This is a genomic window from Streptomyces sp. ITFR-6 (assembly GCF_031844725.1).
Classification (GTDB): Bacteria; Actinomycetota; Actinomycetes; order Streptomycetales; family Streptomycetaceae; genus Streptomyces.
In genome coordinates, this window is the sequence record NZ_CP134612.1 from 3,821,530 (window position 1) to 4,052,215 (window position 230,686).

At 70.6% G+C, this 230,686-nt stretch carries 169 protein-coding genes, 9 tRNA genes, 1 other RNA gene and 7 pseudogenes (1 of these 186 cut by a window edge); 85 read left to right on the top strand and 101 right to left on the bottom strand.

Going from position 1 to position 230,686, the window contains the following annotated elements:
- Window positions 1-127: 127 nt before the first annotated feature.
- Window positions 128-778: a TetR/AcrR family transcriptional regulator gene (locus tag RLT59_RS17375; protein ID WP_311304243.1), complete on the bottom strand. Its 651-nt coding sequence runs from the start codon at window positions 776-778 to the stop codon at window positions 128-130.
- Between the two features lie 118 nt (window positions 779-896).
- On the opposite strand from RLT59_RS17375, the gene RLT59_RS17380 reads away from it, so the two are divergent.
- On the top strand, window positions 897-2,567 hold the full coding sequence (locus tag RLT59_RS17380) for an MFS transporter (protein WP_311304244.1): 1,671 nt from the start codon (window positions 897-899) through the stop codon (window positions 2,565-2,567).
- Here the strand turns inward: RLT59_RS17380 and RLT59_RS17385 are convergent.
- The 5 genes from RLT59_RS17385 to purS form a co-directional block, all read right to left on the bottom strand.
- Window positions 2,555-3,472 carry a peptidoglycan DD-metalloendopeptidase family protein gene (locus RLT59_RS17385; protein WP_311304245.1) on the bottom strand — a complete coding sequence of 306 codons (918 nt, stop codon included), beginning with the start codon at window positions 3,470-3,472 and terminating at the stop codon, window positions 2,555-2,557. The two genes, RLT59_RS17380 and RLT59_RS17385, sit on opposite strands and share 13 nt — an antisense overlap.
- Window positions 3,473-3,597: 125 nt before the next feature.
- The gene (locus tag RLT59_RS17390) at window positions 3,598-4,149 is read right to left on the bottom strand and encodes an ArsR/SmtB family transcription factor (RefSeq protein ID WP_311304246.1); all 552 of its coding nucleotides are present in this window, start codon (window positions 4,147-4,149) and stop codon (window positions 3,598-3,600) included.
- Between the two features lie 138 nt (window positions 4,150-4,287).
- Window positions 4,288-6,537 carry a phosphoribosylformylglycinamidine synthase subunit PurL gene (gene purL / locus RLT59_RS17395; protein WP_311304247.1) on the bottom strand — a complete coding sequence of 750 codons (2,250 nt, stop codon included), beginning with the start codon at window positions 6,535-6,537 and terminating at the stop codon, window positions 4,288-4,290.
- Window positions 6,534-7,214, bottom strand: a complete 681-nt coding sequence (purQ, locus tag RLT59_RS17400; RefSeq protein WP_311304248.1) for a phosphoribosylformylglycinamidine synthase subunit PurQ — start codon at window positions 7,212-7,214, stop codon at window positions 6,534-6,536. Before purQ ends, purL begins: the two co-directional genes overlap by 4 nt.
- On the bottom strand, window positions 7,211-7,477 hold the full coding sequence (purS, locus tag RLT59_RS17405) for a phosphoribosylformylglycinamidine synthase subunit PurS (protein WP_311304249.1): 267 nt from the start codon (window positions 7,475-7,477) through the stop codon (window positions 7,211-7,213). The genes purQ and purS overlap by 4 nt, the downstream gene beginning before the upstream one ends.
- Window positions 7,478-7,900: 423 nt before the next feature.
- Here purS and RLT59_RS17410 point away from each other — a divergent pair, with 423 nt between their 5' ends.
- The 8 genes from RLT59_RS17410 to RLT59_RS17445 all read left to right on the top strand — a co-directional run bounded on the left by RLT59_RS17410 (window position 7,901) and on the right by RLT59_RS17445 (window position 12,870).
- The gene (locus RLT59_RS17410) at window positions 7,901-8,236 is read left to right on the top strand and encodes a histone-like nucleoid-structuring protein Lsr2 (protein ID WP_199884437.1); all 336 of its coding nucleotides are present in this window, start codon (window positions 7,901-7,903) and stop codon (window positions 8,234-8,236) included.
- A 165-nt stretch (window positions 8,237-8,401) separates the two neighbouring features.
- Window positions 8,402-8,473 (top strand) — tRNA-Gly (locus tag RLT59_RS17415).
- Window positions 8,474-8,554: 81 nt separating this feature from the next.
- Window positions 8,555-8,627: transfer RNA gene (locus RLT59_RS17420), tRNA-Gly, on the top strand.
- A gap of 231 nt (window positions 8,628-8,858) precedes the next feature.
- Entirely contained in the window at window positions 8,859-9,911 is a 1,053-nt protein-coding gene (locus RLT59_RS17425) for an ABC transporter ATP-binding protein (RefSeq protein ID WP_311304250.1), read from the top strand.
- A complete protein-coding gene (locus tag RLT59_RS17430; protein ID WP_311304251.1) occupies window positions 9,908-10,723 on the top strand; it encodes an ABC transporter permease in 816 nt (271 codons plus the stop codon). The genes RLT59_RS17425 and RLT59_RS17430 overlap by 4 nt, the downstream gene beginning before the upstream one ends.
- Window positions 10,724-10,736: 13 nt before the next feature.
- Window positions 10,737-12,167, top strand: a complete 1,431-nt coding sequence (locus RLT59_RS17435) for a sensor histidine kinase (protein WP_311304252.1) — start codon at window positions 10,737-10,739, stop codon at window positions 12,165-12,167.
- Window positions 12,164-12,775, top strand: a complete 612-nt coding sequence (locus tag RLT59_RS17440; RefSeq protein ID WP_311304253.1) for a response regulator — start codon at window positions 12,164-12,166, stop codon at window positions 12,773-12,775. Before RLT59_RS17435 ends, RLT59_RS17440 begins: the two co-directional genes overlap by 4 nt.
- A 22-nt stretch (window positions 12,776-12,797) precedes the next feature.
- Window positions 12,798-12,870: transfer RNA gene (locus RLT59_RS17445), tRNA-Gly, on the top strand.
- Window positions 12,871-12,930: 60 nt separating this feature from the next.
- Here the strand turns inward: RLT59_RS17445 and RLT59_RS17450 are convergent.
- From RLT59_RS17450 to ffs, 6 genes are all read right to left on the bottom strand, one after another.
- Window positions 12,931-13,845 carry a phosphoribosylaminoimidazolesuccinocarboxamide synthase gene (locus RLT59_RS17450; protein ID WP_311304254.1) on the bottom strand — a complete coding sequence of 305 codons (915 nt, stop codon included), beginning with the start codon at window positions 13,843-13,845 and terminating at the stop codon, window positions 12,931-12,933.
- Window positions 13,846-14,064: 219 nt separating this feature from the next.
- Window positions 14,065-15,528: a N,N-dimethylformamidase beta subunit family domain-containing protein gene (locus RLT59_RS17455; protein ID WP_311304255.1), complete on the bottom strand. Its 1,464-nt coding sequence runs from the start codon at window positions 15,526-15,528 to the stop codon at window positions 14,065-14,067.
- Window positions 15,529-15,834: 306 nt separating this feature from the next.
- Window positions 15,835-17,547 carry a M48 family metalloprotease gene (locus RLT59_RS17460; protein WP_311304256.1) on the bottom strand — a complete coding sequence of 571 codons (1,713 nt, stop codon included), beginning with the start codon at window positions 17,545-17,547 and terminating at the stop codon, window positions 15,835-15,837.
- Between the two features lie 370 nt (window positions 17,548-17,917).
- Window positions 17,918-19,171, bottom strand: a complete 1,254-nt coding sequence (gene purD, locus RLT59_RS17465) for a phosphoribosylamine--glycine ligase (protein WP_311304257.1) — start codon at window positions 19,169-19,171, stop codon at window positions 17,918-17,920.
- 300 nt (window positions 19,172-19,471) lie between these two features.
- Complete coding sequence (locus RLT59_RS17470) at window positions 19,472-21,655, bottom strand: DNA polymerase III subunit gamma and tau (RefSeq protein ID WP_311304258.1); 2,184 nt, start codon at window positions 21,653-21,655, stop codon at window positions 19,472-19,474.
- A 143-nt stretch (window positions 21,656-21,798) separates the two neighbouring features.
- Window positions 21,799-21,895, bottom strand: an RNA gene (gene ffs / locus RLT59_RS17475) — signal recognition particle sRNA small type.
- Between the two features lie 131 nt (window positions 21,896-22,026).
- Between ffs and RLT59_RS17480 the strand changes: the two genes are divergently transcribed.
- The 5 genes from RLT59_RS17480 to RLT59_RS17500 all read left to right on the top strand — a co-directional run bounded on the left by RLT59_RS17480 (window position 22,027) and on the right by RLT59_RS17500 (window position 26,296).
- Window positions 22,027-22,114, top strand: a tRNA-Ser gene (locus tag RLT59_RS17480).
- A 229-nt stretch (window positions 22,115-22,343) separates the two neighbouring features.
- Entirely contained in the window at window positions 22,344-23,342 is a 999-nt protein-coding gene (locus RLT59_RS17485; protein ID WP_311304259.1) for a CBASS oligonucleotide cyclase, read from the top strand.
- 2 nt (window positions 23,343-23,344) lie between these two features.
- Window positions 23,345-23,860 (top strand): HORMA-1 domain-containing protein, encoded by a 516-nt coding sequence (locus tag RLT59_RS17490; RefSeq protein ID WP_311304260.1) that lies wholly within the window; start codon window positions 23,345-23,347, stop codon window positions 23,858-23,860.
- A 31-nt stretch (window positions 23,861-23,891) separates the two neighbouring features.
- The gene (locus RLT59_RS17495; protein ID WP_311304261.1) at window positions 23,892-24,812 is read left to right on the top strand and encodes an AAA family ATPase; all 921 of its coding nucleotides are present in this window, start codon (window positions 23,892-23,894) and stop codon (window positions 24,810-24,812) included.
- A complete protein-coding gene (locus tag RLT59_RS17500) occupies window positions 24,812-26,296 on the top strand; it encodes an SAVED domain-containing protein (protein ID WP_311304262.1) in 1,485 nt (494 codons plus the stop codon). Before RLT59_RS17495 ends, RLT59_RS17500 begins: the two co-directional genes overlap by 1 nt.
- A gap of 117 nt (window positions 26,297-26,413) precedes the next feature.
- Here the strand turns inward: RLT59_RS17500 and RLT59_RS17505 are convergent, their stop codons facing one another.
- From RLT59_RS17505 to RLT59_RS17515, 3 genes are all read right to left on the bottom strand, one after another.
- Entirely contained in the window at window positions 26,414-27,664 is a 1,251-nt protein-coding gene (locus tag RLT59_RS17505; RefSeq protein ID WP_311304263.1) for a tyrosine-type recombinase/integrase, read from the bottom strand.
- A complete protein-coding gene (locus RLT59_RS17510; protein ID WP_311304264.1) occupies window positions 27,661-27,960 on the bottom strand; it encodes a helix-turn-helix domain-containing protein in 300 nt (99 codons plus the stop codon). Before RLT59_RS17510 ends, RLT59_RS17505 begins: the two co-directional genes overlap by 4 nt.
- Before the next feature lie 130 nt (window positions 27,961-28,090).
- Window positions 28,091-28,636 (bottom strand): helix-turn-helix transcriptional regulator, encoded by a 546-nt coding sequence (locus tag RLT59_RS17515; protein WP_311304265.1) that lies wholly within the window; start codon window positions 28,634-28,636, stop codon window positions 28,091-28,093.
- A 275-nt stretch (window positions 28,637-28,911) separates the two neighbouring features.
- Between RLT59_RS17515 and RLT59_RS17520 the strand changes: the two genes are divergently transcribed.
- From RLT59_RS17520 to RLT59_RS17540, 5 genes and pseudogenes are all read left to right on the top strand, one after another.
- Complete coding sequence (locus RLT59_RS17520; RefSeq protein WP_399126912.1) at window positions 28,912-30,441, top strand: DnaB-like helicase N-terminal domain-containing protein; 1,530 nt, start codon at window positions 28,912-28,914, stop codon at window positions 30,439-30,441.
- Between the two features lie 249 nt (window positions 30,442-30,690).
- On the top strand, window positions 30,691-31,527 hold the full coding sequence (locus RLT59_RS17525; protein ID WP_311304267.1) for a DUF2637 domain-containing protein: 837 nt from the start codon (window positions 30,691-30,693) through the stop codon (window positions 31,525-31,527).
- Window positions 31,528-31,847: 320 nt separating this feature from the next.
- Window positions 31,848-32,408, top strand: coding sequence for a MobC family plasmid mobilization relaxosome protein (locus RLT59_RS17530; protein WP_311304268.1), 561 nt, complete (start codon window positions 31,848-31,850; stop codon window positions 32,406-32,408).
- A pseudogene (locus RLT59_RS17535) lies at window positions 32,405-34,138 on the top strand (relaxase/mobilization nuclease domain-containing protein). Before RLT59_RS17530 ends, RLT59_RS17535 begins: the two are co-directional and overlap by 4 nt.
- Window positions 34,139-34,609: 471 nt before the next feature.
- Window positions 34,610-35,464, top strand: coding sequence for a DUF4231 domain-containing protein (locus RLT59_RS17540; RefSeq protein WP_311304269.1), 855 nt, complete (start codon window positions 34,610-34,612; stop codon window positions 35,462-35,464).
- 897 nt (window positions 35,465-36,361) lie between these two features.
- Here RLT59_RS17540 and RLT59_RS17545 read toward each other — a convergent pair.
- From RLT59_RS17545 to RLT59_RS17570, 6 genes are all read right to left on the bottom strand, one after another.
- A complete protein-coding gene (locus RLT59_RS17545; RefSeq protein WP_311304270.1) occupies window positions 36,362-36,727 on the bottom strand; it encodes a hypothetical protein in 366 nt (121 codons plus the stop codon).
- A 15-nt stretch (window positions 36,728-36,742) separates the two neighbouring features.
- The gene (locus RLT59_RS17550; protein ID WP_311304271.1) at window positions 36,743-37,336 is read right to left on the bottom strand and encodes a class IV adenylate cyclase; all 594 of its coding nucleotides are present in this window, start codon (window positions 37,334-37,336) and stop codon (window positions 36,743-36,745) included.
- Between the two features lie 20 nt (window positions 37,337-37,356).
- A complete protein-coding gene (locus RLT59_RS17555; protein ID WP_311304272.1) occupies window positions 37,357-38,010 on the bottom strand; it encodes a class I SAM-dependent methyltransferase in 654 nt (217 codons plus the stop codon).
- The gene (locus tag RLT59_RS17560; RefSeq protein ID WP_311304273.1) at window positions 37,928-38,569 is read right to left on the bottom strand and encodes a P-loop nucleotide/nucleoside kinase family protein; all 642 of its coding nucleotides are present in this window, start codon (window positions 38,567-38,569) and stop codon (window positions 37,928-37,930) included. Before RLT59_RS17560 ends, RLT59_RS17555 begins: the two co-directional genes overlap by 83 nt.
- On the bottom strand, window positions 38,562-39,464 hold the full coding sequence (locus tag RLT59_RS17565) for a radical SAM protein (RefSeq protein ID WP_311304274.1): 903 nt from the start codon (window positions 39,462-39,464) through the stop codon (window positions 38,562-38,564). Before RLT59_RS17565 ends, RLT59_RS17560 begins: the two co-directional genes overlap by 8 nt.
- Before the next feature lie 108 nt (window positions 39,465-39,572).
- A complete protein-coding gene (locus RLT59_RS17570; protein ID WP_311304275.1) occupies window positions 39,573-40,265 on the bottom strand; it encodes a haloacid dehalogenase-like hydrolase in 693 nt (230 codons plus the stop codon).
- A 98-nt stretch (window positions 40,266-40,363) separates the two neighbouring features.
- On the opposite strand from RLT59_RS17570, the gene RLT59_RS17575 reads away from it, so the two are divergent.
- Window positions 40,364-41,137, top strand: coding sequence for an XRE family transcriptional regulator (locus RLT59_RS17575; protein WP_311304276.1), 774 nt, complete (start codon window positions 40,364-40,366; stop codon window positions 41,135-41,137).
- Window positions 41,124-41,591, top strand: a complete 468-nt coding sequence (locus tag RLT59_RS17580; RefSeq protein WP_097921667.1) for an NUDIX hydrolase — start codon at window positions 41,124-41,126, stop codon at window positions 41,589-41,591. Before RLT59_RS17575 ends, RLT59_RS17580 begins: the two co-directional genes overlap by 14 nt.
- On the opposite strand, the gene RLT59_RS17585 is transcribed toward RLT59_RS17580, so the two are convergent.
- Window positions 41,579-42,142 (bottom strand): HD domain-containing protein, encoded by a 564-nt coding sequence (locus RLT59_RS17585; protein ID WP_311304277.1) that lies wholly within the window; start codon window positions 42,140-42,142, stop codon window positions 41,579-41,581. The genes RLT59_RS17580 and RLT59_RS17585 overlap by 13 nt on opposite strands.
- 234 nt (window positions 42,143-42,376) lie before the next feature.
- On the opposite strand from RLT59_RS17585, the gene RLT59_RS17590 reads away from it, so the two are divergent.
- Entirely contained in the window at window positions 42,377-45,457 is a 3,081-nt protein-coding gene (locus tag RLT59_RS17590; RefSeq protein ID WP_311304278.1) for an N-6 DNA methylase, read from the top strand.
- 555 nt (window positions 45,458-46,012) lie between these two features.
- Here RLT59_RS17590 and RLT59_RS17595 read toward each other — a convergent pair.
- On the bottom strand, window positions 46,013-46,201 hold the full coding sequence (locus RLT59_RS17595) for a hypothetical protein (RefSeq protein ID WP_311304279.1): 189 nt from the start codon (window positions 46,199-46,201) through the stop codon (window positions 46,013-46,015).
- 72 nt (window positions 46,202-46,273) lie between these two features.
- Window positions 46,274-47,275: a competence protein CoiA family protein gene (locus tag RLT59_RS17600; protein ID WP_311304280.1), complete on the bottom strand. Its 1,002-nt coding sequence runs from the start codon at window positions 47,273-47,275 to the stop codon at window positions 46,274-46,276.
- Window positions 47,276-47,471: 196 nt separating this feature from the next.
- Between RLT59_RS17600 and RLT59_RS17605 the strand changes: the two genes are divergently transcribed.
- Both RLT59_RS17605 and RLT59_RS17610 read left to right on the top strand, forming a co-directional pair.
- Window positions 47,472-47,948 carry a hypothetical protein gene (locus RLT59_RS17605; RefSeq protein WP_311304281.1) on the top strand — a complete coding sequence of 159 codons (477 nt, stop codon included), beginning with the start codon at window positions 47,472-47,474 and terminating at the stop codon, window positions 47,946-47,948.
- Window positions 47,945-48,607, top strand: a complete 663-nt coding sequence (locus tag RLT59_RS17610) for a hypothetical protein (RefSeq protein ID WP_311304282.1) — start codon at window positions 47,945-47,947, stop codon at window positions 48,605-48,607. Before RLT59_RS17605 ends, RLT59_RS17610 begins: the two co-directional genes overlap by 4 nt.
- Window positions 48,608-48,621: 14 nt before the next feature.
- Here the strand turns inward: RLT59_RS17610 and RLT59_RS17615 are convergent.
- A protein-coding gene (locus RLT59_RS17615; RefSeq protein WP_399126914.1) for an IS5 family transposase occupies window positions 48,622-49,403 on the bottom strand; the annotation gives its coding sequence in 2 pieces (ribosomal slippage) (window positions 48,622-49,101 and window positions 49,104-49,403; 780 coding nt in all).
- Window positions 49,404-49,770: 367 nt separating this feature from the next.
- Window positions 49,771-50,784 (bottom strand): hypothetical protein, encoded by a 1,014-nt coding sequence (locus tag RLT59_RS17620; protein ID WP_311304284.1) that lies wholly within the window; start codon window positions 50,782-50,784, stop codon window positions 49,771-49,773.
- A 183-nt stretch (window positions 50,785-50,967) separates the two neighbouring features.
- Here RLT59_RS17620 and RLT59_RS17625 point away from each other — a divergent pair, with 183 nt between their 5' ends.
- Both RLT59_RS17625 and RLT59_RS17630 read left to right on the top strand, forming a co-directional pair.
- Window positions 50,968-51,276 (top strand): transposase, encoded by a 309-nt coding sequence (locus tag RLT59_RS17625; protein WP_311304285.1) that lies wholly within the window; start codon window positions 50,968-50,970, stop codon window positions 51,274-51,276.
- Window positions 51,273-52,193, top strand: a complete 921-nt coding sequence (locus tag RLT59_RS17630) for an IS3 family transposase (protein WP_311301867.1) — start codon at window positions 51,273-51,275, stop codon at window positions 52,191-52,193. Before RLT59_RS17625 ends, RLT59_RS17630 begins: the two co-directional genes overlap by 4 nt.
- A 688-nt stretch (window positions 52,194-52,881) precedes the next feature.
- Here the strand turns inward: RLT59_RS17630 and RLT59_RS17635 are convergent.
- A complete protein-coding gene (locus RLT59_RS17635) occupies window positions 52,882-53,439 on the bottom strand; it encodes a hypothetical protein (protein WP_311304286.1) in 558 nt (185 codons plus the stop codon).
- Window positions 53,440-54,010: 571 nt separating this feature from the next.
- Here RLT59_RS17635 and RLT59_RS17640 point away from each other — a divergent pair.
- Complete coding sequence (locus tag RLT59_RS17640; protein WP_399125615.1) at window positions 54,011-54,736, top strand: transposase family protein; 726 nt, start codon at window positions 54,011-54,013, stop codon at window positions 54,734-54,736.
- Here the strand turns inward: RLT59_RS17640 and RLT59_RS39380 are convergent.
- From RLT59_RS39380 to RLT59_RS17655, 4 genes and pseudogenes are all read right to left on the bottom strand, one after another.
- Window positions 54,676-54,873, bottom strand: a pseudogene (locus RLT59_RS39380) (hypothetical protein); the annotation flags it as partial. The gene RLT59_RS17640 and the pseudogene RLT59_RS39380 overlap by 61 nt on opposite strands.
- A 39-nt stretch (window positions 54,874-54,912) precedes the next feature.
- A complete protein-coding gene (locus RLT59_RS17645; protein WP_311304287.1) occupies window positions 54,913-56,205 on the bottom strand; it encodes an IS256 family transposase in 1,293 nt (430 codons plus the stop codon).
- A gap of 100 nt (window positions 56,206-56,305) precedes the next feature.
- A complete protein-coding gene (locus tag RLT59_RS17650; protein WP_311304288.1) occupies window positions 56,306-56,503 on the bottom strand; it encodes a hypothetical protein in 198 nt (65 codons plus the stop codon).
- Between the two features lie 79 nt (window positions 56,504-56,582).
- A complete protein-coding gene (locus tag RLT59_RS17655; RefSeq protein ID WP_311304289.1) occupies window positions 56,583-57,629 on the bottom strand; it encodes a serine hydrolase domain-containing protein in 1,047 nt (348 codons plus the stop codon).
- A gap of 244 nt (window positions 57,630-57,873) precedes the next feature.
- Here RLT59_RS17655 and RLT59_RS17660 point away from each other — a divergent pair, with 244 nt between their 5' ends.
- Complete coding sequence (locus RLT59_RS17660; protein WP_311304290.1) at window positions 57,874-59,115, top strand: sensor histidine kinase; 1,242 nt, start codon at window positions 57,874-57,876, stop codon at window positions 59,113-59,115.
- A 23-nt stretch (window positions 59,116-59,138) separates the two neighbouring features.
- Window positions 59,139-59,816 carry a response regulator transcription factor gene (locus tag RLT59_RS17665; protein ID WP_311307757.1) on the top strand — a complete coding sequence of 226 codons (678 nt, stop codon included), beginning with the start codon at window positions 59,139-59,141 and terminating at the stop codon, window positions 59,814-59,816.
- 277 nt (window positions 59,817-60,093) lie between these two features.
- Here RLT59_RS17665 and RLT59_RS17670 read toward each other — a convergent pair whose 3' ends face one another.
- The 5 genes from RLT59_RS17670 to RLT59_RS17690 form a co-directional block, all read right to left on the bottom strand.
- Window positions 60,094-60,273, bottom strand: a complete 180-nt coding sequence (locus RLT59_RS17670; RefSeq protein WP_311304291.1) for a hypothetical protein — start codon at window positions 60,271-60,273, stop codon at window positions 60,094-60,096.
- Between the two features lie 53 nt (window positions 60,274-60,326).
- A complete protein-coding gene (locus RLT59_RS17675) occupies window positions 60,327-61,334 on the bottom strand; it encodes an MFS transporter (RefSeq protein ID WP_311304292.1) in 1,008 nt (335 codons plus the stop codon).
- A gap of 17 nt (window positions 61,335-61,351) precedes the next feature.
- Window positions 61,352-61,993, bottom strand: coding sequence for a FadR/GntR family transcriptional regulator (locus tag RLT59_RS17680; RefSeq protein WP_311304293.1), 642 nt, complete (start codon window positions 61,991-61,993; stop codon window positions 61,352-61,354).
- A 165-nt stretch (window positions 61,994-62,158) separates the two neighbouring features.
- The gene (locus RLT59_RS17685; protein ID WP_311304294.1) at window positions 62,159-63,253 is read right to left on the bottom strand and encodes an NAD(P)/FAD-dependent oxidoreductase; all 1,095 of its coding nucleotides are present in this window, start codon (window positions 63,251-63,253) and stop codon (window positions 62,159-62,161) included.
- A 104-nt stretch (window positions 63,254-63,357) separates the two neighbouring features.
- Window positions 63,358-63,816, bottom strand: a complete 459-nt coding sequence (locus tag RLT59_RS17690) for a MarR family winged helix-turn-helix transcriptional regulator (protein WP_311307758.1) — start codon at window positions 63,814-63,816, stop codon at window positions 63,358-63,360.
- Window positions 63,817-63,995: 179 nt separating this feature from the next.
- On the opposite strand from RLT59_RS17690, the gene RLT59_RS17695 reads away from it, so the two are divergent.
- Window positions 63,996-65,324, top strand: coding sequence for a metallophosphoesterase (locus RLT59_RS17695; RefSeq protein ID WP_311304295.1), 1,329 nt, complete (start codon window positions 63,996-63,998; stop codon window positions 65,322-65,324).
- Window positions 65,325-65,442: 118 nt separating this feature from the next.
- Here RLT59_RS17695 and RLT59_RS17700 read toward each other — a convergent pair whose 3' ends face one another.
- A complete protein-coding gene (locus RLT59_RS17700; RefSeq protein ID WP_311307759.1) occupies window positions 65,443-66,891 on the bottom strand; it encodes a SulP family inorganic anion transporter in 1,449 nt (482 codons plus the stop codon).
- Window positions 66,892-67,272: 381 nt separating this feature from the next.
- Between RLT59_RS17700 and RLT59_RS17705 the strand changes: the two genes are divergently transcribed.
- A complete protein-coding gene (locus RLT59_RS17705) occupies window positions 67,273-67,683 on the top strand; it encodes a MerR family transcriptional regulator (RefSeq protein ID WP_311304296.1) in 411 nt (136 codons plus the stop codon).
- Between the two features lie 141 nt (window positions 67,684-67,824).
- On the opposite strand, the gene RLT59_RS17710 is transcribed toward RLT59_RS17705, so the two are convergent.
- Genes RLT59_RS17710 through RLT59_RS17725 form a run of 4 tightly spaced genes read right to left on the bottom strand, consistent with a single transcriptional unit; the run spans window position 67,825 to window position 69,005 of the window.
- Window positions 67,825-68,070, bottom strand: coding sequence for an integrase core domain-containing protein (locus RLT59_RS17710; protein WP_311307760.1), 246 nt, complete (start codon window positions 68,068-68,070; stop codon window positions 67,825-67,827).
- A gap of 9 nt (window positions 68,071-68,079) precedes the next feature.
- Window positions 68,080-68,388, bottom strand: a complete 309-nt coding sequence (locus tag RLT59_RS17715) for a DDE-type integrase/transposase/recombinase (protein ID WP_311304297.1) — start codon at window positions 68,386-68,388, stop codon at window positions 68,080-68,082.
- A gap of 24 nt (window positions 68,389-68,412) precedes the next feature.
- Entirely contained in the window at window positions 68,413-68,697 is a 285-nt protein-coding gene (locus tag RLT59_RS17720) for an IS3 family transposase (RefSeq protein WP_311304298.1), read from the bottom strand.
- Window positions 68,694-69,005 carry a transposase gene (locus tag RLT59_RS17725; RefSeq protein ID WP_311304299.1) on the bottom strand — a complete coding sequence of 104 codons (312 nt, stop codon included), beginning with the start codon at window positions 69,003-69,005 and terminating at the stop codon, window positions 68,694-68,696. The genes RLT59_RS17720 and RLT59_RS17725 overlap by 4 nt, the downstream gene beginning before the upstream one ends.
- Before the next feature lie 212 nt (window positions 69,006-69,217).
- Here RLT59_RS17725 and RLT59_RS17730 point away from each other — a divergent pair, with 212 nt between their 5' ends.
- From RLT59_RS17730 to RLT59_RS17740, 3 genes are all read left to right on the top strand, one after another.
- Window positions 69,218-69,838 (top strand): HhH-GPD-type base excision DNA repair protein, encoded by a 621-nt coding sequence (locus tag RLT59_RS17730; protein ID WP_311304300.1) that lies wholly within the window; start codon window positions 69,218-69,220, stop codon window positions 69,836-69,838.
- A gap of 115 nt (window positions 69,839-69,953) precedes the next feature.
- Window positions 69,954-70,250, top strand: coding sequence for a type II toxin-antitoxin system VapB family antitoxin (locus RLT59_RS17735; protein ID WP_073736427.1), 297 nt, complete (start codon window positions 69,954-69,956; stop codon window positions 70,248-70,250).
- Between the two features lie 139 nt (window positions 70,251-70,389).
- A complete protein-coding gene (locus tag RLT59_RS17740; protein ID WP_311307761.1) occupies window positions 70,390-70,986 on the top strand; it encodes a LytR C-terminal domain-containing protein in 597 nt (198 codons plus the stop codon).
- Between the two features lie 70 nt (window positions 70,987-71,056).
- Here RLT59_RS17740 and upp read toward each other — a convergent pair whose 3' ends face one another.
- A complete protein-coding gene (upp, locus tag RLT59_RS17745) occupies window positions 71,057-71,692 on the bottom strand; it encodes a uracil phosphoribosyltransferase (protein ID WP_311304301.1) in 636 nt (211 codons plus the stop codon).
- A 917-nt stretch (window positions 71,693-72,609) separates the two neighbouring features.
- On the opposite strand from upp, the pseudogene RLT59_RS17750 reads away from it, so the two are divergent.
- From RLT59_RS17750 to RLT59_RS17765, 4 genes and pseudogenes are all read left to right on the top strand, one after another.
- Window positions 72,610-73,307, top strand: a pseudogene (locus RLT59_RS17750) (DUF6192 family protein).
- A gap of 221 nt (window positions 73,308-73,528) precedes the next feature.
- A complete protein-coding gene (locus tag RLT59_RS17755) occupies window positions 73,529-73,723 on the top strand; it encodes a hypothetical protein (protein ID WP_311304302.1) in 195 nt (64 codons plus the stop codon).
- Window positions 73,724-73,763: 40 nt separating this feature from the next.
- A pseudogene (locus RLT59_RS17760) lies at window positions 73,764-74,623 on the top strand (IS5 family transposase).
- 563 nt (window positions 74,624-75,186) lie between these two features.
- Complete coding sequence (locus RLT59_RS17765; protein WP_311304303.1) at window positions 75,187-75,978, top strand: IS5 family transposase; 792 nt, start codon at window positions 75,187-75,189, stop codon at window positions 75,976-75,978.
- Here the strand turns inward: RLT59_RS17765 and RLT59_RS17770 are convergent.
- Both RLT59_RS17770 and RLT59_RS17775 read right to left on the bottom strand, forming a co-directional pair.
- A complete protein-coding gene (locus tag RLT59_RS17770) occupies window positions 75,935-76,483 on the bottom strand; it encodes a hypothetical protein (RefSeq protein ID WP_311304304.1) in 549 nt (182 codons plus the stop codon). The genes RLT59_RS17765 and RLT59_RS17770 overlap by 44 nt on opposite strands.
- Before the next feature lie 112 nt (window positions 76,484-76,595).
- A complete protein-coding gene (locus RLT59_RS17775) occupies window positions 76,596-77,303 on the bottom strand; it encodes an SDR family oxidoreductase (RefSeq protein WP_311304305.1) in 708 nt (235 codons plus the stop codon).
- A 62-nt stretch (window positions 77,304-77,365) separates the two neighbouring features.
- Here RLT59_RS17775 and RLT59_RS17780 point away from each other — a divergent pair, with 62 nt between their 5' ends.
- A complete protein-coding gene (locus RLT59_RS17780) occupies window positions 77,366-77,752 on the top strand; it encodes a MerR family transcriptional regulator (RefSeq protein ID WP_311304306.1) in 387 nt (128 codons plus the stop codon).
- A gap of 210 nt (window positions 77,753-77,962) precedes the next feature.
- Window positions 77,963-79,437: pseudogene (locus tag RLT59_RS17785) on the top strand (NF041680 family putative transposase).
- Between the two features lie 134 nt (window positions 79,438-79,571).
- Here RLT59_RS17785 and RLT59_RS17790 read toward each other — a convergent pair.
- Window positions 79,572-80,303 (bottom strand): flagellin N-terminal helical domain-containing protein, encoded by a 732-nt coding sequence (locus RLT59_RS17790; protein WP_311304307.1) that lies wholly within the window; start codon window positions 80,301-80,303, stop codon window positions 79,572-79,574.
- Between the two features lie 920 nt (window positions 80,304-81,223).
- On the opposite strand from RLT59_RS17790, the gene RLT59_RS17795 reads away from it, so the two are divergent.
- From RLT59_RS17795 to RLT59_RS17805, 3 genes are all read left to right on the top strand, one after another.
- Window positions 81,224-81,781 (top strand): tRNA adenosine deaminase-associated protein, encoded by a 558-nt coding sequence (locus RLT59_RS17795; RefSeq protein WP_311304308.1) that lies wholly within the window; start codon window positions 81,224-81,226, stop codon window positions 81,779-81,781.
- A gap of 93 nt (window positions 81,782-81,874) precedes the next feature.
- Complete coding sequence (gene tadA, locus RLT59_RS17800) at window positions 81,875-82,303, top strand: tRNA adenosine(34) deaminase TadA (RefSeq protein ID WP_311307762.1); 429 nt, start codon at window positions 81,875-81,877, stop codon at window positions 82,301-82,303.
- Window positions 82,304-82,381: 78 nt separating this feature from the next.
- Window positions 82,382-82,469: transfer RNA gene (locus tag RLT59_RS17805), tRNA-Ser, on the top strand.
- A 149-nt stretch (window positions 82,470-82,618) separates the two neighbouring features.
- Here the strand turns inward: RLT59_RS17805 and RLT59_RS17810 are convergent.
- The 14 genes from RLT59_RS17810 to eccD all read right to left on the bottom strand — a co-directional run bounded on the left by RLT59_RS17810 (window position 82,619) and on the right by eccD (window position 125,421).
- Window positions 82,619-83,968 carry an RICIN domain-containing protein gene (locus RLT59_RS17810; RefSeq protein ID WP_311304309.1) on the bottom strand — a complete coding sequence of 450 codons (1,350 nt, stop codon included), beginning with the start codon at window positions 83,966-83,968 and terminating at the stop codon, window positions 82,619-82,621.
- A gap of 35 nt (window positions 83,969-84,003) precedes the next feature.
- Entirely contained in the window at window positions 84,004-87,417 is a 3,414-nt protein-coding gene (locus RLT59_RS17815; protein ID WP_311304310.1) for a hypothetical protein, read from the bottom strand.
- Complete coding sequence (locus tag RLT59_RS17820; protein ID WP_311304311.1) at window positions 87,414-88,328, bottom strand: type VII secretion system-associated protein; 915 nt, start codon at window positions 88,326-88,328, stop codon at window positions 87,414-87,416. Before RLT59_RS17820 ends, RLT59_RS17815 begins: the two co-directional genes overlap by 4 nt.
- Before the next feature lie 303 nt (window positions 88,329-88,631).
- Window positions 88,632-89,321: a type VII secretion system-associated protein gene (locus tag RLT59_RS17825; RefSeq protein WP_311304312.1), complete on the bottom strand. Its 690-nt coding sequence runs from the start codon at window positions 89,319-89,321 to the stop codon at window positions 88,632-88,634.
- Window positions 89,318-89,968, bottom strand: coding sequence for a type VII secretion system-associated protein (locus RLT59_RS17830; RefSeq protein WP_311304313.1), 651 nt, complete (start codon window positions 89,966-89,968; stop codon window positions 89,318-89,320). The genes RLT59_RS17825 and RLT59_RS17830 overlap by 4 nt, the downstream gene beginning before the upstream one ends.
- A gap of 18 nt (window positions 89,969-89,986) precedes the next feature.
- Complete coding sequence (locus tag RLT59_RS17835) at window positions 89,987-116,173, bottom strand: lonely Cys domain-containing protein (protein WP_311304314.1); 26,187 nt, start codon at window positions 116,171-116,173, stop codon at window positions 89,987-89,989.
- Window positions 116,174-116,542, bottom strand: a complete 369-nt coding sequence (locus RLT59_RS17840; RefSeq protein ID WP_311304315.1) for a hypothetical protein — start codon at window positions 116,540-116,542, stop codon at window positions 116,174-116,176.
- Window positions 116,543-116,570: 28 nt separating this feature from the next.
- Window positions 116,571-117,014: a YbaB/EbfC family nucleoid-associated protein gene (locus RLT59_RS17845; RefSeq protein ID WP_311304316.1), complete on the bottom strand. Its 444-nt coding sequence runs from the start codon at window positions 117,012-117,014 to the stop codon at window positions 116,571-116,573.
- Window positions 117,015-117,075: 61 nt separating this feature from the next.
- Window positions 117,076-120,636: an AAWKG family protein gene (locus RLT59_RS17850; RefSeq protein ID WP_311304317.1), complete on the bottom strand. Its 3,561-nt coding sequence runs from the start codon at window positions 120,634-120,636 to the stop codon at window positions 117,076-117,078.
- 66 nt (window positions 120,637-120,702) lie between these two features.
- Window positions 120,703-121,215, bottom strand: coding sequence for a type VII secretion system-associated protein (locus tag RLT59_RS17855; RefSeq protein ID WP_311304318.1), 513 nt, complete (start codon window positions 121,213-121,215; stop codon window positions 120,703-120,705).
- Window positions 121,216-121,377: 162 nt separating this feature from the next.
- Window positions 121,378-121,707 carry a WXG100 family type VII secretion target gene (locus tag RLT59_RS17860; RefSeq protein ID WP_311304319.1) on the bottom strand — a complete coding sequence of 110 codons (330 nt, stop codon included), beginning with the start codon at window positions 121,705-121,707 and terminating at the stop codon, window positions 121,378-121,380.
- 88 nt (window positions 121,708-121,795) lie between these two features.
- Window positions 121,796-122,152 (bottom strand): hypothetical protein, encoded by a 357-nt coding sequence (locus tag RLT59_RS17865; RefSeq protein ID WP_311304320.1) that lies wholly within the window; start codon window positions 122,150-122,152, stop codon window positions 121,796-121,798.
- Window positions 122,153-122,550: 398 nt separating this feature from the next.
- A complete protein-coding gene (gene eccB / locus RLT59_RS17870; RefSeq protein WP_311304321.1) occupies window positions 122,551-123,999 on the bottom strand; it encodes a type VII secretion protein EccB in 1,449 nt (482 codons plus the stop codon).
- A 21-nt stretch (window positions 124,000-124,020) separates the two neighbouring features.
- The gene (eccD, locus tag RLT59_RS17875) at window positions 124,021-125,421 is read right to left on the bottom strand and encodes a type VII secretion integral membrane protein EccD (RefSeq protein WP_311304322.1); all 1,401 of its coding nucleotides are present in this window, start codon (window positions 125,419-125,421) and stop codon (window positions 124,021-124,023) included.
- Between the two features lie 554 nt (window positions 125,422-125,975).
- Between eccD and eccCa the strand changes: the two genes are divergently transcribed.
- Window positions 125,976-129,950 carry a type VII secretion protein EccCa gene (gene eccCa, locus RLT59_RS17880; protein ID WP_311307763.1) on the top strand — a complete coding sequence of 1,325 codons (3,975 nt, stop codon included), beginning with the start codon at window positions 125,976-125,978 and terminating at the stop codon, window positions 129,948-129,950.
- Between the two features lie 16 nt (window positions 129,951-129,966).
- On the opposite strand, the gene RLT59_RS17885 is transcribed toward eccCa, so the two are convergent.
- Window positions 129,967-131,175: a S8 family serine peptidase gene (locus RLT59_RS17885; RefSeq protein WP_311304323.1), complete on the bottom strand. Its 1,209-nt coding sequence runs from the start codon at window positions 131,173-131,175 to the stop codon at window positions 129,967-129,969.
- Between the two features lie 266 nt (window positions 131,176-131,441).
- Here RLT59_RS17885 and RLT59_RS17890 point away from each other — a divergent pair, with 266 nt between their 5' ends.
- The 6 genes from RLT59_RS17890 (at window position 131,442) to RLT59_RS17915 (ending at window position 138,657) form a co-directional block, all read left to right on the top strand.
- Window positions 131,442-134,750: a right-handed parallel beta-helix repeat-containing protein gene (locus RLT59_RS17890; protein WP_311304324.1), complete on the top strand. Its 3,309-nt coding sequence runs from the start codon at window positions 131,442-131,444 to the stop codon at window positions 134,748-134,750.
- Window positions 134,751-135,165: 415 nt separating this feature from the next.
- The gene (locus tag RLT59_RS17895; protein ID WP_199884435.1) at window positions 135,166-135,330 is read left to right on the top strand and encodes a hypothetical protein; all 165 of its coding nucleotides are present in this window, start codon (window positions 135,166-135,168) and stop codon (window positions 135,328-135,330) included.
- Between the two features lie 10 nt (window positions 135,331-135,340).
- The gene (locus RLT59_RS17900; RefSeq protein ID WP_311304325.1) at window positions 135,341-135,634 is read left to right on the top strand and encodes a Dabb family protein; all 294 of its coding nucleotides are present in this window, start codon (window positions 135,341-135,343) and stop codon (window positions 135,632-135,634) included.
- A gap of 260 nt (window positions 135,635-135,894) precedes the next feature.
- Window positions 135,895-136,746, top strand: coding sequence for an RNA polymerase sigma factor SigF (locus RLT59_RS17905; RefSeq protein WP_311307764.1), 852 nt, complete (start codon window positions 135,895-135,897; stop codon window positions 136,744-136,746).
- A 234-nt stretch (window positions 136,747-136,980) separates the two neighbouring features.
- The gene (locus RLT59_RS17910) at window positions 136,981-137,847 is read left to right on the top strand and encodes an RNA polymerase sigma factor SigF (protein WP_024489092.1); all 867 of its coding nucleotides are present in this window, start codon (window positions 136,981-136,983) and stop codon (window positions 137,845-137,847) included.
- Window positions 137,848-137,904: 57 nt separating this feature from the next.
- The gene (locus RLT59_RS17915) at window positions 137,905-138,657 is read left to right on the top strand and encodes a hypothetical protein (protein WP_311304326.1); all 753 of its coding nucleotides are present in this window, start codon (window positions 137,905-137,907) and stop codon (window positions 138,655-138,657) included.
- An 80-nt stretch (window positions 138,658-138,737) separates the two neighbouring features.
- Here the strand turns inward: RLT59_RS17915 and RLT59_RS17920 are convergent, their stop codons facing one another.
- Window positions 138,738-138,950, bottom strand: a complete 213-nt coding sequence (locus tag RLT59_RS17920; protein WP_123460542.1) for a hypothetical protein — start codon at window positions 138,948-138,950, stop codon at window positions 138,738-138,740.
- Between the two features lie 562 nt (window positions 138,951-139,512).
- Between RLT59_RS17920 and RLT59_RS17925 the strand changes: the two genes are divergently transcribed.
- The 5 genes from RLT59_RS17925 to RLT59_RS17945 all read left to right on the top strand — a co-directional run bounded on the left by RLT59_RS17925 (window position 139,513) and on the right by RLT59_RS17945 (window position 145,018).
- The gene (locus RLT59_RS17925; RefSeq protein WP_311304327.1) at window positions 139,513-140,034 is read left to right on the top strand and encodes a MarR family winged helix-turn-helix transcriptional regulator; all 522 of its coding nucleotides are present in this window, start codon (window positions 139,513-139,515) and stop codon (window positions 140,032-140,034) included.
- Window positions 140,035-140,057: 23 nt separating this feature from the next.
- Complete coding sequence (locus tag RLT59_RS17930) at window positions 140,058-142,577, top strand: MFS transporter (RefSeq protein ID WP_311304328.1); 2,520 nt, start codon at window positions 140,058-140,060, stop codon at window positions 142,575-142,577.
- Window positions 142,578-142,765: 188 nt separating this feature from the next.
- Window positions 142,766-143,584 carry a YceI family protein gene (locus RLT59_RS17935; RefSeq protein WP_311304329.1) on the top strand — a complete coding sequence of 273 codons (819 nt, stop codon included), beginning with the start codon at window positions 142,766-142,768 and terminating at the stop codon, window positions 143,582-143,584.
- Between the two features lie 26 nt (window positions 143,585-143,610).
- The gene (locus RLT59_RS17940) at window positions 143,611-144,081 is read left to right on the top strand and encodes a PPOX class F420-dependent oxidoreductase (protein WP_311304330.1); all 471 of its coding nucleotides are present in this window, start codon (window positions 143,611-143,613) and stop codon (window positions 144,079-144,081) included.
- 4 nt (window positions 144,082-144,085) lie between these two features.
- Window positions 144,086-145,018: an NAD(P)-dependent oxidoreductase gene (locus tag RLT59_RS17945; RefSeq protein WP_311304331.1), complete on the top strand. Its 933-nt coding sequence runs from the start codon at window positions 144,086-144,088 to the stop codon at window positions 145,016-145,018.
- Here RLT59_RS17945 and RLT59_RS17950 read toward each other — a convergent pair.
- The gene (locus RLT59_RS17950; protein WP_311304332.1) at window positions 145,012-145,803 is read right to left on the bottom strand and encodes a TetR/AcrR family transcriptional regulator; all 792 of its coding nucleotides are present in this window, start codon (window positions 145,801-145,803) and stop codon (window positions 145,012-145,014) included. The genes RLT59_RS17945 and RLT59_RS17950 overlap by 7 nt on opposite strands.
- A gap of 122 nt (window positions 145,804-145,925) precedes the next feature.
- Entirely contained in the window at window positions 145,926-147,449 is a 1,524-nt protein-coding gene (locus RLT59_RS17955) for an MFS transporter (protein ID WP_311304333.1), read from the bottom strand.
- Between the two features lie 155 nt (window positions 147,450-147,604).
- On the opposite strand from RLT59_RS17955, the gene RLT59_RS17960 reads away from it, so the two are divergent.
- Entirely contained in the window at window positions 147,605-148,468 is an 864-nt protein-coding gene (locus RLT59_RS17960) for an endonuclease/exonuclease/phosphatase family protein (protein WP_311304334.1), read from the top strand.
- A gap of 3 nt (window positions 148,469-148,471) precedes the next feature.
- On the opposite strand, the gene RLT59_RS17965 is transcribed toward RLT59_RS17960, so the two are convergent.
- The 6 genes from RLT59_RS17965 to RLT59_RS17990 form a co-directional block, all read right to left on the bottom strand.
- Window positions 148,472-150,634 (bottom strand): glycosyltransferase family 39 protein, encoded by a 2,163-nt coding sequence (locus tag RLT59_RS17965; protein ID WP_311304335.1) that lies wholly within the window; start codon window positions 150,632-150,634, stop codon window positions 148,472-148,474.
- Complete coding sequence (locus tag RLT59_RS17970; protein WP_311304336.1) at window positions 150,631-151,989, bottom strand: bifunctional glycosyltransferase family 2/GtrA family protein; 1,359 nt, start codon at window positions 151,987-151,989, stop codon at window positions 150,631-150,633. Before RLT59_RS17970 ends, RLT59_RS17965 begins: the two co-directional genes overlap by 4 nt.
- 26 nt (window positions 151,990-152,015) lie before the next feature.
- Window positions 152,016-153,659, bottom strand: coding sequence for a HAMP domain-containing sensor histidine kinase (locus RLT59_RS17975; RefSeq protein ID WP_311304337.1), 1,644 nt, complete (start codon window positions 153,657-153,659; stop codon window positions 152,016-152,018).
- Window positions 153,652-154,392 (bottom strand): response regulator transcription factor, encoded by a 741-nt coding sequence (locus tag RLT59_RS17980; RefSeq protein ID WP_311304338.1) that lies wholly within the window; start codon window positions 154,390-154,392, stop codon window positions 153,652-153,654. The genes RLT59_RS17975 and RLT59_RS17980 overlap by 8 nt, the downstream gene beginning before the upstream one ends.
- A gap of 94 nt (window positions 154,393-154,486) precedes the next feature.
- Window positions 154,487-155,362 (bottom strand): amidohydrolase family protein, encoded by an 876-nt coding sequence (locus tag RLT59_RS17985; protein ID WP_311304339.1) that lies wholly within the window; start codon window positions 155,360-155,362, stop codon window positions 154,487-154,489.
- A gap of 29 nt (window positions 155,363-155,391) precedes the next feature.
- Window positions 155,392-156,300, bottom strand: coding sequence for a DUF2797 domain-containing protein (locus tag RLT59_RS17990; RefSeq protein WP_311304340.1), 909 nt, complete (start codon window positions 156,298-156,300; stop codon window positions 155,392-155,394).
- Between the two features lie 55 nt (window positions 156,301-156,355).
- Between RLT59_RS17990 and RLT59_RS17995 the strand changes: the two are divergent.
- A pseudogene (locus tag RLT59_RS17995) lies at window positions 156,356-157,288 on the top strand (RNA polymerase sigma-70 factor); the annotation flags it as partial.
- Between the two features lie 108 nt (window positions 157,289-157,396).
- Window positions 157,397-158,596: an NAD(P)/FAD-dependent oxidoreductase gene (locus RLT59_RS18000; RefSeq protein WP_311307765.1), complete on the top strand. Its 1,200-nt coding sequence runs from the start codon at window positions 157,397-157,399 to the stop codon at window positions 158,594-158,596.
- 183 nt (window positions 158,597-158,779) lie between these two features.
- On the opposite strand, the gene RLT59_RS18005 is transcribed toward RLT59_RS18000, so the two are convergent.
- Entirely contained in the window at window positions 158,780-159,544 is a 765-nt protein-coding gene (locus tag RLT59_RS18005; protein WP_311304341.1) for an SDR family oxidoreductase, read from the bottom strand.
- A gap of 52 nt (window positions 159,545-159,596) precedes the next feature.
- Here RLT59_RS18005 and RLT59_RS18010 point away from each other — a divergent pair, with 52 nt between their 5' ends.
- The gene (locus RLT59_RS18010) at window positions 159,597-160,229 is read left to right on the top strand and encodes a TetR/AcrR family transcriptional regulator (RefSeq protein ID WP_311304342.1); all 633 of its coding nucleotides are present in this window, start codon (window positions 159,597-159,599) and stop codon (window positions 160,227-160,229) included.
- 91 nt (window positions 160,230-160,320) lie between these two features.
- Here the strand turns inward: RLT59_RS18010 and RLT59_RS18015 are convergent.
- Together RLT59_RS18015 and RLT59_RS18020 are read right to left on the bottom strand one after the other, a co-directional pair.
- Window positions 160,321-160,393: transfer RNA gene (locus RLT59_RS18015), tRNA-Arg, on the bottom strand.
- A 205-nt stretch (window positions 160,394-160,598) separates the two neighbouring features.
- Window positions 160,599-160,689 (bottom strand) — tRNA-Ser (locus tag RLT59_RS18020).
- 224 nt (window positions 160,690-160,913) lie between these two features.
- On the opposite strand from RLT59_RS18020, the gene RLT59_RS18025 reads away from it, so the two are divergent.
- Window positions 160,914-161,375, top strand: a complete 462-nt coding sequence (locus tag RLT59_RS18025; protein WP_311304343.1) for an SSI family serine proteinase inhibitor — start codon at window positions 160,914-160,916, stop codon at window positions 161,373-161,375.
- A 213-nt stretch (window positions 161,376-161,588) separates the two neighbouring features.
- Window positions 161,589-166,181, top strand: a complete 4,593-nt coding sequence (locus RLT59_RS18030; RefSeq protein WP_311304344.1) for a response regulator — start codon at window positions 161,589-161,591, stop codon at window positions 166,179-166,181.
- A gap of 104 nt (window positions 166,182-166,285) precedes the next feature.
- Here RLT59_RS18030 and RLT59_RS18035 read toward each other — a convergent pair whose 3' ends face one another.
- The 8 genes from RLT59_RS18035 to RLT59_RS18070 form a co-directional block, all read right to left on the bottom strand.
- On the bottom strand, window positions 166,286-167,935 hold the full coding sequence (locus RLT59_RS18035; RefSeq protein WP_311304345.1) for a long-chain fatty acid--CoA ligase: 1,650 nt from the start codon (window positions 167,933-167,935) through the stop codon (window positions 166,286-166,288).
- Window positions 167,936-168,159: 224 nt separating this feature from the next.
- Window positions 168,160-168,711 (bottom strand): SigE family RNA polymerase sigma factor, encoded by a 552-nt coding sequence (locus RLT59_RS18040; RefSeq protein WP_311307766.1) that lies wholly within the window; start codon window positions 168,709-168,711, stop codon window positions 168,160-168,162.
- 425 nt (window positions 168,712-169,136) lie between these two features.
- The gene (locus RLT59_RS18045; RefSeq protein WP_311304346.1) at window positions 169,137-170,303 is read right to left on the bottom strand and encodes a lipid-transfer protein; all 1,167 of its coding nucleotides are present in this window, start codon (window positions 170,301-170,303) and stop codon (window positions 169,137-169,139) included.
- A complete protein-coding gene (locus tag RLT59_RS18050) occupies window positions 170,300-170,695 on the bottom strand; it encodes a MaoC family dehydratase (protein WP_311304347.1) in 396 nt (131 codons plus the stop codon). Before RLT59_RS18050 ends, RLT59_RS18045 begins: the two co-directional genes overlap by 4 nt.
- Window positions 170,692-171,726, bottom strand: a complete 1,035-nt coding sequence (locus RLT59_RS18055) for an acyl-CoA dehydrogenase family protein (RefSeq protein WP_311304348.1) — start codon at window positions 171,724-171,726, stop codon at window positions 170,692-170,694. Before RLT59_RS18055 ends, RLT59_RS18050 begins: the two co-directional genes overlap by 4 nt.
- A 1-nt stretch (window position 171,727) precedes the next feature.
- A complete protein-coding gene (locus tag RLT59_RS18060) occupies window positions 171,728-172,750 on the bottom strand; it encodes a bifunctional MaoC family dehydratase N-terminal/OB-fold nucleic acid binding domain-containing protein (protein ID WP_311304349.1) in 1,023 nt (340 codons plus the stop codon).
- Window positions 172,750-173,925: an acyl-CoA dehydrogenase family protein gene (locus RLT59_RS18065; protein WP_311304350.1), complete on the bottom strand. Its 1,176-nt coding sequence runs from the start codon at window positions 173,923-173,925 to the stop codon at window positions 172,750-172,752. The genes RLT59_RS18060 and RLT59_RS18065 overlap by 1 nt, the downstream gene beginning before the upstream one ends.
- Window positions 173,926-174,248: 323 nt before the next feature.
- Window positions 174,249-174,560 (bottom strand): hypothetical protein, encoded by a 312-nt coding sequence (locus RLT59_RS18070; protein WP_311304351.1) that lies wholly within the window; start codon window positions 174,558-174,560, stop codon window positions 174,249-174,251.
- A gap of 314 nt (window positions 174,561-174,874) precedes the next feature.
- On the opposite strand from RLT59_RS18070, the gene RLT59_RS18075 reads away from it, so the two are divergent.
- Complete coding sequence (locus tag RLT59_RS18075; RefSeq protein WP_311304352.1) at window positions 174,875-175,750, top strand: bifunctional DNA primase/polymerase; 876 nt, start codon at window positions 174,875-174,877, stop codon at window positions 175,748-175,750.
- Between the two features lie 113 nt (window positions 175,751-175,863).
- On the top strand, window positions 175,864-176,760 hold the full coding sequence (locus tag RLT59_RS18080) for a hypothetical protein (protein WP_311304353.1): 897 nt from the start codon (window positions 175,864-175,866) through the stop codon (window positions 176,758-176,760).
- 154 nt (window positions 176,761-176,914) lie between these two features.
- Here the strand turns inward: RLT59_RS18080 and RLT59_RS18085 are convergent.
- Both RLT59_RS18085 and RLT59_RS18090 read right to left on the bottom strand, forming a co-directional pair.
- Window positions 176,915-177,004, bottom strand: a tRNA-Ser gene (locus RLT59_RS18085).
- Window positions 177,005-177,053: 49 nt separating this feature from the next.
- Window positions 177,054-178,559: a S1C family serine protease gene (locus tag RLT59_RS18090; protein ID WP_311304354.1), complete on the bottom strand. Its 1,506-nt coding sequence runs from the start codon at window positions 178,557-178,559 to the stop codon at window positions 177,054-177,056.
- 197 nt (window positions 178,560-178,756) lie between these two features.
- On the opposite strand from RLT59_RS18090, the gene RLT59_RS18095 reads away from it, so the two are divergent.
- The 3 genes from RLT59_RS18095 (at window position 178,757) to RLT59_RS18105 (ending at window position 181,618) form a co-directional block, all read left to right on the top strand.
- A complete protein-coding gene (locus RLT59_RS18095) occupies window positions 178,757-179,602 on the top strand; it encodes a glycerophosphodiester phosphodiesterase (RefSeq protein ID WP_311304355.1) in 846 nt (281 codons plus the stop codon).
- Window positions 179,603-179,775: 173 nt separating this feature from the next.
- Window positions 179,776-180,333 (top strand): ATP-binding protein, encoded by a 558-nt coding sequence (locus RLT59_RS18100; protein WP_311304356.1) that lies wholly within the window; start codon window positions 179,776-179,778, stop codon window positions 180,331-180,333.
- Between the two features lie 319 nt (window positions 180,334-180,652).
- Window positions 180,653-181,618: a DUF5926 family protein gene (locus RLT59_RS18105; RefSeq protein WP_311304357.1), complete on the top strand. Its 966-nt coding sequence runs from the start codon at window positions 180,653-180,655 to the stop codon at window positions 181,616-181,618.
- Between the two features lie 696 nt (window positions 181,619-182,314).
- Here the strand turns inward: RLT59_RS18105 and RLT59_RS18110 are convergent.
- On the bottom strand, window positions 182,315-183,025 hold the full coding sequence (locus RLT59_RS18110) for a bifunctional DNA primase/polymerase (protein WP_311304358.1): 711 nt from the start codon (window positions 183,023-183,025) through the stop codon (window positions 182,315-182,317).
- A gap of 482 nt (window positions 183,026-183,507) precedes the next feature.
- Here RLT59_RS18110 and RLT59_RS18115 point away from each other — a divergent pair, with 482 nt between their 5' ends.
- Entirely contained in the window at window positions 183,508-184,995 is a 1,488-nt protein-coding gene (locus RLT59_RS18115) for a PP2C family protein-serine/threonine phosphatase (RefSeq protein WP_311304359.1), read from the top strand.
- Window positions 184,996-185,127: 132 nt separating this feature from the next.
- On the top strand, window positions 185,128-186,591 hold the full coding sequence (locus tag RLT59_RS18120; RefSeq protein WP_311304360.1) for an aminopeptidase P family protein: 1,464 nt from the start codon (window positions 185,128-185,130) through the stop codon (window positions 186,589-186,591).
- 37 nt (window positions 186,592-186,628) lie between these two features.
- Here the strand turns inward: RLT59_RS18120 and RLT59_RS18125 are convergent, their stop codons facing one another.
- Window positions 186,629-187,234 carry an ATP-binding protein gene (locus RLT59_RS18125; RefSeq protein WP_311304361.1) on the bottom strand — a complete coding sequence of 202 codons (606 nt, stop codon included), beginning with the start codon at window positions 187,232-187,234 and terminating at the stop codon, window positions 186,629-186,631.
- A gap of 258 nt (window positions 187,235-187,492) precedes the next feature.
- Between RLT59_RS18125 and RLT59_RS18130 the strand changes: the two genes are divergently transcribed.
- The 9 genes from RLT59_RS18130 (at window position 187,493) to RLT59_RS18170 (ending at window position 197,568) form a co-directional block, all read left to right on the top strand.
- Window positions 187,493-188,311, top strand: coding sequence for a hypothetical protein (locus RLT59_RS18130; RefSeq protein WP_311304362.1), 819 nt, complete (start codon window positions 187,493-187,495; stop codon window positions 188,309-188,311).
- A 167-nt stretch (window positions 188,312-188,478) separates the two neighbouring features.
- Window positions 188,479-189,225, top strand: a complete 747-nt coding sequence (locus RLT59_RS18135) for a YcnI family copper-binding membrane protein (RefSeq protein ID WP_311304363.1) — start codon at window positions 188,479-188,481, stop codon at window positions 189,223-189,225.
- A gap of 74 nt (window positions 189,226-189,299) precedes the next feature.
- Entirely contained in the window at window positions 189,300-189,953 is a 654-nt protein-coding gene (locus RLT59_RS18140; protein WP_311304364.1) for an SCO family protein, read from the top strand.
- Window positions 189,950-190,399 (top strand): copper chaperone PCu(A)C, encoded by a 450-nt coding sequence (locus RLT59_RS18145; RefSeq protein ID WP_311304365.1) that lies wholly within the window; start codon window positions 189,950-189,952, stop codon window positions 190,397-190,399. The genes RLT59_RS18140 and RLT59_RS18145 overlap by 4 nt, the downstream gene beginning before the upstream one ends.
- A gap of 14 nt (window positions 190,400-190,413) precedes the next feature.
- On the top strand, window positions 190,414-192,432 hold the full coding sequence (locus RLT59_RS18150; protein ID WP_311304366.1) for a copper resistance CopC/CopD family protein: 2,019 nt from the start codon (window positions 190,414-190,416) through the stop codon (window positions 192,430-192,432).
- 29 nt (window positions 192,433-192,461) lie between these two features.
- Entirely contained in the window at window positions 192,462-193,820 is a 1,359-nt protein-coding gene (gene efeB / locus RLT59_RS18155; RefSeq protein ID WP_311307767.1) for an iron uptake transporter deferrochelatase/peroxidase subunit, read from the top strand.
- A 91-nt stretch (window positions 193,821-193,911) separates the two neighbouring features.
- Entirely contained in the window at window positions 193,912-194,847 is a 936-nt protein-coding gene (gene pheA / locus RLT59_RS18160; protein ID WP_311304367.1) for a prephenate dehydratase, read from the top strand.
- Window positions 194,848-195,475: 628 nt separating this feature from the next.
- Entirely contained in the window at window positions 195,476-196,765 is a 1,290-nt protein-coding gene (gene serS / locus RLT59_RS18165) for a serine--tRNA ligase (protein WP_311304368.1), read from the top strand.
- Window positions 196,762-197,568 carry an HAD family hydrolase gene (locus tag RLT59_RS18170; RefSeq protein WP_311304369.1) on the top strand — a complete coding sequence of 269 codons (807 nt, stop codon included), beginning with the start codon at window positions 196,762-196,764 and terminating at the stop codon, window positions 197,566-197,568. Before serS ends, RLT59_RS18170 begins: the two co-directional genes overlap by 4 nt.
- Window positions 197,569-197,633: 65 nt before the next feature.
- Here the strand turns inward: RLT59_RS18170 and RLT59_RS18175 are convergent.
- From RLT59_RS18175 to RLT59_RS18200, 6 genes are all read right to left on the bottom strand, one after another.
- A tRNA-Ser gene (locus tag RLT59_RS18175) sits at window positions 197,634-197,720 on the bottom strand.
- Window positions 197,721-197,986: 266 nt separating this feature from the next.
- Entirely contained in the window at window positions 197,987-198,682 is a 696-nt protein-coding gene (locus RLT59_RS18180; RefSeq protein WP_311304370.1) for a hypothetical protein, read from the bottom strand.
- A gap of 296 nt (window positions 198,683-198,978) precedes the next feature.
- Complete coding sequence (locus RLT59_RS18185; protein WP_311304371.1) at window positions 198,979-199,698, bottom strand: ABC transporter permease; 720 nt, start codon at window positions 199,696-199,698, stop codon at window positions 198,979-198,981.
- Window positions 199,699-199,726: 28 nt separating this feature from the next.
- Entirely contained in the window at window positions 199,727-200,638 is a 912-nt protein-coding gene (locus tag RLT59_RS18190; protein WP_311304372.1) for an ABC transporter ATP-binding protein, read from the bottom strand.
- The gene (locus tag RLT59_RS18195; protein WP_311304373.1) at window positions 200,635-201,543 is read right to left on the bottom strand and encodes an ABC transporter permease; all 909 of its coding nucleotides are present in this window, start codon (window positions 201,541-201,543) and stop codon (window positions 200,635-200,637) included. The genes RLT59_RS18190 and RLT59_RS18195 overlap by 4 nt, the downstream gene beginning before the upstream one ends.
- Window positions 201,533-202,522, bottom strand: a complete 990-nt coding sequence (locus RLT59_RS18200; protein ID WP_311304374.1) for an ABC transporter ATP-binding protein — start codon at window positions 202,520-202,522, stop codon at window positions 201,533-201,535. The genes RLT59_RS18195 and RLT59_RS18200 overlap by 11 nt, the downstream gene beginning before the upstream one ends.
- Before the next feature lie 329 nt (window positions 202,523-202,851).
- Between RLT59_RS18200 and RLT59_RS18205 the strand changes: the two genes are divergently transcribed.
- From RLT59_RS18205 to RLT59_RS18220, 4 genes are all read left to right on the top strand, one after another.
- Window positions 202,852-203,703, top strand: a complete 852-nt coding sequence (locus RLT59_RS18205; RefSeq protein ID WP_311304375.1) for a M24 family metallopeptidase — start codon at window positions 202,852-202,854, stop codon at window positions 203,701-203,703.
- Complete coding sequence (locus RLT59_RS18210) at window positions 203,700-205,481, top strand: SDR family oxidoreductase (protein WP_311304376.1); 1,782 nt, start codon at window positions 203,700-203,702, stop codon at window positions 205,479-205,481. Before RLT59_RS18205 ends, RLT59_RS18210 begins: the two co-directional genes overlap by 4 nt.
- Window positions 205,478-206,458, top strand: a complete 981-nt coding sequence (locus RLT59_RS18215) for a MerR family transcriptional regulator (protein WP_311304377.1) — start codon at window positions 205,478-205,480, stop codon at window positions 206,456-206,458. Before RLT59_RS18210 ends, RLT59_RS18215 begins: the two co-directional genes overlap by 4 nt.
- 148 nt (window positions 206,459-206,606) lie before the next feature.
- Window positions 206,607-207,149, top strand: coding sequence for an RNA 2'-phosphotransferase (locus RLT59_RS18220; RefSeq protein WP_311304378.1), 543 nt, complete (start codon window positions 206,607-206,609; stop codon window positions 207,147-207,149).
- A gap of 78 nt (window positions 207,150-207,227) precedes the next feature.
- Here the strand turns inward: RLT59_RS18220 and RLT59_RS18225 are convergent, their stop codons facing one another.
- The 5 genes and pseudogenes from RLT59_RS18225 to RLT59_RS18245 all read right to left on the bottom strand — a co-directional run bounded on the left by RLT59_RS18225 (window position 207,228) and on the right by RLT59_RS18245 (window position 214,441).
- Window positions 207,228-208,121, bottom strand: coding sequence for an LLM class flavin-dependent oxidoreductase (locus RLT59_RS18225; protein WP_311304379.1), 894 nt, complete (start codon window positions 208,119-208,121; stop codon window positions 207,228-207,230).
- A gap of 554 nt (window positions 208,122-208,675) precedes the next feature.
- Window positions 208,676-209,911: an SWIM zinc finger family protein gene (locus tag RLT59_RS18230; RefSeq protein WP_311304380.1), complete on the bottom strand. Its 1,236-nt coding sequence runs from the start codon at window positions 209,909-209,911 to the stop codon at window positions 208,676-208,678.
- On the bottom strand, window positions 209,908-212,769 hold the full coding sequence (locus RLT59_RS18235) for an SCO1167/SCO6262 family helicase (protein ID WP_311304381.1): 2,862 nt from the start codon (window positions 212,767-212,769) through the stop codon (window positions 209,908-209,910). Before RLT59_RS18235 ends, RLT59_RS18230 begins: the two co-directional genes overlap by 4 nt.
- A gap of 468 nt (window positions 212,770-213,237) precedes the next feature.
- Window positions 213,238-213,486 (bottom strand): annotated as a pseudogene (locus RLT59_RS18240) (LLM class flavin-dependent oxidoreductase); the annotation flags it as partial.
- Window positions 213,487-213,586: 100 nt separating this feature from the next.
- Window positions 213,587-214,441: an isocitrate lyase/PEP mutase family protein gene (locus RLT59_RS18245; RefSeq protein ID WP_311304382.1), complete on the bottom strand. Its 855-nt coding sequence runs from the start codon at window positions 214,439-214,441 to the stop codon at window positions 213,587-213,589.
- A gap of 190 nt (window positions 214,442-214,631) precedes the next feature.
- Here RLT59_RS18245 and RLT59_RS18250 point away from each other — a divergent pair, with 190 nt between their 5' ends.
- Entirely contained in the window at window positions 214,632-215,498 is an 867-nt protein-coding gene (locus tag RLT59_RS18250) for a Cof-type HAD-IIB family hydrolase (protein ID WP_311304383.1), read from the top strand.
- A gap of 231 nt (window positions 215,499-215,729) precedes the next feature.
- On the opposite strand, the gene RLT59_RS18255 is transcribed toward RLT59_RS18250, so the two are convergent.
- The 5 genes from RLT59_RS18255 to hisC form a co-directional block, all read right to left on the bottom strand.
- Window positions 215,730-217,562 carry a GAF domain-containing sensor histidine kinase gene (locus tag RLT59_RS18255; protein ID WP_311304384.1) on the bottom strand — a complete coding sequence of 611 codons (1,833 nt, stop codon included), beginning with the start codon at window positions 217,560-217,562 and terminating at the stop codon, window positions 215,730-215,732.
- 57 nt (window positions 217,563-217,619) lie between these two features.
- Entirely contained in the window at window positions 217,620-221,147 is a 3,528-nt protein-coding gene (cydD, locus tag RLT59_RS18260; protein WP_311304385.1) for a thiol reductant ABC exporter subunit CydD, read from the bottom strand.
- 67 nt (window positions 221,148-221,214) lie between these two features.
- Window positions 221,215-222,216, bottom strand: coding sequence for a cytochrome d ubiquinol oxidase subunit II (gene cydB, locus RLT59_RS18265; protein WP_311304386.1), 1,002 nt, complete (start codon window positions 222,214-222,216; stop codon window positions 221,215-221,217).
- An 18-nt stretch (window positions 222,217-222,234) separates the two neighbouring features.
- Window positions 222,235-223,743, bottom strand: a complete 1,509-nt coding sequence (locus RLT59_RS18270) for a cytochrome ubiquinol oxidase subunit I (RefSeq protein WP_311304387.1) — start codon at window positions 223,741-223,743, stop codon at window positions 222,235-222,237.
- A 330-nt stretch (window positions 223,744-224,073) separates the two neighbouring features.
- On the bottom strand, window positions 224,074-225,153 hold the full coding sequence (gene hisC / locus RLT59_RS18275) for a histidinol-phosphate transaminase (protein ID WP_311304388.1): 1,080 nt from the start codon (window positions 225,151-225,153) through the stop codon (window positions 224,074-224,076).
- A gap of 371 nt (window positions 225,154-225,524) precedes the next feature.
- On the opposite strand from hisC, the gene RLT59_RS18280 reads away from it, so the two are divergent.
- The 3 genes from RLT59_RS18280 to RLT59_RS18290 all read left to right on the top strand — a co-directional run bounded on the left by RLT59_RS18280 (window position 225,525) and on the right by RLT59_RS18290 (window position 228,876).
- Window positions 225,525-226,637, top strand: a complete 1,113-nt coding sequence (locus tag RLT59_RS18280) for a LacI family DNA-binding transcriptional regulator (protein WP_311304389.1) — start codon at window positions 225,525-225,527, stop codon at window positions 226,635-226,637.
- A 173-nt stretch (window positions 226,638-226,810) separates the two neighbouring features.
- Window positions 226,811-227,869: a metallophosphoesterase gene (locus RLT59_RS18285; RefSeq protein ID WP_311304390.1), complete on the top strand. Its 1,059-nt coding sequence runs from the start codon at window positions 226,811-226,813 to the stop codon at window positions 227,867-227,869.
- A 182-nt stretch (window positions 227,870-228,051) separates the two neighbouring features.
- Complete coding sequence (locus tag RLT59_RS18290) at window positions 228,052-228,876, top strand: hypothetical protein (protein WP_311304391.1); 825 nt, start codon at window positions 228,052-228,054, stop codon at window positions 228,874-228,876.
- A gap of 75 nt (window positions 228,877-228,951) precedes the next feature.
- On the opposite strand, the gene thiC is transcribed toward RLT59_RS18290, so the two are convergent.
- Window positions 228,952-230,686, bottom strand: partial view of a phosphomethylpyrimidine synthase ThiC gene (thiC, locus tag RLT59_RS18295; RefSeq protein ID WP_311304392.1) — the 3' portion only. 77 nt of this gene lie beyond the right edge of the window; only the last 1,735 of its 1,812 coding nucleotides appear in the window; the start codon falls outside the window, past its right edge; it ends in the stop codon at window positions 228,952-228,954.

Here is a 230,686-nt window from a genome sequence, read left to right on the forward strand (position 1 = left end):
CTACGGCTTCACCCCCGAGCCCTGCCGGGACTTGGCGCCGGGCTGGGCCCGGGACTTGGCGCGGGCTGGGCCCGGGACTTGGCGCGGGCTGGGCCCGGGTCTCAGGTATCGCTCTGGGGGCCGGGACTCAGGCGTCAGTCTGGGGCCGGGTCGCGTAGTCGCCCAGCCCCTTTTCGAGCAGGTCGAACCCGCGCCCGGCGATCACCACGGCGTCCGCGGCGATCTCCTCGACCGGCTCCCCGGCCAGCAGCCGCCGGTGGTTCTCGGTGATCAGGGCGTTGCGGGTGCCGATGAGCTGGGAGGCCACGATGCACGCGATGGCCGGCTCCTCACCCTCCTCGACCAGGACGTCGGTCAGCTGCTCGAAGGAGCGGACGAAGAAGGCATGGGCCCGGGTGAGCAGTGAGGGCGTCTGCTGGATCAGCTGAAGGATCCCGAGCGCCACCGGCGAATCGCTCATCCCCACCGAGTCGTCCCGATTTTCCAGGGCGGTCAGGAAGTGACGGCGCACGGCGGCCACCGCGGACTCACCGGGCTCCCGGTCCCGCACCACCCCGGCGACGTCACCGATGTGTTCCTCCATCGGCGCGAAGACCAGGTGCTCTTTGCTGTCGAAGTAGTTGAAGACCGTCATCTTCGACACATCGGCCGCTTCAGCGATCTCCGCGACCGAGACCTGGTCGAAGCCGCGCTCGGTGAAGAGCTTCGTGGCCTCGCTCAGCAGACGGCGTCGCGTCTGGATCTTCTTGCGCTCGCGCAGGCTCAGCCCCTCGGTCATGACATGAGTGTACCAGGATGAAACTTAATGCCAGCCGAAAACTTGACTCAGTATATTTATGCCGAGAGAGTGGTGCCGACCACAGCGGCGCCACGCCGCTTTGGAGGGGAGCACCGCCATGCCCGAAACGATGACCGAGACCGGGTCGCCGGCCGAACCAGCCAACACAGCCGCCACAGCCGCCAAGGCGGAACGTGCTGCCGGAGCTGCCGGAGCTGCCGGAGCTGCCGGGGTCTCCCGGACCGGCGGTGGGCGGTCCGCCGGCCGGAACCGCCCAATCGGTTTCGTCCTCTGCATCACCACGATCCTGCTGGCCGTCCTCGACTCGAACATCGTTTCCTCGGCGACCGTGCCGATCATCCGCGACCTCGATCCGGTCCACGGCGTCGACCGGATCGCGTGGTTGATCGCCAGCTACCAGCTCGCCGCGACCGCCGCGCTCCCCCTGTACGGGAAGCTCTGCGACTCGCTCGGCTCGAAGAACGTGTTCATCGGTGCGCTCGCCACCTTTCTGGCCGGATCGGCCGTGTGCGGAATGGCCCAGTCCATGGGCGAACTGATCGCCGCCCGCGCCCTCCAGGGCATCGGTGGCGGCGGTCTGATGAGCGTCACCATGGTGGTCCTGCGCGAACTCGGCGCACCGCCGAAGGCCGATACCGAGGCCGACGGAAAGGGCGAGCGCGAGAGCGGCAGAGGCGAAGGCGACAGGGGCGACACGGGCGGCAAAGCCGACACGGGCGAGAAGGCCGGCAACATCGGCGGTGTCATCGCCGGGGCGGGAATGGCGCTCGGACCCTGGATCGGCGGAACCCTCTCCGACCACGCCGGGTGGCGGTGGATCTTCTACGTCAACCTTCCGGTCGGCATCGCCGTGCTGGTCGCGGCCATCACCCTGCTGAGGCTGCCCACCCGCACCACGCGTCGCCGCATCGACTTCCTCGGTGCCGGGCTCGCCGCCACCTTCTCCACCGCACTGCTCCTGGTCACCGAGTGGGGCGGGCAGCAGTACGCCTGGTCCTCGCCGCTGATCGCGGGCCTGATCGCCACCACCGCCACCGCCCTCGGGCTCTTCCTGTGGCGCCAGGCGGCCGCGGCCGAACCGATCCTTCCGCTCTCCCCGTTCACCGTCCGGGCCATACGAAACGGCTTCGCCATCCAGGGGCTCGTCGGTGCCGCGATGATGGGCTCGATCGTCTACGTCATGATCTACCTCCAGGTCGTACGGGGTGTCGCCGCGTCCTCGGCCGGGCTCTTCCTGATCCCGATGGCCGTCGGCATGGCGGTGGTCGGTCTCGTCACCGGACGTCTCGTCGCGGCCGGCTGGTCGCAGAAGACCTTCGTCGTCAGTGGCACGGTCGCGGCCTCCGCAGCCCTCGGGCTGCTCGCCTCCCTCACCACGGACACCAGCCTGTGGACGGTGCGTGGTGCGATGCTGTTGATGGGACTGGGCTTCGGCCAGCTTGTCGGACAGCTCATCCAGCTGGTCCAGGACACCGCCCCGGCTCACCAACTGAACGTGGCCACCACCGGAGTCCGCTTCTTCCAGACCCTCGGCAGCGCCCTGGGGGCGGCCGTCTTCGGCACCGTGCTGAGCCGGGTGTACGCGTCCCGCGGACCGGGCGGCCCGGCCGGCGGGATCAGCGAGCTGACGGGAGCCGCCCACCGGCAGGCACTGCACGCCTTCACCTCGTCGACCAACGTGGTGTTCTGCTGCGCCACCGGCGTGATGATCGTCGCGGTGTTCCTGGCCACCCGGCTGCCCGGGTCCGTCCGGGCTCAGGAGGCCTGAGGCCCTCCCGATTGCCCGGCCGATTCTCCGGCGGGAGTTCCGTGAGCAGCTGCGCCGACCGTGAATATCTCGCCGTTGGAAGGAACGCCCACACCCCGCCAGGTGAATGGAATTCCGACCGCCACATCCAGGTCCGGATCGTCCATCAGCTGGAAATGCACATGCGGTTCGGTGGAATTCCCGGAGTTTCCGCACTCGGCGAGAGGCTGCCCGGCCCGGACCCTCTCCCCCGCCCGCACCCGGAGCGACCCCTGCCGCAGATGCGCGTACATGGCGTAGGTCCCGCCGCCCAGGTCGAGCACGATGTGGTTCCCCACGATGGCGCCCGCACCGCGCATGTCCCGTACGGACGCCTCGATCAGCGTCAAGTAGACGAGCGCGGGGAGGGAATTGCGGCTGAGGTGGTCGCGGCTGCCGTGCGAGGCGTGCACCACCGTGCCGTCGGCCACCGCGAGAAGCGGTGCCCCGAAGGCCGGGAAGTGGTGGTTGCGCCGGGCGACGGGCCACAGGGCGCGGAACTTCGGCCGGGACAACAGAACCTGCTCAGCCCCGGGCTCCGCCCCCGCCCCGGGTATCGGCTCCGCCCCCGGCTCCGCAACGATGTCGATCGCGTACGTCTGCCCATAGGCGTGCACCCCATGGCTGGGGACCTTGTCCGCCGGGCTGTTCAGCGCCGTCCAGCGCCCCGTCACCGGTGGCTCGACCTCCACCGCGGGCGGCGGGTCAGCGACCGCGGCCCGGCCCCCGCGCCCCGCCGTCAGACCGAGGGCGACCGCGGCGGCCGCCGGCACCCAGGTCAGCCAGTACGGGAACGGCGGCCGGGGAAGGAGGCTGATGACCACCATCACGAAGAAGGCGATCCAGCACACCCGGTACAACACCATGACAGCTTTACGGACGGACACGACTTCCTCCTGGATTGTCCGTTTCGCCGGATTGCATGTTTCGCTTGACGCGTTCCTCGAATTGCTCAGCTTCCGCTCACGTCTCCGATTCCTCCGCCTGCCTCGTCGTCTCTCGTGCGCGTCTCTCAGGGACTGGCCGCCGTGAGGACCACCAGCAGCGGCACCACCCGGACGCCGGGGACCTCGTACCGCCCCCGCCCCGTCGTGTGCAGCCAGCCCGCACCGGTCAGCTGCCGCAGATGGTGGTAGATCTGCCCCGTCGTACCGGTCTCGTCGAGCGCGGCGAGCTCTGCGGCCGTGCGTCGGCCACCGAGGATCTCCCGCAGCAACCGCAGCCGCACCGGATGCCCGAGCGCGGCCAGCGACTCGGCGGCATCCGACCAGTCGGCACCGGGAGCACCACCCTCCCCCGGCCCCTCACCGGAGCCGTCCGCCCCGGCCCCCAGCAGCTGCTCCGTGAGCGCGCCGCACTGCCACTCGTACCGCTCACCCGTCGGCAGTCGGACCGCACCCGTGTACAGCACACCGCCCTCCGCCGCCCCGATCCCGGACAGCTCCTGCTTGAGCCCCTCCAGGGCCCAGAAGTCGGCTCCCGTCGGACGCGGCACATCTCTGCGGTCACCCACGAGGGCCTCAAGCCGCCGCTCCAGCTCCGTGACCCGTTCCTCCAGCTCCATTCCTCAAAATTACGTAACTACGTAACCCCTGTCAAGGAGGAACGGCAAACGCGCACACGCAGAACACGCGGCGCGCGAAAAAGCCCCCGCCCGGCAGACCGGGTGGGGGCTTTCGCGCACGCTGTGAGCAGCGGTGGATCAGGCAAGCAGCGCGGGGATCGTCCCCTCGTGCGCCGTACGCAGCTCGCTCAGCGGAATGCTGAACTCGCCCTGGATCTCGATCTCCTCGCCGTCCACGACACCGATCCGGGTCACGGGCAGGCCCCGCGCCCCGCACATGTCGTCGAAGCGGAGCTCCTCGCTGCGCGGGATCGAGACGATCGCGCGTCCCGCCGACTCGGAGAACAGGAAGGTGAACGTGTCCAGGCCGTCCGGCACGACCAGCCGGGCGCCCTTCCCGCCGCGCAGGCAGGACTCGGTCACCGCCTGGATCAGACCGCCGTCGGACAGGTCGTGCGCGGCGTCGATCATGCCGTCGCGGGAGGCCGAGATCAGGATCTCACCGAGCAGCTTCTCGCGGCCCAGGTCGACCTTGGGCGGCAGGCCGCCGAGGTGCTGGTGGACGACCTCGGACCAGGCCGAGCCGCCGAACTCCTCGTGCGTCTCGCCCAGCAGGTAGAGGAGCTGGCCCTCTTCCTTGAACGCGACCGGCGTACGCCGGGTGACGTCGTCGATCACGCCGAGCACGGCCACGACCGGCGTCGGATGGATCGCCGTCTCGCCGGTCTGGTTGTACAGCGAGACGTTGCCGCCGGTGACCGGGGTGCCCAGCTCCAGGCAGCCGTCCGCCAGACCACGGGTGGCCTCGGCGAACTGCCACATGACATCCGGGTCCTCGGGCGAACCGAAGTTCAGGCAGTCCGAGATGGCGAGCGGCTTGGCACCGGAGGCGGCGACGTTGCGGTACGACTCCGCCAGCGCGAGCTGCGCGCCGGTGTACGGGTCGAGCTTCGCGTACCGGCCGTTGCCGTCGGTCGCCATGGCCACGCCGAGGTTGGACCCCTCGTCGATGCGCACCATTCCGGCGTCCTCGGGCATCGCGAGCACGGTGTTGCCCTGCACGAAGCGGTCGTACTGGTCCGTGATCCAGGACTTCGAGGCCTGGTTCGGGGAGGAGACCAGTGCCAGCACCTGTTCGCGCAGCTCGGCACCGTTCGCCGGACGGACCAGCTTTCCGGCGTCGTCGGCCTGCAGCGCGTCCTGCCAGGACGGGCGGGCGAACGGGCGGTGGTACGTCGGGCCCTCGTGGGCGACAGACCGCGGCGGCACGTCCACGATCTGCTCGCCGTGCCAGAAGATCTCCAGCTGCGAACCCTCGGTCACCTCACCGATGACGGTGGCGATGACGTCCCACTTCTCGCAGATCTCCAGGAAGCGGTCGACGTGCTGCGGCTCGACGATCGCGCACATGCGCTCCTGCGACTCGCTCATGAGGATTTCCTCGGGCGAGAGGGAGGAGTCGCGCAGCGGCACGGTGTCCAGCTCGACGCGCATACCGCCCGAACCGGCCGAGGCCAGCTCGGAGGTGGCACAGGAGAGCCCGGCGCCGCCGAGGTCCTGGATGCCCGCGACGAGCTTCTCCTTGAAGATCTCCAGGGTGCACTCGATGAGGAGCTTCTCCTGGAAGGGGTCACCGACCTGGACGGCGGGCCGCTTGGTGGGCTTGGTGTCGTCGAAGGTCTCCGAGGCAAGCACGGAGACGCCGCCGATGCCGTCGCCGCCGGTGCGGGCGCCGTACAGGATCACCTTGTTGCCGGGGCCGGAGGCCTGGGCCAGGTGGATGTCCTCGTGCTTCATCACGCCGATGCACCCGGCGTTGACGAGCGGGTTGCCCTGGTAGCAGGCGTCGAAGACGACCTCGCCGCCGATGTTCGGCAGGCCGAGGCAGTTCCCGTAGCCGCCGATGCCCGCGACGATGCCCGGCAGGACCCGCCGGGTGTCGGGGTGGTCGGCCGCGCCGAAGCGCAGCGGGTCGACGACCGCGATCGGGCGGGCACCCATGGCGAGGATGTCGCGGACGATGCCGCCGACGCCGGTGGCCGCGCCCTGGTAGGGCTCGATGTAGGACGGGTGATTGTGCGACTCGACCTTGAAGGTGACCGCGTAACCCTGGCCGACGTCGACCACACCGGCGTTCTCACCGATGCCGACGAGCATCGCGTCGTTGGCGGGGACCTTCTCGCCGAACTGCTTGAGGTGGACCTTGCTGCTCTTGTAGGAGCAGTGCTCGGACCACATCACGGAGTACATGGCGAGCTCGGCGCCGGTGGGACGGCGGCCCAGGATCTCGCGGATCCGGGCGTACTCGTCCTCCTTGAGGCCGAGCTCCTTCCAGGGCTGCTCGGTGTCCGGGGTTTCGGCCGCGTGCTTGACCGTGTCCAGGCTCATGCGTTGACCAGCTTCTTGATGATCGAGGTGAAGAAACCGAGACCGTCGGTGCGACCGGTGCCGATCAGCGGCTCGACGGCGTGCTCCGGGTGCGGCATCAGACCGACGACGTTGCCCGCGGCGTTGGTGATGCCGGCGATGTCGCGCAGCGAGCCGTTGGGGTTGCCGTCCACGTAACGGAACGCGACGCGGCCCGCTGCCTCCAGCTCGTCGAGCGTGCGCTCGTCGGCGGTGTAGCGGCCGTCCATGTTCTTGAGCGGTACGGAGATCTCCTGGCCCTCGGAGTAGTCCGAGGTCCAGGCGGTACCGGCGTTCTCGACGCGCAGCTTCTGGTCGCGGCAGATGAAGTGCAGGTGGTTGTTGCGCAGCATCGCGCCGGGCAGCAGGTGCGCCTCGGTCAGAATCTGGAAGCCGTTGCAGATGCCGAGAACCGGCATGCCCGCCTTCGCCTGCTCGATCACCGTCTCCATGACCGGCGAGAAGCGGGAGATGGCTCCGGCCCGCAGATAGTCGCCGTAGGAGAAACCGCCCGCCAGGATGACCGCGTCGACCTGGTGCAGATCCTTGTCGCGGTGCCACAGCGATACGGGTTCGGCGCCGGCGACCCGTACGGCCCGAAGGCTGTCCTGGTCGTCGAGGGTGCCCGGAAAGGTGACGACTCCGATACGAGCAGTCACTTCGACTCCTCGGCCTTCTCCACCTTCACGGTGAAGTCCTCGATGACGGTGTTGGCGAGGAACGTCTCGGCCATCTCGTGAATACGGCTGAGGGCGGCCTCGTCGACCGGCCCCTCGATCTCCAGCTCGAAACGCTTTCCCTGACGTACGTCCGCGATTCCCTCGAAGCCGAGACGGGGCAGCGCACGCTGCACAGCCTGTCCCTGCGGGTCGAGGATCTCGGGCTTGAGCATGACGTCGACTACGACGCGTGCCACTGGCACTCCCGGTGTGGTGGTGTGGTGCGGCTGTTTCTCCGGGGGGTTCCCCAGGACCCCCGCGGGTCCCCTCAGCGTACCTGTCCCGAAATTCTACGCGGGTAGACATCAGGCGGCCCGGATCACACCGGGATATGGACGGCAGATGTCACGGCAGATGTCGCTGCGGATGCGGCAGCGGATGTCACGGCCGATGCGGAAAATCCTGCGACAAAAATCCCCACCAGCCGCACAGATAGCAGACTGACACGCGCACGTAATTGGGTGGGCTTCACAATGCGGCACTCATCGCTGTACAAATGATTAGCGGGGAAAGCAGTATTGCCCCGGAACGGCCGGCAACAGTCGGCCCTCATCCGCGCTCACAGCCGGAAGGCCGGCATCCGCGCATGTCAGACGCGCAGATGCCGCAGGAAAGGACCGATATCCGTGGCTCAGCGCGTAGTGGTCACACTCTCCGACGACATCGACGGGGGAGCGGCAGCGGAAACGGTCACCTTCGCGCTGGACGGGAAGTCGTACGAGATCGACCTCAATCCGTCCAATGCGAAGAAACTGCGCAAGGCCCTGGCCCCATACGTGGCGGCCGGCCGAAAGCAGACAAACGCCAGCAAGCACGGCAAGGTTCCCGTCTCGTACCGGCACACCTCGCTCGCGCCCGACCCGGCGGCCGTACGCGCCTGGGCCCGGTCGCACCGGATGGAGGTGCCGGCCCGCGGCCGGATTCCCAAGAAGGTCTACGAGGCGTTCCAGGAAGCCAGTTGAGCGGAAGCGCCGGGCGGCCGGCGCCTGACGCGGGCCGCACGACGCCCCGCACCGGCCGCTTCGACGACACCTCGCGGGAGCCGACTTGCGCGACACCCCCGCAGGTCGGCTAGAGTCTGGAGCACGCCGAAGGGCAAGGCCGAAAGGCCGGACCTCAAGCAGCGTGCGGGTGTAGTTCAGTAGTAGAACATCCCCCTTCCAGGGGGAAGGCGCAGTGTGCAATTCCTGTCACCCGCTCTGCATCACTCTCCCTCAACCACTCCGGTGGATCGGGTAGAGTAGTGCTCGCTCCACCGGTGAAAGCCGAGTGGTTGCAATGCGGACGTAGCTCAGTTGGTAGAGCGCAACCTTGCCAAGGTTGAGGTCGCCAGTTCGAACCTGGTCGTCCGCTCGTAGAAGCAAGAAGCCCCCGGCCTTTCGGCCGGGGGCTTCTTCGTGTCTCGCGGGGCAAGTTCGTATTCGGCCTCGGCCCTGCCATATCCGCGTCCTCCCTCTCCCCATGGCCTTTGCGCTCCCATGGCCTTTGCTCTCCCATGGCGTTCGCGCTCCCCATGACGTTTGTCATGCACTGCGATGACAGCTCGCACTGCTCCCGACGCCGTCCGGGAGGAAGCCTTGAGACATGACCTTCGACGAAATTCCCCATGAGTGCGTGATCGAGGCGGACGGTGTCCGACGCAGTTATGCGGGCGGCTTCGAGGCTGTGACCGGCGTCTCCTTCTCGGTGGCGCGCGGCGAGCTGTTCGCCCTGCTCGGCACGAACGGCGCCGGCAAGACCTCGACCGTCGAACTGCTGGAAGGGCTGGCCCGCCCCGACGGCGGCACGGTACGAGTGCTCGGCCACGACCCGTTCCGGGAACGCGCCGCCGTCCGCCCCCGGATCGGGGTGATGCTCCAGGAGGGCGGTTTCCCCTCCGACCTGACGACCACGGAGACCGTACGGATGTGGGCCGGATGCACCAGCGGGGCCCGGCCTACCGGCGAGGCCCTGGATCTGGTCGGTCTCGGCCACCGGGCCCGCGTCCGGGTCAAGCAGCTCTCCGGCGGTGAGCGGCGGCGGCTGGACCTGGCACTGGCCCTGCTCGGCCGGCCCGAGGTGCTCTTCCTCGACGAGCCGACCACCGGCCTCGACGCCGAGGGGCGGCGCGACACCTGGGCGCTGGTGCGTCGGCTCCAGGAGGGCGGCATCACCGTGCTGCTCACCACGCACTACCTGGAGGAGGCCGAAGCGCTCGCCGACCGGCTGGCGATCATGCACCGGGGGCGGATCGTGACCTCGGGCACCACCGCGGAGGTGACCGCCGAGCGCCCGTCCCGCATCCGGTTCGAGCTCCCCGCCGGAATCGCGCCAGGGCAGCTGCCGCTGAGCCTGCGCGCCGCGGCCGACGGACCGCGGATCGAGATCCGTACCCACCACCTCCAGGAATCGCTGGCCGAACTGCTGCGCTGGGCCACGGAGTCCGACGTCCGGCTCACCGGGCTCGACGCCCGGTCTGCCTCGCTCGAAGAGGCCTTCCTCGACATCGCGAGGTCCGCGGCGGAGAACGAGACCCGGGACGGGGCCAGGAACCGGACCAGGAACGGGCCCCAGGCCGGGAACCCGAACGCGAACGCGAACGAATTCGGCAACGGCAACGGCAACGACACCCAGACGGAAGAGGTGGCTGCGGCATGACGACAGCGACAACGCGTGCGAACACCGCGCCGACCCGATCCTCGGCCACCACCACGGCCAGGGGCCGGCTGACCGCCCTCGGCCGGGCCGAACTGACGCTGCTGCTGCGCAACCGGACCGCAGTCGTCGTGGCCCTGTTCATGCCCGCCGCCATGGTCCTGGCCATGAAGTCGACGTTCGAGCAGATCGACCTGGGCGGGACCGGGCTGACCGTCGCGGGAGCGGCGCTCACCGGCGGCATCGGAACGGTGCTGATCCAGGCCGTCTACATGAACATGGCCGCCACCTATGTGGCGCGGCGCGAGGAGCTGGTGCTGAAGCGGCTGCGTACCGGCGAGATCACCGACGGGGAGATCCTGACCGGAACCGCACTGCCCGCGGGCGCGCTGGCTCTGGCGCAGACCGCGGCGATCGTCGCGGCCGGTACCGCCTTCTTCGGGCTCGGCGCCCCCGAACGCCCCGAGCTGCTGCTCCTGGGGCTGGTGATGGGCCTGGTGCTGCTGACGGCGCTGGGTGCGGCCACCTCGGTGATCACCCGCACCGTACAGACGGCTCAGCTGACGACCCTCCCGCTGTTCTTCGCCTCGCTGGTGGGCTCGGGACTCTTCGTACCGCTGGAAATCTTCCCGGACCGGCTCGCCTCGGCGTGTGAGCTGCTGCCGCTGACCGGTGTCATGACACTCGTACGGGCAGGCTGGCTGGGCGGTACGCAGGGCACGGAGCTGCTGGAGGCCGCGCTGACCGGGCTGGTCTGGACTGTGCTCGCGGTGTTTGCTGTTCAGCGGTGGTTCCGCTGGGATCCGCGACGCTGAAGGGTGTGGTGGTGTGTTGACGCGCGTACGTGGCTGGCGCCGCGGCTGGCAGGAACGCAGCAAACTGGAACGGATCGACCTGTACACGCGGTTCACCACCTCGGTGATCCCCTGGATCTTCATCCTGTCGTGGCAGCTGGCCCCCTTCGCGTCGGACATCCGCCGCGCGCCGCTCCCGATGGCGCTGGCACTGGCCCTGCTCGTGGTCTGCGTGGCCCAGTGCGTGGTGAGCAACCGGAACGTACGGCCGTCGTACGCCGATTACCACGGCACCGCCGCCTTTCCCCGGCGGCGGATGATCACACCGCTGGCCCTGCTGCTGCTGGCGCTGGGACTGCTCGCGGCGCTGGCCGCCGTGGACGGCGTCGGCCCGCCGGGGCTGCTGATGATGGCCATGAACGTACCGCTGGCCCTGGTGATGACGCAGGTGCTGCTGGTCCCGGTCCGTACGTTCCTGTTCCAGTCGCTCGCCCTCGCCGCGCTGACCACCGGCGCCCTCGCCGCGGCGGGGGTACGGGGCGGACTCCTGGCCGGAGTGGTGCCCGCCACGCTCTTCGGCTGTGTGCTGGTGCTGATCTCCATCCGGCCGAGCGCCTGGAGCCTGAGCGTGATGTGGCAGGCGGAGGAGGCCCGGGACGTGCAGGCCCGGCTGGCGGTCGCGGAGGAGCGGCTGCGGTTCGGCCGGGACCTGCACGACGTGCTGGGCCGCAACTTCGCCGTGATCGCGCTCAAGAGCGAACTGGCGATGGAGCTGGCCCGGCGCGGCAGGCCGGAGGCGGTGGACCAGATGGTCGAGGTGCAGCGGATCGCCCGCTCCTCCCAGCAGGAGGTGCGCGATGTCGTACGGGGATACCGGGAGGCCGATCTGAGTACGGAACTGGCCGGGGCCACGGGCGTGTTGCGGGCGGCCGGCATCGAATGCGCGGTGGTGGGCGACAGCGGCGCGGACCTGGCCGCGCCCGTGCAGGCCGCCCTCGGCTGGGTGGTGCGCGAGGCGGCCACCAACGTACTGCGGCACGGCGACCCCCGACGCTGCACGATCCGGCTCACCACCGCTGCCGACGAGGTGGTGCTGGACGTGGAGAACGACGGCGCGCCGATGACCTCCGCGTCCTCGGACAGCGGCTCCGGGGAGCACGGCTCCGGCGGGAGCGGTTCGGGCAGGAGCGATTCCGACGGCAGCGGGACGGGCGGGAGTGGTACCGGGCTGCCCGGACTGCGCGAACGGCTCGGCTCGCTCGACGGCTCGCTGGACGCGGGAACGGCGGGCGACGGGCTCTTCCGGCTGACGGCGAGAATTCCGCGTACCGCGCGCATCACCCATACCGTGCACACGCGGGGTACCAGGGGTACCCCGCACACCCCGCATACCTCGCACGCCTCGGACACCCTGCGCACCTCACGCACGGAGATCCGTACCGCCCCTCTGGAGGAGAGACGATGACCACGGTGCGGGTGCTGCTCGCCGACGACGAGCACCTGATCCGGGGCGCGCTCGCCGCTCTGCTCGCGCTGGAGGACGACCTGGTGGTGGTCGCGGAGGCGGCGACCGGGCCGGAGGCGCTCGCAATGGCCCGTGCGCACCGCCCCGATGTGGCGGTCCTGGACCTGGAGATGCCGGGCGCGGACGGTGTGAGCGTCGCCACATCGCTGCGGTCCGAACTCCCGGGCTGCCGCACCATGATCGTGACCAGTCACGGCCGCCCCGGACATCTGAAGCGGGCCCTCGCGGCGGGCGTCCGGGCGTTCGTGCCGAAGACCGTCAGCGCCCGGCAGCTGGCCGGGATCATCCGCACGGTGCACGTCGGCAACCGTTACGTGGACCCGGAGTTGGCGGCCGACGCGATCGCGGCCGGGGACTCTCCGCTGACCGTGCGCGAGGCCGAGGTGCTGGAACTGGCGGCGGACGGGGCTCCGGTAGCGGAGATCGCGGAGCGGGCCTCGCTGTCGCAGGGAACGGTACGGAACTACCTCTCCTCCGCGGCCTCGAAGCTCGGGGCCGAGAACCGTCATGCCGCGGTGCGTCTCGCACGGGAGCGGGGTTGGGTATAGTGGTCCTCGCGCTTCGGCGCTTGCGGACGTAGCTCAGTTGGTAGAGCGCAACCTTGCCAAGGTTGAGGTCGCCAGTTCGAACCTGGTCGTCCGCTCGTAGAAGCAAGAAGCCCCCGGCCTTTCGGCCGGGGGCTTCTTCGTGTGCCTCGGGGCGGTTACGTCCAGGGCGTGCCGGTGAGGAGTTCGTACGCCTCCAGGTACTTGGCCCGGGTCGCGTCCACGATCTCCTGCGGGAGCGCCGGCGGCGGCTGCTCGCTCTTGCGGTCCCAGCCGGATGCCGGGGACGTCAGCCAGTCGCGCACGAACTGCTTGTCGTACGAGGGCTGCGCGTGGCCCGGCTCCCAGGTGGCGGCCGGCCAGAAGCGCGAGGAGTCCGGGGTCAGCACCTCGTCCGCGATGATCAGCTCCTCGCCGCCGTCGGCGGTGGGCGCGAAGCCGAACTCGAACTTGGTGTCCGCGAGGATGATGCCGCGCTCGCGCGCGATGTCACGGGCCCGGCCGTACACGTCCAGCGTCGTGCGGCGCAGTGCCGCGGCGGTCTCGGCGCCGACCTGGTGGGCCACTTCCTCGTAGCTCACGTTCTCGTCGTGGTCACCGACGGCCGCCTTGGTGGCCGGGGTGAAGATCGCCCCCGGCAGCTCGGAGCCGTCCGTGAGGCCCTCGGGGAGGCCGATGCCGCAGACGGTGCGCGAGGCGTTGTACTCGACCAGGCCGGAGCCGGTCAGATAACCGCGTGCGACGCACTCGACCGGAACCATCCGCAGCGACCTGCAGATCGTCGTGCGGCCGGCCCAGTCCTCGGGGGCGCCGGGTGGCAGCTCAGTGGACAGCACGTGGTTCGGTACGAGATCGGCGAGCTGGTCGAACCACCACAGCGAGAGCCGTGTCAGCACGCGGCCCTTGTCCGGGATCTCGGTGGGCAGCACCCAGTCGTACGCGGACATCCGGTCACTGGCGACCATGACGAGGTCACCGGCCTCGTTCCGGTACAGGTCGCGCACCTTGCCCGTGTGCAGGTGGGTGAGGCCCGGTACCTGCACGGGCTCGGGCTTTTCTACAAATCCGGACACGCTGCCTCCGCGTAGGTTGATCCAGGAGTCGTTCCGATTGTCCCGTATCCGGGTTCGGATGGCTGCGGAGGGGTGCGGCGGCGGGCGCGCCGGTGCCCCGGTCTTCGGGCACCGGGCACCGGACTTCGGGCCCCGGGCTTCGACTCCGGCTTCGGGCACCGGGCTTCCGCTTCGGCTTCGGGAGGGCGTGCGGAGGTCCTCAGTCGCTTCGCGGATTCCTCAGTCGCGCTTGCAGATGCGGTCGAGGAGGTTGGCGGTGGCCTTCTGGATGCGGGGGTCCACATGGCCGGGGCGGTCCAGGGCCGGGGACCAGGCGAAGGTGCCGGAGGCGAAGACGAGCGCGCCGGACGGGGCGCGGTAGAGGGACGTCTCCTGGTGCCGCGTCACACCCTCGCTGTCCCGGTACGGGGAGTGGGCGAGCAGGATGCGGTTGTCGTGCTCGGGAAGCGTGGTGCGCGGGAAGTAGCGGTCGGCCTCGCCCGCGACCAGTCCGTCGATCTCGTCGCCCTCACCCGCGCCGGTCGCGTCCCAGAGCCAGTGCTCGGCGTTCCGCACGACCAGCGGGTGGGGGTCGGGGACCCGGCCCGCGTACTGGATGCCGAGGAGCTGCTGCTCCGCGCGGTCGACCTCGCGCCAGAGCGCGGGCTTTCCCGGGCCGCGCCGCTTGCGGCAGGTGAGCAGCCGGTCGGGGACGCCGGACGCCGACGGTGTGAGGCTGACCTGCCAGTACATGGTGTTGGCGGAGAGGAAGACCAGGGAGGTGCCGTTGTCGCGGGCGCGTTCTGTGGTGCGCCGCATGGGAACCGACCAGTACTCGTCGTGGCCCGGGAAGACCAGGCCCCGGTAGCGGGCCGGGTCGACCCGGCCCGCGTGCAGGTCGCGGGTGTCGGCGTAGGCGATGTCGTAGCCGTAGCGCTCGGCCCAGCGGATGAAGTCGTAGGCATGGCCGACGTGCAGCGGGAGGCCCGCGCCCGCGTAGGGGCGGTCGAAGGAGACGGTGACCGCCGCGTCCTCCTCGCCCAGCAGCCGGCCCTGCTCGTCCCAGGCGTGGTAGAGGCTGGCGCCGGTACGGCCGTCCTCCGGGTAGAGGTTGTACGCCTGCCAGGTGATGTCCGGGAGGATCAGGAGCAGATCGGCCGGTTGGTCGTCGCGGACCGTGAACGGGATGTGGGAGCGGTATCCGTCGACCGTCGTGAGCACGGCCACGTAGGCGCCGATCGACCAGTAGGCGGGGATCTGGAGCCGCCAGGACTGCCACCAGTGGTGGCAGGACACCGTGCGGTCGGCGGTGAGGGGGGCGGGCTGGACGATGCCGGAGAGCCGCGGACTCGTGGTGATCTTCGCGGCGCCGTCGCCCCCGTAGTGGCCGATGCGGTAGATGTCCACGGAGAACTGCTGGGGCGGGTCCACGGTGATGTGGAAGTCGATCGCCTCGCCGGGGGCCGCCGCGCCGGTGGAGCTGAAGCCCTTGATCTGCCGGTGCACGTCGTCGGCGGTACGGGTGCCGCCGCCGGTGGAGCCGCGGGGCAGCGTCGGATCGGCGTACCAGGGCACGACCTGGCCGGTGTCGTCGAAGTAGTTCTCGCTGCCGCGCAGCCAGGGCAGCGGCCCCTGCCCGAAGGGGTCGGTGACCGCGTGCGCGAGGGCACCTGATTCCCAACGTCGAATCTGCTCCGCCCCCATAACGCGCTTCCCTCTCTCGGCCCCCGGAACTACATGTGGTGCGCTGACTGTCAGCGCCGGTCTCCAGCACATCACATAACGCATCCACTCCGTCACCGTTCGTCGCGAATTAACGTTAACGGAACTTGGTCTTCCGGGTATTGGGCGTGCCGGACCGGCGATATGCCGCAATATCAGCCGAGTTGTGCACGAGATCAACCAGGTTGCGCACGAGATCAACCGGGTTGCGCACGAGGAGCTCCCGAAATCGGGCCAGAACGCGCTGGAACACCCGGGCACGCTTCGGCCAACTCCTGGTCGGCCCTTTCAGGCGAGACGGACAGGTTTGTCGGTGCGCACGCCGACCGAGGAGAGCCACGAGCGCAGGGGCCCCGCGTCGCCGTCCTCGACGAGGCTGAGCACCGGGGTGCCGAGATCGGACCGGCGTTCCCCGTCGACCAGCAGCGTGGGCCCGTCGAGCCAGTCGAGCCCCGGGGCCGCGCCCGCCGTGTCGACGGCCGCGCAGCAGACCATCGCCGCGACATGGTCCGCGAGCAGCTCGGTGCCCGTACGGGGCGGCTGGAGCGGGAACAGCGGGAGGGGGTCGGGTCCCCAGAATTCCAGCACGTCCCCACCGGCGCTCGCGGAACCGCCTGAGGATCCGGAACCGTCGCGGGCCACCGCGGCGCTGATGCCTGCCGCGAGCTCCTCACCCCTGCCGTCGCCCGCGACGAGGTGCTCGACGACACGGGCCAGGGTGGGCACCGCGGCACCGGCGCCGTCGGACGCACCGGCGGAGGCCGCGGGCGGCACGCCCATGTCGTCCAGGACGCGGTGCAGGCGTGCCGCCTCTGTGCGCCACTTCCGGTCGACGACCTCTTCCGGGTACTGCTGCCAGTCCACCGGGGACCAGCCGGGCCCCGCCTGCGCGGGGCCGCCGTGGAAGAGCCGGGCGGCCAGCAGGGACGCCGCCTCGTCGGCCGCTCCCGGCTCCTCCAGGAGATCGCAGGCGGGCCGTTCGCCCAGCCGGGAGGTGAACCCGTCGGCCAGCCGGTCGCGCCGGGACAGCTCGGTGAGGGCGGAGACGACTCCGGCGTCCAGCCGGGAGGGCCAGCGCCCCATCCGCCAGGCGGGCAGCGCGACCCGGGTGAGCAGCCGGTCCCAGCCCGCGTAGGCGAGCCCGACCTGCTCCTGGGCGACGATCCGCAGCCCGTAGTCCACCGCCTGGGCGCGGGTGGACGCGGCGGCGGCGACACCGCGCTCCATCTCCGAGGCGTGGCTGTGACAGCTGCGCAGCAGCAGCCGGGCGATCCGGCCGATGAGGGCGTGCGGCAGCCGCAGAGCCCTGCGTACCGCTCCCTGGGCAGGGGCGGCCGCGTCGGCGACGACCCCGTCGAGACCCCGGACGAAGCGCCGGGCGGCGGCTATGTCGGGGTGAGCGGAGGGGCCGGTGCCCGCGACGACCGGGGCGAGCACGGCGCGCAGCTCCGCGACCCGCATCCACCAGAGGAACGGCGAGCCGATCACCAGCACGGGCGCGGCCTGCACCCTGCGGCGCCCCGGACCCGCCCCGGGCCCGCCCGGATCGCGGCGGGCGGCGTCCTTGGCGGCACGGTCTGCGGCGGCGGGATGGGTGCGGTCCTCCAGCCAGCTGTCGCAGTCGGGCGTCAGCGCTATGGCCGAGGGCGCGGGCACGTCGAGGCGATCGGCGAGATCACGGACCAGCCGGTAGAGATCCGGGGCCGACTTCTCGCTGAGCGGGACGGTCGGGCTGACCGCCGGCTTGGCCCGTACGACCGCGACGGCGACGGCCGCCGCGACCAGCAGGGTGATGACGGCGCAGGCCGTCACGGCCCAGCGCACCGCGTCCCAGCCACCGCCTTCGACGAATCCCTGAGCGCCCGCGGCGAACAGCACGACGGCGACGGCCGCGGGCAGCAGCGCTACTGCCGTCGCCCTGCTGCGGATGCGCAGCAGGACCAGCGCACGGGCGCGCGCCGCCTGCGCACCCAACTCCTCACCTGCACCGGTATCGGACACGGCTGGATGTCACCCCCTCTGCCCTCGCGACGGTGTTGCTCACTCCCCCACTGTGGCACCCGTCACTGACATCGCAATGCCGGTGGGCCATGTGCCGGAAAGCTTGCGCCGCACCCTAGTTGGGGCTTCGGCGGGCGTCATCCGGATGGCTCAGCCGTCACTCGATGGAATGGCTTTGGGCAAAGCTGCTGACGCGCCGCTGTCCATGGGGCAGCGGCGCGTCGGCGGAGGTGGGGCCCTGGGGGCCGTGGGGCCGTGGCGGGAGCGGCAGGGTGCGGGCCCTGGGACGGGCCCCTTCGTCCGCGTCCGCGTCCGGTGCGACCGCCGCGTCCGCGACGACTGCGGACGGCCCACTACTGCGGAGGGTGGCTCAGGCCTCCTCCGCGGCCTTCTTCGCGATGTCCGTACGGAGCTGGGAGCCGTCGAGCCGGACCCGGGCCGCCGCCGCGTAGGCGCGCTCGCGGGCGCCCGCGAGGTCCTTGGCGGTCGCGGTCACGGAGAGCACCCGGCCGCCCGCGCTGACGACCGCGTCGCCGTCCCGCCGGGTTCCGGCGTGCAGGACGTACGCATGCGGCGCATCCTGTGCCGCGACCTCGTCGAGACCCTCGATCGGGTCACCCGTTCGCGGGGTGTCCGGGTAGTTGTGGGAGGCGATGACCACGGTGACCGCGGCGTCGTCGCGCCACTTCAGCGGCGGCAGCTCGTCCAGGGTGCCGTTGGCGGAACCCAGCAGGACACCGGCCAGCGGGGTCTTCAGCCGGGCCAGGACCACCTGGGTCTCCGGGTCGCCGAATCGGGCGTTGAACTCGATGACCCGCACCCCGCGCGAGGTGATCGCGAGACCCGCGTACAGCAGCCCGGAGAAGGGCGTACCGCGGCGGCGGAGCTCGTCGACGGTCGGCTGGAGGACGGACTGCATGACCTCCTCGACCAGCTTGGGGTCGGCCCACGGCAGCGGGGAGTACGCGCCCATGCCGCCGGTGTTCGGGCCCTCGTCGTTGTCGAGAGCGCGCTTGAAGTCCTGGGCGGGCTGGAGGGGCAGCACGGTGGTGCCGTCGGTGATCGCGAAGAGGCTCACCTCGGGGCCGTCGAGGAACTCCTCGATGACCACGCGGTCGCAGGCCAGCGCGTGGGCGCGGGCCACATCGACGTCATCGGTGACGACGACGCCCTTGCCGGCGGCGAGACCGTCGTCCTTGACGACGTACGGAGCGCCGAACGCGTCCAGCGCCGTGTCGATCTCGGCGGCGGTGGTGCACACGTAGCTACGGGCGGTCGGGACACCGGCCCCGGCCATCACGTCCTTGGCGAACGCCTTGGAGCCCTCCAGCCGGGCCGCCTCACCGGAGGGGCCGAAGCAGGGGATGCCCGCGGCGCGCACGGCGTCGGCGACCCCGGCGACAAGCGGCGCCTCCGGGCCGACGACCACCAGCTCGGCGCCCAGATCAGTGGCGAGGCGCGCGACGGCGGCGCCGTCGAGTGCGTCGACCGGGTGCAGTTCGGCCACCTCTGCGATGCCGGCGTTGCCGGGGGCGCAGTACAGAGCGGTGACATCGGGGTCGAGGGAGAGAGAGCGGCACAGGGCGTGTTCGCGGGCGCCGCCGCCGATGACGAGAACCTTCACGGGGTGGAGCCTAGCCGCCGGGGCGGGGCGGCCTCGACGGCCGCCGGGTTGTGGACACGAGGGACGGAGCGGGGAGGCCCTACGGACGCCGGAGGCGGGGACAGGGACAGGGACAGGCGCCGGGACCGGTGCAGGTGCCCGGGACCTGGGCACGGACGTCCGTCCCCCGGACAGGCGTCCAACAGCCAACCCTGGCTCCCCCGTACACGCGCCGCACACGCTCGCTCTCCCCCCGACACGCGCCGCACACGCTGTCTCCCCCGACACGCGTCCCACACGCAGGCTCCCCCGACACGCGCCCTAATCGTTGGTGAACTCCTCCACCACCGTGGCGCCCAGCTCGCGGACGATCAGCTCGTGGCCGGAGAGAGCGGAGTCGACCAGGTCCGGATCGTCGGCCTCTGCGGTGTCGTCCTCCGGGGCGACCGACCGGGGCCGTTCGGGAGCGGTGTACGGCGGCGACGCGGGCGGCGTCGCGGCCGTCTCGCCACCTCCCGGCTGCTGCGGCCGCTCCTGGGCCGGCCGGGGCTCGTACTGCTGCTGGGGTGCGGCCGGCGCCGGGCGCTGCGGTGCGGGCGGGGGCGTGGGGCGGCCGCCGCCGGTGGGCGGGGGCTGTCCGGCGCCGCCCGACGGGTCGACGATCGCCTCGATCTTCCACTGGGCGTTGAACCGCTCGGCCAGTGCCTGCTTCAGCACGTCCTCGCTGCCGCTGCTCGTGAAGTTGTCGCGGGCGCCCGAGTTGAGGAAGCCGATCTGGAGGGTGGTGCCGTCGAAGCCGGTCACCTGGGCGTTCTGGCTGAGCAGGATCCAGGTGAACCGGCGGCGGCCCTTGACCGCCTCCAGGATGTCGGGCCACATGGTGCGCACCTGCCCGGCGCCCTGCGTCATGCCCGGGGCCGGTTCCGGGGCGGCGGGCCCCGGAGCGGGTGGAGCCGACGCGGCCGGTGCGGGGGCGGCGGCCTGCGGGGCCGGTGCCTGGCCGGGGGTGGAGGCGGTCGGCCAGCCTCCGGGGCGGCGCCCCTGCTCGGGAGCGGCCGCGGCGGGCCAGGCGCCGGGCCGCTGACCGGCAGCCGGGGCGGGCGGCGACTGTACGGGCTCTGCGGGCGGGGCGGCCTGCGCCGGGGCGGGGGGCGGGGCGTCCCCTCGGGCGGCGGCGCGCGCGGCGGCGGGTCCCGATCCGGGGTCCGGCTGAGCTGGGGCGGGGTACGGGGCGGGAGCGGGGGGCTGCTGCGCCTGTGCGGGCTGTGGTGCGACGGGGGCGTGGGCGAGCGCCTCGGGCCCGGGGACGTACCCCATGGCGGGCCCAGGGCCGGTGGTGGCGAAGGACGCGCCGCGCTCCAGCCGGTCCAGCCGTGCCTGCAGCGAGCGCTCGTCGTCGAAGGCGGCGGGCAGCAGGACCCGGGCGCAGATCAGCTCGACCTGGAGCCGGGGCGAGGTCGCCCCGCGCATCTCGGTGAGCCCCTCGTTGACCAGGTCGGCGGCGCGGCTCAGCTCGGCGGCCCCGAAGACGGAGGCCTGGGCCTGCATCCGCTCGACGACATCGGCGGGGGCGTCGATGAGCCCCTTCTCCCCAGCGTCCGGCACCGCGGCCAGGATGACCAGATCGCGCAACCGCTCCAGCAGGTCGGCGACGAAGCGCCGAGGGTCGTTGCCGCCCTCGACCACCCGGTCCACGACCTCGAAGGCCGCGGCCCCGTCGCCCGACGCGAAGGCGTCCACGACGGAGTCGAGCAGTGAGCCGTCCGTATAACCGAGCAGCGACGTCGCCATGGCGTATGTCACACCGTCGTCGGCGGCGCCGGCCAGCAACTGGTCCATGACCGACATCGAGTCACGCACGGAGCCGGCCCCGGCCCGTACCACCAGAGGGAACACCCCGTCCTCGACGAAGCTGTTCTCCTTGGCGCACACCTCCGCGAGGTAGTCGCGCAGCGTCCCCGGCGGCACCAGCCGGAACGGATAGTGGTGGGTGCGCGACCGGATGGTCCCGATGACCTTCTCGGGCTCCGTGGTCGCGAAGATGAACTTGAGGTGCTCCGGCGGCTCCTCGACCACCTTCAGCAGGGCGTTGAACCCCGCAGAGGTGACCATGTGCGCCTCGTCGATGATGTAGATCTTGTAACGACTCGACGCGGGCCCGAAGAATGCCTTCTCCCGAAGATCACGGGCATCGTCCACACCACCGTGCGAAGCAGCGTCGATCTCGATCACATCGATCGATCCCGGCCCGTTGCGCGCCAGGTCCTGGCAGGACTGGCACTCCCCGCAGGGCGTGGGCGTGGGCCCCTGCTCGCAGTTCAGGCAGCGGGCGAGGATGCGCGCGCTGGTCGTCTTGCCGCAGCCGCGCGGACCACTGAACAGGTACGCGTGATTGACCCGGTTGTTCCGCAAGGCCTGCATCAACGGCTCAGTGACATGCTCCTGACCGATGACCTCGGCGAACGACTCGGGGCGGTAGCGGCGGTACAGCGCAAGGGACGACACACATACGAGGCTATAGGGGCGGACCGACAACCGGCCCCGGGCCGGGCACACCATCAGCTCCGGGCCAGGCACACCACCGGCTCCGAGGGCACAACCACCCCGAAAACCCGGCGCCCCGGACACGTACCGAACGGCCCCGGAAACGTAAGGACCCCCCACGCACCCGCCAGAGCCAACCTACCCTTGCTGCCTTCCGGCCCTGGGGGAGTTCAGTCAGATAGCGCCACGTGAGGGGCTGATGCCCACCTTAGCCGATCCCCGCCCCCACAAGTCCACCTCCCCACCCCTCACACCCCCGCCGGGACCCCCTCGGGACCGCCGACGGGGAACGGGTTCGCGAGCACTCCTCAACGTCTTGTATTGTTTGCCCCGGAGGATTCGCCTAGTGGCCTAGGGCGCACGCTTGGAAAGCGTGTTGGGGGCAACCCCTCACGAGTTCGAATCTCGTATCCTCCGCCATTGCTCTCACCGGGCAATACGTCGAAGGGCCCCGCAGTTCGCTGCGGGGCCCTTCGGCGTTGGTGGTTGCAGTTCTGGTTGCAGTTCGTGTGGCGGCCCAGCCTGGACCCACCAGACGGTCCCCTACCGGCACCTAGGCATCCCTCGCAACTTCGACCGGCTTTGTCGGTGGTGAGTGGTAAGTCTGTTCTCCTACCGATCGGCTTCTCGGGTGAAGGGGCGGACAGCCATGGCGGGGGAGAGCTACGTCGACCACGACGTCCTCAAGGCGTACGCGAAGAACAAGGTGAACGTGCCGAAGGAGGAGGCGAAGGAACGCCGCCGCCAGGTGAACTACCTGCGGGAGCGGCTGGAGGACTACATCGCAGCCCACCCAGACTTCGACCTCGTGAAGCTCCGAGCATCCGGCAGCACGGCCAAGCACACAGCGATCCGTCGCAGGCGCGGCACAGGGTCTGACGCGGATGTCGCCGCGTACCTGCGCGTCGGCGATCCCGCCATCGACGTCTCGACGGCACTGGCCTGGCTGGAGAAGCGTTGCAAAGAGGTCTATGGCAAGACGAAGGTTGCGGAGGACTTCAAGCTCTCCGACCACGCTGTCGGTATCACGATGCGGGACTCCGGCTTGAAGATCGACGTGGTGCCGGTGCTCTACACCGGCGAGCCGGACGACCAGGGCTACCTGGTCACCAGTGGCGGCATCAAGGTACTCACCTCGGTCACTCTGCACCTGCGCTTCATCGAAAAGCGCAAGGGGGAGGCCGGCGACGGCTACCGGGAGCTTATCCGCCTGCTGAAGGGATGGGTCCGGGAGAGCAAGGAGGGCGATCCGCAGCTGCGCTGCAAGTCCTTCCTGATTGAACTCTTGGTCGCGCACCTCTGGGACGTCGGCTGGAACGGACAGCCGCTGCAGGTTGACGACTATCCGCAGGCGATCGAGCAGGTCCTCTCCTACATCGTCCGCACCGGCCTGAAGACACCGATCGCCTTCACCGACTACTACACGGCCGACGAGGTGAGCGCGACGACAGACCCTATCCAGGTCTGGGACCCGGTCAATCCGGAAAATAACGTCGCTCGCGGCTACACCGAGTTCGACCGCCAGCGGTTGGTCAACCACGCCAAGACGACCCTCGACACGCTCGCGACGGCCGCCTACGCGACCACGAAGAGTGAGGCGCTCGACCTCTGGCGCGAGCTGTTCGGCCCCACCTTCCCGGGAGAGTGACCATGACCGGCTCGTACTCCAGATCCGCTTCCGGCTCGTTCACGATCACCGATGCCCGCTACGTCGGAGGCAGAGTCGCCGCGGACCTGCGCCTGCTGTACAACCTCTACGGCGAGCCCTCCCTCGAGAGAATCGAGAAGTTCGCCGAGGAGGTCGCCCTGCTGCTGCGCGACGGCTATCTCGACACCGTCGACTACGGCTTCCGCGACACGGCAACCAACGCCTGGAAGTTCCGCCTGCGCTATAGGGCCACGGCCGGCGGCCAGCTCATCGACTCCCGGCCAGGCAGCTTCCCTGACGCGGTCGACCTCACCGGCTACACCTTTCATAGCTTCCTGGACTACAGCTCTGCCTTCTGGCTCCTGACCAGCAGCCAGAAGGCCGGGGTCAAGGAGGCCCTGCCGATCTCCCGGACGACCGGCACCGCCCCGAGTGCCGTCGCGGGCACCGGCACCACGGGGCACGGCTACGCCCGCAACGGCACTGGAGTCTCACGCGACGTCTACGTCGCTTACTAGTCCGAAGCCTTTGAGCAGGAGGAACGAGCACGTGACCAGCCAGGACGACCTGTTCCACTCCGTCATCGAGTTGCCCGAGCCCACCCGACGCGCCCGCTACGACCGCTTGATCGGCCTGGACGAGACGAAGCTGCGCCTGCGCAAGGAAGCCACGCTCCTCGCGGATCCGCGCCGGCTTCGGTCTTGGGCCGCGCAGTACCACGGTGGCGACGTCGCCGCTCTCGCTCTGTTCGCAGACCGGGCGCCGCTGTTCGTTTTCGCAGGCGACGTCGGCTCCGGCAAGTCCGCGCTGGCCGAATCCTTCGGCTGCGACCTCGCCGACTGGCTCGATCTGCCGGTGTACCTATACCGGCTCAAGCTCGCTACCCGCGGCAGCGGCTTGGTCGGCGAGATGACCTCGCTCATTGGAGACGCCTTTACCCACATGCACACAGTGGGCAAGCGGGCGTCGGGCTCTGGGGGAGCACGCGCAGTGCAGCTTCTTGTCGTCGACGAGGCGGACGCCCTCGTGCAGTCCCGCGAGGCCCAGCAGATGCACCATGAGGATCGCGCCGGCGTCGACGCGTTCCTGGCCGGCATCGACGGCTTGACCGGCGCCGCGCTCCCGGTCGTCATCGTGCTGTGCACCAACCGGGTCGGCGCCCTCGACCCGGCCGTCATGCGCCGCGCCGCGGCCACATTCACCTTCACCCGCCCCAGCGACGAGCAACGCCACGCAGTCCTCACTCAGGCTCTCGACGGACTCGGCATCCGACCGGAGACCGTCCGCAAGGTAGTCGTGCTCACCGGCCCTACTGAGGGCCGGCCCGGCTATACCTTCTCCGACCTCACCCAGCGCCTGGTCCCGGCAGCTGTCTTCCGTGCCTTCCCCGACCGGCCCGTCATGGACGAGGACCTCCTCGCCCTTGCCGAGGAGATGGAGCCCACCCCCATCTTCACCGAGGAGCGCTGATGGCCCACCTCCCCGCCCCCGGCCCCACCAGCGTCCGCACCACCGGTGACTACTACCAATGGCTAGTCGCCTGGGAGGCATGCCTGACCCTCCTCCGGGAGAACGCCGCCCGTTCACATAACCCTGTGCGCGCCGTCGGCGTCGAGCTTGACGGCGTCGGCAATCTCGACGACGTCGTCATGCTGCGCGATGTTCCTCCGAGCACTTACAAGCAGGTCAAGTACGCGGTCGACAGCGCCACACCGGTCAACGTGGAATACCTGACCAAGCCCAGCAACAGCGGTGGCCCGTCGATTCTCAAGAAGATCGCCAGGACGTGGAAGCAGTTGACCGCAGACGGCGGCAGCGTCGAACTGCACTTGGTCACCAACCGGGCGGCCGATCCTGCTGATGATCTGGTGAAGGTCTGCGATGCCCGCACCGGGCTTCTGCTGCCAAAGGCAGGCGTCGGCGGAGACAAGTCGGATCGCGGCAAGGCCCGTGCCCGGTGGGCCGAGGAAGCAGCTCTAACCGAGGCCGAGCTCCTCGACCTGCTGTCGGTTCTGCACTTCGACCTGTCAGTGAACATGGTCAAGTACCAGGAATATCTGCAGCTGTTGATGGCCGTCGCGGGTCTACACAACGACCAGCGGGCGTTGGAGGCGGGAGCCGGATGGGTCGCCAAGATGGTCCGGAATGGCCAGCGCGAGCTCACGCTGGCCATGGTCGAGAGTGCCGTCACCGAGTTGGGCCTGGAGGCCGGCCCCGCTCGGGCTGTCCTGTCGATCGCCACTCTTAAGCCAGACCCGATGGCCCCGGACGCCGACCACGCCATTGATTGGGTTGACCGCTTCGAAGGCGAATCCGAGTACACAAAGCGTCGACCCTTGTCGCCGAATACCTGGGCCCAGTTGCAGGCGGACATCGAGGCCGCGCCCGGGCGCCTCCCCGCCGGTACGACCGCCGTCTCCGTCACGGGCAGCATCCGTCTAGCGCCAGCCTTCCTGGTTGGTACCACCTTCCGCATGGTCACAGGGACCGACCTGGCAGCGCTGCAGCGGGGGAGGGCCGGCAGCGAGCTCTGGTCCACCAACGACCCGTTCGAGACCCCGTTGGCCCCGGAAGTCGCTGAGCACGAGATTGGCCAAGGCGACGAGATCGCTGTCGCCATCGCGGTCTCGACGGAGATCACCAGCGACGTCCTGGAGTACCTGCACGAGCAGAACCTCCCGGTCGGTAAGCTCTTCGTCTTCGCCCCGCCGAGCGGTAAGGCGAATGACGGCTCCGTCCATGGCAGCACCGCCGCCAACGCTTTGGCAGTGGGCATCCGCGATCATCTCCGCCGCTCCACTCGCCGAGTTCAGCGCATGCACCTCTTCCTCGCCTGCCCGATGGGACTTGCTGTTCTGCTGGGCAACCGATGGAACCGGCTGTGTCAGACCGTCGTTTACGAGGACATCAAGATCGGCGACGGATACGAAGCCGCATTCACCGTAGAGGCATAAGAGCCTCAAGCCCAGGGGCGCCGGACCTCAGTGTTCAGAGGGTCGCCAGCCTCTGCGCAGAGTGCGGGCTCCGACCATTGGCGATCGGAGCCCGCATGGCGCCCACCTGCAGCAGGATCAGAGGGCGGGTGGCTCGCCAGCCCGGGGCCAAAGCAGCCCACCGACCTTGTCCGCTGTGTCCTTGAGGACGCGGCTGGTCAGGTGCTGATAGCGGCGGCGCATCCGCGCGGACTTGCCCGGTTCCCACCCCATGATTCCGTCCACCACCGCGTCAGAGATGCCCAGGATCAGCAGGACGGTCGCTGCGGTGTGGCGAGCGTCATGGAGGCGGCCGTCGCGGACTCCCGCCGCCTTCAGCAAGTCCTTCCACTTGTGGAAGTCCGTGTTCGGGTTCAGAGGCTCACCGGTCGGCGAGGTAAAGACGTACCCCTTCTCCGTCCACAGATCGCGTGCACGCTTCCGCTCGCGGTCCTGCTCCTCCTTGTGCTGGCGGAGTAGCGCCATCAGCTCACCCGGGACACCGATGGGCCGCTGACCGGCGCGGGACTTCACGCTCTTGGTCTCCCGCCGAATGTTGATCTTCTGGGGACAGAAGCCAGACTTGCGCCCGCAGCGGTCGCCGCAGCCGTGCTGGTAGCGGGGCCGCAACCGGCCTCGGCGTACGCGGATCACATTGAGTTCGAAATCGACGTCGGTCCACTGCATGCCGAGGACCTCGCCCTGTCGCAGGCCGAGCGCCAGGGCGATGACCCAGCGTGCGGTATTGCGATGCTTGTGCGCTTCGGCGAGAAGGCGCTGAACCTCCTCGACCGAGTACGGCTCAACCTCCTCCTCTTCGACACGAGGGCCCTTGGCGATCGTGGCTGGGTTGACCGTGAGGTGAGCCCGACGCACCGCTTCGTTGAGGGCGGTGCGGACGGTCCGGTGACTCTGATGGGCGGTGCCGGCGGCGCTTCCGTTGTCCTGCATCTTCTTGTAGAAGCGCTCCAGGTGTTCGGGCTCCAGCTTCTCCAGGCGATGGGCGCCGAGGCCGGGTATGAGGTGGTGGTAAACCGCGACGCGGTAGCCGTCGATGGTGTTCTCGGAGACGTTCGGCGCGGCAATGTTCTCGACCCAGTGGACGAGCCAGGTCTCCAACGTCCAGTTCTGGCCAGCCTTGCGGACAGCCCCCTTGTCCCGCTGGCGCTCCAGTTCACGGACAGCCTTGGTGACGTCGGGGCGGGTCTTGCGGCTGATGTGGCGCCGGTCAGGTGCACCGTCGTCCTTGGTGCCGACGGTGACGTATCCGTGCCAGCGGCCGTCCTTGCCGTGGAAGATCGACGAGGCACCGTTTGGCTGACGGCCTTTCGCCGTCCTGCCCCGCGTCATGCTGCGGCCCCGAAGTCGCTGGTCGTGAAGTGCCTAGCCAGGAAGTCGTTCACCGCCTCTGCTGGGATACGGCGCAAGCTGCCGATCTTCACTGAGGCGATCTCGCCGGAGGTTACGTACTCGTACAGCTTCGTTCGGCCGATACCGATTCGGCGCGCGGCCTCAGCAACGGTGAGGGCCACGAGGGTGGTGTCGACTCCGGCGGGACGTCGTTCGGAGAGCAGACTCCGCAGGTCGGCCTCGGGGACGTCCAGCAGGTCCGCTATCTGGGCAAGCGGCAGTTCGGTGCGGTGCAAGGGAGGGTCCTCTCCTGGCAGGCTAAGGGACGGCGAATCCCGATGGGCCGGCAAGTCGTTCAGGGATGGGCGTGAAGAGAAGGAACCAGAAACGGCAAGCCCTCGCTGTTCGTAGCAGCGAGGGGCCGAGTCAGCTCTGTTCGGACGGCGCGTCCATGCGCTCGCCGAGGTAGCTGCGAAGCCGAGTTGGCGCTCCAAGGTGGTGATGGAACTCGCCATTCGAGGCGATGGTCAACTCGTGGGTCAGCAGAGCCTTGACCATGTCTTCCTGGTTGGGGTTGGCGTCCGTGTACGCCGTGAGTTCGTCCTGGATCCGGCGCATGTCCTTGCCCAGGGCCCGCCATTCCTTCCATCTCGCGACGTAGTCGCCGACGAGACGACGGACCAGCGGGTTGGCGAGCTGGCCAGGGGGGCTGGTCAGCTCGTCGAAGGTCAGGTCGAAGACCTTGCAGAAGCCGAGCGCCTCATCGAGGTTGACCCGACGGCGGGGCTTGCCGCTCTCGATGCGCCAGATAGCGGACTGGTTGACCGGGTGGCCGGCGTCGGCCATTCGTTCGGCGAGCGTGACCGTGCTCCACCCGCGCGCCTCGCGTTCGAGCTTGATGCGCTCCGCGACATGATCCTCGGCCAGCGGCCGCTCCGGCCCCGCGCGGGAGGCGCCTTCGTCACTGCTCATCACTGCACCTCCTTGCCGGGGCCCGATGGACAGCCGGGGCGATGATGAAAACTAAACACCATTCCGGAACGGAATGCAACCGTTGCGCTTCCGAAAACGTCAGGTACTGTAGACGTCCACCCTTGAACGGGGGTGAACGCAAAAAGCCCCCGACGCTACGAACGTCGGGGGCCAAGCACGAACTCTCGTAACCGCCCATCCCTGAACGATTGACCCGCGTGGCCTGGGATTCGCCGTCCCGTACGGCCCGCAAGTTGAGGAGCTCAATGTCCAGTATGGACGAACCCGGGCCGACCGCGCCACACCTCGCGGAATCCGGCCGCCAGCCCACTCCGGGCGACCTCACCGCGGTTCCGCCGCACGACGTCGACGCCGAAGCTGCCGTGCTGGGGGCCTGCATGCACAAGGCCGCGGTGATCGACGAAGTACGCCAACTGCTCGACGCGGCCGATTTCTACCGCCCCGCGCACGAGACGGTCTGGCGCGCCATCCTCGCCCTGCACGGTGGGGACAAGCCGACCGACCCCATCGTCCTGTCGCACCAGTTGCGCGCCCAGGACGACCTGGAACGGGTCGGCGGTGTGGTGTACGTCCACCAGCTGGCCGACGCCGTGCCCTCGACGAGCGGCGCCGCCTACTACGCCGGCATCGTGCGCAAGCTGGCCGACCTGCGCCGCTTGCGTGCCTCCGGCATCCGCACCGCCCAGCGCGCGATGGAGCCGGGCGCCGACCCGGACGCCATCCGCAGCGAGGTGGAGTCGGAGGTCCGCATCGAGCGCGAGCGTGCACTCGCCTCGGGACAGGGTCGGCTCTCCCGGTTCATCACCGACGGATGGCTCTTCGTCACCGAGACCGGCGCCGACACCGAGCCGCTGTGGGGCACGCGGGAGCAGACGGCCTGGTCATCCGGCGAGAGCCTGATGATCGTCGGAGCACCCGGCGTAGGAAAGACCACCCTGGCTCACCAGGTGATCCTCGCCCGCCTGGGTCTGGCGGACAGCGTCCTGGACATGCCGGTCGCACCGAGCCGACGGGTGCTGTACCTGGCGCTGGACCGGTACAAGCAGATCGCCCGCGCCATGGCCCGCAGCATCGGGCCCGAACACGAGCAGCGCTTGCGCGACGGGCTCGCTGTCTGGCAGGGACCTCTGCCCGCCAGCCTGGACAAGGAGCCCGACCTCCTGGCAGACCTCGCCGCAGCTCACCAGGCCGACACCATCGTGATCGACAGCCTCAAGGACGCGGTGAGCACCCTGGTCGACGACGCACTTGGCGTCGCCTACAACAACGCCCGCCAGCGAGCCATGCGCAACGGCGTCGAGATCATGGAACTCCACCACCAGCGCAAGGCCACCGAGGGCGCCCCACGCGCCCAGAAGCCCACCCTGGACCGGGTCTACGGATCCACCTGGATCACCTCCGGCGCGGGCAGCGTCCTCTTCATCGCCGGGGAAGCAGGCGACCTCGCCGTCACCCTGCACCACCTCAAAACCCCCACCGGCGAGATCGGCCCCCTCCAGGTCATCCACGACCACGAACGCGGCACCTCGACGCTCGACCCCGCTCTCGACCCGGTCGCCATCCTGCGCCAGCGCCCCGACGGACTGACCGTGCGCGAGCTCGCCATGATCCAAAGCGGCCAGAACAACCCCGAGCGCTCGGCCACCGAGAAAGCCAGGCGCACCCTAGACCGGCTCGTCAGGGCTGGCCTCGCGGACAAGGCCGAAGGAGCCGCAGGCGGAACCGGAGGCGGCCAGCAAGCCCGCTACCGCGCCTCCCTCCGCCACATTGGCGCAGTCTCCTGACCCCACCGCCGGACGACGGGACCGTACACGAGGGCGTACACGCACCCCCTCCCCCGCACACCGGCCCACGCCTCACCGCAGGCGTACACGCCAAGCACAAAACCCCAGGTCAGACGATCACGCGATCGTTCACGCCGTACACGCACGCCAGCGTTCACGCGTGAGCCCCCCTCTAGAAGGGGGCTCACGTGTACGCCCCCTCCGTGAACGCCGTGATCGCCTCCGCAGAACCATCCCGGAGAACCCCGCATGACCACACCCGCCACACCCCACGACACCCCCCGGCACACTCAGGCGACGCCCCGCGCCCAGGGCACGAAGCGACAAGCAACGCCCCAGCACGCTGCCGAGCGATACGCCCTCGCCGCGGCCGGAACCGTCATCATCGCCCTCACCGCCGGCGGCTTCTGGCTCTCCTATGCCCACCTTGCCCAGGTCGCCGGACAGCATGGGCTAGGAAGCTCCCCGATCCGGCAATGGGCCTGGCCCGCAACCCTGGACGCATTCATCGTCGCGGGCGAACTGCTGATGCTCCGCTCCGGCCTTCGCCGGGTGACCGACTGGTGGGCGGTAACTCTGACCGCCATCGGATCGGCCGGATCCATTGCGCTCAACGTGGCCGGGGTGAGCGGCACAGGCAACGAGAGCGTCGCACCCCTACTCGACTACGTGGTCGCGGCGGTTCCCCCGACCGCAGCCCTGCTGGCCTTCGGAGTGCTGATGCGGCAGATCCACCAACTGGTCGACCAAGCTTCCGACCGGCCCGCCACCGGTTCCGGCGAGACGCCGGAATCGCCTGCCCTGCCGCCCGCGCACACCGGGCAACCGCGAACCGCCGCATCCGGCTACCCGAACACGCCTCTCGGGATCTCGAAGGGTGTTCCGCGAGGCGGTCGTCCGGTCAGCGCAACGGTCGAGGAACTGGTCGAGATTGGGCGGATCGCCGCAGCCGAGAAGCGGAAGCTCACACGGGACATCGTGCAACAGGCCATACGGGAGAAGGGACACACGGTCGGCGGCCAAAGGCTGACCGAGGTCATGGAAATCCTCCGGTCGGAACCCGGCGCCGATCGGAACGTCGGCTGATCGCCCGCCATCCGGTGGCCGAAACGCCTCCGGCCACCGGCCAGGGCGGTGCCCCGCCCCTCCGCCTGATCGCTCGTTCCCGCCTACGGCCGTAGCCGTGCCCCCGCATCCTGCCGTCCCTCCCGCACTACTCCGGAGAACTATCCGTGACCCATGATTCGCACCACCCCGACGCCAACATCGGCTCACCGCTGACACTGACGAAATCGCCTACGCTGGCGGAACGTCTGCGGCGGGCGTTCGGACGGACGGCTCCTGGCGGAGCCAGTAGTACCCCGAGTCCGACTCGTGGCCGGTCTTCGGGGGTCTCCGCCCCAGGGGTGACGGAAACGGCCCAGCGCCAGGGGGCGCCGGACCAGGCGGCCGTGACCGAGGATGGCCCCGACCCGGACAAGCTCCACGCTGCCCAGCAAGCGATCCTCCACCCGACGCGCACCGATGCGCCCGCCGCCAGCGAACCGGCCGTGCAGAGCGTCCAGCCAACGATCCGCCGGTTCACCGGCGACAAGCGCACCAAACGCGTCGGCCCCATGCGCTTTACCAACGACGAGCACACCAGCCTGCGCGAGGCTGCAGCCGAGCACGGCTACAAGGGCGAATCCGGCTTCGCCGCCGACATCGTCCTCGCCTTCCTCGACGGCCGCTTCACCGCGAACCTCCCGCTGTCCGAGGACCGACGCCGCACCCACATGTTCCGTGCCCAGGTCCTGCGCGCACTCAACCGCATCGGCGTCAACGTCAACCAGATAGCCCGCGCCCTCAACAGCGACTACAACCCGCCCGACATCCGCCAGCGCCTCGACGAACTCCACCACCTGCTCACCCTGATCGCCGAGGCCCTGAGCGGGCCCACCGGCCCGAGGGCGGACGTGTCCGCATGATCGCCGCCATCAAACCGGCCGGGTCCAACACCCGCGGTCTGCTCGCCTACCTCTACGGCCCCGGCCGGCACGACGAACACCTCGACCCGCACCTCGTCGCCGGTTTCGCCATGCTCGGCATGCCCGACCCCGGCCGCGACGAGAACGCCACCCTGACCCAACTCGGCCACTACCTCGACGAGCCCGTTCGGCTTCGGAACAGCGAGTTCGGCCAACCTGTCATCGACCATGTCTGGCACTGCCCCGTGCGCGCTGCACCCGAAGACCGCTACCTCTCCGACACCGAGTGGGGCGAGATCGCCCAGCGCATCGTCCAGGCAGCCGGCATCGCCCCTGCAGGCGATGATCTGGCGTGCCGGTGGATCGCAGTCCGTCATGCCGACGACCACATCCACATCCTCGCGACCACCGTCCGCGAGGACGGTCGCCGCCCCAGGCTGCACGACAGCGGTATCCGGGTCGGCGACGCGTGCCGGGAGATCGAGAAGGACTACGGGCTGCGCCGCCTGAAGAAGGGTGATCGCACCGCCAGCCGGCGCCCCACCCAGGCGGAGATGCACAAGGCCGAGCGCCTCGGCTGGGAGCAGACCAGCCGCGAATGACTCCAGAACCGCATCCGCGCCGCCATCCCGCACACCACCAGCGCCGAACAGCTCCTCGCCTACCTCGAAGCCGCCGACATTCTGGTCAAACCCCGCCGCGGACCAACCGGAGACCTCCTCGGCTACGCAGTCGGCCGGCCCGGCGACCTCAACAAGGACGGCGAGCAGATCTACCACCCCGGCGGGAAGATCGCCCCCGACCTGTCCCTGCCCAAGCTGAAAGCCCGCCTGGAGACCAGCGCCCCCGAGGAACAGCCCACCGCCCGCCGCAACCGGTCCACCACTCCCTGGCATCAGGCCACCGACGCCCTCGACACATTCCACACAGAGATCACCGGCACAAACGCCGATGACGGCGGGGACGCACGAGCACAGGCGCACATCACGGCCCTGGGTGAACTCATCGAAGGCACCGCCCAGATGGCTCCCGCTGGCCTCCGACCTCAACTTCAAGCGGCCAGCCGGGCATTTGCCCGTGCCCAGCGCTCTCAAGTACGGGCCGAAGACCGCGCCGCCCACGCTCTGCGGGCAGCAGCCCGCGACATCGCCGACACCGCCACCGGCCACGACGGCAGCGCGCTCGCAGCCTTGGTCGCGGCGCTCGTCTGGGCCGCCATCCTCGCCGGACGCTGGCATGAGGCGAAAGGCCATGCCCACCAGGCCGACGCCGCCCGCCGAGCCGTCCAGCACCTCCAGTCAGCAGCCGACGACGCACTCGCTCCGACGCTCACCGAACTCGAAGCTCGCTGCCCCATGGAAGAGACCCGTTGCACCCTGGCGAGCGATGTACGTGCTGCCGTTCCCGAACACGCTGAGCGGATCCTCGCCGACCGCGGCTGGCCCGCCCTCGCCACCGTCCTGGCCGACGCCGAAGCCGGAGGCCACAAACCCCACCAGCTCCTCAAGGAATCCGCGGCCTGCCGCGAGCTCGGCACCGCCCACAGCCCCGCCCGCGTCCTGATCACCCGCATCCAGCACACCAGCCGCAACCCCGCACCCAACCGCCGCGCGGAAGCAGCCCGCCTGCGAAGCACCACCGCAGCAGCCTTCAGCGTGCCGTACGCCGATACTCAGCCGCCCACGACACCCTCAGCCCCCACGAACAGGCCAAGCCGCCCACGCCGCTGACTCCAGCAAGGAGAGCCCGCTCGCCGAGCCCGCCAGCAGCACGAGCCCGCCCCAACCACACTCCCGGCCAATCCATCAGGAGTCCTACAGCCCCGGACCGCAATCCGCCGGATCGACTTCAAGTACCGGCTTGGCCCCGCTTGCCACGCTCCAGTGGTGCGTCTCACCAGGAGCTTCTTCTGCCCGCCCGGCAAAAGATTTCTTAGGGGAAGATTCCCTTCTCGAAAAAAATGAGAGAGATCATCGTAATTTGATCTTGACCTGAATCCATCATCACTGACGATCACGCCTGCCGGGGGAGGAACTAGTTTTCGCCACTCGGATCTTGGCGAAATTACCCCCGTAGGTAATGGCTTGCAAGGCGCTCTTGTTGGTCCGAAGGGTCGGTTCTATGATCGCCCACTCGTGTTACCTAAAGCCGCCGGGCGTTCATCTGCCGCCGGGGCGGCTTGAACTAAGTGGGGGTTGCTGGTGAGTTGGGGAAGTGTTGAGTCAAATGAGATTTCTGAGGCTGATGAGGCTCGACGTCAAGAGGAATACAGGAACAGCGTCAAGAAATTCGATGAGATCGAAGATGACCTGAGGACCTCGCGAACCTTTCAAAGGATATATATTCTCTGCCTGCTGGGCGGCATAATCCTTACGTTCCTCCTCGGCTACACGGTTATCGTGGGTCTCTGGAAGTCGCAGCCTGTCTTCACTAGATGGGCTGGGCTCATCATCGTCAACTGCCTTTGGGTAGCGATGGGGTGGGCATTATGGAAGAACCGAAAGAAGGTTGTTGCTCGAACTGGTGCGCTGCGTAATGCGCTTCAGGATCGGCAAACTGCCGCTGCCAAGCTGCCTCTCGACTCCCCTTCCGGGCTTCGGATCTACCGCGAAGCCTCGCTTGACCTGATTGATCAGTACCGAAATTCAGCGAACAAAAATCGCCGGATTCACAACGTCTTTCAGGGCATCATTATCACTGGGTCAATTGTAACTTCGACGCTTGCGGCTATGAATGAGGGCAGTAGTCAAGTGCTGCGCCTTTCTGCAGCTTCCCTCAGTGCACTCGTCGGGATTTCGGCAGGCGTCACCGGATACTTCAAGTTTCGCGAACGAGGATATAATCTACAATCCACGGCCGATGATATCGAGAAGCACTACAACGCCTCGCAATTCATGCTCGATGAATACGCTGGGCGGGATGGCGAGCCGCCTCTTCCTGAAGCTGAACGGCTTCGGATATTTGCGCGTTATGTGGAACGGCTGAAGGAGGAGCAGCGCAAGCGCGAGCTCCAGCTCGAAACGTCCAGCTCCGGGAATGAGGAGCGCGCGAGCTGATGTTTGTCCTGTGCAACCCTGCGTACTCCGTCGCGATGAGATGCTTGACGGGGCCTTCTGGAGTCCGGAAATGAGGGCGCGGCAAACCAGGTGGCTCCTCGCTCCGCTCTGGCAATGGAGGGCTCGACGCCTCGTAGACGCTCATGGCCTATCTATGTCTGACTCGACGGCTTGGTGTCTTGTCGCTCTCGCGCGAGACCCAGTGGAATACATGCCGCTCGTTCGGCACGTAGTGCTTCAGCGATCGCTGGGTGCATCGATTACTCCAGGGGTGGTCCTCGATTCGTGGCGGGACCTTGATTCGTGCGAGAAAACGAGACGCGTTGCTTGGCTCAACCGGTATGGAGCTACACCTTTGTACCGATTGGGCGTGCCCGAAGAAATCATCGAGTTGGCGGGTCTGCACGTAATTGAGTGGCAGCTCCCGCCGGGGCGAGACGCGGCTTCCTTGGTTGCTCAGAAACACCCTCACTTTCCGGGAGATGTCCAGTAGAGCGTTTATGAGAGGCCAACAGACGCTGGCTATCTTTTTATGCCCCCACGAGGAAGTAGAATTATTTATGTGGCCGTTCCAACACGAGGTGAGAAGCACGATATTTTCTTCCTCCGGCGATGGGCGCTCTTTTGCTCGGCGCTCGTAGACTCTCCGATGCTGATTGAATTGGAAAGCGGTCATGGTGCAAGCCTCAAGGCCAGAGCCCGCGTCGGAGGCCCTGCCACAGCCGCAGATCGGCAACGCCGGCATCGTCATTAGAAGCCCGCGGCAAGACGCCTCAGCAACAACGGCTGCTGGGCCGGTCACCATGCGTGGTGACCGGCCCGCAGTCGGCGTACTTCTGATAGCGGATCCTTCGCTGTGAAGAGACGTCACGGGGCTATTTATCTCTGCCGTCGTCCTCACCCACGACGCAGCAGGCTGCCCCGCGCGCGATGCTTACCAACGCGGCGTCCGCCAGGTTGCTCGGCCGTCGCGAACGTTCTCAACGGGGCCGGACACGACGGTGCACCGTGGAGGAGGATGGCCTGCCAGACCTTCTCTTGCAGGGCCCGGATGCACGGGCCACAGGCGTACATGGCGGCCTGGGCGCCAGCCACGCTGACGGGGCCGATCCACAGAACGCGGGTCCAGCCCTGACCGCAGTAGAGCCAGCAGTGTCCATCGGTCCAGGCGTTGCCGTCGTCGGTGTCCGCCGCTGCGGGCAGACCGCCGCGGGCAAACTCGGCGACGCCGGGTATGACCCGCGGCGTCACGGCCAGTTCCATAAACACGCTCGGTCCTCAAGATCGTTCGCTCGGTGCAGCCGCCCCGGCCTGCTCCTGCTTGTCGACGTCGGCGAAGAGGAGCGTCGGTTCGGCGAGGATGTCCCGGCTGGACTCGCTCTTATAGATCTCGTCGACGCTGCCGAACCGGGCCAGTGCGTAGTCGAGGTCGAGCAGATCTGCAGCCTGTCGGACGGATGCTTCGTCGGGTCCTTCGATCTCGACGAAGGTGGGGAGGTCCGGCCAGGTGTCGAAGTCGAAGGCGACTTCGCCCAGGCGCCACTCCTCGCGGTAGTTCTCCTGGTAGCGCACCTCGCGCAGGCCGACGTTGCGGAGGATCTCGGCCATGGCGTGCAGGTCGGACACCTCGGTCTCGATCTCGGTGGTGCCGTCGATCGTCGTGGAGTCGGTGACCTGCTTCAGCGTAAGAGTGGAACGCGTGCCCTCGTCTCTCAGGCGGACCCAGGCGCCGCCTTCAAGGGCGTTGTTCTCGAAGATCTTCCGGGTGAGCAGGGTGCGCGGAAACGCCTGGACAGCTCCGAGTGCCGTCAGTTTGGCCTGGAGGCCGTCGACGTCGACGGCCAGGAACTTGGCTTCGTACTCGTGCTTCATAGATCCTTCTTCCCGTAGCTCTAGGAGGGGGTGGAGGCACGGGCGGCGAGGAGAAGGCCCATGCGGTGGTTGTGGTCCTGCAGCTGTCCGACGTGCGCCTGCTCGGTGAACTCGTTGGTCCGCAGGGTGAGCAGGACATTCCAGTCCCCGATGAAGTAACGCCGGAGCTTCTCGGGGGATGTGTAGTGCTCCAGCACGTGGTGGCGTTGTGTGAGGGGCATCATGAACTCCGCGCCGAACAGACCGCCGGGCCGGACCAAGCGCTGCATGTGGTCGACGAACTCGCCCAACGGCCGGTGGTGGTTGGCACTGTAATGCCACGAGCAGCTCGTCCAGACAGCGTCACAGGGGGCACCGTCGGGCTTGGAGGCGAGGAAGTCCTCCTCCACGACTCGGACACGGTCGTGAAGCCCTTCCTGCTTCAGGCGCTCGATCATGCCCATCGCGTGACCGGTACTGCCACCCGGAAGCTGGACCTCGCCACCGTGGAGGGCGAGCGGGTCGCGCTCGATGGCGATGACGCGGTAGCCGGCCGCGGCCAGTGGCACGACGAGTCTGCCGTCGCTCGCGCCGATGACCGTCACGGTGGAGTCAGGCTCCGTACGCTCCTTCAGCGCGGCGAGGAACTGAGGGAAGAAGGTGAGGGTATGCCGCCACATGCTGGGTGTCTGCACTGGCTTGCTCTCCTTGCGGGTCGGTGCTCAGGACGGCTTGGAGTACCTCGTCAGGGGTGAGACCGGTGGTGTTCACGCGGTGCATCGGGAACGAGGCGTAGTCGTCGGTGATCTTGTCTGCGGTGATCTCGGCGAGGGCGTCCCAACGCGAGACAGACTTGTCGCGCCTGGCGAGTCGGCGCTGACGCTCACTCTCCGCGCAGGCGAGGTAGTAGGTGACGGGACGAGGGAGGCCCGGCGGCAGGGATACGGAGAGGTCGGCTCCGAAAGCACGGTGATTGGCCAGGCACCGCGCGAAGTAGCTTTCGACGACGACCGGAATGCCGGCGGACAGGTACCGCTGGATCTGATCGGTGGCGGTGAACAGGGCCGAGAGGTAGAAGCACATGCGCGCCTCTGCGTTTCCCAGCCGGTCGACCTCCTGCCGCAGTGCCTGGTAGGTGGGTGGCACGGTCGGGACCAGTACCGCGCCACGAGCGGCTGCGAGCATGGGGGCGAGGGTGGATTTGCCTGTGCCGCGGAGCCCTTCAACGCTCTCGAACGACGCCGGGTCAGACACGTCCGTACACCACGTCCGGCACCGCGAGAGTGAGTTCGTCGGTGGCGGACGGCCGGTGGTCGATGTGATCGGCGAGCTTGTCGTACCAGAAGGCGTGCGAGTCCTTGCCGACAGCCTTGCAGGACATCGTGAGCGCGCCGCGCGGGTCGGCCTCGATCCGCTCGATCTCCACAGGGCCCCCGGCAGGGAGGCAGACATCCGGCGCACCCAGCTCGGACAGGTCCTCGTCGAGGATCACCTCGATGTCCAGCTCGGCAGAGGCCAGGCCCTCCCGCAGACGGGTGTAGGCCGTGGCGTCGTTCACGAGGAGCTCGGGGTGATCCGCTGCGTTGCCAACAGGCCGAAGGCAATGGAGTTTCAGCTGCTCCACCCCGTGGTGCTGCAACGTGCGGGCGAGCGGCAGAACCTCGTCGATGTTGCGTGAGGTGACCGTCATGGTCGCGCCGGCCCGGATGCCGAGTTGCTGGGCGATTTCGAGGGCGCTCAGGGCACTCCGGTAGCTTCCGAACTTGCGGATCTTGTCGTTGGTCGTGCCGATGCCCTCCAGCGATACCCGGAGCAGGTCCAGGTCGGGTGCGATCTCGGTGAGCCGGCGCTCGATCCGGTAGCCGTTGGTGCAGATCTCGACTCGCATACCCAGGTCGCGCTTGGCGTACCGGACTACCTGGGCGAGGTCTCGGTAGACGAACGGCTCGCCACCCAGCAGGGTGACGGCCTCGGTGCCGTACTCGTCACGCATCAGCGTGAGGAGGTTGACCGCCTCGTCCGTGGTGAAGGCGTCGGCGTGCTGGAGCCGTTTGCCATGGAAGCAGTGCAGGCATTCGAAGTTGCAGCGGTAGAGCAGCTGCAGGTACAGCATCCGGATCCTGCGGATCCCGGTGACTTCGCTGATCACGAGGGTCTCCTTCGGGGCGCTTGCCTGGTGGGAGACCCGATATTGGCGGGACAGGTACGGACCTCGTCACCGCGTATCGGGACGCTCCGAGGACGTCCTGGGACGTTTTCAGCGTACGGAGAGCGCCTCCAGAATCCCGAGTACACGGCCAGAGTCCGTCAGGTCGGGCAGGACCGTATGGGCACCGGCATCTGCCAGTTCTTCGGTGCTGTGGACGCCGGAGGCAACCGCGATGATCTCGGAGCCCGTAGCTAGTGCGGCCTCCACGTCCCTCGGGGTGTCTCCGACAAGCACGACCGGCACGCCATACGGGGCGCCCCGCAACTGATGGGCGCGCTCCCGGGCGACAGCGACCAAGTCGGGGCGCTGCAGGGCATCTGCCCCGTAAGCGCCAACAGGCAGGTCGAGAAAGGGATCAAGGCCGAAGGCCGCGACCTTCACGCGGGCGTTGTCCGCGATATTGCCGGTGAGCACCGACGACACCCAACTGCTGCGCACGGAAACCTCCTTCAGGACTTCCCGCACGCCGGGCAGGGCTGTCCCCCGTCGGCTGAGATCGTGGAGACGCGCCTCCCCTGCGCCGGACAGCGCCCCCTCGATAGCGGTCCAGTCCGGCTCGGCCAGGCCGTTCCGCTGGAACATGTCACGCATGATCAACCGGTCAGTACGCCCTTCCGTTCGCGCCGGCCCGGCGGGCGCCCTTCCCGCCAGGGCCGTGAACGCGGCGGCGTAGATCTCCTTGCTGACCCCGGCGTTCTCGATGAGGGTGTGGTCGATGTCCCACAGGACGATGAGCTCCATGCGTCCAGCGTAAATACAGCGTTCATGGCCCCCTTCCTTCTGTGGAACGTCCCGAAACGTCCTTGCTGCTCCTGGCCGTCTCGGCTTGTATGGCACCTGTGAACGAGCGATTGCACTCCGTGCTCGCCCAGCGCGGAATCCCACCTGAGTCACTCGCCGAAGTCTGCGAGGTGGACCCCAAGACCGTTGGCCGGTGGCTCGGTGGGCGCGTTCCCCATCCCCGCCACCGCTTCCGTGTCGCCAAGCACTTACGGGTCGAGGAACTGTTCCTCTGGCCCGCACCGGTGCCGAGCACTGCGCAGCAGCTGGCAGGATCAGGGCAGGAGTTGGTCGGGACTTACCAGAATCGGGCGAGCGTCCCGCGAGACACGTGGCTGTCGCTGCTCAACGGCGCCCAGGAGCAGATCAGCGTCCTCGTCTTCTCCGGCACCTTCTTCGCCCAGTCCAACCCTCACGTTGCCAAGATGCTCGCCGAGCGCGCATCAACCGGAGTGCGAGTGCGGCTCTGCTTCGGCGACTCGAAGGGCCAGGCCGCAGCAATCCGGGGCCACGAAGAAGGAATTGGCGACACGCTCGCCGCCAAGATCCGCGCCTCTTTGACCTACTACCGGCCCCTGTTGTCCGAGGCCGGATGCGAGGTGAGGCTGCACGACACCACGCTCTACACCTCCATGTTCCGGTACGACGATGACCTTCTGATCAACCCGCACGTCTGGGGCCAGCCGGCCAGCGCCAACCCTCTCCTCCATCTCCGCAGAGCAGACACCGCAGGCTGGTTCGACAACTACGCTCAGAGTTTCGAAGCTGTCTGGGTCACCGCACGGCCCTGGACACCAGACCAGGAGGGGCCCTCGCCACATGGGCAGGACTGAGTACTACAACGACCCCAAGGCCCCCAAGGCGAACACGCTCATCCCCGCCAACAACCTGCTCGTCGTCGACGACAACGGCGCCATACTCCTCCAGCGCCGCCGGGACACCGGCCAATGGGCCCTGCCCGGAGGAGCCCAGGACATCGGCGAGACCGCCGCCCAGTGCGCCGTCCGTGAATGCCTGGAAGAGACCGGGATCATCGCCGAGATCACCGGATTCTTGGGGGTCTACACGAACCCGAACCACATCGTGGCCTACACCGACGGCGAGATCCGCCAGCAGTACGAGAACACCTATATCGGCCGACCGGTGGGCGGCGAGCCCACGATCAACGACGAAGCCGACGGCGTCCGCTACGTCCAGCCGAGCGACCTGGACCAGTACGACATCCACCCGAGCATGCGCCAACAGATCGGCGACTACCTCGCCGGCACGTACCCCTACCTGGGCTGAGCCGCCAAGGCTGCTTCCACCCGGGTGACGGCTGCGCGGATGTCTGGCTCCGCCCTGCGGATGAACCGCCCCACGACGCTGTCCGCCCCGTAGCGGCCCACGATCTCCGCCACCCGCTCAGCTGCAGTGGCTCTCTCGCCATCGGGTGTCGTTGTCATGTCGCAGTACACGAGCGCGTCCACAAGTGGCCTCTCATCCAGCAAGGGGAACTCGCGTTCCAGTACCTCCATCAGCCCGCGCTCCTCGGCTTCCAACAGCGCGAACGAATGGTTCGCTACCAATCGGACCAGCCGCTCATCAGCACCGTGCTCGTCCCGGAGAAACCGCGCCCCGTCGAGCGGGTGGAACCCCGTCTCCGCCAGCCGGGGCGCGTATCCCACGTCGTGCAGCACAGCAGCAGCAATCAACAGCTCAACGTTCGCTGTCAGGGCCGGGCCGAGCCCGGCGGCACGTGCCGCCACGCCCTGCGAATGCGCCCACCGTCGGGGAAGCGCGTCACTGAGCTCCTTTTCGGCTACCTGCGTCGCCCACGTCAGCATCGTTTCGTCCATGGCCCTTTCCATGCCCCGCAAGAGCCGAAGTCAGTCGTATGCCAGGATTCCGACGGGACAGCCAGCTCCCGCCGCCGTTCCTGTGCAGGGAAAGGGAACTGGACCCGCGGCAAGTAGAAAATGCAGATTCGCTCAGCAGGGCTGTGCTGACACCCGCCCCTGCACGACAATGGTCGACTGGACCACAATTTCCCTCGCTGCCCTGTACACCATGATGCTCTTGGAGCTCTCGCCGTGACGCTCTCCGTCCCCCCTTCGCCCACCGCACTCGAAACCGTGTTTAAGCGTGTCATCGAGCGCAAGGCCGTTCGCGCCGAGGCGACACTGCAGGCTGACATCCGCCAGTTCCTGATGGACGCAGACCTCAACCTCGGCGAGCAGGACCTTCTGATTCCCGTGTTGGAAGCGCAGCTGGGCGACGGCACCGGTCACCGCATCGATATTGAGATGGGCGCGACCGTCGTCGAGGTCAAGAAGGACATCAGTCGGCCGAAGATCCGCAAGGACGCGATCGAGCAGCTGGCTAAGTATGTGCGGGCTCGGACAGAGCAGCGCGAGCGGCGGCACGTCGGCATCCTCACCGACGGTGCCGACTGGCGTGCCTATGCGCTGGTCAACAACGAGCTGAACGAGGTGAACCGTCTCGATGCGCGGGAGCGCAACGGCAACGCGCTCACCCTGGTCCGTTGGCTCGAGGGCGTCCTGGCAACGTCCGAGGGCGCGGCCCCCACTCCAGATGCCATCGCGACCCGCCTTGGAGCGGACAGCGTTGCACACTCCATCGACAAGGCGGTCCTGGCCGCGTTGTACGAGGAGAACAAGAGCCGGCCGACCGTCCAGCTGAAGCGCGATCTGTGGGCACGGCTGCTACGTGATGCACTGGGTGCCCAGTTCGAGGACAGCGATGATCTGTTCATCGAACACACGCTCTTGGTGAACACGGCCTCAATCATCGCCCACGCCGTGATGGGCATCGATGTGAAGGACACCTCACCCGCCTCGCTGGTCTACGGTCAGCTCTTCGCACGGGCGAGGATCTCAGGTGTGGTCGAATCGGACTTCTTCGGCTGGCCCCTGGAGACCGAGGGAGGCGAGGGCTTCGTCCAAGATCTGGCTCGTCGCCTCGCCGGTTTCGACTGGTCGAAGGTCGAACACGACGTACTGAAGGTTCTGTACGAGTCGGTGATCGCCCCGGAGACCCGTAAGAAGCAGGGGGAGTACTACACGCCGGACTGGCTGGCCGAAGCCACGGTAGCCGAAGCTGTTTCCGATCCGCTGCACCAGCGGATCATGGACCCGTCGTGCGGCTCCGGCACATTCCTCTTCCACGGCGTCCGGCGTTACCTGGCGGCCGCGCGAGACGCTGGACGGCCATTGCGCGAGGCATTGGACGGCCTCCACGACCATGTTGCCGGCATCGATCTACACCCTGTCGCTGTGGCACTGGCCCGCGTGACATACCTTCTCGCTATCGGCCGCGACACGCTCACCTCTGAGGAGCGCGGTCCCATAAGCGTCCCCGTCTACCTGGGCGACAGCATCCAGTGGGGGCAGCGCACTGACCTCATCGACCACGGCCACCTCGTCATTCAGACCGGCACGGGAAACCAGCTCTTCACCAACGAACTTCGCTTCTCCGAAGCCTTGCTGAAGGATGCCAGTCGCTTCGACGCGATCGTCAACGAACTTGCCGACAAGGCGGCCGACCCGCACCGAACTAAGCGAAAGGTGCCTTCACTCGGTGCTGTCTTCAACCGGCATGGAGTCACAGACACTGATGACCGGGACGAACTGACGGAGAACTTCCGCGTCCTTTGCGACCTGGTCGACGAGGGCCGCAACCACATCTGGTCCTACTACGTTCGCAACCTGGCCCGCCCCATGTGGCTGTCGCGCGCTGAAAACCGCGTAGACGTTCTCATCGGCAACCCACCCTGGCTCTCCTATCGGCACATGTCGGCCGACATGCAGAAGACCTTCAAAGACATGATGCAGGCCCGTGGCCTGTGGAGCGGCTTCGAGGTCGCCACCCACCAGGACCTGTCCGGTCTGTTCATCGCCCGGACCGTGCAGCAGTATCTTCGTGCAGACGGGACGTTCGCCTTCGTCGTCCCCAACCCGGTCCTGGACCGCCCGTACTGGGCTGGCTTCCGCAGCGGGGATTGGGCGGACCCCGACCACCCCATCAAGGTCAACTTCACTGGTTCCTGGGACCTGCGCCGACTTCGCCCGCACTTCTTTCCCCGTGCCGCTGCCGTCGTCTTCGGCCGCCGGCGCCCCCTTGCCATCGGACAACAGGGCAATAGTGCCGTCGCACTGCCCAAGCAGACCGAGATCTGGACCGGAAAGATCGCCAAGAGCGCAGCTCGCTGGGAACATGCCAAGGGCTGGATCACCCGAAAGGCGGGCGATCTCCGCTACCCCAAGGAAGGGTTGATCAGCTCGCCCTACCGGGACCGGTTCGGGCAAGGGGCTACCGTTGTCCCGAAGGTCCTCTTCTTCGTCAAGGAGCAGGCTGCCAATTCTCTCGGCCTCGGCGGCGGCCGAGTGTCAGTCCGCTCCCAGCGCAGCACTCTGGAGAAGAAGCCCTGGAAGGAACTACCCGACCGGGAAGGATCGGTCGAGAAGCAGTTCGTCCGGCCCATTCTGCTCGGCGAGCACGTCGTCCCCTACCGGATTATGGGCGCCGATAAGGTCGTCCTGCCCATCGAGGGGACGAATACCCTCATGGACGGCGAACACGACCACCTCGACCGATACCCAGACCTGGCGATCTGGTGGCGTGACGCCGAACGACTCTGGGATGACAACCGCTCCAGCGAACGCCTTTCTCTGACCGAACAGCTCAACTTCCGGAAAAAACTGACTGAACAGCTCCCCGGCGCGCCCTTGCGCGTGGTGTACGGCGCATCCGGAATGCACGTCTCTGCCGCCCTGGTGGACGATCCGAACGCGATTATCGAGCACGTCCTGTACTGGGCTGCGGTTGCCACACGGCAGGAGGGCATGTACCTCCTTGCGCTCCTCAACGCCCCACGCCTCACGGAAGCCGTCCGCCCGCTGATGTCCTACGGCAAGGACGAGCGGCACATCGACAAGGCCGTGTGGGAACTACCCATCCCCGACTTCGACCCATCCGACCCTAAGCACGTGCGGATTGCCGAGCTGGGGGAAGCGGAAGCGGGACGGATCGCTGAGCTGAAGTTCGACAGGGAAAGCAGCTACATCAAGATCCGTCGCACTCTGCGCGACTTCCTTCTCTCCTCCCCCGACGCCGAGGAACTGGATCAATTGGTGACCGAACTGCTCGGCTGAGATGAGCCCCACGCTTCAGACGTTCCGCTCCCTTCCCTGGCAGGTCCGTGGGTCTTCAGCTGGCCCATCCTGCGTGAGCGGGCCGGCGGGCGGGAGGTGGACCGGTGTTACGCGAATCGCGACCGCACTCTCTGGTCGACGCAATCGAATTCTGACGCTTCACGCGGCACTGCCCGAGATGATCTTGCTGGCCCTCGTGGTGCGTAAGTCTCAGGTCACACCCAGGGCGAGGGCATCGTGACCGGAGCAATCGTGACCGGATCGCTGACCAGGCAAACCCACCGGATCCACGGTTGCAGTTCTGGTTGCGTTCACTGACGTACAGCACCGTTCGGGGAGCCCGCCGGAGCAGACTCCGCCGCAGGTCAGAACACCCCCGCACATCACCGAACACCCAAGCGAACATTTGGAAAGCGTGTTGGGGGCAACCCCTCACGAGTTCGAATCTCGTATCCTCCGCACTCGCCCACCAGGGCAAACGAAGGACCCGACCGCTCAGCGGCCGGGTCCTTCGTCGTTCCGTGGTCTCAGTTTCCCTCCGGCGCGGCGTCGGGCCTACCGGCCGTTGAGAACGGCGCGGCACACACCACAGAACATGGCGGCGTCCCGCCCGTACCTGCGCATCAGCTGGCCACACTCGGCGCAGGGCCCGAGCTCCCACGGCGGGCAGCCCAGCGCGGCGGAGGCGGCCGCCCGTTCGATAGCCGTGATGAGTACCGGGTTCCGGGACGGCTGCACCGGCATCCGAGGGAGGGTGAAGCCGCCGGTGGGCTGACCGAGATCCCGGATGGGCCGGGCGTCGCTGACGAACCAGCCCTACTCGCCAGCCCTGCAGGTCCGGTCTATCTCCTGCTCGGCGAAGGTGATCTCGTCGTCGTCCTCGTGCACAGGGGCATCAGGTAGAGGCTCCTTCTCGCCGATCAGCTCCCGCCACCGCTTGCAGTCAGTCGACGGCACCCACATGTGCCGTCCGGCCCGGCCGCTGCCGCGGTTGGGGACGTAGACCGGCACGCTCTCCCCTGTCGCGCTCTCCAGCACGAGATCTTCGAGGTGGACCGCCTTCTTCTCCGGTTCGCACAGCGCGGGCACGAACCAGTCGGAGTGAACACCGCCGCAATGACCGGCACCGCCGGACAACAGACAGTGTCGGTTGCTGCTGGGAACGCACTTCCACACCTGGAGATGGCGGTACCCGCCGCGGATCACCATCTCCTTGCCGCCGGCGATGTCCTTCCACGGCATGTCGTCCACGCGGGCCCAAGGCGCGCGGTCGATCAGGGAGGCCGTGCGATCCTTGGCCACCCACAGGGGCGTGATGTCGTGCTGCACGGCGTTCACCGAGCGGCGGTGCACGCTGCTGGCGCTGAAATGGTGGTACTGGATCTCCCAGCCGATCCGTTTGCCCCCGGGCCCTGTGACGAGGGCGTCAGAGATGCTGCGCCGGTTCGCTGTGGGAACTTCGGCCTCGGCTCCCAGGCCGTACCGCGAGGCGGTATCGACGATCCGCTCCTTCGTGGCCTTGTGCTGCTCGCTCTCCGCCGGCGTCGCCTTGTGCGTGATCGGAAGGTGCGAGGCGACGAGAGGCCGCCGACCGCCGACGCGGCCTCGGCGGATGAACATCCATGGAGACTTTCCGCCGGCCTCCGACAGGCACTCGCGTCCGTCGTGGTGTGCGAGGCACTCGAGTAACTGAGGGTCGCGTTCGGCGACGCGTGCGGTGATCTCCCGCAGCAGATCGGGACGCCCCGGGTGACCGAGGTCGGGCAGGGACAGATTGATCTCTATGCCATATCCGGTGTGCCACACGCCATTGGCCATCCATCCACGATAGGAGCGACCACCGACAGACCAACAGATGGCGTATTCCAGGCCGTTGACTGACGGCTACTGGGCGGCGACGCTCCCACTTCAGTGAACTCCCAAGGGGTGTTGGGTAGATCACCAGATGTCGATCACCTGCGCGACTGTCAGACCCAGTGGTTACAGTCCTGAACTGGAGATGAGGGAGGGTAGTGTGTCTGTCGGCAGCAGTGATCATTTCGCGCAGATCATGGAGCAGCTCGGAGAAGAGTTGCCCAATCTCGCCGACCAGCTGAAGCAGGAGGTCCGGCAAGGCCGAGTAGCTTCCGAGCAGCGACTCAGGCAGGAGGGGGAGTACGAAGCGCGTGCCAGCCGGCTGGCGGAGGCCGAGCTCCCGCCCCTCGGCAAGGCCGACATCGCCGTTCTGCCGTACACCGACGACGAGCGCATGGAGCTCGTACGCTCAGCACTGCTCACGCTGGCCGAGACCATGTACGCCTCACGCAAGGCAGCACTGGACATCGCCTCGAAGCGAGAGATGGATCTGACGATCGAGTTCGGCGATCCGGAACTGGAATCGATCTCCTATCTCGACCTCATAGCGGAGACGGAGCTTGCCCGGGTCGCCCTGACGACGGTGCGAGGGCCGCTGTCCGAGGATTCCGACGTGGCGATGGGGAGCATCCAGTGAACAGGGCCGATCTGGTGCTGGCCATCGAGAAGGCGATCGGCACTCTGCAGCCCGTGTATCGCGGTAACGCCGACGAGTCCGATCTGTACGAGGCATCCTTGCTCGTCGAATGCCTCGAAGCCGCACGGGCCGCAGGCGGGACGGCGCTGCTGACGCAGGATGGCAGGAATCCGGCTGCCGCCCTGCGTTTCCGCAGGTCCCCCGGAAACCTGTGGTCGGGTGACTTCACTCACGTCTTGGTGGGCTTCCCTGGCACACAGAAGAAGCTGGAGATCCACCTGGGCGTGTTCGTGGCGGCCACCACGTCGAAGGTGGCGCATGAGTGCGATGTCGCCATCCTGGATCACCAGGAGGCCGAACGGAGCCGCCGGGCCATGGTCCACCCCCGGAGCAGGGAGCTCGTCGCCGCGATCGAGGCAAAGCACTACGGCGCCTCACCCGGCCTCGGGATCGGCCGCGGGTTCTTGGGGCTGGCCCAGGAGCTGGGCGGGAAGAAGTGTTCGCTCGTGTTCCCGTCGCAGAGCTCCACCACGCTTGGCGCCTTGATCGCCAAGAAGGACAGCGGGGCGTACCCACAGTTGCTTCCTGGTACGACGGCAGCTAGCCGCCTCCGCTCAAAGCTCGACCAGGCCATCCGTAATTGGAAGGACCGACTTTAGAGCTCGTAACACGATCATGAGCGGGCCTTCTTGAGGCGTCGGTAGCAGATGAGGCTGCAGGCGAAGGCGTCGTGGAGTTCGGTGCGGCGTTCCCAGCGCACAGCGAGGCGTTTGAAGTGGTGGAGCAGGGCGAAGGTCTGCTCGACGACGTAGCGGAGCTTGCCGATGCCCTTGATGTTGGGTGATCCCTTGCGGGAGATGACCGGCAGGATTCGTCGGCGACGGAGCTCGTCGCGGTTGGGGTTGGAGTCGTAGCCTTTGTCGCCGAGCAGGGCCTCCGGTCGTCGGCGGGGCCGGCCGGGGCGGCCTGCGACGGGTGGAATGCCGTCGACCAGGGCGAGGGTCTGAGTGACGTCGTTGACGTTGGCCGCGGTCGTGATGACCTTGAGCGGGGTACCGCGTCCGTCGCAGATCAGGTGGTGCTTGCTGCCCGTCTTCCGCCGGTCGACCGGCGACGGACCGGTGTCGGCGCCCCCTTTTTCGCGCGGATGTGGGAACCGTCCACACACGCACGCGACCAGTCGAGTTCGCCGGCCGCGTTCAGCTCGGAGAGCAGGACCCGATGCAACTGGTCGAAGACTCCTGCTTCCTGCCACCGCTCCAGCCGGCGCCAGCACGTCTGCCCCGAGCCGAAACCCAGCTCCAGCGGCAGCAGTTGCCAGGCTATGTCGCTGTACAGGACGAATAGGATGCCCTGGAGGCAGAGCCGGTCCGACACCGGCCTCGGCCCCGGAGACCGCTCCGGCCACGGCGGCAGCAACGGCTCGACCAGAGCCCACAACTCATCGTCCACGATCCACGGTCGGGTACCCACACCCTCACGAACGGCCGAATCATCACACCGGTAACGGCCTACCAGGACGATTCAGCAAGATCGTGTTACGGGCTCGAAGGGGGTGGTGGCCCGGTCGTCCTCGTTCGTGTGGTATCCGATGGCTGGGAGGGAGCCACTACCTCTTGAAGAGGTGGGTTCCACGGATCAGCCACACGCCTGCGCCCCCGAGGGCCACAGCGATTGCGAATGTGCCGAACGAGCCGTCCGACCGTGAGGTGCCGAACCCGATCACAAGCATCAGAAAGGCACCGAACAAAAGGCCACCGCCAAGGAGTCGTTCCCACACACGCGGCGTCACGGCACTGTTCCCTTCGTCGTGAGCGATCATTCAGTCAGCTTCCTTGAGTATGGCCGGCAGGCTCCCGGCACACGACGTGGCTGCCTGGGCATGGGCGCGTATCGCAGCATAGATGCCCAGACCGAGCCCCTCGCCAGGCTCCGTGTCGGCCGCGAAGGACGCCACAGTGACGTGGCTCCTGGGTCGGGCGATTCGCTGGCTCCTCGCGCATGTCAGCTCCCGGGCCCCCCAATCGGCTACAGCTTGGCCAGTCGGGGTTGTGGCCGCTCGGGTCACGGACAGTTGATCAAGGAAGCTGCCTGCGGTCAATGCCGTCTGTTGCCGAAACGGTCCGCATTCCTTGGTGGCGGTCCATAGCAACGTGAGCCAGGCTCGTACGGCGTCGCTGCTCGGAGCGTACTGATCAACCACTGATGCCAACGCCTCGTCCAAGCCGGCGACCTTCGGCTCCACGACAGCGCACGGCTCGTCAGTGCGCTGCAGCGCGAGGGTCACGGCCGTTGCAACGGTGAGCATGTCGAGTGGATTCTCCGCTCGGGTCAGGAACCTGCGTACGTCACGTCGTACCACCTTGGCGGAGATCGGGTCTCTCGCCCGAAGCGATGCGTCCAGATAGAAGCGCACCAGGTTGCGCGCCGAGGTTGTGGGCTTTGGCTGCGGCAGGCGCGGGCCCAGGTCGACGGGCGTGCCGCTCAGTTGGGAGCGGACGACAGCAGCGAGGTAGCCGTCCACCGCGCTGTTGGCTTCGGGCTGGTCGGGGACCCGCCCCTGAAGCAGGGCAATCCCCGTCATGGCCCGGACGGTCGCCTCCGCCACCGGGGTGTCCGACGACCGGTCGGACCAAGAGGTCAGTACGGCAGATGCCATGGACAACTCGGTAAGAGAGGCCGGCATGCCCCCGTAGTAGGCACGGCCGGTGCCGGCCAGCAGCTTGCTCAGTGCGTCCCGTGCCTGGATGCGCAGGGCAGTGACATCCTCGGGGGACTGCCGCGGATCGTCCTGTGCGGTATCGGCCACCTGGGCCAAGAAGATGGCCTCGGGCACGGACCACGATTCTCGGTCACGCGCCAGCGAGCCAATTTCGCCTTTCGCAGCGTTGCTCAGGCTGCGGGAGACCACGCAGTTGTACCCGAACGAAGCGAGGTCACGCGCCGCCCGTGAGGTTCCCCCGAGATGCGGGGAATGGTGACAGCAGGTCAGATGGGTCTCATGAGAGGAGCCCAGACGATGCCTGCGCCGAGGAAGTACCCGCTGGAGTTGCGAGAGCGTGCGGTACGGATGTACCGGACTGCAGAGCCGAAGCCTGTGATCCGTCGTATGGCCGAGGATCTCGGGGTCCATCACGAGGCCCTGCGTAACTGGATCCGGCAGGCCGAGGCCGACACCGGCGAGCGCGATGATCTGCCCACCACCGAGGAGAGGGAAGAGCTCGCCCAGCTGCGGCGCGAGGTGCGGGAACTACGCCGGGCGAACGAGGTCCTGCGGACGGCCTCGGCTTTTTTCGCCGCACAGCTCGACCCGACCCGGCCCAGGTGACCGCGCTCCTCGACGAGCACCCGCACCTGGGGGTCGAGCCCGTGCTCCGGGAACTGCACATCCCCTCCTCCACCTACTACCGCTGGCGCCAGGCCGAAAAGGAGCCCTGCGAACGGAGCCGCCAGGACACCGAGCTGACCGGCCAGATCCGGCAGATCCACCAGGACTCGGGCGGCATCTACGGATCGCCCAGGATCCACGCCGCCCTCAAACGAGAGGGCGTCCACGTCGGCCGCAAACGGGTCGAACGGCTCATGCGTCAGGCCGGCCTGGCCGGGATCAGCCCCCGCAGGAACAAGGGCTTCACTCGCCGGGACCCGGACGCAGACCTTGCTCCTGACCTGGTACAACGCGACTTCACGGCGTCCGCACCGAACCGATTGTGGGTCACCGACCTGACCATGATCTCCACCCTGGAGGGACCACTCTGGCTGTCGGCGATCCGAGATGCCTTCTCCCGCAGAATCGTCGCCTGGGAGACCTCCGCCCGCGCGGACGCCGACCTGGTCCTCACCTCGCTGGAGTACGCGCTGGCCAGCCGCGAAGTCGCTCCCGGCGAACTCGTCCACCACGCCGACCACGGCACGCAATATACCTCCATCAAGCTCACAACACGCCTGGTCAGAGCGGGAATCCAGGCGTCCATGGGCTCGGTCGGCGACTCCTACGACAACGCCCTCGCGGAGAACCTTTGGATGCTGATCAAGACCGAGTGCATCCGCGGCGGGACCTTCAACACCAGAGCCGAGGCCAACCTCGCACTCTTCGAATACATCGACGGCTTCTACAACCCCCGCCGCATCCAGAAACGACTCGGATACCTCAGCCCCATCGAGTTCGAAGAGAAGCACTACGCCAACCAGGCAGCAACCGAGCCAGTGAACCTGAAACCACGTCAACCCGCCCTGACCAGCTAGTCAGCCACTCCCGCGCAGCGGGGGAACCTCACCGCGTAGTTCGGCAGAGCCTCGCCTCGAATGCTGTTCCGGCAGAGTTCAGGCCGCGCTGCCAGGTGGCTGTTGATACTTTCCCGGGTTTGACGACTGACACGCCTCCACTCACCGCGAGAGGACTTCAGCGTGCTCAGCTTCTCGGCCATCGCAGCCGCAGCCGCTATATCCGGAAGCGATGGCTTGTCGCCCAACAGCCTGTGAGTCGCTGAAATAATGGCAGGCCCAATGGAAGACGGATTCAATTGATCGGGGAATGCCTGAAGCCCGATCCTCAACTGTTGGACCCACAAGGCGGGATCGTCAGGCCGCTTTCCCCCATGGTGTTGCGAGAAGGTTTGAGCGAGAGAATCGACGTCGATACCCTTTGCGGACTTCCCCGTATTTCGGAGGACGGCCACGGCTGCCGCCGCCCGCTCAGGATCCGCTTGGGTGAGCTGGAATGTCGCCAGGCCGCTGTCGACTGTCGCCGCCAGCCTGGCCTGCACTCCTGCTGGAGCAGAAATACGGGGAGCCAGTTGGATCCCGGACGGTTCATCTGAGGTCGCCCCGCACCCAGTGAGACCGATCAGGCCAAGGGCGAGAACCGCAGCGCAGAACCGGTTCCTGGGGACGGAATTCCGCCCCCAGGAACCGGAGGTGGCAAGCACCATGGCTAGACTGATCCGCCCACCGGGCTGCTGCGGTGGTAAGCGTTCACATCGTAGTAGGTCGAACCGTACTTCATGCTGGCCGTCGCAGAGTGCGAGACCCAGATCCATCGACCATAAGCATTCCCGCGGCCGATCACCTTGCCGTGATCGGCCTTCACCGACTTGTTCTTGTCTCCCTGGTACACACCTGCACCACAGTCGTCTTCGCCGCCGACGCCACCCGGCGACAGGCCCGAACCGCTGACGCTCACGCTCCCGATCCCGTACTTGTTGAAGCAGATTCCATCGGTGAGCTTGATGGTGTAGGCCAGGTGCGGGCGGGATGCCTTCTGCACCCACTCCGCGGCAGCGCTGGACTTGTCCAGGGTCCAGGTTTTCATACCTGTTCCCTTCCAGGTGTCCTTGAAGCCGACCCGCAGGTTTCCGACACTCACCTTGCGGGTCTTCAACTCGGTGTTGGTGTACGCCGAGGCCGGGATCGCGCCTGCCGCCAGCACGGCAGCACTCAGGACGCCGACGAGGGCGGCCTTCGTGGAGACGCAATGTGAATTTATCCTCATACCATATTCCCCCTTGCAGTTATTGCATATTCCTGTGTGCAGGCACAGGTTCCCGCCCCTGCACACAGGCGAGCTCGGCGGACATCGCACCCGAAGCAGCAAGAACGGATTAATTCTGACACCTCGGGCACTTTCCCCGCCGCTGGTTGCCGAGCTCCTCCCTGGTCAGGGGAGAATTCCGACGATACTGATGCCGTGAACACCTTGGTCAGGGGCGAACGACTGCAACAGTCGTGCTCGATACCTGAATTGGCCGCAAGCAATTTGAGGATAAGTTGAGGCTACCGACAGCGACCGGGACGTCGGTTGAAGTTGAATTCCTGACGAAGTTGTCTTCGCGGTGGTCTGCTCACTCCGGAACCGGCGATGCGGGGGGGGTGCCTCTATATTTTTCGTCAAGGGGGCCCTGTCGGGTTTGGTGTGGTTCGGGGTGCTGGGGTTACTGAGCGTTTTCAGCGTGGCCACTGATCGGGTGACGGAGCGGTGTGAAGGTCGGGGTGCGCAACGGACAGGGCTCCCGCGCCGTTGAGGGATGTGTTCGGCGTCTCAACTCAGCAGCACAGGAGCCCTGTTGGTTCCGTATCCTGCCGCACTCGACCTGCCTCACGCCCTGGTCGAGTGGGTCGCGATGCTCATCGTCATCCGTGAGGGTGACCGCCGGTGCAAACTCCCGCCGCACCGTCGTGCGCTGGTCGCACTCGTGTACCTGCGCCGCCACGACACTCTCGCCCGCATCGCCGCCGGCTTTGGGATATCCGTCGGCACCGCCCATGCCTACGTCACCTCCGTCACCGGCCTGCTCGCCGACCGGGCACCGGGCCTGCTCAAGACGCTGCGCTCGCACGACCCGGAATTCGTCCTCCTGGACGGCACGCTCGCCGAGTGCGACCGCGTCGGCGACGGCAAGGCCGACTACTCGGCGAAGCACAAGCGGCACGGGGTGAACGTGCAGGTCGTCACCGACCCAGCCGGAGAGATCCTGTGGATCTCGCCCGCGCTGCCGGGCCGGACCCACGATCTGACCGCCGCCCGCGCCCACAGGATCCTTCGGATCTGCGAACGCCAGGGCGTCCCGGTCCTCGCCGACATGGCCTACATTTCGATGGTGCGAGCACCTCCGCGGCCGTTGAGGGTGACCTCAAGGAGCGGGTGGTTTTGCCCGGGCTGCTCGGCGAGGGCGGTGTTGGAGAAGACCAGGGAGGAGGAGATCCGGGTTACCCGTGATGCCAGCAGCAGTACTGGGTTGGTGACGTTGGGCAGCGTCTTCAGGTTGAGGGCCGTTCGGGAGAGGGCGTAGCGACCGCCCTGCTCGTTCGTCCAGGGGTCGTCGAAGGCGGCTAGACCGCCGGTGGTGTCGGGCCGCAGCTTGACGGCCCGGCTGTCGGAGATGGCCCAGGGCTCGGTGGCGAGCTGCTGGGAGAGCTGCCAGGCCAGGGTCTGTCAAACGAGCGGTGTAACTCGGGTTGTTGAGGGTTACTGGCGTGCTGCGGAGAGTCGGCCGTCGAAGGTGATGTCGAAGGCGTTCAAGGCTGTCTTCCAGCGCATGGTCCAGCGGGCCTGGCCCTTGCCGGTCGGGTCCAGCGACATGATCGCCATGTAGACGCACTTCAGGGCGGCCTGCTCGTTCGGGAAGTGGCCGCGGGCTTTCACCGCCCGTCGGATCCGCGCGTTCACGGACTCGATCGCGTCGGTGGTGCAGACGATGCGTCGGATCTCGGTGTCGAAGCGGAGGAAGGGAGTGAACTCCTCCCAGGCGTTCTCCCAGAGCCGGACGATCGCTGGATACTTCTCGCCCCACGTGTCGGCGAACTCCGCGAACCGCTCGAGTGCGGCCTCCTCGGTCGCCGCGGTGTAGACGGGCTTGAGTACCTTGGCGATCTTGTCCCGGTCCTGGCGGGCTGCATAGCGGAAGGAGTTCCGCAGCAGGTGGACCACGCAGGTCTGGACGGTGGTGCGGGGCCAGACGGCCTCGACTGCCTCGGGCAGGCCCTTGAGCCCGTCGCGGACGGGCATGAGGACGTCGTTCACTCCGCGGTTCTTGATCTCGGCGAGGATGTGCATCCAGTGTTTGGCACCCTCGCCGCCGTCGCCGGCCCACAGCCCGAGAATGTCCCGCCGGCCCTCGGCCGTGACGGCCAGGGCAGCGTAGATGGGCCGGTTCGCCACGGCGCCGTCGCGGATCTTCACGTGGATAGCGTCGATGAAGACCACCGGATAGACCGAGTCCAGGGGCCGGTTCTGCCATTCGGCCATGCCTTCGAGGACCTTGTCGGTGATCGTGGAGATCGTCTGACGGGACACCTCGGCGCCATAGACCTCGGACAGGTGGGCCTGGACCTCACCGGTCGTCAGGCCCTTCGCGGCGAGCGAGATGACCATCTCGTCGACGCCGGAAAGGCGCTTCTGGCGCTTCTTGACGATCTTCGGCTCGAAGGAACCCTCGCGGTCGCGGGGCACGGTTATCTCCACCGGGCCGACGTCGGTCAGCACGGTCTTGGCTCGGGTCCCGTTGCGGCTGTTGCCGCCGTTCTTCCCGGCAGGATCGTGCTTGTCATAGCCGAGGTGGTCGGTGATCTCACCCTCGAGAGCGGACTCCAGGAGTCGCTTCGTCAGCTGCTGGAGCAGCCCGCCCTCGCCGGTCAGCTGCAGGCCCTCGGCCTGAGCCCGGCCCACGAGCTCGTCGATCAGCCGGTCATCCACAGACTTCGGCGGCACCGGCTCAGACGGCTCGACAGTCTCGGCCTCGGTCACGTTGTTGCTGGTCATCGATGCATCTTCCATGATCGGGAGTTACACCGAACGTTTTACAGTCCCCCCCGTAGCGGCTCACGATCTCCGCCTTCGACGACCCGTTCTGGCGCCGCTACTACTGCGACGGCCACGGCTGACTCCAGACACGATCGACGGCGCCCGCGACATGGCCAAAGCCCTCGACCAGTGCGCCGACGCCGTGCACCATGCCGTCCAACGCCTGGAACACGAACCGGAGATCGTCGGCCACAATCGCCGGCACCACGCTGGCCACAGCCGCCATCGGCGCCATCGGCGGCATCCAGTCGGTCACCGTCGATCCCGCCGTCACCCAGCCCGGCGCCAACACCCTGGGCGAGCGATCATGGGCGGCGTCCTCGGTGGCGCGGGGTTCAGCGGCACAGGGCGGTGTCCACGGCGCGTTCGAGATTCCTCCGGGCCGCCTCGTCGTCGAGCTGCATGATGACCGCGACATTGGCGGCGCGGCCGTCGTCGGTGGCGCCGCCGCGGGTCTCGTAGCCCGGGAAGCTGCCGCCGTGGCCCCAGGAGAGGCCGCCGCACGGCAGCGGCCTGCTGACGAGTCCGAGTCCGTAGCGGGCGCCGGGGCCGAAGGTCGCTTCGGCGGGGACGGTGGAGCGCATCTGGCCTGCCGCCCAGCCCCAGGAGGGGTCGGTCTCCGTGATGTCGCGCAGTGGCGCGTCCGTCGATTCCCGGTAGTAGCCGTGGGGGTGGGGTTCACGGATGCTCGCGTCACCCGGGGCGGGGAAGTAGGTGTGGCGCAGCCCGGCGCGTCGGGCGACGCGCCGATCGATCTCCTCGGCCAGTGGGCGGCCGGTGACCTTCTGGATGATCAGACCGGCGAGCACGTAGTTGGTGTTGCTGTACTTCCAACTCGTCCCGGGGCCGAAGTCGGCCGGGTGCTGGAGGGCTGTGGCGAGCAGTTCTCGGGGGGCGTAGTACCGGACGTCGTCCCCGAGGTAGTTGCTGTAGTCGGGGAGTCCGCTGGTCTGCTGGAGAAGGTGGCGGACGGTGATGCGCCGTCCGTCGATCCCCTCCCCGCGGACGAGGCCGGGCAGGTAGGTGTCGACGGAGGCGTCGAGGTCCACCCTCCGCTCCGCGACGAGTTGGAGGACGACGACCGCGACGAAGGTCTTGGTGTTGCTGCCGATCCGCACCTGCCCGTCGGCGGGGACCGGTGCTCCGGTGGCCAGGTCGCCTAGCCCTGCGGTGTAGGTACGGCTACGGGTACGAGTACGGGTGCGGCCGTCACGGTCCTTGACGCTCGCCAGCGCGGCGGGCATCCCGTCGTCGCTCACCAGTGCGTTCAGGCGCTGCTGGACGGCGTCCGGCCTCGCGGCGGCAGCCGCAGCGGAGGCGGGGGGCTGGGCGAAGGCGCCCAGCGTCATGACGCCGATGGCCGCCGCCGTCGCGGCCGACACGGCTCGTCGCCGCCTGCCGCCCCCGCCCCGCTGCCGGGTCCCACCCCCGCCCTGCTGCTGGGTCGAGGAACGAAGGCCCTGTCGGGTAGTCCGAGCACGCATAAGTCAGCTCCTGGGGAGAATGCTGTGGTCGGGGCACGATCCTGGTTCCCAGGGCCCTCCGACCGCATCGCGGAAAGGCGGGAGAATTCGCTTCCCCGATCGGGGGAGGCCGCTGGTGGGGTGCCCGGCAATACTGGCGACCATGATCAGAGGAATTCGGTCGCTGCTGCGCGGCTCCACGTATTCGGGTGTGCTGTTCGCCTATTGCGGCGCACTCGCGAGCCTTCCACTGCTGCCTTTCGCTCTGTTGCCGGTGCTGTCGTGGCGATCCGCTCCCGAGAGCGTGCAGTTGGTGCTGGTCCTGCTGGTCTGGGCGGTACTGGTCGGTGTGGTCGGACTGGCGCGCCCCGTGCGGCGGGTGCTGGTCGTGTCCGCCCGCCGGCTGCTGGGGGTGCCGCTGCCGGATCCGGTGCCCGGTCGCCGGATCTCCGGTTCACCCGGCCTCGACCGCTGGCGGACCCCGCTGTGGCTGGTGCTGCACATGACCGTCGGGTGGACGGGGGCGCTGGCGAGCGGGGTGCTGTTCCTCATGGGCTTCTCTCTGCCGGGGAACTGGCTCGGCGGTGAGGCGCGGGCGAGTCTGTTCGGCACGTCGGTCCGGGTGTCGGGCGGGTGGAGCTGGGTGGTGGCGCTCGTGTGCGTTCTGCCGGCAGTGGCCGTCTGCGTACTGGTGCCGAAGGCCCTGCGGTGGTCGGCGCCACGGCTGCTGGGGCCTTCGGCGGCCGAACGGCTCGCGCTGGCTGCCGAGCGGGAACGGCTGCTGGCCGAACGCAACCTGATCGCCCACGAGTTGCACGACTCGATCGGGCACACGCTGACGGCGGCCACCATCCAGGCGGCGGTGGCGGGCGAGGTGCTCTCCGCCGACCCGGCAGCGGCGCGGGCCGCCATGCGCAGCATCGAGGAGTCCACGCGGGCCGCGCTGGAGGACCTGGACTACGTGCTCGGAGTGCTGCGCGAGCAGCAGTCGGGGGCGGCGCCGACCCGGACCCTGGCCGACCTTCCCGAGCTGCTGGACCGCCTGCGGCACGCCGGGGCGGTGGTGGAACCCGAGCTGTCGGGCGAGCTGGCGCAGGTGCAGGGGACGCTCTCCCGGGCTGCGTACCGGATTCTCCAGGAGGGGTTGACGAACGCGCTGCGTCACGGGGCGGGCGGCCCGGTCGAGGTCCGAGTGGCGGCCGGGCCGGACCGGCTGGATCTCACGGTGGTCAACCGGACCGGGGCACGGCTGGGCCCGGTCCCGGGGCCCTTCCCGACCTCCGGTCACGGTCTGCCCGGACTGGCCGAGCGCGTCCGGCTGCTCCATGGCGAGTTCCACGCCGGCCCGGACGGGACGCGGCACTGGCGACTGGCCGTCCGGCTGCCGGTACGGGTGTCGGCGTGAGTGAATCCGGCGCGAGCGAAGGCATGGCCCTCCCCTCCGTCACCGGACCCGCCGTCACCCTCCTGATCGCGGACGACGAGGTGACCCGCAGCGGCCTGCGCATGCTGCTCGACGCACAGCCGGGGATCACCGTGGTCGGCGAGGCCGCCGACGGCGTCGAGGCGGTCGAACGGGTGCGGAGCCTACGGCCGGACGTGGTTCTGATGGATGTCCGGATGCCGCGTCGCAACGGGATCGAGGCCACCCGCCAGCTGCTGGCCGAACTGGCCGAACCGCCGAAGGTCGTGGTGATCACCACCTTCGAGAACGACGGCTATGTCACCGCCGCCCTCAGCGCGGGCGCCAGCGGCTTCGTCCTCAAGCGCCTCCCGGTCCGCCGGATCGCCGAGGCGGTCCGGGTGGTGGCGGCGGGCGAAGCGGTCCTCTTCCCGGCCGCCCTGGGCCGCATGGTCGCCGCCCGTCCGCTGGGCTCCGCGGAGGCCCTGCCGCAGGCCGCCCTGACCGGCCGGGAGGAGGAGGTGCTGCGCCTGATGGCCACCGGTCTCTCCAATCCGGAGATCGCGGAGTCCCTCACGGTGAGCCTGGAGACGGTCAAGACCCACGTCGGAAACATGCTGACCAAGCTCGGTGCGCAGAACCGGACCCATGCGGTCGTCATCGCGTACGAGTCCGGCCTGATGGTCCCGGGCTTCGCCGGCTGACCTGCCTCCGCTCCGCTTCGCGGTGAGCGGGACCGAGCGGAACCGGCCGCGAGCTTCCACACCAGATCCCTCGGCATGGCGTCGGTCACACGCGGGTACCGCGCGGGCATCCGGGCGGACGTAACTGCCTCCTGGGGCGCCACCCGGGCCCTCCGTCCGCATGGATCTGTTCCGTGCACCCATGCCCGTCCTTCGGGCGCAGCCCGGCCCGGCGCGGCTCGGGTATTCGGGGTTCAGGTCCACGTCGGACCGGCGCGGCCCCGGTGTCGCGGTCGGGTCAGCGGGAGGGCTGATGGATGTGGCGGTCCTGTCCCGCGCCGTGGCCGGCGACCGCCGTGGCGAGGCCGAGGACGGCCAGGGCGGTGAGCGGGAGGGTCCAGCTGTGTGTGGTGTCGTGCAGGATGCCGAGGAGGAGGGGTCCGGCCGCCGCCACGAGGTAGCCGATGGACTGTGCCATGCCCGCCAGTGCGGCGGCTTCGCCGGAGCTGTCGGCGCGCTGGCTCTGGAAGGTCAGCGCGAGGACGAGGCAGGCGCCGCGGCGTGTCCGAGCAGGGTGCAGGCCAGGACGGACAGCGCGGGGGCGGCGACCAGTACGGTGAAGCCGCCCGCCACCAGGACCGAGGCTCCGGCCGCGGTCCAGCGCTGGTCGTGCCGGCCCCGGGTGAGCAGGGGCAGGAGGCTGCTGGCCGCCAGGGAGACCACCTGGTAGTAGAAGAGCATCCATCCGGCCGTGGTGCTGCTCGTGCCCCGGTCGGTCAGGATGCTGGGCAGCCACGCGACGGCGGTGTAGAAGGCCAGGGACTGCAGGCCCATGAAGAGGGTGACCTGCCGGGCGAGGCGTGACCGCCAGGGCACCGGGCTGTGGGCCGCGACGGCGGACTCCTGCGGCTTGTCGCCGCGTATCCGGGGCAGCCAGGCGAGGAAGGCCGCGACGGTGAAGGCGACGCCCCAGGCCAGGGCGGCGTGCCAGGAGCCCGGCACGGTGTGGGCCAGCGGCGCGGAGACCCCGGAGGAGACCGCGGCCATGAGACCCATGACGGTCACGTAGAGGGCGCTGACGCCCTGGATACGGTGTGCGGGCACGTTCCGCCTGATCAGAGCGGGGAGCAGCACGTTGCCGAACGCGATGGCGGCGGAGAGGATCACCGTTCCGGCGAACAGGCAGATGACGGAGGGAAGGGAGCGGACCACCGTCCCGACGGCCAGCACACCGAGCGCCGCGACGAGCAGGCGGGCGCTGCCCAGCCGGTGGGAGGCGCGGGCGACCAGGGGCGACGTCGCGGCGAACGTCAGCAGCGGGAGGGTGCTCAGCAGCCCGCCCCAGCTCGACGTCAGGCCGCTGCCGCGCTCGATCTCCGGCAGCAGGGCGCCGACCCCGGTGAGGGTGGTGCGCAGGTTCGCCGCCACGAGGCAGATGGCGATGACGAACCCGACCGACACGGCGGGCAGGCCGGGCTCGGCCGCCGGTGATCCGGAGGCGGAGTGCCGACGGGGCGTCGGAGCCGGCCGTGTGCTCACTGGTCGTCCTCCGCCGCTCATCGCGTACGGGGCTCGTGGTCGCGGATGAGCTGGACGATCGCGGCCGCCGCCTCGCGGGCGCCGTCCTGCTCCCGGGACTCGATCGCGTCCACGAGCCGCCGGTGCAGACGGGCGTGCTCCTCGGCGTGGACGGTGTCCCAGGGCAGGCCCCCCAGGGACGAGGTGAGTGCCGTACCGAGGTGGTCGTACACCTCGACCAGCAGTTCGTTGCCGCTCGCCCGGACCACGGCCCGGTGGAACAGCGCGTCGACGCTCGTGGCCGCGGAGGTGTCCTCGCCGGCGCAGGCCGCGTCCGCGTCGGCCAGCAGCTCCCGCAGCTGCCGCAGCTGGCTCTCGCTGCGGCGCAGGGCCGCGGTTCCCGAGGCGTACTCCTCCAGAACGGTCCGCAGCTCCAGCACGTTGTCCCGCTGCGCGGAGCTCGCCCGGCGCACCATCACCGACTGGAGCTCGCTCGATGAACGGACATAGGTGCCGTCCCCGGCCCGGGGCTCCAGCAGGCCCAGGTGCACCAGCGCACCGATCGCCTCCCGCAGCGTGCTGCGTCCGACACCGAGCTCCTCGATGAGGGCCTGCTCCGCCGGAATCCGTGTCCCCACCGGCCGGCCGCCCGACTCGATGTGCGAGCGGAGACTGTCCACGAGCTGAGCGGACAGGCTGGCCGTCCGCCGCGGTGCGCTGATGCGTTTCATGCAGGCACCGCACACAAACATCAGACATTTGAACATCAGTGATGTGGAGCGGGTACGCGTACGGCGCCGCCGGGCACCGCGGCCGGCCCCGTTCGCCGGGCCGGACCGGACCGGTCAGGCGGTGGGGCCGAACTGGGCCGTGAAACGGCCGGTGAACAGGTCCGCGCCCTTGTATTCGGAGACCATCGCGGCCGGGGCGGCGACCGGACCGTCGGGGGAGGGCAGTTGGCCGACACCGCCCTTCGTGCCGAGCGGGAGCAGGATCGTGGGGAAGGGCAGCGGCCGGTACGTGGCCGTGGGCCGCTCGCCCCTCAGCCGGGCGGTGACGTTCTTGACGACCACCTCGGCGTGCCGCATCGCGTAGCCGGCCATCTTGGCCTCCGCGATGTCGGTGATGTCGCCTACCGCGTAGACGTTCTCGTGCCCCTGGACGTTGAGGAACTCGGTGACGGGGACCTGGCCCTGCGGCGTACGGGTGGTGAGCCTGCCGTCCGCGAGGTAGTCGCTGTTGGTGCGCGTCCCGTAGGCGCGGAACCAGATGTCGGCGGCGATCTCTTCGCCACCGCTGGTGGTGACGGTGAAGACCCCGGCCACACCGGGCTCGGTTGCCGGCGGCTCCTTGAGGACGGTCCCGAGACGCAAGCCGATGTTCAGGTCCTCCAGCCGGCCGCGCAGCTCCTCGACCACCTCCGGCTCGATACCGGGGAGCAGCCGCTCGGCCGGGTCGGTGACCGTCACCCGCTTGTCCGGCCAGACCTCCCGGATCTCCGCGGCCAGTTCGAGCCCGACCGGACCCGCGCCGAGAATCAGCACCTTGCCGGCCCCGCGCAGCTCCTCGTACGTACGCCGCAGGTCACCGAGGGCCTCGCTGACCGAGTCGGAGGCGGGCTTGGCGGGGTAGGAGTAGCTGGAGCCGGTGGCCAGCACCACGTAGTCCGCGGCCACACGCTCGCCCGAGGCCAGGGTGACGCCGCCGCCGTCGACCGAGGCCGCGCGGTCGCGTATCACCCTGCCCTTCGTGAGCAGCGTCTCGAAGGGGAAGAACATGTTGCCCGCCCAGTCGGGCCGGGTGAGCGCCCGCAGCGACGCGGCCGCGTTGACGAACGCGTCCCGGGGATCGATCAGGACGACATCCGCCTCGGACTCCAGCGCCTTGGCGACCGCGGCACCCCCGTAGCCTCCACCGATAACCGCGACAGTACGACTCATGACGACACACTCCACAGAAAGAAAGGGTTGCAGTTCGCACTACGAACAATATTAGTTCGTAGTGCGAACTGCAACCCCTCTCCGAGGAATGCGGCGCCGCGGTATCAGTCCTCGCGGTCGACGGGGGCCGGTTCCTCCTGTGCCGCGAAGACCACCGGAACCTCGTTGTCCAGCACGACGCGGCCGAGCAGTCCGGCGAGCGCGTCCCGCTCGGCCGACCCCAGGCCCGGGAGCAGCTCCTCGACCCTTCGGCACGTCTCGTCGTAGAACTCCCGGACCAAAGCGGCCCCTCGGGGGGTGAGCGCGACACGTACGGAGCGCGTATCCCGTGCGTCCGCCTCGCGCCGGACCAGGCCGTTGCGCTCGGTACGGTCCACGAGGCCGGTGAGGCTCGACTTGGCCAGCCGCAGCATCGCCCCCAACTCGCTCATGCCGTACGGCCTCGGCATCAGCACGCACAGCAACTGGCCCTGCTGCGGGGGCAATCCGTACTTCCGGGCGGACTCCGCATACACCGAGTTCACCAGGAACGACGACCGCACCAGCGCGGCCACAATCCCGATCTCGCCACTATCACGCTTATCCACTCCCCCAGAGTAGCATCGGAAATCCTGACAATTCGCGCCACGAACTATTGACGCGAGGGGTCCGCCAGAGGGCAGGCGGAGGGCAAACGGCCCGCCCTGTTCCGGTGGTCTGCGCGTGCCGGATGATGGAAGGAGCGGACGTGAGGGGCAACGCAGTGACAGACAGTGGATCCATCGGGTCTGAGCAGGGCCTTCGGCCGGACTCCGGCAGGCCGGATTCCCGCAGGCCGGAGAACGTCAAGCCGGAGAACGTCGGGGACAGCGCCCGGCCCCAGGCCGGGGCGGGTGACCGGACGACGGCCGGGGCAGGTGACGGAGGGCCGCCCGGCGGGGGTGCCGGTCGGCGGCGGGGCTCTTCGGTCCGGCGGGTGGGGATGGTCCTGCTCGTCCTGCTCGTCCTGTGTCTGCCGCCCTGGTGGTCGCTGTTCGCCTCCGCCGACTGGCCGTTGCCGGTCTTCCTGGCCGGCACGGTTGTCCTCGCCGCCTGGATGGTCTCGTTCCCCTTCCTGATGGTCGCGGGCCACGGGCGGCGGCGGTCCGACCGGGCCGCCCGGATCGCGGACACGAGTCTCGGGATGATCTGGGTGCTCTTCACCTGGTCCGTGCCGGGCGGCCTGGCGGGACTCGTGCTGATGGGGTTCGGCGTCGGCGGCACCGGCCGGGCCAGGGCCGTTTCCGTGGCCGTCGCCGTGGTCTCGGCCGGGCTGCTGGCCTGGGGCCACTACGAGGCCATGCGGGTCCCCCGGGTGAAGCGGCTGGACGTCGGCGTCCCGAGGCTCGGCGGCGGTCTGGACGGGACGCGGGTCGTCGTGCTGGCCGATACGCACTACGGGCCGATCGACCGGGCGGGCTGGTCGGCCCGGGTGACCGAGGCGGTCAACGCGCTCGACGCGGACGTCGTGGTCCACGCCGGGGACATCGCCGACGGCACCCCGGTCCAGCGCCGGGAGCAGTCCGCGCCGCTCGGGGCGGTCCGGTCGCGACTGGCCAAGGTCTACGTCACCGGGAACCACGAGTACGGCAGCGAGGCCCAGGGCTGGCTGGACCGGATGGCGGAACTGGGCTGGGAGCCGCTGCACAACCGCCATGTCGTGGTGGAGCGCGGTGGGGACTCCCTCGTACTGGCGGGCGTGGACGACGTGACCGCGGAGTCCTCCGGACTGGCCGGTCACAGCGCGAACCTGCTCGGCGCGCTGGCCGGGACGGACCCGGACCAGCCGGTCCTGCTCGTCGCCCACCAGCCCAAGTTCGTCCCGCAGGCCGCCGCCGCCGGCATCGACCTGCAGATCTCCGGGCACACCCACGGCGGCCAGATCTGGCCGTTCAACTTCCTCGTCCGGATCGACCAGCCGGTGGTGAGCGGCCTGAGCCGGCACGGGGCACGCACCCAGCTCTACACCAGCCGGGGCACCGGCTTCTGGGGCCCGCCCTTCCGGGTCTTCGCCCCGAGCGAGATCACGCTGCTGACCCTGCGGGCCGGGTAGCGCGAGCCCGGTAGCGCGAGCCGGGTCGCGCAAGCCCGGTGACGTAAGCGCGGTCGCGCAAGCCGGGTGACGTAATCCCGATCGCGTAAGCCCGGTGACGTAAGCCGTGGTCCTGCGGTCAGTGGCCGCCGGTGAGTTCGCCGCTGAGCCGGTCGTGGATCCGGGCGCTGGGCTGGTTGAGGCCGATGATCTCGACGGTCTTGCCGCGCTGGGCGTACTTGGTCTCGATCGCGTCGAGCGCCGCGACGGAGGAGGCGTCCCAGATGTGGGTGGCCGTCAGGTCGATGACGACCCTGTCGGGGTCGGTGGCGTACGCGAACCGGGTGACCAGGTCGTTGGAGGAGGCGAAGAAGAGCTCTCCGGTGACCGAGTAGACGACCTGGGTGCCGTCGGGGTCGACGGCGGCGGTGACGTCGGCCAGGTGGGCGACGCGCCTGGCGAAGACGACCATGGCGGTCACGGTGCCGACGACTACCCCGATCGCGAGGTTGTGGGTGGCGACGACGCAGGCCACGGTGATGGCCATGACGGCGATCTCCCCGGCGGGCATCCGCTTCAGGGTCTTCGGGGCGATGGAGTGCCAGTCGAAGGTCGCGAAGGACACCATGACCATGACGGCGACCAGCGCGGCCATCGGGATGTCGGAGACGACCGGGCCGAAGACGATGCAGAGCACCATCAGGAACGAGCCCGCCAGGAACGTCGACAGGCGGGTGCGGGCGCCGGAGACCTTCACGTTGATCATCGTCTGGCCGATCATGGCGCAGCCGCCCATGCCGCCGAGGAAACCGGTGACGATGTTGGCGATGCCCTGGCCGATCGACTCCCGGGTCTTGGAGGAGTGGGTGTCGGTGATGTCGTCGACCAGTTTGGCCGTCATCAGCGACTCCATCAGCCCGACCAGCGCCATCGCGAGCGCGTAGGGGGCGATGGTCGTCAGCGTGTCCAGGGTGAAGGGCACGTCGGGCAGGCCCGGTACGGGCAGGGCGGACGGCAGCTCGCCCTTGTCCCCCACGGTCGGCACCGCGATCCCCGCGGCGACCGTGATCACGGTGAGGATGACGATGGACACGAGCGGGGCCGGGATCACCCTGGTGGCCTTCGGGAAGAACACCATCAGGGCGAGGCCGCCGGCGAGCAGCGGATAGACGGGCCAGGGCACGTCGTGCATCTCGGGGACCTGGGCCGTGAAGATGAGGATGGCGAGGGAGTTGACGAACCCGACCATCACGCTGCGGGGCACGAACCGCATCAGTTTCGCGATGCCGAGCGCGCCCAGGACGATCTGGAAGGCGCCGGCCAGGATCACCGCCGCGACCAGGTAGCCGAAGCCGTGCTCGCGGTTGAGCGGGGCGATGACCAGGGCGACGGCGCCCGTCGCGGCGGAGATCATCGCGCGGCGGCCGCCGACGACCGAGATCGTCACGGCCATGGTGAAGGACGCGAACAGGCCGATCGCAGGGTCGACCCCCGCGATGACGGAGAACGAGATCGCCTCGGGGATCAACGCGAGCGCGACCACCAGCCCGGCGAGGATCTCGGTGCGCCAGACCTTCGGGTCGCGCATCCAGTCAGGACGCGGACCGCGCAGCCGCGCGGCCGGGGACAGTTCGGAGGAAGTCAAGAGAAGCGGAACCTGTCGTGCTCGGGCCCGCCCGGAGTCACCAAGGGGCGTGCGGGGCGGCGTGGGGTGTGCGGGGCGGCGCGAAGAGCCGGGGCGGAGAGCCCGGACGGAGAGCCGGTGCTCCGGGGGCGTCGTCGGTCCCGGAACGGCTTTTGGTTACTGGCGGATCCGTCCCGCACCATGAACACGCAACACGTGGACACGTGGACACGCAACACATGGACACGCGACACATGAACACGCGACAGCGGTGGATCAACCCTGACAGCCGCACACTCTACTCTAACGTTACGGTAGAGATCGCCAGACGAGGAAGGCGCCCGTGTGAGCAGCGAGCACATGCAGATCGGTGAGGTCGCCGCGCGGACCGAGCTGTCGCTGCGCACCATCCGGCACTACGAGGAGACCGGCCTGGTCATCCCCTCGGCCCGCTCCCGGGGCGGATTCCGTCTCTACACCGAGACCGATGTCGCCCGCCTGATGGTGATCCGTCGCATGAAGCCCCTCGGCTTCACCCTCGACCAGATGCGGGACCTCCTCGACGCCACCGACCACCTCGACGCGGTCCCGCCCCCGGACGGCACCGAGCGCGAGGAACTCCTGGGGCGCGTACGCCACTTCGAGCGGGCCGCCGCCGAGCGCGTCGCGGACCTGCGCAAGCAGCTGGGGCGGGCCGAGGAGTTCGCCGGCACCCTGCGGGCACGGCTGGGCGAGGACGCACCCACCCGCCCCTGACGCGTACAGGGCACCCCTGGGGCGAGCCATCGCGGCCGGGCGACGTCCGTGCGGCGGCGCGCGCGACCACATGGGCGACCTCTCTTCGTGCCGGGTCCAAACTGAGCTTGTTCCGCTTTGACGGACACCATTGGTATGTGGTCAGGCTGCGAGTGCGGTCTCGTACTCGGCGGGACTGAGGTAGCCGAGGCTGCTGTGCAGTCGGTGCAAGTTGTACCAGCCCTCGATGAAATCGAAGATCGCGGTGCGGGCGGTGGCCCGGCTGGGCCAGGCGGAGGTGCCGAGCAGTTCCCGTTTGATGGTCGAGAAAAACGACTCCGCGAGCGCGTCGTCCCAGCACTGACCGGTGCGGCCGACCGACAGCCGGACCCCGAACTGGGCTGCCAGGTAGGCGAATTACTGACTGGTGTATTGACAGCCGCGGTCCGAGTGGAAGATCACGGAACCGGTGGGGCGACGCTGCCGGCAGGCGGCTGTCAGCGCCTCGGCAACAAGATCGGTTCGCAGGTGATCGGCGGTTGCCCAGCCGACCACGCGCCGGGAGGCGATGTCGATGACCGTGGCCAGATAGAGCCAGCCCTCATCGGTCGGGATGTAGGTGATGTCGCCGCACCAGCGGGTGTCGAGCCCGGTGCGGCCGGGCTGGAAGTCCCGGACGATGAGGTCGGGACGCAAGGCAGCCTTGGGATCGGGGACCGTGGTCACGTACCGTCGGCGGCGGTGCCGGCCCTACAGCCCGGCGGACCGCATCAGTCGTGCGACACGACGACGGCCGCACCCGGCGCCCTCGCGCTTGAGCACGGCGTGCACGCGCGGGGCCCCGTAGGTTCCGCGCGATCTCGCATGGACTGCGGTGATCTGCTCGGTCAGCTCGGCATCCCGCACCGCCCGGGGGCCGGGCAGGCCGGAGCGGCGGGCATAGAAGGCGGTTCGGGAGACCTTCATCAGCTCACACGCCCGTTTGACGCTGTGACCTGTGCGCTTCTCCGCCTCGATGAACGGGTGCACCGTCACCGGGTCTCCTTCGCGAAGAAAGCTGTGGCCCGCTTGAGGACGTCGACATCCTCGCGCAGCCGGCGGTTCTCCCGCCGCGACGCGGCCAGCTCCCCGCGCTCACTGCTGGTCAGCCCGTTGCGCTCGCCCCCGTCGGTCTCGGCCTGCTTCACCCAGTCCCGCACCGCGGTCTCGGTCAATTCGAAGTCCTTGGCCACTTGACCGACCGAGCGGTCACCCCGTCGGCACAGACCGACGATCTCGGCCTTGAACTCCGGCGTGAACGAACGACGAGGGCGGCGAGGCTTCTTCTTCCCCATGCTCTCCATGATGGACATCCTCCCGGGGCTGAACCCCTGATCTCGGATGTCCGTCAAAGCGGATCGAGCCCATCCACCGAGGAGCCTGGTGACGAGAACGGACGGGGAAACGGACGAGGAAACGACGGAAAGCGGCGGCAAACGGCTGCAATCGGCGGCGAACCGCTCCGCCCACGGTGATGGTGCTGGCCGTCGCACCCCGCTCTCGCGATGATCGGGCCATGACCAAGAGCGACAACGGACGAGACATCACCCTCCGGATCGCCCAGCAGCCGGAGGCGGACGAGTTCCTCGCGCGCAGTCCGCTCGCCGCCCTCGTGGGCATGCTGCTGGACCAGCAGGTGCCGATGGAGTGGGCCTTCTCCGGCCCGTACGCCCTGGCGCAGCGAATGGGCGGGGACGATCTGGACGCCCATGAGATCGCCACGTACGACCCCGAGGCGTTCATCGAGCTGTTCACCGCCAAACCCGCGCTGCACCGCTACCCGGGCTCCATGGCCAAGCGGGTGCAGCAGCTGTGCCAGTACCTGGTGGCGCAGTACGACGGTGCGGCGAGCGCGGTGTGGGACGACGCCGCCACCGGGGCCGAGCTGCGCAAGCGGCTGAACGCGCTGCCCGGGTACGGCACCCAGAAGTCGCAGATTTTCCTGGCGCTGCTGGGCAAGCAGTTCGGCGTCCGGCCGCCGGGCTGGCGCGAGGCGGCGGGACCGTACGGGGAGGACGGGTCGCACCGCTCGGTCGCAGACATCACCGGCCCCGAGTCGCTCGCCGAGGTCCGGGCGTACAAGCAGGAGACCAAACAGGCCGCCAAGGCCGCGAAAGCCGCCGCCAAGGGCAAATAGGCGCAGCGGCTCCGCTCACGGAATTCCGGCATAGCCGCTTATATGCCCTTGCGCCCGACGGCGCGGTCCGGCCGCATGGCTGCGCCCGGAGGCTCCAGGCCGGTAGGCTTTCCGTGTGATCTTCAAGCGCATCGGAAATGGGCAGCCGTATCCCGACCACGGCCGGGAAAGCACCCGGCAGTGGGCGGACGTCGCGCCGCGCCCGGTCCGCCTGGACCAGCTCGTGACCACCAAGGGCCAGCTGGATCTCGAAACCCTCCTCGCCGAGGACTCCACGTTCTACGGCGATCTGTTCGCGCACGTCGTGAAGTGGCAGGGCGACCTCTACCTGGAGGACGGGCTGCACCGCGCGGTCCGGGCCGCGCTCCAGCAGCGCCAGGTACTGCACGCCCGCGTGCTCGAACTCGGCTGAGACACCACACCACTCGCCGCCGTCCGGGGTTCGTTCGGGTGCTTTCCCACTCGGACGGGTGCGATCCATTGATCATTTAGTAGGCATCATCACCGGGTCGCACTACGCTGCGCCCATGAGCATGCTCACTCCCCCAGGCATGGGCAGAAAGTACCGCATCACGGGTGACAAGTACCCGCGCATGCGGCGCCCCCGCCGCCGCAGCAAACTGGTCCTCGCGACCGTCGCCTCCGTGGTCGCCCTAGGCGTGGCCGGATGGGGCACGCTGCAGCTCATCGATGTCTTCACGGGCGGCGACAAGACGGCCAGCGCCGCCGACCGCAAGGCGGACTGCCCGTCCGCCGAGCCGTCCGCGCACGCGGTGACACTGCCGAAGCCCGCGAAGATCAAGGTGAACGTCTACAACGCGACCCCGCGCGGCGGTCTCGCGAAGGCGGCGGCCGACGAGCTGAAGAAGCGCGGGTTCGCGATCGGCAAGGTCGGCAACGCCACGGCCGCGTACGACAAGAAGGTCGCCGGAACCGGCATACTGCTGGGCGCTCCGACCGCGGTCAACGGCACCTTCCCGGTGCTCGGCACGCAGCTGCCGGGGGCCGCGACGAAGACCGACGCCCGCAAGACCGCGGACGTCGATCTGATCATCGGTACCAAGTTCAAGGCGTTCAGCACGCCCCAGGCGGCCTCCACCGCCCTGACCGCCCTGCTCAAGCCCTCCCCCGCACCGTCCTCCTGCTGAGGGACCGTGGGGGGCGGGCTGAATGGGCTTGACGGGCGGGACGCCCGGAAGGCGCCCCGGTCAGGGCGCCCTAGTCAGCGGTGCCGTACATCCGGTCACCCGCGTCGCCCAGGCCCGGCACGATGTAGCCGTGCTCGTTGAGGCGCTCGTCGACCGAGGCGGTGACCACGGTGACCGGCGTACCCGCCAGCTCGCGCTCCATCACCTCGACGCCCTCGGGCGCGGCGAGCAGCACGACGGCGGTGACGTCGTCCGCACCACGCTTGATCAGCTCCTGGATGGCCGCGACCAGGGTGCCGCCGGTGGCCAGCATCGGGTCCAGGACGTACACCTGGCGGCCCGAGAGATCCTCGGGCATCCGGGACGCGTACGTGGACGCCTGGAGCGTCTCCTCGTCGCGGATCATGCCCAGGAAGCCCACCTCCGCGGTCGGCAGCAGCCGCACCATGCCGTCGAGCATGCCGAGGCCGGCCCGGAGGATCGGCACGACCAGGGGCCGCGGGTACGAGAGCTTCACTCCGGTGGTGGGTGTCACCGGGGTCTCGATGTCGACCTGCTCGGTGCGCACATCGCGGGTGGCCTCGTACGCGAGCAGGGTGACCAGCTCGTCGGCGAGGCGCCGGAAGGTCGGGGAGTCGGTGCGCTTGTCGCGCAGGGTGGTGAGTTTGTGCGCGACCAGCGGGTGGTCGACGACGTGGATCCGCATGGGACCCACAGTAGCCGCGCCTCCCGTACCCGTGCGCTGGCATCAACCACACGTTCGGGGGGAAGGTGGGGGCATACGGACCCAGCCTTGGGGTGATGAGCCGATGCCGGACGGGGCGCAGCGGAAGCGGGACGGGGCGGGCCCTCCCGGCCTCAGTGCGTGTTTTTGAAGGCTGGTCTTGAGGTCTGAACGTCGCGACGATCGGGGTTGTGGCGTCGCAAGTGGTGGGCCGGCGGTACTGCTGGGAGTGTGGTGGTCCGTTGCCGTCGACGATGGCGGCGAAGGCTGTGTACTGCTCTGGTCGATGCAGGTCACGGCATTGGCGGGGGCTTGAGCAGGCTCGACTGCGGGTGGTGGCGATCCAGTCCGGGGAACAGGCTGGGTGCCCGGTGTGCGGGCGGTGCTGGACGGTGGGGGTCGAACGGTCCCGGTCGGCAACGTACTGCTCGCCCGCGGTGCAGGGTGAGGGCCTGCCGACAACGGCAGGCGTCACTGAACGGCGTTACGGAAACGCCGCAGCCGAACGCCGGCTGAGCCTCCCCGGGTCACTTCCGTTCGACACGGGCGCCGAGGACGGGGGCGGGTGCTTCGAGCGCCCCCGCTTCGCGCTCTGCCCCGCGACGCCGGGCCCGCGTCACGGTTTGAGGTGACCCGGAAGGGTGCTGTGTTGACGGCCGCCGCAGGGCCGCCGGCCCGGCCCGGGTGAGGTGGTGGGCATCATGACGGGGCGGATCGGGAACGTCACCCGGATGCGTTACGAGCAGATCGTCGCCGAGGCGCGGGAGTTGATCGAACAGGTCACACGGACTCACTTTGCCCTGGGTGACGAGGCGTTGGAGATCGAACCGATGAGGCCGGTGGGCGGCTCGATGCCGAACGGCGCCGACGACCTGTTCACGGTGGAAAAGTCGTCGCAGATGTTCGCCGACGACATCGGGGGGGGGGCGCGGGCGACGGTGGAGGACTGGCGGTGGACCGCGAACAGGTGGCCGGCCGCGAAGCGCAAGGAAGGGGTGTCGTTCACCGTGCACCGGGTCCTTGCGTCGATCGCGGACGAGGCGGAGCGGTGGGCGGCGATCGAGTATCCGCCGTTCAACCAGCGCACCGGACAGTGCCGCTGGACCCCGGACGGTGCGAAACGGCTGGTGGGGCAGCGGGTCGATCGTCCGGTGACGGTCGAGGAGAAGGTCCAGGCGGTGACCGACCTGATCCGCGATGACGAGGTCGCCGGGCAGGTGACCGCCGATCTGCTGCAACGGCCGCCGGTCGCGCGGAAGGTGATGCGGGACGACTCCACGCGGATGGCCGTCGACCGGGCCCAGTTCGACAATTCCGAGGAAGTACGCGAACGGGTCCGCGAGCGCACCCCGGCGGTGCGGAAGATCAGCACACCATCGAGTACCTGGACCTGGTCGGCTCCGCCCACAGCTACGTCGCAGCCCTGGGCAGGCTGGTCCCGCGGTTGCGGGGCCAGGAGTTCACCGAGGACGAGCGCGAGACCGTCCGCCGGGGCATCGCCAAGGTGCGGGCAGCGGCCGGCTGGCTGGAGACGGCGATCGTCAACGGCGAGTTCACCCTGGACGAGCAGATGGTCCAGCTTCTCAAAGGCGAATAGCCGGTGCCCCGCGCCCGCGCGGCGCGGCCGCTCGCGGAGCACTACGGCGATCTGGTCCGGGCCTCGCTGATCGAGGCACGCCCCGCCGGACTGCACACCCGGCAGCTGGTGGCCGCGACTCGGTTGAGAAGTCGCAGCTCGTCCGGGGGGGCCGGCAGATTCGCGATGTCGCGGCGGCGGAGCATCTCACCCCGATCATCTACACGCGCAAGGACGGCTACTTGTTCTCCGACGACCCGGCGGCCTGGATCGAGTACGAGAAGCGCCAGTTCCGCGAGATCCTCGGCCGTCTCACCCGGATGATCACGGGGACGCTCGACCCCCACCTGGCCCGATACCCCGACGACGAATGGGCCCAGCTCGCCGTCGCCCAGCTCACCGGCGTTCGCGCCACTCTCGCCCAGCTCACCAAATAACCGGCTCCGGCCGGCCCGACCCCTGATCGCCGAGCCCGACATGCCCGCCTCCAGGCGCTGCCGGCGTTATCCCTCCGACACCACCCCCGCCGAATGGGCCCTGCTCGAACCTCCGCTGCCCGTCCCGGCCTGCCGGACCAAGAAGGGCGGCCGGCCGGAGAAGCACCCGCGCCGGGAGATCGTCGACGCGATCCGCTACATCACCGACAACGGAGCCAAATGGAGGGCCCTGCCTGCGGATTACCCGCCCTGGGAGACGGTTTACGGGTTTTTCGCGAGGTGGAACCGGGCCGGGGTGGTGGCCTGGTTCCGCGACCAGCTGAGGCGCCGGATCCGCACCCAAGGTGGGCCGGTGCCCCTTCCCGGTCACGCTGATCATCGACTCCCATTCGGTCAAGGCCGCCGAGACCGTCAGCAGGGCCACCCGCGGCTACGACCCCGCGAAGCGCATCAATGGCAGGAAGAGACACTTCGCGGTGGATACGAAGAAACTCCCCGTGATGATCCTGGCGACGCCCGCCGACATGACCGACCGGGACGCCGCCCGCGAACTCCTGTGGCGACTGCGTCTCACCCACCCCCAGATCACTCAGGTCTGGGCCGACTCCGCCTACGCCGGGCAACTCGTCGGCTGGGCCCGCGACTTCCTCCACATCACGCTGAAGACCGTCTTGCGGCCCAAGGACGCCAAGGGCTTCGTCGTCCTGCCCCGCCGTTGGCGCGTCGAGCGCACGATCGGCTGGATCATGCGCGCCCGCCGCAACGCGAGGGACTACGAACGGCTCCCGCAGCACAGCGAAGCACACCTGAACTGGCACTCATTACACTCATGAGCAGGCGACTCACCCGCAAGGGCCCCGCACCGACAACTGGACGAAGAAGCCCCGGCCCACCGGCTGACCGGCTGACCGGCTGACCGGCTGACCGGCTGACCGGCTGACCGGCCCAGGCTCTGCGGGACTCCTGGGGCCACGACGTGAGTCTCTCCCCGGAACCTCTCCACGACAGCCGCCCACGCAGCCTCCTCAGGATTCACCGGCATCTCGTTAATGTTCAAGGCCTTCGCCTTCGCGCTCCCCTCTTCCGCCAGCGCTTGGGCAATCATCTCCAGCTCAGCGACACGATCGGCTGCGGGCAGGCCCAAGAGCAACGCAGCGGCCTGCCGAACCAAGATTCCAGCGTCGTCGAGGAGCCTCAGTAGCTGTTGTCGTTCCGATCGTGCGGGGTGGGCGTCGAACGGGAGTCTCGATCGGGTGACCGTGGCCGGCTGCGGGCATGAAGGCAGGGCCTCTTGGTAGCTCGGGGTTGCGAAGCCAACCGAGATCCAGGAGACCCTGTTGCCGCAGTTGTACGTGCTCGCGCCGGTGGAGTTCAACTCGGCTGCTCTGTCGTGTGATTGTGTCGCTCACCGGTTCGGGAATGCGGCCGACCATCCGGAGCGTGTTCGGCGGTATCCCTCGGACATGACGGACGCGGAGTGGGCCGTGGTCCGGCCGCTGCTGCCGGTGCCGGGCTGGCTGCGAGGTCGGGGCGGGCAGCCGGAGGCGTACTGCCACCGGGCGATGCTGGACGCGATCCGCTATCTGGTCGACAACGGGATCAAGTGGCGGGCCATGCCGGCCGACTTCCCGCCGTGGGACCGGGTCTATGCGTTCTTCCGCCGCTGGCGCGACCACGCGCTGGTCAGAGAGTTCCACGACCGGCTGCGCGGCCGGGTCCGCGAGGAGTCGGGGCGAGATGCGGAACCGACGGCCGGCGTGATCGACTCGCAGTCCGTCAAGGCGGACGCCGTCGTCGGCGCCGACAGCCGCGGCTTCGACGGCGGCAAGCTGATCAACGGCCGCAAACGGCACGTGGTGGTCGACACCCTCGGCCTGCTGCTGGGCGTGATGGTCACCGCGGCGGACATCGGCGACCGCGCCGCCGCGAAGGTGCTGCTTGAGCGGGTGACCGACGCTCACCACCGGCTGGAACTCGTCTGGGCCGACGGCGGCTACACCGGCAGCCTCGTCAAGCACTGCCTGGCCGCGCTCGCGCTGGTCCTGGCGATCGTCAAGCGGAGCGACGACATGCGCGGCTTCGTGGTGCTGCCCAAGCGGTGGATCGTCGAGCGGCTCTTCGCCCACCTGATGCGAAGCCGCCGTCTGGTGCGTGACTTCGAACGATCCATTAGCAGCGCCGAGGCGATGATCTACTGGTCGATGACCATGATCATGACCCGCCGCCTGGCCCGCTCACGCTCCGCGCGAGGGTGAACCGGCCCGGTGCCGACTCGGCCAGCCAGCCCCGCGCGACCAGGCGTTTCGCCTTCGACCGCAGCCCCTCCACCTTGGCAGGCACCACGTCCAGGCCGAACGCAGTGGCCATCTCCTGACAGGTCAGCGGCCCTTGACCGAGACGGCCCCGATCCTCGATCGCGGCCAGGATGCGCTGGTAGTCCACCGACAGTGCCGTCCCGGCCAGCCCCTCGCGCCACATCGGAACCTGCGACCTCGCCTTCACCACCAGAGGTGCAGACGCCTCCACCTCGGTTCCCGTCACAACACCCTCCGGCACGTCAATGGCGCCCACGCCGGCTGAGTCACCGCCCGGCGCGGACAGCACCGCACCGACACGCTCGCGGGCGATCGTCCACTCCGACCACTCCTGCTCGGCCACCGCGAGCTCGGCCTGGATGCGGTCCGCTTCCTCACGCAGCCCGTCCACACGACGACGAGCGGCAAGCTCGTGCTGTTCCAGCAGTCCGACAACCGACGGCATCCACGGCCTCCACGAGAGCGACGAAACGACACCCCATCACTCCCACACCGACGCCGCCCCTACCCCTGACCAGCGAAAACACAGTCGTCAGACTCGGAAAGACAACAGCGTCTCAGGAGTTCAGGAACTGCTGGAACTGCTTGTCGAAGTCGCGAGGATCCTCGCTCAGCGACGCCTTGACCATCGCGGTGAACTCGTCGACGACAACCTCGAACGTACCGGCCTCGACACCGTCGAGGGTGATACGTGCGACATCGGCCGGGTCCATCTTGGGTACGTCGTAGCCCTTCATCATGTCGGTGTCCGCCGCTCCGAGGTGGACCGAGGTGACTTTCGTGCCCTGCCCGGCCAGTTCCTGGCGCAGCGCGTTGCCCATGCTCCAGACGGCGGCCTTCGAGACCGCGTAGGCGCTGCTGCCGGGGAAGACGAACCAGGACGCCGACGAGGCGATGTTCACCATCGCGCCCCCGCCGTTCGCCGCGAGGACCGGCGCGAAGGCGCGGGCCATGGACAGCGTGCCCCAGAAGTTCACGTCCAGCGCGGCACGGACAGCGTCCAGGTCACCGAGCAGAGCGCCTCCGCCGATTCCGGCGTTGTTGACGAGCAGGTTGACATCGCCCGCCGCGCGAGCTGCCGCCTCAACGGCGAGAGGGTCGGAGATGTCCAGGGCGAGGACCTCGACACCGTCGAGATCGATCGACTCGGATCGGCGGGCGGTCGCGTAGACCTTCGCGCCCCGCTCGACGAGTTGGGCAGCGAGATGACGGCCGATGCCGCGGTTGGCTCCGGTGACGAGCGCAGTGGCTCCGTGGATGTTCATAGGACGTATGCTAAAACCTCACGTCAACGTGAGGATCAAGTCTGGACCGCCCGGGAGGTGCCATGCGTATCGGAAAGGTGGCCGAAGGCGCTGGGGTCAGCGTCCGTGCGCTGCGGTACTACGAAGAGCAGGGGCTCGTCATCGCCGACCGCAGCCCCAGCGGCCACCGGCAGTATCCCGAGTCCGCCGTTGAGCGGGTGAAGTTCATCCAGCTTCTCTACTCGGCCGGGCTGAGCAGCAAGGCGATCTTGCAGGTCCTGCCCTTCCTGGACACCCTCGTCGCGACCCCAAGGATGACGCAGCGACTCAAGGACGAACGCGACCGCATTCGGACCCAGATCGACGACCTGACCAGGGCGCACGACCGACTCGATGAGCTGATCGGCCTCGCCACCAAGTCTGCGATCTCTCCAGCTACCTGCTCGGCGAGCGTGGATGCCGCCACATGATCGACCGGACCTCCTAGCCTCGTTCGAATTCCAAGCTGGCCAAAAGCTCGCCGAGGATCGAAAACAGGCACTCAGCTTGTTTTTTAACGTCCGCTCCGCGAAACGGAGTTGAGTGCCTGCTGCTCGGCGAGGGCTGGTGCGGCAGTGGTGCGGCCCTGGTGTGATCATGTGCGTTGTCGAGACGCTGTTGATCATGCCAAGGCCGCGCGGGTGAGTTTGCTGCACGATGCTGTCCGAGTCGAGTCCCTGACCGTGCTGTCGCGGTTCTGGACCGACTTCTACGACTGCCTGACCGCCCGCGCGGACGCGTTGTTCGAGCTGACGGACGCGGTGCTGTGCACCGACGGGCCGGTCCGGTCGCTGGTCGCCCTCGCGCTGACGCCCGAGCACCGCCGGGGCCACGGCGCCCTCTACGCCGGTCTCAACCGCGGACGGGTCGACGTCGCCCGGCTGCGGCGGGCCCTGGCCGGGGTGCCGCTGCCGAGGGCCGCGGACGGCCGGCTGGTCCTGGCGGTGGACGTCTCCCCGTGGCTCCGGCCGGGCGCCGAGATTGTGCCGGACCGCTCGTTCTGCCACACCTACGGCCGGGGCAACGCGAAGCACCAGATGATGCCTGGCTGGCCGTACTGGTGATCGTCGCCCTGGAAAGCGGCCGCACCTCCTGGACCGCGTTCATGGACGCGGTCCGCCTGCCACCCGGCGCCGACCTGGCCGCTGTCACCGCCGACCAGGTTAGCGAGGTGGTCGAACGGCTCGTCGCCGCAGGCCAGTGGACTGCGGGCGATCCGGAGATCCTGGTCGTGCTGGACGCCGGCTACGACGCCCCGCGCATCGCCCATCTGCTGTCCGGCCTGCCTGTCGAGGTCCTGGGCCGGACCCGGTCGGACCGGGTGATGCGCCGCCCCGCGCCCTCGCGAGAGGAGTTCCTCCGGTCCCACCCGAAGGGCGGGCGTCCGCCCAAGCACGGCGGGGAGTTCGTCTTCGGTGCCCCCGCCACCTGGGGCACCGAGCAGGCCGTCACGGTCACCGGCACCCGCCTCTACGGCAAGGCGACCGCCCAGGCGTGGGACCGGCCGCACCCCCGGTTGACCCAGCGGGCCGCGTGGCTGGAGCACGAAGGCCCGCTGCCCGTCATCGAGGGAACGGTCATCCGCCTGGTCGTCGAGCACCTGCCGTCGGGCGGGGTGAACAAGCCGGTCTGGCTGCGGCGGTCGCGGACCGGTGCCACCGAAGCTGATGTCGACCGGTGCTGGCAGGCGTTCCTGCGACAGTTCGACATCGAGCACACCTTCCCGGTGCTCAAGCAGACCCTCGGCTGGGCCCGGCCCCGTCTGCGCGGCTCGGCCGCCGCCGACCGCTGGACATGGCTCATCCTCGCCGCCCACACCCAGCTCCGCCTTGCCCGGCCGCTCGCAACCGACCTCCGGCGGCCGTGGGAGAAGCCGGCGCCGCCGCACAAGCTCACCCCCGCCCGGGTCCGGCGCGGGTTTCGGAACCTCCGCACGACGACGGGGACTCCGGCCGGTGCACCGAAACCCACCGAACCCGGCCCCGGTCGACCGCCCGGCTCGAAGAACCGGCGGCCCGCAACCCGTCACGACGTGGGACACATCCTCGCCACCGGCGCGGCCTACCAACGGCCGACCCATCACAAGGCAGGAACCAAACCCCGACGAACCGGTTAAAAACAAGCTAAGTACGCCGATCCCAGGGCCGGAATTCTCGTCAGCTGTTCAAGAGGGAGTTCTCGGTCGGTTCCGTCGATGCGTTCGAGTGCGGAACTCTGGTTCATCATGCCGGTGTCCTGCGGGCTTATGTACTAAATGGCCCCCTTGTTTTGCGCGTCGCTCAGAGTGGAGCGAAGGCTGGTGGCCTTCCTGAGTGCCGCGTCGATCCGGGGCAGCGGGTCGAGGAGGTACAGCGGGTTGCCCGTGATGTCTGCGACGGCGACCGCGTACGTTGTGCCGTCATCCTTAGTGCAGGAAGCCTGGGCCGGGTCGCCGGGGTCGGTGGAGCAGATGATCCTGGAAACGTCATACCCGGACAGCCCCAGAGTATCGACATTCGGAACTTTCATCGCGACAGCGATGATGTCACCATCGTTCGCTCCGACCTGGTGGTTCATGCTGGTCTCCTTCGCGAGGAGCTTAATTCCTGCGAACCGGGTCTGAACTGAGAGCGTGTCAATGGCTTCGAGGTGCTGCCGGACCTCCTTCCCGGTCGCGGCACGGTCGGGGGCGATGCCGCGTGCTGCCTGTTCCGTCAGCAGGCGGATGCTCTGCAGGTGTCCGGTGATCTTCTTGAGGGCACTTTCGGTGGTCCGGGCAAGGGTGACGGCGTCGTTGCTGGTGTTCGACAACTGGCCGGAGTAGTAGCCCTGCGTATCGGTGTGGTCCGGGACTGCTTCCTGCTTGTCCCGCGAGTCGAAGTAGGCGAAATCCTCCGTGGAACGAGCTGGCGCTTCGGCCGCGAGGGCCTGCGCGGGGGCAAGGACGGAGAGGGCGGAGGCAGCCACGAGGGCGGTCCTACGGGCGGCGGTGCCGATCTTCACGATTGCGGCCTCATCATCGTTTGGTCAGGTGACACTTGACTGAACGATTCACCGAAGCCGGCGATACGAACCAGGAAGCGATTCACCGCAACCTCGGAACCTTTTTCTGGCACCGCCTGTACCCCGACGAACTCCACCTGACCGGCCATCCTCCGCCGAGTGGGCGAAGATCACCATGCCGCTCAGGTCGCCCGACCTCTGGCGCGGCCATCACTCACGCCTGCTGTCCTGACGCAGCAGAGCGCCGACCAGGACCTCATCCCCTGGTCCCGCCCCGCGCTTCGGGATGTTGCTGAGCCAACTCGACGCGCAGCCCGCGACCACCCCGCATAACCCATTGCTGCGACATGAACACGGCCTCGTGGAGGAAGTTCAGCACCTGCCTCCGCGCTGTGGAACGTGCTCTGCGACCCGAGCCAGCCCCTGCCGAGCAGCATGCCCGCAACTCCGTTGTCCGGCACGGTCGTTAAAAACCAAGCTCAGGGACGCGCGGGACGCCCAGGAGACCGACGCGCGGCGTCGCAGGCGCCACACCCAGTTCCTCCGCGAGCTTCACGAGGCCAAGGCGCTGCGCGACCGGGTCCAGCCCCGGCGGGTCAAGGCCACCCGAATGCGCCAGGCCATGCGGATGCGGATGTTTCGCTGGTAGCCGTCCGGCCTGCGGAAGAACCCCCTGGTGGCCGCCCCGGACAGAACTGATGGCCGACGCAACGTCCGAACTGCTCTCGCGAGGCCCTAGTTTCTGCCACGATTCCGATGGGCGGGACGCAGGACAGCCGGACCACCGACTGCCCTCCCGCCGGACCGACACACCTAGGGTCTTTCGTTCGGATCGGGGAGCGGGGCCAGATGCCCGTACCAGTGCCCGCGAGCCCGGCCTGATCCGGCCGAGAGGCCCCTAGACCAGTGGGAGAGTCACGGTGTACTTCGCCGCACTGCTCGCGCGCACCGAAGACGGGTGGGAAGCGAGCGACACGGATCTCGACGACGTGGAGACCCTGTCCGATCTGACTGATCTGGCCCGTGAAGCCTCGGTGGACGAGGACACGGTGCTCGTGTTCATCGAGCAGGAGGACGCCTGGTTCGGCGTCATCCGGGTGGACGGTGAGGAGGACCCGCGTATCTACGTCTCGAACGCCTCCGCCGCCACCCGCTCCTCGTACGGGGAGATCCTGCTCACCGATGAACTGCTCGGCCGCGAACCCGGGGCCGAGGACTCGATTGCCGCTCTCGAAGAGCTCGTCGGACTCGACGGTACCGAGGACGGCGAACCGGACAACGCCCCCGACAACGCCGACCACGACAACGCCGACGATGACGACGGACTCGACGCCGTACCGGCAGGCCCGCTGGGTGACACCGGACTCCTGTCCGACCTCGGGCTCCCCGAGGCCGAGCTGCTCATGCTGCGTACGGACGCACTGGTGGAGATCGCGGACGCGCTGGGAGCGGCCGAGGTCCTGGAGACCGTCCGTTAAGGTCCGCGGGTGACCGAAGCACCGCACCCGCAGGACCCGCCCCGACCGCCCGACGCACCGCGCGACCCCGTGCGGGACCCGTGGCGGGTGGCCATGCGCCGCGCCCTGGACGAGGCCGACCGGGCGGCGGCGGCCGGCGATGTGCCGGTCGGCGCCGTCGTCTTCGGTCCGGACGGCGCGCTGCTCGCCGCGGGACACAACGAACGCGAGGCGACCGGCGACCCGACCGCGCACGCCGAGATCCTCGCGCTGCGCCGGGCCGCCGCCGTGCTCGGCGAATGGCGGCTGTCCGGATGCACCCTGGTGGTCACGCTGGAGCCCTGCACGATGTGCGCGGGCGCCCTGGTGCAGTCCCGGGTGGCCCGGGTCGTCTACGGGGCCCGCGACGAGAAGGCCGGAGCGGCCGGCTCGCTCTGGGACGTCGTCCGCGACCGCCGGCTCAACCACCGCCCCGAGGTGATCCCCGGAGTGCTGGAGGCCGACTGCGCGGCCCCTCTCACCGCTTTCTTCCGCCACCGCTGACCTGGCGTCCCGGCGTGCGGGCGGTGCCACCGGTAATCGGATTTCGACGGACGGCCGAGATGGTCTAAGCTCTCTCTCGGTAGCGTGTCCGAGCGGCCGAAGGAGCTCGCCTCGAAAGCGAGTGTGGGGAAACTCACCGAGGGTTCAAATCCCTCCGCTACCGCCACGAGGAACCGTCCCCGACCTGTGAGAACAGGCCGGGGACGGTTTTTTCGTTCCCGGTGCCGCACAGGAGCGCGTCCCCGCCTCCCCGGTGCAGGTGAGTGCAACGGGGAGGCGGGGACGCGTGGGCCACCGACCCGTGGGAGCGGGCCCTCAGACGATCCAGTGGTCGTCGGCACCGCACGGGGCGATTTCGAGCCGGGCGTCGTTACCGGCGGAGGCGCCGCCGGTCGGGCGCAGGCACAGGTCGTTGCTGACGACGTTACGGATCCAGTTCGTCCCGTCCCCCCGGGGGTCCAGCCACCAGAGCTGGTTGTCACCGGTCGGACGGCAGTTGAACTCGCTGACCTTCGAACCCGCCGGCCTGGCGTCGTTGTAGTCGACGTCCAGGCAGAGCCCGTCCTTGGTGTTGCGGATCAGGAAGACGGGGGCGTTCTGGGGTCCGCCGCTCTTGTGCACGATGTCCAGGCTCCACAGCTGGTTGTCGGCGGTCGTGGCGTTGCACGGGTACTGGTTGACCGGAGCGGTCGGCTTGCCCTTGCCGTAGTTCGCGATGTCCACGCACTGGGACGTCGACGCGTTCTTGATCACCGTGTTCTGCACACCCGAACGGCCGTTGGCCCACCGGCGGAGCTTCTCCGCCCCGGTCAGCTCCTTAGGCTTGGACTTGGTCTTGAACTTGGGCTTGGGCTCGGTCTTGGGCTTGGGCTTCTCGGACGTGCTCGGGGAAGGCGTGAGCGTCTGCTGCGGGGCCGGCGGCAGGACCTGCTTCTCCTTCTCCTTCACCTTCTTGCTCGGCTTGACGGAGGGGGTCGGCGACTCGCTCGTGTACGTGTCCGGAACGGCTGAGCGCTCGCTGCCCAGGACCGTGCCCGCCGCGTTCTGCGTCCGGGTCCGCTCGGGCTCACGGTCGTTCTGTCCGGCTACGAGGAACGGGACCGCGATCAGTATGGCTCCGGCGATCGCCGCCGCCGCCAGCATCGGCTTCTTGGGCCGGCTGCTGGGCGGTTCGCCGTCCGCGTGCGCATTCGCGCCCGCGCCACCGTTGCCCGCCGCTCCCGCGGCCACGGCCGCGTCGGGTGCGTCGGGCGCGTCGGGCACCGCGCCGACCGTTCTGACAGCCGGCGGCGTGCCGGTCTCCGGGGCGGACGCGGCGGACGTCGACGCTGACGGCTCTGCGGACTCCTCGGACTCCGCGGGCTCGGGGGAAGCCGCGGTGGTGGCCGACGGAACCGAGGCGCCGGTGACGGTGCCCGCGCCTGCTTCGTCGGTGCCGGTCGTCGCCTCGTCGGCGCCCTCGGCCTCGGAGGACGGGGACGACGGGGGCGGGGCGTTCGTACGGCCGCGCGGCGTCAGAGCGCCGCCCGGGTCCCCGGCCGCTCCCCGCATCGTCACGGCCCGGCGGACCGAGACCGGCGAGTTGCCGAACTTCCCGGACGCACCGGCGGACGGACCGGACGGTGACGACGGTATTTCGTTGGAAGGATCATGCTCACGCGCCATGCAATTCCCCTACTCGTCCATGGGTGGGTGTCGCGTCACGGCCCGGCCCCCACGGCGCCGGCGCAGCGCTCCGGCCAATGGCCGGTGCCCGCAGGTGCCGTCGAGAGCCCGCGCACGACATCGTCCAACCGGGCGAGTACGGCTCGATCCGCATCGGGATCGGGCGCGGTCGCCGTGGCAGGACCGGTCAGTTCTCGCAAGAAAATCTGTACGGACGGGCCGTCCCGGCGGACGTCCAGCACCCGGAAGAGGGTTCCCGGGGCGAACACCACCTCCTCGGGCCCACGGCTGTGGTCGGCCAACTGCCGTACGCGACGGCCCGCCACCGACCAGATGACGTAGCTCGCGCCCGGCGTCATGGCCGCACGGCTGGAATCGAGCGGCGTGGTGCTCAGCAGGGCGGCGTCGCGGAGCAGCGTCCCCGGGCGGGGCAGGGCCGCGCCGGCTGCGGGGTCGCTGCCCGTGCCGCGCACCACGGCGCCCCGGTAGGACGGCAGCCTGTTCAGCGCCGATGCCACACAGGCGCCGTACGGCAGCATGTCGGGCTCGTACTCGCGCAGGGCACGGATCACCGCGCCATGGCTCAACGGGCCTTCTGGGGTGAGCAGATACAGCCGCAGCGCGATCAGATCGGCGCGGGCCGCCTCCTGTTCCTTGCCGCGCAGTGCGGGCACCCGGGCGAGGGACCTGGCGACGGCCGCGCCGTGCCGGTCCCACTCCCGGTCCGCGAGCGCGCGGAAGGCGGTCCGTTCCGCTTCGCTGCTGCGGTGGCCGGGTTCCAACGGGACGGGCGGCAGCGGAGTGTCGGGGACCTCGGCCGGCTCCGGGCCCTCCGGGGCGCCGGGGACCACCGGGGCCTCCGGGACCTCCGTAACCTGGGCCGCCTCGTCCGCTGCGGTTCCGGTTCCGGTTCCGGTTCCGTCCGGCTCGGTCGGCGCCTCGGGCGTCACGTCCCGGGATGCCGTGGCCCCCGGGGACGCGGGGGCCACGGCGGGAGCCGGGTCGGCGGGTGCGGCGGATTCCACGCGCACAGGTTTCGCCGGGAGCACGTCGTCGGGGCGATCCGGCGCCTCGGTCACACGCGGCGCGGGCTCGCTCGGCCTGGGATCGCTCAGCGCGGGATCGCTCGGCCTGGGACCGCGTGCGGGATCGCCCAGCGCGGGATCGAGTGCGGGCTCCCCGGACGGGCTCCGCTCGGCAGGCGGCTCCGGGCCGTCCGCCGCTGCCGGGTTCTCCTCCGGCGCGGGCCCGCTCAGCGCGGGCCCGCCCAGCTCGTCGTTTCCGTCGTCTGTGCCGGCTCCGGCGCGGGCGTCGCCTGTGTCGCCTGTGTCGCCCGTGTCGCCCGTGGCGCGGGTGCCACCTGTGCCACTTCCATCGTCTGTGTCGGCTGCGGCGGCTGCGGCTTCTCGCGGTTCGTTCGAACCGGAACCACCGGAAACGGAACCATCGGGGCCCTCGGACCGGTCCGGCTCGGTTGTCTGCGGCTCGGCGGGGTCGCTCTGTTCCGGTAGGGGCGCGGTGGGGCCCGGTGTGGTGCGGGACGCCGGTTGCCCGGCCGCTTCGGCCCGCCTCCTGGCGCGTCCCAGCGAGCCGGTCGGGACGCCGTCGTCCGATCCGTCGAGCTCCTCGGGGTCCGGGCCGGCGCCGGTCCGCCGGGGCGTCCCCGGCTTCCCGGTCGGCAGTGGGGCTGCGGGCCTTGCGGCCGGCCCGGGACCGGACGGCCGTGCGGGTGCCCCGGCGGTCGCCGCCGTTCCCGCTCCCGCTCCTGCCCCGGCGGTCGCCGCCGACCCCGTGGCCATGGCTTCGCGCAGCTGCCCGGCCCGTTCGGCCCGCGCCGTCCGCCCGGCGCCCTCCGACGGGCGGACGTGCACGGATCCCGTGGTCCGGCCCGATTGTCCCGGTCGCGGCGGCTGGGGCGGCAGCTCGGGCCTCGACGACTGCGTCCGCGGTCCCGGCGCCGCAGCCGGCCGGTTCACCGGCGCGGGGGCCGGCCGGGCCGGAGCCGGCGGCCTGGCGCGGGCCGGGGCCGGCGCCGGGGCGGCGTAGCGCAGGGTGCGCAGGCCGTGCCGGGCGGAGAGCCTGCGGAGTTCGAGGCCGCCGTCGAGGGACACGCCGTGCACGTGCAGCGTCGCCCGCGCACGCAGGGCGGGTGCCAGGGCGCCCAGCAGACCCGACAGGGCCGGCCACAGCGACGCGTCCATGACCTCGCCCGGCATGCCCAGCTCGATCACCGGGCCGCCCGGGTCCACCTGACGTGCTGTGGGGGACAGCGAGGGGCCGCCGCGCGGGCCGACCCACAGGCCCGCCCTGGTGACGGTGACCTGCCAGCGGTCGGTCAGGCCGACCACGCCCTCCTCCGGACGTGCGGGGCCCGGCAGCGGCGGGGTCCAGCGCAGCACCCGGGGCGGCCGCGCACGGCCGCTCTCGTCGGGCGGTCGGCACACGACGGCGTCCACGAACGGCATCCACGTCGGCGTACCGTCCGGTGCGGCCAGGACCGAACGCACGGAGTACGTCCCCAACGGGCCGCCCGCCGCGACGAGCGGCAGGCCGGTCAGGACCTCCACCTCCGCGTCCGTCCGGTCGGACACCGACTGCGCCAGTGACAGCACGTCACGCCGGCCGCCGGGCACGAGCCGCGCAGCGGACCTGGCCTCCTGCGGCAGGGAGTCGAGGACCGCGGCGACCTCCTCGGCCGAGACGTCCTCCCCGTACGGCACACCGATGACCACGGCCGCGCGCCGGGGGTCGACCGGCACGGCGTGGTAGAGATCGCCCGGCTGGGTCGGGGCCGCCCCTGCGGGCCGCACCAGCAGCCCGGCCGGGATCTGTTCCAGCACGCAGCCGCCGGCCGTGCCCGAAGGCACACCGCGCAGCGCGGACTGCCAGGACGGCTCCGGGCTGCGCGGGCCCAGCGGCTGCGGCTTCGCGCCCGGGGCGAACCGCCACCAGCCGCCCTCGGCCGCGCCCCCGTTGGCGGTGGACGCGACGGGGACGAAGAGCGAGCCGCCCGGTACGACGAGGGGCGGGCCGTCCGGGGCCCTCACCTCGAACCCCCAGGCGTCGGCGATCCGGCGGGCGGTGGCGGGCCGGTCCTCGGCGTCGTGCCCGGCACCGGCCATGACCAGTTGTACGGACTCGGTGCCCGAGTCGCGCAGCGAGTCGAGGAGTTCGCTCAGCCTCGGCCAGAAGGAGCGGGCCTCCGCCCCCTCGGCGTTCGCGATGACGGTCACCGTCCCCTCGTCCGTGCGCGTGCCGCGCGCCAGATCGACGACATCCGCAGGCGTGAGCGTGTCGTCCGACGGGGTCCGGAGCAGCAGCAGACCGTCGTGGTCCTCCACCACGAGCCCCTCGGGTGCCGCTTCCGGCAGGTTCGTGGCGGCCCGTTCGACGGGGGCCGGGGAGCGGTCGCCTCGGCGCCGCGCGAAGGAACCACCCCAGCGAGTCACTCCTGCGGCCTTTCTCCGGCCGGCGCACCGGCAGTGGCGGGGCCGGGGCCCGGCGCGGCCGCCGGGTCCCCCACCCGTGTCGCGTGGATGCGCGGCGTTCCCGCCCCGCCCGGCTCCTCCGGCGGCACCGGCCGGGCCTCACCGCGCTCCTGGGCCGCGATCTCCTCGGCCAGTGCCTCGGTGTCCATGACCATCCCTGCCGGGCCGGTCGGGTTGACGTAGAGCGAGTGGCCCTCGGGCAGGACCTCGACCACATCGGCCACCGGGACCACCCGGGCCGCGAACGTCCCGACGACGCGGTAATACGCGGGGGCGGTGAAGACGGGGACGACGGGCTCGCCCTCCGCCGACCGCACGGCCAGCGGCTCGCCGTCGGGGCCGAGGAGCACCGCGACCTTCGCGGCGGCCAGCGTGCGAAGCACCTCGCCGGGCGGGCCGTATCCGGTCACGGCGCGCTGGACGGCCAACTCGACCGGGTCGGTGGCCCTGGGCCAGCCGCGCGCCTGAGGGGAAGGGCGGTACTCCGCGCTGTCCTCCCACGCCACGATCGTGCCCGTGGCGTCCGTACGCCAACGGCCCGGAACCGCCCAGTCCGGCGGCGCGCCCCTACCCGACCAGGCGGGATCGGGAACGCTCAGCCACCGGTCGGGAAGGCCCAGAGCCGCCTCCGTCACTTCCGGGGGCGGTTCGGGGAAGAGCTCGGTGACGTCGGCGTCGGCGGATTCGACGACGTCAGTGGGCTCGGTGTCCCCGGTGGGCCCGGTATCGGCGGTGGGCCCGGTGATGTCCGTGGACTCGGTGGCCGGTCGGCGGTGCGCCGGTATCGCCCCGGCATCCGCGTCGACGGGGAAGGGCTCGGGCTCGGGCGGCGGGGGCATCGTGGGGAGGGGCCCATGGTCGTAATCAGTCACCGGCGGGCACTCCCGACACAGAAGACACGGTCCATCCCTTCGAACTCACCCTCATCGTTTGACAGTCTGGTGGTGCCGACCCCGAAATCCGGTTTCCCCGCGATGACATACCGGTGTCCGAAGTGTGAAGCGCCCATGACATCGCGGGACGCGACCCGACAGGACCATGGCCCCCACCCCGACGACAACGTTGTTCCCGGCCTGCCCGACGGCACCCGGATGCCCGGTTCGTACTTCTGGAGAGACGCCGTGCTCCGCCCCGGCGTTCCACCGTTCAATGGTCAACCGTACCCGCACCACGGCTCAGGCCGGCCACCCGTCGGGGGACTCCTCCGCCTCGTACTCCTCCAGTTCGGCCCGGCCCGCGCGCAGTTCGGTCACCGTGACGAGCTGCCCCACCGGGGCGGACGAGCTGAGGAACAGCACTTCCCTTCCGGGCGGCAGCCGTTCCAGGAGTTCGGGTACGAACATCACCTCGTGCACGGGAAGTTCGCCCGCCGCCGGCCGCGAAGCCGCCGAGAAGACGGGCACCGCCTCCGTACCGTCCTCCGCCTCGGTCACCGTCAGGCCGCCGTTCCCGTCGACGCACACCGCCAGCTCGGCGTCGGCGAGCATCAGGGCGAACAGCTCCCGCGACGCGTAGCCGGTGGCGACCAGTTGTACGGCGGCGTCCACGGGGCTGACCGGCGGCGGCCAGCCGTGCGCGTCGGGCGAAGGACGGTAGCCGGGGTTCTCCTCCCACTCGACGATCTCCCCGTTCCCGTCGCTCCGCCAGCGTCCGAGCCTCGCCCACGAGGGCGGGGGCTCGTCCTCGTCACCGTTCCAGTGCCGGTCGACCACGGACATCCAGTGGCCGGGGGCTTCCCTGGCCGCCCTGACGTACTCCTCGGGCGGCTCGCGGAACCCCGGCCGCCCCCTCAGCACGGCGGTCGGGCCGCCCAGGGTCCCGGAGCGGACCGCGCCTTCGTCCGGGGTGCCGGATGGGCTCGTCATGCGCGGTCCGTCCCGTCCCGCGAACCGTCCGCCCCGCGCGCCGCCTTGTCGACCGCCTGCCGCAGGGCATCGGTCTCCACGGTCATGCCGACCGGCCCCGACGGGTTGAGGTAGAGCACATGGCCCTCCGGTATCCGGTCGACCACCTCGGCCACGGGCGCCAGTTCGTAACCGAAGCGCCCGGCCGCCCGCAGATAGCCGGGGGACGTGAAGACGGGCACCACCGGCGCCCCCTCGGGAGAGGTGGCCGAAAGCGGGCTGCCGCCGGGGCCCAGCAGGACGGCGACCTCCGCCCCGGCCAGCGCCCTCGGCACCGCCTCACCCGGGCCGTACCCGGTGGCCGCGAGCTGGACCGCCTCGTCCACAGGGTCGGCCGGTGCGGGCCAGCCGAGCGCCTGGGGCGAGGGGCGGTACCCCTCGTTGGCGCGCCACTCCTCGATCTCACCGTCCAGGCCGGACCGCCACTGGCCCACCACCGCCCAGTCCGGCGGTTCGCCCTTCCCGGACCACGCGGGGTCGACCATGCCCAGCCAGTGGTCGGGAGCGAGCCGGGCGGCTTCCTCGATCTCCGCGGGGACCGGCGGCGCGGTGTCGTCGATGGGACCGGGTCGCGCGGTGGGCGTACCGGCGGCGGTGTTGTCGTTCATGAGCTCCTCGCTGGGAAGTTATGCGCGGTCGTCCAGTATGCGGCGGAGCTTTCCGGCCAGGGAGCCGGACGTGTCCAGGCCCCGGGCGCGGAGCCAGGCGTCGATCAGCCGCTCCAGCCGGTCGTCGGTCAGGACCCCGTCGTCGGGGCCGGACAGGATGTCCGGGCTCAGCGCCTCCAGGACGTGGAGGACGTCCTCGATGGAGTTCTGATGGGCTGCCAGCCAGGCGATCACGGCTGGGTCGCCCGGCAGATCCGGTACCTCCGGGCCGTCCGGGAGGTCCGGCGCCGTGCCCAGCGCGTGTTCGTCGGGGAACCGGCCGTCCGTGGCCACGTGTTCGCGCAGCTCCGCCTCGGTCAGCGGGGCGATGCGCCAGTAACGGCCCCAGTTGTCGGTGTAGTCGAGCTCGGCCGGCTCCGGGCTGCCGCTTTGCCGCAGACGGTCGAGGACGAGCTGGGAGCCGCGCATGATCTCGTCCAGGGAGTGGTGCTCCGCCTGCAGCATCTCGGCCATCACCCCGAGCCGCACCAGGCCCAGATCGACGTCCAGGCCCCAGGCCTCGCGCATCTTCGCGGCCTGCGACATCAGCCGGTGGGCCGATCCCGAGGTGCCGGCCAGGACCAGGCTGCCGTCCGCTTCCGCGCCGGACTGCTCGGGGGTGCTCATCGCGATGTGGAACCGGTTCATCCCCGGGATCCACGGGACGGCCGCCTGCCCCATCAGGGCCCGCTCGGCCTCGCTCAGCGGCGGCGAGAGGTCCTCGGGGCGCACCGGGGTGCGCAGCGTCCGCTCGGCCTCCTCCATCAGCGCCTGCTCGCCGGGGTCCCGGTCCGGCCGCCCGCTCAGCGCCGCGTAGGCCGTCATCGCCTCCGACCGCGGCCTCGACGACCGGTATTCGGCGGTAATCACCTCGGGGTTCGGGTCAGGGCTGCCCAGCAGGTCCGAGATCAGTCCGCCGTGCCCGTCCGGCGACTGCGCACCGATCCACAGCATGGCCATCCGCTCCCGCAGGTTGCCCGACTCGACCACCGCCAGGAGCCGTTCCCGGCCGGTGCCCACCGCCCCGTCCACGGTGGGGTCGTCCGAGCCCAGCTCCGGCCGGCGGCCCACCGCCTCGGCCCGCTCCCACAGCTCGCGCACCATCACGCCGAGCTGAGCGTTCGCCGCTTCGTGACCGCCGAGATACCGGCCGAGGCGCTGCTCGAAACGCTTCGCCTCCCGGGCGTAGCGGATGCGGGCCATGACCCACTCCGGCGCCGGACGGGCCGCCAGCAGGTCCCGCACCGGGAGCGGCGCGCCGGTCAGGGCGTCCGCCACCCGGCGCATCCGTGCCTCGCTGCCGGTGGCGGTGGCGGTGGCGTCCGGCCCGTCCGGCAGTCCGGCGAGCAGGCGGTCCCCGTCCCGGACCAGGAGGGCGGCCGGTGTGCCCGCGGCGGGTTCGCCGTGGAGCGTCGTCATACCGTCCGGGCCCGCCACGGCCACCGCGGCACCGAGTCCGCGAGCCGCCGCCGCCACGAGCGGCCCCATCGGCACGTCCACGTCCTCGCCCCCGTAGGAGGGGTCGCTGAGCAGCGCTCGGAGGCGCTGAACGGGGTCCGGGGAGATCCGTGCGGCCGGGAACCGGTCGCCCAGCAGCATCGCCTCCGCTCGCTGACCGGCCGGGAGCGCTACGCCGATCCGGTCGAGGAGACCCAGCGGAAGGCTCCGGCCCCCGTCGAGCGGCGGCACCGCCTCCTCCGTCACGTCGTCTGCGGTGAGGGTGCGGTCCAGCCAGTCGCGGAAGTCCCCGGCGGTCTCGACGCCCGCCGCGCGCAGCGCGTCGGTGGCCACGTACCGGAGGGCGAACAGCAGTGTGTCCACGGTCCGGTCGCCCTCTCCGGGCGACTCGTGGAGCGCGAACACGGTGCCGCCGAACTCGGCGGAGTCCGGTCCGGTACGCCGGTAGCCGGGCGGAGCCTCCGAGGGGGCCGTCCGCGCCGCCGCCGTACCGTCGGCGGTCGGCTGCCCGGTGCCGAGGTCGAACAGTTCCTCGGCCGGGGTCGCGAACTCGGCGGGGGTGAAGGGGAGCGGGCCGTCCTGCGGCAGCGCGGCGAGGCTGTCCGGCACCGGATTCGCCTCCTCCACCACCTCGCTGAGCATCGGGGGCCGCTTCTCGGTGTGGACGAGCCGCCGGCTGACGACGTCGAACCGCATGCCCGGCGGATACAGCGCCTCCCCCTCCGACAGGTGCTTGAAGAAGGGCACGCCGTCGCGCGCGGTCGAGTCCCTGATCTCGATCAGCTTGCGGTGCGAGCCTGACGGGACGGGCTTGTCGCCGAGTGCGAACTCGACCGCCTCCCCGATCACGAGGGAGGCGCTCCGGAAGAACGCCACGTCGATCGTCTCCTCGCCGTACATGGGGCCGCTCACGTCCGGCGCGTCCACCGGTCCGGGCGCCCCGCGCTCGCCCCACCAGACGGTCCGCCCGACGGGCGGCAGGATGTCCAGCGCCTCGACGGCCATGTCGATGTGCAGCCTCAGCTCACCGTGCAGCCGGTCCGCCATCATGTCGACGCGGCGCCGCAGCCGGGCCAGCTCCGGGCTCGGCCCGTCGAGATCGGGCAGGTCGCTGAGCGCTTCGTACAGCTCGGTGAACTCCGGCCGGCTCACCAGGGTGAGCGGGGGCATGTCCAGCTCCTCCTCGCGCGCCGAATCCAGGATGTAGCGCCAGGTGTGGAAGCGCACCAGATGACGGCTGACGCCCTGTCCGAGCCGCTCTCCGTTGAGCAGCGCCTTCATCAGCCGGTAGTCGTACGAGCTGTAGAGGTACAGGGCCGTCATATGGGCCGGGGTGAGCCGCCGGAGCGCCTCGACGCCGCGCTCGCCGTGTCGGTCCAGCCACGCGGACATGGCGAGGAGCCTGCCGGTGGGCCGGGGCGGGAGTGCGCCGTCGAGCGCGGCGTCGGCCATCGCGACCAGCGCGTCGGGCACGTCCATCGTGCCGGTGACCTCGAACGGGAACGACATCCGCTGCTGGTACATGACCTGGTGCGGCGGGGCCAGGGCGTCGAGCGCGCCGCTGTCGGGGCCGGCCGGCAGCAGCCCGCTCCCCAGGAAGTGGCCCACCGCCCAGGTGTGCAGCGAGGCGCCGTCCCGGGTGGCGGCGGCGCGTTCGTCCGCGGTCCCCATGCCGATCAGGTGGGAGGCGCGCAGCACCTCGTGCAGCGACTGCAGGTCGCCCGGGATCATCCAGGCGGCCAGGGCGGCGCGGAACGCCGGCAGCACGGTGGGCGGCAGGCCGAGGGCGGCGGCCATCCGCAGCAGGCGCAGCGCGGGGCCGTGCTCGCCGCCCACCCGGCGGAAGCCACGGCTGTCGTGCACCGCGCGGTAGGCGCTGTCCGCCGTGAACCGGCCGAAGCCGCCGCCGGCCCCGGCGAGGGCCTCCTCGACCTGGCGGGGCAGCTCCCGGCCGGCGTACGCGGCGCGCAGGAGGACCCGCATCAGGCCGTCCAGCGCCTCCGGGCCCGCAGGCGTGCCGAGCAGCCGCTTCAGCTCGGCGACCGGGTCCTGCGGCGCCTCGTCCGGCGCGAAGAAGGCGCGCTGTGCGGCCTCCTCCCCGTGCCGCTCGACGAGCACCGCGTACACCTCGCGCACCACGTCCCCGACCGCCTCCGCGAGTTCGGGGGCCTCGCTCAGCGCCTCTGCGAGGGAGTCCTCCCAGTCGACGGCGGCCTGCCGCCACTCGCGCTCCCGGTACAGGCCGGTGAACCGGGCGGTCTCCGGGGCCCCGGCCGGCTGCCAGGACGACACCGCCCAGGGCGCTTCGGCGGGCTGCTCCGGGCCGGTGTCCGGCGTACCGCCCCTGACGTTGACGTGGTCCGGCGCCGGACGGCCGAACGCGGCGCGCCCGCCGGTGCCCGCGTCCGGGGCCGGTGTCCGGGGGCCCTGCCGGCCGTCCGGGTATTCGGTCACCCATACCGTGGCTTCCCCCTCGGCGTCCTCCAGCAGGTGCGGCAGCCCGTCGGACACCGCCGCACGGCCCACCGGCATATGGACCGGCAGCCCGGACCCGTCCGCCATCCGCCTGGCCCGCGCGCGGGCCTCTGCCTCGCTTTGCGGTACGTCGCCGGGGCCGCACGCGAGCACCGTCACACTGCGGGTGCCTCGCTCCCGCGCCGAGCGCAGGAGCCGCCCCGCGTACGTACCGTCGTCCCGCCGTACCCCGCCGTCCTCGGTGACCAGGGCGAGCCCGTCGGGGCCACCGTGCGACGCGAAGAAGAACGTGCCGTCGGCCGTGCCGCCGCCCGGCAGCGTCCGCTCGGTCGCGACCGGCCGGCCCTCGCCGTCACGCTCCCACGACACGAAGCCCCGCGCGCCGCCGAGCCGGGCGTACTGCTCCTGCCGTGCCGCCCAGTCCGCGTCGTCGAACGACGCCACGCCGATGAGTTCGCCGTCCTGCCCGTGGACGGGCCGCAGCACCGGGGCGGGCCGCTCCTCGGACCGGGCGGCGACGGTCGAGGGGCCGATGCCGAACAGCTCGTCCGCCGGTCCGGCTTCCGCGATCCGCCGGGCGGCTCCGGGCATCCGGTGACGCGCGGTCACCTCCGTTGCTTCCACGGACTCGTAGGGCTCGGTCCGCAGGCCGCCCGGAACGACCGTCCGGGTGGCGACGCCGAAGGAGGCGCCCGGCGGGTACAGGGCCTCGGTCTCCAGCGGCAGCACCACGAACGGGCTCACCTCCCGCGCCGTCGAGCCCGCCACGTGCACCAGTCCCCGGTGCGCGTCCCCGGGGACCCCCTTGCTGCGGTGCATGAAGCCGAGTGCTTGCTCGCGTACCAGGGCCGTGCTGCGGAAGAACGGCATCGTGATCCCGTTCCTGCCGTACACCGGTCCGTCCGCCGGCGGCCCGCCCAGCGGGCCCGGCATCCCCCGGTCCCCCCACCAGACGTCCCGGTTCAGCGGGGGCAGCAGCTCCAGGGCCTCGATCGCCATGTCGACGTGCAGCGGAAGGTCCTCGTACAGCGCGTCGGCCATCGCGTCCAGGCGTCGCCGCAGGCCGGCCACCTCCGGGGTCGGGTCCTGGAGGTCGTCCACGTCCCACATCGCGTCGAACAGGGCGGTGAACCCGGGCTGCTTGCGGAGCGTCATCGGCAGCAGGTCGGCGGCGCCGACCTCGGCCATCTTCCGGGTCATCGTCCAGGTGTTGAGGCGCACCAGCCGGCGCCCCATGCCGGGGCCGAACCGCTCGCCGTTGAGGAACGCCTTCATCTGCCGGTAGTCGGCGCCGCTGTAGAGGTGTATGGCCGTCAGATGGGCCGGGTGCAGCCGCTCCAGGGCCTTCCTGCCCTCGTCGCCGTAGCGGTCCAGCCAGGTGCCGAGCGCCCGGCCCCGGTCGGTGTCGGGAAGCGGGTCCCCGGCGAGCGCGGCGTCGGTCAGGGCCACGAGGCCGCCGGGGAGGGCGAGCCTGCTGCGTGTGATGTCCTGGCCGAACGTCATCCGCTCGGCGTACAGGGCGCGATGCGGCGGTACGAGCGGCTCGGCGGGCGGGTTGTCCGGGTCCGTCAGGGTCGCGTCGGACGTCGCCGCGGTGTCCGCTGCCCAGTTGTGGAGGCCGGCGCCGTCGCGCAGCGCGAGGTCGCGTTCCTCTTCGGTTCCCAGGCCGAGCCGGTGGGAGGCGCTCAGGATCTCCGGCAGCGACTGCAGATCGGCCGGGACCGCCCAGGCGATGACCGCGTCGCGGAACGCGAGCAGCTGTGCGGGGGAGGCGCCGAGCGCGGCGTAGGTCCGCAACAGCCGCAGCGCGGGCCCCCGGTCACCACCCACCCGGCGCAGGCCCCGGCTGTCGTGCACCTCCCGGTACGCGCTGCCCGGCGCGAACCGGGCGCGCCGGCCGGCCGGCCGGGACAGGGCTTCGGCCACCTCGCGCGGCAGCCCCGGACCCGCGTACGAGGCGTACGTGAGCGCGCTCATCAGTGCGTCGACGGCGAGCGGCCCCGGGGGCAGCGCGAGCAGCCGCTCCAGCTCTGCGGCCGGGTCCCCGGCGACCGCGTCCGGGGCGAAGAAGGCCCGCAGGGCGGCGGCCTCGCCGTGGCGCTCGGCGAGCTCCCCGTGCATACGGCGCGCCGCGTCACGGACGGACTCGGTGAGCCCGGCGGTCCGGCCCAGGTGCCCGGCGAACGCGAATTCCAGGTCCACCCCGCGCCGTCGCCACTGGCGGTCCCGGTACATGCCCGCGAACCGCACCGCGCCCGGCGATCCGGCGGGCCGCCAGGACCGCACCGCCCAGCCGGGCCCGGTGCCGGAAGCGGTACCGGTGTCCGCCTCCGGGGCGATGTCCGGAGCGTTCCGCGCGGCGTTGTCCGGTCCGGCCGGGGACACCGGAGTGGCGTTGATCCGGGCGGGGGACGGATAGCCGATGCCGGGCCGCTCGTTCCTCTCACCGGGGCCGGTGCCCGTGCGGACGGCGCCGTCCTGGACGGTTACGGGAGCGAAGTGGAACGTACCGACGCCGGACTCCCGCCGGGCCTGCGGCGCCGGCCAGGACGGGTCCGGGGCAGCGCCCCCGGGGCCCGGGAGAGGCTCCGCCGCCTGCGGGGCGGCGGGGGCGGAGGTGGCCGCCGCGGTACCGAAGACGGTGAGTGCGGCGTCGGTCGTGGTGCCGGGGGCGGCGAACTGCCGGACGGTCCCGGTCCACCGGCCCGGGTTCTTGGTGGCCGGGTCGAGGAGGGCGAGGATCACGAGAGGGGTGGCGGGATCGGGCGCGTTCAGCATCATCGGCGCGTCGTAGCCGAAGGCCGGACGTCCGGTGCGCTGGGAGAACCGCTGCAGCAGCCCGGCGGGGAGCACCCCGGGGCCGGTGGTCAGGAACAGCACCGGGGTGTTCAGCGGGACCGTGCGCAACGCCGGGTCCATCGCCATCAGCGCCAGGAACTCACCCTCCGAGACCTCGACGGGAGCCCGGCCCGGCAGATGCAGCACGAGGGAACCGGCCCAGTCCACCTCGACCACGTTCAGCAGCGGCATGGGCCGTTCCGGACCCGTCCAGACCGGCTGAACCAGCTCTGTGACCGTCCCGTTGGGCCCGTGCGCGATCCGCCGCACCCGGCCCCAGTCGACCCCGGCAGGCGCCGGCGTACCCGACCAGTTCACACCCTGGACATTCGGCCCCTGCCGCAGCAGAGCCGCTGGGGCGAAGGCGCCGGCCTCCCGCAGATGACGCGCAGCCAGCAGATCGTGGTCGGAGGCGTCCGCGCCCTCCGCGATCGCCTTGGCCGTCAGCTTCCACAGGGTCTCCTGCCCGGCCCGGTCCCACACGGCGGCCACATCCAGATGGAGAACCTTGCGGCCCATCGCCTCCCGGTCGGCGGGCGTCATCGACCGGAAGATCTGGGCCGCACGGGTCATGGCCCAGAGCGTGGAGGCCGCGTGCCTCGGAGAAAACGGCGCGCCGGGCGGCAGCGACTGCACGTACCGCATCTTGTCCACGCCGTTCTCACCCATGTGCTTGAGGGTGAGCTCGACCACCGGCGCGGGTATCTCCGCCGTCAGCTTGGCGTCCGGATCGGCCGCGATCCGGGCCGCGGCGAAGTCGAGCAACGCCACGTACCCGGCCGGAGCCGGAGCCCTCCCGCTGTGCTCCTGGACGAAGAAGGCCCACATGTCCAGGCGGAACGGCGTCAGCCCGCTTATCGCCGGATCGTTCACCCGCATCCGCTCCAGCGCGCCGATCCCCTTCAGCACCCGCTCGTACCGGCCCCCCACCACACCGCGGTGATCCTCGATCCGGTTGCCGAACACCTCCCGCAGAGCCCGTACGAGCCGCAGCGTCGTGGCCCGGACCTCCGGCGACGCCTCACCCGTGCCGAGGTGCAGTCCCGCTTCCCGCGCCAACTGGTCCAGCTCGTGATCCAGCGGCTCGGGACGGGCGACGACCCGGCGGCCGCGTTCGCCGTCGGCGCCCTCCAGAGCCACCCGCATGGTGTTGCCCATGCCGGTCTGCCTGGTGCTGCCCTCCGTCTCCATCCGGCTCAGATTCGCGACGTGCCCGATGAGCGGGATGTCCTCCAGCGGATCGTCGATGTGCGGGGCGGGCGCGTACGAGCGCTGCTGCTGCCTCGGGTCACCGTCCGACGCGCTCCAGCAGATCTCCAGATGCATCCGGTGCCCCGGCGGCAGCTCCCGCACCTCGCGCAGGCCCGTGATGTACGCGGCGGCTGCCCGCTTGTCCAGCACCACCGTCCGGCCGTCGAGGAGCGGAAGCCCCATCCGGCCCGGATGGCCGTGCGCGGCGAAGAGATACACCGCCGAAGCCATCGACACCGGCTCCGTACCGGTGTCCTGATAACCGGTGTCGGCGGGTGTCCGATGCACCAGCCGGCTCATCCGGCGGAAGATCCGGAAGCGCTTCTCCCGGGACCGCAGCGCGTCCCCCCGCGCGACCGCCAGCCGTCCGTACCGCTCATTGCTCTCGTCCGCCAACGGCCGCGTGTCCACGTCGCTGTCGCGGAACACCGTCCCGTCCATCGCGGTCCACTGGCGGTCCTCGTAGGCCGTGTTCGCAGAGGGGTCGACCGAGATCCACAGGCCGATCGGCGCGTCCGGATCGCGGTCGACCATCACCACGACGTGCGCGTCCCCCGAACTGTCGGCTATCAGGCGCCCGTCACCGCTGGGGCCCCACACCTTCCGCCCCAGCCGGTCGGCCACCGTCCGCAGCGTCCGCTGGTACTGCGCCCCCGCGAACGGAACGGCCAGCACCACCGGCACGTCCTTCGCCAGCTTCGTCAGCTCGGGATCGGCCTCAAGCGCGTCGGCCAGCCCCTCGGCGTCCAGCACCCGGCCGTCCGGCAGGCGCACCCGCCCGCTCTCGCCGTCCGCCGACACCACGTAGGCGTCCTGCGGCCACGGCGCCGCCTCACTCGACACCTGTTTGGGGACCTCGCCGGCCCGGGTCTCGATGACCCTTACCTCCGGCAGCACCCGGCTCACGGACGACGTCTTCCAGCTGCGGCCCCGCGAAGGACCGGAGGACGCGGCAGGCCCGATCATGGTCCGCGCCGAGAGGATGCCGTCGTCCGGTCCCGTGAAACCTCCGGTCACGGCGGAGGGCGCGGCGGGGGTCACCGCGGGGGTCACCGCGGGGGTCACCGCGGGGGTCTGCGTCGTGGGTTCCGGGGCCGGCCCGAAGAGGGACATCTCCGTGTCCGGCGCCGCCCCGCCGCCGATGGCGTCCGGGGTGGCGCCGGCCCCCTCCCAGGCCCGCACGCTCTGGTACCGGGGAATGAGCTGGAGTCCGGACAGCTCCAGATCGGCGCCCACCGAACCCGCCGCCTCGACCAGCAGGAACTGCAGAGCCACCGGCAGCGGAGGCATCGGCTGCCCGCGATCGGCGAAGTACGCGCCGGCCGCGGACCGCAGAGCGCTCCAGGTCAGCAGGGACTCCGAGCCATTGGCCGCCCGCACCCGGTCCAGCGCCCAGAACCCGCCCAACAGCGCCTCGAACGCCGCACGGTCGTCCTCCAGCAGCGGACCGTAGACCAGCCGGATCGCCCGCACCCAGCGCCGTACGGCCGGAGCGCGCCCGCGGTCGCCGGTCACCAGCTCCGCGAGCCGGGCCAGCTCGGCGGTGGACGGCTCACGCCGGAAGCCGACCCACCAGTCCCCCTCCGCCAGCTGCCACCGCGCCGGCGCACCTCCCTCGCCCGGGACGAGGACCGGCTCCTGCCCGCTCCCCGTCCCCCACACCCAGCGGTCGAAGCCGTCGGAGAGCACCTGGCCCGGGAGCGGGACCTCCAGCGGATCGGCTACCGGCGGGCCCGCCAGATCGGCCCCCGCCACCACCACGGCCGTCTCGGGGAGCGCCGCCGTCAGATCGCCGTCCACGGCGAACAGGAGGTCCACGATCCGCGCGTAGTCGAAGGCCGCGTCGCCGCCGTCCGACAGCGCCAGCACGGCGCCCCGGGCATCGCCGCGAAGGCCTACCAGCCGCGCCCTGCCGAACGGCAACGGCTGCAGCGGACTCTCCAACGGCACCGGCCCGCGCCGCACCAGCGTGAACCCGCCCGCGTCCGGCATCGCCCCGTAGGCGTGCCGGTGAGCGTCCTGCCAGTCCTGCACCGGACGCGAGGACAGCCCCACAGTCCGCCCGTCCGCGCCCCGGTGGGTGACCGTCAGCACCCGCTCCAGCGGGACCCGGGTCCCGTCGAGCGCGACGATCTCCGCCTTCCACTCCAGGACCGGCGGCGTCCGCCCGGGATCGGCCAGGACGGCGAGGGCGCCCCGCGCCCCGTCGACGAGTGCCCGGAGCCTGGGCTGATGCTGCGCGGGGAGGCCGTCGATGGCGTCGGACGCCTCGTCGACGGCCGCCCGGAGCGCCCGGTGCACGGGGTCGTCGGCGGGCAGCGGGGTGCCCAGGGCGTAGGCGCCCAGCGCGCGGGCGGTCCGCTGGCTGTCCTCCACCGACATCAGCCTGTTGGTTCCGCCGCCGGGCCTCGGCAGACCCGTCATCAGGGCCATCTGCACGAAGGCCGCCAGACCCCGGACCACCGGGTTGTTGACGATCCGGCCGATGGATTCGCGCAGGACGTCCTCGGGCAGCGGGGCCGCGTACCTCTGCGCCCGCAGATAGGCCTCCCGGCTGAGCCGCGACAGCTCGGCGACGGCACGCCGGATGTCCTCGGGCGTCATCAGCTGACCGTCATAGGCGAAGTGCCGCAGTTCCGTGAGGACCAGCGGGACCGCCAGCCTGCCGTCGTCGGTGTCCAGGGTCGGGTACTGGTCGTCGTCCATGTCGACCATCTGCTTCTGCGTGACGGTCCGGCCCTCTGAGGTGCGTCCCGTCAGTACGGAGGTCAGGTGCTCGCGGGGGGAGGGCACCTCTCCGATGGTCGCGTCGAAGAACCCCGGGAAGAACGGCTCCCCCGGCGTGACGGCCTTCCGGTAGAGCTCCAAAAGCCTGCCGAGGGTGGCGGCGAGACCTCCGCTGATGCCGTCGTGGTGCTGGTCGAGGAGCTGCCGGCTGCGCGGCCGCAGCGCCCGCAGGACACGGTCCAGCGAGGGCCGGGACGCCACCGCCAGGGCGTTCTTGACCATGAACGGGACCGGGCCCCGGTTGAGGATGACGCCGGTCGGCCTGGCCACGGTGTGGGAGAAGCCGAAGCGCAGATAGCCCCACATGTCGTCGACGTCCGGTATGACCGCGAGGAAGGGAACGGACACGTCGGGCACGTCCTCGCGGCCGGTGAAGGCGCGCAGCATCTCCGAGAGGGCCTTCATCCCGAATTCCCGGCTCGCCCCGTCCACCGAGCCGAAGGGTCCCGGCGGCAGCCGGTCCGCCACCTGGTCCTGGAGCACGCTCAGGCCCAGGGCGGGCAGTCCCGTGGTGGGCTGGACGTAGGCGAGGCTCGACCTGACCGGGGTCCGGCCGACGAGGATGCTGTCGCCCAGCTCCGTGGTAATCCAGCCGTCTCCGGCGGGGAAGAGCTCGGCCAGCGGGATCTGCTCGGGCGCGCCGGGCTCGTCCCTGGCGTCCAGCGCCCGCTCCATCCTCCCCAGCTTCGCCAGCGCACTCTCCTGGGACTGCCTCCGCTCGCCCGGCAGCACCGCCATCGGCTCGATGACGATCTCACCGATGAGATAGGAGGTCTGGGTGGGCTTCGGCGCTCCCGGTGGCAGCGCGGGAGGGTACGTGAGGTGCAGCCGCCCGTCGGCGGTCCGCCAGAAGCCGCCATGATCGGTAACGATCTTGAAGCCGGGGGCAGTGGCCAGCACCAGCTTGGCGGGAAGGTCGCCGCCCCCGCTGATCAGGAACACCTGACGCTTCTCGACCTCCAGGCCGATGGCGCCGTAACCGCGCACGGGCGCCGGGTCGAGCAGAGCGGCCGCCGTCGACGACGACTGCGCGAACACCGGCAGCGCGTGCTCCACGGCCTTCCCGGCGGGGTCGATCACCAGCGCCTGCCCGTCGGACGGCGAGACCCTCGGCGGGAACGCCGACACCTGGCGGTCGGCACGGGCCGACACGTCCACCCACACCACACCGTCCGGCCCGCCCAGGTGGTAGGCCGCCCACGCGTGCCCCGGCGCGTCGTCCTGACGCCGCGCCAGGACGAGCCCCACGGCGCCCGGCCCGGCCACACGGACCGCGTCCGCCACCGCGCCCCACGACCGCACCCCGCGCCACCCGGGCCCGGCCACCAGCGAGGACGCCGGGCCGGAGCGGACAGCCGAGCCGTCCAGCGTGACAGCCGGGCGCACCCCCCGCGGATACAGGCTGTCCCGCAGTTCCCCCAGCAGCGTCAGGCACCGCTCGACGGACATGCGCCCCGCCGGCTCCCGGTCCGCCACCTCGCGCACCTTCCGCCTCAGCTCCGCACGGCTGAGCACCGGAAGGGGCGCGAGGGGAGCCGTCAGGGCCGCGCGGGCACGCTCCCGCGCCTCGGCACCCGCCGTCGCGGCGGCGGGCCCGACCGGGTGTCCGGGCGCCGGGGCAGGGCCGTGGGGCTGCGGCACGAGTGCGTCCCCGGCCGGGTCCCACATCGCCCGGAAGCCCGCCCAGACGTCCTCCTCCTGCCGCGGGTTGGACTGCCAGGGGTGGAAGCCCCTCGGGTCGGGGCCGTACAGCTCCCGCAGCAGCGGCAGCAGCTTCGGCTCGTGCTCGCGGACCCACTTGGTCCCGTTGTTGCGGGGCAGGCCGGTGTACGGGTCCGTCCCGGCGTTCGTCGAGAGGTAGACGTTGCTGAGCTGGGCGAAGTACTCGAACTCGTCACGGGAGGAGTAGTTGCGGTGCGTGCCGGAGTCGTCGTACAGCGGCCCGTCGGGCCAGTCCGTGAAGCCGCCCTTCCGCGTCTTCTCGGCGAACGCCTCGGTGATCAGCCGCCGCTGGCTGTCGGTCAGCCCGTAGCGGTGGACGGCGTGCGCGAACTCGTGGGTCGTCGTGGAGTAGCCGTCGTTGTGGAGGCCCGCGCCCGGCACGCTCGTGGTGCCCCCCAGCAGGTTCTCCTCCGCGGCCGCGACCTGTCCGTCGAGCTGGACGCCGCGCTCGGTGTCGAAGGGGCGCGCGTCCTCGGTCGACTCGCCCCGGATGGTGCGGAACGCCTCCAGCGAGGTCATGGCCGCGTCCTTGGGGACGACGATCATCCGGGCGCCCTCGTTCAGCATCCGCTCGGCCGCGGCGGGCGAGCGCAGCATCCGCGCCACCTGTGCCCGCGCCTCGATCCCCGCCGAGACGTTCAGATCGACACCGGCCGGGACATCCACCATCAGCAGCGCGGCCGTGCGCGCGAACTCGTCGGCGGGCAGTCCCCGGCGCAGGGCCGCCACCAGCTCCCGGTCCGCGGCCAGGGTCTCGCGGTCCTGCTGTGAGAGCGGCAGCAGCCGGGCGGTCCGCTCCGTCCCGGCCATCGTGGGCAGCAGGCCGGCCAGGGCGGCCAGTTCCGCCGCCGGCAGCGAGGGCCGCACCGTCGTCGCGGACGGGGGCGGCGGCGCCACGGCGGGCGCGGCGGCAGCGGCCGCCGTCCGCTCCTGCGGCGGCGGCGCGGGCAGGGGCTGCCCGCCGAACCGGCCGGAGCGGGTCGGCCGGGCGGGCGCCGAGGACATGGAGCTGAGCAACGACGGCTCCGTGCCGCTGCCCTCCGCGCGGCGGCCGGTCTCCAGCGTGCTCACGAGGCCGGGCAGCCGCCCCCACGCCTCGGTGTGCCGGCGCGCCTGCTCGCTCAGGTCCTGCCGGGCCTCGGTCAGGTCACGCTCGATGCCTCTGACCTGGGTCCGGATCGATTCGCGGGCCCCGGTCGCGCGCCGCAGGGCGGCGTCCGCCCGCAGCAGCGCACGCTCCGCCCGGGTCACGTCCCCGTCGGCGCGGGCGAGCTCCGAGACGAGGGGGCCCTCCTCCTCGCGCGCCACGTCGAGGGCCGCCTTGGCCTCGGCGGCCGCGTCGCGGGCGGCGGTGAACTCACGCTCGTACCGCAGGCGCTGGTCCCGGGCGGCCATCCCCTGCTCCCGGATGGCGTCGGCGCGCTCCTCGGCCGCTTTCAGGGCGCTCTCCCGTTCGGCGGCGGCCTGGCCGGTCACCGGGGAGGTCTCGTCGAGCCGCTCAAGGCGCTCCACCTCGGCCCGTGCCCGCTGCCACGGCTCCCGCAGCCCCTGTTCCTCCTCGTCGGCGGCGTCGTGCAGTGTCCGCGCGTCGCGCCCGGTCTGCTCCAGCCGCGCGATCTCCGTCCGCGCGTCGGCGATCCGGTCCCGGACGCCGTCGAGCTCCGCGCGGGCGGCCTCAGCGGTCCGGACGGCCTCGGCGCGGGTCAGGTCGGCGGCCCGGTGCGCGGTGGTGGCGGTGTCCACGGCACGGCCGGCGGACTCCAGGGCCCGCAGCGCGCCGGGCTGCCGCCGCGCCGTCGCGTCTTCCCGGTACCGGGCCGTCGCCTCGGCCCGCACCGCGCGAAGGTAGTTGCCGACGTCGTCCCGTATCCCCTCCCAGGCGCCCCGGGTGGCGTCGGTCGCGTCGGCGAGGGAGCCGTCGGCGGCGAACGGCCAGTGCCGCAGCCCCTGGCCGGTACGGACGACCAGCTCGACCGGCCGGCCGGCCAGCGCGGCCGTGCGGGAGCCGACGAACAGGGCGCGGGCCAGGCGGGTGCCGTCCGGATCGGGTCCGAGCGCGAGCCACAGCTCCGCCGTCGCGTCCTGCTCGTCGATGCCGTCCGCCAGCACCCCGGGCAGCTCTGTGACCGGATGCCGCACCCAGTCCCGGAGATCGTCCGCGTCCTGGCCGGCGAGCATCGCGGGCACGTCGTAGATCCGGGGGCCCGGCCTCGGCCGGGTGACACCGAAGCCCAGCACATCGCGTTCCCACAGCCGCACGGTGAGGCTCCCGGTGACGTACCGGGTGCCCTCGGGACCGGTCACCGTGATGACGGTGTCGACCAGCGTCTCGTGGGCGTGCGTGCCGCGCCGGTCGGCGGCCTCGGCGGCGGTGCCGGTCCGCACGCTGGTGAACCGGGAGGCGGAGGCGTTGCCGCCGGAGGTGTTGGTGTGGGGCTGCTGCGCCAGCAGCGGGAAGGTCAGGCCGACCAGTTGGGAGTTGCCGCTCGGCAGGCCGAAGTTGCTCTGGTGGTTCAGGTTCAGGGTGAAGGAGCTGCCGGCCGACGAGGTCGTCGCGGAGGTGCGGACCTGCTTGCGGACCCGGTCGACGGCGCCGTCGCCCGAGTCCGACGCCGAGCGCGGGTTGTACAGGGCGATCTTCAGTGACGGCGCGGTGCCGGGCCCCTGGAGCGGCCAGCTGCCGGGCATCGTGGTGGTCAGGCCGACCGCCGTGCGCGCCGGGTCGAGGCTGACCTCGCCGGACTGGATCAGCTCGCCCAGGCGGACGGCGACGGCCTCCGCCGAGGCGTTCGCGGGCAGGCCCCAGGACGCGGCCGTGCGCGGCGCGACCTGGCGCAGCGCCTGCATCAGCTGCGGTACGGCGTTGGCCTCGTGCACCGGCGTCGGCCCGGTCGGCAGCAGGAGCGCGTCGCCCGCGAACGGCAGGGTGCCCAGAGCGGCGGCGTCGGCCGCCGACAGCCCCAGCGGGTGACGGGTGAGCAGTGCCGGGGGCCGGGGCCCGGCGTGCTCACGCGGCTCCGTGGCCTCGGAGCCGACGAAGCGCACTTCGGCCGCGACCGGCACCGTGATCGTGCGCTCCGGCCGGCCGTTCAGCAGGCGGTGGATCCAGGTGCGCACCCGCTGGACCACATCGCCTTCGAGGCCGGACAGGTTCAGGAGCCCGCCCTGGAAGGCACCGCCGGGGATGTTGGGCGGCCACTCCCACACGAGCTGGGAGCGGACCGTCGCGGTGACGCGGTAGTCGAGCTCGAAGTCGGCGCCGAGTGCCGTACGCGTCCAGAACCGGTCCTCCGTCGCCGTGTCGGTCCGGGCAGTGCGGGTCCTGGCGGTGGTCAGCCCGAAGGCCGGGCCCTCGCGGTCGGTGCGCCCGGTGGTGCCGGGCCTCGGGTAGCGGGAGATGACGTTGATATTGAGCTGACGGGTCTTGGTGACGCCGGAGACCTTGGCCCTCGCCTGCGGGGTGTGCGCGTCGACCTGCTCCAGGCCGCCGCCCTCATCGGCCGGCCGGCCGCGTACGGCGCGCAGGGCGGGCGTCTGCAGGATCGGCTCGGCGCGCAGGGTCACCTCGACCAGCCGCACCCCGCCGAACGCCCTGTGGATGAAGTGCAGGCGCGAGTGGCCGCCGGGGCCGCGTCCGGGCAGGGCGCGCAGCCCCGCGGGGCTGGTGCGGCGGGCGATCTCGCTCTCGACACCGGGCAGGTGGGCGGCGTGTCCCGGCTGGAGGGAGCCTGGCGCCTCGTTCTCCACCAGCACGGTCAGCTCCCGGCCCAGCCGGTCGCGCCGCTCCCTGCGGTTCGCCGTGTCGTCGAGCTGGGTCACGGAGAGCACGCCCGCCTTGCCCAGCTGCCGGCTCCGCACGAAGCGGGTGGGGAGGGGGACGGCGGGCAGGGCCGGTGCCAGGGCCGGGATGCCCGCCATGCCCTGGAACCACCGCGCCGCGCGGGCCACGCTCTGTGCGGGAGCCAGGTACGTGACGCCTCGGGCGAGGTCGATCGCGACGGTCACCGGGGCGTAGCTGCCCAGGCCCACGGCGTTCCCGGCCACGTTGCGCACGCCCCACTTGACCGTCACCAGCAGCGTCAGGTCGTTGACGATCCACAGCTTGTCGCCCGACTCCTCCAGGGCGTGCGTGACCTTCGTGGTGGAACTCACCGTGCTGGTGTCGTCGGTCCGGCGGGAGTGGGCGTAGCGGCCGATCGGGTTGGCCTGGTGGACCAGCCGCTGGGGCGGCGGAGGCGGCGCCTGCACCGCGGTGACCTGGAAGCTTCCCTGGTGGACACGCCCGACGGCGCGCTGCCGCCCGGCGGTGTCACCGGAGTTGACGTCCTGCTCGGAGTAGAGCGACCCGGAGCCGAGCGGCCGGGGGTTGGTCAGATAGCCCCTGATCTCCAGCGTCATGGTCCGGTCCGCCGCCATGCCCGGCAGGGTCAGGCCCTCCACCACCTGCACGCCGTCCAGGATCTGCGCGGCGCGGGCGAGGAGCTGGGACGGCCGGATCGCGCCCTGCCGGGCCTCGGTCGCCAGGGTCCCCTGGTCGTTCAGCGAGGCTCCCGCCACGGCGACGGACGTCCACTTGTAGGTCGCCACCGCCCCGTCGGCGGAGGTCTTGGCCGCCCAGGTCACCGGCGTCGCGGCCCAGCCGGCGGCCGCGCCGACCCGGTTGACGGCACCGGTCAGGCTCGCGGGCAGCGCCTCCTTGACCACAGAGCCCCGCCTGGCGGTCTCCGTGGCGAGGTCGTTCAGCTGCGCGGAGGCACGCCGTACCGCACGCCCCACCGCCCCCTCCTCCGGGTGCCCCGGGTAGGTCCCCGCGATGATCTGCCCCAGGGCCTCCGTCAGGGCTGCGGTGCCCCGGAAGGTGTCGACGAGCGCCCCCACCGGCAGCTTGGTCAGCCCCGGCAGCGGATGGCCCCGGCCGTCGACGCGGTCCAGGCGGCGGTAGTCGTCCGTCGCCCCGCCGTCGGTGACCGGTTGCCGGATCACGTGTCCCGCCCTGGGCGCGGCGGGCACGGGGGCCGCGTCCGGGGCGCGGGTGCGGTAGTTCGGGACCAGCACGGTGACGGTGCCCGGCACGGTGTTCGGGACGGCGCCCGGGACCCGCAGCACGATCCCCTCGGCGCCGTCCTCCGCGTCCGCGCCCGCGTCGTCGGCGAAGCGGACGAGCGGATCGTCACCGGGGCCCTCGTACACGTCGAGGGCGAGCCTGGCCGGTATTCGGAAGAGTTCGCTGCCGTTCGCGCTGGTGAGGACGAACTGGTCGTACGCGACCGAGTCACCGGTGTTCGAAGCGTCCGTGAGCTGCTTGGTGCCCAGGTACTCCGGGCCCGTGTTCAGCGCCCAGGAGCCGCCCGCCACGGGTATGCCGAGCGCTCCGCCGCCGCCCAGGGAACCGCTCAGCGCGGTGCCGCGCTGCCGCCCGCCGCTCGCCTCGTGCGAAGTGAGTCCGACGTGGTGGACCTCGGGCAGCCTGCGCTCGTGGTCCGCGGGGCGGGAGGTGTCCCCGGCGGCGGAGAACCGCAGCTGCGCCCGCCGGGTGCCCGTCAGCGCGTTCGGCCGCTCGAACCACACCGGCTGCCCGCCGTCCACCGCGTCCGCCAACGCCGTGGCCAGGCCGAACCGCGAACGCATCTGCGCCAGCCGCCGCACGTTCTCCAGCTGCGCCAGGACCAGCGGCTCGTCCAGCCGGAACGGGTGCGTCCTGCTGCGGGCTTCGGCGGGCGGCAGGAACCCTTCCTGTCGCAGCCACGTCTCCGCCCGCGCGAACATGCCCTCCGCCCCCTCGACCTTCAGGGGGGTCTCGGCGTATCCGACGCTCTCCAGGTTCCTCAGGTGCTCGGGAGGCTCCCGCAGCTCCTGAGCCGACGGCCGGGTTCCGCGCATCGTCGTCCGCTGAGCGATCCGCAGCCGCAGGCCGTCGTCCCACGGCCCGAACCTGCCGGTGACCCGCCCGCCGCCGGCCCGGTGCAGCGTCACGTCGTAGGTGACGCGGGCCGGGGTGAGCAGATGGCTGCTCTTGGAGCGCAGCCCGTGCGTCATCGTGGTGCTCTCGACGGTGTTGAGCGCCTCGTTCACCTGCCAGTTGACCCCGGCCCTGCCCAGGAAGTTCCCGCCGAACGACTCCGTGGCACGAGGGTGTCCCGCGCCGCGGTCGGTGGTGAACGTCGGCCCGCCCGAGAGCTCGGCCCCCAGGCCCGCGGTGAACTTCGCCGACCGGTCCAGGGTGGACGTGTGCGTGAGCCACGTCTCCAGCAGGGCCTTGCCCTCGGGGCTCTTGCGCAGCGGCTCACCCGGTTCGATCCGCGCGGTGAGCTGGAGTATGCCGATCGCGTTGCCGTCCTTGTCCAGCAACGTCGAGGAGAAGACCCCGCCGTCGATCTGGAGCTGCGGAGTGCCGCGCAGCATCTGCTCGTGCAGGAAGTTCTCCAGCGCCCGCTCGGAGCCGGCGGGCAGGTCGCGCAGGTCCGCGAAGTCGTCGTCCGCCAGGATCTCGGTCAGCAGCCGGCGCGGTTCGCCGACGCTGTCGACACCCCACAGCGGCAGGTCGCCCACATCACCGGGGACCGGCAGGTCGCCGGTGACGGAGTCGTCGAACGCGAGGTGCTCGTGGAACCAGAGGGTGAGGGCGCCGTGCGACTGCTCGGGCTGCCAGTTGCCCACCGCGTCCGCGCGGTCCATGTCCACCTGGACCTGCCACTGCCCGTCGACGTCGATCGGGTGGGCCGGGTCCTCCGCCTGCTGCTTGTTCAGGACGAGGAACGTCTCGCCGACGGTGACGGACTCGGCCAGCTGGTTGTGCGTCGCGGTCAGGTTGAAGGTGCCGTCCAGCCAGCGCAGCGGGCCGGTTCCTTCGTTCGGGAAGACCGCGGTCCAGGGGACCGAGCCGGTACGGAAGGTGCCCGAGCCCTCCGCGTCCGAGGACATCTGGCCGCCAGAGGCCCGGTACTCGACCTGTATGCCGGGCAGCGTCGCCGGGAGCTGATCGCCGTTGTGCCCGTACTTCGCGGACCGCACGGCACCGGAGTAGGCGAGCCGTACGTCCACCGACCGGTCGCGGCCGTTGTGCCGGACGGTGATCCGGTGGCCCTGCCGACTGCGCAGATCGGGCCGGTTCAGTTCGACCTCCTCCGCGCTCAGCACGTCACTCAGCCCGGTCCGCAGCTCCCGGCCCGCCGCGCTGTCCGGATCGGCCCCGAGAGCCAGGATCACCTGCCGGTGCAGTCCGTCCAGCACGGAGTCCGGGGTCGGCTCGTGGATGACGAGGCCGATGTGCCCGTCGTGCTGAGTGCCGTGCGCGCGCACGTACCGCGACAGCTCACGGTCCACGTCCGCCTCGGCCGGCGGTGCCACCGCCGGCGCGGGGACGACCGTGCCGGCGGCGCGCGAGCTCTCGGCGACGTCAGCGGGCGTCGGCACGGCCGGCGGGGCCCCTCCGGCGAAGGTGTGGAGGGTGCCCTGTTCGTCGGAGGTGCCGGGCAGGACGACGGGCTGCCCGGTCTGCCAGTGCGCCGCCGGCCGCGCCGGGTCGCCCGCCAGGACGATGACGTATTCGTTGCGCGCCGTGTCGAGGACCGGGGCGCTCGGGAGCTCGGAGAGCACCGTCGTGCGGGCCGTGCCCGACCGGCCGGCGACGTGCCGCGCCAGCCCGACGGGGTTGGTGTGGGTGCCGACCATGAGCAGCGGGACGGACAGCGCGAGCTGCCGGTGCACCCGGTCGTGGCGCAGCAGCGCGGCGATCTCGCTGCCCGGCACCCACCGGCTCGAACCGTCGGGGAACGGCATCGACACGTGCCCGTTCGTGCTGTCCGCGTAGATCACGTACGCGGCCGCCGGGGAACCGGCCGGGGCGCCCGGCCAACCCGGTTCGTACGGCGTGCCGTTGTCCACCGAACCGTCCGGCGACACCACATAACCCTGGGTGGAGACGTCGCCGTCGACCGGCCTGCGGGTCCAGTTGCGGCCCATCGCCACACCGCGCGTCATGAGCCGGGTGCCGTCGTCCAGCGCACCCTGGCGCACCAGGTCCCACGCGGCCAGATCCGCCGGGTCCGAGGGGTCGAACCCCGTGACGGCGGCGCCCGCCATCAGCCACAGCAGCCGGTCCCCGGCCTCGTCCGCCGACAGCTCGGCCGACGCCGGCAGGTGGAGCACCTTCCTCGCGTGCGCCACCGGGTCCGGCACACCGCGCAGCGCCTCCGCGCCCTTGACCGTGCCCCACACCAGCCGGCTCACGTCCGCCTGTGTCACGGCCTGCCCGGGAGGCAGCCGCAGCACGTCGGCGGCGAGGGCGGAGAGGTCCTGCCCGCCCAGTCGCCTCAGGGCCCAGTCGAACGACGGCAACTGCGTGTACCCGTGCAGCGTCAGCTGCCCGGCCGCGGCCTCGTCCGCCCGGCGGGCCGCGTCGTGGAGCACGGCGCGGATCTCGTCGGGCGTGGGTGCGTCGTTGCCGGTGCGCTGATGGCGGGCGTGCACGACCAGGTGCAGATGGTGCAGGGTGAACGGGCCCGCCACCCGCAGATGCGGGTCGGCCCGGCGCATGTTCTCCAGCGCGCCCGCACCCCGCAGCAGCGTCCGGAACTCCGGGTCGGCCGCCACCTGCCCGCCGAACGACCGGCGCAGCGCCCGCACCAGCCGCGTCGTCGCGTCCGCGTCCTCGGGCGACACGGTTCCCGCCCCGGAGTGCAGCCCCGTCCACCGCGCCGTCCGCGCCAGGTCGGCCCCCCGCGGCTCGGGGGGAAGCAGCACCCGGGCCCCCTGCTCGCCCGAGGGCCCGGCCATCGCGCCCGCCTTCGGGCCCGCGGCGCTCCGCCGGTACGCGTGGACACGGTCCACCGCCAGCACACCGGCGGTGCTGCCGTTGGCCACCCCCTGGGCGTACGACGTCATGCCCAGCACATCGAAGACGTACGGGGGTGTCGCCGCGTCCGTCAGGTACGGCAGGTCCTCCGCCAACGCGTCGGCCCAGCACGACCCCAGATCGATGACCGCGCCGGCGCCGAGCTTGCGCATGCTCGGGCGGCGGCTGATGAAGCGGCCCGTCTCCACGCCGTCCACCTGGACGGACGGGCGGCCGTCCGTCACCTCCATGACGCCCCGCATCGGCATGCCGTGCTGCGAGAAGTGGTAGACCGGCCGCCCGTCCTCCAGGAGCGGGACGGCGGTACCGATCTCCCGTGACGTCACCGGATCGAACTGCGCGAACCCGGAGACCTCGTCGAGGGCTTCGAGGACCGGCTCGTTGATCACGAGGTCGGCATCGGACATCGTGACGCGGCCCACCGACCGGCCTTCGTCGGCGATCGTCCGCGACTTGACCGCGCGGTCCGGGATCACCGTCCCGTCCAGGGCGGTCACGAAGCCCTCGTCCACGACGCCGTCCGGGCCGAGGTCGTCCGCGTCACTGCCGAACCAGCCTCCCAGCGGCACGTTCCGCGCCCGCTGGTTCTCGACGACGATCCTGCTGAACCCGGTCTCCGCGTCGTGGACCAGTGCCACCTGGCCGCTGTGCGCCCAGATCCCGTTCCGGCCGGTCCTGAACGCCAACGACCGTGGCATGACCAGCCCCTGGTCACCACCACGGTTCAGCACCAGCACCACCGGGACGCCCGCCGGGAGCCCGGCCAGCCCCGGATCACGGGCCACCAGCTCCACGAAATCGCCCCACGGGACCGACAGCTCGCCCTGGCCCCAGGGGATCAGCACCTGTTCGTGATCGCCCGTCGCCGCGACCACGTACGCACCCGATTCCGTGTCCCACAACGGGTCGATGGGGCCCTGGAACCGGCCGTCGCGCCGCTGCCACACCTCCGAGGTGTTCACGACGCCCACCGGCCGGGCCGTCAGGTTCAGCCCCTGATACGAGCCGTCCGCCAGGACGATGTGCCGCCCGTGGTCCAGGGTGCCCCCGGCCGCCAGGTGGTAGGCGCCCAACGACGCGACGCTGGAGGACCATCCGGCGGCCATCGCGTTCTCCACCAGCGTGAACAGCTCGGCCTGGAGGTCGGCGGACACCGGGACACCAGCCGGGACGTGCAGCACCCGCCGGACCAGGCCGTCCGCGTCGAAGCCACCGCGGGGATCGTCGAGCAGCGCCAGCCGCTCCAGCTCGGCGGCGGCCCGCGAGTGGTCCGGCGCCGACGGGGTGAACCCGGGCGCACCGCCGGGCAGCCGTGGCGCGAGCCCCAGCTCACGTCGCGTCCGGCTCGCCAGGTCCGCGCCCGAGACGGCGTCCGTGCCGTGTACGGCGAGGTGTTCGGCCACCTGCCTCACGGCAGCGCGCGGTTCGGTGTCCGCGTGGCGGGAGTCGGCGAGCACGGGGTGCAGCTCCAGCGGCAGCACCAGCGACACCGCCCGCCGCCAGGCGTCGGCCGGGTCCGTGCCGGTCGGGACTCCGGAAGCCTGGAACGTCGCGAGCGCGAAGTCCTCGTAGGCGGAGCGCCAGGTACGGCGTGCGGCGCGGGCCGCGACAGCGTCCAGCGCCTCGCTCCAGGGGCCGGGCCGGTTCATCAGCACCCGGACGTGGCCGACGGGGTCCAGCCCGCTGTCCTGGACCTGCACGGATCCGTTCAGCTCGGCCTGGAGTGCGGCACCCCCGCCCAGCGTCACCCCGGCGGCGGTCAGCTCCGCGGCGGTGACGGCGCCGTCGGACGGCAGCCTCGGCGGGGCTCCGGTGAGGTCGTCGGCGGTGATCAGGGCGGCGGTGCGCCGCCGTTCGGCGTCCGTACGGCGGACCCTGGGCACGATCGCGGCGAGCGCGGCGTCGGCGGCGGCGTCCGCGCCGAGGGCGCGCAGCCGGTCCACGGCCGCGTCGATCCGCCGCTGGCTCCGCTCGACGTCCCGCAGGGCTTCGTGGAACCTCCCGGTGTCCTCGCTGCCTCCCCGGCCGCTGCCGACCCGCCTGCCGAGCAGGTCCACGGTCCGGGCGGCCCGGTTGAAGGCGGTGAGGGCGTCGTCGTGGTCCCGGCGCGCCTCGTCGATGGCGAGCGCGACCGGGAAGATGTCGCTGATGCCGTCCGGGGCCTGATCGCCGGCGAGGTCCGTGCCCCGGTCCACGCCCTTGCCCTTGGGGCCGGGGTCCTGGGCCTGTGCGGTCTCGGTCTCGGTCGCTTCGGGAGCCGGCGGCGAGGCCGTGTCCGGCCGCCCTTCGTCCTGCCCGGCCACGGACGGGACGTCCGTGGCCGAAGTCGTCCGGACCGGGGCGGGCGGCGCGATCGGACCGGGTGCGTCCGGGACAGCCCTGGCCGGGCGGTCGGCCCGCCCGGGAGCGGCGTCGGGTCCTGGCCGGCCGGGCGACGGCTGCTGAGCCGCGCCGGCGGCGGCCGACTGTGCGTTCTGAGCCGCCGTCGCGGGCGGGGGCGGCGGGGTCGTCAGGGGCGTGACCGGTCCGGTGGCCGCCGAAGGATCGCCGGAGGAGGTGCGGAACCCGTCCGGCCCGGCGGGCAGCGGCTCCGGCACGGACGCCCGGGTCCCGGTGGCCGCGTCCCCGTCGGCATCGGCATCGACCTCGGCATCGGTCTCGGCATCGGCATCGGCATCGGCATCGGCGGAGAGCGGTTCCGTACCGGTCCGTGGCGGTGTGCCCGGCTGCCCGGGACCGTCGGCGAGGCCCGTCCGGCCATCCTGCTCGGTAGTGCCATCCTGCTCGGTAGTGCCGTCCGGCTCGGTGCTGCCGTCCGGTTCCGTCAGGCTTGTTCCGCGCTGCTGACCGTTCTGGTCCGCCGGACCGGACGACCTCTGCGACTGGTTCCCCGCGCCGGACGTGCCCTGCGACTGGTTCCCCGCACCGGGCGCGGATGCGCTCGAACCGGCCGGCGTACCCACGGGCGTCACCTGCGGGGCGGTGACCGCATCGGCGTCCGCATCGACGTCGGCATCGGCATCGGCATCCGTGTCGGCATCGCCATCGGAGGACGCCGGTGCGCCCTCCGGTACGGGCGAACCCTTCGGCGTCGTGAGCCCCTGCTGCGGGTCACCAAGCGAGCCCGGGACGTCCGAAGTACCGGGCGCGAGGTCGGGCGACAGGTCGGGCGTCTGCTCCGGCGTCAGGTCGGGCGTCGTGAGGTCGGTGTCCGTGCCGTACGGGGACCCGGACGTGCGCCCCGACGTGAGCCCGCCCGTCGACCCGGACGGCAGCGATGTGATGTCGGGCTGGAACGCGGACGGGACCGTGGTGGACGAGGTTGTCGACGGAGAGCTGGACGGGGAGGGCGGCGGCAGATACGGGATCTGTGACCCGGTCGTGCCGGTCACCCCGTCCAGGACGCCCGGACTGTTGAACCCGCCGGTGTCGCCCGTGATCCTCGTGCCGGACGGCGAGCTCGTGCCGGACGGCGAGCTCGTGCCGGACCCGGAGGTGCCGGAGCCCCCGGTGGGCGTCGGGTTCAGTGTGGTCGGAGGCTTGTACGACGACGACGGTGGCAGGTTGATGCCGCTGCCGATCCCGCCCGGAAGGACGGACGAGACGGTCGTGTTGGTGGGGGCCGCCGGGCCGGGGGTGAACGGGACGACGCTGCTCACCGTCGACGGGCCGTTGACGCCCGGACCGGCGGCCGACCGCACCTGGGGGCCCGTGGTCCCGGAGGGGCCCGAACCGCCGCCGCCAAGCGGACTGTCAGGCGCGGGCGGGTTGTTGAGATCGGTGAACTGATTGCTGTTGTTGAAGTACTTGTCGAAGACGATCGCGGCCCCGCCGCCGACGGCAAGCCCCGCGCCCACGTCGAACAGGCCACTGGTGCCCGACCCGACGAAGGTCTGCCACTTGAAGCTCCAGTTGTCGTAGAAGGCGCCGTTGATGATGACCTCGGCCGTGCCCTCGGCGGCGCCCGAGACCACGAAGACGGTGACAACGGTCGGCGGACCGTTCACCAGCCCCTTGAACAGCAGGCCGTCCGGCTTGAAGTTGAACTTGTTGAACACGTCGTCGAGCAGGTTCTTGAAGGAGTTCGTGAACGGCTTCAGGAACATGTCGAAGACCCCCATGAACGCCCCGGTGAGCGCACCGAACGCCCCTGCGACCCCGACGTCCTTCCAGTCGATGCCGCCCGGCCTGCGGCCACCGGTGTTCAGGCCGATCTGCGCGAGGCGGACCGCCAGCGTCTGGATGGCCTCCTCGATCGCCTCGCTCAGGCTCGGCGCGATGTGCGTCATCCGCAGCAGCCGGTCGATGATCATCAGGACGGCGAGCTTGCTGCGGGCCCTGGCCAGGAACATCTGCGAGACCGACGCTCCGCCGGTGAACGCCATCAGTGCTGCCAGCAGCGCCAGTTCGGCGAGCAGCATGATGATCTCGGAGATGATCTCCCACTTCGATCCCTGGATCGACTGCGAGTAGGTGACCTGGCCGTTGGCGAGCTCGTCCAGCTGGAAGAGCAGTTTCTGGACGGGATCGTTGCCGCCGGGCTCATCGGTGAGCATGCGCACGCTCTCGATGTACGGCTGGGCCACCTCCGGCGGCAACGACTCCTCGACCAGCTGGATGGTCTCCCGCGCGGCGGAGCGCAGGTCCATCAGCCCCTTCTGCAGGGCAAGGTAGAGATGACGGCTTTCCCACGCCAAATTCTCCCTGGCCTGCAAGGGCATTTCCCCGAGCAGGATCCAGAGCATCGTCTTGACGTCAGGTGGAAAGTCGATCTCGTCCACTTAGTGCTTGCCGCCTCCGCTGGAGTCCTCGCCGAGACCGTCCAGGCTCGACATCTGCCGCCCGATCTGGTCCTTCGCGTAGGACTGGACGCCCTCGATGTGCTGCCCATTGGCCCAGACCGCTTCCCGGAGCCCTACGAACGCGGAGCCCAGGGCCGTGACCAGCTCCAGGCACGAGGCGTTGTTCGCCTCGTACTTCGGCAGGACCTCGTGGGCGAAGTCATCCGTGTATCCGGCCCAGCCGCGGTAGGTCTGCGAGTCGCGGATGAAGTCCTCCCGGATCTTCTTCGCCCGCTCCGGCAGCGACTCCATCATCTCGTCGCTCCGTCGCAGACCACCGGGGTTCGCCACGTACTTGCCCGTTGCCATGAGTACCTCCCTGGTTCGCTTCCTGGAGTCAGTCGGTGTCTTCGTGGATCTCGTCGTGCAGCCGAGCCGTGGAACGCCTCCGCCCGCCGGCCGGATCGTCCAGTGCCGAGCCGAAGGCCCGGTCCCAGTCGATGTCGACGCCCCTGATGCCGGTCGCGCCGCCGCCGCCCGCCCGCGTCAGCGGCTCGAAGACCTCGATCACTCTACGGGCCATCCGGGAGCGCCCCTCCTGGACCGCCTCCATCACGGAGGAGGCCAGTTGAGGGCCCGTCATGTTCAGGTACTTGTTGTCCGGGAACTTCAGTGCCGTCAGCTCACCCTGCGGGCCCACGGTGACCTCGACCGCGCGGTCCCGTGAACGGATGGTGGCCGAGGCCTGGCCGAGTTCGCCCTCGGCCCGTGCGACGGCCTCCTGCACCGCCGTCAGTTCGGCCATGGCCTGGGCCAGTTTCGCTTCCATCGACTCGCTCAACGGACACCTCTCCGACTGCTCCTGTGGATACGTTCGTCATGGGGGCCGGCCCCCGTAACGCTCATCGTCCGATCACCGCGGGCGCGCCGCCCTCGTCCGTCCCCCATACGTCCTCGTCCTCCGGCACCCACGAGTCGCGGGCACGCTCACCGCTCTCGGTCCGGGGCCGGCCGGAGTCGCCGCCCGCTCCGGCGCCACCGCCCATCGGCGCGAGGAAAGGCGTGCGGCCCGCGGTGGGGCCGCCGGCCGCCACGCGCACCTCGTCGTCCACGTACCGGCCGCCGCGGGCAGCGCCCGCGCCGGGACGGGGCCGGCGGTTGACCACTTCGCCGTCGATCACGTTACGGACGCGCTCGCCGGAGTCGGACTGGCCGCCCTTGCCGCCCATGCCACCACCCATACCGCCACCCATACCGCCGCCCATACCGCCACCGCCACCCGTCGAGCCGGTCGCGCCCGAGCCGCCACCGGCCGCCGCGCCCGAGCCGCCCATGCCGTCGGCGGTGGGGCCGGGGAACGGGCCGCTGTTCAGGAACGGCCGGGTGTGGCTCGGTGCGGCCGCCGCGTCCGCGCCCCCGCTGCCGCCCAGGGGCGATTCGTAGGGGTTTTCGTCGAACAGCTCCTCCTCGTAGGAGTGGGAGTCGTACGAGGGGGCCGTGTAGTCGAGCGAGCCGTTGTTGAGGTGCCCGGAGCCGAAGGACGAGCCGGAGTCGTCGACGTATCCGGAGGTCGTCGAGCCGTCCGGATGGGTGACCGTGGTGGTGCCGGTGTCCGGGTTGATCGTCTGGGTGGAGCCGTCCGGGTAGTCCGTGACCACGTTGCCGCCCGCGTCCAGGTGCGTGGTGCTGCCGCCGGGGTTGGACAGCAGATCACCGGTGTTGAGCGGACCGGAGCTGGTCGAACCGTCGGGGCCCGTCAGGGTCGAGGAGTGGGTGACCGGGTCGATCGTGGTGATGGAGCCGTCCGGGAACTCGGTGACCACCCGGCCGCTGGAGTCGATGTGCGACTCACCGCCGCCGGGAATGTCCAGGGCGCCGTCGTTGACGGGTCCCGAGATGCGGGTGGGCGACAGATCGGGCAGATCGCCGCCGTTCAGGGCTTCCCGGCGGGTGCTGTCGTACTTTGCCTCCGCCTCGGCCTGCTTCTTCTCCTGCTCCTGCCGGACCTCGTCCTGCTTGGTCTCGGCTTCCTTCTGCCGCTGCTCCTGCTCGGACCGGTACTGGTCCTCCTTGGCCTCCTGCTCCTTGCGGATCTGGTCCTGCTTGGCCTCCTGCTCCTCCTGTTTGGCCTCCTGCTCGGCCTGGGCCTCGGCCTGCTTCTGCTCGGCCTCCTTCTCCTTGGCCTCCTGCTTGGCCTCCTGCTCCGCCTGCTTGGCCTCCTGCTCGGCCTGGGCCTCGGCCTGCTTCTGCTCGGCCTCCTTCTCCTTGGCCTCCTGCTTGGCCTCCTGCTCCGCCTGCTTCTGCTCCTGCTTCTCCTGCTGCTGTTCCTGGCGCTCCTCCTGCTCGGTACGGATGCGGTCCTGCTTCTTCTCCTGCTCGGCCTGCTTGGCCTCCTGCTCCTTCTCCTTCGCCTCCTGCTCGGCCTCCTGCTCCCGCTCCTTCGCTTCCTGCTTCTTCTCCTGTTCGGCCTGCTTGGCCTCCTGTTCCTTCTCCTTGGCCTCCTGCTCCGCCTTGGCCTTGGCCTCCTTGCCGTCCTGCTCCTTCTTCGCCGCCTCCTGCTCGGCCTTGGCCTGCTTCATCTGAAGGATCTGCATGTTCTCCGAACGGGCCTGTGCCGCCGCCTGCTTGGCCTCCTGCTCCTTGCGGATCTCCTCCTGCTTCTTCTCCTGTTCGGCCTGCTTGGCCTCCTGTTCCTTCTCCTTCGCCTCCTGCTTGGCTTCCTGTTCCTTCTCCTTCGCCTCCTGCTTGGCCTCCTGCTCCTTCTCCTTCGCCTCCTGCTTGGCCTCCTGTTCCTTCTCCTTCGCCTCCTGCTCGGCCTCCTGCTCCTTCTCCTTCGCCTCCTGCTCGGCCTCCTGCTCGGCCTGCTTCTGCTCGGCCGCCTTCTCCTTGGCGTCCTGCTCCGCCTTGGCCGCCTTCTCCTTCGCCTCGGCCTCCTTCTCCTTGCGCTCCTGCTCCTCCTTGGCCGCCTTCTCCTTGGCCTCCTGCTCGGCCTTGGCCTTGGCCTCCTTGGCCTCCTGCTCGGCCTTGTCCTTCAGACGCTGCGCCTCCGCCTCGGCCGCCTGGTCCTTCTGCCACTGGATGAACGCCGCCTGCTTGGCCGCGGCGTCATCGGCGGCGGCCTTGGCATCGGCCGCGTCCTTCGCCGCCTTCTCCTCCGCGACATCGGCCTTGTCGTCCTTGTAGTCCGACTCAAGGGTGTCGCTGGTGCCCCGGGACTTCACTTCCCCCAGGTCGAACTTGCTGTTGCTCCAGCTGTTGCGCACCTTCTCCATCGCGTCGATCGCGGCCTTGTCGAGCTGGTCGATGACCGTCTGCTGCCACATCTCGACAGCCTTGTTCCCGATGTTCAGCCAGGTCCCGAGCTCCTTGAGCTCACCGAACTTCTGCGGCGAGACGACCATTTCCCCGTCATAGGAAGAGATCTTCTCGATGGCGGCCTCGTTGTCGAAGCCCTCCTCGGCGATGTAGTTCGTGTAGTAGGACTCCCCGGCGGGCTCGATCTCATAAGTGATCTTCGTGATGTTGTGGTCCCACACGTGGTTCATCACCGCGGTGAGCAGTGTGTTCAACAGGATCAGCGGGTTCCCGTACCGCCATTCCCACTTCATCCACGCGTTGTGCAGATCTGCCACGGCATCCGCGAAGTCCTTCTTGGCCGCCCTGATCTCATTGCCCTGCTTCGAATAGCCGGTACCCGAAGTCATGTCCTCGGCATAGTCCGAGTACTGCTTGTTCACCTTGTGGACCAGGTCCCAGAAAACACCTGCCGCCTTGCCGCGCCAGGCGTCGTCCTTCTCCTTGCCGACCCTGCTCTGCCACTCCTCCACCAGCTTCTGCTGGCTGGCGAAGAACTGGGCGACTCGGTCGAAGGACCCGGCCACCACGTCGAAGTTGCCGAGGGTGACGGAATCGGCGTCGTCCACGGGCTTGCCACCCCAGCTGAAGCCGTAGGTACCGTACTGCTCGTTGTTGCGCAGTTCCTCCAGCGCCAGTCCGGTGCCGAAGGCGTACTGGGTGAGCGGCGTGGTGTCCCAGGTGGGCTTGCCGTCCATTCCCAGGTGGCCGTCGATGTGGCTGGAGAACTGCCCGCCCTCGTAGTACCCCTGGCTCGGGCTCTTTCCGCCACCCGTGTTGCCGAGCATCGAGATCCGCGCCTTGTACATCGTCACATCGGATCCCTTACCGCCCGAGGAGTGGTAGAAGGGAATGACGAAGTCGGTGTTCTCGATCTTGTAACCAGCGTTGTCGGTGAGCCAGTTCATGTCCTCGGTGTCGACGTAGTCGACGTAGCCGACGTCGGATATCTCCACCTTCATCATCGGAATGCCCTCGTTGCCGACCAGGGTGTCGAAGAGGTCGCTCCGGGCCGGCGCCTTGTATCCCGTGAAGAAGTGGGCCGCCTCCGCCCACTTGTCGTTGGCACTGGTGAGCTTGTTGGTGATCTTGCTGGAGTCGAGCGCCATGCCAGGATGCCTTTTCGGTCAGGGCGGATGATGAGGAGAACGGGCCGGGCGGTTCCGCCCTACGGCTCAGTCGTCGTCATCGTCGCCCCCGCCGCCGTCCTTCGAGTCGCCGGTGCCTTCGGAGAGAATGTCGTCCACACCCTCGAAGAAGTCGACAAACTTCTTCCCGTCGATCTTCTCCAGGTTGTCGCCCTGGGCCTTGAACATCTCCTCGATGGAATCCTCCAGGTTGGCCCCGATCTCCTCGAAGAGCTCGACCTGGAACTTGAGGATCTCGTCGATCTGATCCACCATCGCGTTCAGGGACTTGACCAGGTATCCGCCGTTGGTCCGGCCGTCCTTGTCACCCGCCATCACGCCGATCGCCAGCGGCACCTTCTGCCCGTCGTAGAAGCCGTGCGCCTTCTTCGAGCCGTCGTCCCCGCCCTGGAGATTGGGAATCCCCGGTACCAGCACCCCGTCCGGGGCGTTCCCGTCCTCCCTGACCTTCTTGATCTCGGCGAGGAACGGAACAACGTCCTTGTCGAGAAAGCTCTGCATCCAGGCCTTGTTGAGATTGACTGGCGGTTTGTCGGCCATTGCGCACTACTCCTGTCTTCCTGGGATTTCCACCGGCTTGGGGCGTTTCGCGGATTTCCGTGGGGTGCGAGCGGCCGCCCACGGACGCGGGCGGCCGCTCGCGTGACACACACGCGGACGGCCGCCCGAAGAGACACAGGGGGCGTGTCGCCCTACGGCAGGTCAGCTGCCGATACGGACGCTCTCCCACAGCGAGGTCAGGGACTTCTCGCTGTACTGGTAGGTGTCGGAGACGTCGTTCAGCAGGGCCGAGTTCTCCGCCAGGATGCGCTTCATCTCCTGGACCGCGTGGTCCCAGGCCGCCTGCTTCTGGCCGTACACCGCCTTGTCCTCACCTTCCCAGGTGCGCTGGAGCTCCTGGAGCTCCGCCTCCAGGTTGGTGAGGATGCTGTCGATCGCCTTGGTCTGTTGGACCATGTCGTCGGCGGCGTTCTGCATGTGGGAGTAGTCGACGTAGATCTGGCCGTCGGTGAAGTCAAGCGGGGGGGTCATGGTCGTCCTCGTCTCGCGGCGGTTGCTTCGGGATGGGGGGCGTGCCGGACCCGGGTGCCGGTCACAACGCCCGGTGCGGCGGGGTTTGTCAGCTGCCTGCCGTGGAGCCTGCCAGGGCGTTGAAGATCTCCTCGGCGCGGCTCTGTGCCTGCTGAATGGACTCGTTCGCGTTGGACTGCTGGATGCCCTGCGCGCGCAGCGTCTCCTCCAGCGTCCCGATCATGTCGCGGAGGTTCTTGGAGATGATCTCCGCCTGCGAGTCCCACCGGTCGAGCAGGTTCTGGAACGCGCCACCGTCGCTTCCCGCGTATCCGGAGGACAGGTTGTGCTTCATGTTCTCCACGTCCTGCCGGCTGTTCTGGACGCCGCTGAAGGCCATTTCCAGAGCCGTGACACCGTTCTGTGTCGCTGACGCCAGTGACTGCTGTCCGCCTGTGCCTGCCATATGCCTGTGCCTCCTGGAGTGTCGCGCCGCTGATCACAAGATCCGGGCGACGCGATGTGTGTACGGACGCGGCCGGAGGGCCGACGTCCGGACGGGGTGAACAAAGGAAGCCTAAGAAAGGTGAGTTGACAGCTCAATGGCCTGAGTCACCCTTTCCGCTCCCCACCCGGTGTTTCGGTCGATTCGCGAGGGGGATTCGGCCCCGCCGTCAGGTTTGTCCCGGTACGTAGGCGTAGTTGCACTTTCACCTATCAGGACGCCCGTTGCGCTCGTCCCGTTTCGCCGCCGCGGGGACTTTCTCTCGCGTCACACGATGTTCATCTCCCCCGCCACCACCACGATGTGCCATTCGCGCGTCATGGTGCTGTGCGCCGTGCAACGTTCCTGTTTCCGGGTGCTCACTTACGCTCGCAGCGTGGCGTCGTGCTCGCGCTCCGGCCCGTCGCGGCGGCCTCCTTCGTCAGGTCCGGGCCGGTCGGCAGCATCGCCAGCAGCGGCGCGGGCAGTCCGCGCGCCTGGGCCTGCGAGTAGCCGAGCGCCGTGAGCGCGTCCACCGTCCCCACCCGGTACTTCATCCCGGTGTCCGTCACCAGGTAGACCGTGGCGCCGAGCTCGCTCCCGCTCGCCCCGAGCGCGCGCACCAGGGACCCGGCACCCGGCCGTACGGAGATCGCGCCGACCGGCACACAGGCCGGGGTGAGCCCCTCGGGGGGTGCCTGCGAGACCGGGCCCAAGGTGTCCGCCCCGGTCAGCGCCACACTGATCCGGGGCCCGCGCTCGCCGGGCTCGACCCGTACGCAGACGGTGTGGTCCCCGCCGGGGGACACCGCCTCCGGCGGAGCCGAGGGCAGGCCCGGGTCCTGGGCCGTCTCGGCGGCGCCCGGCGCCAGATGGCTGCTCAGGACGTCCGCGCCCAGGGCGGTCACCTTCGCCGCGCCGCCCCCGTACACCTTCTCGCGGGTCTCCGGGTCACCGAGTGCCAGCGCGGCACCGGTCGCGGTGAGGGGGGTCAGCCCCTCCTTGCGCAGCAGGTAGTAACGGGCGGCGGAGCCAGGCACGGTGACCCGGAACACCTCGCCGAGCCGGGCCTTCCTGCCGCCCAGCGCCGGCCCGTTCTGCCCCTTGCCGGGCACGTCGGGCGAGCGCAGGTCGGGGCCCGACGGCAGCGCGTTCAGGAAGGGCGCGGAGACGGGGAGCCGCGGGGTGGAGCCGTAGCCGAGGGCCTCACGGGCGCGGCTGTCCTCATCGAGCCGGAGCTTGCTGCCCCGCCACACCAGATAGCCGGCCTTGTCCGGGCCCGCCACCAGCATCCCCTGGCCGGTGGGGAGTCCGGCGGCGTCGGCCGGCAGTCCCACCGCCACGCTGGTGGCGGCAGAGCCCGTCTCACCGCCCGAACAGACCTGCCACGGGCCGGTGTCCAGGTCCGTGCTCGCGGGCAGCGCGTCCGGCGCTCCGCTGATGCCGATGGGTGCCCCGTGCGGCGTACCGCTCAGGGAGCCGTTGCCGACCGACATCGCCTTCATGTCGGCGCCCCCGAGCAGCCTCGCGGAGGCGTAGTTGCGCACCGGGCGCAGCCGGCCGTCCAGGTAGAGGTAGCGCGATCCGGTGTCCTTGTTCACGACGAGGGTCCCGGCCGTGCGCCAGGAGTCGGTGCTGCCGGGCTTGAGCAGGCCGAGGACGAAGGACCCCGCCGTCAGCAGGACGGCGATCACGATCCCGATCACCACCCCGCGGTTGGTGCGGCCCTGGGGGCTTTCCGGGGCGTCGGGATCCGCGCGCAGCATGCCAGAGGTCAGCCGGCCCATGACGAACATGTGCGCCTGGACCTGATCGCGTTTGGACTGCATCGCAGCGTGTGTCCCTTCCGGTCAGCCGTTGATGGAGCGCAGGGTGCTGTACACACCGAGCACCCACAGCGCGAGCGGCAGCATGCTGATCGCCAGGGCCGATTGCAGCAGTTCGCCCGCACGGCCCCAGTACGGCACGAGCCGGCGCCCGGGGACGGTCCACGCGGCGATGGCCACGGCCGCCGTGGCGGCGAGCATCCCCGCGGCCGTCACCAGCCGGCTGCCGGGTGAGGCGGCCGGGGCGGCGACCAGCACCAGCAGGATCAGCCCGCCCACGCCCGGGGCCACCAGCGACATGCGCTGCCAGATGTTGCCCAGCCCCCTCGCGTGCAGGATGAGCAGCAGGGACAGTGCCACCGTCATGATGATCTCTGCGAGTTCGTGCTCCCGGCCCAGTACGAAGAGGCATCCGGCGGCGACGACGCCCACCGCCCCGTACAGCGAGGTCATCCAGCCGTCGGCGAGGATGGCGCGGGCCGAGACCACGGACGTGGCGTGCGGTTCGATGCCCTCCTGCAACTGCTGGGCGTTGGTGGGCAGGGGCGGCATCCGCATCCCGGACATCCGGAACGCCAGCGAGGGGACGAACGCGCCGAGGATCACCGCCACGACGGCGACGATCCCGGCGGCGTGCACGGGCGCCAGGTCCGTCGTGATGAGCAGGACGGCGACGAGGGCCGCGAACACCGAGACGACCGCGACGCCCAGGAAGAGCGCGGCGAACGCGGCCACGACGGCGAGCGCGAGCACCGCCCCGCCCGCCGCGGCGGCGCCTGCGGCGAGCAGCCGCGCGCCCAGCGTCTCGTACGCGTGCGGCCCGCTGAGCTCGCCACCCGGCAGCAGCCAGCCGGCCAGCGCCAGGTACGGCGCCACCATGAAGCCGAGCGCGGCTCCGGCGCCGGCGTCCCCGACCGCCCGGCTGGCCGAGCCCGCGCCCGCGAGCAGCAGCAGTCCGGCCGCGGTGGCGAACACGGCGCGGACCGGGGCGGAGCCGCCGGGCCAGGCGATCACGGCCATGCCGCCGATGAGCAGCGCGACCGCGAGGCCGAGCAGCACCCACCGGCTGATCCTGGGGGTCCAGCCGTAGGGCTGGTCCCGCATCGTGGTGGCGATGCCGTCGACCAGGTCGTCGATGTGCACCTCGGGCAGGGCTTCGGTGCGCGGTCTGAGGTAGAGGGTGTCGCCGTCGCGCAGACCGTACGAGTCGAGGGTGCGTTCCTCGTCCAGTGGTTCGCCGCCGAGCCGCTGGAGGACCCAGCCGCCGTGGTCGATACCGGCTTCCTCCAGGTCGTCTCCGGCGTAGCCGAGCACCGCCGGCAGCAGGTCCGACACGGGGACGTCGGCGGGCACGGCGAGATCGATGCTCCTGGCCGGGGCTCGTACCGTCAGTCGGCACAGTTCGGCCACCTGATTGTCACTCATCGGGATGGCTCACGCTTCTCCGGTTCACTGCTGAGGGCGGGCGGGGGACGCGGGCTGACGCACCGCCGGACATCACACTGGCTGGTCGTGTTCGGAAGCCGCGGGGCGGGGGCGGTTGTTGGCGGGCGACGGGATGATCGTAGTATCAGCCGCCTGTTGTGGACGATGTCGCCCGCGACCCGCGGGACAGAAGCTGATGTCACCGCAGGCGCACAACACGCGTGCTGCGCGAGCCGGCGTGACGGCGTGGCACGAAACGCCGCGTGGCGACCTCGCCACGTGGCACGGAGGGCGGCCTGGTACGGATGGTGCCGTGGCACGCGATGTGGCGGGGCACCGGTCCGCCGCACGGCGCACGTATGACGTGGCAGGACTGTGACACGGCGGGGCCGGGTCGTGGTGAGGCTGTGACATCGCGCGACGGCGGCATGACGGTCCGGACGGTACGGCGCCGGCCGTTTCCAGGCCCGGCATCCACGGGCGGCGCCCCGGCGGCGTCGACGACGTCCCGCCCGCTCTCCGCCCTTGCCCCGTAAGGAGAAGGTTCCTTGAGTGTGGTCCTGTTCCGCCGCCCGGCCCGACGCCGGGGTCCGGAGATGCCCGACGGGGAGCTGAATCTCCAGGAGCCGCCGGTCCTCCCCGAGACGGTGCCCGACACCTCCGCCGTGTGGACGTACCTCCCCATGGCGATGATGTCGGTTTCCATGATGTTCATGTTCATGCGGCCCGGTATGACCCGGGGCAGCGGCGGATTCATCTACATCGCCCTGGGCATGATGGTGCTCGGCGCCGCCGCGATGTTCATCGGCCAGTTCATGCGCAAGGCCGGCGAACGCAAGCAGAAGCTGAAGGGCGAGCGCCGCGACTACCTGCGCTACCTCACCCAGATCCGGCGCAAGGTGCGCGGCGCCGTCGTGGACCAGCAGCGGGCCCTGGCCTGGCGCCACCCCGAACCCGCCGCCCTGTGGTCGATGGTGGGCACCACCCGGCTGTGGGAGCGCCGCCCGCAGGACGAGGACTTCGGCGAGGTCCGGCTGGCGGTCGGCGAGCAGAAGCTGGGCCTGAAGCTGACCCCGAACTCGACCAACCCCGTCGAGGACCTGGAACCGCTCAGCGCACACGCCCTGCGCAGCTTCATCCGTGCCTACGCGACGGTGCCCGAGCAGCCCATCGCCATCTACCTGCGGGCCTGGGCCCGCGTGCTGTTCCGGGGCGACGAGGAGCGGACCCGGTCCGTGGTCCGGTCCCTGATCGCGCAGTTGGCCACCTTCCACTCGCCGGACGACCTGTGGATCGCGCTGTGCGTCTCCGACGAGCGGCGCCCGGACTGGGAGTGGGCGAAGTGGCTCCCGCACAGCCTCCACCCGCACGACACCGACGGTGCGGGCCCGACCCGGATGACCGTCTCCGCCCTGGGCGAGCTGGAGCACCTGCTCGGCGCCGAGTTCATGGAGCGGCCCCAGTTCGACCCGGACGCCGTGCCCGGCCGCGAGGAGCCGTTCACCGTGATCGTCGTGGACGGGGGCACCGTCCCGGCCGGCCACCGCGTGGACGGTGCCGGCTTCCGCAACACCGTCGTACTGGACCTGAGCGGGGCGCTCACCTGGCGGCCCGGCCGGAGCACGCTGCGCTTCGAGATCTCCGAGGACGAACTGGGGCTCGTACGCACCGACCGCGAGCGCAAGGAGCAGACCACCCGGCTCGGCCGGCCCGACAGCTTCGGGCTGCGGGGCTCCGCCTCGCTCGCGCGTCGTCTCGCCCCGTACCGCATGGGCCTGGGCACCGCCTCGGACTCGTCGGAACCGCTGTCGGCCAACGTCGAACTGACCGCCCTGCTGGGCATTCCCGACCTGCACCGCCACGACCCGGAGACCCTGTGGCAGCAGCACACCGGCCCCTCCCGGCTGAAGGTGCCGATCGCGGTCGGCGCGGACGGCGAGCCGGTCGAGCTGGACATCAAGGAGTCCGCCCAGGGCGGCACCGGACCGCACGGCATGCTGATCGGCGCCACCGGCTCCGGCAAGAGCGAGCTGCTGCGCACCCTCGTCCTCTCACTCGCCCTGACGAACTCCTCCGAGACACTCAACTTCGTCCTGGTGGACTTCAAGGGTGGTGCCACCTTCCTCGGCCTGGACGAACTCCCCCACACCTCCGCCGTCATCACCAACCTGGCCGGTGAGGTCGCCCTCGTCTCCCGGATGCAGGACGCCCTGCACGGCGAGCTGATGCGCCGCCAGGAGCTGCTGCGCTCTGCGGGCAACTACAGCTCGGCGCTGGACTACGAGAAGGCCCGCGCCTCCGGCGTACCGCTGGAACCGCTGCCCAGCCTGTTCGTCGTCGTCGACGAGTTCAGCGAGCTGCTGGCCGCGCACCGGGAGTTCATGGAGCTGTTCGTGATGATCGGCCGCCTCGGCCGGTCCCTCGGAGTGCACCTGCTGCTCGCCTCCCAGCGCCTGGACGAGGGCCGGATGCACCAGCTGGAGAGCCATCTGTCGTACCGGATCGGTCTGCGCACCTTCTCCGCCATGGAGAGCCGCGGCGTCCTCGGTGTGCCGGATGCCTACCAGCTGCCGCCGCAGCCCGGCAGCGGCTTCCTGAAGTCGGGCGTGGAGGCGCTGACCCGCTTCCGCGCCGCGTACGTCTCCGGCTCGTACCAGCAGCGGCGGGGCACCGCCAACCAGGCGCGGGTGGCGAGCCAGACCGTCCCGTGGACCAACAGTTACGTCGTGCCACGCCAGCTGCCGGACACCCCGGAACCCGAGCCGTCCGGCGAGCAGGAGGAGACCACCGACACCCTGCTGTCCGTCGCCGTGGAGCGGCTGCTGACCGCCGGGCCGCCGGCCCACCAGGTGTGGCTGCCGCCGCTGGACCTCCCCGCGACCCTCGACCAGGTGCTGCCACCGCTCACCCCCGACCCCGAACTCGGCCTGACGAGCGCCGGCTCGCCGAACCGGGGCCGGCTCACCATCCCCATCGGCATCATCGACCGTCCCTTCGACCAGCTCCGCGACCTGCTGACCGTCGACCTCTCCGGCTCGGGCGGGCACATCGCCGTCGCGGGCGGCCCGCAGAGCGGCAAGAGCACGATGGTGCGCACGATCATGGCCGCGCTGGCGCTCACCCACACCCCCCGCGAGGTCCAGTTCTACTGCCTCGACTTCGGCGGTGGCGCGCTCGCCGGTCTCGCCGGCCTGCCGCACGTCAGCGGGGTCGCGGCGCGTCTGGACACCGAGCGGGTCGGCCGTACGATCGCCGAGGTCACCACGCTGCTGGCGGAGCGCGAACGGTTCTTCCTGGACAACGGCATCGACTCCATGGCGAACTTCCGGCGCCGCCGGGCCGCCGGGGAGTTCCCCGAGCACCAGCACGGCGACGTGTTCCTGGTGATCGACGGCTGGTCGACGGTGCGCCAGGACTTCGACCGGTACATCCAGACCTTCGGCTCCATCGCCGCCCGAGGTCTCAACTACGGCATCCACCTGATCGTCACCACCGCGCGCTGGGTGGAGCTGACCTCATCCATCCGGGACCAGGCCGCGACCCACCTGGAGCTCCGGATGGGTGACCCAATGGACTCCGAGATCGACATGCGGCGCGCCGCGACCGTTCCCCGGCTGCCGGGCCGCGGCCTGACCCGGGACGCCAAGCTGCACTACCTCACCGCGCTGCCGCGGATCGACGGCGCGGAGTCGGCGGACGACCTGTCCGACGGTGTGGCCGCTCTGGTGGCGGCGGTCCGGGAGAGCTGGCAGGGCCCGCCGGCCCCGCCGGTCCGGATGCTGCCCACCAGGCTCCCGCTGTCCGATCTCCCGGCACCCAAGGGCGACTTCAAGATGCCCATCGGCCTGGAGGAGGAGCGTCTGTCCACGGTGTGGCACGACTTCTCCGAGACGCCGCACATGATCGTGGTCGGCGACACGGAGAGCGGCAAGACCAACATGCTGCGGCTGACGGCCAAGGCCATCATGGACCGCTACACCCCGGCCGAGGCGCGGATCATGGTCGTGGACTACCGCCGTGAGCTGGTGGAGGCGATCCCGGACGACTACCGCCTGGGTCACGCGGTGTCGATGGACGCCCTGAAGGAGCTGATCGCGGGCGCCGCGCGGGCGGTCGCGGCCCGCGTGCCGGGCCCGGAGATCACGCCGGCCAGGATGCGCAAGTGCGACTGGTGGGACGGACCGAGGCTGTTCGTCCTCGTGGACGACTACGACATGCTGGGCACCAGCGCCATGAACGCCCCCTTCGACCCGCTGCTGAACCACCTCGCCCTCGGCTACGAGGTCGGCCTGCACCTGATCGTCTCCCGCTCCGCCGCCGGGGCGGGCCGGGGCCTGAGCGAAGCGATGTTGCGCCGCATGCAGGAGGTCAACACCCCGACGCTGCTGCTGTCGTGCCCCCCGTCGGAGGGCTTCATCATGGGCAGCGTCAAGGGCCGCAACCTGCCGCCGGGCCGGGGCACCCGGGTGACGCGCCGCAAGCAGATCCAGGTGCAGACGGCGGTGCTGGAGGACGACGGCGCGGCGTAGGGCCTGGCGGAGCCCGTCAGCTGCCCGCCGGGCGCCAGTTCCGGGCCCGGCCGCGCGGGATCACCACCGCGCCCGCCGCCACCAGGAGCACCAGCCCGCCGCCCACGCCCGCCACCACCAGCGCCCGGGTGCGGGGCGCCGCCGGCGGCGAGGGCGGGAGCGCCGCCCGCTGCGGCTTGGGCACCGTGCCCTTGGCGTCCGTCAGCACGGCCGTCAGCGCGGCGTACGGGTCCAGCCGGGGCGGTGCGGCCGGGTACGCCGACTCCGTCAGCCGGCGCGAGACCTCTGCGGCCTTCAACCGCGGGTAGCGCGCACGGACCTGAGCCGCCGCACCCGCGACGTGCGCGGCGGCGAACGAGGCGCCGGAACCGATGAAATGGCCCGAGCCCTTGGGGCCGATGCTCACCACCGCGTCGCCGGGCGCCGCCAGGTCCACGCCGCTCGCCGGAGGCGCGTTGGAGGGCCGCCCGCCGTCCGGGCCGTAGTCCGTCACGGCCAGCGCGCCCGGTGCCGTCGCGGGCCAGTACCAGGGCGCCGGCTCCGCGTCCCTCGCCAGCGCGTCCGGCGCCGCCGGGGCCACCACCAGCGCGTCCTTGGAGCTCGCATACCTGACCGCGTCCGTCAGCTGCGCCTTGCCGCCGTCCAGCGCCACGGCGACGTAGATCACGCGGGCGCCCCCGTCCGCCGCCCGGCGAATCCCGTCGGCGACCTGGCCCGCCGTGGTCGCGCCTCGCTCGTCCGTGCCCCGCACGGCCAGGATCCGGGCCCGCGGCGCCAGCCCCTCCGGGCCTCCCCCGTCCCCGGGCGTCGCCGCGATCAGACCGGCCGCGAAGGTGCCGTGCCCGACGCAGTCCGCACCGGCCGCCCCGAGCGCGGTCACCCGTCCCGACAGCGCGGGCGCCTCCCGGGCCACCCCCGTGTCCACGACCGCGACCGTCACCCCGTCGCCCTGGGAGAGCGGCCGGGCGCGGGACGCCCCCAGGGCCCTCAGCGTCCACGGCTCGGCCTTGGCCCTCTTGCCGGAGACCGGGACGCAGGGATCGTCCTCGGCCAGGACGGACCGTACGACGGGCAGCCCCACGGAATCCGCCGCGGCGGAGGCGACGGGCAGGGCCCCCGCGGCGCCCAGCGCGGCCGGGACAACGGCGGTCAGCAGGACGGCGGCCACAGCCGAGGCCCGGGGGCGGCGGCGGGAAGGAACTCGGGCACGGGGCATGGCGCGCATGATAGGCGCCGTGCGTGACGGCGCGAGGAGCGGGACGCACGAGGCGGCACGAGCGGCCGGCCACCGGGTGCACGCCCCGCACACCCGCAGGGCCCCGACGGATCCGGCCCGAACTCGGCTGTCCCTCCTGGAACATCGACGGGCCGGTCCCGTAGCCTTCACCGCGTGCGCACAGCCGTACGTACCCCGGACGCGAACCAGTTCCCGGCCGGCCTCCTGGGTGGGAGAGTCACACGGCGGCGGCACCACAGCGAGGAGGATCGAGCGTGTCACGGCAGTTGCTCAGGGTCGGGTCGGCGGAGCCGGACAGCTTCCGGACGATCGGTGACGCGCTGGACAAGGCACGCACGGGTGCGGTGATCCGGGTCCACCCCGGTCGCTACCCGGAGAACCTCATGGTCAGGACGCGGGTCACCATCGTCGCCGACGGCGATCCGGGCAGCGTCGAGATCTGCCCGCGCCGGGGCACCGCGGTGGTCCTCGTCGCCGATGCCGTCATGCTCACCGACCTGACCCTGCGCGGCGGGAGCGAGGACCTCCCGGCGGTCGACGTGCCGCGCGGCCAGGTCGCGATGGACGGCTGCACGGTCATCGGCTCCGGCTGGACGGCCGTCCTGGCCCGCGAGTCGGGCTCGCTCGCCATGCGCGACTGCCGGGTCAGCAACCCGAAGGGCGCCGGAGTCGTGGACTCCGCGCCGACCGGCAGCGTCATCGCCGGCTGCCTCATCGAGAACCTCGGCACCTCCGGCGTGGTCATCGGCGCGGAGGCGCGGACGACCGTACGGGACTGCCGGATCCGCGACGCCCGCGCCAACGGTGTGCTGACCTCCGACGAGGCGCAGGGCCTGGTGGAGGACTGCGACATCTCCGGCACGGACAAGCCGTCCATCGCGCTGGAGGGCCGCAGCGGCACCCGGGTCGTGCGCACCTTCGTGCACGACACCTCCGTCGGCGTCTACATCACCAGTTCCGCCCGCCCGGTCCTGGAGCACGTCACCGTGTCCGACACCTCGGGCCCCGGCATCATGCTGGCCGCGAGCGCCGACCCCGAGTTCCTGAACTGCCGCACCTCACGCACCCAGGGCAGCGGACTCGCCGTCACAGAGCGCTCCCGGGGCACCTTCCAGGACTGCGAGTTCGACACCGCCGCCGCGCCCGCCATCCGCGTGATCAATTCCAGCGCCCCCGCCCTGACCGGCTGCGCCGTGCGCGACTGCGCGGACACCAGCGGAGCCGTGCTGCTGGAGGAGGACTCGACCGCGGAGTTCGACGACCTGCTGATCGCGGACGCGGCCGGCACCGGCATACGGATACTCACCGGCGCCAACCCGCTGCTGCGCCGCGCGCGGATCACCTCGCCCGGCGGCCACGGCGTCGAGGTGAACGAGGACGGGCGCGGCCGCCTGGAGCACTGCGAGATCGACCGGGCGGGCGGCGCCGCGCTACGGATCGCCTCCGGCGGCAACCCCGAGATCCGCGACACGGTCATGCGGGCGGCGACCGACACCACCGTGTCCGTCGGCGCGCAGGGCCGGGGCGCCCTGCGGGACTGCCGCATCGAGTCCGCCGCGGCCGGCGGCATCACCGTGGACAACGACGGAGAACTCACCGTGCTGCGCGCCCACATCACCGACTGCGGCGCCCACGGCGTCCTGCTCAACAACGGCTCGCGCGCCACGCTCACCTCCTCCCAGGTCATCGGCAGCATCGGTGACGGCATCCGGATCGACACCGCCGAGCACGTCGCCGTGACCGGCTGCACCGTCCGCGACAACCGCGGCGCGGGTCTCAGGCAGACGCGGGTGAACGAACGGCTCACGGTCGAGGACCTGAACAGCGCCGGCAACGTCGCGCCCGACGCCTGGGGCGACACCCTCCCCCCGGACACCGTGAGCGGCGGGGCCGGGGAGACCGCCAAAGAGCCCAAGGGCCCGCTGGAGGAGCTGGAATCGCTCGTCGGCCTCGCCGAGGTCAAGAGCCAGGTGCGCACGCTCGTCAACCTGAACCAGCTCAACCAGCGCCGAGCCCAACTCGGCATGCCCGTCGCCCAGATGAGCCGTCACCTGGTCTTCTCCGGACCGCCCGGCACCGGTAAGACCACGGTGGCCCGGCTGTACGGCGGCATCCTGGCGGAGCTGGGCGTCCTGCGCTCCGGACACCTGGTGGAGGTCTCCCGGGCCGATCTGGTCGCGCAGGTCATCGGCGGTACGGCCATCAAGACGACCGAGGCGTTCAACGAGGCGCTCGGCGGTGTGCTGTTCATCGACGAGGCGTACACGCTGCTGTCCGACGGCAAGGGATCCGGCGCCGACTTCGGCCGGGAGGCCGTCGACACCCTGCTGAAGCTGATGGAGGACCACCGCGACGACGTGGCCGTCATCGTCGCCGGCTACACGCAGGAGATGGCCGCCTTCCTCTCCTCCAACCCGGGCCTGGCCTCCCGCTTCCCCCGCACCATCGAGTTCGCCAACTACGCGGTCGGCGAGCTGGTGACGATCACCGAGAGCCTGTGCGCGGCCCACCGCTACGAGCTGGACCCGCGGACCCTGGACTCCCTCGCCTCGCTCTACGAGCGGATGCCGCGCGACGCGTCGTTCGGCAACGGGCGCGCCGCCCGCCGGGTGTTCGAGGAGATGGTGGACCAGCAGGCGTTCCGGCTGAGCTCCATGAGGAACCCGGCGGAGAGCGACCTGACACTCCTGCTGCCCGAAGACGTGCCGGTGAACGCCGGAGCCCCGGCGGACGACGGTCCGGGCTCCGAGGAACTGCTCGCCCAGCTCCACGCCATGATCGGCCTGACGGCGGTCAAGAACGAGGTGACCGCCCTGGTCAACCTACTCAGCGCGACCAGACAGCGCCGGGCCGCGGGACTGCCCACCCCGAAGATCAGCCAGCACCTCATCTTCTCCGGCCCGCCCGGTACCGGAAAGACCACCGTCGCGCGGCTCTACGCCGACCTGCTGCGCTCCCTGGGCGTCCTGCCCAGGGGCCAGCTCGTCGAGGTGGCCCGCGCCGACCTGGTGGGCCGCTATGTCGGGCACACGGCGCAGCTCACCAAGGAGGCGTTCGAAAGCGCCCTTGGCGGTGTGCTGTTCATCGACGAGGCGTACACCCTCACACCGGAGGGCGCGACGTCCGACTTCGGCCGCGAGGCCGTCGACACGCTGCTGAAGCTGATGGAGGACCACCGGGACGAGGTCGTCGTCATCGCTGCCGGCTACACCCGTGAGATGCGCCGCTTCCTCGACTCCAACCCGGGTCTGGCCTCGCGGTTCTCGCGGACGGTGGAGTTCGAGAACTACTCCACCGACGAGTTGCTGGAGATCCTGTCCAAGCAGGCCACCGGCTACGGCTACGACTGCGCCCCGGAGGCGATCACGGCACTGCGCGGCTACGTGGACACCCTGCCGCGCGACCGCTCCTTCGGCAACGCGCGTGCGGCCCGGCAGATCCTGGAGTCGATGATGACCCGGCAGGCGGGCCGGATCGGCTCGATGTCCGCGCCGAGCCTGGACGACCTGCGCACGCTGCTGCCGCAGGACCTGCCGCCCGAGACCGCCGGCACCCCGCGCTGACCGGCCGGGGCGCCGCGAAACACCCCGTGACAGCACGAGGGCCCCGGTTCGGGAACGAACCGGGGCCCTCGTGCTCGTGCCACCGCTCAGGTCGGGGGAGCGGCATCGGGGGGACAAGCCGCTCCCCCCGATGAGAACAGGACCTGCCGGCCCTTGCCGCGATCGGGGGGTGTCGCGGCGAGGACCCCACAGAGAGTCCCTGTTCCTCGCCCCGCGGAGTTTCTGCCACATCCGCCGGGCTCGTCATCCGTTCTCACCCCGCGACGGGGGCCCAGCGGGCGGGCGAAGGGCCCCGGTCGCCGGGCCCTTGGTCCCTGAAGTCCGGATGAGTGATCGGAAACACCAGACTGATACGGCCATTCGTGCGGATAGACTCGCCCGACCGCGCAGGAGATCGAAGGGGAGTCAGGGGCCGATGGTGCAAGCGAAGAAGATCGCTCTCTACTTGATAGTCGTCTTCGTGCTCTACACGATCATCACGTCCCCGGCGCGAGCCGCCGATCTCGTCCAAGTAGGCTTCGAGGGCGTTTCGAGTGCCGCGCAGAGCGTCGGTGACTTCATGTCCGAGCTGGTGAATTAGGAGTACCCCCATGATCCGCCATCTGGTCCTGTTCAAGCTGAACGATGGCGTCGAGCGCGACGAACCGCGCGTCGTCGCGGGGGCCAGGGCCTTCCAGGAGCTGGCGGACAAGGTCCCCGGGCTGGAGTTCTGGGAGTGCGCCTGGAACATCACGGACCGGCCGATCGCGTACGACTTCGCCATCAACTCAGCCGTCGCCGACGAGGCCGCGCTGAAGAGCTACATCGAGCATCCGGCCCACCAGGCGGCCGCCGGTCAGTGGCGTGAATTCGCCACCTGGGTGATCGCCGACTACCCGTTCTGACCCCTTCGGCCCTGCGAGCCCCTCACCACAGCGGTGAGGGGCTTTTCTTTGTGTTTAAACCGATTCGGAGTCAACACGGTCAACACGGCGCAATAGGGTGCTTGCACATAGTGGACATGTCTTGTGATGCTATGACCGCTTTTGACGGATGAGTTGATCGAAGTTGACCGCAAAGGGGTGGCGTCACCGTGCCGGCCAGTACAGCGCCTCAAGTGCCTCCCCAGACCGCCCAGCCGCCGCAGACCGCCCAGCAGCCGCAGCTGCAACAGGCGCCGCAGCAGTCACCGCCGCAAGCCGTGCAGACGATCGAGACCGAGACACCCGACGACACCGCCACCCCCGCCAGGACCCGGGGCGCGGACACCAGGGCGCTCACCCAGGTCCTCTTCGGGCAGCTCAAGGGGCTGGAGCCGGGCACCGCGGAGCACGGCCGGGTCCGGACGGCACTGATCGAGGCGAACCTCCCCCTCGTGCGGTACGCCGCGGCGCGGTTCCGGAGCCGCAACGAGCCGATGGAGGACGTCGTCCAGGTCGGCACGATCGGCCTGATCAACGCCATCGACCGGTTCGACCCCGAACGGGGCGTCCAGTTCCCGACCTTCGCGATGCCGACCGTGGTCGGCGAGATCAAGCGGTACTTCCGGGACAACGTGCGGACCGTCCACGTACCGCGCCGGCTGCACGAGCTCTGGGTCCAGGTCACCGGCGCCACCGAGGACCTGACGACGGCTCACGGCCGCTCGCCCACCACCGCGGAGATCGCCGCCCGGCTGAAGATCTCCGAGGACGAGGTGCTGGCCTGCATCGAGGCGGGCCGCTCGTACCACGCGACCTCGCTGGAAGCGGCCCAGGAGGGTGATGGGCTGCCCGGACTGCTGGACCGGCTCGGCTACGAGGACCCCGCCCTGGCCGGCGTCGAGCACCGCGATCTGGTCCGGCACCTGCTCGTACAGCTGCCCGAACGCGAACAACGGATCCTGCTGCTGCGCTACTACAGCAATCTGACGCAGTCCCAGATCAGCGCGGAACTGGGCGTCTCACAGATGCATGTGTCAAGGCTTCTCGCCAGAAGTTTCGCCCGACTGCGATCCGCAAACAGGATCGAGGCGTAACCGGAACGGGTAGAAGGCTCCTTGAGAATTCTCCCCGGATGACATGCGGCATACCCCTTGTTAACTGCACAGACTCACCCAAGACTTGTCGACAAGTCACTACAGCGCGTTGCCGACATGTGACATTCTGCGGGAACCGCGTTTGCCGCCGCCTCGCTTCCGGTATTCAGGTGGAGGCTGCGTTCCTCCGATGGTCGCGGCCACCGCGACCGTCCGCGACCTCAAGGGGGTGGCATGTCCGCAGAACAGGGCAGCTCGAAGGTGCTCACGCTCACCAAGAGCGCACCCGCACCCGTTGTGCTCACCAGCTCATCGGAAGCCATCGACACCCGTACGCTGTCCCGCTCACTGTTCGTGCGGCTCGCCGCACTGGGTCCCGCACCGGGGCCAGATGGAACGGACAGCCCGGAGCGGGCCTATGTGCGGGACACACTCATCGAGCTCAACCTGCCGCTGGTGCGTTACGCCGCGGCGCGGTTCCGCAGCCGCAACGAACCGATGGAGGACATCGTCCAGGTCGGCACGATCGGCCTGATCAAGGCGATCGACCGGTTCGACTGCGAACGCGGCGTGGAGTTCCCCACGTTCGCGATGCCGACCGTCGTCGGTGAGATCAAGCGCTTCTTCCGGGACACCTCCTGGTCCGTGCGGGTGCCCCGCAGGCTCCAGGAGCTGCGCCTCGCCCTCACCAAGACCAGCGACGAGCTCGCCCAGAAGCTCGACCGCTCTCCGACCGTGCCGGAGCTGGCCAAGGCGCTCGGGGTCTCCGAGGAGGACGTCGTCGACGGCCTGGCCGTCGGAAACGCCTACACCGCCTCCTCGCTGGACTCGCCCTCACCGGAGGACGACGGCGGCGAGGGCTCACTGGCCGACCGGCTGGGATACGAGGACTCGGCGCTCGAAGGTGTCGAGTACCGCGAGTCCCTCAAGCCGTTGCTGGCCAAACTCCCGCCCAGGGAGCGGCAGATCATCATGCTGCGGTTCTTCGCCAACATGACCCAGTCGCAGATCGGCGAAGAGGTCGGCATCTCGCAGATGCACGTCTCGCGCCTGCTGACCCGCACGCTCGCCCAGCTCAGGGAGGGGCTCATCGCCGACTGATCCGCGTGCGGACGCGCACGGGTTCCGATTTGACGGCCCGTCAGCCACACTGGCGCCATGCGACGTCAGATATTCGGCCCGCACGGCCGCCGGGGCACCATGATCGCCGCCTCGGCGGCCGTGCTGTGCCTGGGCGGCACCCTGGCAGGCTGCGGCGACGGAACGGGCGGCGGTGACGGCTACACGGCGGCCGGCGCGGCGCAGGCGGACCCCGGCAAGACCCCCTCGGGAGCGGTGGCGCCCTCGGGGAAGGTCGCGCTGGTCCCGCTGGACGGGGACGGGCACGGTGACCGGCACGGGGGCGGCGCTGCGGGCCGCGCCCCGTCAAGCGGCACCAACGGCTCGTCAAACTCTGGAAGTTCCGGATCCGGAGGCTCTACTTCCGGAGGCTCTACTTCCGGCGGTTCCGATTCCGGCGGTTCCGATTCCGGCGGTTCTGGTGGCTCGGGAGGCTCCACCGCCCCCGCGACCCCGTCCGCACCCGGCTCCACCGCCCCCGCGGGGCCGGCCGTTCTGAAGGTGGACGCGCCCGGCCGGGCGGCGGCGGACAGACGCTGGTGCGAGAAGGTCACCGTGGAGTTCCGCAACACCGGTGGATCACCGGTGCGTTCGGGCACCGTCACCTTCGCGACGCACATCATCGGCGGGCTGGGCATCGACTGGGCGACCCGGGAATCGACAGCGCCGCTGCCCGCGCCGATCGACGCGGGAGCGGCGCGGAAGAAGACGTACACCGTCTGTGTGGACGACTGGCGGGTGCCCCTGGGCATGCATATCGAGACCCGGGACGTCACCGCCGTCTGGAAGTGACGGACGTGACGGAAGCGGCGGAGCGGAAGTGACGGACTGAAATCGTCGGACAGGGGCGGGGACGGGGTGGCCGGGGCCGGTCAGCCGAGTGCGAGCCAGGCGACCGCGCCGAGGACGATGATCACCGCGACGACCGCGGCGATCAGTCCGGTCCTCGGGCCGGACGACACGGCCGCGGGCTGCTGCCGGCGCTGCGGCTCGCCCTCGTCGACGAAGGCGCGGAACATCTGCGTGTTGCCTGCCGGGTCGCTTGTGCCCTCGGGACCCTGCGGGGCGTGGGGGTTGTGTGCCATGTCGCAGGACCCTAGCGAACTCGGCGCGGGCGCCCAACCCCCGGGGCGTTGAAGGCGGGAGGGCACGGCGGGGCAAACCGTGCGGAAGTGCGGGAGGAGGACCGGGAGAGCGCCGGGCGACGGCCGGGGATCGCACGGGTATGCGGTGTGCGATCCGCCGGACCGCGAGGGCCCCCGCGCCGGGCCGGACCGCCCGCCCGGCGCACAACACCGCTGTCTCTCAAGCCACTTGGAGATCGCGGCCGCTGCCGCCCGCCCGTCCTCCCGTATATACGCGCGAGGAGCGATCACGGACCGCGCTCGGTCGGGGCGGCATCGCCGCGGAGGTGTACCCGCCCGTCGGAAAGCCGGGCCCCGGACCGCCTCGCGGCCGCCTCGACTGTGGCAGGAGACACATCCACCACTTACACACCGCAGACGCTGGGGCTTTGACTTCACCCCTACCGAGCCTTTTGCGTTCCTTTACTTATGCAAGCCCCATTTCGTTTGCCTGCAGCAACCAACGGCTTCTATGGTTGCCCTAAGCAACAAGATAACTGGTGTGATGATGTCTGGGGGTCCCGTGGCCGCGCGGAGTCAGTACGAAGAACTGGCCCGGCAGCTGAGCGCCATCGGCGCCGTGAAACGAGGGCTCGCGCGCATCCTGCCGGCCGAATGCCCTGCGGGCTCCGCGGCTGTACTGGCTCTGCTGAGCCGGCACGGCGAAATGCGGATCAGCAGTCTGGCCGAACTGCTCGACGTGGATATGTCGGTTACCAGCCGGCATGTCGCCCACGTAGCGGAGCGCGGCTGGATCGAACGGTCCCCGGACCCGGCGGACAAGCGTTCCCGGATCCTGCGGCTGACCCCCGCGGGCGAGGACGTGCTCTCGGACCTGAACTGCCGGACCACCGAAATGTTCGCCCAGCACCTCCAGGATTGGTCCGACGAAGAGGTCGGGCAGCTCAACACGTTGTTGGCCCGGCTGCGCGACAGTTTCTCCTGTCGCGGATCCGGTGGGTGCGCCCCCGGACGGCACAACGGCGACTGCCGCACCCGGCCGGCCGACAGCGACGACGGCTCGTACACCCGTACACCCGTGTAACAGAAGCAAAGACAAGGATTTAAATGGCTACGACCACACCAACCGGTGTGCGGGGCGGCCACGCCAAGCGCGGAGGGAACGATTCCTCCGACGGCACGCCGATGACACACCGGCAGATCATGGAAGCGCTCACCGGGCTGCTGCTCGGCATGTTCGTCGCGATTCTGTCGTCCACCGTCGTCTCCAACGCCCTGCCGGAGATCATCTCCGACCTCGGCGGCAGCCAGAGCTCGTACACCTGGGTCGTCACGGCCTCGCTGCTGGCCATGACGGCGACCACCCCCCTGTGGGGCAAGCTCTCCGACCTGTTCAGCAAGAAGCTGCTGGTCCAGATAGCGCTGATCATCTACGTCCTCGGCTCGGTGGTCGCCGGTCTGTCGACCAGCAGCGGCATGCTGATCGCCTGCCGTGTCGTGCAGGGCATAGGCGTCGGTGGTCTCTCCGCCCTCGCCCAGATCGTGATGGCCGCGATGATCGCCCCGCGCGAGCGCGGTCGCTACAGCGGCTACCTCGGCGCGGTCTTCGCCGTCGCCACCGTCGGTGGTCCGCTGCTCGGCGGTGTCATCACCGACACCAGCTGGATGGGCTGGCGCTGGTGCTTCTACGTCGGCGTGCCGTTCGCGGTCATCGCCCTCATCGTGCTCCAGAAGACCCTGAAGCTTCCGGTCGACAAGCGCGAGGCCAAGGTCGACTGGACCGGCGCCTTCTTCATCAGCGCCGCCGTCTCCCTGCTGCTCCTCTGGGTCACCTTCGCGGGTGACAAGTACGACTGGATGTCCTGGCAGACCGGCGTGATGCTGGCCGGCTCCGTGGTGCTCGGGCTGCTGTTCGTGCTCACCGAGTCGCGGGCCAGCGAGCCGATCATCCCGCTGCGGCTGTTCCGCAACCGCACCATCACGCTGGCCTCGCTCGCCTCGCTGTTCGTCGGTGTCGCGATGTTCGCCGGCACGGTCTTCTTCAGCCAGTACTTCCAGCTGGCGCGCGGCAAGTCGCCGACGATGTCCGGCGTGATGACGATCCCGATGATCGCGGGTCTGTTCCTCTCCTCGACCGTCTCGGGCCAGATCATCACCAAGACGGGCCGCTGGAAGGCCTGGCTGGTCAGCGGTGGCTTCCTGGTCACGGCCGGACTCGGCCTGCTCGGCACCATCCGGTACGACACCGCGTACTGGCACATCGCGATCTACATGTTCGTGGTGGGCCTCGGCATCGGCATGATGATGCAGAACCTCGTGCTCGCCACGCAGAACCAGGTGGACCCCTCGGACCTCGGCTCCGCCAGCTCCGTCGTCACCTTCTTCCGCTCACTCGGTGGTGCCATCGGTGTCTCGGCACTGGGCGCCGTGCTGGCGAACCGCGTCACCCACTACATCAAGGACGGCCTCACCGACCTCGGCCCCCAGGGCGCGTCCATGGGCACCGGCGGTGGGGGCATCCCCAACCTGGACACGCTCCCCGCGCCGCTCCGTACGGTCGTCGAGGCCGCCTACGGACACGGTGTCGGTGACGTCTTCCTCTACGCGGCTCCGGCCGCACTGCTCGCCTTCCTGATCACGATCTTCATCAAGGAGGTCGCGCTGCGGACGAACGCGACGAACGACGCCCCGGCCGAGGCCGAGGCGACGCCGGTCGAGGCGGCCCCGGCACAGGCAGCGGCTCCGGTCGACGCGGCGGTCCTCGCCGGCGCCCCGTCGGGCTCCGCCGCTCTGGTCTCCGAGGGAACGGCCGGGGTCACCTCGGTCCACACCCTCCAGGCCGCTCCGGCTGCGACCGTGCAGGGCACCGCAGTAGGCGGTGTGGTGCGCGGCGCCGAGGGCGCGCCCGTCGGGCACGCCGCCGTCACGCTGATCTCGCTGGGCGGCCGGCAGCTGGGCATCTCGGCCGCACAGGCCGACGGCTCCTACGGTCTGGACGCCCCGGGCGCCGGCTCGTACGTGTTGATCGCGTCCGCCGACGGCTTCCAGCCGCAGGCGTCCACCGTGGTCGTCGGCGAGGAGCCGCTCTCGTACGACATCCTGCTCGCCGGTACGAGCGGGCTGGCCGGAACCGTGCGGGCCGCCGAGGGCGGCACGCCGGTCGAGGGCGCCATGATCATCGTGACCGATGTCCGCGGCGACGTGCTGGCCACCGGCAAGTCCGGTGAGGCCGGCGAGTTCACCTTCGGTGAGCTGGTCCCCGGTTCGGTGACCGTCGCGGTGAACGCGGCCGGGTTCCGCCCGATGGCGCTGCCCGTGGAGGTCGGCGGCCAGGGTGTCACCCGGGTCGACGCCGCACTGCGGGCCGGTGCGCTGGTCCAGGGCGTCGTGCGGGCCGGTTCGGCTCTTCGGCCGCTGCCGGACGCCCGCGTCACGCTGATCGACGCGGCGGGCAACGTGGTCGCCAACTCGACGACCGGGGAGGACGGGGCGTACGCCTTCACCGACCTGGACGCGGGCGAGTACTCGGTCATCGCGACCGGCTACCCGCCGGTGGCGGGCGCCCTGACCGTGGCCGGTCACGGGGTCGACGGCCACGACATCGAGCTCGCCCACCCGGGCGAGTAGGTCAAGACCCCCGGCAGGACGGCGCTTCCAGCGGAGAGGCTGTCCGGGCCGGGTGGAAATGGGCCCCGGAGGCGGGGACGGCAGGCAGGGGACGGCCTGCCGTCCCCGCCCCGGGGCCCGACTCATGAAGTGACCCGTTCGGTCAAAGCGGATGGGCCATTGAGCAACGGGCAAGGAGAGAAAACGGGATGGGACTTCGCGCACAGGTACGGACGCGGGACGGCTGGGCCGTCCAGCACGCGGTCGTGACGGTCACCGACATGACCGGTACGCAGGTGCTGCGGGCCGCCGCCGACGAGGACGGGGCCGTGCGGGCCGAGGAACCACTGTCCGCGGGCGCGTACACGGTCATCGTGACGGCGGTCGGGTACGCCCCCGCCGCCTCGACCGCCCTCGTCACGGCGAGCGGCCGGGTCGAGGCCGGCACGGTGGTACTGGCCCGCCAGGGCGGGGTGGAGCTGCCGCCGCCCGGCATCTGGTCGCTGGACCCGGCGCACTCCTCCGTGGGCGCGGTCGCCCAGCACCTGGGCATCTCCAGCGTGCACGGCCGGTTCACCGAGTGCGGCGGCCGGATCGAGATCGCGGAGGACGTGCAGCGCTCCCGGGTGGACGCGGTCATCAGCGCGACCAGCATCGACACCGGCAACGGCATGCGGGACAAGCACCTGCGGTCCCCGGACTTCCTCGACACGGACCGGTTCCCGGAGATCACCTACCGCTCCAGCGGGCTGACCCCCGCCGGACCCGACCGGTGGACCGTGCACGGCGAGCTCTCGCTGCACGGGGTCGCGCGCCCCATCGACCTCGACCTGAGCTACCTCGGCACCGGCCCCGACCCGTGGGGCGGCGTCCGCGCGGCGTTCCGGGCGACGGCCGAGCTGCGCCGCGAGGACTTCGCCATGAACTACAACCAGGTGGTCCAGGCGGGCATCTCCGCGATCGGCACGACGCTGCGGGTGGAGCTCGACATCCAGGCCGTGCAGGGCGATTCCGTTCCGGCCGCCTGACCCCCCTCGGTCGTAGGGTCTGTTCCATGGCATCCAACATCGCGACCAACACCGCCGTGGAACTCGACGAACTGCTGGCCTTCGTACGGCCCCGGCACCGGGCGATCCTGCTGACCACCCGGTCCGACGGCCGTCCCCAGGGCTCCCCGCTCACCTGTGGCGTCGACGACGCGGGCCGGATCGTCGTCTCCACGTACCCCGAACGCGCCAAGACCCGCAACGCCAAGCGGGACGAGCGGGTCAGCGTCATCGTGCTGTCCGACGAGTGGAACGGGCCCTGGGTACAGATCGACGGCTCGGCCGAGGTGATCGACTCACCGGATTCGGTCGAGCCGCTCGTCGAGTACTTCCGCAACATCTCCGGCGAGCACTCCGACTGGGACGAGTACCGGGCGGCGATGGTCAAGCAGGGCAAGTCCATCATCCGGATCACCCCCGAGCGGTGGAGCCCGGTCGCCACGGGCGGCTTCCCCGCGCATCTCGCCCCGGAGGCCTGATCCCGTGACCGTTCCTCCGCCCCGGCCCGGCGAGCTGGCCCGTGCCCGGCTGCTGGCCGGGCCCGAGGTGTCCGACGCCGCGGTGGACGCCCTGGCGCGGGCCGCCGGGCGTCCTGTGGAGCGCACCGCGGGCATCGGCGGCGGCCCCTGCGTGTATGTGGGGGCCACGCTGCCCGAGGCCCTGCGCGGGGACGGGCTGCTCTGGTTCCACGGCGTCAACGCCGGCACCGACGCCCTGCTGGACGCCGGGCCGTGGCCGCCGGGGGCGCTGCTCACCCGGACGGTGGGCCGGATGGGCGAGCGGATCGCGCAGTACGTGCTGGCCTGGGTGCTGGCCGAGTGCCAGTCCGTACCGGAGTTCGCCGCGCTGCACGGGCGGGCCGAGTGGCGCCGTATCCCCTCCGAACTCGTGGCCGGGCAGACCGCGTTGATCCACGGGACCGGCCGGATCGGCTCGGCAGTCGCCGGGCTGCTGCGGGCCTGTGGCATCCGGACGGTGGGTGTGGCGCGCACCCCGCGCGAGCTGCCGCCCGGCTTCGACGCGGTGGCCGGGCCGGACGAGCCGGTGGACGCCCGCTGGGTGGTCGCCGCGCTTCCGCTGACCGGGGCGACGGAGGGCTACTTCGGGGCGGACCGGTTCGCGGCGATGGGCGGCGCCTCGTTCATCAACGTGGGGCGGGGCGCGACGGTGGACCTGGCGGCGCTGGAGACCGCGTTGCACGCGGGGACGGTGGGGCGGGCGGTGCTCGACGTACTGGCGCAGGAGCCCGCCGCGCCGGACGACCCCTGCTGGCGGCTGCCCCGTACGGTCGTCACCTCGCACTCGGCGGGCATCACGGCGGACGAGGACGTGGTCACGGACTTCACGTCCTGTCTGCGCGACCTCGCGGCGGGGCGCGTCCCGGCACTCGCCGTGGACCCGGCACGCGGCTACTGACGGGGGCGTTCGGCGTCCGGGGACCGTTCCCGCTCACGCATCGCGTCGATCCCCGCGATCAGCAGGTCGAGCGCGAACGCGAAGTCCCGCTCGTGCATCTCGTGCACGGTCTCCGCGCCCCGGGCCGCGATGAGGTCCTGCGAGTCCGCCACCAGCGGCCCCAGCTGCGGCTGCTCCTGGATGGCCGACATCGCCTGCTGGAAGTACTCGTCCTGGGTCAGCCCCGCCTCCGCACTGCGCTGGGCGAACTGGCCCTCGACGGTACTGAATCCGTACACGAACTGGAAGACCGCGGAGAGCGCACCGGTCTGCCGCCGGGGCGGGAGGCCGGTCGCCCGGATCACGTCCTGGATCGCGTACGCCATGAGCATCGCGTGCGGGCCCGTGTTGAGGAACTTGCCCACGAGCGGGGTGACCCAGACGTGCCGGACGAGCAGTTCCCGGTACGCGCTCGCCAGCGCGCGCAGCCGCGTCTCCCAGGGCCCTTCCTGCTGCGGGGAGTCGAACTCGCTGTAGACCGAGTCGAGGGCCAGTTCCAGCAGGTCGTCCTTGGTGTCGACGTACCAGTAGAGGGACATCGCGGTGACGTTCAGCTCGGCGGCGAGCCGTCGCATGGAGAACTTCGCGAGCCCCTCGGCATCCAGCAGCCGGACCGTGGCGGCGGTGATCCGGTCGCGGTCGAGCCCTGCGGGCTGGTCCGATTTCCGGGCGCGCGACGGTGGCCGGTGGTTCAGCCACACACTCGTCCGGGCAAAGTCCTTCGCGCGGTCGGCCGCGGACACCATGGCGCACTCCTCGTCTCACCGGCGGGACGAACCGGATTCGTACTCCGGGCTCACCTACCCCGTGCCTACTTACCCCGTGCCCAAAAACCGGAGCAGTACGGTCCGGTACGTCCCACCTGATGCTATGCCGCCGCCGCGGCGGTATCAGCCTGCGCCGATTCTCCCCGCTCCGCACGGCGCAGCAGCACCGCGGCCAGCAGTCCGCCCACCAGCACCGCCACCGCACCGGTCAGCTGACTCGCCTCAAGGCCCGAGGCGAAGGCGTCCGTGATGCGCTGCCGCTCCCCCGCGCCGCTCGCGGCGGCCAGGGCGGCGGGCAGCGAGGCGGCGCCGACGGCCGTCGGGACGAGCGCGGAGAACCGGGAGTTCAGCACCGCGCCGAGGACCGCGACCCCGAGGCCGTTGCCGCATTCGGCGAGGGTGCCGTTGACCCCGGCGCCGACGCCCGCCTTCTCCGGCGGGATCGCGCTCATGATCGCGTTGGCCATGGCGGGCGCGGCGAGCGAGATGCCCGCGCCCATCACGACCAGGCCGAGCAGCATGCCGCCGTAACCGCTGCCGCCGAGCAGCGCGATCGAGGCCAGCCCGGCGGCGAGCAGCCCCATTCCGGAGGCGATGGTGACGGGCGTGCCGAGCCTGGGCAGCAGCCGGGCGCCCAGTCCCGCGAGGTTGAGCACGATGACGCTCACCGCCAGCGGAGCCGTCCGCAGACCGGCCTCCAGCGGCCCGTAGCCGAGGACGAACTGGAGCTGCTGGGTGAGCAGGAACAGCGAGCCGCCCATCCCGAACGCGACCAGGATCGCGCCCGCGACCGCGCCGACGAACCGCTGGTTCCGGAAGAAGTGCATGTCCAGCATCGGATACGGGATGTGCAGCTCCCACAGCACGAATCCGGTGAGGACGGCGACCCCGGTGAACGCGGTCAGCAGCACCTGGCCGGAGGTCCAGCCGTGCCCAGGTCCGGAGATGATCGCGTAGACGACCGCGGCCATGCCGATGGTGGAGAGCAGCGCGCCGAGCAGGTCGGGGCGGTCCCCGGTCCCGCTCCTGGACTCCGGCACCAGCCGCGCCACGGCCACCAGCCCGAGCACCGCGACCGGGATGTTGACCAGGAAGATCGCGCCCCACCAGAAGTGGTCGAGCATGATCCCGCCGATCAGCGGGCCGACCGCGAATCCGAGCGAGCCGACGGTGGACCAGACGCCGATCGCCTTCACCCGCTCGGTGTCGTCGAAGATCTGGACGACGACGGCCAGCGTGGTCGTCATCAGGAGTGCGCCGCCGATGCCCATCCCGGCCCGTGCGGCGATCAGTTGTGCGGAGGTCTGGGCGAGCCCGGCCACCAGTGAGCCGATGCCGAAGAGGGCCAGCCCGGCGATCAGCATCTTCTTGCGGCCGTAGCGGTCGGCCGAACTCCCTGCGGTCAGCAGCAGACCCGACTGGACGAGCGAGTAGGCGTTGATCATCCACTGCACATCGGCGGTGGAGGCGTCCAGTTCACGGGTGAGCGAGGGGATCGCGATGTTGAGGACGGTGTTGTCGAGCACGACGGTGAGCTGGGCGAGGCAGATGACTCCGAGGATCAGCCAGCGCTGCGGATGGCTCGTCTGCGCGAGGTGGTTCTGCTCGGCGGCGGACGCCGTCATTCGGACTCCCAGGGATTCGGTCAGGGGCGTTCGATCAGGTCCCTGTACGGTGTACAGGGAAGCGGTTGTACACCGCATAGCTACCCTTTCGCGGCCTACAACCGACTTTCCCGCGGTACGGTGCCGATCGCTGATCCGACAAGGGCTGGAGTGGTATGTCACTGCGTCGTCGTACGGTGGAAGTCCTGGTTGCCGCAGGCCTGTTGGGGGCGGCGCTGGCGCCCCCGGCGACGGCCTCCGGGCACGATCGGCAGCGCTCTGTGCCCCTGCGTGTCGCCACGTACAACATCCACGCGGGTGCGGGCATGGACAACGTATTCGATCTCGACCGGCAGGTGGCCGAGCTCCGCTCGTTGCACGCGGACGTCATCGGCCTCCAGGAGGTCGACGTCCACTGGGACGCCCGCAGCGAGTGGCGGGACCTGGCGGGCGAGCTGGGCCGTCGGCTCGCCATGCGGGTGTCGTTCGCCCCGATCTACAGCCTCGACCCGGCGACGCCCGGGGCGCCGCGCCGCGAGTTCGGCGTCGCGGTGCTGTCCCGGTACCGCGTCGTCGGCGCCGAGAACCACGACATCACCCGGCTCTCCACCCAGGACCCGGACCCCGTACCGGCCCCCGGACCCGGCTTCGGTGAGGTGGTGCTGCGGGTGAAGGGGCTGCCCGTGCACGTCTACGCGACGCACCTCGACTACCGCGGCGACCCGTCCGTACGGATCGCCCAGGTGGCCGACACCCGCCGGATCATGGCCGAGGACCGGAAGGAGGAGCGGGGTCCGGTGCGGCAGATCCTGCTGGGCGACTTCAACGCGGCCCCGGCGGCTCCGGAGCTGGCCCCGCTGTGGGAGGAGCTGACGGACGTCGAACCGGGCGCCCCGACCTTCCCGGCCGAGGACCCGGTGCAGCGGATCGACTACGTGGCGGTGTCCAGGGACACCGTGCGGGTACGCGGCGCGGCGGTGGCGGAGACCCTCGCCTCCGACCACCGCCCCGTCGTCGCGGACCTGCTGCTGCGGCGCTGAGCCTCAGCCGCTCGTCTCCGCCTCCGTCTTCGGCCGGGTCAGGTCGTAGAACGTGGCGCTGCCCGCCGTGACCTTCTTGAAGTTGGCCTCCACCCAGGCGGAGATCTTCGACGAGGTACCGCTGCTGCCGCCCATTCCGCCCATGCCGCCGCCTTCGCCGCCCTCGCCACTGGAGATGAAGTAGTGGACGCGGCCGTCCTCGACGTACTTCTTGAACTGGGAGAGCGTCGGGGACGGGTCGCTGCCGTTGAAGCCGCCGATCGCCATCACCGGGTCACCGGTGGCGAGCTGGTAGCTGGCGGCGTTCTGCGAGCCGATGGCCGCGGCACTCCAGGTGTAGTCGTCGGCGTCCGCCGTCAGCAGCTTCTTGGCCGTCGCGTCGACGGACGCGCCGTTGAGCAGCCCGCCCATGCCGCCGCCACCGCCACGGCCTCCGGCTCCGCGGAATCGCTCCCCCGCGCCGGGCATGCCGGGCATACCGCCGGGCCGCTGACCGCCGCCCGTGGCCGGCATTCCCGCGCCCGTGCCCGTGCCTGGGCCCGCGCCCGTACCCGCGCCCTGCTGGTTGCCGGTGGGGGGCCGCATGCCGCCACCCGGACCGCCGCCCGGTCCGCCCCGGCCGCCACCGCCGAATCCGCCCCTCCCGCCGGCGGACGGGCCGGCCGTCACGATCGAGCCCTGGTGCCCGGTGTTCAGCGTGTTCAGGGTGTACGCGACCGGCCCGGCCAGCGAGGCGGCGAACCCGAGCCCCACGGAGACGAGCGCCAGCTGACGCCCCAGCCGGGCCGCGAGCAGCAGGCCCACCGCGCCCAGCAGCCCGGCGGCCAGGACCGCCGTGCGCAGCCACGGCAGGTAGTCCGGGGTCCGCCCCAGCAGCACGTACGCCCACCACGCCGTCACCGCCACCGTCAGCGCGAGCGTGGCCCCCGCCCACCAGCGGGACCGCTCCTCCCACAGGACCGAGACGCCCATGCCGATCAGCGCCGCGATGTAGGGGACCAGGGCCACCGTGTAGTACTGGTGGAAGATCCCGGCCATGAAGCTGAACACGCCCGCCGTCATCAGCAGCGAGCTGCCCCAGGCGAGGAAGGCTGCCCGGACCGGGTCCGTCCTCTTCGCCCGCCGGGTCAGCCATACGCCCGCGACCAGCAGGATCAGCGCGGCGGGCAGCAGCCAGGAGATCTGGCTGCCGATCTCGGAGTTGAACATCCGGCCGGTCCCGGTCTCGCCCCACTGACCGCCCGCGCCGCCACCGGGACCGCCCCCGCCGCCGACGCTGCCGGTCTCGTCGCCGTTGATCCGGCCGAGCCCGTTGTAGCCGAAGGTCAGTTCAAGGAACGAGTTGTTCTGCGAGCCGCCGATGTACGGGCGCGAGGAGGCGGGCCACAGCTCGACGATCGCCACCCACCAGCCGCCCGCGACCAGCATCGACAGCGCCGAGAGCCCCAGCTGGCCGAACCTCCTGCGGACGGAGACCGGTGCGAACACCGCGTACAGCACCGCCAGCGGCGGCAGGATCAGGAACGCCTGGAGCGTCTTGGACAGGAACGCCAGACCGACCGCGACACCCGCCCACACCAGCCACCTGGTGCGGCCGTCCTCCATCGCGCGCAGCACGCAGTAGACGGTCACGGTCATGAGCAGCGCGAGCAGCGCGTCCGGGTTGTTGAAGCGGAACATCAGCGCGGCGACGGGCGTCAGCGCGAACACCGCCATGGTGATCAGCCCGGCGGCGGCGCTGAAGCGGCGCCGTACGGAGGCGTACAGCACCCCGGCCGTCGCGACGCCCATCAGCACCTGCGGGAACAGGATCGCCCACGAGCTGAGGCCGAACACCCGCACCGACAGGGCCATCGGCCACAGGGTCGCCGGGGGTTTGTCGACGGTGATGGCGTTGGCCGAGTCCAGCGAGCCGAAGAAGAAGGCCTTCCAGCTCTGGCTGCCGGCCTGCGCTGCGGCGGAGTAGAAGGAGTTGGCGTAGCCGGAGGCGCTGAGGTTCCACAGGTAGGCCGCCGTGATGGCCAGCAGTACGCAGAGGAAGGCCGGCCGCGCCCAGCTGGGGTCCTCCGGCCTGCCCCGCCAGGCGCGGCGCACCAGCGAGAGGCCGGGGCGTGGGTGGCCCGCCGCGCTCTGGGGCGGGGCCGGGAGGTGGTCGAGCGTGGTCATCGGGCGTTCCTCAGTTCGTGGTGGGTGGCGCCGTCGGGACCGGCGGACGGGCGGGTCGCATCACCGCTCCGGTCATCGCCCCGGTCACTGCCCCGGTCACCGCTCCGGTCGCGGTCCGGGAAGACCCAGGCGCGGAAGAGCAGGAAGCGCAGGACGGTCGCCGCGAGATTGGCCGCGATCAGCACGGCGAGTTCGGTGGAGTGGGACGGCGATCCGGAGGCCGCGCCCAGGGCGGCCAGCGAGCCGCTGGTCAGGGCGAGACCGATGGCGAAGACCACGAGCCCCTGCGCCTGGTGGCGTACGGCCCCGCCCCGGCCGCGTACGCCGAAGGTGAGCCTCCGGTTGGCCGACGTATTGGCGACGGCGGAGACCAGCAGCGCGCCGCCGTTGGCCAACTGCGGCCCGACGCCCAGCCGGAACAGCGAGTACAGGGCCAGGTAGAAGAGGGTCGAGAGGGCCCCCACCACACAGAACCCGACCAGCTGCCGGGCCAGTCCGCGCGGCACCCCGCCGATCCCCCGGTCGCGCGGGTCGTCGCCGAAGGGCCGGGCCAGCCGGTCCAGCGGCAGCGCGCCGACGGCCAGCGCCCGCCCCACGCGCCAGACGCCCTTCAGGTCCTCGGTCGCCGTCCGCACGATGTGCACGGTCGAGTCGGGGTCGTCCACCCAGTCGACCGGCACCTCGTGGATGCGCAGCCCGGCCCGCTCCGCGAGCACCAGCAGCTCGGTGTCGAAGAACCAGCCGGTGTCCTCGACCATCGGCAGCAGCCGCTGCGCGACCTCGCGGCGGATCGCCTTGAACCCGCACTGCGCGTCGCTGAACCGGGCGGCGAGCGACGAGCGCAGGATGATGTTGTACGCCCGCGAGATGAACTCCCGCTTCGTCCCCCGCACCACCCGCGAACTGCGGGCGAGACGCGAGCCGATGGCCAGGTCCGAGTGGCCGGAGATCAGCGGGGCGACCAGCGGGAGCAGCGCGTTCAGGTCGGTGGATAGGTCCACGTCCATGTAGGCGAGGACCGGCGCGTCGGAGTGCGACCAGACGGTCCGCAGGGCCCGCCCCCGCCCCTTCTCCTCCAGCCGGTACGACCGCACCCCGGGAAGCGTCCGCGCGAGCCGCCGCGCCACCTCCGGCGTCCGGTCGGTGCTCGCGTTGTCCGCGACGGTGATCCGGAAGGCGTACGGGAAGGTGCGCACGAGATGGTCGTGCAGCCGCAGCACGCACGGTTCGAGGTCCTTCTCCTCGTTGTAGACGGGTACCACCACATCGAGGACGGGGGCGCCAGCCGCATCAACCTCGCCCGCCAGGAGGTGGTCCCGGGCCGGCAGGGCGCTCCAGGGAGTGTCGGTTCGCATGACACCGACACTCGCCAACCGCCCTGTCAAACCTGTGTGCTGAGCCTGTGGTCGGGCTGTGAGTGGGGCGGGACCCCGTCCGCGGGCCCCGAGACGACCGGGTCCGCCGGGTCCGACGGGTCCGCCGGCAGGTGGACGGCGAACACCGTGTCGCCCGGCACCGAACGCACCTCGACGACACCGTCGTGCGCGGCGACCACGGCCCGCACGATGGCGAGGCCGAGCCCCGTCGAGCCGGCGTTCCGGGAGCGCGAGGCGTCCCCGCGCGCGAACCGTTCGAAGACGTGCGGCAGCAACCCCGCCGGGATCCCGGGCCCGTTGTCCTGGACCTCCAGCGTGACCCACGGGCTCCCGGCCCCGGCGCGCACCCGGGCGGTGACCGTGGTCCCGGGCGGGGTGTGCGTACGGGCGTTGGCCAGCAGGTTGACCAGCACCTGCTGGATCCTGGTCGGATCGGCCCGCACGGTGGCCGGTGCCTCCGGCAGATCGAGGCGCCAGTGGTGGGTGGGCCGGTGCGTGGGCCGGTGCGTGGGCTCCGGGCAGGTGGGCCCCGACGCGTCCTGGCAGTCGGGGGAGCCGGAGGGCCCCGCTACCCGGGCATCGCTCACCGCGTCTATGACGAGCGGTGACAGATCGGTGCTCTCGTAACTGAGCGGCCGTCCGGCGTCCAGCCGGGCGAGCAGCAGCAGATCCTCCACCATGCCCGTCATGCGTTCCGCCTCCGACTCGATCCGGCCCAGCGCGTGCCGGGTGTCGGGGCCGGAGTCCTCCCGGCCGCGCCGGGTCAGTTCGGCGTACCCGCGGATCGAGGCGAGCGGGGTGCGCAGCTCGTGGCTGGCGTCCGCGACGAACTGGCGGACCCGCATCTCGCTCTTCTGCCGCGCGTCCAGGGCCGAACCGACATGGCCCAGCATCCGGTTGAGGGCCGCGCCGACCTGCCCGACCTCGGTACGCGGATCGGCCTCCGCCCCCGGGACCCGCTCGAACAGGGCGACCTCGCCGCTGTGCAGCGGTATCTCGGAGACCCGGGTCGCGGTGGCGGCCACCCGGCGCAGCGGGCGCAGGGCGACCGTGACCATGGCGGCGCCCGCGATCCCGGCGGCGATCAGCCCGGCCGCGGTCACGCAGACCTCGACGAGGATCAGGGTGCTGAGCGCCTTGCTCACCTCTGCGGTGGGGATGCCGACGAGGACGGTCGTGCCGTCGCTCATGGGGACGGCCTCCGCCCGGTAGCCGCCGAGTCCGGGCAGCTCGACATCGTGCGCGTGCCGGTCCGCGCGGATCCCGCCCGACTCCAGGACATGCCTCTGGGCGCCGGTCAGCGGCTCGTTGCCCGGCTGCGCCTCCGGCCGGCCCGCCTGCACGACCAGCGAGGAGGTGACGGCCCCGTCCGTGAGGACGGCGCCGAACGTCCTGAGCGGCTGGCCCCCGCCCCCTATGAAGCCCAGCGGCTGCTTGTTCTTGAGCCCGCCCGGAACCGGCGCCCCCGGCAGGTGCTCGGCCCGGACCGCGATATCGCGCAGCTGGTCGTCGAGCTTCCCGTACATGTAGCTGTGGAAGGCGATGGCGGTGACCGAGCCGATGACCGCCGCGACGACCGCGATCAGCGACACCGCGGAGACGACGAGACGGGTCCGCAGCGTCCACGGCCGGCCCGTACGGCTACTCACCGGGCTTGATGAGATACCCCGCCCCGCGCCGGGTGTGGATCATCGGCGTCCGGCCCGCGTCGATCTTCTTCCGCAGATAGGAGATGTACAGCTCGACGACATTGGCCTGGCCGCCGAAGTCGTAGTTCCAGACCCGGTCCAGGATCTGCGCCTTGCTCAGCACCCGGCGCGGATTGCGCATCAGGAAGCGCAGCAGCTCGAACTCGGTGGCCGTGAGGTGGATGTTGGCACCGCCCCGGCTCACCTCATGGCTGTCCTCGTCCAGCAGCAGGTCCCCGACGGCGAGCGTCGACTCGCTGCGCACCGCCGCCGTACCGGAGCGCCGGATCAGCCCGCGCAGCCGGGCCACGACCTCCTCCAGGCTGAACGGCTTCGTGACGTAGTCGTCGCCGCCCGCAGTGAGCCCGGCGATCCGGTCCTCCACGGAATCCCGCGCGGTCAGGAACAGCACCGGTACGTCCGAGAGCTCCCGGCGCAGCCTGCCGAGGACGGAGAGCCCGTCCGTGTCGGGCAGCATCACATCGAGGACCACCGCGTCGGGCCGGAAGTCACGGGCGGTACGCACGGCACCGGCACCGTCCCCGGCGCTGCGCACCTCCCAGCCCTCGTAGCGCAACGCCATGGAGAGCAGCTCGGCGAGCGGCGCCTCGTCGTCCACGACCAGGACCCGGACGGGGCTGTGGTCCGGCCTGAGCAGTTCGGTACGCCCCTGGGGCGAGGTCGTCGTCGTCATGGCCCCACCCTGTGAGACGCCCCTGAGAGAGTTCTTTTCCGATTCTGTGAATTCCCTGAGAAAGCCCGGAAGCGGGAAGGCGGTGACGGCCGGCTCAGCAGTCGAACAGCGCCTTCGCGTTGTCGTGGCAGACCGCCCGCAGCCAGTCGTCCCCGAACTCCAGCCGCTCCAGGGCATGCAGCTGGTGGGCGTACGGGTACGGGATGTTCGGGAAGTCCGTCCCCAGCAGGATCCGGTCCCCGAGCGCCGCCAGCCGTCCCCGTTCCACCGCCGGGAACGGGGTGAAGCCCTCGGTGAAGTCGGTGAACGCCATCGTCGTGTCGAGCCGCACCCCCGGGTACGCCTCCGCGAGCGCCAGGAACTCCGCGTACTCCGGCATCCCCATGTGCGCCACGATCAGCGGCAGCCGGGGATGCCTGGCCAGCAGCCGGCCGACCGGCTCGGGCCCGGTGTGCTTGCCCGGGGCGGGCCCGGACCCGCAGTGCATGACGACCGGGACGCCCGCCTCCGCGAGCAGCCCCCACACGGGGTCCAGCAGCGGATCGTTCGGGTCGTACGCCCCGACCTGGAGGTGCGACTTGAAGACCCGCGCGCCCCCTTCGAGGGCCTGCGTCACGTACGCCTCCACGCCCTCCTCCGGGAAGAACGTGGCGGTGTGCAGACAGTCGGGCACCCGCTCCGCGAACCCGGCCGCCCAGCCGTTCAGCCAGGCCGCCATGCCCGCCTTGTGCGGGTAGAGCATCGAGGTGAACCGGAGCACGCCGAACGAGCGCAGCAGCGCGAGCCGTTCGTCCTCGTCCTGCCGGTAGGTGATCGGCCACTCCATCCCGGTCAGCGGGCCGACGGCGTCGAAGTAGGCCCAGACCTTGCGCAGCACGTTCTCCGGCATGAAGTGCGTGTGGACGTCGATGAGTCCGGGCAGCCCGAGCCGCTCCCGGAACCGCACCACGTCGTCGCGTTCGTCAGCCATATGCTCCTCCTCGGATCGCCCCGACGATCTCAGAACAGCCCGTCCTGCGAGACAGCGCCCCCGATGCCGGCGGTCCGCACACTCACCCCGGCCCCCGGACCGGCCGCCGCCAGCGCCCAGCCGGTCATCAGCCGGGTGTCCAGCACGACGACACCGTCCGCAGCGGTCTCCAGGTGCAGATCCGGACCGGCCGCCGCGACCAGCCGCCCCGCGACCGCGCCTCCCCCCACCAGCCCGGTCACCACCCGCACAAGGCCACCCTCGCGGTCGCCATCACCGGCCCCCGCCCCCGTCCCGATCCCGAAGATCCCCGCATGGTCGACGGCCTCGAACGGCAGCCGCTCCAGCGCCTCGGGCCAGCCGCCCCCGTCGAGCGCCACGGCCCGCCCGTACAGCTCAGCCACCTCGCCGGCCCGCTCCTCCACCTCCGGGAGCCGTGCCCGCACCGCCCGCTTCCGCGTGTAGGGAATCCGGTCCGGCACCCCGAGCGCGGCCCGCAGCAGCTCCTCCGCCCGGCGCGCCGCCATCAGCGGACCGCGCCCCAGCCAGCTGAAGACCACCGCCCCCTGCTCCCGCAGTCGGGCCGCGCCGCGCTCCTCCGCGGTGATCCCCACCTTCACCATCCCGGGCCCGAACCAGGCCAGGTACACGCGGTAGGTGCGCGGGTCATCGGGGATCGTGTCGGCCGCCACCGAATGCGCCCGGTCCAGCCGCCCGCACTCGGGACACCGGCCCCCGGTGCTCCGCGCGGGCACCACGGCCCCCACCGGACACACGTTCCCCCGCGCCCCGGCGCAGCCCCGTACCCCTTCCGCACGGAACCCGAACGCGCTCCCGTACGCCAGCACGCTCCCCCGGACCTCGCGCTCCTTCCGCCACCCGAGCACGGGACCACCCCGCTCCTCCGGCCACCGAAGCCCGGTGCACTGCCATTCCATGCGAGGAACCCTACGACCGGACACCGACAACGGGCGCGGGTCTAGGATTCGGGCCATGCCCCTGAGCGCGAGCGACGTCGAGCGGTTCGAGGCCTCACGGTCCCGCCTGGAGGCCATCGCCTACCGTCTCCTCGGCTCCGCGAGCGAGGCGGAGGACGCCGTGCAGGACACGTTCCTGCGCTGGCAGGCCGCCGATGTCGGCCGTATCGAGGTCCCCGAGGCCTGGCTGACGAAGGTCCTCACCAACCTGTGCCTCAACCAGCTCACCTCGGCCCGCGCCCGGCGCGAGACCTACGTGGGCCAGTGGCTGCCCGAACCGCTGCTCGCCGGGGACACGATGCTCGGCCCCGCCGCCACCGCGGAACAGCGCGAATCGGTCTCCTACGCGGTGCTCGTCCTCATGGAACGCCTCTCCCCCAACGAGCGGGCCGTGTACGTGCTCCGGGAGGCCTTCGGCTACCGGCACCGCGAGATCGCGGAGATCCTCGACCTCACCGAAGCCTCCTGCCAGCAGATCCTGCACCGCGCCAAGAAGCACGTCGCGGACGGCAGGACCCGCTCCGAGGTCGACGAGGCGACCGCCCGGCGGATCGTCGGGGAGTTCCTCGCCGCCGCCACCAGCGGCCGGACCGAGCCGCTCGTGCGGCTGCTCACCGAGGACGCCGTCTCCGTCGGTGACGGCGGCGGAAAGGTCCCGGCCCGCGCCAAGGCGTTCGAGGGTGCCGTCGCGGTCGCCACGTTCATGCGGGGACTGTTCAAACCCGGCAAGGCCAAGCGCGCCCTGGTCGGCGGCTCGCCCGACGTCCACGTCACGACCGCCAACGGCGCCCCCGCCATCGTGGCGGTCCTCGAGGGCCGGATCGTCGGGATCATGTGCCTGGAGATCACCACAGAGGGCATCACCGCGATCCTCAACCAGGTCAACCCCGACAAGCTCGAACGCGCGACCCGGCACTGGGCGGCCACCGGCGACCACGGGAACCCCCTGTTCACCGTTCTAACAATCCGACGTGACCCACGTCACATCCCACCCCTGTCAGGAAACGACGGGCCGCCCGGTTCAAGGGGCGAACCCGCGCGAGACAGGAGCAGGGATATGCAGCACCGAATCATCGTCCTCGGAGCCGGATACGCCGGAGCCACCGCTGCCGGGCGCCTCGCCAGGCGGCTGCGCCGCGAAGACGTCTCCATCACCCTCGTCAACGCCGAGCCCGACTTCGTCGAGCGGGTCAGGATGCACCAGCTGGCGACCGGCCAGGACCTCAGGCCCCGGCCCCTCGGCGAGATGTTCGCCGGGACCGGGGTCGAGCCGAGGCTCGCGAAGGTCACCGGCATCGACGTCGACCGCAGGACGGTCGCCGTCACGGACGCGGCCGGCGCGCGGGAGGAACTGGCCTACGACACCCTCGTGTACGCCCTCGGCAGCGGCTGGAACCCCCACGGTGTCCCCGGCACCGCCGAGCACGCCCACGAGATCGCCGGCCGCCCCGGCGCACTCCGGCTGCGCGAACGGCTGGCCCGCCTGGAGCCCGGCCGGACCGTGGTCGTCGTCGGCGGCGGCCTCACCGGGCTGGAGGCGGCGACCGAGATCGCCGAGGCCCGCCCGGACCTCGACGTCGCCCTCGCCGCCCGGGGCGCGCTGGGCGACTGGCTCTCGCCCAAAAGCCGCCGCCACCTGCGCCGCGTGGCCGACAAGCTCGGCATCACCGTGCACGAGAACACCGCCGTGACGGGCGTCGAGCCCGACCACGTCACCACCGCCGACGGCACGCCCATCCCGGCCGAGGTCACCGTCTGGACCACGGGCTTCGCCGTCCACCCGATCGCGCGGGCCACCGCCCTCGAAGTCACCGGAACCGGCCGGATCGTGGTCGACGGAGCCATGCGCTCGGTCTCCCACCCGGACGTGTACGCCGTGGGCGACGCGGCCCTGGCCATGGGCCCCGGCGACAAACCCCTCCGGATGTCATGCGCCTCGGGCATCCCCACGGCATGGCAGGCCGCCGACGGCATCGCGGCCCGCCTGACCGGCACGAAGCCCCCGCACACCCCGCTCCGCTACTTCAACCAGTGCGTCTCGCTGGGCCGCAAGGAGGGCGTGATCCAGTACGTCACCGCCGACGACCGCTCGGTCCGGGCAGCCCTGACGGGGCGGCTCGCCGCCCTCTACAAGGAACTGGTCTGCAAGGGCGCGGCCTGGGGAGTCGCCAACCCCACCTTCGGCATGCCCACCCGCCGCCGCCCGCTCGTACGGGCGAGCACCCAGGAACCCTCGGCCGTCAACGCCGAGGCCTGACGCCTGCCGCCGCGCCGGGCGCCGTTCACTCCCGCCAAACGGCGACCAGGCGCGGGGCCTGTCTCTTCACGGGCTCTTCCTCGTCTCTTTCGTCATCCCTGCCGACGTGGCCGGTGTGCGGATTCTCCAGCCTCAACACCGGTCACACGGGGGCAGGGTCGTACCGAGACCGCTGAACACCGGTCAGACGCGCGGACCGAGGAACAGGCCACCGCTCGCGTCGACGATCTGACCGGTGACCCAGCGGGCGGCGTCGGAGGCAAGGAAGGCGACCACGTCGGCTACGTCGTCGGCCGTGCCCAGCCGGTTGAGCGCCGTCATGCCGGCTATCTGTTCGGGGAGGCCCGGCACGTCGAAGAACGCTCCGTTGGCCGCCGTCCTGGTGGCGCCGGGAGCGACCGCGTTCACCGTGATTCCCCGGGCGCCGAGCTGGCCGGCGAGAGTCCTGGTCATCGTCTCGATCGCGCCCTTCGTCATGGCGAAGGACGTCTGAGCCGGGTTGGCCATCCGGGTCGCCACCGACGAGACCGAGCTGATCCGGGCGCCCTCGCGGAGCAGCGGCAGCGCCCGCTCGATGATGAAATACGGCGCTCGCATGTTCACCGCGAACAGGCGGTCGAAATCCGCCCGGGTCGTCACGCCGAGCGGACCGGCCGGTGCGGCCGCCGCGTTGTTGACCACGATGTCGAGCGGCCGACCCGCCAAGCCGGCCTCCACACCGGCGAAGAGTGTCTCGACGTCACCGTCCAAGCCCAGCTCGGCTCGTACCGTGAATCCGGCCCCACCGGCGCGTTCCACCGCGTCGAGCGTCGCCGTGGCCCCGCTCTCGTCCGTGCCGCAGTGCACGACGACCGTGGCCCCTTCAGCCGCGAGCCGAGCCGCGACCGCCTGTCCGATGCCGCGCGACGCGCCCGTCACCGGAGCCGTTCTGCCCGTCAGATCACCCATGACCTCACCCCATCCAAGTGTTAGTCACTAACACAATGGTAGTGTCTAGCACATGAGTGAGCGGCAACCAACCCTGCGAGAACGACGACGCTCCGAGACGCGGCGCCTGATCCAGTCGCATGCGGTGCGGCTGTTCACCGACCGCGGCTACGACGCGGTGACGGTGGCCGACGTGGCCGAGGCTGCCGGCGTTTCGGCTATGACCGTGTACCGGCACTTCCCCACCAAGGAGGACCTCGTCCTCATCGACCAGCCCGGCCGGCTCATCGCCGAGCACATCGCCGCGTCGCCCGCGACGCAACCCCTGGTACGCCGCGTCGGCGGCGCGCTCATCGACGCAGCCGCGGCCTCGACCGGGGGCAACGGCGACGAACAGGCGGCGGACGAAGCGTTCCTGCTGGACTGCCTCCGCCTCATGGTCGCGACACCCGCACTGCGGGCCCGGCACCTGGACAGCCAGTACGCACTGCAACAGGCCATCGTCGACGCCCTCGGGGAAACCGCGACCGACCCCGACGCCGCGTTCCGCGCCCAGGCGGCGACCAGCGCCTGCATGGCCGCGATGTACACGGCACTGACCCGCTGGGTCGAGGACGACGGACACACCAAGCTGCCCGACCTGATCGCACAGGCGCTCACCGCGTCCTTCGGCGAGGACGCCGTCCCCACCCACCGGAACAACTGAGGCGACCCACGCCCGCCCTGGGGCGCAGACCCCGCAGCACGGACAATGCCAGAGGCCCCCAGGATTCCTCCTGGGGGCCTCTGGCCTGCTGTGCACTCGGCAGGATTCGAACCTGCAACCTTCTGATCCGTAGTCAGATGCTCTATCCGTTAAGCTACGAGTGCTTGGCGTCCTGGGCTTTTGTGCCCCGTCGGCGTTGCGAGAACAACATTACATGACCTGCGGCGTCACGCGAAATCCATTAGCCGGACCGCTGCTGAGCTGGGGAAACACCCGTTCGGCGGCGTCGGGGCGCAGGCCTGTGCCGGGCGGTCCCGGCCCGGATACGACCGAAGCCCCGGCCAGTGGCTCGGGGCTTCGGTGTTCACGCGGAGGCGGAGGGATTTGAACCCTCGATGGGCTTTAAGACCCAAACCGCATTAGCAGTGCGGCGCCATAGACCGGACTAGGCGACGCCTCCAGCACACCCACGCGAGCGCGGGTGGTGCGTGCAGATGATGTCACAGCAGCGAGCCGCGTCACCAATCGGTGCCTACGGTACTAGGCAGTCGGCCGCGAGGGCAAAGCGCCTGCGGTTGCGCAACCCCGTGGCGTGCGGAGCGTTAGTCATGCGGGGGCGCCGCCCCCGCCGTTCTTCTCGGTCGCCGGCCGCTGACGCCGACGCGCACGACCACAGGAGCCCGCATGCTGCGTCGCCTCGCCCTCACCACTGGCGTGTCCCTTGCTGTCCTGTCCGCCGCCGCACCCGGCGCCATGGCTTCGGACGGTCCGCTGCCGCGGCCGCTGCTGTCGCTGCCGGTGCTCCAGGGCACGGACGGCCCGACGCACCTGACCGTGGTCGTCTCGGGCTCCGGGAACCCGGAGGCGGACGGCAGCTACGAGCTGGAGTGCGAGCCGGCGCGCGGCAGCCACCCCGTGGCGGGGCAGGCCTGCGAGCGGCTGGCGCAGCTGCCCGGCGAGAGCACGGATCCGTTCTCGCCGGTGTCCCGGGACGCGATGTGCACGCAGCAGTTCGGCGGACCCGCCACCGCACGGATCACCGGTAGCTGGCGCGGGCGAAGCATCGATGCCGCGTTCGACCGGACCAACGGGTGCGAGATCGGGCGCTGGAACAGTCTGCGTCCGGTGCTCCCGAACGTCCGCTGAGCAGCGGCCGCACAGGGCGCGGGAGGGCGCGCGGGGGCACGTAATGGGCCAGAGTCGTACACCGCGTGCACAGAACCTTGGTGAGAGCTCCCCCTCATCCGCCGCCCCTTGCCCCTCCCCTGCCTTTAGACTCCTCCAGTGACAGCCTGAGGCCCGAGGGGCAAGATGGGGCCGCTGTCGGCAAGGTGCAGTAATCAGGGAGGAAGCGTCGTCGTGAGCAGCAGGCCATCCCGAGGCGCTGCTCGCCTCGCAGCCATACTCGACGCCCTGCCGGACGGGCTCCTGCTCGTCAACTGCAACGGTACGGTCGTCAACGCCAACACCATCGCCCTCGAAATGTTCGAGACGCCGGGCACCGCGCTCGTCGGTCGCGGACTGCTCGATCTGCTGCCGGAGTTCGACTCCAAGCTGATCCCGGGGTCGATGCGGAGGCCGGAGGCTGCGGACGAGCGGGGCCGTACCAAGCCCACGCGGATGACCGCGCGGCGGACCGACGGCAACGAGTACCCCGTCGAGGTGACGAGCGCCAGCCTGGAGGACGGGCAGGCCGCGTACAACGACGTCCGGACCAGTTACAACGGCACCTATACGGGTGACGAGCTGCTGATGCTCGTCGTGCGCGACCTCTCGGGCACCGTCGACACCGAGGCCGAGCTGGCCCGCTCGCAGCGGCAGACCGAGATGATCCTGCGGGCCGCGTCCGAGGGTGTCGTCGGCACCGACACGGACGGCCGGGTCGTCCTGGTCAACCCCGCCGCCGCCCAGATCCTCGGCTTCCGCGCCACCGACCTCGGCGGCCAGGAACTGCATCCGCTGATCCTGCACTCGCGGGCCGAGGGCGAGCCGTTCCCCTACGAGGAATCGCCGCTGGCCGACACGCTCAGGTCAGGTCGCAAGCACCGGGTGCGCGGGCAGGTCCTTTGGTCCAAGAGCGGCGCGCAGGTGCCGGTCGACCTGACCACGGCGCCCGTGCGGGACGGCGACCAGCTGGTCGGCGCGGTCATGACGTTCACCGACCGCAGGCCGTACGAGGAGCTCGGCGAACAGCACGCGGCCGAGGTCAGCGAGCTTGCCGCACGCCATACCGCCGCCGTCGCCGAACTGACCGCGAACCACGCCGCCGAGATCACCGGGCTCACGGAACAGCACGCGGCCGAGCTGGCCGACCGGACCGAGCGCCACGCCTCCGCGCTGGAGGAGCAGGCCGACCGGATGCAGGAACAGGCCGGGCAGCTGGCGGAGCTGTCCGCCCGTCACACCCAGCTGACCGCCGTCCTGGGCGAGTCGCTGCGCGGACCGCTGGAGGAGCTGCGCGGCGAGCTGTCCACGCTGGCCGCCGACCCCGCGGGCCAACTGTGGCCCGAGGCCAACCAGATCCTGCACCACCTGGCCGCCGGCTACGCGCGGATGACGACGCTCGTCGACAACGTACTGAGCTACCAGCGTCTGGACGCCGGCTCGGAGGCGCTCGTCAAGACGAACGTGCTGCTCGACGGCGTGGTGACCGCCGGTATCGACGCCGCGGTCGAGCTGATCGGCCCCGGCCGCGCCCAGTTCGCGGTGCACGCCCCGCCGATCGAGGCCGAGGTCGACGCGGGACGGCTCGTGACCGCGCTCGCGCACCTCGTCGCGGACGTCGCCGGGGTCGACTCGACCGGCAAGGCCCGGCTGGTGCCGGGCGGCGGCTACGTCGACTCCACGGTCGTCATCGCGGCCGCGCAGCGCGGTGACGTCGTACGGATCGAGGTGCGCGGACCGTTCGCCGGGGGAGACCCGGTGCACGAGCCGATCGTGCGCGGGATCGTGCGGGCGCACGGCGGCGTGCTCCAGACACACGAGATGCCGGGCATGAGCGGCAGCGCGTACGTGCTCGAAGTGCCGCTGGGCGCCGGCTCGGGAGCGGTGGTGCCTCCCATGGCTCCGGCGCCCGCCATGGATCCGGCTTCTCCGGAGGGGCAGGCGCTGGAAGTTCCTCAGGCTTCTCAGGCTTCTCAGGTTCCTCAGGTTCCTGAGGTTCCTGAGGTTCCTGAGGTTTCTCAGGCTCTGGAGGTTCCTGGGGCTGCGGGGAGCACGGGCGGTGGGGGGCGGCGCCGGGCGCGCAGGGCCTCCACCGATGCCTTCCTGGAGAGCCCTGTGGGCGGTTCCGAGGGCGCGGACGTGCCCGGAGCCGCGAACGGGGACACCGGGGCGGCCGAGCCGACCGGCCGACGGCGGGCCCGGCGCCGGCCCGTGGCGGAAGGCGTGGACGGGTCCGCGGTGCCGTACGTCGATCCGGCAGCGGGCCCGTCGGTGGACCCGTACGCCGCCGGCGCCTCGACCGCAGATGCGGGTGCGGTTGCTGATGCGGGTGCGGTTGCCGATGCGGGTGCGGTTGCCGTCGGCCAAGGCGGGGCGAACCCGAACGGGCTGGGCCCGGCCGAGCGGGGCGGCGGATCCGGGCGCAGGCGTGGGCGTCCCAGTCCGGCGGAGACCAGGGCTCGGGCCGCCGACGCCCAGCAGGGGCCGGGGCAGGCCCTGGCGCTGCCCGCTGCGGCGGGGGCCCCGTCCGAGGGGTCCGTGGTGACGGCTGCCGAGGGCGCTCAGGGAGGCGGGGGCCGTCCGCAGCGCGGGCAGACCGTGCCGCCGCGGGGCGTTCCGGCCGAGGCACCTTCACCGGTACCGGCCGGCGGACACCGGGCGCGCCGGGGCGGCGAGAACCAGGGCGGGGAGGGCCGGCTGGCTCTTCCGGCCGCCATGCCACCGGGGAACGCCATCGAGTCCGAGGGCTCCATGGCGTACTCCGATCTCGACGACGCCCCCCGGAGGCGGGCGACATCGCAGGAGGACCGTCCCGCGCCGCCCGCTCCGGAATCCGCCCCCGTACCCGCGCGCCAGCAGCCGACCGGGCGACGGGCCCGGCGCGCGCTCTCCGCCGCACAGGACCGGGCCGCTCAGGCCGAGCCGACGGGCCCCCGGGTCCCCTTCGCACTGCCGCCCGCCGCCGCCGATCGGATGCCACTGGCCCCCGAGGCCGACGCCTCGCCGATGGGGCAGCACGACGCCATGTCCGGTCCGGCGGACCATGACCACACCCCGCCGCAGCCCCACCCGCTCCCGACCGGACGCCGCCGGGCCCGGCACTCGGACGCGAACGCCGACGCGGCAGCCCAGGGTGCCCCAGGCGTCCCAGCTGCCCCGGCCGCGCCCGCTTCCCCCACCGCACAGCCGACGCCGTCCGCCGCACCTGGCCATGGCTGGGAGCAGGACGGCGATGACTGGAAGCAGGACGGCCTACCGGCCCAGGCACAGGGCCAGGCTGCGGCTGCTGCTGCGGCTCCCGGGGTTCCGGGCACTCCCGGGGTTCCGGGCACTCCCGGCGCTCCCGAGGAGCAGCCCGCAGGCGACGCGGAGTGGCCCGTCACAGGTCAGACCACGCACACCACGGGTACGGCCACGGCCACTGCCGCCGGCAACACCCGCGGTTCCGACGGCAGCCGTACCGGTGCCCCCACCGGGCCCGTGGGCCCCGACGGTCCCCCCGTACCCGACGAGACCCGTCCGCGGACCCTCGTACCCGGGCCGGACGCGCGGAGGCAGCCGCTGCCGGCCGAGGCGCCGATGCCCGGAGGCTCCTCGGACTCCACGCACGGGCGCGCGTTCAGCGTGCGGACGCTCGGGCAGGGCGTGCCGTTCGCCCAGCACATCGCGCACCAGCAGAACCAGACGCTCGGCGGCGCAGGGCGGCGCCGCAAGCTCGCCGCACCGCCCGAGAGCGACCCGCTCGAGAGCGCCCCGTCCGAGCAGGCCGACCGGACCACCCCGCCGGCGCCCGCCACCGCGGCGCCGCAGCAGGCGAACCCGCAGCCCGGCGCGGGCGGCCCCGGCGCGGGCGGCCCCGGCCCCGGCGGCACAGGTGGTCCCGGCAGCACGGTGCAGGGCTCGGGCTCGGGCACGCTGCTGCCCGCTCAGGCGGCCGAAGGACGCGCGTACGCCATCGGCGCGCCCGACGAGGGGGCCGCCGAAGGACCGGAGCCGCTGGACGGCCCGGGTGGCGCGGTCGAGGTCGCCAACCGCCCCTCCCCGCAGCCCGTGGACGACGAGCTGCCCCCGGAACCGCTGGACAACCCGCGCCGGCTGCTCGTCTGGCCGGCGCCCGACGTGTCCACCCAGCAGGCGCTGAGCGACCGCGGCTACCGGCCGGTGATCGTGCACTCGCGCGAGGAGGTCGACGCGCAGATCGCGGCGTTCCCCGCCGCGCTCTTCGTGGACCCGCTGACCGGCCCCATCACCCGTAAGGCACTCCAGTCACTGCGCCAGGCAGCGGTGGCCGCCGAGGTGCCGGTGCTGGTGACGGCCGGTCTGGGGCAGGCCTCGCGGGAGGCGGCGTACGGCGCCGACCCGGCCGTGCTCCTGAAGGCGCTCGCCCCGCGCGACAGCGAGCAGCACCCGCCCCGGGTCCTCCTGATCGAGGAGCACGAGGACATCGCGGACGCGCTGACGCAGACGCTGGAGCGCCGGGGCATGCAGGTCGCCTGTGCCGCCACGGACAGCGAGGCGGTCTCGCTCGCGACCCGGATGCGGCCGAACCTGGTGGTGATGGACCTGATGCAGGTACGCCGCCGCCGGGCCGGGATCGTCGACTGGCTGCGCGCCAACGGCCAGCTGAACCGCACCCCGCTGGTCGTCTACACCTCGGCCGACATGAGCCAGTCCGACCTGCCGAAGCTGAGCTCGGGCGAGACCGTGCTCTTCCTCGCCGAGCGTTCGACGAGCGACGAGGTGCAGGCCCGCATCGTCGACCTGCTCGCGAAGATCGGCACGAACTGACCGCCGTACGGCTGCTGTGACCACAGCGGTACGGACATGGCGAGGGCGGTACGGGAGGTGAACCCGTACCGCCCTCGTCCTCTCCAAGGCCGTGGCCGCGTGGTTCAGAGCTGCGTGATGTCCAGCTCGCCTTCCGCGTACTGCTTGCGGATCACCTTCTTGTCGAACTTCCCGACGCTCGTCTTCGGGACGGATGCGGTGACCGACCAGCGCTCGGGCAGCTGCCACTTGGCGATGCCCTGCTCCGCGAGGAACGCCTTCAGCGCGTGGTAGTCGGCGCTCGCCCCCTCCTTGAGGACGACGGTGGCCAGCGGGCGCTCGCCCCACTTCTCGTCCGGAACAGCCACGACCGCCGCCTCCGCCACATCCGGGTGCCCCATCAGGGCGTTCTCCAGCTCGACACTGGAGATCCACTCGCCGCCGGACTTGATGACGTCCTTGGCGCGGTCGGTGAGCGTGAGGAAGCCGTCGTCGCTGATCACGCCGACGTCACCGGTCTTCAGCCAGCCGTCCTCGCTGAACTTGTCCTCGGGCCGCAGCGCCTCGCCGTCCGCACCGCCGTAGTACGCGCCGGCGATCCAGGCGCCCCGTACCTCCAGCTCACCGGCCGACTCGCCGTCCCACGGCAGGTGCTCGCCGCCGGGCCCGACCAGCCGGGCCTCGACACCGGCCGGGAACCGGCCCTGCGTGATGCGGTACGGCCACTCCTGCTCCTCGGTCAGCCCGCCGGGCGGGTTGGCCATGGTGCCGAGCGGCGAGGTCTCCGTCATGCCCCAGGCGTGGCAGAGCCGGACGCCGAGCTTGTCGTACGCCTCCATGAGGGAGGGCGGGCAGGCGGCGCCGCCGATGGTGACGCGGGCCATGGACGTGAGGTCCCGGGGGTTGGCGGTGACCTCGGCCAGCAGCCCCTGCCAGATGGTGGGGACGGCGGCGGCGTGGGTCGGCCTCTCGCGCTCGATCATGTCCGCGAGCGGAGCGGGCTGCAGGAAGCGGTCCGGCATCAGCATGTTGACGCCGGACATGAACGTCGCGTGCGGCAGGCCCCAGGCGTTCACATGGAACTGGGGGACGACCACCAGGGTGGTGTCCCGGTCGGTGAGGCCCATCGACTCGGACATGTTGACCTGCATGGAGTGCAGGTAGACCGAACGGTGGGAGTAGACGACGCCCTTCGGGTCCCCGGTGGTGCCGGAGGTGTAGCACATGGCGGCGGCCTGGCGTTCGTCCAGCTCGGGCCAGTCGTAACTGGTCGGCCGGCCGGCGATCAGCTCCTCGTACTCGTGCACCCGGGGCACGGCACCGTCCAGCACGGACCGGTCACCCGGCCCCGTCACGACCACATGCTCCAGCGACGTCAGCCGGGGGAGCAACGGTGCGAGGAGAGGCAGCACGGAGCCGTTGACGATGAGGACCTTGTCGTCGGCGTGCTGGACGATCCAGACCAGCTGTTCGGCGGGGAGCCGCAGGTTGAGGGTGTGGAGCACGGCGCCCATGGACGGGATGGCGAGGTACGCCTCCACGTGTTCGGCGTTGTTCCACATCAGCGTGGCGACGCGCTGGTCCCCGTCGATACCGAGCTCTTCACGCAGGGCATGGGCGAGCTGGGTGGCCCGTCGGCCGATCTCGGCGAAACTGCGCCGCTGCGGCTCGGGCTCTCCGGTCCAGGTCGTTACCTGTGACTTCCCGTGGATGGTCATCCCGTGGTGCAGGATGCGGGTGACAGTCAGCGGTACGTCCTGCATGGTGCTGAGCACTGCGTCCTCCCGGTGGGCGCTACGCGGCGGTAAGGTTCCGCTGATTCTGCGCACATACCAATCGGTATGTCACTACTCCAGGACGTACGGATCGGTGTGTGCGACAAAATCACACCATCCGTATGCAATGACCGCACCCTCGTCGTTGTCTCCCCGGTCGTCTCCCCGGTGTCCCCTAGGTCTCTCCCTCCCGGTGCGTTCTTCTCGGGCGCGGCACCGACACCTCACCTGACCGGTGTCAGCTCCGGGTCCTGGCGCAGCTTGCCGAGCGCCCGCGACACGGCGCTCTTCACCGTGCCGATGGAGACTCCCAGCACCTCGGCCGTCTGCGCCTCGCTGAGGTCCTCGTAGTAGCGCAGGACGACCATCGCCCGCTGGCGGTCGGGGAGTTTCAGCACCGCCCGCCACATCGCATCGTGCAGGGACTGCTGCTCCGCGGGGTCGGGCCCCGGAGCCGTCTCCTGCTCGGGCACCTCGTCGCACGCGAACTCATCGACCTTGCGCTTGCGCCACTGCGAGGTCCTGGTGTTCAGCAGGGCCCGGCGGACATAGCCATCGAGGGCCCGGTGGTCCTCGATCCGCTCCCAGGCGACATACGTCTTGGTGAGGGCCGTCTGCAGCAGGTCCTCGGCGTCACTGGGGTTCGCGGTGAGCGAGCGGGCCGCGCGCAACAGCACAGGGCCGCGGGCCTTCACGAACGACGTGAACGACGCGTACGGGACGTACGGAGCGCCCGCACCGTACGGCGTGCGCGCGGCAGCCGGCGTACGCGGCACCGCGTACGGAGCGACGGACCCGTGCGACGCACCCGGCGCCGCCGATACGAGCGGCGCCACGAGCGGCGACGCCTGTGTCGATACGTTCGTCGGTGCGTGCGGCGGGTGTCCGGTGAGCGGCGCATGCGCGTGGTGCGGCGTGCGTCCGGCGTTGGCAGCGGCTCCCCTGGAGGTGTCCGTGCAGACTGGCGTGGTCATGCCTCCACGCTAGGAGCGGGCGCCGCCCGGGGGATCGCCCCCAGGTCCCGAAACCGGGTCCGCCTCAGGGTGTAGGGCCGCTCCTCCCTCCACCTCCTGTAGGTGGAGGGACCGCGCGGCAGGACTCAGGGTCGCCCCGGAGACCGCGCCCCGGGCCCCCGCCGGGCCCCACCGGGCCGCCGACCGACCGCGCCCCCGGACCGCGCCGGACCGGCCGGCTGCGCCGCTCACTCCCCCCGGCCCAGGATCAGGCCCGAGGTGGGCACCCCCGTTCCGGCCGTGACCAGGGACCGGGTTGCGCCGGATATCTGGTTCACCGAGGTGCCCCGGATCTGCCTGACCGCCTCCGCGATGCCGTTCATACCGTGCAGGTACGCCTCCCCCAGCTGGCCGCCGTGGGTGTTCAGGGGCAGCGCGTCCGCAGCCACGAAGTCGGCGGCCTCGCCCGGTCCGCAGAAACCGAACTCCTCCAACTGCATCAGCACGAACGGGGTGAAGTGGTCGTACAGGATCGCCACGTCGATGTCCGCGGGGGAGAGGCCCGAGTTCCGCCAGAGCTGGCAGGCGACGACATCCATCTCCGGCAGCCCGGTCAGCCCGTCACGGTAGAAGCTGGTCATCTGTTCCTGTGCCCGCCCGGCACCCTGGGCGGCGGCGACGATCACCGCGGGCGGCTGCCGCAGGTCCCTGGCCCGCTCCGCGCTGGTGACGACGATCGCCTGTCCGCCGTCGGTCTCCTGGCAGCAGTCGAGCAGTCGCAGGGGCTCGACGATCCACCGGGACGCGGCATGCTCGGCCAGGGTGATCGGCTTCTCGTAGAAGTACGCCGCCGGGTTGCGCGCGGCATGGCGCCGGTCGGTGACCGCGACATGGCCGAAGGCCTCCGGCGTGAGCCCGTACGTATGCAGATACCGCTGAGCCGCCATGGCCACCCAGGAGGCGGGGGTGAGCAGCCCGAAGGGCAGGTTCCAGCCGAGCGCCGCGCCCTCTGCGGTGGGCTCCCGCTGCTGCACCCCGGAGCCGAAGCGCCGCCCCGACCGCTCGTTGAACGCCCGGTAGCAGACGACCACGTCGGCCACCCCGCAGGCGACGGCGAGCGCCGCCTGCTGGACCGTGGCGCAGGCCGCCCCGCCGCCGTAGTGGATACGGGAGAAGAACGACAGCTCGCCGATACCGGCCGCCTGGGCGACGGTGATCTCGGGGCTGGTGTCCATGGTGAAGGTGACCATCCCGTCGACGTCGGCAGGGCTCAGCCCCGCGTCGTCGAGCGCCGCCCGCACCGCCTCGACGGCCAGCTTCAGCTCGCTGCGGCCCGAGTCCTTGGAGAACTCGGTCGCCCCGATCCCGGCCACGGCCGCCCGTCCGCCGAGTGCATCGGCCCTGCGCACGCTCATGCGGATCCCCCCGGAACGCTGATGGTCACCGTGCCGGTGACATGCCTGCCGAGCCCGTTCGCGCCGACTATCGACACCTCCGCCGTACCGTCGCTGCCGAGAGCGGTCACCTTGCCGCTCAGCACCATCGTGTCCCCGGGATAGTTCGGAACACCCAGCCTGATGGCGACCTTCCTGAGCACTGCCGAGGGCCCGAAGTGGTCGGTGACGTACCGCCCGACCAGGCCGTTGGTCGTCAGGATGTTCATGAAGATGTCCGGAGACCCCTTCTCCCGGGCCAGCTCCGCGTCATGGTGCACGTCCTGGTAGTCGCGGGAGGCGACGGCGCCCGCCACGATCAGGGTGCGGGTCACCGCGATCTCCAGCGGTGCCAGCTCTTCTCCGACGTTCATTGCGATCCCTCCTCCACGAGCAGTCCGCCGAGTTCCTGAAGTACTTCGCTGCCGCAGCCGAGATAGGCATCGATCTGGCGCCCCCAGAGGAAGTGCCGGTGCACGGGGTGGTCGAGGTCGGCACCCATACCTCCGTGCAGATGCTGCACCGCGTGCACGACCCGCTTTCCCGCCTCTGACGCCCACCACGCGGCGGTCAGCGCCTGCGCCGCGCAGGGCAGCGACCGGTCGTGCAGCCAGGCGGCCTCGTACGCCGTGACGCGTATCGCCTCGGTGTCCATGTGGGCGTCGGCCGCTCGCAGCAGCACGCCCTGGTTGGTCGAGAGCGGACGCCCGAACTGCTCACGTGTACCCGTGTACTCGACAGCGCGCGCCACGGCACCCGCGCACACCCCCGCCTGCAGTCCGGCGAACGCTGTCCGGGCCGTCGCCAGAATTTCCTCGTACGCCCCTGCCCCGCCGAGCGGTTCGCCGGGCGCACCGTCGAGCACGAGCCGTCCCGCCGACCATGGGGCTGTGGTCTCCACGGGCTCGGTCAGCACCCCGGCGTCCGCGGTCCTGACGACCCACAACGACCGGTCGGCGGCCGCGACCAGGACGTGGCTGGCCTCCCTCAGCCACGGCACCAGCGGCACCGTGCCGCTCAATCCCCCCTCGGATCCGGCCCGTACGGACCCGGCTGCCGGAAAGGCCCCCGCCGCTACCGCCGCGCCGTCCCTGAACCGTGGCAGCAGCCGCTCGCGCTGTTCCTCCGTACCGTGCCCGGCGACGGCGAGGAGCCCGTACACACAGGTCGACGCGAAGGGCACCTGCGCCGTCGTGCGGCCCTGTTCCTCCAGGAGGAGCACCAGCCCGAGGAGTCCGGTCTCCTCGACCGCCCCCGGTAGTCCGGCCGCACAGAGCTCCTTCCACAGCTCGGCGTCCGTACCGGTACCGGCGACGACCAGACGCTCGTGCGTCGACAGATCACCGAAGATCCGGGCGGCGAGCCCCTGTGCGGCGGCCTGCTCCTCAGTGGGTGTGAAATCCATCTCAGTCCTCACTCCCCCGGAAGACCGGCAGTTCCAACTCCGGGTCCGTACGCAGAAATTCGAGGCGGACCGGCATGCCCACCCGCACCTTGTCGTACGGCACCCCGATCACGTTGCTGATCATCCGGACCCCCTCGGCGAGCTCCACCAGCGCCACCGCGTACGGACCGGCACCCCCGGAGGTGCTGAACGCGGGGAACGGCGGGTGGTGCATCACCACGTACGAGAAGACGGTGCCCTCGCCCGAAGCCTCGACCGTCTCCCACTCGGAAGACCCGCAGGCATTGCAGCCGGGCAGCCAGGGGAAGCGCAGGGTTCCGCAGGCCTCGCAGCGCTGGATCAGCAGCCGGTGCGCGGAGATGCCCTGCCAGAACCCGGCGTTGTCCCGGTTGATCACCGGCCTGGGCCGCAGGCTCCGGCCGGCCCGCCGCTCCCCGGACCGCGCCGGGCCATCCGCCTTCTCCTTCACCGCGGGGCGGTACTTCAGGATCCGGAAGCGGTGCGTCCCCGCCGGCTCGTCCTGTGCCCGGATGTCCATGCGCGTGGTGATGAAGTAACCCGTCCCCAGCTTCGTCGTCTTCCGCTCCGAGACCGCCTCGATCACCGCGTCGAAGGTGATCCGGTCTCCAGGCCGCAGCGGCCGCAGATACTCCTGCTCGCAGTCGGTCGCGACCACCGAGACGTATCCCGCCGCGTCGAGCTGGCCGAAGAACTCGTCGTAGGCCTCGCCCCTGTCCGCGTGCCCCGACAGCCCGCCCATCGTCCACGCCTGCAGCATGGTTGGAGGGGCCACGGCATAGGGGCCGGTGTACGCGGGGTTCGTATCCCCCATCGCCTCGCACCAGTGCCTGATCATCGGCTCGTTGACCGGATCCTTGCCGCTGCCGGCGACGGCGGCAGCCCGCCCCTCGTACGCCCTGAGCAGCTCGTACAGTTCGTCCCGCTCATCCCGCTCAGCCCCCACGTGCCGCGCACCCTGCCCGTCCCGCACGTTCTCAAGGTCCCGCCCGTCTCGCCCCTCCATCACCGTTTCCCCCTCTTCATTCCGAGCCGCATCGTCGCGACGATCTCCCGCTGCACCTCGCTCACCCCGCCCCCGAAGGTGTTGATCTGTGCCGCCCTGTTCATCCGTTCCAGCTCCCCGTCCCCGAAGGAGCCGGGCGAACCGCCCCGGATCGTTCCGGCGTGCCCCGTGATTTCCTGGCACATTCGATACACCTCCACGGCGCTTTCGGTTCCCACGAATTTCACGCCGCTCGCGTCGCCGGGGGCCAGCGCGCCCGCCCCGACATCCCCCACCAAACGCCAGTTGAGCAGGCGTGTTGCCGCCAGCCGGGCATAGGCCTCGGCCAGCCTGGACCGAATCCACGGCTCGTCAACCGGACGCCGACCGGTCACCGGATCGGGCGTACGGGCGAAGCTGAGCGCCGCATCGTAGAAGTCCTCGGCCTGCATCCCGATCGCGGCCAGCGCGACCCGTTCGTGGTTCAGCTGGTTGGTGATCAGCCCCCAGCCGCCGTTCTCCGCGCCGACCAGCCCGGTGGCGGGCACCTGGACGCCGTCGTAATACGTGGCGGTCGTGGTCAGCCCGCCGACGGTCTCGATGGGCGTCCAGGAGAAGCCGGGCGCGTCCGTCGCCACCAGGATGATCGAGATACCCCGGTGCTTGGGAGCCTCCGGATCCGTGCGGCAGGCGAGCCAGATCCAGTCCGCGTTCTGCGCGTTGCTGGTGAAGATCTTCTGACCGTCGATGACCCACGAGTCACCCTGCCGTACCGCTCTGGTCCGCAGCGCCGCCAGATCGGTACCGGCCTCCGGTTCGCTGTAGCCGATGGCGAAGACGATCTCCCCGGCCAGGATCCGAGGCAGAAAGAACTCCTTCTGCGCCTCGGTCCCGTACTTCATCAGGGTGGGGCCCACCGTGTTGAGGGTGACCATCGAAACCGGCGCGCCCGCCCGGTAGGCCTCGTCGAAGAACACGAACTGCTCGTCCGCGCCGCGGCCCTGGCCCCCGTACTCGACAGGCCAGCCGAGCCCCAGCATTCCGTCCGCGCCGATACGGCGCAGCAGCCGTCGCTGCTCGGCCGGGCTCCCGTCCGCAGGGCCGGTCCGTTCGCCGGACTCCGGCATCACATCGCGGAAGTACGTGCGGAGTTCGGAGCGCAGCTGTAGCTGGCGGTCCGTAGGGGCCAGATGCACGGCGGCTGCCTCCCGGGAAGGGCCTGCGGATCAGGGTTTCTGACTGTCCGTCAGCTTCCGTTCACCTGTCAAGGCACCCGACAGCAGGCCGCCACCGGCCCTCCCCCCTTTCACCCCTTCCATCCCCCGGTTCCCCCTGCGGCCCGCACTCCGGCCTCACACCCCCGTCCGCCGCCGGCCCGCCAACCCGTCACCCCACCCCCGGGCCCGCCCCGACGGAACGACGAACGGCCCGCGCGCCGCCACCGAAGTGACGCCACCCGGGCCGTCGTTCCCCCCCGACCGCGACCCGGCCCCCCGCCCGGCACGCGGCAGGTACCGGATCACCAGAGATTGGTGAAGTTCACCGCGAGGGTGTGGCTGGACTGGTCGATGGCGGTGAACACGGAACCGTTCACCTGAGCGGAGTTGCTGTGGTTCGACGCCCCATCGCCGATGGCCTGCTGCTGCGAGGTGGACGAATTACCGAGGTTGGCCCCGCCCACGCCACTGCCGCTGATAGCGGCCACACCCGCGTTCGATCCGTCGTTCGCGAACGAGCCGTTGTCGGCCTGGGCCACACCGCCGAAGAACGCGGCGGCGAGGGGCAGAGCGGCAACAACGGCGAGGGCACGAGCGGTACGGATGCTTGCCATGTCTATTCCTCCAGGAACCGAAAGTAAGGCCCGCCCCGGGCCAGTTGGCCGACCGCCCGGGTGATGGTCACGACGTCGCGAGATCAAGGTTGCCCACCGCCATTCCGGCGAACCGCCCATGCTTTTCGATTCCCTCGCAAGCGTGAGGAAGAGCGGATAAACCCCCAGACGAACCAAACCACCAGGTCAGTCCCGCACACCCCGACACCCCTTGCCCCACTGGAGAAGAAGCGTTCCGCCACCGCGCCTCGTACTCCGCCCGCCAGCCCTCTGCCCCTCTTCCCTTATTCGAACGTTCGTACGAACATGGACGCATGGCCATCCCCGACCGCCGAACCTTCGCCCTGGCCCTGGCCCACGCACTGTCCGCGGCCGAACACGGGCTCCCCGTCATCCCGTTGTCCGCCTCCAAGCTCCCCGCCCTGCGCTCCCCGCACCGCCACGAGGAGCGGCCGAGCCACTGCCGGGGCGCCTGCGGCCTGCCCGGACGCGGCGTCCACGACGCCACCACAGACCCCGCCGCCGTACGCGGTCTCTTCGCCGCCGCCCCCTGGGCCAGCGGCTACGGCATCGCCTGCGGGCGCGCCCCGCACCACCTCATCGGCATCGACCTCGACACCACCGGCCGCAGCGACTCCGCGGCCGCCCTGCAACAGATCGCGCTTCAGCACCTGTTCACCATCCCGCCGACCGTCACGGTGCTCACTCCCAGCGGCGGCCGCCACATCTGGCTGTCCGGACCGCCGGGAGTGGCCGTACCGAACTCCGCGGGGCGCCTAGCCCCCGGCATCGACATCCGCTGCACGGGCGGCTACCTGGTCGGCCCCGGCTCGTCCACCACCCACGGCACCTACCGGCTCGTGCCGGGCACCGGCAGCCTCCCGCCGGCCCCCTGCCCCGACGCCCTCCTCCAGCTGCTGAGGCCCCCGGCCCCCACGCACCGCCGGCCCAGCCACCTCGACGACCGGGGCCGGGGACTGATCCGGTTCGTCCTCGCGGCAGCCGAGGGCCAGCGCAACACCCGGCTCTTCTGGGCCGCCTGCCGCGCCTATGAACACGGCTTCGGCGACAGCCTGGCGAGCGCTCTCACCGAGGCCGCCGTCCGCACCGGTCTCCCCGAACACGAGGCCCGCGCGACCATCGCGTCGGCGTCCCGCCTCACCACGACCCGCTGCGAACCCCCGAGTTGAATCGGGGCGTCCCCGGCACCCCCACCGTGCCCCGGCCGCGGCACGGCGCGGCTGGCAATATACGTCGGCGACGAGGCATTCGATCGAGGCCTCCTGCCAACGGGGGACATGACATGACGACGCACACCGTGGATGCCCAGCAGGACCGGTCGGCCGGTCCTGCCCGGCAGACCGGGAGACGCGGCATCGGGCGGCAGATCCTGCTCCTCACGGTGACAGCACTGGTCGCCGGCGCCGCTGGAGTGGCGGGCACCCTGTTCCAGCAAGGGCTCGCCGCTCCGGACACCTCGGCCGTCGACACCCAGGCCGCCGCGCTCGCCGAGGAGCTGCGCCACGACCTGAACGTGGGCTTCTGGTCGCCGGGCAGCACCTACGGAGGGCAGTTCACCGAGGGCACGCTCGTCTCTCACGCCGAAGCACACGGCGGAGTACTGCTGAGCGCGGGCACGGAGCGGGAGGAATCCGGCGGCAACGTCCACACAGCACAGGTGATGGTGGGCCTGCTGCCGCCCGGCACGAAGACCGTGGACGCAGACGCGTACCCAGTCCGCTGCTACCGCTACACCTTCGCCTTCGGCGCCCACAGCGTGCGTCAGTCCACGATGGACTGCCCCACCACACGCACCGACGACAAGCCCGGCAGCCTCGTGGCCCAGATGGGCGCGCTGCTCGCACGGCAGCCCACCGGGACGAACATGTACCGGCAGACACCGACCGCGGGACATCCGCATACCCCGGCAGGCGCCGTGGACTTGCTGAAGGACAAGCGGCTGGTCTCCGCCGGGGACACCGTGCACGTGGTCGCGGGCAAATCCGCCGGCGGCGGCGTCTACGCCCTCGCGCTGCGCATCAACGACGGCTGCCACTACCTGCGCATGGACGCCGCGTCCTCCGCGTCCCGCCTGATCCCCCTGTGGCTCGCGCCCGCCGACGAACAGGAGACCTGCGACGCGGACCGAGCGGCGGCCGCCGCGCCCCTGTACGGCATCGACCCGGCCAAGGCCGGGTGACGAGATCCCGGCCGGCCGCTGACGGGCCGGCTCCCGACAGCCTCAAAGCGTGCCCAGCCATGCCCCCGCGTCGTCGCGTGCCTCTTCCGTGCCCGACAGGAAACGGACATGGCGACGGCCCCCGACCATGCCTGCTGGTCGGGGGCCGTTCACCTGGCGGTGGGTGTGGGATTTGAACCCACGGTGACATCGCTGCCACGACGGTTTTCAAGACCGTTCCCTTAGGCCGCTCGGGCAACCCACCTCGCATCGGCGGGCAACGGCCCGCTTCGACGCGAGGACAGCCTAGCCGGTCAGCTGTCGCCCTTGCGCTCGCCCAGGGTGACTTCGGCGGTCGACGTCTTGCCGTCGCGCTTGTACGTCAGCGTGACCTTGTCGCCCGGCTTGTGGGTCCAGATCTCACCGATCAGGGTCGGGCCGCTGTCGACCACGGTGTCGTTGAACTTCGTGATGACGTCACCCGGCTTGAGGCCCGCCTGGGCCGCGGGGCCGCCCTTCGTCACCGCTTCGGTGCCGCTCGCGCCCTGGTCCGAGATGACCGCGCCGCCGGTCTTCTCGTCCATGGTCACCGTGGCGCCGATGACCGGGTAGACGGGCTGGCCGGTCTTGATCAGCTGCTCGGCGACGTTCTTCGCCTGGTTGATCGGGATCGCGAAGCCGAGGCCGATGGAGCCCGCCTGGCTCTGGCCGGTGCTGCTGCCGGTCGACTGGATCGCCGAGTTGATCCCGATGACCGCGCCCCCGGCGCTCAGCAGCGGGCCGCCGGAGTTGCCGGGGTTGATCGAGGCGTCGGTCTGCAGGGCGCTCATGTACGAGTTGCTGCCGCCGGAGCCGTCACCGGAGGCGACCGGGCGGTTCTTCGCGCTGATGATGCCCGTGGTGACCGTGTTGGACAGGCCGAACGGGGCACCGATCGCGATCGTCGAATCGCCCACCGCCACCTGTTCCGAATTGCCCAGCGACAGCGGCGTGAGCCCCTTCGGCGGGTCCTTCAGCTTCAGGACCGCGACGTCGTAGCCCTCGGCCCGGCCGATCACCTCGGCGCCGTACTTCTTGCCGTTCGAGAACGTCGCCGTGAGCTGACCGTTGTCCGCCGCGGAGGCCACCACGTGGTTGTTCGTGAGGATGTGGCCCTCCTTGTCGTACACGAAGCCCGTGCCCGTGCCGCCCTCGCCGTCGCCGCCCTGCGCGTCGATGGTGACCACGCTCGGCAGCGCCTTGGCGGCCACGCCCGCGACCGTGCCCGGGTCACGCTTGAGATCCTGCGGGTTGGCCGAGGCCGCGACGGTGGTCGAACCGGATGAGCCGGAGCTGTCGTTGCTGTCAGCGGCCCAGTAGCCGAGGGCGCCGCCGACGCCGCCCGCCACGAGCGCTGCCACGACCGCCGCGGCCACCAGACCGCCCGCACCCCGCTTACGGGGTGCGTCGGGCGTGTGCAGCTGGCCGGGCGGGCCCCACACCGGGCCACCGCCGTGCGCACCGTGGCCGCCGTGGGCGTACGCGGGGACCACGGGCGGAGGCGCGGGCCAGCCGGCATCCGCCGCCGACTGCGGTAGGGGCGGTACGGGTGGAGGTGTGTGGGGCTGCGGCGTCGGAGGGACCTGGGCCATGGGTGTGGTCGCCGGGTCGTGCGCCGGCGGGACCTGTGGCTGCGTGGCGGTCACGTCCGGCTGCGGAGGGACCGGGGGCGTGCTTCCAGGAGCCCCCTGGGGAGCATCGGCCGGCACTGGAGGTGCGGACGGAACGGACGGGGCGGCCTCGGCCGCGTTGCCCTCGTTGCCCTCGTTCTCTGTGCTCACAGCTCTGTACTCCTCGGTTCCACATCATCGTTCGGTAAGAGATCCGCTGTGTACGTGTCTGGAGTCAGCTTTTCCCACAGCACGTCAGACCACTGTAAGCAGGACCTGTGCATCCGCGCACGGGCCCTTACACCGGACAGAACGACCTCGCTTCGCAAGGTTCGCGCACCCGGGCCCCCCGGTGACACCATGACGCGGTGACCCAAGCACGGCAGCAGCACACCACGCAGCATCCCATCCAGGTCATCGCACACCGAGGCGCGTCCGACGACGCCCCCGAGCACACCCTGGCCGCGTACCGGAAGGCGATCGAGGACGGCGCCGACGCCCTGGAGTGCGACGTACGGCTCACCGCCGACGGCCACCTCGTATGCGTGCACGACCGCCGGGTGAACCGTACGTCCAACGGACGCGGCGCGGTCTCCGCCCTGGAGCTCTCCGAACTCGCCGCGCTCGACTTCGGCTCATGGAAGGACCGGGACGAGTCGGAGGCCCCCGACTGGGACCCGGTGCCGGGCGAGCTCACCTCCGTACTCACCCTGGAACGGCTGCTCGAACTGCTCGTCGAGACCAGAGCCGCCGGGCGTCCGCTCCAGCTCGCCATCGAAACCAAACACCCGACCCGCTGGGCGGGCCAGGTCGAGGAGCGGCTGCTGCATCTGCTGAAGCGCTTCGAGCTCGACGCACCGCCGGCCGAGGGCCCCTCACCGGTCCGCATCATGAGCTTCTCGGCCCGCTCCCTGCACCGCATCCAGGACGCCTCACCGGAGCTGCCCACCGTCTACCTGATGCAGTTCGTCTCGCCCCGGCTGCGGGACGGACGGCTGCCGGCCGGCGCCCGGATCGCCGGTCCCGGGATGCGGATCGTGCGCAGCCACCCGGGCTACATCGACCGCCTGCACCGCGCGGGCCACCGGGCCCACGTCTGGACGGTCAACGAACCGGAGGACGTCGACCTGTGCGTCCGGCTCGGAGTGGAGGCGATCATCACGAACCGCCCGAAGCGGGTCCTCTCCCAGTTGGGCCGCTCTTCATATCAGTGACGGGGAGTACACCGGCGCATTCGGGCTGTACTCGATCGTTGCGAGTGCGTCACTGTCAGACCACTGGCCGGTTTCCGGCCCAGCCCAGGGGGGCATCCACATCGTGGCGTGGGGCAAAGGAGGTCTCGGGGGTGGCGTTGGTGGTGGCACAGGAAGTGCCCACGTCGTCGAGCATGGCCGTACCCCATGGCCCTGCGGGCGTGGGTCAGGCACGGCGCCGGATGCGTGAGCAGTTGCGCAGTCACGGGGTGTCGGATTCGGTCGTCGACGATGCCGTATTGATCCTTTCCGAACTGCTCAGCAACGCCTGCCGTCACGGCAGGCCGCTGGGCCGGCACAGCGATGTGGGGGAGGGCGACGTGCGCGCCGCCTGGCACGTCGACCGAACAGGCGGGCTGACGGTCGAGGTGACGGACGGAGGCGGTCCGACCCGACCGGTTCCGGCCACTCCATCGGTCACCGCTCGCGGTGGCCGGGGGCTCAACATCATCAGCGCGCTCGCCGAGAAATGGGGCGTACGCGACGACTCGTCCGGCGAGGTCACGGTCTGGGTGCTGGTCGACGAAGGGCCGCGGCGCCCCGGCGGCCGACCGGGCGGACGGGGTAATGAGCGGGGCAACGGACGGGCCATGGGCGCGAGCGGGCCGGCGGACGCGATGGGAGTACCCCTTCCCGTAGTACCGGGACTCGACGGGCTGGAACTCGCCGACGCCTTCGACGACGCGGGCTGACGCCGAGAATGTCTCACCGAGCGGTCCGTGGCCAAATGACAGGTCCGTGGCTGAATGATCGGTACGCGATTTCATGACCGGTCCGCGGCTGAATAACCGGTCCGTGGCTGAATCCGTGGGCGAAAGGCAGACGCCCCACCGATGACGCCGGTGCTGCGACAACCGGGCAGGCTCCGGCGGCAAGAGCCACCGGCAGGCCGCCTTCCCGCGCCCGTGCCCGCCTGCGGCCGGGCAGCTGCGCACCGGGCGCCGCAAGGACGGCTAGGCTCGCGGCCCAGACCGCACTGTCGCAACCGTCGCAACCGGGAGAAAGCCCACCATGGCCAAGAAGCGCCCTCAGACCAAGGCCGGGAAGCAGCAGCTCAAGGACGGCGAGGTCCCGGTGGTCGGGGCTCGCGAGCCCTGCCCGTGCGGTTCTGGCCGCCGTTACAAGGCCTGCCACGGCCGCGCTGCCGCCCAGGCCGTGACCGAGCTCGTCCAGCGCCCCTTCGAGGGACTGGCCGGCGAATGCGACTGGGTCGCGCTGCGCGAGCTGGTCCCCGCCGCCACGGTCGAGCTGACGCTGAAGGGCGGGCTGCCCGAGGGCGTGCCGTCCGTGACGCTCGCGACCGTGCTCCCGATGGCCTGGCCCGCGCTGCGTCGTGACGACGGCTCGGTCCTGCTCGCCCTGCAGAACGACACCTCTTCCGGTGACCTCAGCCGGGACCTCGCCGACACCCTGCAGCGCGCGCTGGAGACCGAGCCCGGCTCTCCCGTCGCCGCCCGGCGGGTTCCGGCCGACGGTCCCAGGCTGCAGGATGTCCTGGACCCGGATGCGCCGTTCGCGCCCATCGTGCACTCCGGCTTCGAGTTCTGGGTGCCGGACTCGGAGAACGCCACGGCCGAGGTGTCCGCTTCGCTGGAGCGCGCGAACGAAGCCGCGATCCCGACCGTCCTGCTCACCGGGGTGGATGCCGCGTACTGGTGCGAGACGCCGGACAAGAACCACCTGCGGTGGGTCATGCCGCACCCCGAGGAGCAGCTCCTCGACGCCCTCGCCCGGCTGCACGCGGCGGGCGTCTCGTCGCTCGGCGAGGGGACCCGGCTGGTCGGCTCCTTCCGTGCGCACGGCCTGATGGTCCCGGTCTGGGATCTGCCGAGCGCGATGGGGGCCGAGGAGTGCGAGAAGCCCGCGGCGGTGTTCGCGGAGCGGCTGGCCACGGCGCTCGCTTCGGACGCGCCCCTCACCCCCGAGGAGCGCCGGGCGCGCGGCGGGCTCACCAACCGCCAGGTGACACTCAGCTGACAGTGACCACTACCCGGACCGTACGGTGACTCGCGTCACAACTCGCCGTACTGACAGGTAAATCGCTGTCCGAATACGCGAGATCGAATTTGCGAACGGCAGATCTCTTGTTACCGTTCTAGAAGCCCGGTCGCTGGTGCATCCCCCGTCGCCAGCGATCGGGCATCCTCATTTCCGGGTACGGCGCCCAACGGCCCACCACGCGGCGCACGCACAGCGCACAGACCTGACGCAGGTCCCCGGACGAGCCCCCGGCGACACCGGCTCCTTCTCCTCAATCCCCCCTGGCTTCCCCGGCATCGCCCTGCCCGCCTGGCGTCTCGCCGCGCACCCAACGGGTCCGGCCGGCGCCGCCCGGCACCCGGACGGCACCGCGGCGATCCCCTAAAGAAGAACTCGAACATTTCTCGAACGCGTTTCGGATGAGGCATCAGAAAACCGAGTGCCGAACGCCTTTGTAACGACCGGTGTAGCGACCGGCTTTGCGCGCGGCCGGCACAGACCATGACCGGCGGCCAACGGAACCGGGAGATCCGGCAGCACACGGTTGCGGACGTCAGGCATTTCCTGGTGGACGCACGCCTTCCCGGCATACAAAAATTCCTGACGGTGCGCCGGAATTCCGCGCACATCGCCCCCTGACGCCGCCTCTCCCCTGTCAGCAGGCAGCTGCCAGCAGGCAGCCGGCCGGCCCCGTCAGTAGGCGAGGCGGCTTCCACCGTCCGGAGCGCTGTTGCTCGCCTCGACCAGCGCGTCCAGGACCGCCCCCACATCCGGCAGCCACGGCGAGGCGGCCGCCGCGACGGACGCTCCGCCCCTCAGCCGCAGCCCGGGGACCCGGGCCGGCGCCCGCACCCAGCGCACCTGTCCCGCACCGGTACCGGACGGCGGAAGGACGAGGTAGCCCCCCTCGCCGTGGAACCGCAGCGAGCTGGGCACCCAGTCCTGCGCATGCAGCAGTTCACCGAGCCGTTCGAGGGTGTACGGGGCTACCAGCAGCGACCACCGGGTCGGCGTCGCCACCACGGGGCCCAGTCGCACCCCCATTCGGTCGAGTTCGGCCAGCGCTCCGGCGCCGACCGCCGCCGGCAGGCTCAGCGCGCACGGCGCCCGCCCGCCGGTGGCCAGTACCACCGGCGCGGTGGGCCGGTTCGTCCACCACCAGCGCACCATCCGCGGTTCCGTGGTCGCCGCGAGCAGTCCGGGATCGAGGGGGTGTGCGCCGGGCACGGCGCACTCGGGATCGGGGCAGGCGCAGCCGCGCTCACCGCGGCCGTCGGCCGCCTGCAGCCCCACTCCGGGGAGTACGGGCCACTGCCACTCGGTAGCACAGGTCAGGGCCGCGTCGAGCTGAGCGGGCCTGTCCCGGAACCGGAGCCTGCGTCGCCTTCCGAGGATCTCGCGCATGAGCGCTCGTTCCTTTCCGTTGAACGCCGAGGGTCCACATCACACCACGCGTGCGTCACATCGCGTGTGCGGAACTTCACTGTGTGTACATGCTCGTCGAGCCTGCGGTACGGGTTGGTCGTCGCTACCGAGCGTGAGCTGTGCTGAGCCGAATCGAGCCGGTTCCAGTCGAAAAACGTGGCCAGGCGCAGAGCGCGTATCGCGCCTGCCGTCCGTGCGTACAACCTCGCCACTCGGGGGTGGGGCGTGGCCGTCACAGATGAGGACGTCCGGGCCCGCTGCCAGGTTCCGAGGGCGGTCGGAACCACCCCTGGCCATCCATCGATTACGTACCCAGCATGCCCGCGATGACGCTCCCCTCGGGACTTCACCCCGTGAGCACCCCCCGCCGAACAGACCCAGTCGACCGCAAATAGCTTCCACAGGGTGCATTTTTTGGCCAAGTTAGTTATCACTTGGACACCACAAATCCCGTGGGGACAATGCTGGACATCACGTTACTTGTGCGTGTACATGTGGATGCATTGATAGCGGCGCAGAATGACATGGGGGTTTGCGATGCTATTCGACGAAACACACCAGTCGGAAAGCTGGCGACCATGAGCGCCCCGCACCTGCCGAAAGTGGCTGGAATCGATCCCACAGTTCCGGTTTCGACACACACTGACGGGCCTCTCTCCGAGGTGCCCGCCGTCCCCACTGCCTTCATCCAGGACCGTCTGGCGGGCTGGGTCTCCGACCTCACCACGCTGCACGAACTCACCGAGCGGCTGGCCAGAACCAGCACCCTGGACGACGCACTCCACGAGCTGCTCGAAGCCGGAGCCGCTCTGCTGGGTGCCCGTCGCGGGCTGATCGCGTTCGAACCCTCGGACCGCCGTGGCCCCGTCAGCACCATCGGTCTCGGACTGGCCCACGCGGAGCTCGGCCAGATCGAGACGGTGCCGCGCAGCGCCACGTCCTACGGGCGCATCCTTGAAGGTCTGCCCGACTCCGAAAACTCGCTGACCACCCCCGATCTGCTCGGCGACACCAGCCTGGACCCCCGCAGGCGCGAGGTCGCCGCCCGGCTCGGCTACGCCGCCAGTTACGCGCTGCCGATCACCACCGACCGGACCGGCCGGCTCGCCGTCGCCGTCTGGCTCTACGACGAACCCGCCGAGCCGCTGGAGCGCCAGCGCCACCTGGCCGGTCTGTATACCGGCTACGCCGCCGAGCACCTGGCCCGGCTGCTGGAGCTGGAACGGGCCAGGACCGATGTCGCCACCATCACAGAGGAGCTGCTGCCCAGCCGGATGCCCCGGATCCCCGGCGTGGAGCTGGCCGTACGCCACCACGCCGCACCGCAGGGCGGCAACGACTGGTACGACGCCCTGGCCCTGCCCGAGGGTGCCCTCGGCCTCGCCGTCGGCTCGGTGAGCGGCTCCGGGCCGAGCGCCCTGGCCGCGATGGGTCGGCTGCGGGCCGGTCTGCGGGCGTACGCGGTGATGGAGGGCGAGGACCCGGTCGCCGTACTCTCCGATCTTGAGCTCCTGCTGCGGCTGACCGAGCCGGCCCGGTCCGCGACCGCGCTCTTCGCCTACTGCGAGCCCTCCCGTCGCAAGATCCTGCTGGCCGGGGCCGGGCACGCCCCGCCGCTGATCATCGGTGACCGGCGCACCGAGTACGTCGAGACCACCCTGTCCGCGCCGCTGGGCATGCTCGCCTGCTGGGAGGCGCCGAGCGTGGAGATCGAACCGGCGCGCGGCGAGACCGTCCTGCTGTACACCGACGGCCTGCTGCGCCGGGCCGGGGACTCGATGGACCGGGCGTTCACCCGGCTCCACTCGGCGGCGGCGAGCGTCCCGAGGGCGCTGCGCCACGACGCCGCGGCGGTGGCCGACCACGTCCTGCGCACCGTGCTGCCCGACGGACCGGAGCAGGGCGACGACACCGAGGACGTGGTCCTGCTGGCGGCCCGGTTCGACTGAGCCGTCCCGGTCCCGCGCCCCCGACCGTTCCGGTAAGAGGTCTTCCGGTAAGAGGTCTTCCGGCCCTGGGCCCCCTTCCGTACGCCCGTACGATGGAGGGGGTCCAGTGTCGTATCAAGGAGAGACAGAGTCGTGTCTGAGGAGCTCACCCCGGAGAACCCGGAGACCGAAGAGGCAGAGCCGGTCAAGCAGCGGAAGAACGGCCTGTACCCGGGCGTCTCCGACGAGCTCGCCGCGAGCATGAAGTCCGGCTGGGCCGACACCGAGCTGCACGGGCTGGAGCCGATCGCGCAGGCCGGGCACACCGCAGACCGCCGCGCCGCGCTCTCCGCGCGCTTCCCCGGCGAGCGGCTGGTCATCCCGGCCGGCCGGCTGAAGACCCGTTCCAATGACACCGAGTACGCCTTCCGCGCCTCCACCGAGTACGCATACCTCACCGGTGACCAGACCCAGGGCGGCGTCCTGGTCCTGGAGCCGAAGGACGGCGGCCACGAGGCGACTGTCTATCTGCTGCCGCGCTCCGACCGTGAGAACGGCGAGTTCTGGCTCGACGGCCAGGGCGAACTGTGGGTCGGCCGCCGCCACTCCCTCACCGAGGCCGAGCAGCTGCTCGGCATCCCGGCGAAGGACGTACGGGAGCTGCCCGCCGCGCTGACCGAGGCCACCGGCCCGGTCCGTAACGTCCGCGGCCACGACGCCGTCATCGAGGCAGCGCTGACCGACAAGGTCACCGCGGAGCGAGACGAGGAACTGCGCGTCTACCTCTCCGAGGCACGCCTGGTCAAGGACGCCTTCGAGATCGCCGAGCTGGCGAAGGCCTGCGACATCACCGCGCGCGGTTTCGAGGACGTCGTGAAGGTCCTCGACAAGGCGGAGGCGACGAGCGAGCGCTACATCGAGGGAACGTTCTTCCTGCGCGCCCGCATCGAGGGCAACGACATCGGCTACGGGTCGATCTGCGCCGCGGGCCCGCACGCCACCACCCTGCACTGGGTGCGCAACGACGGCGCGGTGCGCTCCGGCGAGCTGCTGCTGCTCGACGCCGGCGTGGAGACCAACGACCTCTACACCGCCGATGTGACCCGCACCCTTCCCATCAACGGCACGTTCACGCCGCTGCAGCGGAAGATCTACGACGCGGTGTACGAGGCCCAGGTCGCCGGTATCGCGGCGGTCAAGCCCGGCGCGGGCTTCCGGGACTTCCACGACGCCGCGCAGCGCGTCCTGACCGAGAAGCTCGTTGAGTGGGGCCTGCTCGGGGACCGGACCGTGGACGAGGTCCTGGAGCTCGGGCTGCAGCGCCGCTGGACCCTGCACGGCACCGGTCACATGCTCGGCATGGACGTCCACGACTGCGCCGCCGCGCGCACGGAGTCGTACGTCAACGGAACGCTGGAGCCCGGCGTGTGCCTCACCGTCGAGCCCGGTCTCTACTTCCAGGCCGACGATCTGACCGTCCCCGAGGAGTACCGCGGCATCGGCGTCCGGATCGAGGACGACATCCTCGTCACCGAGGACGGCAACCGGAACCTCTCGGACAAGCTGCCGCGTCAGGCCGACGAGGTCGAGGCCTGGATGGCCCGGGTCAAGGGCTGACCTTCCGCCCCGTCACCCGCGCCGGAGGGCGCCCCGCTCAGGACACCATGAGCAGGGCGCCTTCCCGCCATTTCAGGATCTTGTCGAAGCTCACCACCGCGCCGCCGCGCCCCGGCCGGTTGCCGAAGTGGACATGGTCGGCGAGCTCCTCGATCAGGCAGAGGCCGCGCCCGCCCTCGGCGGCCAGCGGCGGGTGCCCGGCCTGCTTCGACCGGCACTGCTGCAGTTGGTGCTGCTGTTGATACTGCGGTTGCTGTTGGTACTGCGGTTGCCGCTCTTGCTGTGGGGCATCGCGAAGCGTGCGTCGCGTGGGGAAGCCGGGACCTGAATCGGCGACTTCGATACGGCACTTCTCGCCGTCCAGGTACGCGGTGACCCGGTACTGCCCGCAGGCCGTACCGGACGGCTCCTCCCACGCGTCCAGAGCGTCCATCGCGTCCCGGTGTTCCCCGGCGCCGTCCGGGCCTCCGTTGGCCCCGCCGTGCTCGACGGCGTTCGCACAGGCCTCGCTGAGCGCGACCGACAGGTCGAAGGAGATATCCGGGTCCACGCCCGCGGATTCCATGCTGCCAAGCAGGAAACGACGGGCGAGCGGAACGCTCGCAGCTTCGCGCCGCAGATGGAGTGACCACCACATGCTCATGCTCCAGCCTCCTGGCTGCGGCTCGACATACCGATACGTATTGCCGCCCGATGCCGTTCGTAAGCACGGACGGGATGTGAGACCGCTCATTCGGCGGATACCCGGGCTCGCCGCACCTGTGCATGCCCGGCCCACAGGACGTCTCCTACCCCGTCCTCAACCATCCCCAACAGCCCGGCACGCAGCCAATCGGGCGGAAGGTGACCTTCCGGACCTGCCGTACGGCGGCCGGGGGCGCAGTGCGATGATGACCCGGCCATGTCTACGTCTGTGGGACGCGCCGGAGCCGGTCTACGGCTGCTGAGGGCCGCGGTGTTCGCCGCGGTCTGCGTCGCGCTGTCCGCGGCCGGACACGCGATGGCGGCCTGCGCGGCGGTGCCCGGGTGGACCCTGCTCGCCGGATTCCTCGGGATCCTGGCGGTGGCGGTGGCACTGGCCGGCCGCGAACGCTCGCTGCCGTCGATCGCCGCGGCCCTGGCCGGCGGACAGATCGCCCTGCACACGCTCTTCGGTGTCGGTACGCACGCCGCGACGCCGCGACCCGCGGCCGGTGACGACTCGCTGATCCGGTTCGCGGCGAGCCTCGTCTGCGGCGCGGGCCCCGACCGGTTGAACGCCGCGGACGCCCATCGCATCGTCACCACCGCGGGCATCGACCCCGCGTCGGTGACCGCGCAGGCGCATCAGCACATGGCCGCCACCCCCTCCGGCGGCATGACCGGCTCCGGAGCGGCCGGCCTCGCCGGAATGTTCCCCAGCCTGCCGATGCTGCTCGGTCACCTGCTGGCGGCGCTGGCCACCGGCTGGCTGCTGCGGCGCGGCGAGATCGCCCTGTTCCGGCTCGCCCGGCTCTCGGCGCACGGCGCCCAGCAGGTCGCGGCCGGAGCCCGGTTGCGGGCGCTGCGCGCGGCGCTCGTCCTCGTATCCGCCCTGCGGGCCGGCCTTCCGGACGGCCCGGCGACCGGGCCGCGCACGCTCCGTACGGCGGTCGACGCACCGGCACCGGCCACCGGGGACCCCCTTCAGCACATGGTGATCAGGCGCGGGCCGCCACCCGCGTTCGCTCTCGCAGCCTGACGCGACACCCTCCACACGACGCGCGCACGCCCCTCGCAGACACCTCACCGGTGCGGACGCGGGGCAGCACGCACACACCGTTCGTGAGGGGAAGAGGTGTCGCGATGCCGTCGCGCACCCGCGCGGCGGAGCACCTTCCCTTCGTGCTTTGTGGAGTGATCCCTGACATGAACGTTTCCCGCATCGCCCTCGTCGGCGGCGTCGCCGCGTCCACCGTGCTGATCCTCGCCGGTACGGCCTCCGCCCACGTCAGCGTCCAGCCGCAGGGCGAGGCCGCCAAGGGCGGTTACGCCGTCATCAACTTCAAGGTCCCCAACGAGGGCGACGACGCCGCGACGACCAAGCTCGAAGTGAACTTTCCGACCGATCACCCGCTGGCCTCCGTCATGCCGCAGCCCGTGCCCGGCTGGAACATCAAGGTGACCACGAGCAAGCTGGCCAAGCCGCTCGACATGCACGGCAAGAAGATCAACGAGGCCGTCTCCAAGGTCACCTGGACCGCCGACGGCGGCAAGATCGAGCCCGGCCGCTTCCAGCAGTTCCCGCTCTCCGTCGGCCAGCTCCCCGAGGACGCCGACCAGCTGGTGTTCAAGGCCGTCCAGACGTACGACAACAAGGAAGTCGTCCGCTGGATCGAGGAGCAGAAGGACGGGGCGGAGGAGCCCGAGAGCCCCGCTCCGGTCCTCAAGCTGACCGCCGCCGCCGACGAGGCGCACGGCGCGGCGGCCACAGGCTCCGACTCCGACGACAAGAACGCCGCCGCGGACCAGTCGAAGGACGAGAAGACGACGGCATCGGCGTCCTCTTCCTCCTCCAGCGACAACACGGCCCGCGTTCTCGGCATCGTCGGCATCGTCATCGGCATCGCAGGTGTCGCCTTCGGCGTCCTGGCCGGCCGGCGGCGCACCGCCTGACCATCCAACAGGGCATGTCTCGGAACACGCCCTGGCCCCACCCGCCACACCGACCCATCAGGAATCAGTGCTCCATGGTTAAGAAGTCTGTGCTGGCCGCGGCGCTCGTCGCCGCGGCCGCACTCACCCTGTCCGCCTGCGGCGGCAGTGACAACGACAGCAAGAAGCCGATCGCCGACGTCTCGGTGGAGGCGAAGACCAAGGCCGCGACGGTGCTCGACGACCCGTTCACCAAGCCGAACCTCGTCCTGACCGACACCCACGGCAAGAAGTACGACCTCCGTGAGAAGACCAAGGGCAAGCCGACACTCATCTACTTCGGCTACACCAACTGCCCCGACGTCTGCCCGCTCATCATGAGCAACATCGCGATCGCCAAGAAGTCCCTCCCGCAGGCCGAGCGGGACAAGCTCCAGGTCGTCTTCGTCACCACCGACCCGGAACGCGACACCCCGTCCTCGCTGGGCAGCTGGCTCAAGTCCCAGGACCCGTCCTTCATCGGTCTCACCGGCGACTTCCCGACCATCCAGGCGGGCGCCCGGCAGATCGGCATCGGCATCGACGCGCCGAAGAAGGAGAAGGACGGCACGATCGTCTCGATGCACGGCTCGCAGGTCATGGCGTTCTCCCCGAAGACCGACAAGGGGTACGTGCTCTACAGCGAGGACACCACGCCCGACGACTACACCAAGGACCTCCCCAAGCTCCTCAAGGGGGAGACTCCGTGAACCGCCGCACCGTCCTCGCCGGCGTCCTGGCCCTCTCGACAGGTCTGACGCTGGCGGGGTGTTCCGCCACGGGCGGCAAGCCGGAACTGAAGGTCACCGGCGCGTTCATGCCGCAGCCCGTCAACGACATGGCGGCCGCCTTCCTCGTCGTGCGCAACAGCGGCGGCGGTTCCGACCGGCTCACCTCCGTCACCAGCCCGCTCTCGGACGACGTCACGATCCACGAGACGAAGAACCAGGCGATGCGCATGGTGACGTCGTTCGCGGTACCCGCGGGCGGTGAGCTGGATCTGGAACGCGGTGGAAACCACATCATGTTCATGAAGCTCAAACAGCAGCCGAAGCAGGGCGAGAAGGTGTCCGTGGAGCTGCACTTCGAGAAGGCCGACCCCATCAAGGTCGACCTTCCCGTGAAGGAGACCACCCACAACCCGAAGAAGCAGTGAGGGACTGACAGACCATGACAGCCACCGCCCCGCCCTTCGGGCCGCCCCCGTCCGTACCCGCCATACGCAGGCCGCTCGCCGCGGCCGGACTCCTCGCCGCTCTGCTCGGCGTGGTCTTCGGTCTGCTGCTGGCGGTCGCGGGTCCCGCGTCGGCCCACGCCGCACTCACCGGGAGCGATCCACAGGACGGGGCGGTGGTCGCCACCGCCCCCAAGCAGGTCACGCTGACCTTCTCCGAGCAGGTGGCCGTGGGCAAGGGATCCATCCGGATCCTCGACCCGAACGGCAAGCGCGCCGACACCGAGGCCGCTCCGCTCGATCTGCACAGCGGCTCCACCGTGAAATACGGCGTCGCCCTGCACACCGGCCTGCCCGACGGCACGTACACCGTCGCCTGGCAGGCCGTCTCCGCCGACAGCCATCCGGTCTCCGGCGCCTTCACCTTCTCCATCGGCGCGCCCTCCAAGACGACCGTCGCCCTCCCGGACAACGAGGCCGGGGGCGGGCTCGTCGGCACGCTCTACGGCATCGCGCGCTACGCCGCGTACGCCGGATTCATCGTGCTCGCGGGCGGCGCCGCCTTTGTGCTGGCCTGCTGGCAGCGCGGGGCGGGCGCGCGCCCCCTGCAACGCCTCGTGGTGCGCGGCTGGATGACCCTCACCGCTGCCACCCTCGCCATGCTGCTGCTTCGCAACCCCTACACCGGCTCGGGGAAGCTCGCGGACGCCTTCGACCTCGACGGGCTGCAGGCGGTCCTCGACACCAAGCCCGGCGCCGCGCTCGTCTCACGGCTGCTGCTGCTCGGTGCGAGTGCGCTGTTCATCGCGGTGCTGTTCGGGACGTACGCGAAGCGCGAGGACGAGCACGAGAAGAAGGACCTCACCTTCGGCCTCGCCGCCGGGGGCACGGTCATCGCCGCCGGGATCGCCGGAACATGGGCGCTCGCCGAGCACGCCTCGACCGGCATCCAGCCGGGGATCGCCATGCCGGCCGACGTGCTCCACCTGCTGGCCGTGGCGACCTGGCTCGGCGGGCTCGCGGCCCTGCTGGTCGCGCTGTACCGCACCCCCGACGTCACCGCCGAGGCCGTGCGCCGCTTCTCCCGGATCGCGTTCTGCAGTGTGCTCGTGGTCGTCGCCACCGGGATCTACCAGTCCTGGCGCCAGCTCGGCTCCTGGTCCGCGCTGACCGATACGGGGTACGGGCAGCTGCTGCTCGTGAAGGTGGGGCTCGTCGCGGTGCTGGTCGGGGTCGCGTCGTTCTCCCGCCGGTGGACGGGGAGGCTGGCGTCCGGCGGCGGCGACGCGGCGACGAAGACGGAGACCCGGGCTGCCGAAACCGGAGCCGAGGCCGAAACCGGGGCGGGATCCGTAACCGCGGCCGGGACGGAAGCAGCGTCCGAGGCGGAGGCCGACGCCGCACCGGCTTCGCCGTCGGGCGATTCGACGGCGCAGGACCCCGCACGGGCCGTCCAGCTCGCCCGGCAGAAGGCCGCCGTGGCCACCGCGGAGAAGAAGCGGGTACGAGACGCCGACCCCGACCGCTCCGGCCTCCGCCGCTCGGTGCTGGCCGAAGTCGGCGTCGCGGTGGCCCTGCTGGCGGTGACCACCATCCTGACGTCGACCGAGCCCGGCCGTACCGAGGAGGAGGCTGCCCGTGCGTCGAACGCGGCCGCCGCTCCCGCCGCGAGCGGTCCCGTCAACCTCACGCTGCCGTTCGACACCGGCGGCAAGAACGGCAAGGGCACGGTCCGGATGGACATCGACCCGGGCCGTACCGGCACCAATGCGCTCCACCTCTGGATCGAGGACGCCAACGGGAAGGCCATGGACGTCCCCGAGGTGAAACTCGCCCTCACCCTGAAGTCCAAGGACATCGGCCCCCTTCCCGTGGTCCCGGTCCGGCTGACCGAGGGGCACTGGACATCCACCGGCCTGCAGATCCCGATGGCGGGCGACTGGACCGTCGCGGCGACTGTACGGACGTCGGACATCGACCAGACGACCGTCGACAAGAACGTGAAGATCGGCTGAGCAGGACCGTGAGCGCAAAAAGTTCGAAAATCACAGGCACCGCAGGTAATGCAAGCAGTGCGGGCAAGGCAGCGACCGCCGGCGGCACAGGGAAGGGGAGCGGCGGATCCGGGGGCGCCGGTTCACACCACCCCGGCGCCCTCTCGCGGCGACGGATGCTCGGCACCGCCGGAGCGGCCGGGGCCACCGGGCTGGTGCTCGGGGCGGCCGGAGGCGCGGCCGGCTACGCCGCGACGCGGGACGACGCACCGACCGCCCTGACCTCCGTCGGCTCCTCCGAGGTGATGTTTCACGGGAAACATCAGCCGGGGATCACCACCCCGCTCCAGGCGAGCGGCCATCTCATCGCCTTCGACCTGGCCCCCGGCGCCGGCCGGAAGGAGGCGGCCGCCCTGATGCGCCGCTGGTCAGCCGCCGCACAGCGGCTGATGGCCGGCGAGCCCACCGCCGGTGGTGCGGCGGACGGCACAGGGCACGACACCGGCATCGCGCTGGATGCCGGGCCGTCCTCGCTGACCGTCACCTTCGGCTTCGGCGCCACCTTCTTCGAACGCACGGGCCTGGCCGACCGCCGTCCGCCGGGGCTGGACCCGCTGCCGCCGTTCTCCGCCGACCACCTCGACAGCGCCCGCTCCGACGGCGACCTCTGGGTGCAGATCGGCGCCGACGACGCGCTCGTCGCGTTCCACGCACTGCGAGCCGTACAGAAGGAGGCCGCTTCGACGGCCGCCGTTCGCTGGCAGATGAACGGCTTCAACCGCACACCCGGCGCCACCGCCAAGCCGATGACCGCCCGCAATCTGATGGGCCAGATCGACGGCACCGGCAATCCGAAACCGGCCGACAGCGACTTCGACCGGCGCGTCTTCGTCCCGTCCGGCGGCGGTGACACGAAGTACGAATGGCTGGCCGGCGGCTCGTACGCGGTCGTCCGCCGGATCAGGATGCTGCTCGACGACTGGGAGAAGCTCCCGGTGGAACGTCAGGAACGCGTCATCGGCAGGCGCAAGACGGACGGCGCCCCGCTGAGCGGCGGCACCGAGACCACCGCCATGGATCTCGACAAGGCGGGCCCCGACGGGAAACTCCTGATCCCCGACAACGCGCACGCCCGGATCTCCTCCCCCGAGCGCAACAGTGGAGCGGCGATGCTCCGCCGCCCGTTCTCGTACCACGACGGCATCGCGACGGACGGCACTCCGGACGCCGGGCTGCTGTTCATCTGCTGGCAGGCGGATCCGCTGCGGGGCTTCGTACCGGTGCAGCGCAAACTCGACCGGGGAGACGCGCTCTCCCCCTTCCTGCGCCACGAGGCGAGCGGGCTGTTCGCGGTGCCGGGCGGGGCGGCGGCCGGGGAGTACGTAGGGCAGCGGCTGCTGGAGTCCTGAGCCGAAACGGCTCAACAGTCCCGGAGGCCCGAGCCGAAACGGCTCAACGGTCCTGGACTTTTGAGCCGTCACCGCGCATTAGGGTGACGGTATGTCCGCCACGCGCTACGCCTATCTCGGCCCAGAAGGCACCTTCACCGAGGTCGCCCTCCGTACGCTCCCGGAAGCCGCCACCCGCGAACTCGTCCCGATGGTCTCCGTGCCGGCGGCCCTGGACGCGGTGCGCAACGGCACGGCCGCCGCGGCACTCGTACCGATCGAGAACTCCGTCGAGGGCGGCATCACCACCACCCTCGACCAGCTCACCAGCGGTGAACCGCTGATGATCTACCGCGAGGTGCTGCTCTCCATCACCTTCGCGCTGCTCGTGCGCCCCGGCACCAAGCTGTCCGACGTGAAGACGGTCACCGCGCACCCGGCCGCGCAGCCGCAGGTCCGCAACTGGATGGCCGCCCATCTCCCGCAGGCCGTATGGGAGTCGGCGGCGTCCAACGCGGACGGCGCCCGGCTCGTGCAGGAAGGCCGGTACGACGCCGCGTTCGCCGGTGAGTTCGCCGCGGCGACGTACGGGCTCGAACCGCTGGTGACGGAGATCCACGACGCGGAGAACGCTCAGACCCGTTTCGTTCTGGTGGGGCGCCCGGCCCGGCCGGCGGCGCCGACCGGTGCGGACAAGACGTCGGTGGTCATCTGGCTGGGCGACGACCATCCCGGTGCGCTGCTCGAACTGCTCCAGGAGTTCGCGGTGCGCGGGGTGAACCTGATGCTGATCCAGTCCCGGCCGACGGGTGCGGGGATCGGCAACTACTGCTTCGCGGTGGACGCCGAGGGCCATATCTCCGACCGCCGGGTGGGCGAGGCGTTGATGGGGCTGAAGCGGATCTGCCCGAACGTCCGCTTCCTCGGCTCGTATCCGCGGGCCGGTGTGACGCTTGCGGACGTGGGCCCGTTGCGTGCGGGCACGTCGGACGCGGAGTTCACGGTGGCCTCGGACTGGCTGGCCCGGAACCTGGACGGGCGGGCCTGACGGTCCGCCGCCCATCGGTGCCCTCCGGCCGTCAGGCTGGGGGCGCCGGTGCTTCCGCGTACCCACGGTTCCGGTGCGATCAGCGGATTGTCATCACCGGAAAAGTTATCCACAGGCGCGCGCCTCGACCTGGGGACAAGTCGACACCGCAATGCGACATGGTCGACAAATCTCCCCAGTCGACCCAGACCCGTCCACAGACCGGCAGGACGTCCGGTGTCACCTCAATTCCATTGATCAACTCTTTAGGCGAGGAATTCCCACCCGAACGAGCGTGCAGGGCGGGTTTGAAGAGCGATTCCGTGAGCTCTCGCGCCACTCCCGGAATGATCTCCCTCGCGTCCACAGATCTTCTTCACAGCCTGTGGATAACTTTCTGGAGTCGTCCACCCCTGTGGACAAGTGAGGGTCAACTCCCCTTCCAGACAAGGCCGGTACGTCAAGACCCATGAACCCTTCTGCCCCATTTAGGGGAATAGGGCCTTTTTATTGACGCCACCACTCACGACCCGTCACGCATGCGCGGTGGATTTCCCTTCAGCATTACCAATACCGGCAATTCGGGCAAAGTGACACGCTTGCCAATATCGGTTCGAGCTAAGGAAGCCGACACCGGTAGCCTGGAGGGGTGATTGACCTTCGCCTGCTCCGTGAGGACCCCGACCGTGTTCGCGCCTCCCAGCGCGCCCGTGGAGAGGACGTCGCGCTCGTCGACGCCCTTCTCTCCGCCGACGAACGGCGCAGGTCGTCCGGGGTTCGGTTCGACGAGCTCCGTTCCGAGCAGAAATCGCTCGGCAAGCTCATCCCCAAGGCCTCTCCGGAGGAGCGCGCCGAGCTCCTGAAGAAGGCCGAACAGCTCAAGGTCGACGTCAAGGCGGCCGACACGGCGCAGGGCGAGGCCGACGAGGAGACCAAGAGCCTGCTGCTGCGGCTCGGCAACATCGTCCACGAGGACGTGCCGGTCGGCGGCGAGGAGGACTTCGTCGTCCTGGAGACGCACGGCACCATCCGCGACTTCGGTGCGGAGGGCTTCGAGCCCAAGGACCACCTGGAGCTCGGCGAGGCGCTCGGCGCGATCGACATGGAACGCGGCGCCAAGGTGTCCGGTTCGCGCTTCTACTACCTGACGGGCGTCGGCGCGCTGCTGGAGCTCGCTCTCGTCAACGCGGCGATCGCCCAGGCCACCGAGGCCGGCTTCGTCCCGATGCTCACCCCGGCGCTGGTCCGCCCGCGCGCCATGGAGGGCACCGGCTTCCTCGGCCAGGCCGCGGAGAACGTGTACCACCTGGAGAAGGACGACTTCTACCTGGTCGGTACCTCCGAGGTACCGCTCGCGGCGTACCACATGGACGAGATCATCGACGCGGACAAGCTGCCGCTGCGCTACGCGGGCTTCTCGCCGTGCTTCCGCCGCGAGGCCGGTACGTACGGCAAGGACACCCGAGGTATCTTCCGGGTCCACCAGTTCGACAAGGTCGAGATGTTCTCGTACGTCGACCCGGCGGAGGCCCAGGCCGAGCACCAGCGGCTGCTGGACTGGGAGAAGCAGTGGCTCACCGCTCTCGGGCTGCCCTTCCAGGTGATCGATGTCGCCACCGGCGACCTGGGCTCCTCGGCCTCCAGGAAGTTCGACTGCGAGGCGTGGATCCCGACCCAGGGCAAGTACCGCGAGCTGACCTCCGCGTCCAACTGCGACGGTTTCCAGGCGCGCCGGCTGTCCGTCAGGATGCGCGACAACCGCGACGGCAAGAAGGTGCTCCAGCCGCTGTCCACGCTGAACGGCACGCTCTGCGCCGTCCCGCGGACCATTGTGGCGATCCTGGAGAACCACCAGCTGCCCGACGGTTCGGTACGGGTTCCCGAGGTGCTCCGCCCCTACCTGGGCGGGCGCGAGGTCCTTGAGCCGGTCGCCAAGTGACCTTTCCCTACAAGCTCGTCGCGACCGACCTCGACGGCACGCTGCTGCGTGACGACGACACGGTCTCCGGGCGCACGCGCGAGGCACTGGCCGCGGTCACCGCAGCCGGTGCGGCGCACATCGTCGTCACTGGCCGCGCCGTCCCGTGGACCCGGCACATCCTGGACGACCTGGGCTACGAGGGCCTGGCCGTCTGCGGTCAGGGCGCGCAGGTCTACCACGCGGGCGAGCACAAGCTGCTGACCTCGCTGACGCTGGACCGGCAGCTCGCCGGTCTCGCACTGTCCAAGGTGGAGGCGGAGATCGGTCCGCTGGCGCTGGCGGCCAGCCGCGACGGGCTGGACGGCGAGGTGCTGGTCGGTCCGGGCTACCGCGTTCAGGAGGGTCCGCTGCCTGCCGTCTTCGTCCAGGACCCGGCCGAGATGTGGGCGGCCCCGCTCAACAAGGTCTACATACAGCACCCGGATCTGGACGACGACGCGCTGGCGAAGGCCGCGCGGGCGGCGGTCGGCAATCTGGTCGACGTGGTCATGGCAGGACCGGGGGTCGTGGAGATCCTGCCGCTCGGACTCAGCAAGGCCACCGGCCTCTCGCTGGCCGCACGTCGGCTGGGCGTGAAGGCGGCGGACACGATCGCCTTCGGCGACATGCCGAACGACATCCCGATGTTCGCCTGGTCGCGGCACGGTGTGGCGATGGCCAACGCGCACGAGGACCTGAAGAAAGTGGCCCACGAGGTCACCGCGTCGAACCAGGACGACGGGATCGCCGTGGTGCTGGAGCGGCTGCTCCAGCAGCCTTAGGGCCGGCCTGCCTCAGAGGCCAGAAGCCTCCGAGGTCTGCTGCCTGAGTGCGTTTGCTGCTGAAGCGGAGGATGCGCGGATCGAACGCGCGCGGGGTTCGCACCCCGACGACGGCTTAGCAAGCCGCTGCCTTACCACTCGGCCAATCCTCCAGGGGAGGGCGGCCACGCGCGATGCGCATGAACGGCCGCCCCGGCGTGCTGCTCGAAGCGGCCTGTCCGAAGCAGTCGCTGACTACTTCGCGGCCCGCTCGGGCAAGCCTCGCTGGGAGCTGGACGGACTCGGACTCTCGGTCATCGCCGCGCTCCTCTCCCGGTCTGCGGTGCCGTTCCCGGCGGGTGCCGTACCGCCTACTGTGCCGCGCTCCCGATGTCCGGTGCCACTCATTTACGGGCGGCGGGCACCGGACATCGGCTGCTCAGCGGTTCCTGCTGCGGCGGCTCAGATCCTTCAGGTTCCGTGCGAGCTCGTCCATCCGCCCGTCCAGCCGGACGATGTCCTCCGACACTCCGCCCAGCCGCACGCTCAGGGCCCCGATCACCTGCTGGGTGACCTCCAGCCTCCGGTCGAGGCTGTCGAGCCGGAGCGACATCCGGTTGAGGACCGGTCCCAGCTCCTGGAGGGCGGCGCCGACACCGGCCAGGCAGCTCTCGACCCGGGTGACGCGGTGTTCGAGCGAGGCGTATCCCGCCCGCAGATCCTGCTCGGCGTCGAGGAGGTACGTACGGACGCAGCGCGCGATGTCGCTGTCGCGAAGAAGCATCGCGACGTTGAGGACGGTCCTGCGGGTGTAGAGCGTGAGCTGCGCGTGCGCCTGTGGATAACTCTCTCCCTGCCCTCCATCCAATAGGGACATCATGTCCCTATTAAAAACACGCAGGTCAGAGCCGCGCAGCAGCCTCAGGCCGTTCTCCTCCATCTCCGCGCGGTGGCGCTGGATCACCTTCTTGACGACCTCTGTGGATACTTCGAAGTACCGAGCCACGTCCTCGGTGCGGACGTGAATTCCGTCCGGGAGCATGACAAGGCTCTTCACCTTGTCCAGAGCGTCGACCCGCCCCATCTGCTCGACGCGCAGCGCGCGCGATTCGAGCAGGGCGATTTCCGTGGGCATGAGCATGCCTTCCGATCGTGAGAGCTACGGGGACAGCCCTCTCCCCGGGCTTCAGGGCCGGAGGACGCTCACGGTTGCCACTTGCTCTACGACCGACCCGATGGGTGTCGCCATCAGGCGCGTCCCACCGGCATCGGCAATCCCCGAATTCACGAAAGCTCGACGTCTCGGATTCCAGTTGCCTCCACGCACCCGGAACAACGAACCGATATCCGTACAGTTACGCGTAATACTGTCCGACATGCGACAACCCCCGTCCGCCGGACGGGGGTTGTCGCATCACTGGATGTCCGTGCTCACTCCTCGCCGGCGAGCTTCAGGGTGCGCAGCTTCTGGCCCGCGTACCAGGTCGCCACCACGGTGACCGCGATCAGCAGTACGGTCGCGAGCGGCAGTCCGACGTCGGAGGAGATGGCGGCGCCCCCGCCGACCTTCTCCGCCAGCGCGAGGGACCACTGCTGAACGCTGAGCGTGCGCGCACCGGGGACCAGGCTGCCGAAGAGGGCTTCCCAGACCAGGGCGTAGACGAGTCCGAGGACCACCGCGTGCCGGCTGACCGTGCCCAGCAGGAGGAACAGCGCGCTGTAGGCGATCGAGGCGACCAGGGCGGCGATCGTGTACGCCACCGCGATCTGCTGGCCGTTGCCGTTGAGGATCAGGCCGGCGATCATGGTGGGCACCGCCGAGAAGACCATCGTCACGGCGATCGCCACGATCAGCTTGGTGAAGATGATCGTCGGCCGGGTCACCGGCTTCGCGAGCAGGTAGACGATCGAGCCGTCGTCGATCTCCGGCCCGATGGCTCCGGTTCCGGCGATCACGCCGATCAGCGGCACCATGGTGGCGATGGCGAAGCCGCCCAGCACATCCGAGGCGACCTGGTCATCGGCCCCGGCGAACATCCGGACCGCGACCGCGATGACCACCAGCAGTGCGGGCAGGATGAAGAGGATGGCGGCCCGGCGCCGGCCGAGCAGGGCCCGGTAGGTGAGCCGGGCGACTGTGGGGTCGTACATGACGTCACAGCTCCTTTCAGGCCACTACTCAGGCCGCTACGAGATAGGAAAAGACCGATTCGAGGGACTCGTCGGACGGCGAAACGGTCAGAAGGCGAATGCCCTGATCACGTGCGACCTTCGGCAGCAGCGTGGTGAACCGTCCGAAGTCGACCGCCTGGATGCGCAGGGCGTTCTCGCCCAGGTCCACCTCGATCCCGGCTGTCGACGGGTCCGCGATGAGCGCGGCGGCGAGCGCGCGGTCGTCGCTGGACCGTACGAGATAGCGGTGCGGGCGGTCCGTCATCAGCCGGCGGATCTTCCGGAAGTCACCGGACGCGGCGTGCCGGCCGGCCACGATCACCTCGATGTGCGAGGCGAGTTGCTCGACCTCTTCGAGGATGTGGGAGGAGAAGAGGACCGTGCGGCCCTCCGCCCCCATCCGTCGCAGCAGTTCCATCAGCTGCATCCGCTGACGCGGGTCCATTCCGTTGAACGGCTCGTCGAGCAGCAGCACGGACGGGTCGTGGACCAGCGCGGAGGCCATCTTCACGCGCTGGCGCATGCCCTTGCTGTACGTCGAGATCTTGCGGTCCTGCGCGTACTCCATCTGGACCGTGGCCAGCGAGGCGGCCGCCTCCGCGTCGCCCAGACCGTGCAGTTCGGCATTGGCCACCACGAACTCGCGGCCGGTCAGGAATTCGTACATGCCCTCCCGCTCGGGCACGATGCCGATGTCCCGGTAGACGGCCTCGTTCCGCCAGATCGCCTTTCCGTCGAGCGTGACGGTGCCCGTGGACGGGGCGAGGAATCCGGCCATCATGTTGATCAGCGTGGACTTGCCGGCGCCGTTGGGACCCAGCAGACCGGTGACGCCCGGCCCCACGGTCATGCTCACGTCGTTGACGGCGACCACGTTGCCGAACCAGCGGGAGGTGTGGTCGATCTCGATGGTGGTCACAGCCCGACCCTCCGGTAGCGGCGCATCAGTACGGCGTACGAGCCGGCGACGAGCGCGAGAACAACGATCAGATAGACCACTCCGGCACCCGCTCCCGGGCCTTCCCCTCCGGGGAAGGCGGAGTCGGCTCCGAGGAAGGCGGTCTGTACCCCGTCGATCAGCGTGATCGGCGAGAACAGTCCCAGCCACGGGACGGCTCCGGTGGACCCCGTCGACCAGGCGATGCCCTGGACGGTGGAGACCGCACCGTAGGAGATGGTGAGTACGGCGATCACCGCGGCGACGCCGAAGCCCCGGCGCGGGGTGAGCGCGGCCATCACGAGGCCGAGACCGGCGAAGAGCACGGAGAGCAGCGCCACCGAGACCATCCCCTGGGCGAACCACTTGGTCTGGTCGCCGAAGTCGAACTTCCCCAGCAGAGCACCCGCGTAGAGGATGACGAGCGGCGCCCCGGTGAGGACGAAGAGCGCGGAGGCCATGGCGGCGAACTTGGCGATGACGTAGTCGCCCCGTTCGATCGGCCGGGAGAAGTACAGCGGCACGCTCTTGAAGCGAAGGTCCCTGGAGACCGACTGCGGTGCCTGCGAGGCCAGGAACAGCCCGATGACCGCCTGCAGGTAGATCGCATAGGAGGTGTACTTGACCGGCAGCTTCGTCGAGTCGGGGATGTTGATGGCCACCGCCACGATAATCGCCGCGACCAGGCACATCACGCCGAACAGCAGCATGGGCAGCACCTTGGACTTGGCCGACCGGCCGAGCCCGAACGAACCGCGCAGGGACTGCGAGTAGAGGGAGCGGCGCGCGTAGGCCCGGCCGAGGCGGGGGCCGTCATAGGCGCGGTAGCCGATGTTGTGGATCCGGGAGGTCTCGCTCCCGATCGCGGCGCCGGTCTCAGTGCTCATCGCTACCGCTCCCCTTCTGCTGTACGGCTCCGGCGGCCACGGACGCGTTCCGCGCCACGGCCTGCGCTGCCGGTGCCTCTTCGGTACGGAAGACCTCGGCGATGTGGTGGCGGCGCTGTTCCATCCGGACGAGGCCGAGGCCGAGAGCGGCGACGCTGTCGCGGACGGTGTCGTAAGTCTCCTCGCCGGTCGCCTCGATCAGCAGGATGTGGCCCGCACCCGGCAGCCCCTCCGCGTCCAGCCCGTCGAGGCCCACCAGCTTGATCCCCGTGTCCGTGAGGGCCCGGCGCAGGGCGTCGGTCCCGTCGGGGTGGGTGTCGCTGTCGGTGACCTCGACCGCGAGGGTCGTGGTGGTCTGGGTGAAGTCGCTGGTGGAGCTGGAGCGCAGGAGTGCTCCGCCGTCGATGACGACGACGTGGTCGCAGGTGCGTTCCAGTTCGCCCAGGAGGTGCGAGGTGACCAGGACCGAGATGCCGAAGTCCGTGTGCACCCGCCGGATCAGGCCGAGCATCTCGTCGCGGCCGACCGGGTCCAGCCCGTTGGTCGGCTCGTCGAGGAGGACCAGCTGCGGGTCGTGGACCAGCGCCTGGGCCAGCTTCACCCGCTGCTTCATACCGGTCGAGTAGCCGCCGATGGGACGGTAGCGCTCTTCGTACAAACCGACGTGGCGCAGGGTGTCCGCGGTGCGTTCGCGCGCCGCGGTGGGCGGCAGCCCGGACATCCGCGCCATGTGGACGACGAACTCGGTGGCCGAGACGTCGGGCGGCAGGCAGTCGTGCTCGGGCATGTAGCCGACCCGTTCCCGGATGGCGGCGCCGCTGGTCGAGACATCGAGCCCGAGCACCGCGGCCCGGCCCTCTGTGGCGGGAGACAGACCCAGCAGGATCTTGATCAACGTGGACTTGCCGGCTCCGTTGGCGCCCACCAGTCCGGTCACACCGGGGCCGATATCCAAGGAGAGCCGGTCAAGAGCGGTCACCCGTGGGAACCGCTTGCTCAGGCTTTCGGTCGCAATGACTGTCACATCAATGACGTTAGTGGCGCGGGCCACAACGGTCGTCAGACCTGGCGGCTGGATTCTCGTCAGACTCCAGATGTACGGACCCGTAGGGGGACCCCAGGAAGGAGGAGTCCAGGAAGGAGGAGTCCAGGGGTCCGGCGGATCTCTGAAGATTTCCACAGGTCCGGCGGACCTCTTGAGTTGTCCACAGGTCCGGCGGACCTCTTGACGTAGCCGCCGGACATTGTCACATTCATCAGTGTCACGTTACGGGCACGTACCGCACACGGCAGGGAACGGACGGTGGCATGGCTTCGCGAGTGATCGGCCAACAGGCCCCGGAGCTCCAGGGGTTCAGAGAAGTGCAACGCCTCGCGTACGCCTGCGCGGAAGCGGTCGCCGCCCGTCTGCGGCCTGGGGTGACCGAGCGGGAGGCGGCCCGGATGCAGCGCGAGTGGCTGAGCCGGCGCGGAGTGCGGGACTGGTTCCATCTCCCCTTCGCCTGGTTCGGGGACCGCACGGCGTTCACCGGCTTCAAGGTGCCGCTGCAGTTCTTCCCGACCGACCGGCGGCTGGAGCCGGGGATGCCGTTCATACTCGACATGGCGCCTGTGTACAAAGGATTCACCGCCGACGTCGGCTACTCGGGCTGCCTGGGGCTCAACCCGCTGCACGACAGGCTGCTCGCCGACCTGGAGACGCACCGCGAGCTGATCCTGCGCGAGGTGCGCGAGCGGCGCCCGCTGCGCGAGATATACGAGGACGTCGACCGCCTGATGATCAGGCAGGGTTACGCCAACCGGCACCGCGCGTATCCGTTCGGCGTCATCGCCCACAAGGTCGACCGGGTCACCGAACGACGCTGGTCGCCAAAGGTGTTCGGATTCGGCAGCCAGTCCCTCAAGGGGCTGCTGAGTGACGCGGTCCACGGGCACCGGGAGGGCTGGTCGCCGCTCTGGAGTCCGTACCGCTTCTCCGGTCATCCGCCGCAGCCGGGGCTGTGGGCGGTCGAGCCCCATCTCGGATTCCGGGGTACCGGCGCGAAGTTCGAGGAGATCCTGGTCGTCACCGACTCACGGGACCCCGAGCAGAGCGCCTTCTGGCTGGACGACGATCTGCCGCATGTGCGGCGCTGGGCCGAGGAGAGGGTGGCGGCATGAGTCTGCTGGATCTGTCGGGGGCGCGCGAGCGCCGGGTGTCCACGGGCGGTATCGAGCTGTGCGTCGTCGAGCTGGGTGAGGCGACGCGTCCGACGATCGTGCTCGTGCACGGCTACCCGGACAGCAAGGAGGTCTGGACGCAGGTCGCGCGGCAACTGGCCGAGCGATGGCACGTCGTGCTGTACGACGTGCGCGGCCACGGCAGCTCGACGGCGCCCGTTCCGCTGCGCGGCGGCTTCACCCTGGAGAAACTGACCGACGATTTCCTGGCCGTCGCCGACGCGGTGAGCCCGGACCGGCCGGTGCACGTGGTCGGGCACGACTGGGGTTCGGTCCAGGCCTGGGAGTTCGCGACGGTCAGCCGTACGGAGGGCCGGATCGCGTCCTTCACCTCGATGTCCGGTCCCTCCCTGGACCACTTCGGGCACTGGATCAAGCAGCGGATGGCCCGGCCCACTCCCCGCCGGGTCGGCCAGTTGCTGGGCCAGGGCGCCAAGTCCTGGTACGTGTACATGCTGCATATCCCGGTCCTGCCGGAGCTCGCCTGGCGCGGGCCGCTCGGCAAGCGGTGGCCCGGCATCCTGGAGCGGCTGGAGAAGGTCCCGCCGGGCGACTACCCGACGGCCTCCCTGCCCGATGACGCGGCGCACGGGGCCTGGCTCTACCGCGACAACGTCCGGGCCCGGCTGCGCAGGCCCCGCGCCGACGCCTACGCGCACGTGCCGGTCCAGCTGATCACCCCGACAGGTGACATCTTCCTCTCGGAGCAGCTCTACGACGGACTCGACGCATGGGTACCGGCTTTGACCCGCCGCTCGCTGCCGGCCAAGCACTGGGTGCCGCGCACCAGGCCGGACCAGCTGGCCTCCTGGATCAACGAGTTCGCCGCCGCCAACGAGTCCGCCACACAGGGCGGCATCCCGGTGCAGGACACCGTCCCGAAGGGTGCGCACGCGGAGCGGTTCGGCGGGCAGCTCGTCTTGGTGACGGGTGCGGCCGGCGGGATCGGGCGGGCCACCGCGTTCGCCTTCGCGGAGGCGGGTGCCCGGGTGGTCGCCGTGGACCGGGACGCGGACGGGGCGGCCCGTACCGCCGAACTGGCCGGGCTGATCGGCGCCCCGGCCGCCTGGGCGGAAATGGTCGACGTCAGTGACGAGGCGGCCATGGAGAAGCTGGCGGAGAAGGTCGCCACCGAGTACGGGATCGTCGACGTCCTGGTCAACAACGCCGGGATCGGGCTGTCCGGCTCGTTCCTGGACACGACCGTCGAGGACTGGAAGCAGGTCCTCGACGTCAACCTCTGGGGGGTCATCCACGGCTGCCGGCTCTTCGGCAAGCAGATGGCCGAGCGCGGACAGGGCGGCCATATCGTCAACACTGCCTCCGCGGCCGCGTATCAGCCGTCACGCGCGCTCCCGGCGTACAGCACGTCGAAGGCCGCCGTGCTGATGCTCAGCGAATGCCTGCGCGCCGAGCTCGCCGAGAAGTCGATCGGGGTGAGCGCGGTCTGCCCCGGCATCGTGAACACGAACATCACCGCGACCACCCATTTCGCCGGGGCCGACGCGACGGAGGAGCAGCGGCTGCGGAAGCGGACGAGCAAACTGTACGGAGCCCGCAACTACCCGCCGGAGAAGGTGGCAGAGGCGGTCCTGCGGGCGGTCGTCCGCAATCAGGCCGTCGTAGCGGTGACGCCGGAGTCGCACGCGGCCCGGTTCCTGTCCCGGCTCAGCCCCGGCGCCCTGCGCGGCATCGCCCGGCTGAAGCCGCCGCTGTGAGCGGCCCGGGTCCGGCGGCCGGACGGGCGACCGGACAGGCGGCCGCGGAGTACCGCATCGAGGATCTGGCGCATGCCAGCGGTGCCACAGTCCGCACGATCCGCGCCTATCAGGACCGGGGGCTGCTGCCGACTCCGGAACGGCGGGGCCGGGCCAATGTGTACCGGGACACCCATCTCGCCCGGCTCCGGCAGATCGCCGACCTGCTCGACCGCGGCTACACCCTGGCCAGCATCAAGGAGTTGCTGGAGGCGTGGGACACCGGGCGGGGCCTCGGGGGAGTACTCGGGCTCGTCGCGGAGGTCCACGGGCCGTGGACCGATGAGCGGGCGGACCGGATCACGCGGGCCGAGCTGGATGTGAGGTTCGGCGGCGCCCAGGACGAGCAGGCTGTCGCGGAGGCGGTGGACCTCGGGGTGCTGGAGCGGATTCCCGGCCGCGACGACGAGTTCCTGGTGCCGAGCCCCCAGGAGCTGTCGGTAGCGGTTGAGTTGCACGCGGCAGGCGTACCGCTCAGCGCGATCTCCGGACACCTGCGGGAACTTCGGGGCCAGGTCGAGCAGATAGCCTCCCGCTTCCTGGAGTTCACGACGGAGCACGTCTTCGCCCGCTATCTCGGCCATCGGCCGCCGACCGACGCGGACGCCGCCGAGGCCGCGGCACTGGTGCGCAGGCTCCGCCCGCTGGCCCGGCAGACGGTGGACGCCGAACTCGCGCGGGCGATGCAGACGTTCGCCACCCGTCACCTGGAGCACCACCTCACGACGGAGGAGCCCTTCACCTCGGGAGTCACCGCGCATCCGCCGGTACCGGTAGCTTTGCCCCCCGCGACAATCACGGCCGTGGAGCGTCTTGTTGGTCGGCAACAGGCCGCAGCCTTCATCACCGCAGCCACCGAACGTGAGGTACAGGCAAGGACATTGGATACACTTACCTCATCTCACTCAAAAGCAAAGAAACTTGGCCAAGTGCATTAAAACGTACGCCACTTGTCCACAGGATCGCCAAATTGCCTGTGGATAACCTGAGTTGGCTGTGGATCAAACCTGTGCACAAAAATTTCCGCTGTGGATCCGGAACGAAATCCGGATGCGCCGGAGAAGGCGCCGCGGGCACCTTGGACGGATGGACGAAAGACGCACCGTGAAGGTGTCGAAGTACCTCTCGAAGCATCTGCGGCATCAGCCGGAACGGATCGGACTCCAGCTCGACGCACACGGCTGGGTGGCCATCGACGACCTGCTAAGGGCCACGGCCCTCCACCGCTTCCCGCTCACCCGGGCCGAGCTCGACCATGTGGTCGCCTCGAACGACAAGCAGCGATTCGCCGTCGAGGGCGGCCGCATCCGGGCGAGCCAGGGGCACACCGTCGCTGTGGACCTGGACCTGCCGCCGGCCGAGCCGCCCGCGTACCTCTACCACGGCACGGTCGGCCGGTTCCTGGACGCGATCCGGAGCGAGGGGCTGCGGCCGATGAACCGCACCCACGTACACCTCTCGCCGGACCGTGAGACGGCGACCCGCGTCGGCGCCCGGCGCGGCCGGCCCGTCGTGCTGTCCGTGGACACCGGCGCGATGCACCTGGCCGGTCACACCTTCCGCGTCAGCGCCAACGGAGTCTGGCTCACCGACGCGGTGCCCCCGGAGTTCCTGCGCCTGCCCGGCTGACCCGGGAGCGAGGCGGTGGCAGGGCTCCAGCGGCCCGGATCCACCTCCTCACCCCTTCGGAAACGGGACAACGGCAGCTCAACCCAGCTGCTGGACGGCTTCCGTCGCGATGCGCTCGAAGACGCCCTGCTCGGCCGCGAAGTCGGAGTCGGGAATCGGCCAATGGACCACGATCTCGGTGAAGCCGATCTCACGGTGCCGGCCCGCGAAGTCCACGAAGGCATCCACCGAATCGAGCATCCTGGAGCGGTCCGGGGTGAACGCCGTGAGCAGAACCTTTTCCAGCTCGGCCACATCCCGCCCGGCCTCCCCGCACGCCGCCCCGAGCCTCAGGACCTGCCCGCGCAGCGCCTCGTCCGACTGCGCCGGTGTGCCCTCCTCGTACAGCTTCGGGTCGCCCGTGGTCACCCACGCCTGCCCGTACCGCGCGGCGAGCCTGAGCCCGCGCGGGCCGGTGGCGGCGACGGCGAAAGGCAGCCGGGGACGCTGCACGCAGCCCGGGATGTTCCGGGCCTCGACCGCCGAGTAGAAAACCCCCTCCTGCGTCACCGCGTCCTCCGTGAGCAGCCGGTCGAGCAGCGGCACGAACTCGCCGAAGCGGTCAGCGCGCTCGCGCGGCGTCCACGCCTCCTGCCCCAGCGCTGTGGCGTCGAAGCCGTTCCCGCCCGCCCCGATCCCCAGCGTGACCCGTCCGCCGGAAATATCGTCGAGGGAAATCAGCTCCTTGGCGAGCGAAACCGGATGACGGAAGTTCGGGGATGTCACGAGGGTGCCCAGGCGCAGACGCTCGGTGGCGGTCGCCGCCGCGGTCAGCGTGGGCAGCGCTCCGAACCACGGTCCGTCCCGGAAGGTGCGCCAGGACAGGTGGTCGTAGGTGTAGGCGGCGTGGAACCCAAGGTCTTCCGCACGCCGCCAGATCTGTCGTCCCTTGCTCCAACGTTGGACGGGAAGGATCACGGTGCTCAGTCGCATGACTGCGACCCTATGTTCTTGTGACCGCGAGCGACCAGGGGGAGCGGATGCCACCGGCTGCGGCCGCGTCGGTACGCGTCGCGTCCGTGCACTCCGGAGCGGTGCCACGGCCCTTCAGCCCTCGCGGTAGCGCGCCGGAGACGCGGGCGCGCTTTTCTTCCCAGGTCCAGTCGCCGCCCTCCGGTGAAACGGGGCTCCGCCCGACAACTCGAAGAACGGGCCCGCCGACCTGGAGGTCGCTTTCAGGATCGCGATGGAAGACAGCATCGGCTCGATCCCTTCGCTGTCACGGCGACAGGCGTCACTGAGCGGCTGATGATCGGGCCGCGGTAGTGGACGTGGTGGCCTTTCGCCTTCAGTACTTCGCTCAGGGACTTGTACCAGCCATCGGTACGACCTTCTCGTGCCCAGCACCGAAGGATTTCCATCGTCTCGTCCAGCGCTGCCTCGCATTCGGCGTCGCCCTGACGCATTCGGACCTCCCCATCCGCGATGGCTGCCCACCGTATGCCGGTACCGGGTATCGGCCAATGCCGTGCTCACCACCGCCGATGTCACGTCCCGGTCCGGCTCCAGACCGAGGTGAGCGCGCCGACCGGGTCGGCATCCGGCGACGCTGCGGGCCACCATTGGCCGTCATCGTCCCGGAGATAGGGGTACCAGCGGGCGCCGGGGCCCAGGCGGAGTTGAATGCCGTGCTCGGTGAGGGTGAGGCGGTTGTGCCAGGCGCGGAGAGGGGCGGGGCCGGGGGCCATCTCGACGAGGGCCGCGGTCAGGGCGGTGCGGGCGGCCTTCATCACCACCGGATCAGGGGTGTGCGGCTGTTCGGCGACGATCAGTCCGGTGGGGCCGCCGTGGCGCCAGGCGCGGGTGAGGCGGGCGAACGCGATCGGTCTGGTGCCGGTGTTCTGGACCAGGCGGTGGAACCATTCGGGTCCGGGGCCGCTGGCGGCGATCCGCACCGCGTCCTGGTGCTGGGTCAGGTGCAGACCGGTGGTGTCGCCCGCGAGAAGCCGCGCTGCGCGTGCGGCGGTGTCGGTCATGAGGCGTTCCAGATCCGTTGTGGACAGTCCGGTGCCGGAAGGCGGAGCGACGGGGAGCGCGGCGGCGTGGGCGGCCGGGGCGAGGAGTTCGGGAAGCCGTGGGGTGTGTTCGGCCCAGCGGTTGTAAGCGGCGCCGGCCGGGATGCCCGTCGGGGCCGATGGGGCGGCAGTCTCCTGTTTTGCCCTACGGCGCGCGCGCAGCTCGGCGAGGACCTCCTCCCGCCTGCGGCCGCGCAGCGTGAAGAGCACGAACGGGTCGGCGTCGATGGTGGCGGCGATGGCGTAGCAGAGCGCGGCGGCGTGCTTGCAGGGGTACCCCCAGTCGGGGCAGGAACACTCGGGGTCGAGTTCGGTGGGCTGCGGGAGGAGGGGGACGCCCGCTTGGCGGGCGTCGTCGACGAGTTCGGCGGGCATCTCGTCGTCGAGGAGCGCGGCGAGATGGCCGGCGCGGGCCGCGATGGTGTCGAGCAGGGTGGCCCACTGGGTGTCGGTGAGGACGGGCAGGTGGACGGAGGAGCGGTACGGGCGCGGCTGGCTGCCCCGGACGGCGGCCTTGACCTGGCCCGGGGCGAAGGTGGCCGGGCCGACCATGCCCTTGCGGGTGTAGGTGCGGCCGCGTGTCAGGCGCCCGGTGTCCAGGCTGGAGTCCTCCAGGGCGGTGACCCATGCCTGGCCCCACCAGGTGGCGGCGAAAGCGCGCTTGCCGCGGGCGGGCGCACGGCGCGGGCCGGGGACCGAGGGGCTCATGACTGCCTCCCCAGGGCGACGAGTTCGGCAAGGTCGGCGTCGGACAGTTCCGTCAGGGCGGCCTCGCCGGAGCCGACGACGGCGTCGGCGAGCGCGCGCTTGGAATCGAGCAGTTTCGCCACCTTGTCCTCCACGGTTCCCTCCGCGATGAGCTTGTGGACCTGGACGGGCTGGTCCTGGCCGATGCGGTAGGCGCGGTCGGTGGCCTGGTCCTCGACAGCCGGGTTCCACCAGCGGTCGTAGTGCACGACATGAGTGGCGCGGGTCAGGTTGAGTCCGGTGCCGGCCGCCTTCAACGACAGGAGGAACACCGGAACCTCACCGCGCTGGAAGCGTTCCACCATTTCCTCGCGCCGGGTGACGGGGGTGCCGCCGTGCAACAAGAGGGTGGGGATGCCGCGCTCGGCGAGATGGCTCTCCAGGAGGGCAGCCATCTGCTTGTACTGGGTGAAGACCAGCACTGATTCGCCTTCGGCGATGATGGTGTCGACCAGTTCGTCGAGCAGATCGAGCTTGCCGGAGCGGCCGGCGAGCGACGTGGACCGGCTCAGGCTGTGCTCCTTCAGGTACTGGGCAGGGTGGTTGCAGATCTGCTTCAGCGTGGTGAGCAGTTTCAGCACCAGACCGCGTCGGGCGATGCCCTCGGACTCCTCGATCTTCGCCATGGTCTCGCGGACCACCGCCTCGTACAGGCTGGTCTGCTCGGCCGTCAGCGAGACGACGCGGTCGGTCTCGGTCTTGGGCGGCAGTTCGGGTGCGATGCCAGGGTCGGACTTCTTGCGGCGCAGCAGGAACGGGCGGACGAGACGTGACAAGCGCTCGGCGGCCACCGAGCCCTCGCCGTCCCCAGCGCCCGTCTCGATGGTGCGGGCGTACCGGTCGCGGAAGGCGGTCAGGGATCCGAGAAGCCCTGGGGTGGTCCAGTCGAGGAGCGCCCACAGTTCGGAGAGGTTGTTCTCCACTGGCGTACCGGTCAACGCGACGCGGGCACGGGCCGACAGGGTGCGCAGTTCGCGGGCGGTGACGGCGTAGGGGTTCTTGACGTGCTGGGCCTCGTCGGCGGCGATCAGTGACCAGGCGGTCTCGGCGAGGACGTCACGGTCGCGCCGCAGCACCCCGTAGGTGACCAGGACGATCTCGTCGTCGGCCAGGTCCTCGAGGTGGCGGTCGCCGCCATGGTAACGGCGCACGGGGACGGTCGGCGCGAACCTGGCGGCCTCGCGCTGCCAGTTGCCGAGCAGGGAGGCGGGGCAGACGACGAGGGTGGGGCCAGCGGTGGCGGGGGCGGTCTGGCGGTGGAGATGCAGGGCGAGCAGGGTGATGGTCTTGCCCAGGCCCATATCGTCGGCGAGGCAGCCGCCGAGACCGAGTTCGCACATCTCGGCCAGCCAGGCGAGTCCCCGCTTCTGGTAGTCGCGCAATGTGGCCTCGAGAGCGGCGGGCTGGGCTGCGGGAGTGCGGGACTCGGGATCACGGATCCGGGTGACAAGATCGCCGAGCGCGCCGACGGCCTCGCTGACGAACGTCTCCCCGTCCCGCTCCATCTCACCGGTCAGAGCGGCGCTCAGCGCCTCCATAGGGGTGAGCGGTTCCATCCGGCGGCGCTTCGCGCGGGCCACCAGCTTCGGGTCGGCGACGACCCATTGGTCGCGTAGCCGGATCAGAGGGCGGCGCGCCTCGGCAAGGGCATTCATCTCCGCCTCGGTGAGAGGTTCGCCGCCGAGCGAGACCTGCCAACGGAAGTCGAGCAAAGTGTCGGCGTCGAGCAGACCGCCGGCGCTGGAACCGGGAGCGGTGCGCTGCCCGATCTCCGCAGTCGCGGTGAGCGCCTTGACCAGTGCACGCGGCCAGTGCACGACAATACCGGCCGCACGCAGCGCGTCGGTTGCTTCGCCCAGCAGGTCGAAGGCCTCGTCGTCGGTCAGCCGGAGCTGTTCGGGAGCGGCGTCCGCCAGCAGTCGCTGGAGCGGGGGCCAGACGCGGGCACCGCGGCGCAGCGCGAGCAGTGTCTCGGTTTCGGCGCGTGGGCCGAGCAGCCTCTCCACCTCACCGGGCTCGCTCCACAGCCGTGCGGCCTCCACGACGAGCGCAGGATCCGCCGCGGTGCGCAGTTGAAGGACAGCCCGGAACTGCCGTCGTCGACCCTCGGGCACGTCGACACGCAGCGAGACGCCGACCTCGGCGGTCAACGCGGCAGCGGTCTCCTCGGCCCAATCGCGCAGCGCGGGCACGGCCCGGGTATCGCGCCAGACGTACGGCACCGCTCCCACGGCGAAAGGCGCGGCCGGAGTGCGGACCAGGTCGTCGGCGACCGCGTCGCAGAACTGGCGGACCAGAGCGGCCGGTTCGGCGATGCGTACCGGAGGCGGGCCGGGCTCGGGAAGGCAGTGGGCATGGGGTGGGAAGGCTGCGGCGAAGGCGTCCAGTGCCTGCCGCTGGGCAGCGGTGAAGGGGCCCGCCCGCCAGGTGTCGTAACCGGCCGGAGTGAGGGCCGGGTGGAGGCGGCCGTCGGCGAGCAGCCGCAGGGCGAAACAGGCGGCGCCCTGCCAGGCTGCGGCGGACGGGTGCGGTGGCTGAGCCCCGGTCAGAGCGGACACGGCGACCGCGACCGGCAGCGCGTAGCCGTCCACCCTGCGTCGTCTGACCGAGCGGCCATGTGGCAGCACCAGTTCCACCGAGTCGGTTTCCACACCCGTCGGCACGTCACCGCCCCCGGCGACCGCCCCGGCGGGCTGCCACAGCAGGAGCCGCCCGAGGCGGGCCGGCTCTCCGGGCAGGAACACCGCCGCCCAGCCCCTGTCGAGAAGCTCCCGCGCCCACGCGGTTGCCTCGGGTGCGGCAAGCGGTGATGCGCTCATCACGCCCGAGCCCGTGCTTACTTCTCGTACGACGACCCGTGCCACTCGTTTCCGTCCTAGCACCATCCGGGGGCTCCCGAAGGTGGCCCCGCCCACCACCGGACTCCACCACGTGCTGTCACCCACCGGCAAGCCCTGGCCATGCCTTCACGGGTGGGAACGGGACTTTTACCGCAGGCACCGTATGTGTCAGGCGGAGGATCGCCGTGGCCCGGTCCACGTCCGCCCTGGGCGCCGATCTCGCCATCAGAGCGAACAGCGTCAGGGAGGTCAGCCATGCACGAGTGAACCTGCCTCGACTGCTACGTACGCGACCGTCCGAGATGGCACTGCGCCGACCGGGCACGGTGGCCATGTCGGCCTCGGCGTCGACGACGTGGCCCACCCGTGCGGCGGCCGTGTACAGCTCTTCGGTATCCGACCGGGCAGCTGTACTCGCCGGCCGAAGGGAATCCGCTTAGCTCAGGCCGTGATAGGTGAAAAAGGCTTGACCGATGTGACGAGGGTTCCCACCCGGAGGCGGGTGGTGGCCGTCGCGGCGGCGGTGAGGGTGGGCAGGGCACCGAACCAGGGACCGTCGCGGAAGGTGCGCCAGGAGAGGTGGTCGTAGGTATACGCCGTATGAAAGCCGAGCTCCTCGGCGCGCTGCCACTTCGCCCGGCCTCCCTCGTGCCAGCGGTCGACGGGGAGAATCACGGTGCTCAGACGCAGGCTCATGATCCGAGCCTACGTACCGACGCCCTGTCGTCCGGCCGAGTCGCCCGGGGAAGCTTGTCGCCGGAGCCGGTCGCCCGTCACTAGACGTCACGCGAACCTGTCAGCAGACGTCACGCGGACCTGTCAGCCACCGGTTCACGTCTCCGTACGGCGGGGCCTGTGCCGCGAAGTCGAAGGTCCCGTGGTCGAGCACCTCACGGGCTGCCCGGACGAATCCGCCCAGGGCAGCCCGGGACAGGGTCGAACCGAGGCTGATCCGGCGCACCCCGCAGGCGGCGAGCGTGGCCACGTCCAGCGCGGGCTGCTGGCTCCCTGCGAGGACGTTGACCGGTCGGCCGACCGAGGCGCACACGGTGCGTACCGCCTCGGCCGACGGCAGTCCGGGCGCGTACAGGACGTCGGCGCCCGCCTCCTCGTACGCCTGGAGGCGGCGGACCGTGTCGTCGAGGTCGGGGCGCCCGTATAGGAAGTTCTCGGCGCGTGCGGTGACGGTGAACGGGAAGGGCAGGCCGCGCGCCGCCTCCACCGCCGCCGTCACCCGGTCCACCGCCTCGGCGAGCGGACGGACCGGGTCATCGTGAAGCCCGGTGGCATCCTCGACCGAGCCGCCCACCAGCCCCGCCTCCGCCGCCGCGCGAATGGTCTCGGCAACGCCCTCCGGGGTCTGCGCGAAGCCGCTCTCCAGGTCGGCGGAGACCGGCAGCGGCGTCGCGGCGGCGATCTCCCCGGCGTTGGCGAGCACCGTGTCGCGGTCCAGCAGATTCGCGCCGTCCGGCAGGCCGAGAGCGACGGCGAGACCGGCACTGGTCGTCGCGAGCGCCGAGAATCCGAGCCCGGCCAGAATCCGGGCGGTGCCCGCGTTCCACGGGTTGGGGACCACGAAGGGTTCGGGCCCGTTGTGCAGTTCCCGGAACGCGGCGCCCCTGGACTGCAGCTCGCTCAAAGACAGTTGCACTCTTACTCTCCCCATCAGGTCCTCGGAAACAGGCACTCGGATCGCCTCGGCAGGATGTCCAGTCCGGCTGTCGCGACGCAAGGCGGAACCCTTGGCATATGCCAGAGGGATACCACCTGTTCAGGGGCGCGCCTACTCAGATGTGCGCCCCTACGCACGCCCGTGCACCCTGGTACGCGAGAATGGACCGGTGACCTCAGCTACCGATCACCCTCTCCCGGCCGCTCCCCGGCTGATCGCCACCGATCTGGACGGCACCCTCCTGCGCGACGACAAGACCGTCTCGGACCGTACGGTCGCGGCGCTCGCCGCCGCCGAGGAGGCCGGGATCGAGGTCTTCTTCGTCACCGGCCGACCGGCCCGCTGGATGGGTGTCGTCAGCGACCACGTCCACGGCCACGGCCTGGCGATCTGCGCCAACGGCGCCGCCGTCGCGGACCTGCACGACGACGGCCGGCTGCTGAAGGTCCGCGACCTGGACCGGGAGGCCGCCCTCGACGTCGTGCACACGCTGCGCGCGGCCGTCCCCGGCACCTCCTTCGCCGTCGAGCTGACCACCGGTATCCACTACGAGCCGGCCTACCCGGCCTTCCACCTCGACCCCGGTGCCACCGTGGCCCTCGCGGAGAAGCTGCTCCGCGAGGAGCTGCCCGGGACCGGAGCCCCCGTGCTGAAGCTCCTCGCGCACCACGGGGAACTGGCCCCGGACGACTTCCTCGCCCTGGCCCGTACCGCTGCGGGCGACCGGGCCTCGTTCACCCGGTCCAGTCCGAGCGCCCTCCTGGAGGTCAGCGGACCCGGCGTCTCCAAGGCCAGCACGCTGGAGCTGTGCTGCGCCGAGCGTGGCGTCTCGCCCGCCGAGGTCGTCGCCTTCGGTGACATGCCCAACGACGTGGAGATGCTGAGCTGGGCCGGCACCTCCTACGCGATGGGCAACGCCCACCCGGCCGCTCTGGCGGCGGCCACCGGCCGCACGGTCACCAACAACGAGGACGGCGTCGCGGTCGTCATCGAGCGGATCATCGCCGAGCGGGCGCTGTCCCGCAGTGAGCACTGACTGGACGAACGCGGACTCCCCGCTGCACGGCAGTGACCACCGAACGAGTCCGGACCAGCCCGCATCGCGGTGACCGCTGACCGAGCGCGAACCCCCTGCACCGGAGTGACCGCTGACCCAGCGCGAACCCCCCGCACGGGAGTGACCGCCGAAGGGAACGCGAACCCGGCCGCACCGCGGTGACCATCGAGGAAACGCGAACCCGGCCGCACCGCGGTTCGCACCCCGCCGTCACAGGGGTGCCTGCCACACCACCGCCGTACCGCCGCCGTCCTCCCCCAGGCCGGGTCCGAACCAGCTGGCCCCGCCCAGCGACTCCGCCCGGCGGGCCAGATTCCGCAGTCCGCTGCGCCGGCCGCCCGGCGGGATGCCCACGCCGTCGTCCGCGACCGTCAGCCGCACCGCGTCCCGCCCGTCGGGAAGCGTGGCGGTCGCGTCCACGACCACGTCGATCCGGGACGCCACGGCATGCCGGAAGGCGTTGGAGAGAGCCTCCCGCAACGCCGCGATCAGGTTCTTTCCGGCCAGCTCGCCGACCGCCGCGTCGACCGGACCGACGAAGTGGTGCGACGGCTTGAAGCCCAGGGGGACCGCCGCCATGTTGATCTCGCGCAGCACCCGGGTACGCAGCCCCGACGGCGCCTCGGCCGGTTCCTGCTGAAGCGCGAAGATGGCGGTACGGATCTCCTGGATGGTCACATCCAGCTCGTCGACCGCCCGGCCGACGCCGGTCTGTACCTCCGGGACGTCCGACCGGCGCTGAGCGCTCTCCAGCATCATCCCGGTGGCGAACAGCCGCTGAATGACCAGGTCGTGCAGATCGCGGGCGATCCGGTCGCGGTCCTCGTAGACCGCGAGCCGCTCCCGGTCCCGCTGCGCCTCCGCCATCATCAGCGCCAGCGCCGCCTGCGAGGCGAACTGGGCGGCGAGGATCCGCTCCGTCTCCGTGAACGGCCGGCCGCCCCTGGCACGCGGGGTGGCGAGCGCGCCGAGCACCCGGCCACCGCTGTGCAACGGGAGCAGCATGCTCGGCCCGAACCGGTCCGCCAGCGTGGTGATCATGCGGGGGTCGGTGGCCGAGTCGTCCACGAAGACGGCCTCGCCGCCCAGCAGCATTCCCACCACCGGACTCTGCGCCGGGATGATCACCCCGAGCGCCCCGGTCGGCTCCGTCTCGGACACGGCGACGATCTCCAGCCCGCCGTCCTCCGCGGGCAGCAGCACGATCCCGGCGGCGGAGGCGGCGAGGTGGCGGGCCTGTTCGGCCACGACCGCGAGCGCGTCGTCGGCGTCCCCGCCGGAGAGCAGGGCGGTGGTCACGGCCACCGAGCCGTCGATCCACCGCTCCCGCTGCCGGGCGGCCTCGTACAGCCGGGCGTTGCCGATGGCGATGCCCGCCTCGGTGGCCAGCACCCGCACCATGTGCAGGTCGTAGTCGGTGAACTCGCCCCCGCCGTCCTTCCCGGCCAGATAGAGATTGCCGAAGATCTCGCCCTGCACCCGGATCGGTACGCCGAGGAACGTCCGCATCGGAGGGTGGCCAGGCGGGAATCCGGCGAACCTCGGATCGGCCGTCAGATCCGCGAGCCGCACGGGACGGGGATCGTGGATCAGTGCGCCGAGCAGGCCCCGGTGTCCGTCCGGCCGATGGCCGATCTCGCGCGCCACCGGCTCCGGGACTCCATAGGTGACGAAGTCCGAGAGACCCTTGCCCTCTTCGTCCACGACACCGATGGCCGCGTAGCGGGCGTGGGCCAGTTCGGCCGCCGTCTCGCAGATCCGGTCGAGGGTGGTGTGCAGTTCGAGCCCTGTGCCGACGGAACGCATGGCTTCCAACAGCTGCGGTACGCGGGCGGTGAGTTCGGTGGACAGACCCCGCAGACTGCGGGTCGCCTCCGTCGCGGCTTCGAGCGGCCCCTCCGGGCGCGCGGTGTGCTCGGGGTACTCAGTGTGCCCCTGGCGCTCCTGACGCTCCCAGTGCTCCTGGTGCCTCGAATCCTTGGAGTCCTTCGAATCCTTGGAGTCCTTCGAATCCTTCGAGTCCCTCGGACCCTGCTCTGACATACCCAGAGCATAGTTAGTCCCTTTTGTTGGGGAAAGTCGAAGCCTGGCGGGGCCTCATCAGACCCGCACGCCCGGCGATGCTTCCGCCGGCTCCCTCACCGTCTCGCGCTCGCGCGCCAGCATCCGGCTCAGCGGGCCGTCCACCGCCACAAGAGCCGCGTACGGGCCACGCTGCACCACCGCTCCCGCGTCCAGGACCACCACCTCGTCGACCGCGTCCAGGCCTTCGAGCCGGTGGGTGATCAGCACCGTCGTACGTCCCCGGGTGGCCGCCAGCAGGTCCGCCGTCAGGGCGTCGGCGGTCGGCAGGTCGAGGTGCTCCGCGGGCTCGTCCAGAACGAGCACGGGGAAGTCCGCCAGCAGCGCTCGGGCCAGCGCGAGCCGCTGGCGCTGGCCTCCGGAGAGGCGGGAGCCGTGCTCGCCGACCAGGGTGTCCAGCCCGTCCGGCAGCGCCTCGGCCCAGTCGAGCAGCCGGGCCCGTGCGAGGGCGTCGCGCAGCTCCGCGTCGGCCACTCCGGTACGGGCGAGACGCAGGTTCTCCCGGATGGAGCTGTCGAAGATGTGGGCGTCCTGGGCGCAGAGCCCGACGAAACGCCTCACCGTGTCCCCGGCCAGCGCGGACGCCTCCACACCGCCGATCCGGTACGTCCCCGCCCGCGCGTCCAGGAAGCGGAGCAGGACCTGGGCGAGCGTGGTCTTCCCGGAACCCGAGGGACCCACGACCGCGATGCGCCTGCCGGCCTCCAGGGTGAGGTCCGCGCAGTCCAGGGCGTCGTGCTCCGCTCCCGCGTACCGGGCAGAGAGCCCCCGTACCTCCAGCGGGAAGGGCGATGCGGGCGCCTCGGCCGGTGCGGCGGGTTCGCGTACCGGCACCGGGGCGTCGAGCACCTCGTACACCCGCTCCGCGCTGCGCTTGACCCGTTGCCGGTACTGAACGGCGAGCGGGAGACCGGTGACGGCCTCGAAGGCGGCCAGCGGGGTGAGGACGACGACGGCGAGCTCCACCCCGGCCAGCCGCCCGTCGGCCACCGCGGGGAGGGCGACGAGTGCGGCGGCGACCACGGTGAGGCCGCCGATCAGCGCGGTGAGCCCGCCGCCGAGCGCGGTGGCGGTCGCCGCCCGGGAGGCGATCCGGGTGAGGACGCCGTCGGCCTCCCGGGTCCTGGCCGAGCGTCCGGGCAGCGCGCCCGCGACGGTCAGTTCGGCCGTCCCGCCGAGCAGGTCGGTGATCCGGGTCGCCAGCTCGGCGCGGGCGGGCGCCAGCCTGCGCTCGGTGCGCCGGGCGCAGGCGCCGCTGACGAGGGGGACCCCGACCCCGGCGAGCACCAGTCCGGCAGCGAGCACGGCGCCCGCCTCCGGCAGCAGCCAGCCGGTGAATCCGGCAGCTGCCGCGCCGACGAGGAGCGCGGTTCCGGCGGGCAGCAGCCAGCGCAGCCAGTAGTCCTGGAGGGCGTCCACGTCAGCGACGAGCCGCGAGAGCAGATCCCCGCGCCGGGTCCGGCGCAGTCCCGCGGGCGCGATGCGCTCCAGGCCCCGGTAGACATCGACGCGCAGCGCGGCGAGCATCCTGAGCACCGCGTCGTGCGAGACGAGGCGTTCGGCGTAGCGGAAGACCGCCCGCCCGATGCCGAAGGCGCGGGTCGCCGTGACCGCGACCATCAGGTAGAGCACCGGGGGCTGTTCGGAGGCGCGGGAGATCAGCCAGCCGGAGACGGCCATGAGGCCCACCGCGGAGCCCAGCGCGAGGCTGCCCAGCAGCAGGGCGAGCGCGAGCCGGCCGCGCTGTGCCCCGGCGGCCTCCCTGACCCGGGCCAGCACATGCCCGGTCCGGGCCGCGGTGTCCCGCAGCACCTCGGGCTCCCGCACCGCCTCGCCGCCGATGAGGTCGTCAGGGGCACCGGCCGGACGCGGCACCACGGCGGCGACAGCGGACCCGGCCGGCCCGGCCGTCGCGGCAGGCTCCAGCGTCACCACCCGGTCGGCGACCGAGAGGAGCGCCGGCCGGTGCACCACCAGCAGCACGGTCCGCCCGGCCGCCAGCCGGCGTACCGCCTCGACGATGCCCGCCTCCGTCTCACCGTCCAGGCTCGCGGTCGGCTCGTCAAGCAGCAGCACCGGCCGGTCGGCGAGGAACGCGCGGGCGAGCGCGAGACGCTGCCGCTGTCCTGCGGAGAGGCCCGCGCCGTCCTCCCCGAGAAGGGTCGCGGCCCCGTCCGGCAGGGCCGCCACGAATTCGTACGCCCCGGCGTCGCGCAGCGCGGCCGTCACCGCGCTGTCGTCCGCCTCCGGCCGGGCCAGCCGTACGTTCTCCGCGATCGTGCCGGCGAAGAGGTGCGGGCGCTGCGGGACCCAGGCGATCCGCTCCCGCCAGCGTTGGGGGGAGAGGTCCGCCAGGTCGGTTCCGCCGACCCGCACCCGCCCCTCGTCGGGTGCGGCGAATCCCAGCACCACGTTCAGCAAGGTGGACTTGCCCACGCCGCTCGGGCCGACCAGGGCGACGGTCTCCCCCTCCTCCACCACCAGCGTGGCCCCGGCGAGCGAGGGCTCGGTGCGCCCCGCGTGCCGGACGGTCACATCCCGCAGCTCCAGCCGCAGAGACGGGGGGACCTCCCGGGTACCGCCCGCGGGCGGCTCGGTCTCCAGGACCGAGAAGATCTCCTCTGCGGCCGAGAGGCCCTCGGCGGCGGCGTGGTACTGCGCCCCGACCTGCCGGAGCGGCAGATAGGCCTCCGGCGCGAGGATCAGCACCACCAGTCCGGTGTAGAGGTCGAGTTCGCCGTGGACCAGCCGCATGCCGATGGTGACGGCGACGAGGGCCACCGAGAGCGTCGCCAGCAGCTCCAGGGCGAAGGACGACAGGAAGGCGATCCGCAGCGTGCGCACGGTCGCCTGCCGGTACTGCGAGGTGATGGTGCGGATGGACTCCGCCTGGGCCTTGGCCCGGCCGAAGACCTTCAGCGTCGGCAGCCCGGCGACCACGTCGAGGAAGTGGCCGGAGAGCCGCGAGAGCAGCCGCCACTGGCGGTCCATCCGCGACTGGGTCGCCCAGCCGATCAGGATCATGAAGAGCGGGATGAGGGGCAGGGTGACGACGATGATCGCCGCCGAGATCCAGTCCTCCGTGACCACCCTGGCGAGCACCGCCACCGGCACCACCACGGCGAGCCCGAGCTGCGGCAGGTACCGGGCGAAGTAATCGTCCAGCGCATCGATACCCCGGGTGGCGAGCGTCACCAGTGAGCCGGTGCGCTGCCCGCTCAGCCATTCCGGGCCCAGCGCCGCCGCCCGGTCGAGCAGTCGACCGCGCAGCTCCGACTTGACGGCCGCACCGGCCCGGTGAGCGGCCAGTTCGGTGAGCCAGGAGACCAGCGCCCGGCCGACCGCGACCGCCGCGAGCAGCAGGAGCGGCGTACGCAGTCCGGATCCGGTGAGCCCGTCCTCGAATCCGCCCACCACCACTTCGGCGACGAGCATGGCCTGGGCGATGACCAGCGCCGCTCCGGCCAGTCCGAGTACCACCACAGCCACCAGGAAGAGGCGGGTGGCACGGGCGTGGCGGAGCAGACGCGGGTCGATCGGTTTCACGTGAAACACCCCATGGAAATCGGCTCGGTCAGGAAGGCATTCACTGCGTCGCGTGTATGCGCTGCGTTCAGTGCGCGTCAGCGATGTGGTGCGTACCGATCCGCTTGCGGAACACCCAGTAGGTCCAGCCCTGGTACAGCAGCACCACGGGAGTGGCGATCCCCGCGCACCAGGTCATGATCTTCAGCGTGTACGGGGTGGACGAGGCGTTGGTGACCGTGAGGCTCCAGGCATCGTTCAGCGAGGACGGCATGACGTTCGGGAAGAGCGTCAGGAAGAGCATCGCGACCGCGGCCGTGATGGTCACACCGGAGAGGGCGAAGGACCATCCCTCACGGCCCGCCGCGACGGCGCCGATCGCCCCGACCAGGGAGACCACCGCGATGATCATCGCGATCAGGCTCCAGCCGCCGCCGTTGTCGGCCTGGGTCCAGATCAGGAAGCCCAGCGCCAGCACCGCGGTGACCGCACCCAGTTTCAGGGCCAGCGAGCGAGCCCTGACCCGGATGTCGCCGACCGTCTTGAGCCCCGCGAACACCGTCCCGTGGAAGGTGAAGAGGGAGAGCGTGACCAGCCCGCCGAGGATCGAGTACGGATTGAGCAGATCCCAGAAGTTGCCCACGTACTCCATGTCCGCGTCGATCTTCACGCCGCGCACGATGTTGCCGAAGGCCACGCCCCAGAGCAGGGCGGGGATCAGCGAGGTCCAGAAGATAGCGTTCTCCCAGTTGTTCTGCCACTTCTCCTCGGGCCGCTTCGCCCGGTACTCGAAGGCGACACCGCGCACGATCAGGCAGAGCAGGATGATCAGCAGCGGCAGGTAGAACCCGGAGAACAGCGTGGCGTACCACTCGGGGAACGCGGCGAAGGTCGCTCCGCCAGCGCTGAGCAGCCAGACCTCGTTGCCGTCCCAGACAGGCCCGATCGTGTTGATCAGGACCCGTCGTTCCTTGCGGTCGCGGGCCAGCAGCTTGGTGAGCACACCGATCCCGAAGTCGAATCCCTCCAGGAAGAAGTAGCCGGTCCAGAGGACGGCGATGAGCACGAACCAGACGTCGTGGAGTTCCATCTCTCGGCTCCTGCGCTCTCAGTAGGAGAAGGCCATGGGCCGGTCGGCGTCGTCATGGTCGCCGCCGATCCTGGTGGGCGGGTTGAGGTCGTCGTCCGTGAGCTCCGGAGGCCCTGCCTTGATGTACTTCACGAGCAGCTTGACCTCGACCACGGCGAGTGCCGCGTAGAGCAGGGTGAAGAGGATCAACGAGGTGAGCACCTCGCCCTGCGAGACGCCGGGGGAGACCGCGTTGCGGGTCTGGAACACGCCGTAGACGACCCAGGGCTGGCGGCCCATCTCGGTGAAGATCCAGCCCCAGGAGTTGGCGATCAGCGGGAAGAGCAGGGTCCACAGGGCGACGATCCAGTAGCACTTGGCGAGCTTGGGGCTCAGCGCCTTGTTCTTGAACAGGACCAGATGCGGCACTTCGTCCTCACCGGTCCGCATGCCCGGTGGCAGCATGAACTTCTTCCGGGTCAGCCACAGTCCCAGGATGCCGAGCGCGAAGGACGCCATCCCGAAGCCGATCATCCAGCGGAAGCTCCAGAAGGCGACCGGGATGTTGGGCCGGTAGTCGCCGGGCCCGTACTTCTCCTGCTCCGCCTTGTTGATGTCGTTGATGCCGGGGACGTAGGAGTTGAAGTTGTCGTCGGCGAGGAAGGACAGTATTCCGGGGATCGAGATCTCGACGGAGTTGTGGCCCTTGCTGACGTCTCCGTACGCGAAGATCGAGAAGGGCGCGGCGTTCTGGCCGTCCCACAGTGCCTCGGCCGCCGCCATCTTCATCGGCTGCTGCTTGAACATGACCTTGCCCAGCTGGTCACCGCTGACGGCGGTGAGCAGGCCCGCGATCACCACGGTGATCAGCCCCAGCCGCAGTGAGGTCCGCATCACCGGGATGTGCTTCTTGCGGGCCAGGTGGAAGGCGGCGATGCCGACCATGAACGCCCCGCCGACCAGGAAGGCCGCCGTGATGGTGTGGAAGAACTGGGCGAGCGCGGTGTTCTGCGTGAGCACGTGCCAGAAGTCGGTGAGCTCGGCGCGTCCGCGTTCCTTGTTGATGCGGTAGCCGACCGGGTGCTGCATCCAGGAGTTGGCCGCCAGGATGAAGTACGCGGAGAGGATGGTGCCGATCGAGACCATCCAGATGCAGGCGAGGTGGATCTTCTTCGGCAGCTTGTCCCAGCCGAAGATCCACAGACCGATGAAGGTCGACTCGAAGAAGAACGCGATCAGCGCCTCGAACGCCAGCGGGGCTCCGAAGATGTCCCCGACGAACCGCGAGTAGTCCGACCAGTTCATACCGAACTGAAACTCCTGGACGATGCCGGTGACGACGCCCATGGCGATGTTGATCAGGAAGAGCTTTCCCCAGAACTTGGTGGCCCTGAGGTACTTCTCCTTGTTGGTCCGCACCCAGGCGGTCTGCAGGCCCGCGGTGAGCGCGGCGAGCGAGATCGTCAGGGGAACGAAGAGGAAGTGGTAGACGGTGGTCGTTCCGAACTGCCATCGCGCCAGGGTCTCCGGCGCCAGAGCTAGCTCCACGTCGTCTTCTCCTTACGTCGCCGTAGTCGCACCGGCAGTTTGTCCTTTAAATCCGACGGATCACGGGATGAACCAGGACACGCTTGTGAACGCGTTCACATTCACAAGCAATTATGGCGCACAGACTTTCGGGATCTTCCGGGGGGGGTACCCCCTTAGAGCGGAAGCGACTATTCCCCTGAAGCGGACATGCCCGCGTCGAGCCGGATCCCGCTCCGCCCGGCCCGGACACGCGAACGGGCCCCGCACCTCGCGCACGAGATACGGGGCCCGACAGACCGGCTTCCGGGGCTGGACCTCCCGGAGCCGGGGCCGAGGCTGAGGCCGCGGCTACAGCTCCTTGCGGTACGACTCCGCCACCTTGAGGAACAGGTCGTTCGCCTCGTCCTCACCGATCGTGACCCGCACGCCCTCGCCCGCGAACGGCCGGACCACCACACCGGCCTTCTCGCAGACCGCGGCGAAGTCGACGGTACGGTCCCCCAGCCGCAGCCAGACGAAGTTCGCCTGGGACTCCGGCACCGTCCACCCCTGCCCCACCAAGGCCTTGTGCACCCGCTCCCGCTCGCACACCAAAGACCCCACCCGGCCCAGGAGTTCGTCCTCGGCACGCAGCGAGGCCACCGCCGCGTCCTGCGCGAGCTGGCTCACACCGAACGGCACCGCCGTCTTGCGCAGCGCGGCCGCCACCGGCTCGTGGGCCACCGCGAAGCCGACCCGCAGCCCCGCCAGCCCGTAGGCCTTGGAGAACGTCCGCAGCACCGCCACATTGGGCCGGTCCCGGTAGATCTCGATGCCGTCCGGCACGTCCGCGTCGCGGATGAACTCCTTGTACGCCTCGTCCAGAACCACGAGCACATCGCCCGGCACCCGGTCCAGGAAGCGCTCCAGCTCGGCCCTGCGCACCACGGTGCCGGTCGGGTTGTTCGGATTGCAGACGAGGATCATCCGGGTCCGGGCCGTGATCGCGTCCGCCATCGCGTCCAGGTCGTGCACCTCACCGCTGGTCAGCGGCACCTTCACCGACGTCGCCCCGCTGACCTGGGTGATGATCGGGTACGCCTCGAAGGAGCGCCAGGCGTAGATGACCTCGTCGCCCGGCCCGGAGGTCGCCTGGAGCAGCTGCTGCGCCACACCGACCGAGCCGGTGCCGGTGGCCAGGTGCGAGACCGGCACACCGAAACGGTCGGACAGCTCGTTCATCAGGCCGGTGCAGGCCATGTCCGGGTAGCGGTTGAAGTGCGCGGCGGCGACCATCGCGGACTCCATCACCCCCGGCAGCGGCGGATACGGGTTCTCGTTGGAGGACAGCTTGAACGCGGCCGGTCCGTCCGCCGCGGCCGGCTTGCCCGGCACATAGGCGGGAACGCCGTCCAGCTCGGCACGCAACTTGGGGCTCGTCTCGCTCACCGCGGGTCCTCCTCGACCGTCCGTACACATCAATACTGCTCACCTTATGAGGATTGGGCGCCGCTGCGAATGGCGGGACCGGGGATTCGTCCGGTGGGCCCCGGAATGAGGGGGAGCGCTCCGCCCCCTGGCGCGCGCCGGTGGCTCACTCCGTGGCGCGCGTCCCCCGAAGAGGTGAGTTGAGACCTCTTCGAAACATCACACCTACGACAGGCCCATCCGGTCCGACGCCCGACACATGATGGTCCTGACCGACAACACCCTTGATTACCAAGGGCATTTGCATTAAATGATCATGCAGAAACGTGCCTGTCAACGCGTGCATATGCGATCGGACCAACTGCCCGTGCGAGCCCTACTATCGGCTCGCCATGACAGCAGCAGGGAAGCACCAGGTGAGCCGGACGGAGACCCCCCGGCGCGGCGGCAGGCGGGGACGAGCAGGCATCCGGGATGTGGCCGCCGCCGCCGGAGTCTCCATCACGACCGTCTCCGACGCGCTCAACGGCAAGGGCAGGCTCCCGGACGCCACCCGCCGCCATGTCCGCGAGGTCGCTGAGCGCCTGGGCTACCGCCCTTCCGCCGCGGCCCGAACCCTCCGTACCGGCAAGTCCGGCCTGATCGGCCTGACCGTGACGACCTACGGGGACGAACCCTTCACCTTCACCGAATTCGCGTACTTCGCGGAGATGGCCAGAGCGGCCACCTCCGCCGCGCTGGCCCGCGGCTACGCCCTCGTCATCCTGCCCGCCACCTCACGCCACGACGTCTGGTCGAACGTCGCCCTCGACGGCACTGTCGTCATCGACCCCTCCGACCAGGACCCGGTCGTCACCGAACTCGTCCGCCAGGGGCTGCCCGTCGTCTCCGACGGCAGGCCGGCCGGGACCCTCCCGGTCACCGCCTGGGTGGACAACGACCACCGGGCCGCCGTGCTCGACCTCCTCGACCATCTCGCCGCCGCCGGGGCCCGCCGTATCGGGCTGCTCACCGGCACCACCACGGACACGTACACCAGGCTGTCCACCACCGCGTACCTCCACTGGTGCGAGCGGGTCGGGCAGGAGCCGGTGTACGAGTCCTACCCCGCCCACGACCCGTGCGCGGGCGCGGTGGCCGCCGACCGCCTGCTGGCCCGTCCGGACCGCCCTGACGCCGTCTACGGACTCTTCGACCCCAACGGCACCGATCTGCTCGCGGCGGCCCGCCGGTACGGTCTGCGCGTCCCTGAGGACCTGCTGCTGGTGTGCTGCAGCGAGTCCACCGTCTACGCGACGACCGAACCGCCCATCACCACCCTCTCGCTCAAACCGCGCAGAATCGGCACGGCGGTCGTGCAACTGCTCATCGACGCCATCGAAGGCGTCGAGCACGACGGCCCGGTGGAGCAGGTGATACCGACGGAACTCATCGTCCGGACCTCCTCCCAACGCCGTCCGCCCCGCACCACGGTCAGCGCGCCGCGCTCTCCGGCAGGGGATTGATCAGACCAATTGGGACCAATCGACCGAGGAACCCGGCGTGCGTTCGGATTCACCACCCCTGGTGCGTCACAGAGCACGATTCGCATTCCTATGATGGGCGGACGACACCGCGGACCGCCCCGACCAGCAGGGCCCGTCAGGTGTACGGCGGCGCGACGGTGGTGGAGGGGTCGATGACACAGGGGGCCGGTCAGGAACCCGCGGTGCGGACGGCGACGTTGCGCGACTTCCGCGTACCGCCCTATGCGCAGTCCCCGGCCCCGCCGGCGTCTCCGCACCCGGGCAACGCCTTCCCGGAGGGCGAGGCGCCGGAGGGGTACACCCCCACCGCGCGCGACCTTCCGGTGATCACCCGCGAGCCCACCGTCCAGGTGCGGGCCGTTCCCGAACCTCGGCCCGCCCAGGATCCGGAGCTCGGCCCGCTGTACGTGGTCGGTGACGTCCACGGCTATCTGGACGAGCTGCACGCCGCCCTCACCGAACAGGGCCTGATCGACGGTGACGGCAACTGGTCCGCGGGCAACGCGCGGCTCTGGTTCCTCGGTGACTTCACCGACCGGGGGCCCGACGGCATCGGCGTCATCGACCTCGTGATGCGGCTGTCCGCGGAGGCCGCGGCCGCCGGCGGCTACTGCAAGGCCCTGATGGGCAACCACGAGCTGCTGCTCCTCGGCGCCAAGCGGTTCGCCGACACCCCGGTGAACTCGGGCGCGGGCACCGCCACCTTCCAGGCCGCCTGGCTGCTCAACGGCGGCCAGAAGAGCGACATGGAGCGGCTCCAGGACGTCCACCTCCAGTGGATGTCCCGGCTCGACGCGGTCGTCGAGGAGGACGGGCATCTGCTGATGCACTCGGACACCACGGCGTACCTCGACTACGGCACCACCATCGAGGACGTCAACGACACGGTGCACGCCATCCTGACGCGGAACGACGCCGACGAGTGCTGGGACCTCTTCCGCAAGCTCACCAAGCGCTTCGCCTTCCGCGACGAATCGGGCCCGCAGGCCGTCCAGCAGCTGATGGCGGCCTACGGCGGCCGGCGCGTCGTCCATGGCCACAGCCCCATTCCGTATCTGCTCGGCGAGGTCGGTTCAGAGGACGGCGAGGACAGTGCCGGACCGCTGGTGGACGGCCCGCACGTGTACGCGGACGGGCTCGCCATCGCCATGGACGGCGGAGTGACCATGGCCGGAAAGCTACTGGTCGTCCAACTCCCCCTGCATGACTGACGCTCTTCGGGGAAGACGCATCAACGACCTGACCGTGCCGACCACTGGGCCTATTTCCGGAAACCCCCTGTCACCCTGTGCCGTGGGCGCTCTACCATCGGCGTACCAGTAGCAGGCTCTCCTCCGTTTCCGCCCGACTGCCCGGTTGAATCGGGCACACAGGCCCTACGGAGCATCGGGGGATGCACATGAACAGCGCTCCGCACCTGCTGACCGAGGACCGCCCCGAGTACGAGCGGATCCTCGACGACGCGCTGCGTCACGCCCATGAACGACCAGATCTGGCCGCAGTCGGCGAACGGCTCAACCCGGTCCAGCTGCGCACCATGGCGATGGCCGCCACCGCCCTGATAACCGCCACGGCCGCCACCGAGTACGAGCACTACGTGAAGGCCCGCGAGGAACTGCGGGCCGCCACGGCCGACGCCGATCAGGACGCCGCGGGCCTCATCGGCGCCGACGGTCCCCACGGGTCGGGGGCCGGACTGGGAGCTGTCGTCACCGTGCTGGCCCCGGTGCTGGCGGGCACGGCCGCGGTGATCTTCCTGCTGGTCGGCTACATCCTGAAGATGCTCAGCTCGCCGCCGTCCTTCGCGGGGACCATGGTGAGCGTCGGCTGGGTCTTCATGGCGCTCACCGCGGCCGCCATCCTGATCGCCGCCGCCGGCCTCCTCATCGCCGCGCTGCGCAACGGCTCCACCTCGCTGGCCGCTGAGGATCCCGGCGAGGAACTGCCCGAGGACGTGGCGCGGGCCAGAGAGGCCTGGCGGCACGCACTGCTGGAACGGGGCATCCTGCCGTTCCTGCGGGACGCGCTGGCCGACCCGGGCGCCGCTCCCGCGGCCCGTACCCCGTATCCCTCGGCCAACCGCATCCCGAAGATCGGCTACAGCAGGCCGGACTTCTCCAGCCCGGACGACGGCCCGGCGGCCGCGCCCCGGCCGACCTTCACCAGCCCGGACTTCACCAGCCCCGACTTCGGCGGACCGGAACACGAGATGGACTGACCGGGGCCAGGGGAAAGGGGAGCGCGGGCCCGTCGTACCGGCCGGCGCGAGCCCGCCGGCACGACGCGCCCCGCCTCAGTCCGCGATCGGCAGGTAGACCCGGTTGCCCGCGGCCGCGAACTCCTTGGACTTCTCCGCCATGCCCGCCTCGATCTCCGCCTGCGAACCGCCGTGCTCACGCCGGATGTCGTGCGAGATCTTCATCGAGCAGAACTTCGGCCCGCACATCGAGCAGAAGTGCGCCGTCTTCGCCGGCTCGGCCGGCAGCGTCTCGTCATGGAACTCCCGCGCCGTGTCCGGGTCGAGCGCCAGATTGAACTGGTCCTCCCACCGGAACTCGAAGCGGGCGTCCGACAGCGCGTCGTCCCACTCCTGCGCCCCCGGGTGCCCCTTGGCGAGGTCCGCGGCATGGGCCGCGATCCGGTACGTGATCACGCCGGTCTTCACGTCGTCCCGGTTGGGCAGGCCGAGGTGCTCCTTGGGCGTGACGTAGCAGAGCATCGCCGTCCCCCACCAGGCGATCATCGCGGCGCCGATGCCCGAGGTGATGTGGTCGTACGCCGGAGCGACATCCGTGGTCAGCGGGCCGAGGGTATAGAACGGCGCCTCCTCGCAGATCTCCTGCTGGAGGTCGATGTTCTCCTTGATCTTGTGCATCGGGACGTGCCCCGGACCCTCGATCATCGTCTGGACGCCGAACCGCTTGGCTACGGTGTTCAGTTCGCCGAGCGTGCGCAGCTCGGCGAACTGCGCCTCGTCGTTGGCGTCCGCGATCGATCCGGGGCGCAGCCCGTCGCCCAGCGAGTACGTCACGTCGTACGAGGCGAGAATCGCGCAGAGCTCCTCGAAGTGCTCGTACAGGAACGACTCCTTGTGGTGCGCGAGGCACCACGCGGCCATGATCGAGCCGCCCCGGGAGACGATGCCGGTCTTGCGACGGGCCGTCAGCGGCACATACGGGAGGCGCACGCCCGCGTGGACCGTCATGTAGTCGACGCCCTGCTCGGCCTGCTCGATGACGGTGTCCTTGTAGATCTCCCAGGTCAGCTCCTCCGCCCTGCCGTCGACCTTTTCGAGTGCCTGGTAGAGGGGCACGGTGCCGATCGGTACCGGGGAGTTGCGAAGTACCCACTCACGGGTGGTGTGGATGTTGCGGCCGGTGGAAAGGTCCATGACCGTGTCCGCGCCCCACTTGGTCGCCCAGGTCATCTTGTCCACCTCCTCCTCGATGGAGGACGTCACCGCGGAGTTGCCGATATTGGCGTTCACCTTCACCAGGAACCGCTTACCGATGATCATCGGCTCGATCTCCGGGTGGTTGACGTTGACCGGCAGCACGGCCCGGCCCGCGGCGATCTCTCCGCGCACCACCTCGGGCGTGACGTTCTCCCGGATCGCCACGTACTCCATCTCCGGGGTGATCTCGCCGCGCCGGGCGTACCCGAGCTGGGTCACCGGGCTCCCGTCCCGGCTGCGCCTCGGCTGGCGCGGGCGGCCGGGGAAGACCGCGTCCAGATTGCGCAGCCCTCCGCGCGGCGAGGTGTGCTTGATCCCGTCGTCCTCGGGGCGGGCGGCCCGGCCCGCGTACTCCTCGGTGTCGCCGCGGGCGATGATCCAGTTCTCCCGCAGCGGCGTGAGTCCGCGGCGGACATCGGTGTCGATGGCGGGATCGGTGTACGGCCCCGACGTGTCGTACAGCGTCACGTCCTTGCCGTTGGTGAGGTGCACCTGACGGACCGGCACCCGGAGGTCCGGGCGCGAGCCCTGGACGTACCCCTTGTGCCAGCCGATGGACTTCCTGGCCTTGTCG

Excerpts from the sequence above, each read along its gene's own strand:
- RLT59_RS18180 (WP_311304370.1), bottom strand. The coding sequence starts at position 198,682 with ATGCCCACGGAAATCGCCCTGCTCGAATCGCGCGCGCTGCGCGTCGAG.
- RLT59_RS17780 (WP_311304306.1), top strand. The coding sequence starts at position 77,366 with ATGCGTATCGGAAAGGTGGCCGAAGGCGCTGGGGTCAGCGTCCGTGCG.
- RLT59_RS17635 (WP_311304286.1), bottom strand. The coding sequence starts at position 53,439 with ATGAGGATAAATTCACATTGCGTCTCCACGAAGGCCGCCCTCGTCGGC.
- RLT59_RS17840 (WP_311304315.1), bottom strand. The coding sequence starts at position 116,542 with ATGGCAACGGGCAAGTACGTGGCGAACCCCGGTGGTCTGCGACGGAGC.
- RLT59_RS18100 (WP_311304356.1), top strand. The coding sequence starts at position 179,776 with ATGGCCGTACCCCATGGCCCTGCGGGCGTGGGTCAGGCACGGCGCCGG.
- RLT59_RS17980 (WP_311304338.1), bottom strand. The coding sequence starts at position 154,392 with ATGACGACGACGACCTCGCCCCAGGGGCGTACCGAACTGCTCAGGCCG.
- RLT59_RS18235 (WP_311304381.1), bottom strand. The coding sequence starts at position 212,769 with ATGAGCGCATCACCGCTTGCCGCACCCGAGGCAACCGCGTGGGCGCGG.
- RLT59_RS17775 (WP_311304305.1), bottom strand. The coding sequence starts at position 77,303 with ATGAACATCCACGGAGCCACTGCGCTCGTCACCGGAGCCAACCGCGGC.
- RLT59_RS18210 (WP_311304376.1), top strand. The coding sequence starts at position 203,700 with ATGAGTCTGCTGGATCTGTCGGGGGCGCGCGAGCGCCGGGTGTCCACG.
- RLT59_RS18205 (WP_311304375.1), top strand. The coding sequence starts at position 202,852 with ATGGCTTCGCGAGTGATCGGCCAACAGGCCCCGGAGCTCCAGGGGTTC.
- RLT59_RS17850 (WP_311304317.1), bottom strand. The coding sequence starts at position 120,636 with ATGGCGCTCGACTCCAGCAAGATCACCAACAAGCTCACCAGTGCCAAC.
- RLT59_RS17660 (WP_311304290.1), top strand. The coding sequence starts at position 57,874 with ATGATCAGAGGAATTCGGTCGCTGCTGCGCGGCTCCACGTATTCGGGT.
- RLT59_RS17920 (WP_123460542.1), bottom strand. The coding sequence starts at position 138,950 with ATGGCACACAACCCCCACGCCCCGCAGGGTCCCGAGGGCACAAGCGAC.
- RLT59_RS17940 (WP_311304330.1), top strand. The coding sequence starts at position 143,611 with ATGGCATCCAACATCGCGACCAACACCGCCGTGGAACTCGACGAACTG.
- RLT59_RS17600 (WP_311304280.1), bottom strand. The coding sequence starts at position 47,275 with ATGGCCAATGGCGTGTGGCACACCGGATATGGCATAGAGATCAATCTG.
- RLT59_RS17380 (WP_311304244.1), top strand. The coding sequence starts at position 897 with ATGCCCGAAACGATGACCGAGACCGGGTCGCCGGCCGAACCAGCCAAC.
- RLT59_RS18225 (WP_311304379.1), bottom strand. The coding sequence starts at position 208,121 with ATGCGACTGAGCACCGTGATCCTTCCCGTCCAACGTTGGAGCAAGGGA.
- RLT59_RS18195 (WP_311304373.1), bottom strand. The coding sequence starts at position 201,543 with ATGAGCACTGAGACCGGCGCCGCGATCGGGAGCGAGACCTCCCGGATC.
- RLT59_RS17935 (WP_311304329.1), top strand. The coding sequence starts at position 142,766 with ATGGGACTTCGCGCACAGGTACGGACGCGGGACGGCTGGGCCGTCCAG.
- RLT59_RS17595 (WP_311304279.1), bottom strand. The coding sequence starts at position 46,201 with ATGCCGGTGCAGCCGTCCCGGAACCCGGTACTCATCACGGCTATCGAA.
- RLT59_RS18005 (WP_311304341.1), bottom strand. The coding sequence starts at position 159,544 with ATGGGTGATCTGACGGGCAGAACGGCTCCGGTGACGGGCGCGTCGCGC.
- RLT59_RS17860 (WP_311304319.1), bottom strand. The coding sequence starts at position 121,707 with ATGACCCCCCCGCTTGACTTCACCGACGGCCAGATCTACGTCGACTAC.
- RLT59_RS17725 (WP_311304299.1), bottom strand. The coding sequence starts at position 69,005 with ATGGAGAGCATGGGGAAGAAGAAGCCTCGCCGCCCTCGTCGTTCGTTC.
- RLT59_RS18185 (WP_311304371.1), bottom strand. The coding sequence starts at position 199,698 with ATGTACGACCCCACAGTCGCCCGGCTCACCTACCGGGCCCTGCTCGGC.
- RLT59_RS17645 (WP_311304287.1), bottom strand. The coding sequence starts at position 56,205 with ATGACCAGCAACAACGTGACCGAGGCCGAGACTGTCGAGCCGTCTGAG.
- RLT59_RS17765 (WP_311304303.1), top strand. The coding sequence starts at position 75,187 with ATGACGGACGCGGAGTGGGCCGTGGTCCGGCCGCTGCTGCCGGTGCCG.
- RLT59_RS17825 (WP_311304312.1), bottom strand. The coding sequence starts at position 89,321 with ATGACGAGCCCATCCGGCACCCCGGACGAAGGCGCGGTCCGCTCCGGG.
- RLT59_RS17545 (WP_311304270.1), bottom strand. The coding sequence starts at position 36,727 with ATGGAACTGGCCGTGACGCCGCGGGTCATACCCGGCGTCGCCGAGTTT.
- RLT59_RS18255 (WP_311304384.1), bottom strand. The coding sequence starts at position 217,562 with ATGTCAGAGCAGGGTCCGAGGGACTCGAAGGATTCGAAGGACTCCAAG.
- RLT59_RS18280 (WP_311304389.1), top strand. The coding sequence starts at position 225,525 with ATGACAGCAGCAGGGAAGCACCAGGTGAGCCGGACGGAGACCCCCCGG.
- RLT59_RS17440 (WP_311304253.1), top strand. The coding sequence starts at position 12,164 with ATGACCACGGTGCGGGTGCTGCTCGCCGACGACGAGCACCTGATCCGG.
- RLT59_RS17955 (WP_311304333.1), bottom strand. The coding sequence starts at position 147,449 with ATGACGGCGTCCGCCGCCGAGCAGAACCACCTCGCGCAGACGAGCCAT.
- RLT59_RS17895 (WP_199884435.1), top strand. The coding sequence starts at position 135,166 with ATGGTGCAAGCGAAGAAGATCGCTCTCTACTTGATAGTCGTCTTCGTG.
- RLT59_RS17455 (WP_311304255.1), bottom strand. The coding sequence starts at position 15,528 with ATGGGGGCGGAGCAGATTCGACGTTGGGAATCAGGTGCCCTCGCGCAC.
- RLT59_RS17985 (WP_311304339.1), bottom strand. The coding sequence starts at position 155,362 with ATGGCTGACGAACGCGACGACGTGGTGCGGTTCCGGGAGCGGCTCGGG.
- RLT59_RS17730 (WP_311304300.1), top strand. The coding sequence starts at position 69,218 with ATGACCAAGAGCGACAACGGACGAGACATCACCCTCCGGATCGCCCAG.
- RLT59_RS18110 (WP_311304358.1), bottom strand. The coding sequence starts at position 183,025 with ATGCGCGAGATCCTCGGAAGGCGACGCAGGCTCCGGTTCCGGGACAGG.
- RLT59_RS18080 (WP_311304353.1), top strand. The coding sequence starts at position 175,864 with ATGACGACGCACACCGTGGATGCCCAGCAGGACCGGTCGGCCGGTCCT.
- RLT59_RS18140 (WP_311304364.1), top strand. The coding sequence starts at position 189,300 with ATGGTTAAGAAGTCTGTGCTGGCCGCGGCGCTCGTCGCCGCGGCCGCA.
- RLT59_RS17550 (WP_311304271.1), bottom strand. The coding sequence starts at position 37,336 with ATGAAGCACGAGTACGAAGCCAAGTTCCTGGCCGTCGACGTCGACGGC.
- RLT59_RS18220 (WP_311304378.1), top strand. The coding sequence starts at position 206,607 with ATGGACGAAAGACGCACCGTGAAGGTGTCGAAGTACCTCTCGAAGCAT.
- RLT59_RS17950 (WP_311304332.1), bottom strand. The coding sequence starts at position 145,803 with ATGGTGTCCGCGGCCGACCGCGCGAAGGACTTTGCCCGGACGAGTGTG.
- RLT59_RS17505 (WP_311304263.1), bottom strand. The coding sequence starts at position 27,664 with ATGACGCGGGGCAGGACGGCGAAAGGCCGTCAGCCAAACGGTGCCTCG.
- RLT59_RS17670 (WP_311304291.1), bottom strand. The coding sequence starts at position 60,273 with ATGGCACAGTCCATCGGCTACCTCGTGGCGGCGGCCGGACCCCTCCTC.
- RLT59_RS17490 (WP_311304260.1), top strand. The coding sequence starts at position 23,345 with ATGACCGGCTCGTACTCCAGATCCGCTTCCGGCTCGTTCACGATCACC.
- RLT59_RS18150 (WP_311304366.1), top strand. The coding sequence starts at position 190,414 with ATGACAGCCACCGCCCCGCCCTTCGGGCCGCCCCCGTCCGTACCCGCC.
- RLT59_RS17865 (WP_311304320.1), bottom strand. The coding sequence starts at position 122,152 with ATGGCAGGCACAGGCGGACAGCAGTCACTGGCGTCAGCGACACAGAAC.
- RLT59_RS17525 (WP_311304267.1), top strand. The coding sequence starts at position 30,691 with ATGACCACACCCGCCACACCCCACGACACCCCCCGGCACACTCAGGCG.
- RLT59_RS17425 (WP_311304250.1), top strand. The coding sequence starts at position 8,859 with ATGACCTTCGACGAAATTCCCCATGAGTGCGTGATCGAGGCGGACGGT.
- RLT59_RS18055 (WP_311304348.1), bottom strand. The coding sequence starts at position 171,726 with ATGGATTTCACACCCACTGAGGAGCAGGCCGCCGCACAGGGGCTCGCC.
- upp (WP_311304301.1), bottom strand. The coding sequence starts at position 71,692 with ATGCGGATCCACGTCGTCGACCACCCGCTGGTCGCGCACAAACTCACC.
- RLT59_RS17500 (WP_311304262.1), top strand. The coding sequence starts at position 24,812 with ATGGCCCACCTCCCCGCCCCCGGCCCCACCAGCGTCCGCACCACCGGT.
- RLT59_RS17485 (WP_311304259.1), top strand. The coding sequence starts at position 22,344 with ATGGCGGGGGAGAGCTACGTCGACCACGACGTCCTCAAGGCGTACGCG.
- RLT59_RS17910 (WP_024489092.1), top strand. The coding sequence starts at position 136,981 with ATGTCCGCAGAACAGGGCAGCTCGAAGGTGCTCACGCTCACCAAGAGC.
- RLT59_RS18285 (WP_311304390.1), top strand. The coding sequence starts at position 226,811 with ATGACACAGGGGGCCGGTCAGGAACCCGCGGTGCGGACGGCGACGTTG.
- RLT59_RS17810 (WP_311304309.1), bottom strand. The coding sequence starts at position 83,968 with ATGGCGCGTGAGCATGATCCTTCCAACGAAATACCGTCGTCACCGTCC.
- RLT59_RS18010 (WP_311304342.1), top strand. The coding sequence starts at position 159,597 with ATGAGTGAGCGGCAACCAACCCTGCGAGAACGACGACGCTCCGAGACG.
- RLT59_RS17430 (WP_311304251.1), top strand. The coding sequence starts at position 9,908 with ATGACGACAGCGACAACGCGTGCGAACACCGCGCCGACCCGATCCTCG.
- RLT59_RS17390 (WP_311304246.1), bottom strand. The coding sequence starts at position 4,149 with ATGGAGCTGGAGGAACGGGTCACGGAGCTGGAGCGGCGGCTTGAGGCC.
- RLT59_RS18125 (WP_311304361.1), bottom strand. The coding sequence starts at position 187,234 with ATGAGCATGTGGTGGTCACTCCATCTGCGGCGCGAAGCTGCGAGCGTT.
- RLT59_RS17570 (WP_311304275.1), bottom strand. The coding sequence starts at position 40,265 with ATGGAGCTCATCGTCCTGTGGGACATCGACCACACCCTCATCGAGAAC.
- RLT59_RS17625 (WP_311304285.1), top strand. The coding sequence starts at position 50,968 with ATGCCTGCGCCGAGGAAGTACCCGCTGGAGTTGCGAGAGCGTGCGGTA.
- RLT59_RS17900 (WP_311304325.1), top strand. The coding sequence starts at position 135,341 with ATGATCCGCCATCTGGTCCTGTTCAAGCTGAACGATGGCGTCGAGCGC.
- RLT59_RS17585 (WP_311304277.1), bottom strand. The coding sequence starts at position 42,142 with ATGGACGAAACGATGCTGACGTGGGCGACGCAGGTAGCCGAAAAGGAG.
- RLT59_RS17915 (WP_311304326.1), top strand. The coding sequence starts at position 137,905 with ATGCGACGTCAGATATTCGGCCCGCACGGCCGCCGGGGCACCATGATC.
- RLT59_RS18130 (WP_311304362.1), top strand. The coding sequence starts at position 187,493 with ATGTCTACGTCTGTGGGACGCGCCGGAGCCGGTCTACGGCTGCTGAGG.
- RLT59_RS18050 (WP_311304347.1), bottom strand. The coding sequence starts at position 170,695 with ATGAACGTCGGAGAAGAGCTGGCACCGCTGGAGATCGCGGTGACCCGC.
- RLT59_RS17970 (WP_311304336.1), bottom strand. The coding sequence starts at position 151,989 with ATGCGAACCGACACTCCCTGGAGCGCCCTGCCGGCCCGGGACCACCTC.
- RLT59_RS18075 (WP_311304352.1), top strand. The coding sequence starts at position 174,875 with ATGGCCATCCCCGACCGCCGAACCTTCGCCCTGGCCCTGGCCCACGCA.
- purL (WP_311304247.1), bottom strand. The coding sequence starts at position 6,537 with ATGAGCCTGGACACGGTCAAGCACGCGGCCGAAACCCCGGACACCGAG.
- RLT59_RS17960 (WP_311304334.1), top strand. The coding sequence starts at position 147,605 with ATGTCACTGCGTCGTCGTACGGTGGAAGTCCTGGTTGCCGCAGGCCTG.
- RLT59_RS18105 (WP_311304357.1), top strand. The coding sequence starts at position 180,653 with ATGGCCAAGAAGCGCCCTCAGACCAAGGCCGGGAAGCAGCAGCTCAAG.
- RLT59_RS18000 (WP_311307765.1), top strand. The coding sequence starts at position 157,397 with ATGCAGCACCGAATCATCGTCCTCGGAGCCGGATACGCCGGAGCCACC.
- RLT59_RS18230 (WP_311304380.1), bottom strand. The coding sequence starts at position 209,911 with ATGAGCCCCTCGGTCCCCGGCCCGCGCCGTGCGCCCGCCCGCGGCAAG.
- RLT59_RS17700 (WP_311307759.1), bottom strand. The coding sequence starts at position 66,891 with ATGCGCGACCCGAAGGTCTGGCGCACCGAGATCCTCGCCGGGCTGGTG.
- eccB (WP_311304321.1), bottom strand. The coding sequence starts at position 123,999 with ATGCAGTCCAAACGCGATCAGGTCCAGGCGCACATGTTCGTCATGGGC.
- RLT59_RS17665 (WP_311307757.1), top strand. The coding sequence starts at position 59,139 with ATGGCCCTCCCCTCCGTCACCGGACCCGCCGTCACCCTCCTGATCGCG.
- RLT59_RS18290 (WP_311304391.1), top strand. The coding sequence starts at position 228,052 with ATGCACATGAACAGCGCTCCGCACCTGCTGACCGAGGACCGCCCCGAG.
- RLT59_RS17580 (WP_097921667.1), top strand. The coding sequence starts at position 41,124 with ATGGGCAGGACTGAGTACTACAACGACCCCAAGGCCCCCAAGGCGAAC.
- RLT59_RS17375 (WP_311304243.1), bottom strand. The coding sequence starts at position 778 with ATGACCGAGGGGCTGAGCCTGCGCGAGCGCAAGAAGATCCAGACGCGA.
- RLT59_RS17830 (WP_311304313.1), bottom strand. The coding sequence starts at position 89,968 with ATGAACGACAACACCGCCGCCGGTACGCCCACCGCGCGACCCGGTCCC.
- RLT59_RS18115 (WP_311304359.1), top strand. The coding sequence starts at position 183,508 with ATGCTGGACATCACGTTACTTGTGCGTGTACATGTGGATGCATTGATA.
- RLT59_RS18025 (WP_311304343.1), top strand. The coding sequence starts at position 160,914 with ATGCTGCGTCGCCTCGCCCTCACCACTGGCGTGTCCCTTGCTGTCCTG.
- RLT59_RS17855 (WP_311304318.1), bottom strand. The coding sequence starts at position 121,215 with ATGGCCGACAAACCGCCAGTCAATCTCAACAAGGCCTGGATGCAGAGC.
- RLT59_RS17930 (WP_311304328.1), top strand. The coding sequence starts at position 140,058 with ATGGCTACGACCACACCAACCGGTGTGCGGGGCGGCCACGCCAAGCGC.
- RLT59_RS17685 (WP_311304294.1), bottom strand. The coding sequence starts at position 63,253 with ATGAGTCGTACTGTCGCGGTTATCGGTGGAGGCTACGGGGGTGCCGCG.
- RLT59_RS17740 (WP_311307761.1), top strand. The coding sequence starts at position 70,390 with ATGGGCAGAAAGTACCGCATCACGGGTGACAAGTACCCGCGCATGCGG.
- RLT59_RS17990 (WP_311304340.1), bottom strand. The coding sequence starts at position 156,300 with ATGGAATGGCAGTGCACCGGGCTTCGGTGGCCGGAGGAGCGGGGTGGT.
- RLT59_RS18045 (WP_311304346.1), bottom strand. The coding sequence starts at position 170,303 with ATGAGCGTGCGCAGGGCCGATGCACTCGGCGGACGGGCGGCCGTGGCC.
- pheA (WP_311304367.1), top strand. The coding sequence starts at position 193,912 with ATGTCCGCCACGCGCTACGCCTATCTCGGCCCAGAAGGCACCTTCACC.
- RLT59_RS17515 (WP_311304265.1), bottom strand. The coding sequence starts at position 28,636 with ATGAGCAGTGACGAAGGCGCCTCCCGCGCGGGGCCGGAGCGGCCGCTG.
- cydB (WP_311304386.1), bottom strand. The coding sequence starts at position 222,216 with ATGGAACTCCACGACGTCTGGTTCGTGCTCATCGCCGTCCTCTGGACC.
- RLT59_RS18060 (WP_311304349.1), bottom strand. The coding sequence starts at position 172,750 with ATGGAGGGGCGAGACGGGCGGGACCTTGAGAACGTGCGGGACGGGCAG.
- RLT59_RS17520 (WP_399126912.1), top strand. The coding sequence starts at position 28,912 with ATGGACGAACCCGGGCCGACCGCGCCACACCTCGCGGAATCCGGCCGC.
- eccD (WP_311304322.1), bottom strand. The coding sequence starts at position 125,421 with ATGAGTGACAATCAGGTGGCCGAACTGTGCCGACTGACGGTACGAGCC.
- tadA (WP_311307762.1), top strand. The coding sequence starts at position 81,875 with ATGCGCCGCGCCCTGGACGAGGCCGACCGGGCGGCGGCGGCCGGCGAT.
- RLT59_RS18070 (WP_311304351.1), bottom strand. The coding sequence starts at position 174,560 with ATGGCAAGCATCCGTACCGCTCGTGCCCTCGCCGTTGTTGCCGCTCTG.
- RLT59_RS18135 (WP_311304363.1), top strand. The coding sequence starts at position 188,479 with ATGAACGTTTCCCGCATCGCCCTCGTCGGCGGCGTCGCCGCGTCCACC.
- RLT59_RS17770 (WP_311304304.1), bottom strand. The coding sequence starts at position 76,483 with ATGCCGTCGGTTGTCGGACTGCTGGAACAGCACGAGCTTGCCGCTCGT.
- RLT59_RS17885 (WP_311304323.1), bottom strand. The coding sequence starts at position 131,175 with ATGCGCGCCATGCCCCGTGCCCGAGTTCCTTCCCGCCGCCGCCCCCGG.
- RLT59_RS17965 (WP_311304335.1), bottom strand. The coding sequence starts at position 150,634 with ATGACCACGCTCGACCACCTCCCGGCCCCGCCCCAGAGCGCGGCGGGC.